Source organism: Serratia sp. CY56464, from assembly GCF_052168435.1.
Classification (GTDB): Bacteria; Pseudomonadota; Gammaproteobacteria; order Enterobacterales; family Enterobacteriaceae; genus Serratia; species Serratia marcescens.
On sequence record NZ_JBJNMV010000001.1, the window covers coordinates 1907331 to 2138016 of the forward strand.

General features: G+C 58.2%; 199 protein-coding genes and 1 other annotated feature (2 of these 200 only partly in view). Of the genes, 88 read left to right on the forward strand and 111 right to left on the reverse strand.

The window, feature by feature from the left end; all coding sequences use genetic code 11:
- The 5 genes in view from ssuE to ssuB are tightly spaced (at most 24 nt apart) and all read left to right on the forward strand, a layout consistent with a single transcriptional unit that may run on beyond the window.
- A protein-coding gene (gene ssuE, locus ACJ8KE_RS09360; protein WP_016928300.1) for an NADPH-dependent FMN reductase crosses the window boundary here: on the forward strand, positions 1-85 show its end. Its footprint begins 494 nt before the window's first position; the window shows 85 of its 579 coding nt (coding positions 495-579); its start codon lies off the left edge, out of view; it ends in the stop codon at positions 83-85.
- 24 nt (positions 86-109) lie between these two features.
- Positions 110-1075: a sulfonate ABC transporter substrate-binding protein gene (locus ACJ8KE_RS09365; RefSeq protein WP_015377347.1), complete on the forward strand. Its 966-nt coding sequence runs from the start codon at positions 110-112 to the stop codon at positions 1073-1075.
- Positions 1076-1093: 18 nt separating this feature from the next.
- Positions 1094-2242 carry an FMNH2-dependent alkanesulfonate monooxygenase gene (gene ssuD, locus ACJ8KE_RS09370; protein WP_016928301.1) on the forward strand — a complete coding sequence of 383 codons (1149 nt, stop codon included), beginning with the start codon at positions 1094-1096 and terminating at the stop codon, positions 2240-2242.
- 11 nt (positions 2243-2253) lie between these two features.
- A complete protein-coding gene (gene ssuC / locus ACJ8KE_RS09375; protein WP_033640803.1) occupies positions 2254-3048 on the forward strand; it encodes an aliphatic sulfonate ABC transporter permease SsuC in 795 nt (264 codons plus the stop codon).
- Positions 3045-3818: an aliphatic sulfonates ABC transporter ATP-binding protein gene (gene ssuB / locus ACJ8KE_RS09380; RefSeq protein ID WP_016928303.1), complete on the forward strand. Its 774-nt coding sequence runs from the start codon at positions 3045-3047 to the stop codon at positions 3816-3818. Before ssuC ends, ssuB begins: the two co-directional genes overlap by 4 nt.
- 57 nt (positions 3819-3875) lie before the next feature.
- On the opposite strand, the gene pepN is transcribed toward ssuB, so the two are convergent.
- Positions 3876-6494, reverse strand: coding sequence for an aminopeptidase N (pepN, locus tag ACJ8KE_RS09385; protein WP_116403757.1), 2619 nt, complete (start codon positions 6492-6494; stop codon positions 3876-3878).
- A 337-nt stretch (positions 6495-6831) separates the two neighbouring features.
- Between pepN and ACJ8KE_RS09390 the strand changes: the two genes are divergently transcribed.
- The 5 genes from ACJ8KE_RS09390 (at position 6832) to ACJ8KE_RS09410 (ending at position 14473) form a co-directional block, all read left to right on the forward strand.
- Positions 6832-8532: a GGDEF domain-containing protein gene (locus tag ACJ8KE_RS09390; protein WP_033640805.1), complete on the forward strand. Its 1701-nt coding sequence runs from the start codon at positions 6832-6834 to the stop codon at positions 8530-8532.
- 255 nt (positions 8533-8787) lie between these two features.
- Positions 8788-9993, forward strand: a complete 1206-nt coding sequence (gene pncB / locus ACJ8KE_RS09395) for a nicotinate phosphoribosyltransferase (RefSeq protein ID WP_028127363.1) — start codon at positions 8788-8790, stop codon at positions 9991-9993.
- Positions 9994-10207: 214 nt separating this feature from the next.
- Complete coding sequence (gene asnS, locus ACJ8KE_RS09400; RefSeq protein WP_004928205.1) at positions 10208-11608, forward strand: asparagine--tRNA ligase; 1401 nt, start codon at positions 10208-10210, stop codon at positions 11606-11608.
- A 301-nt stretch (positions 11609-11909) separates the two neighbouring features.
- A complete protein-coding gene (ompC, locus tag ACJ8KE_RS09405; RefSeq protein ID WP_015377340.1) occupies positions 11910-13037 on the forward strand; it encodes a porin OmpC in 1128 nt (375 codons plus the stop codon).
- Between the two features lie 245 nt (positions 13038-13282).
- Positions 13283-14473 (forward strand): amino acid aminotransferase, encoded by a 1191-nt coding sequence (locus ACJ8KE_RS09410; protein WP_033640808.1) that lies wholly within the window; start codon positions 13283-13285, stop codon positions 14471-14473.
- A gap of 76 nt (positions 14474-14549) precedes the next feature.
- Here the strand turns inward: ACJ8KE_RS09410 and ACJ8KE_RS09415 are convergent, their stop codons facing one another.
- From ACJ8KE_RS09415 to cmoM, 7 genes are all read right to left on the reverse strand, one after another.
- Positions 14550-15197, reverse strand: coding sequence for an MBL fold metallo-hydrolase (locus tag ACJ8KE_RS09415; RefSeq protein ID WP_048796528.1), 648 nt, complete (start codon positions 15195-15197; stop codon positions 14550-14552).
- 64 nt (positions 15198-15261) lie between these two features.
- A complete protein-coding gene (locus ACJ8KE_RS09420) occupies positions 15262-15810 on the reverse strand; it encodes a YcbK family protein (protein ID WP_004928217.1) in 549 nt (182 codons plus the stop codon).
- Positions 15811-15990: 180 nt separating this feature from the next.
- The gene (ldtD, locus tag ACJ8KE_RS09425; RefSeq protein ID WP_028127364.1) at positions 15991-17799 is read right to left on the reverse strand and encodes a L,D-transpeptidase; all 1809 of its coding nucleotides are present in this window, start codon (positions 17797-17799) and stop codon (positions 15991-15993) included.
- A gap of 221 nt (positions 17800-18020) precedes the next feature.
- Positions 18021-22469 carry a chromosome partition protein MukB gene (gene mukB, locus ACJ8KE_RS09430; RefSeq protein ID WP_016928310.1) on the reverse strand — a complete coding sequence of 1483 codons (4449 nt, stop codon included), beginning with the start codon at positions 22467-22469 and terminating at the stop codon, positions 18021-18023.
- Positions 22466-23194 carry a chromosome partition protein MukE gene (gene mukE / locus ACJ8KE_RS09435; protein WP_442517224.1) on the reverse strand — a complete coding sequence of 243 codons (729 nt, stop codon included), beginning with the start codon at positions 23192-23194 and terminating at the stop codon, positions 22466-22468. The genes mukB and mukE overlap by 4 nt, the downstream gene beginning before the upstream one ends.
- Positions 23175-24497, reverse strand: a complete 1323-nt coding sequence (gene mukF / locus ACJ8KE_RS09440) for a chromosome partition protein MukF (RefSeq protein ID WP_004928228.1) — start codon at positions 24495-24497, stop codon at positions 23175-23177. Before mukF ends, mukE begins: the two co-directional genes overlap by 20 nt.
- The gene (gene cmoM, locus ACJ8KE_RS09445; RefSeq protein ID WP_016928312.1) at positions 24494-25279 is read right to left on the reverse strand and encodes a tRNA uridine 5-oxyacetic acid(34) methyltransferase CmoM; all 786 of its coding nucleotides are present in this window, start codon (positions 25277-25279) and stop codon (positions 24494-24496) included. The genes mukF and cmoM overlap by 4 nt, the downstream gene beginning before the upstream one ends.
- A 152-nt stretch (positions 25280-25431) precedes the next feature.
- Between cmoM and elyC the strand changes: the two genes are divergently transcribed.
- Positions 25432-26205: an envelope biogenesis factor ElyC gene (elyC, locus tag ACJ8KE_RS09450; RefSeq protein ID WP_015377333.1), complete on the forward strand. Its 774-nt coding sequence runs from the start codon at positions 25432-25434 to the stop codon at positions 26203-26205.
- Positions 26206-26212: 7 nt separating this feature from the next.
- Here the strand turns inward: elyC and ACJ8KE_RS09455 are convergent, their stop codons facing one another.
- The 6 genes from ACJ8KE_RS09455 to cspE form a co-directional block, all read right to left on the reverse strand.
- Positions 26213-27109 carry a YcbJ family phosphotransferase gene (locus ACJ8KE_RS09455; RefSeq protein WP_049300509.1) on the reverse strand — a complete coding sequence of 299 codons (897 nt, stop codon included), beginning with the start codon at positions 27107-27109 and terminating at the stop codon, positions 26213-26215.
- Between the two features lie 150 nt (positions 27110-27259).
- Positions 27260-28009, reverse strand: coding sequence for a 3-deoxy-manno-octulosonate cytidylyltransferase (gene kdsB / locus ACJ8KE_RS09460; RefSeq protein ID WP_004928235.1), 750 nt, complete (start codon positions 28007-28009; stop codon positions 27260-27262).
- Positions 28006-28188 carry a Trm112 family protein gene (locus tag ACJ8KE_RS09465; protein WP_004928237.1) on the reverse strand — a complete coding sequence of 61 codons (183 nt, stop codon included), beginning with the start codon at positions 28186-28188 and terminating at the stop codon, positions 28006-28008. Before ACJ8KE_RS09465 ends, kdsB begins: the two co-directional genes overlap by 4 nt.
- Positions 28189-28486: 298 nt before the next feature.
- Positions 28487-29713, reverse strand: coding sequence for a winged helix-turn-helix domain-containing protein (locus tag ACJ8KE_RS09470; protein WP_049300510.1), 1227 nt, complete (start codon positions 29711-29713; stop codon positions 28487-28489).
- 113 nt (positions 29714-29826) lie between these two features.
- Positions 29827-30048, reverse strand: a complete 222-nt coding sequence (locus ACJ8KE_RS09475; RefSeq protein ID WP_004928241.1) for a cold-shock protein — start codon at positions 30046-30048, stop codon at positions 29827-29829.
- A gap of 223 nt (positions 30049-30271) precedes the next feature.
- Positions 30272-30481 (reverse strand): transcription antiterminator/RNA stability regulator CspE, encoded by a 210-nt coding sequence (cspE, locus tag ACJ8KE_RS09480; protein ID WP_004928244.1) that lies wholly within the window; start codon positions 30479-30481, stop codon positions 30272-30274.
- 525 nt (positions 30482-31006) lie between these two features.
- Between cspE and hglS the strand changes: the two genes are divergently transcribed.
- Complete coding sequence (gene hglS, locus ACJ8KE_RS09485; RefSeq protein ID WP_116403753.1) at positions 31007-32413, forward strand: 2-oxoadipate dioxygenase/decarboxylase HglS; 1407 nt, start codon at positions 31007-31009, stop codon at positions 32411-32413.
- A gap of 2 nt (positions 32414-32415) precedes the next feature.
- On the opposite strand, the gene lpxK is transcribed toward hglS, so the two are convergent.
- The 9 genes from lpxK to ansB form a co-directional block, all read right to left on the reverse strand.
- A complete protein-coding gene (gene lpxK, locus ACJ8KE_RS09490; protein WP_306376707.1) occupies positions 32416-33396 on the reverse strand; it encodes a tetraacyldisaccharide 4'-kinase in 981 nt (326 codons plus the stop codon).
- The gene (msbA, locus tag ACJ8KE_RS09495; protein ID WP_079449440.1) at positions 33396-35144 is read right to left on the reverse strand and encodes a lipid A ABC transporter ATP-binding protein/permease MsbA; all 1749 of its coding nucleotides are present in this window, start codon (positions 35142-35144) and stop codon (positions 33396-33398) included. Before msbA ends, lpxK begins: the two co-directional genes overlap by 1 nt.
- A 35-nt stretch (positions 35145-35179) precedes the next feature.
- A complete protein-coding gene (locus ACJ8KE_RS09500; RefSeq protein ID WP_306377019.1) occupies positions 35180-37450 on the reverse strand; it encodes a ComEC family protein in 2271 nt (756 codons plus the stop codon).
- 276 nt (positions 37451-37726) lie between these two features.
- The gene (gene ihfB / locus ACJ8KE_RS09505) at positions 37727-38011 is read right to left on the reverse strand and encodes an integration host factor subunit beta (protein WP_004928264.1); all 285 of its coding nucleotides are present in this window, start codon (positions 38009-38011) and stop codon (positions 37727-37729) included.
- 62 nt (positions 38012-38073) lie between these two features.
- Positions 38074-39747: a 30S ribosomal protein S1 gene (rpsA, locus tag ACJ8KE_RS09510; protein WP_004928267.1), complete on the reverse strand. Its 1674-nt coding sequence runs from the start codon at positions 39745-39747 to the stop codon at positions 38074-38076.
- Between the two features lie 184 nt (positions 39748-39931).
- Positions 39932-40621, reverse strand: coding sequence for a (d)CMP kinase (cmk, locus tag ACJ8KE_RS09515; RefSeq protein ID WP_028127992.1), 690 nt, complete (start codon positions 40619-40621; stop codon positions 39932-39934).
- 262 nt (positions 40622-40883) lie between these two features.
- The gene (gene aroA, locus ACJ8KE_RS09520; RefSeq protein ID WP_016928320.1) at positions 40884-42170 is read right to left on the reverse strand and encodes a 3-phosphoshikimate 1-carboxyvinyltransferase; all 1287 of its coding nucleotides are present in this window, start codon (positions 42168-42170) and stop codon (positions 40884-40886) included.
- Between the two features lie 113 nt (positions 42171-42283).
- On the reverse strand, positions 42284-43369 hold the full coding sequence (gene serC / locus ACJ8KE_RS09525; protein WP_028127991.1) for a 3-phosphoserine/phosphohydroxythreonine transaminase: 1086 nt from the start codon (positions 43367-43369) through the stop codon (positions 42284-42286).
- A 302-nt stretch (positions 43370-43671) separates the two neighbouring features.
- Positions 43672-44718, reverse strand: coding sequence for an L-asparaginase 2 (gene ansB / locus ACJ8KE_RS09530; RefSeq protein ID WP_016928322.1), 1047 nt, complete (start codon positions 44716-44718; stop codon positions 43672-43674).
- Positions 44719-44866: 148 nt separating this feature from the next.
- Here ansB and ycaO point away from each other — a divergent pair, with 148 nt between their 5' ends.
- From ycaO to pflA, 4 genes are all read left to right on the forward strand, one after another.
- Positions 44867-46630, forward strand: a complete 1764-nt coding sequence (gene ycaO / locus ACJ8KE_RS09535) for a 30S ribosomal protein S12 methylthiotransferase accessory factor YcaO (RefSeq protein ID WP_033640817.1) — start codon at positions 44867-44869, stop codon at positions 46628-46630.
- Between the two features lie 461 nt (positions 46631-47091).
- Positions 47092-47952 carry a formate transporter FocA gene (gene focA, locus ACJ8KE_RS09540; protein ID WP_442517225.1) on the forward strand — a complete coding sequence of 287 codons (861 nt, stop codon included), beginning with the start codon at positions 47092-47094 and terminating at the stop codon, positions 47950-47952.
- A gap of 54 nt (positions 47953-48006) precedes the next feature.
- The gene (gene pflB / locus ACJ8KE_RS09545) at positions 48007-50289 is read left to right on the forward strand and encodes a formate C-acetyltransferase (protein ID WP_016928324.1); all 2283 of its coding nucleotides are present in this window, start codon (positions 48007-48009) and stop codon (positions 50287-50289) included.
- A gap of 281 nt (positions 50290-50570) precedes the next feature.
- A complete protein-coding gene (gene pflA / locus ACJ8KE_RS09550; RefSeq protein ID WP_016928325.1) occupies positions 50571-51311 on the forward strand; it encodes a pyruvate formate lyase 1-activating protein in 741 nt (246 codons plus the stop codon).
- 48 nt (positions 51312-51359) lie between these two features.
- Here the strand turns inward: pflA and ACJ8KE_RS09555 are convergent, their stop codons facing one another.
- The gene (locus tag ACJ8KE_RS09555) at positions 51360-52511 is read right to left on the reverse strand and encodes an MFS transporter (protein ID WP_028127990.1); all 1152 of its coding nucleotides are present in this window, start codon (positions 52509-52511) and stop codon (positions 51360-51362) included.
- A gap of 163 nt (positions 52512-52674) precedes the next feature.
- Between ACJ8KE_RS09555 and ACJ8KE_RS09560 the strand changes: the two genes are divergently transcribed.
- Positions 52675-53040 carry a DUF1801 domain-containing protein gene (locus ACJ8KE_RS09560; protein ID WP_016928327.1) on the forward strand — a complete coding sequence of 122 codons (366 nt, stop codon included), beginning with the start codon at positions 52675-52677 and terminating at the stop codon, positions 53038-53040.
- A gap of 53 nt (positions 53041-53093) precedes the next feature.
- Here the strand turns inward: ACJ8KE_RS09560 and serS are convergent, their stop codons facing one another.
- The 5 genes from serS to lrp all read right to left on the reverse strand — a co-directional run bounded on the left by serS (position 53094) and on the right by lrp (position 61027).
- Positions 53094-54386 (reverse strand): serine--tRNA ligase, encoded by a 1293-nt coding sequence (gene serS / locus ACJ8KE_RS09565; RefSeq protein WP_016928328.1) that lies wholly within the window; start codon positions 54384-54386, stop codon positions 53094-53096.
- A 109-nt stretch (positions 54387-54495) separates the two neighbouring features.
- Positions 54496-55782 carry a replication-associated recombination protein A gene (locus ACJ8KE_RS09570; RefSeq protein WP_048796507.1) on the reverse strand — a complete coding sequence of 429 codons (1287 nt, stop codon included), beginning with the start codon at positions 55780-55782 and terminating at the stop codon, positions 54496-54498.
- 67 nt (positions 55783-55849) lie between these two features.
- Positions 55850-56461 carry an outer membrane lipoprotein chaperone LolA gene (gene lolA / locus ACJ8KE_RS09575; protein ID WP_015377319.1) on the reverse strand — a complete coding sequence of 204 codons (612 nt, stop codon included), beginning with the start codon at positions 56459-56461 and terminating at the stop codon, positions 55850-55852.
- A gap of 198 nt (positions 56462-56659) precedes the next feature.
- Positions 56660-60412 (reverse strand): DNA translocase FtsK 4TM domain-containing protein, encoded by a 3753-nt coding sequence (locus tag ACJ8KE_RS09580; RefSeq protein WP_442517226.1) that lies wholly within the window; start codon positions 60410-60412, stop codon positions 56660-56662.
- Positions 60413-60532: 120 nt separating this feature from the next.
- Positions 60533-61027 carry a leucine-responsive transcriptional regulator Lrp gene (lrp, locus tag ACJ8KE_RS09585; RefSeq protein WP_004928318.1) on the reverse strand — a complete coding sequence of 165 codons (495 nt, stop codon included), beginning with the start codon at positions 61025-61027 and terminating at the stop codon, positions 60533-60535.
- Between the two features lie 654 nt (positions 61028-61681).
- Here lrp and trxB point away from each other — a divergent pair.
- From trxB to infA, 5 genes are all read left to right on the forward strand, one after another.
- Positions 61682-62653 carry a thioredoxin-disulfide reductase gene (gene trxB / locus ACJ8KE_RS09590; RefSeq protein ID WP_016928331.1) on the forward strand — a complete coding sequence of 324 codons (972 nt, stop codon included), beginning with the start codon at positions 61682-61684 and terminating at the stop codon, positions 62651-62653.
- Positions 62654-62891: 238 nt separating this feature from the next.
- A complete protein-coding gene (gene cydD / locus ACJ8KE_RS09595) occupies positions 62892-64658 on the forward strand; it encodes a heme ABC transporter permease/ATP-binding protein CydD (RefSeq protein ID WP_116403748.1) in 1767 nt (588 codons plus the stop codon).
- A 2-nt stretch (positions 64659-64660) separates the two neighbouring features.
- A complete protein-coding gene (cydC, locus tag ACJ8KE_RS09600) occupies positions 64661-66400 on the forward strand; it encodes a heme ABC transporter ATP-binding protein/permease CydC (RefSeq protein ID WP_274985314.1) in 1740 nt (579 codons plus the stop codon).
- 29 nt (positions 66401-66429) lie between these two features.
- Positions 66430-67155, forward strand: coding sequence for a leucyl/phenylalanyl-tRNA--protein transferase (gene aat / locus ACJ8KE_RS09605; protein ID WP_079449447.1), 726 nt, complete (start codon positions 66430-66432; stop codon positions 67153-67155).
- Between the two features lie 105 nt (positions 67156-67260).
- Positions 67261-67479, forward strand: coding sequence for a translation initiation factor IF-1 (gene infA / locus ACJ8KE_RS09610; protein ID WP_002211347.1), 219 nt, complete (start codon positions 67261-67263; stop codon positions 67477-67479).
- A 205-nt stretch (positions 67480-67684) separates the two neighbouring features.
- Here the strand turns inward: infA and clpA are convergent, their stop codons facing one another.
- Positions 67685-69964 (reverse strand): ATP-dependent Clp protease ATP-binding subunit ClpA, encoded by a 2280-nt coding sequence (gene clpA / locus ACJ8KE_RS09615; protein ID WP_004928343.1) that lies wholly within the window; start codon positions 69962-69964, stop codon positions 67685-67687.
- Between the two features lie 27 nt (positions 69965-69991).
- Positions 69992-70312 (reverse strand): ATP-dependent Clp protease adapter ClpS, encoded by a 321-nt coding sequence (gene clpS / locus ACJ8KE_RS09620; RefSeq protein WP_004928347.1) that lies wholly within the window; start codon positions 70310-70312, stop codon positions 69992-69994.
- A 355-nt stretch (positions 70313-70667) separates the two neighbouring features.
- On the opposite strand from clpS, the gene cspD reads away from it, so the two are divergent.
- Positions 70668-70889: a cold shock-like protein CspD gene (cspD, locus tag ACJ8KE_RS09625; RefSeq protein ID WP_004928349.1), complete on the forward strand. Its 222-nt coding sequence runs from the start codon at positions 70668-70670 to the stop codon at positions 70887-70889.
- A gap of 87 nt (positions 70890-70976) precedes the next feature.
- On the opposite strand, the gene macB is transcribed toward cspD, so the two are convergent.
- Positions 70977-72923: a macrolide ABC transporter ATP-binding protein/permease MacB gene (macB, locus tag ACJ8KE_RS09630; RefSeq protein WP_284065188.1), complete on the reverse strand. Its 1947-nt coding sequence runs from the start codon at positions 72921-72923 to the stop codon at positions 70977-70979.
- On the reverse strand, positions 72923-74038 hold the full coding sequence (gene macA, locus ACJ8KE_RS09635) for a macrolide transporter subunit MacA (protein ID WP_028127988.1): 1116 nt from the start codon (positions 74036-74038) through the stop codon (positions 72923-72925). Before macA ends, macB begins: the two co-directional genes overlap by 1 nt.
- Before the next feature lie 194 nt (positions 74039-74232).
- Here macA and ACJ8KE_RS09640 point away from each other — a divergent pair, with 194 nt between their 5' ends.
- The gene (locus ACJ8KE_RS09640; protein ID WP_016928337.1) at positions 74233-75186 is read left to right on the forward strand and encodes a VirK/YbjX family protein; all 954 of its coding nucleotides are present in this window, start codon (positions 74233-74235) and stop codon (positions 75184-75186) included.
- Between the two features lie 14 nt (positions 75187-75200).
- Here the strand turns inward: ACJ8KE_RS09640 and ACJ8KE_RS09645 are convergent, their stop codons facing one another.
- On the reverse strand, positions 75201-76859 hold the full coding sequence (locus tag ACJ8KE_RS09645; RefSeq protein WP_016928338.1) for an ATP-dependent endonuclease: 1659 nt from the start codon (positions 76857-76859) through the stop codon (positions 75201-75203).
- 187 nt (positions 76860-77046) lie between these two features.
- Between ACJ8KE_RS09645 and ACJ8KE_RS09650 the strand changes: the two genes are divergently transcribed.
- From ACJ8KE_RS09650 to ltaE, 5 genes are all read left to right on the forward strand, one after another.
- A complete protein-coding gene (locus tag ACJ8KE_RS09650; protein WP_004928363.1) occupies positions 77047-77943 on the forward strand; it encodes a lysine exporter LysO family protein in 897 nt (298 codons plus the stop codon).
- Positions 77944-78122: 179 nt separating this feature from the next.
- Positions 78123-79772 carry a hydroxylamine reductase gene (gene hcp / locus ACJ8KE_RS09655; RefSeq protein WP_016928340.1) on the forward strand — a complete coding sequence of 550 codons (1650 nt, stop codon included), beginning with the start codon at positions 78123-78125 and terminating at the stop codon, positions 79770-79772.
- 56 nt (positions 79773-79828) lie between these two features.
- Complete coding sequence (gene hcr / locus ACJ8KE_RS09660) at positions 79829-80830, forward strand: NADH oxidoreductase (RefSeq protein WP_305179035.1); 1002 nt, start codon at positions 79829-79831, stop codon at positions 80828-80830.
- 201 nt (positions 80831-81031) lie between these two features.
- Positions 81032-82753, forward strand: a complete 1722-nt coding sequence (gene poxB, locus ACJ8KE_RS09665; protein WP_016928342.1) for a ubiquinone-dependent pyruvate dehydrogenase — start codon at positions 81032-81034, stop codon at positions 82751-82753.
- 75 nt (positions 82754-82828) lie between these two features.
- Positions 82829-83845: a low-specificity L-threonine aldolase gene (gene ltaE / locus ACJ8KE_RS09670; protein ID WP_016928343.1), complete on the forward strand. Its 1017-nt coding sequence runs from the start codon at positions 82829-82831 to the stop codon at positions 83843-83845.
- A gap of 29 nt (positions 83846-83874) precedes the next feature.
- Here the strand turns inward: ltaE and ACJ8KE_RS09675 are convergent, their stop codons facing one another.
- Positions 83875-84570, reverse strand: coding sequence for an N-acetylmannosamine-6-phosphate 2-epimerase (locus ACJ8KE_RS09675; RefSeq protein ID WP_116403741.1), 696 nt, complete (start codon positions 84568-84570; stop codon positions 83875-83877).
- The gene (locus ACJ8KE_RS09680) at positions 84567-86123 is read right to left on the reverse strand and encodes a PTS transporter subunit EIIC (RefSeq protein ID WP_306376705.1); all 1557 of its coding nucleotides are present in this window, start codon (positions 86121-86123) and stop codon (positions 84567-84569) included. The genes ACJ8KE_RS09675 and ACJ8KE_RS09680 overlap by 4 nt, the downstream gene beginning before the upstream one ends.
- 167 nt (positions 86124-86290) lie before the next feature.
- Here ACJ8KE_RS09680 and ACJ8KE_RS09685 point away from each other — a divergent pair, with 167 nt between their 5' ends.
- Complete coding sequence (locus ACJ8KE_RS09685) at positions 86291-87118, forward strand: MurR/RpiR family transcriptional regulator (RefSeq protein ID WP_028127982.1); 828 nt, start codon at positions 86291-86293, stop codon at positions 87116-87118.
- Here ACJ8KE_RS09685 and ACJ8KE_RS09690 read toward each other — a convergent pair whose 3' ends face one another.
- Positions 87119-87466: a DUF1294 domain-containing protein gene (locus ACJ8KE_RS09690; RefSeq protein ID WP_028127981.1), complete on the reverse strand. Its 348-nt coding sequence runs from the start codon at positions 87464-87466 to the stop codon at positions 87119-87121. It lies immediately after the preceding gene.
- Positions 87467-87616: 150 nt separating this feature from the next.
- Here ACJ8KE_RS09690 and ACJ8KE_RS09695 point away from each other — a divergent pair, with 150 nt between their 5' ends.
- Complete coding sequence (locus ACJ8KE_RS09695) at positions 87617-89056, forward strand: DUF2867 domain-containing protein (RefSeq protein WP_079449452.1); 1440 nt, start codon at positions 87617-87619, stop codon at positions 89054-89056.
- 158 nt (positions 89057-89214) lie between these two features.
- The gene (locus ACJ8KE_RS09700; RefSeq protein WP_004928393.1) at positions 89215-90225 is read left to right on the forward strand and encodes an NAD-dependent epimerase/dehydratase family protein; all 1011 of its coding nucleotides are present in this window, start codon (positions 89215-89217) and stop codon (positions 90223-90225) included.
- On the opposite strand, the gene ACJ8KE_RS09705 is transcribed toward ACJ8KE_RS09700, so the two are convergent.
- Positions 90226-91062, reverse strand: a complete 837-nt coding sequence (locus ACJ8KE_RS09705; RefSeq protein ID WP_097102445.1) for an N-acetylmuramoyl-L-alanine amidase — start codon at positions 91060-91062, stop codon at positions 90226-90228.
- A gap of 187 nt (positions 91063-91249) precedes the next feature.
- Here ACJ8KE_RS09705 and ACJ8KE_RS09710 point away from each other — a divergent pair, with 187 nt between their 5' ends.
- Complete coding sequence (locus ACJ8KE_RS09710; protein WP_097102447.1) at positions 91250-92731, forward strand: DUF3300 domain-containing protein; 1482 nt, start codon at positions 91250-91252, stop codon at positions 92729-92731.
- A 49-nt stretch (positions 92732-92780) separates the two neighbouring features.
- On the opposite strand, the gene ACJ8KE_RS09715 is transcribed toward ACJ8KE_RS09710, so the two are convergent.
- Complete coding sequence (locus ACJ8KE_RS09715) at positions 92781-93104, reverse strand: heavy metal-binding domain-containing protein (RefSeq protein WP_004928400.1); 324 nt, start codon at positions 93102-93104, stop codon at positions 92781-92783.
- 159 nt (positions 93105-93263) lie between these two features.
- Between ACJ8KE_RS09715 and ACJ8KE_RS09720 the strand changes: the two genes are divergently transcribed.
- The 8 genes from ACJ8KE_RS09720 (at position 93264) to ACJ8KE_RS09755 (ending at position 98517) form a co-directional block, all read left to right on the forward strand.
- Positions 93264-93806: a lipoprotein gene (locus ACJ8KE_RS09720; RefSeq protein ID WP_097102449.1), complete on the forward strand. Its 543-nt coding sequence runs from the start codon at positions 93264-93266 to the stop codon at positions 93804-93806.
- A 263-nt stretch (positions 93807-94069) separates the two neighbouring features.
- Positions 94070-94798, forward strand: coding sequence for an arginine ABC transporter ATP-binding protein ArtP (gene artP, locus ACJ8KE_RS09725; protein WP_016928352.1), 729 nt, complete (start codon positions 94070-94072; stop codon positions 94796-94798).
- Between the two features lie 32 nt (positions 94799-94830).
- A complete protein-coding gene (artJ, locus tag ACJ8KE_RS09730; protein WP_004928409.1) occupies positions 94831-95562 on the forward strand; it encodes an arginine ABC transporter substrate-binding protein in 732 nt (243 codons plus the stop codon).
- Between the two features lie 9 nt (positions 95563-95571).
- A complete protein-coding gene (artQ, locus tag ACJ8KE_RS09735) occupies positions 95572-96288 on the forward strand; it encodes an arginine ABC transporter permease ArtQ (protein WP_028127976.1) in 717 nt (238 codons plus the stop codon).
- Positions 96288-96956, forward strand: coding sequence for an arginine ABC transporter permease ArtM (gene artM, locus ACJ8KE_RS09740; RefSeq protein ID WP_033637817.1), 669 nt, complete (start codon positions 96288-96290; stop codon positions 96954-96956). Before artQ ends, artM begins: the two co-directional genes overlap by 1 nt.
- A 199-nt stretch (positions 96957-97155) precedes the next feature.
- The gene (artJ, locus tag ACJ8KE_RS09745) at positions 97156-97890 is read left to right on the forward strand and encodes an arginine ABC transporter substrate-binding protein (protein ID WP_016928355.1); all 735 of its coding nucleotides are present in this window, start codon (positions 97156-97158) and stop codon (positions 97888-97890) included.
- Between the two features lie 101 nt (positions 97891-97991).
- Positions 97992-98243 carry a type II toxin-antitoxin system Phd/YefM family antitoxin gene (locus tag ACJ8KE_RS09750; protein ID WP_016928356.1) on the forward strand — a complete coding sequence of 84 codons (252 nt, stop codon included), beginning with the start codon at positions 97992-97994 and terminating at the stop codon, positions 98241-98243.
- Positions 98233-98517: a type II toxin-antitoxin system RelE family toxin gene (locus ACJ8KE_RS09755; RefSeq protein ID WP_016928357.1), complete on the forward strand. Its 285-nt coding sequence runs from the start codon at positions 98233-98235 to the stop codon at positions 98515-98517. Before ACJ8KE_RS09750 ends, ACJ8KE_RS09755 begins: the two co-directional genes overlap by 11 nt.
- Here the strand turns inward: ACJ8KE_RS09755 and rlmC are convergent.
- The 9 genes from rlmC to ACJ8KE_RS09800 all read right to left on the reverse strand — a co-directional run bounded on the left by rlmC (position 98514) and on the right by ACJ8KE_RS09800 (position 106781).
- Positions 98514-99641, reverse strand: a complete 1128-nt coding sequence (rlmC, locus tag ACJ8KE_RS09760; protein WP_028127975.1) for a 23S rRNA (uracil(747)-C(5))-methyltransferase RlmC — start codon at positions 99639-99641, stop codon at positions 98514-98516. The two genes, ACJ8KE_RS09755 and rlmC, sit on opposite strands and share 4 nt — an antisense overlap.
- Positions 99642-99710: 69 nt before the next feature.
- A complete protein-coding gene (locus ACJ8KE_RS09765) occupies positions 99711-100190 on the reverse strand; it encodes a YbjO family protein (RefSeq protein ID WP_028127974.1) in 480 nt (159 codons plus the stop codon).
- Between the two features lie 104 nt (positions 100191-100294).
- The gene (potI, locus tag ACJ8KE_RS09770; protein ID WP_016928360.1) at positions 100295-101140 is read right to left on the reverse strand and encodes a putrescine ABC transporter permease PotI; all 846 of its coding nucleotides are present in this window, start codon (positions 101138-101140) and stop codon (positions 100295-100297) included.
- Positions 101137-102099, reverse strand: coding sequence for a putrescine ABC transporter permease PotH (potH, locus tag ACJ8KE_RS09775; RefSeq protein ID WP_442517227.1), 963 nt, complete (start codon positions 102097-102099; stop codon positions 101137-101139). Before potH ends, potI begins: the two co-directional genes overlap by 4 nt.
- 24 nt (positions 102100-102123) lie before the next feature.
- Positions 102124-103257, reverse strand: coding sequence for a putrescine ABC transporter ATP-binding subunit PotG (gene potG / locus ACJ8KE_RS09780; protein WP_240293975.1), 1134 nt, complete (start codon positions 103255-103257; stop codon positions 102124-102126).
- A 122-nt stretch (positions 103258-103379) separates the two neighbouring features.
- Positions 103380-104489 carry a spermidine/putrescine ABC transporter substrate-binding protein PotF gene (gene potF, locus ACJ8KE_RS09785; protein WP_015377292.1) on the reverse strand — a complete coding sequence of 370 codons (1110 nt, stop codon included), beginning with the start codon at positions 104487-104489 and terminating at the stop codon, positions 103380-103382.
- Positions 104490-104893: 404 nt separating this feature from the next.
- A complete protein-coding gene (locus tag ACJ8KE_RS09790) occupies positions 104894-105373 on the reverse strand; it encodes a YbjN domain-containing protein (RefSeq protein ID WP_004938666.1) in 480 nt (159 codons plus the stop codon).
- 136 nt (positions 105374-105509) lie between these two features.
- The gene (gene rimK / locus ACJ8KE_RS09795) at positions 105510-106412 is read right to left on the reverse strand and encodes a 30S ribosomal protein S6--L-glutamate ligase (protein ID WP_016928363.1); all 903 of its coding nucleotides are present in this window, start codon (positions 106410-106412) and stop codon (positions 105510-105512) included.
- Between the two features lie 54 nt (positions 106413-106466).
- Entirely contained in the window at positions 106467-106781 is a 315-nt protein-coding gene (locus ACJ8KE_RS09800; protein WP_016928364.1) for a YbjC family protein, read from the reverse strand.
- 230 nt (positions 106782-107011) lie between these two features.
- Between ACJ8KE_RS09800 and ACJ8KE_RS09805 the strand changes: the two genes are divergently transcribed.
- Positions 107012-107275, forward strand: coding sequence for a GrxA family glutaredoxin (locus ACJ8KE_RS09805; RefSeq protein WP_004938676.1), 264 nt, complete (start codon positions 107012-107014; stop codon positions 107273-107275).
- A gap of 39 nt (positions 107276-107314) precedes the next feature.
- Here the strand turns inward: ACJ8KE_RS09805 and ACJ8KE_RS09810 are convergent, their stop codons facing one another.
- On the reverse strand, positions 107315-107704 hold the full coding sequence (locus ACJ8KE_RS09810) for an inner membrane protein YbjM (protein WP_004938679.1): 390 nt from the start codon (positions 107702-107704) through the stop codon (positions 107315-107317).
- A 294-nt stretch (positions 107705-107998) separates the two neighbouring features.
- Here ACJ8KE_RS09810 and ACJ8KE_RS09815 point away from each other — a divergent pair, with 294 nt between their 5' ends.
- Positions 107999-109687 (forward strand): aspartate:alanine antiporter, encoded by a 1689-nt coding sequence (locus tag ACJ8KE_RS09815; protein WP_004938680.1) that lies wholly within the window; start codon positions 107999-108001, stop codon positions 109685-109687.
- 477 nt (positions 109688-110164) lie between these two features.
- Here ACJ8KE_RS09815 and ACJ8KE_RS09820 read toward each other — a convergent pair whose 3' ends face one another.
- The 3 genes from ACJ8KE_RS09820 to eco all read right to left on the reverse strand — a co-directional run bounded on the left by ACJ8KE_RS09820 (position 110165) and on the right by eco (position 113308).
- Positions 110165-110908 (reverse strand): ankyrin repeat domain-containing protein, encoded by a 744-nt coding sequence (locus tag ACJ8KE_RS09820; RefSeq protein ID WP_097102455.1) that lies wholly within the window; start codon positions 110906-110908, stop codon positions 110165-110167.
- Positions 110905-112380: a phospholipase gene (locus tag ACJ8KE_RS09825; protein WP_442517228.1), complete on the reverse strand. Its 1476-nt coding sequence runs from the start codon at positions 112378-112380 to the stop codon at positions 110905-110907. The genes ACJ8KE_RS09820 and ACJ8KE_RS09825 overlap by 4 nt, the downstream gene beginning before the upstream one ends.
- A gap of 415 nt (positions 112381-112795) precedes the next feature.
- Entirely contained in the window at positions 112796-113308 is a 513-nt protein-coding gene (eco, locus tag ACJ8KE_RS09830) for a serine protease inhibitor ecotin (RefSeq protein ID WP_048796780.1), read from the reverse strand.
- A 292-nt stretch (positions 113309-113600) separates the two neighbouring features.
- On the opposite strand from eco, the gene ACJ8KE_RS09835 reads away from it, so the two are divergent.
- Both ACJ8KE_RS09835 and ybjG read left to right on the forward strand, forming a co-directional pair.
- Complete coding sequence (locus ACJ8KE_RS09835) at positions 113601-114335, forward strand: phosphatase PAP2 family protein (RefSeq protein WP_033634209.1); 735 nt, start codon at positions 113601-113603, stop codon at positions 114333-114335.
- A gap of 5 nt (positions 114336-114340) precedes the next feature.
- Positions 114341-114946 carry an undecaprenyl-diphosphate phosphatase gene (ybjG, locus tag ACJ8KE_RS09840; RefSeq protein WP_028127970.1) on the forward strand — a complete coding sequence of 202 codons (606 nt, stop codon included), beginning with the start codon at positions 114341-114343 and terminating at the stop codon, positions 114944-114946.
- A gap of 36 nt (positions 114947-114982) precedes the next feature.
- Here ybjG and ACJ8KE_RS09845 read toward each other — a convergent pair whose 3' ends face one another.
- Positions 114983-115816, reverse strand: coding sequence for a hypothetical protein (locus ACJ8KE_RS09845; RefSeq protein ID WP_239441740.1), 834 nt, complete (start codon positions 115814-115816; stop codon positions 114983-114985).
- A gap of 219 nt (positions 115817-116035) precedes the next feature.
- On the opposite strand from ACJ8KE_RS09845, the gene deoC reads away from it, so the two are divergent.
- From deoC to ACJ8KE_RS09865, 4 genes are all read left to right on the forward strand, one after another.
- Positions 116036-116716, forward strand: coding sequence for a deoxyribose-phosphate aldolase (gene deoC, locus ACJ8KE_RS09850; RefSeq protein WP_016928371.1), 681 nt, complete (start codon positions 116036-116038; stop codon positions 116714-116716).
- 151 nt (positions 116717-116867) lie between these two features.
- On the forward strand, positions 116868-117632 hold the full coding sequence (gene deoR, locus ACJ8KE_RS09855) for a DNA-binding transcriptional repressor DeoR (RefSeq protein WP_016928372.1): 765 nt from the start codon (positions 116868-116870) through the stop codon (positions 117630-117632).
- 979 nt (positions 117633-118611) lie between these two features.
- Entirely contained in the window at positions 118612-119910 is a 1299-nt protein-coding gene (locus ACJ8KE_RS09860; RefSeq protein WP_004938697.1) for an HAAAP family serine/threonine permease, read from the forward strand.
- A gap of 93 nt (positions 119911-120003) precedes the next feature.
- Positions 120004-121371, forward strand: a complete 1368-nt coding sequence (locus ACJ8KE_RS09865; RefSeq protein ID WP_016928374.1) for an L-serine ammonia-lyase — start codon at positions 120004-120006, stop codon at positions 121369-121371.
- Between the two features lie 17 nt (positions 121372-121388).
- Here ACJ8KE_RS09865 and ACJ8KE_RS09870 read toward each other — a convergent pair whose 3' ends face one another.
- The 9 genes from ACJ8KE_RS09870 to ACJ8KE_RS09910 all read right to left on the reverse strand — a co-directional run bounded on the left by ACJ8KE_RS09870 (position 121389) and on the right by ACJ8KE_RS09910 (position 129797).
- Entirely contained in the window at positions 121389-122090 is a 702-nt protein-coding gene (locus ACJ8KE_RS09870; RefSeq protein WP_102025902.1) for a helix-turn-helix domain-containing protein, read from the reverse strand.
- Positions 122087-123475, reverse strand: coding sequence for an FKBP-type peptidyl-prolyl cis-trans isomerase N-terminal domain-containing protein (locus tag ACJ8KE_RS09875; RefSeq protein WP_079451002.1), 1389 nt, complete (start codon positions 123473-123475; stop codon positions 122087-122089). The genes ACJ8KE_RS09870 and ACJ8KE_RS09875 overlap by 4 nt, the downstream gene beginning before the upstream one ends.
- Positions 123472-123894, reverse strand: a complete 423-nt coding sequence (locus ACJ8KE_RS09880) for a hypothetical protein (RefSeq protein WP_016928377.1) — start codon at positions 123892-123894, stop codon at positions 123472-123474. The genes ACJ8KE_RS09875 and ACJ8KE_RS09880 overlap by 4 nt, the downstream gene beginning before the upstream one ends.
- Positions 123895-123918: 24 nt before the next feature.
- The gene (locus tag ACJ8KE_RS09885; protein ID WP_110146833.1) at positions 123919-124473 is read right to left on the reverse strand and encodes a fimbrial protein; all 555 of its coding nucleotides are present in this window, start codon (positions 124471-124473) and stop codon (positions 123919-123921) included.
- A 50-nt stretch (positions 124474-124523) separates the two neighbouring features.
- A complete protein-coding gene (locus ACJ8KE_RS09890) occupies positions 124524-125162 on the reverse strand; it encodes a fimbrial protein (RefSeq protein ID WP_033640839.1) in 639 nt (212 codons plus the stop codon).
- Positions 125163-125233: 71 nt separating this feature from the next.
- On the reverse strand, positions 125234-125998 hold the full coding sequence (locus ACJ8KE_RS09895) for a fimbria/pilus periplasmic chaperone (protein WP_016928380.1): 765 nt from the start codon (positions 125996-125998) through the stop codon (positions 125234-125236).
- A gap of 81 nt (positions 125999-126079) precedes the next feature.
- Positions 126080-128614, reverse strand: a complete 2535-nt coding sequence (locus tag ACJ8KE_RS09900) for an outer membrane usher protein (protein ID WP_075205891.1) — start codon at positions 128612-128614, stop codon at positions 126080-126082.
- Positions 128615-128660: 46 nt separating this feature from the next.
- Positions 128661-129197 carry a fimbrial protein gene (locus ACJ8KE_RS09905; RefSeq protein ID WP_016928382.1) on the reverse strand — a complete coding sequence of 179 codons (537 nt, stop codon included), beginning with the start codon at positions 129195-129197 and terminating at the stop codon, positions 128661-128663.
- A gap of 78 nt (positions 129198-129275) precedes the next feature.
- Positions 129276-129797, reverse strand: coding sequence for a fimbrial protein (locus tag ACJ8KE_RS09910; protein ID WP_004938731.1), 522 nt, complete (start codon positions 129795-129797; stop codon positions 129276-129278).
- A gap of 664 nt (positions 129798-130461) precedes the next feature.
- On the opposite strand from ACJ8KE_RS09910, the gene ACJ8KE_RS09915 reads away from it, so the two are divergent.
- The 3 genes from ACJ8KE_RS09915 (at position 130462) to ACJ8KE_RS09925 (ending at position 132352) form a co-directional block, all read left to right on the forward strand.
- On the forward strand, positions 130462-130791 hold the full coding sequence (locus ACJ8KE_RS09915; protein ID WP_016928383.1) for a hypothetical protein: 330 nt from the start codon (positions 130462-130464) through the stop codon (positions 130789-130791).
- Between the two features lie 78 nt (positions 130792-130869).
- A complete protein-coding gene (locus tag ACJ8KE_RS09920) occupies positions 130870-131841 on the forward strand; it encodes a fimbrial protein (RefSeq protein ID WP_306376701.1) in 972 nt (323 codons plus the stop codon).
- A gap of 19 nt (positions 131842-131860) precedes the next feature.
- A complete protein-coding gene (locus tag ACJ8KE_RS09925) occupies positions 131861-132352 on the forward strand; it encodes a fimbrial protein (RefSeq protein WP_228009660.1) in 492 nt (163 codons plus the stop codon).
- A gap of 94 nt (positions 132353-132446) precedes the next feature.
- On the opposite strand, the gene ACJ8KE_RS09930 is transcribed toward ACJ8KE_RS09925, so the two are convergent.
- Complete coding sequence (locus tag ACJ8KE_RS09930; RefSeq protein WP_015377270.1) at positions 132447-133652, reverse strand: serine hydrolase; 1206 nt, start codon at positions 133650-133652, stop codon at positions 132447-132449.
- A 467-nt stretch (positions 133653-134119) separates the two neighbouring features.
- On the opposite strand from ACJ8KE_RS09930, the gene ACJ8KE_RS09935 reads away from it, so the two are divergent.
- Both ACJ8KE_RS09935 and ACJ8KE_RS09940 read left to right on the forward strand, forming a co-directional pair.
- Positions 134120-135487, forward strand: coding sequence for a pyridoxal-phosphate dependent enzyme (locus ACJ8KE_RS09935; RefSeq protein WP_033640842.1), 1368 nt, complete (start codon positions 134120-134122; stop codon positions 135485-135487).
- A 12-nt stretch (positions 135488-135499) separates the two neighbouring features.
- A complete protein-coding gene (locus tag ACJ8KE_RS09940) occupies positions 135500-136645 on the forward strand; it encodes a trans-sulfuration enzyme family protein (protein WP_079450998.1) in 1146 nt (381 codons plus the stop codon).
- Positions 136646-136704: 59 nt separating this feature from the next.
- On the opposite strand, the gene ACJ8KE_RS09945 is transcribed toward ACJ8KE_RS09940, so the two are convergent.
- Positions 136705-137727: an isopenicillin N synthase family dioxygenase gene (locus tag ACJ8KE_RS09945; RefSeq protein WP_274985468.1), complete on the reverse strand. Its 1023-nt coding sequence runs from the start codon at positions 137725-137727 to the stop codon at positions 136705-136707.
- The gene (locus ACJ8KE_RS09950; protein ID WP_102025903.1) at positions 137672-137908 is read right to left on the reverse strand and encodes a hypothetical protein; all 237 of its coding nucleotides are present in this window, start codon (positions 137906-137908) and stop codon (positions 137672-137674) included. Before ACJ8KE_RS09950 ends, ACJ8KE_RS09945 begins: the two co-directional genes overlap by 56 nt.
- Positions 137909-138015: 107 nt before the next feature.
- Between ACJ8KE_RS09950 and ACJ8KE_RS09955 the strand changes: the two genes are divergently transcribed.
- Together ACJ8KE_RS09955 and ACJ8KE_RS09960 are read left to right on the forward strand one after the other, a co-directional pair.
- Entirely contained in the window at positions 138016-138672 is a 657-nt protein-coding gene (locus tag ACJ8KE_RS09955) for an HAD family hydrolase (RefSeq protein WP_016928389.1), read from the forward strand.
- 89 nt (positions 138673-138761) lie between these two features.
- Positions 138762-139382 (forward strand): glutathione S-transferase family protein, encoded by a 621-nt coding sequence (locus ACJ8KE_RS09960; protein WP_016928390.1) that lies wholly within the window; start codon positions 138762-138764, stop codon positions 139380-139382.
- A 13-nt stretch (positions 139383-139395) separates the two neighbouring features.
- Here ACJ8KE_RS09960 and ACJ8KE_RS09965 read toward each other — a convergent pair whose 3' ends face one another.
- On the reverse strand, positions 139396-140496 hold the full coding sequence (locus ACJ8KE_RS09965; protein WP_305179052.1) for a PQQ-dependent sugar dehydrogenase: 1101 nt from the start codon (positions 140494-140496) through the stop codon (positions 139396-139398).
- Between the two features lie 131 nt (positions 140497-140627).
- Between ACJ8KE_RS09965 and ACJ8KE_RS09970 the strand changes: the two genes are divergently transcribed.
- Together ACJ8KE_RS09970 and ACJ8KE_RS09975 are read left to right on the forward strand one after the other, a co-directional pair.
- Positions 140628-141047, forward strand: coding sequence for a GNAT family N-acetyltransferase (locus ACJ8KE_RS09970; RefSeq protein WP_016928392.1), 420 nt, complete (start codon positions 140628-140630; stop codon positions 141045-141047).
- A gap of 11 nt (positions 141048-141058) precedes the next feature.
- Positions 141059-142042, forward strand: coding sequence for a magnesium and cobalt transport protein CorA (locus tag ACJ8KE_RS09975; protein WP_015377262.1), 984 nt, complete (start codon positions 141059-141061; stop codon positions 142040-142042).
- Positions 142043-142116: 74 nt separating this feature from the next.
- Here ACJ8KE_RS09975 and ACJ8KE_RS09980 read toward each other — a convergent pair whose 3' ends face one another.
- The 4 genes from ACJ8KE_RS09980 to speB all read right to left on the reverse strand — a co-directional run bounded on the left by ACJ8KE_RS09980 (position 142117) and on the right by speB (position 146765).
- On the reverse strand, positions 142117-142929 hold the full coding sequence (locus ACJ8KE_RS09980) for a nitrilase-related carbon-nitrogen hydrolase (RefSeq protein WP_016928394.1): 813 nt from the start codon (positions 142927-142929) through the stop codon (positions 142117-142119).
- Positions 142926-144353: a purine-cytosine permease family protein gene (locus ACJ8KE_RS09985; protein ID WP_116403723.1), complete on the reverse strand. Its 1428-nt coding sequence runs from the start codon at positions 144351-144353 to the stop codon at positions 142926-142928. Before ACJ8KE_RS09985 ends, ACJ8KE_RS09980 begins: the two co-directional genes overlap by 4 nt.
- A gap of 16 nt (positions 144354-144369) precedes the next feature.
- Positions 144370-145755 (reverse strand): sodium:solute symporter, encoded by a 1386-nt coding sequence (locus ACJ8KE_RS09990; RefSeq protein WP_049299808.1) that lies wholly within the window; start codon positions 145753-145755, stop codon positions 144370-144372.
- A gap of 77 nt (positions 145756-145832) precedes the next feature.
- On the reverse strand, positions 145833-146765 hold the full coding sequence (gene speB / locus ACJ8KE_RS09995; protein WP_197754643.1) for an agmatinase: 933 nt from the start codon (positions 146763-146765) through the stop codon (positions 145833-145835).
- Between the two features lie 249 nt (positions 146766-147014).
- Between speB and ACJ8KE_RS10000 the strand changes: the two genes are divergently transcribed.
- A complete protein-coding gene (locus ACJ8KE_RS10000) occupies positions 147015-147920 on the forward strand; it encodes a LysR family transcriptional regulator (RefSeq protein ID WP_016928398.1) in 906 nt (301 codons plus the stop codon).
- Here ACJ8KE_RS10000 and ACJ8KE_RS10005 read toward each other — a convergent pair.
- The gene (locus tag ACJ8KE_RS10005; RefSeq protein WP_028127964.1) at positions 147911-149101 is read right to left on the reverse strand and encodes an MFS transporter; all 1191 of its coding nucleotides are present in this window, start codon (positions 149099-149101) and stop codon (positions 147911-147913) included. The two genes, ACJ8KE_RS10000 and ACJ8KE_RS10005, sit on opposite strands and share 10 nt — an antisense overlap.
- Before the next feature lie 137 nt (positions 149102-149238).
- Between ACJ8KE_RS10005 and ACJ8KE_RS10010 the strand changes: the two genes are divergently transcribed.
- Positions 149239-150123: a LysR family transcriptional regulator gene (locus ACJ8KE_RS10010; protein WP_016928400.1), complete on the forward strand. Its 885-nt coding sequence runs from the start codon at positions 149239-149241 to the stop codon at positions 150121-150123.
- A 15-nt stretch (positions 150124-150138) separates the two neighbouring features.
- Here ACJ8KE_RS10010 and ACJ8KE_RS10015 read toward each other — a convergent pair whose 3' ends face one another.
- The gene (locus tag ACJ8KE_RS10015; RefSeq protein WP_016928401.1) at positions 150139-150963 is read right to left on the reverse strand and encodes an SDR family oxidoreductase; all 825 of its coding nucleotides are present in this window, start codon (positions 150961-150963) and stop codon (positions 150139-150141) included.
- 229 nt (positions 150964-151192) lie between these two features.
- Between ACJ8KE_RS10015 and hisL the strand changes: the two genes are divergently transcribed.
- The 9 genes from hisL to hisIE all read left to right on the forward strand — a co-directional run bounded on the left by hisL (position 151193) and on the right by hisIE (position 158479).
- Positions 151193-151240 (forward strand): his operon leader peptide, encoded by a 48-nt coding sequence (gene hisL / locus ACJ8KE_RS10020; protein ID WP_100396937.1) that lies wholly within the window; start codon positions 151193-151195, stop codon positions 151238-151240.
- Positions 151216-151342, forward strand: a sequence feature (His leader region). (Overlaps the previous gene by 25 nt.)
- A 71-nt stretch (positions 151343-151413) precedes the next feature.
- Positions 151414-152313, forward strand: coding sequence for an ATP phosphoribosyltransferase (gene hisG, locus ACJ8KE_RS10025; protein WP_004938793.1), 900 nt, complete (start codon positions 151414-151416; stop codon positions 152311-152313).
- 4 nt (positions 152314-152317) lie between these two features.
- Positions 152318-153625, forward strand: a complete 1308-nt coding sequence (hisD, locus tag ACJ8KE_RS10030; RefSeq protein ID WP_033640853.1) for a histidinol dehydrogenase — start codon at positions 152318-152320, stop codon at positions 153623-153625.
- Positions 153622-154710 (forward strand): histidinol-phosphate transaminase, encoded by a 1089-nt coding sequence (hisC, locus tag ACJ8KE_RS10035; protein WP_033640854.1) that lies wholly within the window; start codon positions 153622-153624, stop codon positions 154708-154710. Before hisD ends, hisC begins: the two co-directional genes overlap by 4 nt.
- Positions 154707-155774: a bifunctional histidinol-phosphatase/imidazoleglycerol-phosphate dehydratase HisB gene (gene hisB, locus ACJ8KE_RS10040; RefSeq protein WP_016928404.1), complete on the forward strand. Its 1068-nt coding sequence runs from the start codon at positions 154707-154709 to the stop codon at positions 155772-155774. Before hisC ends, hisB begins: the two co-directional genes overlap by 4 nt.
- Positions 155774-156364 (forward strand): imidazole glycerol phosphate synthase subunit HisH, encoded by a 591-nt coding sequence (gene hisH, locus ACJ8KE_RS10045; RefSeq protein ID WP_004938803.1) that lies wholly within the window; start codon positions 155774-155776, stop codon positions 156362-156364. Before hisB ends, hisH begins: the two co-directional genes overlap by 1 nt.
- Positions 156365-156369: 5 nt before the next feature.
- Positions 156370-157107, forward strand: coding sequence for a 1-(5-phosphoribosyl)-5-[(5-phosphoribosylamino)methylideneamino]imidazole-4-carboxamide isomerase (gene hisA, locus ACJ8KE_RS10050; RefSeq protein ID WP_016928405.1), 738 nt, complete (start codon positions 156370-156372; stop codon positions 157105-157107).
- Positions 157089-157865 (forward strand): imidazole glycerol phosphate synthase subunit HisF, encoded by a 777-nt coding sequence (gene hisF, locus ACJ8KE_RS10055; protein ID WP_016928406.1) that lies wholly within the window; start codon positions 157089-157091, stop codon positions 157863-157865. The genes hisA and hisF overlap by 19 nt, the downstream gene beginning before the upstream one ends.
- Positions 157859-158479: a bifunctional phosphoribosyl-AMP cyclohydrolase/phosphoribosyl-ATP diphosphatase HisIE gene (gene hisIE, locus ACJ8KE_RS10060; RefSeq protein WP_049299812.1), complete on the forward strand. Its 621-nt coding sequence runs from the start codon at positions 157859-157861 to the stop codon at positions 158477-158479. Before hisF ends, hisIE begins: the two co-directional genes overlap by 7 nt.
- 74 nt (positions 158480-158553) lie before the next feature.
- Here hisIE and gndA read toward each other — a convergent pair whose 3' ends face one another.
- Positions 158554-159960 (reverse strand): NADP-dependent phosphogluconate dehydrogenase, encoded by a 1407-nt coding sequence (gndA, locus tag ACJ8KE_RS10065; protein ID WP_004938815.1) that lies wholly within the window; start codon positions 159958-159960, stop codon positions 158554-158556.
- A 266-nt stretch (positions 159961-160226) separates the two neighbouring features.
- On the opposite strand from gndA, the gene ACJ8KE_RS10070 reads away from it, so the two are divergent.
- The 5 genes from ACJ8KE_RS10070 to ACJ8KE_RS10090 are packed head-to-tail and all read left to right on the forward strand — an operon-like array spanning position 160227 to position 166005.
- Positions 160227-161543, forward strand: a complete 1317-nt coding sequence (locus tag ACJ8KE_RS10070) for a hypothetical protein (RefSeq protein ID WP_232036918.1) — start codon at positions 160227-160229, stop codon at positions 161541-161543.
- Positions 161524-162795: an oligosaccharide flippase family protein gene (locus tag ACJ8KE_RS10075; RefSeq protein ID WP_016928410.1), complete on the forward strand. Its 1272-nt coding sequence runs from the start codon at positions 161524-161526 to the stop codon at positions 162793-162795. The genes ACJ8KE_RS10070 and ACJ8KE_RS10075 overlap by 20 nt, the downstream gene beginning before the upstream one ends.
- 50 nt (positions 162796-162845) lie before the next feature.
- Entirely contained in the window at positions 162846-163739 is an 894-nt protein-coding gene (locus tag ACJ8KE_RS10080; RefSeq protein WP_161801398.1) for a glycosyltransferase family 2 protein, read from the forward strand.
- A 7-nt stretch (positions 163740-163746) separates the two neighbouring features.
- Positions 163747-164835 carry a glycosyltransferase gene (locus ACJ8KE_RS10085; protein WP_016928412.1) on the forward strand — a complete coding sequence of 363 codons (1089 nt, stop codon included), beginning with the start codon at positions 163747-163749 and terminating at the stop codon, positions 164833-164835.
- Positions 164836-164865: 30 nt separating this feature from the next.
- Positions 164866-166005, forward strand: coding sequence for a glycosyltransferase family 4 protein (locus ACJ8KE_RS10090; RefSeq protein ID WP_028127962.1), 1140 nt, complete (start codon positions 164866-164868; stop codon positions 166003-166005).
- A gap of 60 nt (positions 166006-166065) precedes the next feature.
- Here ACJ8KE_RS10090 and galE read toward each other — a convergent pair whose 3' ends face one another.
- The 4 genes from galE to ACJ8KE_RS10110 all read right to left on the reverse strand — a co-directional run bounded on the left by galE (position 166066) and on the right by ACJ8KE_RS10110 (position 172075).
- Positions 166066-167082, reverse strand: a complete 1017-nt coding sequence (galE, locus tag ACJ8KE_RS10095; protein ID WP_049299815.1) for a UDP-glucose 4-epimerase GalE — start codon at positions 167080-167082, stop codon at positions 166066-166068.
- Between the two features lie 457 nt (positions 167083-167539).
- The gene (locus ACJ8KE_RS10100; protein WP_016928415.1) at positions 167540-168916 is read right to left on the reverse strand and encodes a TolC family outer membrane protein; all 1377 of its coding nucleotides are present in this window, start codon (positions 168914-168916) and stop codon (positions 167540-167542) included.
- A gap of 2 nt (positions 168917-168918) precedes the next feature.
- Complete coding sequence (locus tag ACJ8KE_RS10105; RefSeq protein ID WP_016928416.1) at positions 168919-170250, reverse strand: HlyD family type I secretion periplasmic adaptor subunit; 1332 nt, start codon at positions 170248-170250, stop codon at positions 168919-168921.
- Positions 170251-170302: 52 nt separating this feature from the next.
- Positions 170303-172075: a type I secretion system permease/ATPase gene (locus ACJ8KE_RS10110; protein WP_028127960.1), complete on the reverse strand. Its 1773-nt coding sequence runs from the start codon at positions 172073-172075 to the stop codon at positions 170303-170305.
- A 641-nt stretch (positions 172076-172716) separates the two neighbouring features.
- On the opposite strand from ACJ8KE_RS10110, the gene ACJ8KE_RS10115 reads away from it, so the two are divergent.
- Entirely contained in the window at positions 172717-175707 is a 2991-nt protein-coding gene (locus ACJ8KE_RS10115; RefSeq protein ID WP_079450991.1) for a beta strand repeat-containing protein, read from the forward strand.
- Between the two features lie 219 nt (positions 175708-175926).
- Here the strand turns inward: ACJ8KE_RS10115 and ACJ8KE_RS10120 are convergent, their stop codons facing one another.
- The 18 genes from ACJ8KE_RS10120 to galU (ACJ8KE_RS10205) form a co-directional block, all read right to left on the reverse strand.
- Positions 175927-177252, reverse strand: coding sequence for a cellulase family glycosylhydrolase (locus ACJ8KE_RS10120; RefSeq protein WP_442517229.1), 1326 nt, complete (start codon positions 177250-177252; stop codon positions 175927-175929).
- A 92-nt stretch (positions 177253-177344) separates the two neighbouring features.
- Complete coding sequence (wcaJ, locus tag ACJ8KE_RS10125) at positions 177345-178739, reverse strand: undecaprenyl-phosphate glucose phosphotransferase (protein WP_115436702.1); 1395 nt, start codon at positions 178737-178739, stop codon at positions 177345-177347.
- A gap of 128 nt (positions 178740-178867) precedes the next feature.
- On the reverse strand, positions 178868-180241 hold the full coding sequence (gene cpsG / locus ACJ8KE_RS10130; protein WP_028127956.1) for a phosphomannomutase CpsG: 1374 nt from the start codon (positions 180239-180241) through the stop codon (positions 178868-178870).
- Between the two features lie 63 nt (positions 180242-180304).
- Positions 180305-181720, reverse strand: coding sequence for a mannose-1-phosphate guanylyltransferase/mannose-6-phosphate isomerase (locus tag ACJ8KE_RS10135; RefSeq protein WP_028127955.1), 1416 nt, complete (start codon positions 181718-181720; stop codon positions 180305-180307).
- Between the two features lie 70 nt (positions 181721-181790).
- Positions 181791-182855, reverse strand: a complete 1065-nt coding sequence (locus ACJ8KE_RS10140) for a glycosyltransferase family 4 protein (RefSeq protein WP_049299818.1) — start codon at positions 182853-182855, stop codon at positions 181791-181793.
- Positions 182855-183913 carry a glycosyltransferase family 4 protein gene (locus tag ACJ8KE_RS10145; RefSeq protein ID WP_261105435.1) on the reverse strand — a complete coding sequence of 353 codons (1059 nt, stop codon included), beginning with the start codon at positions 183911-183913 and terminating at the stop codon, positions 182855-182857. Before ACJ8KE_RS10145 ends, ACJ8KE_RS10140 begins: the two co-directional genes overlap by 1 nt.
- Before the next feature lie 31 nt (positions 183914-183944).
- Positions 183945-185279 (reverse strand): O-antigen ligase family protein, encoded by a 1335-nt coding sequence (locus ACJ8KE_RS10150; RefSeq protein WP_016928424.1) that lies wholly within the window; start codon positions 185277-185279, stop codon positions 183945-183947.
- Positions 185279-186418: a glycosyltransferase family 4 protein gene (locus ACJ8KE_RS10155; protein ID WP_049299856.1), complete on the reverse strand. Its 1140-nt coding sequence runs from the start codon at positions 186416-186418 to the stop codon at positions 185279-185281. The genes ACJ8KE_RS10150 and ACJ8KE_RS10155 overlap by 1 nt, the downstream gene beginning before the upstream one ends.
- A gap of 28 nt (positions 186419-186446) precedes the next feature.
- Entirely contained in the window at positions 186447-187463 is a 1017-nt protein-coding gene (locus ACJ8KE_RS10160) for a hypothetical protein (protein WP_306376698.1), read from the reverse strand.
- A 47-nt stretch (positions 187464-187510) separates the two neighbouring features.
- Positions 187511-188017 (reverse strand): acyltransferase, encoded by a 507-nt coding sequence (locus ACJ8KE_RS10165; protein ID WP_071525944.1) that lies wholly within the window; start codon positions 188015-188017, stop codon positions 187511-187513.
- Entirely contained in the window at positions 188011-189252 is a 1242-nt protein-coding gene (locus tag ACJ8KE_RS10170) for an oligosaccharide flippase family protein (protein WP_016928429.1), read from the reverse strand. The genes ACJ8KE_RS10165 and ACJ8KE_RS10170 overlap by 7 nt, the downstream gene beginning before the upstream one ends.
- Positions 189253-191493, reverse strand: coding sequence for an N-acetylneuraminate synthase family protein (locus ACJ8KE_RS10175; protein ID WP_016928430.1), 2241 nt, complete (start codon positions 191491-191493; stop codon positions 189253-189255).
- 3 nt (positions 191494-191496) lie between these two features.
- Positions 191497-192186 (reverse strand): acylneuraminate cytidylyltransferase family protein, encoded by a 690-nt coding sequence (locus tag ACJ8KE_RS10180; protein WP_016928431.1) that lies wholly within the window; start codon positions 192184-192186, stop codon positions 191497-191499.
- Positions 192187-192273: 87 nt separating this feature from the next.
- Positions 192274-194421: a tyrosine-protein kinase Wzc gene (wzc, locus tag ACJ8KE_RS10185; RefSeq protein ID WP_028127952.1), complete on the reverse strand. Its 2148-nt coding sequence runs from the start codon at positions 194419-194421 to the stop codon at positions 192274-192276.
- A 12-nt stretch (positions 194422-194433) separates the two neighbouring features.
- Positions 194434-194868: an arsenate reductase/protein-tyrosine-phosphatase family protein gene (locus ACJ8KE_RS10190; RefSeq protein ID WP_016928433.1), complete on the reverse strand. Its 435-nt coding sequence runs from the start codon at positions 194866-194868 to the stop codon at positions 194434-194436.
- 14 nt (positions 194869-194882) lie between these two features.
- On the reverse strand, positions 194883-196019 hold the full coding sequence (locus tag ACJ8KE_RS10195) for a polysaccharide export protein (RefSeq protein ID WP_089184393.1): 1137 nt from the start codon (positions 196017-196019) through the stop codon (positions 194883-194885).
- Between the two features lie 448 nt (positions 196020-196467).
- Positions 196468-197361 carry a UTP--glucose-1-phosphate uridylyltransferase GalU gene (gene galU / locus ACJ8KE_RS10200; RefSeq protein ID WP_016928435.1) on the reverse strand — a complete coding sequence of 298 codons (894 nt, stop codon included), beginning with the start codon at positions 197359-197361 and terminating at the stop codon, positions 196468-196470.
- A gap of 53 nt (positions 197362-197414) precedes the next feature.
- Positions 197415-198311 carry a UTP--glucose-1-phosphate uridylyltransferase GalU gene (gene galU / locus ACJ8KE_RS10205; RefSeq protein ID WP_028127951.1) on the reverse strand — a complete coding sequence of 299 codons (897 nt, stop codon included), beginning with the start codon at positions 198309-198311 and terminating at the stop codon, positions 197415-197417.
- Positions 198312-198922: 611 nt separating this feature from the next.
- Between galU (ACJ8KE_RS10205) and ACJ8KE_RS10210 the strand changes: the two genes are divergently transcribed.
- A complete protein-coding gene (locus tag ACJ8KE_RS10210; RefSeq protein ID WP_016928437.1) occupies positions 198923-200506 on the forward strand; it encodes a TerC family protein in 1584 nt (527 codons plus the stop codon).
- A gap of 31 nt (positions 200507-200537) precedes the next feature.
- Here ACJ8KE_RS10210 and dcuC read toward each other — a convergent pair whose 3' ends face one another.
- The 4 genes from dcuC to udk all read right to left on the reverse strand — a co-directional run bounded on the left by dcuC (position 200538) and on the right by udk (position 205291).
- Entirely contained in the window at positions 200538-201890 is a 1353-nt protein-coding gene (dcuC, locus tag ACJ8KE_RS10215; RefSeq protein WP_015377222.1) for an anaerobic C4-dicarboxylate transporter DcuC, read from the reverse strand.
- A 175-nt stretch (positions 201891-202065) separates the two neighbouring features.
- Positions 202066-203898 (reverse strand): outer membrane assembly protein AsmA, encoded by a 1833-nt coding sequence (gene asmA, locus ACJ8KE_RS10220; protein WP_028127950.1) that lies wholly within the window; start codon positions 203896-203898, stop codon positions 202066-202068.
- A gap of 44 nt (positions 203899-203942) precedes the next feature.
- On the reverse strand, positions 203943-204524 hold the full coding sequence (dcd, locus tag ACJ8KE_RS10225; RefSeq protein WP_004938917.1) for a dCTP deaminase: 582 nt from the start codon (positions 204522-204524) through the stop codon (positions 203943-203945).
- A gap of 125 nt (positions 204525-204649) precedes the next feature.
- Complete coding sequence (gene udk / locus ACJ8KE_RS10230) at positions 204650-205291, reverse strand: uridine kinase (protein WP_004938922.1); 642 nt, start codon at positions 205289-205291, stop codon at positions 204650-204652.
- A gap of 228 nt (positions 205292-205519) precedes the next feature.
- Here udk and ACJ8KE_RS10235 point away from each other — a divergent pair, with 228 nt between their 5' ends.
- A complete protein-coding gene (locus tag ACJ8KE_RS10235; protein ID WP_016928440.1) occupies positions 205520-206149 on the forward strand; it encodes a phosphatase PAP2 family protein in 630 nt (209 codons plus the stop codon).
- 44 nt (positions 206150-206193) lie between these two features.
- Here ACJ8KE_RS10235 and apbC read toward each other — a convergent pair whose 3' ends face one another.
- Entirely contained in the window at positions 206194-207306 is a 1113-nt protein-coding gene (gene apbC, locus ACJ8KE_RS10240; protein WP_016928441.1) for an iron-sulfur cluster carrier protein ApbC, read from the reverse strand.
- A gap of 159 nt (positions 207307-207465) precedes the next feature.
- Between apbC and metG the strand changes: the two genes are divergently transcribed.
- The 8 genes from metG (at position 207466) to sanA (ending at position 217219) form a co-directional block, all read left to right on the forward strand.
- Positions 207466-209493 carry a methionine--tRNA ligase gene (gene metG, locus ACJ8KE_RS10245; RefSeq protein ID WP_028127949.1) on the forward strand — a complete coding sequence of 676 codons (2028 nt, stop codon included), beginning with the start codon at positions 207466-207468 and terminating at the stop codon, positions 209491-209493.
- Between the two features lie 223 nt (positions 209494-209716).
- The gene (locus tag ACJ8KE_RS10250) at positions 209717-210784 is read left to right on the forward strand and encodes a sugar ABC transporter substrate-binding protein (protein WP_016928443.1); all 1068 of its coding nucleotides are present in this window, start codon (positions 209717-209719) and stop codon (positions 210782-210784) included.
- 131 nt (positions 210785-210915) lie between these two features.
- Complete coding sequence (locus ACJ8KE_RS10255) at positions 210916-212127, forward strand: MFS transporter (protein ID WP_016928444.1); 1212 nt, start codon at positions 210916-210918, stop codon at positions 212125-212127.
- A gap of 138 nt (positions 212128-212265) precedes the next feature.
- Positions 212266-212673, forward strand: a complete 408-nt coding sequence (locus ACJ8KE_RS10260; RefSeq protein ID WP_049299822.1) for a CidA/LrgA family protein — start codon at positions 212266-212268, stop codon at positions 212671-212673.
- On the forward strand, positions 212670-213365 hold the full coding sequence (locus tag ACJ8KE_RS10265) for a CidB/LrgB family autolysis modulator (RefSeq protein WP_016928446.1): 696 nt from the start codon (positions 212670-212672) through the stop codon (positions 213363-213365). Before ACJ8KE_RS10260 ends, ACJ8KE_RS10265 begins: the two co-directional genes overlap by 4 nt.
- Positions 213366-213502: 137 nt before the next feature.
- Positions 213503-214387 carry a cytidine deaminase gene (cdd, locus tag ACJ8KE_RS10270; protein WP_016928447.1) on the forward strand — a complete coding sequence of 295 codons (885 nt, stop codon included), beginning with the start codon at positions 213503-213505 and terminating at the stop codon, positions 214385-214387.
- 221 nt (positions 214388-214608) lie between these two features.
- Positions 214609-216306: an NAD-dependent malic enzyme gene (locus tag ACJ8KE_RS10275; RefSeq protein ID WP_004938945.1), complete on the forward strand. Its 1698-nt coding sequence runs from the start codon at positions 214609-214611 to the stop codon at positions 216304-216306.
- A 169-nt stretch (positions 216307-216475) separates the two neighbouring features.
- Positions 216476-217219 (forward strand): outer membrane permeability protein SanA, encoded by a 744-nt coding sequence (sanA, locus tag ACJ8KE_RS10280; protein ID WP_016928448.1) that lies wholly within the window; start codon positions 216476-216478, stop codon positions 217217-217219.
- Positions 217220-217345: 126 nt separating this feature from the next.
- Here the strand turns inward: sanA and ACJ8KE_RS10285 are convergent, their stop codons facing one another.
- The 8 genes from ACJ8KE_RS10285 to ACJ8KE_RS10320 all read right to left on the reverse strand — a co-directional run bounded on the left by ACJ8KE_RS10285 (position 217346) and on the right by ACJ8KE_RS10320 (position 226341).
- Positions 217346-217738 (reverse strand): tautomerase family protein, encoded by a 393-nt coding sequence (locus ACJ8KE_RS10285; RefSeq protein ID WP_079450986.1) that lies wholly within the window; start codon positions 217736-217738, stop codon positions 217346-217348.
- A 231-nt stretch (positions 217739-217969) separates the two neighbouring features.
- Entirely contained in the window at positions 217970-218980 is a 1011-nt protein-coding gene (gene mglC, locus ACJ8KE_RS10290; RefSeq protein WP_004938953.1) for a galactose/methyl galactoside ABC transporter permease MglC, read from the reverse strand.
- Positions 218981-218991: 11 nt separating this feature from the next.
- Complete coding sequence (gene mglA / locus ACJ8KE_RS10295; RefSeq protein WP_004938959.1) at positions 218992-220500, reverse strand: galactose/methyl galactoside ABC transporter ATP-binding protein MglA; 1509 nt, start codon at positions 220498-220500, stop codon at positions 218992-218994.
- 99 nt (positions 220501-220599) lie between these two features.
- Positions 220600-221592 carry a galactose/glucose ABC transporter substrate-binding protein MglB gene (gene mglB, locus ACJ8KE_RS10300; protein ID WP_004938962.1) on the reverse strand — a complete coding sequence of 331 codons (993 nt, stop codon included), beginning with the start codon at positions 221590-221592 and terminating at the stop codon, positions 220600-220602.
- Positions 221593-221856: 264 nt separating this feature from the next.
- Positions 221857-222894, reverse strand: coding sequence for an HTH-type transcriptional regulator GalS (gene galS / locus ACJ8KE_RS10305; protein ID WP_016928450.1), 1038 nt, complete (start codon positions 222892-222894; stop codon positions 221857-221859).
- Between the two features lie 127 nt (positions 222895-223021).
- Complete coding sequence (gene yeiB / locus ACJ8KE_RS10310) at positions 223022-224194, reverse strand: DUF418 domain-containing protein YeiB (protein WP_016928451.1); 1173 nt, start codon at positions 224192-224194, stop codon at positions 223022-223024.
- A 79-nt stretch (positions 224195-224273) separates the two neighbouring features.
- On the reverse strand, positions 224274-224939 hold the full coding sequence (gene folE / locus ACJ8KE_RS10315; protein WP_004938969.1) for a GTP cyclohydrolase I FolE: 666 nt from the start codon (positions 224937-224939) through the stop codon (positions 224274-224276).
- Between the two features lie 244 nt (positions 224940-225183).
- Positions 225184-226341, reverse strand: coding sequence for a YbfB/YjiJ family MFS transporter (locus tag ACJ8KE_RS10320; protein ID WP_079450985.1), 1158 nt, complete (start codon positions 226339-226341; stop codon positions 225184-225186).
- Between the two features lie 105 nt (positions 226342-226446).
- Here ACJ8KE_RS10320 and ptrR point away from each other — a divergent pair, with 105 nt between their 5' ends.
- Genes ptrR through fghA form a run of 3 tightly spaced genes read left to right on the forward strand, consistent with a single transcriptional unit; the run spans position 226447 to position 229379 of the window.
- Complete coding sequence (gene ptrR / locus ACJ8KE_RS10325; RefSeq protein WP_016928453.1) at positions 226447-227367, forward strand: putrescine utilization regulator PtrR; 921 nt, start codon at positions 226447-226449, stop codon at positions 227365-227367.
- A 30-nt stretch (positions 227368-227397) separates the two neighbouring features.
- On the forward strand, positions 227398-228522 hold the full coding sequence (locus ACJ8KE_RS10330; protein ID WP_016928454.1) for an S-(hydroxymethyl)glutathione dehydrogenase/class III alcohol dehydrogenase: 1125 nt from the start codon (positions 227398-227400) through the stop codon (positions 228520-228522).
- 14 nt (positions 228523-228536) lie between these two features.
- Complete coding sequence (gene fghA, locus ACJ8KE_RS10335; RefSeq protein ID WP_079450984.1) at positions 228537-229379, forward strand: S-formylglutathione hydrolase; 843 nt, start codon at positions 228537-228539, stop codon at positions 229377-229379.
- A gap of 35 nt (positions 229380-229414) precedes the next feature.
- Here fghA and ACJ8KE_RS10340 read toward each other — a convergent pair whose 3' ends face one another.
- From ACJ8KE_RS10340 to gsiD, 3 genes are all read right to left on the reverse strand, one after another.
- Positions 229415-229717: a CcdB family protein gene (locus tag ACJ8KE_RS10340; RefSeq protein WP_028127948.1), complete on the reverse strand. Its 303-nt coding sequence runs from the start codon at positions 229715-229717 to the stop codon at positions 229415-229417.
- Between the two features lie 9 nt (positions 229718-229726).
- Entirely contained in the window at positions 229727-229969 is a 243-nt protein-coding gene (locus ACJ8KE_RS10345) for a type II toxin-antitoxin system CcdA family antitoxin (protein WP_079449478.1), read from the reverse strand.
- An 81-nt stretch (positions 229970-230050) separates the two neighbouring features.
- Positions 230051-230686 carry the 3' portion of a glutathione ABC transporter permease GsiD gene (gsiD, locus tag ACJ8KE_RS10350; protein ID WP_016928457.1) on the reverse strand. It continues 273 nt past the right edge of the window, so the window shows 636 of its 909 coding nt (coding positions 274-909); its start codon lies off the right edge, out of view; its stop codon occupies positions 230051-230053.

Genomic DNA, 230686 nt, shown 5'->3' on the forward strand with positions numbered 1-230686 from the left:
GGCCAGTTTCTATCTGGCGCTTGGCCGCCGCAAACCGCCTGCGCTGCGCGTCGCCTCGCCACTGGCGGCGCGTCAAACCGCCTGAAACGCCTGGAAAAGGAGAGCCTGAATGAAACAACGCATCGCTTTGCGGCGTTGGCTGAGCGCCGCCGCCTTCACCGGCCTGCTGTCGCTGGTTTGGGCCAACGCCGCCGTCGCTCAGGATCCGGCGCAATTCCGCATCGGCTACCAAAAAGGATCGGTCAGTCTGGTGCTGGCGAAGAGCCACCGGCTGCTGGAGGAGCGTTTCCCCGCCACCCGCATCAGTTGGATCGAGTTTCCCGCCGGCCCGCAGATGCTGGAGGCCTTGAACGTCGGCAGCATCGATCTGGGCAGCACCGGCGATATTCCGCCGATCTTCGCGCAGGCCGCCGGGGCGGATCTGCTGTATGTCGGCGTTGAGCCGCCCAAACCGAAGGCGGAAGTGATCCTGGTGCCGGAAAACAGCCCGATCAAAACCGTCGCCGATCTGAAAGGCCATAAGGTCGCGTTCCAGAAAGGATCCAGCTCACATAACCTGCTGCTGCGATCGCTGCAAAAAGCCGGACTGAAATTTACGGATATCCAGCCCGCCTATTTAACGCCCGCCGATGCGCGCGCTGCATTCCAGCAGGGCAACGTCGATGCCTGGGCGATCTGGGATCCTTATTATTCCGCCGCGCTGCTGCAGGGCGGCGTGCGGGTGCTTGGCGACGGCACCGATCTGAATCAGACCGGTTCCTTCTATCTGGCGGCGCGCCCCTATGTCGAAGCCAACGGTGCCTTTATCAGCCAGGTCTTGACGGTGCTGACCCAGGCCGATGCGCTCACCCGCAGCGACCGGGCGCAAAGCGTGACCCTGCTGGCCAACGCCATGGGGCTGCCGGAACCGGTGATCGCCAGCTATCTGGATCACCGCCCTCCGACCGCCATCACACCGCTCGATGCGCATACGATCGCCGCGCAGCAGCAAACCGCCGACCTGTTTTACGCCAACCGGTTGGTGCCGGTGAAGGTCGACATCTCGCAACGCATCTGGCGCCCAAGCGCGCAATAAATACAGGGAACATTGACGATGAGCCTGAACGTTTTCTGGTTTTTACCCACCCATGGCGACGGCCACTATCTTGGCAGCGCGCAGGGCGCTCGCAGCGTCGATCACGGTTACTTGCAGCAGATCGCCCAGGCGGCGGATCGGCTGGGATTCGGCGGTGTGCTGATCCCCACCGGTCGCTCTTGCGAAGACTCCTGGCTGGTGGCCGCCTCGCTGATCCCGGTCACCCAGCGGCTGAAATTTTTGGTCGCGTTGCGGCCGGGTATCATCTCCCCTACGCTGGCGGCACGTCAGGCGGCGACGCTGGATCGCCTGTCCAACGGGCGCGCGCTGTTCAATCTGGTCACCGGCGGCGATCCGGAAGAGCTGGCGGCGGAGGGGTTACATCTCAGTCATGAAGAGCGTTACGAGGCCTCGACCGAGTTCACTCATATCTGGCGCCGGGTGCTGGAAGGGGAAACCGTCGATTTCCACGGCAAGCATATTCAGGTGAAAGGTGCCAAGCTGCTGTTCCCGCCGGTGCAGCAGCCGCGCCCGCCGCTCTATTTCGGCGGATCCTCCGCCGCCGCACAGGATCTGGCCGCCGAACAGGTAGAAATGTACCTCACCTGGGGAGAGCCGCCGGCGCAGGTCAAAGAGAAGATCGAGGAAGTACGCGCCAAAGCGGCGGCGAAGGGCCGACAGGTGCGTTTCGGCATCCGCCTGCACGTCATCGTGCGGGAAACCACCGAAGAGGCCTGGCGCGCCGCCGATCGGCTGATCGCGCACCTCGATGAGGAAACCATCGCCAACGCGCAGCAGGCCTTTGCGCGCTTCGACTCCGTCGGCCAACGGCGCATGGCGGCGCTGCACGGCGGCAAAAAGGATAACCTGGAGATCAGCCCGAACCTGTGGGCCGGCATCGGCCTGGTGCGCGGCGGCGCCGGCACCGCGCTGGTGGGCGATGGCCCGACGGTCGCGGCGCGCATGCAGGAATATGCCGATCTGGGCATCGACACCTTTATTCTCTCCGGCTATCCGCATCTGGAAGAGGCCTACCGCGTCGGCGAACTGCTGTTCCCGCACCTCGATCTGGCGCAGGAGGAAACGCCCGCTCGCCTTCAACCGGTGCGCCCGCAGGGCGAAGTGGTGGCCAACATCTATGTTCCGCAAAAAGTATCGCAGAGCTGAGGAGCGCCCCGATGGCAAATAACGTACAACGCATCCTGTATCGGCTGGCTCCCTGGGCGCTGCCGTTGGCGCTGGTGATCATCTGGCAGATCGCCGTCGAAACCGGCTGGCTGTCCAACCGCATTTTGCCGGCGCCGAGTGCGGTGCTGGCCGCCTTCTGGCGCCTGAGCCAAAGCGGCGAACTGTGGCAGCACCTGAGCATCAGCAGCCAGCGCGCGTTGATCGGCTTTGGCATCGGCGGCAGCATCGGACTGATACTCGGCTTTATTACCGGGCTGTCACGCTGGGGTGAACGCCTGCTGGACAGCTCGGTGCAAATGATCCGCAACGTGCCTCATCTGGCGCTGATCCCGTTGGTGATCCTGTGGTTCGGCATCGATGAATCCGCCAAGATCTTTCTGGTGGCGCTCGGTACGCTGTTCCCGATTTATCTCAACACCTATCACGGCATCAAAAACATCGATCGCGGCCTGTTGGAGATGGCCCGCAGCTACGGCCTGAGCGGTTTCCGCCTGTTTACACAGGTGGTGCTGCCGGGCGCGCTGCCGTCGATTATGGTCGGCGTGCGTTTCGCTCTCGGCTTCATGTGGCTGACGCTGATCGTCGCCGAAACCATCTCGGCCAATTCGGGCATCGGCTACCTGGCGATGAACGCGCGTGAATTTCTGCAAACCGACGTGGTGGTGGTGGCGATCGTGCTGTACGCCCTGCTCGGCAAGCTGGCGGACGTGGGCGCGCAGCTGTTGGAGCGCGTCTGGTTGCGCTGGCATCCGGCCTATCAACTGAAACAGGGAGAAGCGCTATGACCCTTCCCGCTCGCCTTGCGCAAGGCACGCCGGTGACGCTGGAGTCCATCGGCAAACGTTACGGCAACCGCACGGTGCTGGACAATATTCAGCTGCGCATTTCCGCCGGGCAGTTCGTGGCGGTGGTCGGCCGCAGCGGCTGCGGCAAGAGCACCCTGCTGCGCCTGTTGGCCGGCCTGGAACAGGCCAGCAGCGGCGCGCTGCTCAGTGGCAACGCGCCGCTTGCCGCCGCTAAAGAGGATACCCGGTTGATGTTTCAGGATGCGCGCCTGTTGCCGTGGAAAACGGTGATCGACAACGTAGGTCTGGGGCTGCGCGGCCAGTGGCGCGACGCGGCGCTGCAGGCGCTGGACGCGGTCGGTTTGGCGGATCGCGCCCACGATTGGCCGGCGGCGCTGTCCGGTGGACAAAAACAGCGGGTCGCCCTGGCGCGCGCGCTGATCCACCGCCCCCGCCTGCTGCTGCTGGACGAACCGCTCGGAGCGCTGGATGCCCTGACGCGCATCGAGATGCAAGGGCTGATAGAAACGCTGTGGCAACAACACGGTTTTACCGTACTGCTGGTCACACATGACGTCAGCGAAGCCATCGCGCTGGCGGATCGGGTGATCCTGATCGAAGAGGGGCATATCGGGCTGGATCTGGCCATCGATCTGCCGCGGCCGCGCCGCAAAGGCTCGGCCAGGCTGGCGGAACTGGAGGCCGAAGTGCTGGAACGGGTGTTATCGCCGCCGGCCGCAGCGGACAGTACCCGCCGGGCGGTGAACTGAACGGATAAAAAAAGGGACGGCGCAGGCCGTCCCCCTTATCTATTCAGCGCGAAAAGATCAGGCGTCGAGCGCCTTGCTGATCTTCTCGTATAGATCGCCGGACAGGTTTTCCAACCCTTTCAGCTGTTCCAACGCCTTGCGCATCAGCGCCTGACGGCCCGCGTCGTAACGCTTCAGGCGAATCAGCGGTTCAATCAGGCGCGCGGCGATCTGCGGGTTGCGCTGGTTGAGATCGCTGAGGATCTCCGCCAGGAACTGATAGCCGCTGCCGTCCGCGGCATGGAACGCCGCCGGGTTGCCGGAAGCGAAGCCGCCGATCAGCGAACGGGTGCGGTTCGGGTTGCTCAGGCTGAACGAACGGTGATGCAACAGTGCGCGCACCTTGCTCAACACATCTGCCGCCGGGCTACTGCCCTGCAGCACGAACCACTTGTCCATCACCAGGCCATCCTGATACCAGCGCTCGTCGAACGCCGCCAGCAGCGCATCGCGGCACGGCAGTTGGGCCGCGACCGCAGCAGACAGCGCCGCCAGCGAGTCGGTCATGTTGTCCGCCTGGCGATACTGTTCGCTCACCAGTTGGTCCGCCAGCGCCACATCTTCGCCGAACGCCAGATAGCCCAGGCACACATTACGCAAGGCGCGCTTGGCGATCTCGGCATGCTCCACGCGGTAGCCGTCGGTCTTGTTGGCGTGATACACCGCCAGCCACTCATCGGCCAACTCCCGCGCCAGACAGCGTACGATCGCTTCGTGCACCGCGGCGATCGCTTCCGGATCGATAGTGGCGAACAGCTCGGCGATTTCGTTCTCCGACGGCAGCGTCAGGATCTGCGCCGCCAGCGCCGGATCCAGTTTTTCGTCCAGCAGCACCGCGCGGAACGCATCGGCCACGTGCAGCGGCAGCGACAGCGGCTGCTTCTGCTGGTGCCGCGCCACGTTCAGCTTGATATAGGTCGCCAGCAGGCTCTGTGCCGCATCCCAACGCGCAAATTCATTGCGTGCGTGCTGCATCAAGAAGGTCAGTTGCTGATCGCTGTACGGATAGTCCAGCTTCACCGGCGCGGAGAATTCGCGCAGCAGCGACGGCACCGGCTTGTGCGCCACGCCGTCGAACACGAAAGTTTGCTCCGCTTCGGTGACGTTCAGCACGTTGTTGACCGGCAGGCCGCCTTTTTGCAATGGAATGACATTGCCTTCGCTGTCGTACAGTTCGATATCCAGCGGAATATGCAGCGGCAACTTCTCCGGCTGATCGGCGGTCGGCGCGGTCTTCTGGCTGACATGCAGGCGATACTGTTGGGTTTCCGCGTCGTACTCGTCGCGCACCGTCAACAGCGGCGTGCCGGACTGGCTATACCAACGGCGGAAGCGCGACAGATCGACGTTAGACGCATCCTCCATCGCCTGAACGAAATCGTCGCAGGTAGCGGCGCTGCCGTCGTGGCGTTCGAAATAGAGCTGCATCCCTTTCTGGAAGTTCTCCTCCCCCAACAGGGTATGCATCATGCGGATCACCTCGGAACCCTTTTCATACACCGTAAGGGTGTAGAAGTTGTTCATCTCGATGACTTTGTCCGGGCGGATGGCGTGCGCCATCGGGCTGGCGTCTTCGGCAAATTGCGCGCCGCGCATCACGCGCACATTGTCGATGCGGTTGACTGAACGCGATCCCAGATCGGAACTGAATTCCTGATCGCGGAACACCGTCAGCCCCTCTTTCAGACTGAGCTGGAACCAGTCACGGCAGGTCACGCGGTTACCGGTCCAGTTGTGGAAGTATTCGTGGCCGATCACCGCTTCGATGTTCAGGTAATCCTTGTCGGTAGCGGTTTCCGCCTTCGCCAGCACATATTTGGAGTTAAAGATATTTAACCCTTTGTTCTCCATCGCGCCCATATTGAAGAAATCGACCGCCACAATCATATAAATGTCGAGATCGTATTCCAGGCCGAAGCGGGTCTCGTCCCACTTCATCGAGTTCTTCAGCGAAGTCATCGCCCAGTCGGCGCGATCCAGGTTGCCGCGATCGACGAACAGCTCCAGTGCGACCTTACGGCCGGAACGGGTAGTGAAGCTGTCGCGCAGCACGTCGAAGTCCCCCGCCACCAGCGCGAACAGGTAGCAAGGTTTCGGGAACGGATCCTGCCATTGCACCCAGTGGCGACCATCGGCCAATTCGCCCTGACCGATGCGATTGCCGTTCGACAGCAGGAACGGATAGCGCGTCTTGTCGGCCACGATGCGGGTGGTAAAGCGCGCCAGCACGTCCGGGCGATCCTGGTAATAGGTAATGTGGTGGAAGCCTTCGGCTTCGCATTGCGTGCACAGCGCATCGCCGGACAGGTACAGCCCTTCCAGCGCGGTGTTCTTCGCCGGGTGAATATCGTTGACAATGGTAAGAGTGAATTGTGCCGGCAACTCTTCGATGATCAGCTGGTTATCCTGCTGACGGTAGGCGCTCCACGGTTGGCCGTCCACCTGAATGCTCACCAGCGTCAAATCTTCGCCATCCAGCACCAGCGGTGCACCGGCCGCCCCCTGACGTTTGATTTTACTGACGGCGGTCACGCGCGTGGTTTCCGCATCCAAACTGAAGTCCAAATCGATATCGGTCGTGGTGTAATCGGGCGCGCGATAATCGTGGCGGTATTTTGCCTGTGGCTGTTGTGTCATAAAAACCCTTAAACGTCTCAGTGAGTTATAGGTGCCAGGCTGCGCTTCTCCTTCGTACCGCAGCCGGTATGTTCCCCTGCGGCGCGCGGTGAGCCTGAATTGTGAATAAACTGTATCACAGCTGACCGAAAAGCCCAGAGCCGCAGGGCGACCAAGAGAGAGAAATCAGAGGCAAATCATAAATCGGCCGGCAGGCGGCAGTGCGGGTGACCAATGGCTAAATAAAAATCAGCATTTAATGCTAAAAAGCCGCCATCGCGGCGCGCCGGCATAGTTGAGGCGACACAGGCGGCATGGTGGTATAATTGCGGCATCAGGCTCAGGGATGACTCGCACTATGAAAATTAAATACGCAATCTATTTTTTTACCCTGTGCCTGATGACTTCCTTCTCTCTGTTCATCGTCGATGAGCTGCTCGAAGCCCATACCGACTACCGCGACAACCAGCTGAACCTGTACAAAATCGATCGCGCCAAAGAAATTTCCGAAGCCTTTCAGGCTGCGCTGCTGGCTCATCGCCTCAAACGATTGAGCCTGATCGATCCGCAAATCACCCGTGCGCAATGTTTAGCCGCCGATCGGGTGGCACGCGAGAGAATCACCCGGATCCGCGAACATCTGGACGATGAGGTCGCCAGACAGCTCGGGGTTCGGCAAAAAATCGCCGCGCTGTCGATGATCGCGTTGATGGAGCAGCTGCTGGATAATGACAACCTGCAGCTTTCGCAGGTCAATAACACCAACGCCAATCTGTTCAACATCAACAGCGCCTATTACATCTCGCAAACCAGCAAGAGTTATTACCGTTACACCTACGATACCCGGATGGTGGATACCGACTCCTTTATGTTTCTCGAGGCCATCCGTCTCAATAACCGGTTAAATATGTCATTGACGGAATTGAGCGATCAGATTATCGACGTCAACGTCAGCCAGCTCGTTCGCAAAGACGCCTATCTGAAGTCCATTCAGCTTACCGGCGTGCTGAACGCGCTGAGCACCCGATTGATCTTCATGAAGATCAACTACGACGATGGACAAATCACCAACATCGTCAATGCGTTGCTCGCCCAGGTGTCCGCTGAGCGCCTCCAGCAGATTACCAATGGGCTGTATACCGCTATCGATACCCATAAGCCCTACCCCACAGCGCTTATTTCTCGCTATGTCGACGATGTGAGCGGGCTTTCGCAGGCGCTGTATCAACGCAGTTTCGAATTGGAAACCCTCGCCTCGCGCCACAAGATTTACGACAGCCAGACGACCATTTACGGCATGATCGCACTCGCCGGCCTGGTGGTTTTGCTGTTCATTTTGCCGGCGTTGGTGTTCTGCACCAGCATCAACCGCTGGTTGACCAAGACCCACAACAATATCGTGCGGCTGTCGCGCGGTGAGATGAATATCGATCGCAACGATGCCTTCTACAGCCAGGAATTGATCGCCATCAGCGACGCCATTCAGCAGCTCAGGCAATACCAGCTGGACAAGGTCTCGCTGGAGAGCGAGAAACAACTGCTGATTAAAGAGCTCGAGGCCTCTTCCTTCCTCGATCCGCTCACCAATATCTACAACCGCCGTAAATTCTTCCTTGAATGTCAACTGCTGGGCAACGCCAGCTACCCGCAGGCCTTTTGCCTGATCGACATCGACAATTTCAAACAACTCAACGACAGCTACGGCCACGACGTGGGTGACCGGGCGCTGGTGGCATTCGGCCACTTGCTGCAACGCGCGTTCCGCGCCAGCGACATCTTCTGCCGCTATGGCGGCGAAGAGTTCGCGGTGCTGCTGGGCAACTGTTCGTTGGACAACGCGCGGGACATCATGGAGCAATTGCGCGCACGTACTCATCGCCTGACGCTAAATCTGGCCGACGGACGGCAAGTGCGCTTCACCACCAGCTGCGGCATCGCGCCGGTCAGCGCGTTCGCCGCGCTGCAGGCGGCGATCAAACAGGCGGACGAAGCGCTCTATTTTTGCAAAAAGAACGGCAAGGATCGGGTCAGCGTGCATACCCAGGCCGGCTTTATCTGATTCGTTGTTTAAAATAATTAACATTATAATTTTTATGACTAATTAGGCTAAGTCATTCACCTTACAGGCATATCTGGCTTTTTTTCCTCCCCGCCGCTATCCGGCTGCCATAAAGGCACGTTTAATCCTCGACCCGCTTCGGTGATTTATGGTGTGATGCAGCTTCAATAACAGGATAATCCGGGTATACTCCACCCCCACTTTTATGATTATCCGGATTTGGACACGCGCCTGACGAGGATGCTGTAACGCGCTATGACTCAATACGCTTCCCCGATTTTGACATCACTGCTTGATACCGATGCTTATAAGCTTCATATGCAGCAAGCAGTGTTCCATCGCTATCCCGCGATCAGCGTGGCGGCGGAATTCCGCTGCCGCGGCGACGAACTGCTGGGCGAATATGCCGACGAGATCCGCGCGCAGGTGGCGCTGATGAGCCGGCTGGCGCTAACCGACGCCGAATTCGCTTATCTTTCGGGCCTGCCCTTCTTCCGTCAAGATTACCTGAACTGGCTGCGCACGTTCCGCTACGATCCGCAGCAGGTCACCATCGACAACCGCGACGGCAAGCTGCACATCCGCATCGCCGGCCCCTGGCGTGAAGTGATCATGTGGGAAGTGCCGTTGCTGGCGGTGATCAGCGAAGTGGTGCACCGCCGGCGCTCGCCGCTGGCGACGCCGGAACAGGCGGTGGCGCATCTGCAAACCAAGCTGGCGCAGTTCAAGACGTTGGCGGGCGATCTGGATCTTTCACGCTTCAAGTTGATGGACTTCGGCACCCGCCGCCGTTTCTCTCAGGGCGTGCAACAGGCCATCGTCAGCACATTGCAGGCCGAATTCCCGTACCTGTCGGGCACCAGCAATTACGATCTGGCGCACCAGCTGGGTCTGGCGCCGGTCGGCACGCAGGCGCATGAGTGGTTCCAGGCGCATCAGCAGATAAGCCCGGTGCTGGCCAACAGCCAGCGCGCCGCATTGCAGGCCTGGCTGGATGAATATCCGGACCAGCTTGGCATAGCGCTCACCGACTGCATCACCATGGATGCCTTCCTGCGCGACTTCGGCCCGCAGTTCGCCGAGCGTTATCAGGGGCTTCGCCACGATTCGGGCGATCCCGTCGAGTGGGGTGAAAAGGCCATTGCCCACTATCAGAAACTGGGCATCGACCCACTGAGCAAAACGCTGGTGTTCTCGGACAACCTGGATCTGGAAAAAGCGCTGGCGCTCTATCGCCATTTCTACCAGCGCATTAATCTCGGCTTCGGCATCGGCACGCGTCTGACCTGCGATATTCCCGGCGTTAAGCCGTTAAATATCGTGATCAAGCTGGTCGAGTGCAAAGGCAAGCCGGTGGCCAAGCTCTCCGACAGCCCCGGCAAGACCATCTGCCAGGACCAGGCGTTCGTCAGGGCTCTGCGCAAGGCCTTCGATCTACCGCTGGTGAAGAAAGCCAGCTGAGCCTTCTTTATATAAAGAGAGAAAGCCGGCCCGGTTCTCGCGCCGGCTTTTTGTTTTTATCCCGAACGCCCTCTTTTCAGTCAGCCGCGATAAATGTTGCGCCAATCCGATGATTTCTGCTTGTGCTCTGCACCGCGGCAAGTAACATAGCCATTACCCCCATATTCTTGGGTTGTAAGCTATTTCTAAACCAAATTATTAAAGAGAGAAATCTATGAGCGTAGTGCCTGTAGTCGACGTACTGCAAGGTCGTGCTGCGGTTGACAGTGAAGTCACCGTACGCGGCTGGGTACGTACCCGGAGAGATTCAAAAGCTGGTATCTCCTTCCTGGCCGTCTATGACGGTTCCTGCTTTGATCCGTTACAGGCCGTCGTTAATAATTCTCTGCCGAATTATCAAGATGAAGTGCTGCACCTGACCACCGGCTGTTCGGTCGAAGTTACCGGCAAGGTCGTTGCTTCACCGGGCGAAGGCCAGAGCTTCGAGCTGCAGGCCACCGCGATCAAAGTGGTCGGCTGGGTCGACGATCCGGACACTTACCCGATGGCGGCCAAACGTCACAGCATCGAATACCTGCGCGAAGTGGCCCACCTGCGCCCGCGCACCAACCTGATCGGCGCCGTGGCGCGCGTGCGTCATACGCTGGCGCAGGCGATCCACCGCTTCTTCCATGAAAATGGCTATTTCTGGGTGTCCACCCCGCTGATCACCGCCTCCGACACCGAAGGCGCCGGCGAGATGTTCCGCGTGTCCACGCTGGACCTGGAAAACCTGCCGCGCACCGACAAGGGCGCCGTCGACTTCAGCGAAGACTTCTTCGGTAAGGAAGCCTTCCTTACCGTTTCCGGCCAGCTGAACGGCGAAACCTACGCCTGCGCGCTGTCGAAGGTTTACACCTTCGGCCCAACCTTCCGCGCCGAAAACTCCAACACCAGCCGCCACCTGGCGGAATTCTGGATGATCGAGCCGGAAGTGGCCTTCGCGACGCTGGACGATGTCGCTGGCCTGGCCGAAAGCATGCTGAAGTATGTGTTCCAGGCGGTGCTGGATGAACGTGCAGACGATCTGAAATTCTTCGCCGAGCGCGTGGATAAAGACGCTATCGCGCGTCTGGAGCGCTTCGTCTCTTCCGATTTCGCCCAGGTAGACTACACCGACGCCATTGAGATCCTGCTGGCCTCGGGCCAAACCTTCGAAAACCCGGTCTCCTGGGGTATCGATCTCTCTTCCGAACATGAGCGTTATCTGGCGGAGAAACACTTCCAGGCGCCGGTGGTGGTGAAAAACTACCCGAAAGACATCAAGGCGTTCTACATGCGCATGAACGAAGACGGCAAAACCGTCGCGGCCATGGACGTGCTGGCGCCGGGCATCGGTGAAATCATCGGTGGTTCTCAGCGTGAAGAACGCCTCGACGTGCTCGATCAGCGTCTGGAAGAGATGGGCCTGAATAAGGAAGACTACTGGTGGTATCGCGATCTGCGTCGTTACGGCACCGTGCCGCATTCCGGTTTCGGCCTGGGCTTTGAACGTTTAATCGCCTATGTCACCGGCGTGCAAAACGTGCGCGATGTGATCCCGTTCCCACGCACACCACGTAACGCAAGCTTCTAATTCATACGATCACACGTTTTTTAAACGATTTCGTTACAAAACAAAGGCCAGCCTCGCTGGCCTTTCGCATTTTTTAATATTGACGCACGTCACAAAGTTCCCGAAAAATTACATTTAGTTACACATACTTTCCTTTTGCAACCTCATTGCGACATTGGTATCATTTTCGTCCTAGATTAACCCGCCTGTGAATGGAACACTGCGTTCAGACACAGGACGACACCAATCTATCTACAATAGTTCCCAAGGAATTATTGGCGGCAGTGGCAAAGGTGTCCGAATAACACCAATGAGGGTAATAATGATGAAGCGCAACATTCTTGCAGTGGTTATCCCGGCTCTGTTGGCTGCTGGTGCAGCAAACGCAGCTGAAATCTACAACAAAGACGGCAACAAGCTGGATCTGTACGGCAAAGTTGACGGTCTGCACTACTTCTCCGACGACAAAGGTAATGACGGCGATCAGACCTATGTTCGTTTCGGCTTCAAAGGTGAAACTCAGATTACTGACCAACTGACCGGTTACGGCCAGTGGGAATACAACGTCCAGGCTAACCACTCCGAATCTCAGGGCACCGAAGGCACCAAAACCCGTCTGGGCTTCGCGGGTCTGAAATTCGCTGACTACGGCTCCTTCGACTACGGCCGTAACTACGGCGTACTGTACGACGTGGAAGGCTGGACCGATATGCTGCCAGAGTTCGGTGGCGATACTTACACCTACACCGACAACTTCATGACCGGCCGTACCAACGGCGTTGCGACCTATCGTAACAACAACTTCTTCGGTCTGGTTGACGGTCTGAACTTCGCCGTTCAGTACCAGGGCAAAAACCAGAACGACGGCCGTAACGTCAAGAAACAAAACGGCGACGGCTGGGGCATCTCCTCTACTTATGACATCGGCGAAGGCGTAAGCTTCGGCGCTGCATACGCGTCTTCTAACCGTACCGACGACCAGAAACTGCGTTCCAACGAGCGTGGCGACAAGGCTGACGCATGGACCGTAGGTGCGAAATACGACGCCAACAACGTTTACCTGGCGGCGATGTACGCAGAAACCCGTAACATGACCCCGTTCGGCGGCGGTAACTTCGGTGCAGGCTGTGCAGCTACCGATGACAAGTGCGGCGGCTTCGCGAGCAAAACTCAGAACTTCGAAGTGACTGCTCAGTACCAGTTCGACTTCGGTCTGCGTCCAGAAGTATCTTACCTGCAATCTAAAGGTAAAAACCTGAACGTTCCTGGCGTGGGTTCTGACCAGGATCTGGTTAAATATGTTTCTGTTGGTACCACTTACTACTTCAACAAGAACATGTCCACCTACGTTGATTACAAAATCAACCTGCTGGATGACAACGAGTTCACCAAAGCAACCGGCACCGCTACCGACGATATCGTAGCTGTTGGTCTGGTATACCAGTTCTAAGTTGTCTCGCTTAACGGCGGTTCACCGTCGGCTAAGTTAAAAAAACAGGGCTTCGGCCCTGTTTTTATTTGTGTCTTCCGGTAACGTTTTATCCTGCAGATTTCCCCTTCCCCCTCATTTTTTCTGTCGAATCCTTCCCGTTCACAAGATCGCGGTGTTTTTATCGCAAACGGTTGGCAAAGCCGATAACTGGCGCTACCCTGATGCTTCTGTCTGCTTAACTCCGAGATTTGGAAGCACCTGACATGTTTGAAAAAATCACCGCCGCACCCGCCGACCCGATCCTGGGCCTGACCGACATTTTCCGCGCCGACGCCCGCCCGAATAAAATCAATTTAGGCATTGGCGTTTATAAAGACGAAACCGGCAAAACCCCGGTGCTGACCAGCGTAAAAAAAGCTGAACAGTATCTGCTGGAAAACGAGACCACCAAAAACTATCTCGGCATTGAAGGCATCCCGGCGTTTGCCAGCTGCACGCAAGAGCTGCTGTTCGGTAAAGAGAGCCCGATCGTCACCAATCGTCGCGCGCGCACCGCGCAGACGCCAGGCGGCACCGGCGGCCTGCGCGTGGCGGCAGACTTTATCGCCAACCAGACCAGCGCCAAGCGCATCTGGATCAGCAACCCAAGCTGGCCGAACCACAAGAACGTCTTTAGCGCCGTTGGCCTGGAAGTGCTGGAGTACGCCTACTACGACGCTGCCAACCACGCGCTGGATTTTGACGGCCTGCTGAACAGCCTGAAACAGGCTCAGGCCGGGGATGTCGTGTTGTTCCACGGCTGCTGCCATAACCCGACCGGTATCGATCCAACGGCGGAACAGTGGGCACAACTGGCTGAGCTTTCCGTCGCCAATGGCTGGCTGCCGCTGTTCGACTTCGCCTACCAGGGCTTCGCCAACGGTCTGGAAGAGGATGCGCAGGGTCTGCGTATTTTCGCCGCCAAACATCAAGAGCTGATCGTCGCCAGCTCCTACTCGAAAAACTTCGGCCTGTACAATGAGCGCGTCGGCGCTTGCACCATTGTAGCTGCCGATGCCGAAACCGCCGATCGCGCCTTCAGCCAAGTGAAGGCGGCCATTCGCGCCAACTACTCCAACCCGCCGTCACACGGCGCGGCCGTTGTCGCCACCATTCTGGGCAACGACGCCCTGCGCGCGATGTGGGAGCAGGAGCTGACCGACATGCGCCAGCGCATTCACCGCATGCGTCAGCTGTTCGTGAACACCCTGCAGGAGAAAGGCGCACAACAGGACTTCAGCTTCATCATCCAGCAGAACGGCATGTTCTCATTCAGCGGCCTGACCAAAGAACAGGTGCTGCGTCTGCGTGAAGAGTTCGGCGTATACGCCGTGAACTCGGGCCGGGTGAACGTGGCCGGCATGACCCCGGACAACATGGCGCCGCTGTGTGAAGCCATCGTCGCCGTGCTCTAAAAGCATCGACGCAGGTCATAAATCATAAAAAAGGGCGCTCTATGCGCCCTTGATTATTTCGGCCGGGAAATAATCGTTACCACACCGCCGGCTCTTCGCGCAGGAACGGGTTGGTCTGGCGCTCGTGGCCAAAGGTCGACATCGGGCCGTGGCCGGGAATAAAGCGCATATCGTCGCCCAATGGCAGCAGCTTGGTGCGAATAGAGGCGATCAACGCCTGATGATCACCGCGCGGGAAGTCGCTGCGCCCCACGCCGCCGTTAAACAGCACGTCGCCGACCAGCGCCAAACGCGCCTGCTCATTGATAAAGACAATGTGGCCTGGTGTGTGCCCGGGGCAGTGCAGCACCTTGAGCGTCATTTCGCCCACCTGCATCTCATCGCCTTCCGACAGCCAACGAGTCGGGGTCAGCGGCGCACACTCCTCCAGCCCGAACATCCGGCTCTGCGCCGGCAAACCATCCAGCCAAAAAGCGTCCTCTTTATCCGGGCCGTAAATCGGCACCTGATAATGGTCCGCCAGCTCCGCCGCCGCGCCGACGTGATCCAAATGGCCGTGCGTCAGCAAAATCTGCGTGATTGTCACACCCTGCTTCGCCACTTCCGCTTTGATTTTTTCCGCTTCGCCGCCGGGATCAACCAACGCCGCCTGCTGCGTGTTTTCACACCAGATCAGGCTGCAGTTCTGGCTAAAGGCGGTAACGGGAATAAGATGGTATTTCATAAGGCTCCAACGACAATAACGCCGCCTCTGCAAGGAGCAGCGTTATTCACTGAGGGCACCGCGATTACCAGCTCCGAACCGGGCCGGTATCGATGTGCACGAAGTTGCTACGTGGGTAATATCCTACACCACCGGCGCGCATTTTTAACGCCGCTTTACGGATATTACTCAATTGGATACCTTCAATGTGGAAATCCATCGCCTGGCCCTTGGTATGGTAGCTGTGCTTGGCCACGCCGCGGCTGTGTGCGCGCAATTCGTTGTTGGTATCTACGGAGCGGTAACCGGAGATCAGCTGCACCGGCTTGCTGGTGCCCAGCAGCCCCTGCAGGCGATAGAGGTGATCAAACAAGCTGGGATCGATCGATTTAACCTTGTTGGCGCGATAATCGCGGAACAGATGATTTAGCCGAACCAACTCTTCTTTATTGTAGCCTTTGCCGTCAAAGAACTCGGCTTTAATAGATTCACCGGTATTCAGGTTATTCAGCACTAAAATACGCGGTCGAGCGGTGGAAAGACTGGCAAATGCCTGCCCTGGAAGCAGCGCTATGCCCATAGCGGCGCCACCTAGCGCCAGCCATTTACGGCGATGATGATCAATTTTGTCCATGACTCTGTTAAACCCGGCAAGAATGTCAAAATAAATGCACAAAGCAGCGCACTGTCCGAACCATAACCGCCTGCGTATGCTGAGTCAACCCGCGATACGCCTAGGTTTACAGGCCCCCGCCTACGAGGGCCTGCGGTATAGCCAAACATTCTGACCGTTATTTATTTATAATTACTGCATTTACTGCATTAATTTTTTGGCCTGAGCCAAAATTTGTGCACCCGATCTCACCGTATTATCATAATTGTAAATATCTGTACGGAATTGCGGTTGGCCATCATCCGAAACCCAGGCGGTCAGATAATACAGTTTTACGGGAATACGCTGGCGAATATTCACATAAGTGGTATTGCCTTCTTTCAGCGTGGAGGAAACGCGGCTATTGTTCCAGCCGGCATCCTGCAGCAGCATATTCGCCAAATCGGAAGCCTTGTTCACCCGCACGCAGCCGGAGCTGAGCGCGCGGATGTCTTTCTGGAACAGGCTGTGGTTCGGGGTATCGTGCAGGTAAATGGCATCCGAGCTCGGCATATTGAACTTGAAACGCCCCAGCGAGTTGGTGGCGCCCGGCGCCTGGCGCACGCGATACGGGAAGTTGCGCGCAGAAACCATGCTCCAGTCGATCATCGCCGGGTTGATCACTTCCGCATCGTTGCTCCAGCCTGACAGCACGGTATAGCCGTGTTTCTGGAAATAGTTACCGTCGCGCATCGCCTTCGGCACGATATCCTCACGCACCAGCGTGGTCGGCACGTTCCAAGGCGGGTTGACCACCACGTTATTCAATGCGCTGCTCATCAACGGCGTCTTGCGGCTTGGCCGCCCGACGATAACGCGGGAGGACAACACTTCGTTGCCGTTCTGATAGTAGGTCAGCGAGTAGTTGGGAATGTTCACCATAATGCCGGTGCCGACATGCCCCGGCAAGATGCGCAAGCGCTGGATATTCAGCGCCAACAGCGCGGCGCGGGTTTTCGGTGACACGTTGAGCCACTCGCGGGTGCGCACGCCGATCACGCCGTCCGCCGTCAACCCCTGCCATTTCTGGAAACGCTTGACGCCCTCCACCAGCTCGTTGGTATAGAGGTTGTCGCTCACCACGCTGCCGATCTGCGGCGGCGTCTGTTCCGCGGTCAACTCCGTCACCGGCGCCGCCGATGGGCTGACCGTCACACGGCTTTTCTCTTCGTCTACCGTCAGCCCGCCGTCGTCGGGTTCATTGCTCTTCGCCGAAACCACCGCCGGTTCCGGCTCCGCTTCCGGCGCCGAGGCGGCCAGCATGCCGGTGCGCGTCAGGATCTCACGCAGCGCCGGGATATCGTTGCTCATTTGGCCAGGGCGCAGGCTCGGGCCACTGCCCACCTGCGGCCAGGGGCGGTTGTCCGCCAGCATGTCACGCAGCGCCTGATGCATCTTGGCATATTGCGGATGCTGCGGCGCGAGCGAATTTACGTAGCTCAGGGTTCGCGCCTGGCGCACCGCCAGCTGCCATTGATTGATCACCGCCGTGGGCGGCAAACCAAGCTTGTAGGGAATATTGCTGTACAGCCAGTTGTTGCCGTTGGCGCCGATGGCGGATACAAACTGCAAATAACCCAGCATCGCATCGGACAGCACCGCATCGCGGCCCGCTTCACTGAGCGCCGGATCGGTCAACATCTTCACCCACTGGGTGAACTGCGGCTGCACGCCGGACATCGCCAGTTCGGCCAGCTGCTGTTGAAACTGCTGAACGGCCTCGCGATCCTGCCACATCGGCTGCATATGATTCGCCGCATACAGCGGCGCCAGCGTGGAAAGGTAGTGCAGATCCATACCGCGCGGCAACGCGGCCAGCAGTTCAGAACGACTCTGCGCAACGGACATGCCTGCTGTTGCCACCGGTAACGCCGTTACGGTGGCCAAGGCGGAAAACGACGACACAAGACTACAGGCGATAGCGCCACTCAGCGCCAAACGTCGTAGAGAGTTTCCCTTTTTAAGCAACATCCCTTGCCCCCTGTATGCTCACAAAAAAAAACGTCAAAAATTGCATATAGTTTCAGTATACAAACAGAAAGGCCGTTTCGCCCTACGGGCGTCGAATAACTGTTTATCTGATTAAACTAACCGCTTTTCAACGGATAAAAAAGCAGGACTATCATCCACGCGCACAAAAAAATAGCCACCCTGCGGCGGCTATTTTCGGATTTTTAGGGCGTTTTTCTGCGTTATGGCGTTTCAACCGGCGCAGTGCCCAGCGCCGGCGGCTCGCCGGCGAAACCGCGCAGCCCCACCACGTGCACATGCTCGTGGTTCTGGAACACCTTACGCACCAGTTTATAGGTGGTGCCCTTCTCCGGACTGATGTTTTCCGGCGCCGCGATGATCAGCTGCATCTCCAGACGATCGCACAGTTCGAACAGCGTGGCGATCGACTTGGCATCCAGACGCGCCGCTTCATCGAGGAACAGCAGGCGACACGGCGAGATATCTTTACCGCGCAGGCGGCGGGATTCTTCTTCCCAGCTCTGCACCACCATCACCAGGATTGACATCCCGGTACCGATGGCTTCACCGGTAGACAACGCGCCGCTTTCCGCACGCAGCCAGCCGTCGGAACCACGGTACACCTCAACTTCCATTTCCAGGTAGTTGCGGTAGTCCAGCAACTCCTCGCCGATGGTCTGCGGCGTGCGCTGCCCCATGTCGATCTGCGGATTCAGGCGCTGATACAGCTTGGCCAGCGCTTCGGAGAAGGTCAGGCGGTTGCTGTTGAACAGATCCTGATGCTGTTCCTGCTGCTCGGAGAGCACATCCAGCAGAGTGGCATGCGCTTCGCGCACATTGACGTTCAGACGGACGCTCTTCACCTGGCCGAAGGCAACGGCCTGCAGCCCCTGGTTCAGCATGCGAATGCGGTTCTGTTCGCGCTGAATGGTTTTGCGAATGATGTTAGCCACGCTTTTCGAACTGATCGCCAGCTTCTGCTCGCGCGCTGTCAGCTCTTCGGTCAGACGGCCCAGCTCGATTTCCATCTGCTCGATGGCCTCGACCGGATCGTCGGTGCGGATGATGTCCTGACGGATACGCTCGCGCAGGTGTTGGTACACCGCGATATAGAACTGAATCTTACGCTCCGGCCGCTTCGGATCTTCCGACAGGCGCAGCACGTCGCGCAGGTGTTCGTTATCCGCCACCGCCAGACGCAGCGCGCCGAGCGCCTTATCCGACATCGAGCGCAGCTCGTCGCCATCCATATACGCCAGCTCGCGGCGGTGCAGGCGGCGTTCCACGCCGTTGTCTTTCACCAGGCGCATCACCGCGCACCACCCCGCCTTGGCGGTCACCACCTGCTCGCGCAGCTGATGATAGTCGCGTTCCAGCTTCCGCAGTTTCTTCTGCAGGCCGTCCATTTCGGCTTCGCAGAAGGTCAGCTGTTTCTCCAACTGATTGCGGCGAGCGCGGTTGTTGCTCAACGCCGCATGCAGCTCGTCGCGACGCGCGCGCGCGCGCGCTTCAGCGTTGGCGTCGGCCTGCACGCCGATATCCACCAGCTCCTGGCTCAGCTCTTTCAGCATGTCGCGCTTGGCGTCATACGAGCTTTTCAGCGAGGCCAGCACCTGGCTGTATTGGGTGAACTGGGTTTGATACTGACGCAGCTGCTCACGGGCGCGGGCGCGTTCGGCTTCCGCCTGCTCCAGACGCTGACGCAGCTTGTCGTTGAGATCGTTGTTGGCATTCTGCATGCCGGCGGAGTCGGTATAGCTGAAGTGCGCGCGACGCTGCACCACTTCTGTCAACGCGAACGCCTGCTGTTTAGCCTGACGCTGCACGCTTTGCGCCTGCGCATAGTCCTGCTGCAGCTGTTCATGCTGCTGCGGATCGCTCTGCAGCACTGACAGCAGCGGCTCCAGTTTGGTCAGTGACACCCCGTGCTGTTGAATGTGGCGCGCGGCGTCCTGCGCTTCTTCCAGCTCTTCGCGGATCTCGTCGACGCGATCCTGCAGCGTTTCATCGTTCAGCAACGACACCAGCGGCATCAGGCGGTTGAGCGCGGAAATGCCCTCTTTGGCCTGGTCGTACTGCTGACGCTGCTGCTGATTCTGCGCTTCGTGATTGTTCAGCGCACGCTCGATCTCGCCACGACGGGCGTTCAGACCGCGGATCTCCGCTTCCGGATCGGCGTCGAACGCCACCGCCAGATGGGTGCCGATAAAGCGGCTGAAAGCCTGGTGCGAGCGCTGAGTTTTCTGCACGTCGAACGACAGCGTGGCGTAACGCTCCGCCAGCGTTTCACGCTCGGCATGCAGCACCTCCAGCCGGTTTTCGCGCGCCGCACGGCCGAACAACGGCACTTCCGGGTAGCGGGAATAACGCCACTGGCGATCGGCGATCTTCACCACCACCGCTTTGTCCTGTTCTTCGACGGCAAATACGCTGTCATCGAACGACTGCGGATCCCCTTCGATCAGGTAAAGATCTTCCGGGCAATCTTCCAGTCCTTCCAGCATCTCGCGCACCAGCGACAGATCCGGCACCACGATGGCGTGGCGCGAAGGGCCATACAGCGCCGAGAAGTAAGGTGCGTCATCAATAGTGACGTCATCGTAAATTTCCGACAGCAGCACGCCGCCGAAACGTTCGGCCAAGGTGACCAGGCGTTGATCTTCCGCGCCGCCCGGCTGGCTGAGGCGCTCGATCTGCGCTTCCACTTCGCGCTTGCGGGCCGCCACTTCGTCGCGCTCGACGGTAGTTTCACGCTCGCGCTCCAGCAGTTGCTGCATGTATTCGGTCACCTGCTGGCTGTTTTCCAGCGGCTCCCCGCTCTGATCGCTGAGCTGGCTCAGGGCATCCTGCGCCGCCAGCCACACTGGGGCGCGCGCCGTCAGCTCACGGATGCGCTGCTGGATCTGTTCCAGCTCCTGGCGCATCTCCATGCGGCGTTCGCCGGCTTCGCTGACGTTCTGCGACAGCGCTTCCAGGCGCTCTTCCAGCTCCTGCTGCAGCATGTCGAGATCGTCCGGCTGGTACTCTTGGCCATGGCGTTTGCAAAACTCTTGCAGCAGGCGCTCGGCGTCCTGCTGCGAGCGCAAGCGCTGCTCCAGTTCGCTCAGGCGCAGGCGCAGCGGCTGAACGCGCTCGGCTAAGTGCTGCTGCGAAGGCCAGTCGCGCAGCAATTCGCGCGCGCACTGCCAGGCTTCGCTGCGGCTGACCTGACCGGCGATTTTACCCACCAGCTGATAGGCCTGTTCGAACTGGCCGTGCGCGGCGTCGGCCACGCTCAGCTTCTGTTCCAGCATCAGCAGCGCTTCGGTCGCCTCCTGCTCGCGGGCCTGGAAGGTATCCAACCACTGTTCGGCATTATCGGCAGTCAGGTCCGGCAGTTGGCACAGCGCGCGCGCGCGCTCCAGTGCCTGCAGCGCCTGCTGGTACTGAATGGCGCGGGTCTGCTGCACATCGAGCGCCTGCTGGTAGTCGGCCAACTGGCTCTTCAGCTCATCCACTTCCAGCTCGGCCGCTTCGGCGCGCGCTTCGTTTTCGGCCTGTTGCTCGCTCGCCTCGGCTACCACTTCGTTCTGCTCTTCCAGACGGTAGGTCAGCTCTTCCAGATCGGCTTCATAGCGTTCGATCTTCTCCTGCTGACGCATGGCCGTCTGCACCAGATTCAAGTGGTCGCTGGCGGCCTGGTAATCGGTTTCCAGATCGGATTCAGCGCCGCTCTGTTCGCTCAGCTCGCGCGCCATTTCCACATGGCGATACTGTTCGGCGGCCAGCTGCTTGCGGCTGCCCAACAGATCGCTGCGCAGCGCCAGCGCGCCGTCCAGATGGATTCGGCGTTCGTTGGCATGACGCATATAGTCCGCCGCCACATAGGAGGTGGCCTCGGAGATCAGATGCTTGAACAGGTCGCGATCCGACTGGGTGACGCGGATCGCTTCCAGCGTCATGCGGTTTTCGCGCAGCGCCGCTTCCATGTCCTGGAACGCCTTGCGCACGCCGCTATTTTCCGGCAGCAGGTAATCGCGCAGCGAGCGGGTGATGGCGCTGGAAATACCGCCGTACAGCGACGCCTCAATCAGACGGTAGAACTTGCTGCGATCGGCGGACGAACGCAGGCGTTTCGGGATCACGCCCAGATCGAACATCAGCGAGTGGTAATCGGTGATGGAGTTGAACTGCTTGAACTGCACGCCCTCCATCTCTTCCACGCGCTCTTTCAACTCTTGCAGCGACAGCACGCGCGCCTGGCGCTCACCCACGGTCTGGGTCAGCAATTCAGTCGGCTGTACCGCGGTCGGCAACCCCTGAATGGTGAACGGTTTGATATCGACCTTGCGATCGCGCCCCGCCACCTGCTGCAGACGCACGCCAACCACCACGCGCTGGTGGCGTGAGTTGACGACGTCAAGGGTGGAGTAACACACGCCGGCGCGCAGCTTGCCGTGCAGGCCTTTGTCGCGTGAGCCGCTGGTGGCGCCCGCTTCGGTGGTGTTACGGAAGTGCAGCAGCGTCAGGTCGGGGATCAGTGCGGTGACGAAGGCCGCCATGGTGGTGGATTTCCCCGCCCCGTTACCGCCGGACAGCGTGGTCACCAGCTCATCCAGATCAAAGGTGCGGGCGAAGAAGCCGTTCCAGTTAACCAGCGTCAACGAGCGAAATTTACCGCGTTCAATCATTCCTGTTCATCCTCTGCACCGTCAGGAGCGTTATCAACCTGCTGATCCTCAGCGTCATTCTCATCGTTCAGCGACAGGCTGGTTTCAACCGGCATCGCCTCGCCGTCGCGAATCATGCGCAGTTGCGCTTCACGCGGATCGTCGCCGCTGCGCACGTCGGCGCCGAAGCGGAACACCGCCTCGGTAATGCGGAACTTGCTGCTGTCATTGCCCATGAAATAGACCATGCCGAGGCGGCGCAGGCGGTTCAGGGAAGTGCGCACCTTTTCGTGCAGCTTCTGCCGATCGAGATCCGAACCGGTGGAGCGCTGGTTGACGAACTTCAGCAGCTTGTTCTCATCGGCCAGGCCCAGCAGCTCGTCGTACAGCTCCTGATGACTGAAAATGCCTTCGTGCGCCAGGCGCTCGGGGCTGAGATACAGGTAGCACAAGATCTTACCCACCATCATATCCAGCTCGGACAGCACCGAACGCGGGATCAGCGTGGTGGAGCGCGGGCGCAAATAGAAGAAGCCTTCCGGCGCCCGAATCAGCTCGACGCTGTAACGGTTGTAAAATTCTTCCAGCTCATCCTGGAAATCCATTAAAAAGGCGTGGTTGTCCAGCTCATCGATACCGATGTGACGACCCGCGCGCAGTTGGCTGTCCAACGCCGGAAACAGCGAGTTGGACAGCGCCTTGGCCAGCTTGACTGGCATTACTTGTTCAATATTTGTCGATGACATGGGCCTGGACCTTGGCTCCGTAATCATTGATTGCCTGCCATTCCGCCGGCAACCCTGAGAAATCTGCTTCAGCCACACCGAGGCGAACAGCCTGGTCGACCACTAAACGTGCCACGTCGAAATGACGCGCACGCGGATATTGCGCCAGGTAATCGCGCATCACCGCCGCAAGGTTGAGCGGCATCTGCTGTTCCTGGTACACCTTCAGCGCCTCTTCGATCATCGCCGCCAGCTGTTCGCGAATCTCGCTGAACTCTTCGAATTCCAGATCCGGCGGCAGTTCCCCGGTCACTTCCTCGCTGCGCAGCGCCAGTTCTTCGTCGCGCATGTCCAGCAGACGATCGGCATTGGCATGGGTCAGCGCCCACGGGTGGTCGAAATAGGTTTGCACCGACTGACGCAGGCGCTGGGCGAACACGCGGTTTTTGTCCATATCGATAGCGGTACGGATAAATTTATGCACGTGGCGATCGTAGCCGATCCACAGGTCGATCGCCTGCTGGCCCCAGCTGATGATGCGATCCAGCTTGCTTTGCAGATCGAACACCAGCTTGTCGACGAAACCCAGCTCCACGTTGCCGAGGGTTGCGTCCTGGATGCGCAGCAGGTTGGCCTGCAGCTTATCGCCCGCCGCATCCAGCGTATCCTGCAGCTCGCGCAGGGTACCCGAGGTTTCCGACAACAGCATCTCGCAGCTGGAGATCGCCGCCCGCCAATCCTTGCTCAGCAGCGCCGCGATGTCGTTCTTCACGCTCTGCTGCTGCTCATCCATCACGCGTTGGGTCATGTCGATGCTGTCGAAGATTTCCGCCACCGAATATTTCAACGGCGCGAACACGTTGCGGTGCCAATGGAAATCGTCGCCGCCCTCGTCGGCGGCATCGGCGGCGCGTTTGAGTTCCTGCGCCACGATCGACAGCTGCATCGACAAACGCAGCGTGGAGAATTCGCGTTGGCGAATATAGTAATCGGTAATGCCGATACCCAGCGGCGTCAGGCGGTAAATCGCGTTGCCGTCCGCCAGCTCGCTGGTAAAACGGTTCAACAGGCGCTGGCGCACCATGTCGTTAATCGCATTGTTGGCGCGCATCGCCACCGTTTCATGCGTCTGTTCAAAACCCTTGCTGACATGGCGAAATGCATCAACCAGCTCACCTTCGCTCATCTCGCCATCCAGTCGTTCGCCGTTCAGGGTGGCGATGGCGAGCAGAAATGCGAGACGCTCCGTAGGGAGCGAAATAGAGAAATCATTTTTCCGTGCCCAGGCGACCAGTTCGGGTACTGTCTGGGAAAATTCACTCATAGTTCGTCCTTCAGGTTTGGTTTATGCGCCATGACGTGAATATAGCGCCCCAAACTCACGTACGGCTCCTGCCGGCAATAGTGCTGTTCAAGCGCCAGTAACTCTTCAAATTTTTGTGTTTGCAGCTGTCTGCTCTGCAGATAGTCGTGGAACACCCGCACGCCGGTTTTGCCGCCGATGCGCATGCCCAGCAGTTCCAACCAACCGTAGACCAATAGCGGATCGTGCGGATATTGCGGCGACAGCGAACGCTTGCGGCGCCGTCTGACCTCGGGATCCACCAGTTGGAAATTACCCAACACCACGTTGCGCATCAAGAGGCCGTTGGCGTTGAAGAACATCAGCGACAGCGCGCCGCCCGGCGTCAGGCAGTCATACAACGCCTGCAGCGCCGCTTCGGGCTCGGCGATCCATTCAAGCACTGCATGAAACAATATCAGATCAACCGGCTGTTCCAAATGTTGAGCGATATCCTGCGCAGAACTTTGTACGAATTGCATGTTCTGGCTCACACCTTTCTGCTCCGCCAGCTGCGCGGCGCGCTGGATCATCTCACCAGAAAGATCGCACAACAACACCTGATGTCCTAATTCTGCCAGTTGGCAGGCCATATGGCCTTCACCGCCCCCGGCGTCGAGAATGCGCAGCGGCCGCTGCGGCAACTGCGCCAGCAGCCCGGTCAGATCCTGCCAAACCACCGCCTGGCGGATTTTTCCTTTCGTGGTGCCGTAAATATTACGCGCAAATTTTTCAGCAATATCGTCAAAATTACGATCCTGCATGGACAACGGCTCCGCTGATCTCAGTCTTGTCGGCGGCAAAGCGCACGCCCATTCAAACCTGCTATTTTGGCACAGACTGGCTTAGAATGTATCTTCTTGCGGCCTGTTTATACCTGGATGCCGATTTTTCACCCAAAAGGATCTGATTTTCGATGCTGTTCAACCTGAAAAAGTTCTTTGGCGCCCTGCTGATGCCACTGCCGCTGTTGATGCTGCTGATGGGGCTGGCGCTGCTGCTGCTGTGGTTCACCCGCTGGCAAAAAAGCGGTAAGACGATTTTCACGCTGAGCTGGCTGTTTTTACTGCTTTTCAGCCTGCAACCGGTGGCCGACCGGCTGCTGCGGCCGATCGAAGCCGAATACCAGACTTATCGCGGTAACGATCCGGTCAGCTACATCGTCGTGTTGGGCGGGGGCTATACCTACAATCCCGATTGGGCGCCCAGTTCAAACCTGCTCGGCAACAGTCTGCCGCGCGTCACGGAAGGCGTGCGGCTCTACCTTGCACATCCCGGCGCCAGGATGGTGTTCACCGGCGCGTCCGCCGGCCCCATGCAAAGCAACGCCGCCACTGCGGCGCTGGTGGCCGAAAGCCTGGGCGTGCCGCGCAGTGATATGGTGATCTTGGGGGAACCGCGCGATACCGAGCAAGAGGCCGCTCAGGTCGCCAAGTTGGTCGGCGAGCAACCGTTCATTCTGGTGACCTCCGCCAACCATCTGCCGCGCGCCATGCGTTTCTTCAAGGCTAAGGGGCTGCACCCGATCCCGGCGCCGGCCAATCAGTTGGCTATCGACTCGCCGCTGAATATCTGGGATCGCGCCACACCGTCGTCAATGTTCCTCGGCCATACCGAGCGCGCCTGGTATGAAACGCTGGGTAGCCTGTGGCAATGGCTGAAGGGCGCAGATAGCGCCGGCGCAGAGTAAAGCCCGTTCAACCGGCCAGCCAGGGCAGCAGCTGTTGCGACGCATAGTCGAACGGCCGCCGCTCCAGCTTGCCGGTATGGATCAAACGCCCTACCGCTTCCCATACCGCATATAGCCAGCGCCGCGCCAGGAAAGCGTCGGCGACCGGCGCCCGCTGCAGATAGTTGAACAACAGCTGGCTGGGCATGCCCGCCTCGCAGAGGCGGAAAAGATCGTATTCGCGCGGCGCCCACAGCACTACGCCGGGGTTGAGCATCGCCAGCAGTTGATCGGTTTTGGGATCTTTCAGCATGCTGCGCAGCGATAAGTTACCGTGCACCAGAACACAGGGATCATCGAAGCCGACGAAGAAATGGGTCAGCGTTTCACGCGTGCGGTACAGCAAACGTCGATCCGCCATGGTCAACTGCGGGGTGGTGAGATTGACCACCGTCGCCCACAACACTTCGACCCGCTGTTGATACCAGCAAAACCAGTCATTCTCCTGCGTGCTGTCAACGCTGCCGACGCTGCCGTGGCTGTCGATGCGGTGCCAGGCCAATATCCCGTCAACGATCTGCTCCATCAGCATATTCCAGCGATCCGGCGAGCGCGTCGGCGCCTCAGCCGACACGCCGCGCAGGCGCTCGATCAGCAGGATTTCCGTATACGGCGCCTGGTGGGTGCACACCACGCCATACACCGTAGGCAGGCGAATATCCCCGTCGCGCGCCAGCATCGACAGCTTGTACGCCTCCTGCTGGGCGATGCCCCGACAGATAAAGCTTTTCGCCATCAACGGGATCGCGTTGCCCTGCCGATCGTACAGTGAATACATATGCGCATAAGGCTGTTCGCTCACCCGCTCCAGCCGGCTGATGGACTCACCCAGCACAATGCTCAGTTCGGCGCGTAACTGCTCCATAAGGCATTCACCTCAGGCTAATTAGGGGGGATACGTAACATCATCAAACGGCGAGCGGAAAAATTCTTCAACGCAGATCAACAAAACGGGGATCAATAATGGGGGTGTTGCATCGTCGGCGCGTTGCGCGGCGCGCCGACGAAATCAGGCTCAAGGTTGAATGCTGTCGCGCACGCGCTGGAGGTCTTCCGGCGTATCGACCCCCACGCTCGGGATCGCTTTCGCGACCGCCACGTGGATCTTTTCACCGTACCACAGCACGCGCAGCTGTTCCAACAGCTCGATCTGCTCCAGCTGGCTCGGCGCCCAGCTGACGTAGCGGCGCACGAAGCCCGCGCGGTACGCGTAGATGCCGATATGACGCAGCAGGCTGTCGCCGATGCTCTCTTTCGACGCGGCGAAACGCTCGCGATCCCACGGAATCGTGGCGCGTGAGAAATAGAGCGCGTAGCCCTGCGCGTCCATCACAACCTTCACCGCGTTGGGGTTGAAAGCCTCTTCGGCGCTCTCGATCGGCACCGCCAGCGTCGCCATGCCGGCCTGGCTGCCCGCCAGGTTCTCCGCCACCTGCCGCACGATCACCGGTGGGATCAGCGGTTCGTCGCCCTGCACGTTAACGATGATCTGATCGTCGGCAAAGCCGTAGTGCGCGATCACTTCCGCCAGACGCTCGGTGCCGGAATGGTGATCCGGGCTGGTCATGCACACTTCGCCGCCGGCGGCTTCCACCGCTTTGGCGACTTCAGGATGATCGGTCGCCACGATGACGCGGCTGGCGCCGGACTCACGGGCACGCTCCATCACGTGTACCACCATCGGCTTGCCGTGAATATCGGCCAGCGGTTTGCCCGGCAAACGGGTTGAGGCGTAGCGGGCGGGAATAATAGCGATAAAACTCATGCGTGCTTCTCATCCAGCGACAGCGCACGCGCTTCATTTTCCAACAGTACCGGAATGCCGTCACGCAGCGGGTAAGCCAACCCGTCCGCTTTGCACACCAGCTCCTGGTTTTCTTTATTGAAATAGAGTTTGCCGTTGCATACCGGGCAGGCAACGATTTCGAGTAAACGGTGGTCCATGCATCCTCCGCTAGGGGATAGGTCATCTGGGAAAGGCAGTGAGGATAGCATAATGCCCGGCCTCAGGTTAATCATCGGCAGCGCCAACCCGCCGATATTTCCTCACTGCGTCAGCGTGACAGCTTGAACTGCGGCGCATCCCGGCGTAGAATTTTGTGATGAAAATCACAAAAGAAAGCAGTGATACATGATCAAACGTCTGCATAAAATCATCGCTCTGTTCGCTAACTTCAGCCACTGAGCCCCTTTGTAACGAGCGACGCTTCACTTCGTTTTACCCCACCGACGGCGTCGCTCGTTATCCCACTTCCCAGCCGGCACCCCATTCAGCGGCTAACGCGGCCGGAATGTCGCCCAGCGCGACGCGTTGCGCACCGTGCCATTTGGCCGTGCGCGCGATGGCCTGCCGGATATCCTGCGTTCGCTGTTTGCCGAAGCGCACCTGCGGCTCCGCATGGAAACTGATGATCTCGAAGATGCCCTGGCGACGGTGCGCCTTGGCGTCAATCCGCCCCACCAGCTCGCCCCGATGCAGCACCGGCAACGTGAAGTAACCGTAGCGGCGTTTTTCTTTCGGCGTGTAACACTCCAGCCGATAGTCAAAGTTGAACAGTTCGAGCGCCCGGCGGCGATCCCACACCACCGGATCAAAAGGCGACAGCAGGCTGGTGACCGTCGATTTCAATTTGCCCTGCTCCGCCAGCGGCAGCAGTTCCGCCAGTGATTCATGCACATAGAACTGCCCTTCCAGCCCCTCTACCTGCACCGGCGAAATTTCCCCCTGCGCCTGCAGCTCTGCCAGCAAGGCTTTTGGCGCCACGCGTTTCAGCCGATAATAATCCGCCAACCATTCGGCGCGAAAAATGCCCAGATAGCGGCAGGTGCGATGCAGCATCTGCCGGCGCGCCCGCTCCGCAGGCAGCGCATGACGCGCATCGTCCCAGGCCGGCAGCAGCCTTTCGGTCAGATCGTAAACCCGGTGGAAGTTGCGACGCTCGGCCACCATCAGCTTGCCGGCGGTAAACAGGATCTCCAGGTGCCGTTTCTCCGGTTTCCAGTCCCACCACCCGCTGTTGCCTTTCTTCTCGGCGCTGAAATCGGCGGAACGCACCGGCCCCTGTTGTTCGATGTGCCGCAGCAGGTTGTCCATCGCGGCCTGGTGCTGCTGCACCCAGTCGGCCGAGTATTTCCAGCCCATATCATGCGGCGCCAGCATGCGGTGGCGCAGCAGACCAAAATCTTCGATCGGCAGGAAACAGGCCTCGTGCGCCCAATACTCGAACAGCTTGCGGCCGGCGAGCGCCTGCTCAAGCCACTCCGGCTGATAGGTTCCCAAACGGCTGAACAGCACCAGATACGGGCTGCGAGCGACGACGCTAATGGTATCGATTTGTAACAGCCCCATGCGCTGGATCGCGCTCACGACGTCATCGGGCCGAGCCTGGCGTTTAAGCGGAGAAAGCAGCCCCTGGGCGGCAAGGTGCAACGCGCGAGCGGCGGTAAGGGAAATGGTCGGGGTGGTCATCCTGATATCCGTGGCGAGTAGGCAATGGCCTGATAATAGTGGATATCGCGGGATTTATCTTCGCCAGTGCTTGCGGGTGGCGACACCGGCACTGGCGAGGAAGGAGGATGCGATCAGAACGCGATAACGTCTGCCGCGGACAGCCCATGCGAGCTGCGATAGATCGAGAACTCAACGTTCTGACCTTCGTTCAACGACTTATTTTTGGTGTTGGCGATAGCGTTGCGGTTGACATAGATTTCGTCGCTGCCATCTACCGGTGAAATAAAACCATAGCCTTCGGCCTGATTAAACCATTTCACACGACCCATTTTTAACACAGTATTTTTAAACATAACTTATATCCTTTTACTTGAGCATCCTTGACAACGTCATTTTTTATATTGTCTGGACGCTACCAGCCCATCCTAAAGTTTTTCGTAACAAACCTCTCGTGAGCAAAAAAATAAAAAACCCGCACTAAGGCGGGCTTGTTGAACTTAATATCTTCCGCATGACTCAGCGCTGAAGCGTCACCATGGTTGTATTAAGATCTCTTTATACGCGTTCCCTGTCTTCTTACAGAGCAACTACGTTGGCGGCAGCCGGCCCGCGCGGGCTGTCCTGGATGGTGTACTCGACACGCTGGCCTTCAGCCAGGGTCTTGAAACCGTCGGTCATGATTGCGGAGAAGTGTACAAATACATCTTTGCCGCCGTCGTGCTGCTCAATGAAACCAAAACCTTTGCTTTCGTTGAACCACTTAACTTGACCAGTCTTCTTAGACATTACTTTTACCTTTAAATATATTTACAAAACCTGCCATAAGAGGCAATTGCGGCCATTTCAGAAACATTACTTATGGGAGGTACTTAGAAGGTTCGTCTTTGAAGCGGAATCGGATGATAACGTTTTTGGAGGAACTGCTTAACTCTAAACTCGAACATAAATAGGTCTGGATTACAGGCCGACTTGCATTTACTCATAAAAATGGTGAATGCACAAGAGGTTTATTGCAATAAATTCATCATTACGCCGAATTTATTTTTATCCCCCTGAATATACATGACTTAATTTAACGCTCGCCGCGGCCGATCCACCGCGTTCCTCTCCTCACCGGAGCATCATTTGCCCGTCTGAGCGCTGCAAATGAGAGCTAACGCATAAAACTCTAATATGCTTGACGCTGCTATAACAAATCCCAAATCAGATGGCTAAACTTGAGGGGAAAACAAGGCAGACGGCTTTTTCGCCAGCACTTTTGCCGCTAAAAACACGATTTTTCAGATTATGCTGAATCAAGGAGCTATGCGCATGACCGCCCAGCAGTTCGTTTCACCTAATGAAATCCGCGCCAGATTCTCTCACGCGATGTCGGACATGTATCAAAAAGAGGTACCGCTGTACGGCGATCTGCTGGAGCTGGTGGCGGAAACCAACCGACAGGTTCTGCGCGAAGATGCCGCACTGGCTCATCAACTGCAAATCACCGGCGAGATCGAACGCCTGGCCATGGAGCGCCACGGCGCGATCCGGGTCGGTACGGCGGACGAACTGGCCACCCTGCGCCGCCTGTTCCGGGTGATGGGCATGGCGCCGGTCGGTTACTATGATCTATCGGTGGCGGGCGTTCCGGTGCACTCCACCGCTTTTCGCGCCATACACGAAGACGCGCTGCAGATCAGTCCTTTCCGCGTGTTCACCTCCCTGCTGCGCCTGGAACTGATAGAAGATCCCGCGCTGCGTGCGCTGGCCGAGCGCTTGCTGGCGCGCCGCCGTATCTTTACCGATCGCGCGCTGGAGCTGATCGCGCTGCAGGAAGCGCATGGCGGGCTGAATGAAGTGCAGGCGCAAGAATTTGTCGAACAAGCGCTGGAAACCTTCCGCTGGCACAACCAGGCGACGGTCAGCGCCGAAGAATACCAGCAGCTGCACGATCAGCATCGCCTGATCGCCGACGTGGTGGCGTTTAAAGGGCCGCATATCAACCACCTGACACCACGCACGCTGGATATCGATCGCGTTCAGCAAGCGATGCCCGGCCGCGGTATTACGCCCAAAGCGGTCATCGAGGGCCCGCCGCGCCGCCGCCGCGCGATCCTGCTCCGCCAAACCAGCTTCAAAGCGCTGGAAGAAAGCGTCGATTTCGTTGAGCACGACGGGCACGCCGTCGCCGGTCACCATACCGCGCGCTTCGGCGAGATCGAACAACGCGGCGTGGCGCTAACGCCTAAAGGACGCGAACTTTACGACCGTTTGCTGCAGGCGACCAACGATGCGTTGCAGGCGCCACCGAGCGAGAAGAATGCCGAGCTCTACTATCAACTGCTGGAGGAAAACTTCCGGGCGTTTCCGGATGATTACGCCACGCTGCGTGAGCAACAGCTGGCCTGGTTCCGCTATTTCCCGACCGAATGCGGCCTGGCGGCCAAAGAGTCGCTGGATAAGCACAGCACCCTGGAACAACTGATCGAGAAAGAACACGTTCGCTTCCAGCCTCTGGTGTATGAAGATTTTCTGCCGGTCAGCGCGGCGGGGATTTTCCAGTCAAACCTGGGCGACAGCCGCCACGCGCAGTACAACGCCGCTTCCAGCCGGGCAGCGTTTGAACAAGCGTTGGGCAGTGAGGTGATCGACGAGCTGGCGCTGTATCAGCAAACCCAGCAGCGTTCGCTGGAAGCCTGCGCGCAAGCCTTGGGACTTGCCACGCTGGCATCCTGAGATTACTTAGTCAGCAGAGATTCGATATCCTGCAGCAATTGCTCAGCCTGAGCGGAAGGTAGCACCGCATCAACCGGCAAATACCACCAATTAGGCTGGGCAAAGGCGCGACACTTCACCGCGTCCTTCTCCGTCATCAACAGCGTTTGATCGGCTGCAACCAGCGCCGCCAGCTGTTCCTGCTGATATTCCTGATGATCGGCAAACGCCACTTCCTGTACGACTTCGACGTTCAACTTTTCCAATGTCGCGAAGAAACGCGGCGGATGGCCGATGCCGGCCATCGCCACCACGCGCGGCAGCTCAGCCGCCGGGCGACGTTCACCGCTCAGCAGGTTCACCGCATCACGCGCCTGCAGGCGCATGGCAATTTCCCCGGTCTGCGCCACGCCGCCATTGGCGACGCACGCATCGACGCTGCCAAGCCGCGCGGCACGCTCGCGCATCGGCCCGGCTGGCAACCACCAGCCGTTGCCGAAACGACGCACGCCATCGATGACCACCAGCTCGAAGTCACGCTGTAAAGCGTAGTGCTGCAAACCGTCGTCGGTGATGATCACATCCAGCGGCTGTTGTTGCAGCAGGGCCTGCACCGCCTCGGCTCGCTTGGGCGCGATCGCCACAGGCGCACCGGTACGTTGATAAATCAGCACCGGCTCATCGCCCGCCTCACGGGTCGATGTATTCTGACCGAGCACCAGCGGATAAACCGCCGACTTGCCGCCGTAGCCGCGTGACACCACGCCAACGCGATAGCCCCGCTGTTGCAGGTGTTCCACCAGCCAAATCACCATCGGCGTTTTGCCGTTGCCGCCGGCGGTGAGGTTACCCACCACCACTACCGGCACCGGCGAACGCCAACTTTTACGCAGGCCGCAGCGGTAACTGAGACGGATCAGCCAACTGAACAAACCATAGAGCCACGAGAGCGGCAATAGCGCCAGATAAAGCAACGAACCGCCGGACCAGATACGCTCAATCATTATTGACCAAACTGCATGCGGTGCAGCTGCGCATAGGCGCCATGCCGCTCAAGCAACTCGGCGTGTTCACCGCGTTCGACGATGCGGCCGTCCTCCACCACCAGGATCTCGTCCGCCTTCTCAATGGTCGACAGACGGTGCGCGATCACCAGCGAAGTGCGGTCTTTCTGCAGCTCGTCCAGCGCGGCCTGAATGGCACGCTCGGACTCGGTATCCAGCGCAGACGTCGCCTCATCCAGGATCAGGATCGGGCAATCGCGCAGCAAAGCACGCGCGATGGCAATGCGCTGGCGCTGGCCGCCGGACAGCATCACGCCATTTTCACCGATCACCGTATCCAGGCCGTTTTCCATCTTGTTAATGAAGTCCATCGCGTACGCCATTTCCGCCGCTTTCTCAATCTGCTCGCGGCTGTATTCGCTCTCGCGCGCATAGGCGATGTTGTTGGCGATAGTGTCGTTGAACAGGTGCACGTTTTGCGAGACCAAGGCCACCTGATTGCGCAGCGAGGCCAGGGTATATTCACGCAGATCGTGACCATCCATCAGGATTTCACCTTCCTGAATATCGTAGAAGCGCGTCAACAGGTTGGCGATGGTGGATTTACCCGAACCGGAACGGCCCACCAGCGCGACGGTCTTGCCTTCAGCGATTTTCAGGTTGATATCACGCAGCGCCGGCGTGTCTTTGGCCGGGTAGTAGAAGGTGACGTTACGGAATTCGATGTCGCCTTTCGCACGCTTCACTTCGCGGGTGCCGGTGTCTTTTTCCTGTTCCATATCCAAAATGGAGAACAGCGTCTGACAGGCCGCCATCCCTCGCTGGAACTGGGCATTGACGTTGGTCAGCGACTTCAGCGGACGCATCAGCGCGATCATCGACGAGAACACCACGGTAATGGTACCGGCGGTCAGGGTTTCCATCACGCTTGGGAAGCTGGCGGCAAACAGCACGAACGCCAGGGCCAGCGAAGCAATCAGTTGAATGATCGGATCGGAAATGGAAGACGCGGAAACCAGTTTCATGCCCTGTTGGCGCATGCGGTTGCTCACCGAGTTAAAACGCTCGGTTTCTACCTGCTGGCCACCGAAAATCAGCACTTCTTTATGGCCTTTCAGCATCTGTTCGGCACTGGTGGTCACCTGCCCCATGGTGTTCTGCATGTTCTTGCTGATGTTGCGGAAACGCTTGGACACCAGGCGAATGGCGATGGAGACGATCGGTGCCAGCACGATCAGGATCACCGACAGCTGCCAGCTGTAGTAGAACATCATGATGAACAGGCCAATGATCGAGGCTCCTTCACGCACCACGGTCACCAGCGCGCTGGAAGAGGAGGAAGCCACCTGCTCGGAATCATAGGTAATGCGCGACAGTAAAGTCCCGGTGGACTGCTGATCGAAGAAGGCCACCGGCATTCTCATCATGTGGCCAAACAGGCGGCGGCGCATTTGCATCACCACCATGCCGGAAACCCAGGAAATGCAGTAGCTTGAAACAAAGCTGGTCACGCCGCGCATCAGCATCAGCGCAATCACCGCCAGCGGCATCCACACCAGCACGCTGCTGTCGGTTTTTCCAAACCCATCGTCCAATAACGGTTTAAGCAGAGACAGCATCAGCGTGTCCCCCGCTGCGTTCATAATCAACGCAATGGCGGCCACAATCAGCCCGGTCTTAAAAGGAGTGATCATCGGCCAGAGTCGACGGAACGTCTGCCAGGTCGAGAGATCTTTATCATTCATCATGCAAATACCAGCATCGGAAGAAATAGCGGCCTATTTTACTCATTATCACCCTCTACGCCAAACCGCTGATGGTACCAACGGGGCATTAATTGTTCGCGAAAGCCTTTAATTTGCCAATCGTTGTCGAAAAAAAGTACCGATAACTGACCGGAGCGCGTCGTATCGCGCCATTGAATGTCATTTGCCCGGTATCTGGCGACCACTTTCCGCGCCGGCAATCGCCATTTGTTGTAACGCGATGCGGACGCCAGCGCCGCTTCGGGATTGACCGCGCGCAGAAACGGCGGCATAGAAGACGTCTTGCTGCCGTGATGCCCCACCTGCAACACCGTGGCAGCCAAACGATCGCGCCGCAACCGTAACAGCTGCTCCTCCGCCTTCTTTTCCGCATCACCGGTGAGCAGCAAACTGTATTGCCCATCGTCGATGCGGATCACGCAGGAGTCGTCATTGACCGGCCTTTTGCGCGTTTTCGGTGGCCACAGCACCTCGAATTGCAGCGATTGCCAGCGCCAACGCTCACCGGCGACGCAGGGCAAGTGTCCTTCCCCGCGTATCGGGCTGCGCACCGTCGCCTGAGGAAATGCCCGCCGCATCACCGGCAGCCCGCCGATATGATCGAGGTGAATATGGCTGATAATGATCTGCTCCAGTTCAATATTCCGCCAGTTCAGCATCGGTAAGATATGCCGTTCGGCGGCGCTGCCGCCCGGCCAACGATCGCCGGTATCGTACAGTATTCCCTTGCCGTTTCGCTCAATGACCACCGCCAAGCCGTGCCCGACATCGAGCATATCGATTCGCCAGCGGTATCCCGGCTCTTTTTCCCTCCACAGCACACAGCATATCGCTATCGTCGCCAGCCCCGGTGCATAACGCCGCCACCAATGAAAGCGCCAACAGACGACGATGAGCCACCCCGCCGCGCTGGCCAGCAGCGAGGCAGCCCCCAGATCCACCCAACCGCGTTGCAGGTAATGCAGCGGCACAAACACCCAGTGCAGCGTTACGTCCGCCAGCCACCATAGCCCGTAGCTTAACGAGGGAAAGAAGCCAAATATCACCGCCAGCAAAATCAGCGGCACCGTCACCAATGAGACGATGGGCACCGCCCAAAGATTGGCGGGTAGCGAGGTCAGCGTCAGGCCCAGAAACAGCGCGGCCTGCATCGGCACCAGCAACAACGTCATGCCCAGCTGAATATGCAGCCAGCGCACCGGTGCCCAATACCAGGCCGACCGGAATCGCTCACCGAGCGGCGCCCATTCAAACCAAAAAATCAAACACCCCACCGCCAGCACCGACAGCCAGAAACTGTCTGACAAAACCGCCAACGGATCGCACAGCAAAATCAGCCCGATACACCACAACCACACTTGCCAGGAAGAACAATGAACGCCGCGCAAGCGCAGCAGCATCCACAGCGTCATCGCCAACGCAGTACGCACCGCCGGCGGCTGGGCGCCCACCAACCAAACATAGATCAGCGTCGCCACCCAGCCTGCGACCAATGGAAAGCGATAGCCAATCAAATGGGCGGGCAGAAAAAACTGCAGCGCGCGCAACGCGGCCCAGAACAAAATGGCGACCATCGCCACATGCAACCCTGAGATGGCCATCAGGTGAGCGATGCCGGTCTTCAGCATCAGCGTGCGCAAAGCCTGCTCCAGCGCGGTTCGTTCCCCAAACGCCAGCGCCAGCAATACCGCCTTGTAACGCAATTCACCGATGTTGGTTTCCACATGGCTGATGATGCGCTGGCGCAGCCCGCAATCGCCATCCAGCAAACGAGCCTGCCTGACCCGCCCCGTCAACGGCTGACGCTGGGCGATCGCCCAACGTTGGCTGTCAAATCCGCCTTGATTGAGCTTGCCATGTACCGGCCGCAGGCGCAGTTTCAATTGCCAACGCTGCCCGGCGCATAGCCGCTGCTGTTCGGGAGCCCACGTCGTGGTAAACGCCAGCGCAGGCGCCAACCAATGACCGTCGACCCGCTCGATGCGCATCAGCGTCTGTTTACTGGCGGCGGGCTCCAACGCGACGCTGCTCACCTGCACCACCGCCGTCACGTCCGGCATGCGAGTTAAGCGATCCATTTGCCCGATCAGGCTGCCGGCGTTGAAAACCGCCCATATGAATCCCAATCCCAGGCAGGCCAAATAGCGGCAGAATGGCCTGCGCGTGCGCAGCAGTAAACAGACCACAAGCACGAGCGGCCATAGCTGCCATTGCTCAGGCAACTGCGGTAAAACCAACAGCGGCAAGATGCCGCAGATAACGGCGAATATCGCCAGATCCAGCGAAATTTTGATCGCTCTTCTCCCATCGGCTCCGCCATGAGCAAAAGCGCATCACGGCAAGCAAGCAGGATCATTCAGGCGACATGTCACCGCCAGCGGGCTTTAACGAAGATGCGGTGAACATGGCAGGATAAGAGAGATCTATGCAGGAGCCACATCGTAAATGCGGCGTAGTACGCAACTCGCGAGCATATTGCGGAGAATTGCAGGCGAAAAAAAACGGCGCCTTACAGGCACCGTTTTATATTCTTTTCAAGCAACAACGCTATGATCAGTCAGCGACTAGCCATAGATATTGGCGCGGTCACGCAACTCTTTGCCTGGTTTGAAGTGAGGAACGTATTTGCCGTCCAGCTCTACTTTGTCACCGGTTTTCGGGTTGCGGCCTACACGCGGGGCACGGTAGTGAAGAGAAAAACTGCCGAATCCGCGGATCTCAATGCGTTCGCCCTCGGCCAGCGTTGCGGCCATGTGCTCAAGCATCTCTTTCACTGCATCCTCAACGGCCTTCGCCGGAATATGAGATTGCTGGCCAGCAAGTCTTTCAATAAGTTCAGACTTGGTCATAGTACCTCCAAGCTTTGCAGCTAAACTACCGTATCGGGGCGGTCAGCGACCGCCCCCCGTCATTACTCGCCTTTAGCCGCTTTGAAAGCTTCAGCCATTGCGTTAGAGAAGTTGCCTTCTTCCTGTTTGTTGTTAACAGTTGCGATGGCGTCTTTCTCGTCAGCTTCGTCCTTAGCACGTACGGACAGGCTTACAACGCGGTTCTTACGGTCAACGCCGGTGAATTTAGCTTCAACTTCGTCACCTACGTTCAGAACCAGAGTTGCATCTTCAATGCGGTCGCGAGAGGCTTCAGATGCACGCAGGTAACCTTCTACGCCGCCTGCCAATTCAACTGTAGCACCTTTGGCGTCAACTGCAGTGACTTTACCAGTAACAATAGCACCTTTCTTGTTCATAGACAGGTAGTTATTGAACGGGTCTTCAGCCAGTTGCTTCACGCCCAGGGAGATACGCTCGCGCTCTGCGTCAACTTGCAGAACAACCGCAGCGATTTCGTCGCCTTTCTTGTATTCACGTACTGCTTCTTCGCCTGCAACGTTCCAGGAGATGTCAGACAGGTGAACCAGGCCGTCGATGCCGCCGTCCAGGCCGATGAAGATACCGAAGTCAGTGATAGACTTGATTTTACCTTCAACGCGGTCGCCCTTGTTGTGGGTTTCTGCGAACTGCTGCCATGGGTTGGATTTGCACTGCTTCAGGCCCAGGGAGATACGACGACGTTCTTCATCGATGTCCAGAACCATCACTTCCACTACGTCGCCCACGTTAACAACTTTGGACGGATGGATGTTTTTGTTGGTCCAATCCATTTCAGAAACGTGTACCAGACCTTCAACGCCTTCTTCGATTTCTACGAAGCAGCCGTAATCAGTCAGGTTGGTTACACGGCCAGTCAGCTTGGTGCCTTCTGGGTAACGTTTCGCGATAGCAACCCATGGATCTTCGCCCAGCTGTTTCAGGCCCAGGGATACACGAGTACGCTCGCGGTCGAACTTCAGCACTTTAACAGTGATTTCATCGCCAACGTTGACGATTTCGCTTGGGTGCTTAACGCGTTTCCAAGCCATGTCAGTGATGTGCAGCAGGCCGTCTACGCCGCCCAGATCAACGAATGCACCGTAGTCAGTGAGGTTCTTAACGATACCTTTAACTTCCATGCCTTCCTGCAGGTTTTCCAGCAGTTGATCGCGCTCAGCGCTGTTCTCGGATTCGATAACCGCACGGCGAGAAACGACAACGTTGTTGCGCTTCTGATCCAGCTTGATGACTTTGAACTCAAGCTCTTTGCCTTCCAGGTGCAGAGTGTCACGTACCGGACGCACGTCAACCAGGGAACCTGGCAGGAACGCGCGGATGCCGTTCAGCTCGACGGTGAAGCCACCCTTCACTTTGCCGTTGATAACACCGGTTACAGTCTCAGCTTCTTCGTAGGCTTTTTCCAGCGTGATCCAAGCTTCGTGACGCTTAGCTTTTTCACGGGACAGCAGGGTTTCACCGAAGCCGTCTTCAACAGCATCCAGAGCAACGTCAACTTCGTCACCAACCTGGATTTCCAGCTCGCCCTGGGCGTTTTTGAATTGCTCAGCCGGGATGGCAGACTCAGATTTCAGACCGGCGTCAACCAGTACGATATCTTTGTCGATAGCAACAACGACGCCACGAACGATGGAACCCGGGCGGGTTTCGATTTCTTTTAAGGATTCTTCAAAGAGTTGAGCGAAAGATTCAGTCATGTTGTTAATCTTCAGGGTTCTTTAGTTTAACGTCCATTTAGCGTCCCGCCGAATGGGGTTGTTTCACATACCCCGCCATTGGCTCCATGCCGACAGGGTTTAAGGTTACAGGGGTAAAATTTTACCCGATATATTGCGATACCGCTATGACAAATATGACAAAAAGCCAATAGCGCCGCCGCGCTTATTGCTGCGGCAACGCCAACACTTTCTGTGCATACGTCAACGCCTGCTGGATCACTTCCTCTATCGACATGCTGGTAGAATCCAGTACGAGGGCGTCAGAAGCGGGCACCAGAGGCGCGATAGGCCGATTACGGTCACGGTCGTCCCGTTCCTTTATCTCGGCTAAAAGACGTTCAAAGTTAACATTAAAGCCCTTCTCCTGCAACTGCAGCATGCGGCGGTGCGCGCGCTCCTCCGAGCTGGCGTCGAGGAAAATCTTGACCGGCGCGTCCGGGAACACCACCGTGCCCATGTCGCGGCCATCGGCAATCAGGCCGGGCGCCTCGCGAAACGCGCGCTGGCGGCGCAGCAACGCCTCGCGCACGCGCGGAAACGCCGCCGCTTGCGACGCGGTGTTGCCGACGGTTTCGGTGCGGATCTCATTGCTGACGTCCTCACCCTCCAAAATCACCTGCAGCTTGCCGTCCTGGGCAACGAAGCGAACATCGAGATGTGCGGCCAGCGGAACCAGCGCTTCCTCAGAAGTGATATCCACCTGATGATGCAACGCCGCCAGCGCCAGCACGCGGTAGATCGCGCCAGAATCCAGCAAACGCCAACCAAGGGACTCGGCCAACGCTTTACACAGCGTGCCTTTGCCTGCGCCACTTGGTCCATCAACGGTTATCACCGGGGCTGTAGCCGTCATTTCTCTCTCCTTCAGGTAGAAAACCTCACAGAGACACGGCGCGCTTCGACTCGAAGCCCGTGCGCTCTGCCACCTGCCCAATCAGGGGCAAATACGGTGGCGTATTATACGCTGCCCTACGGCAATCTGTTACCCTGGAACTGTCCGGTTGTTGAAAATAAGCGCACAACCGCGAAAAAGTATAGAAGAAACGCCGGTCGCCGAAGGTTAAAAACTATAAAGGCCCACAAAGGGGCCTTAAAAGAAACGATTTGACGGGTTACTACGCCGGCTGGCTGATGCGCGCCAACTGCTCGAAATAATCCGGGAAGGTTTTCGCGGTGCATTTCGGATCGAGAATGGTGACCGGGGTATCCGACAGCGCCACCAGCGAGAAGCACATCGCCATGCGGTGATCGTTGTAGGTACCGATCTCGGCGAACTGCAGTTTGGCCGGCGGCACGACGTGAATGTAGTCTTCGCCTTCGTCCACTTCCGCCCCCACTTTACGCAACTCGGTGGCCATCGCCGCCAGACGGTCGGTCTCCTTCACCCGCCAGTTGTAGATATTGCGGATGGTGGTCGGCCCCTCGGCGAACAACGCCGCGGTGGCGATGGTCATCGCCGCGTCCGGAATGTGGTTCATGTCCATGTCGATGCCGCGCAGTTCACCGCGGCTGCACTCGATGAAATCGTCGCCCCAGGTGATGCGCGCGCCCATTTTCTCCAGCACGTCGGCGAACTTGGTGTCGCCCTGCACGCTTTTGCGGCCGATGCCGGTCACGCGCACGGTGCCGCCCTTGATCGCCGCCGCCGCCAGGAAGTAAGAGGCGGAAGAAGCGTCGCCCTCAACCAGGTAGTCGCCCGGCGCGATATACGTCTGGCGCCCCTGGATATGGAATACCCGGTAGTTGTCGTGGCTCACCGATACGCCGAAGGTGCGCATCAGATGCAGCGTGATGTCGATGTAGGGCTTGGAAACCAGCTCGCCCTTGATGTGGATCTGCGTATCCTGCGGCGCCAGGGGCGCGGTCATCAGCAACGCGGTCAGGAACTGGCTGGAGACGCTGCCGTCAACGGTGACGTCGCCGCCCTGGAAACCGCCGCGCAGGCGAATCGGCGGGTAATCGGTCTGCTCGAGGTAATCAATCTGCGCCCCGCCCTGGCGCAACGCGTCCACCAGATGGCCGATCGGGCGTTCTTTCATGCGGGGTTCCCCGGTCAGCACCACATCACCTTCACCAAGGCACAGCGCCGCCGCCAGTGGGCGCATCGCGGTGCCGGCATTGCCAAGGAACAGTTCCAGCGGTTGGTTGGCCACCAACGGCCCGGCCACGCCGGTCACTTCACACACGGTGCGGTCGGCGGAAAGCCGGTAGTTCACGCCCAACGCCTGCAGCGCATTCAGCATATGACGCACATCGTCGCTGTCCAGCAGGTTGGTCAGCCGGGTCGTTCCCTCCGCCAGCGCCGCCAGCAGCAGAGCGCGGTTAGAAACGCTCTTCGAGCCGGGTAAGTTGACGGTGCCATTGACCAGGGCGACCGGTTGTAACGTCAGGGAATCCACCATGTGAACAAAACTCTCCAATTCTGATAAACGAAACGGCTCCGGAATAATGCCGGAGCCGCTTTAATGCAAAAGGACAACAGCCTGAGCAGCCCGCGCCTGGCGGGCTGACGGAATCAACCGTGACGACGTTCGAAGTCGGTCATGAAGTCGGTCAGCGCCTGCACGCCGGCCAGCGGCATGGCATTGTAAATAGAAGCACGCATGCCGCCAACTACCCGGTGGCCTTTCAGCGCCTGCAGGCCGATGGCCTCGGCTTCGCTGAGGAATACCTTGTCCAGCGCCGCATCGGCCAGCTGGAACGGCACGTTCATCCAGGAACGGTTGGCGATCGCCACCTGGCTGCGGTAGAAGTCGGATTTATCGATGGTCGCGTACAGCAGCTCGGCCTTGGCCTGATTGCGTTTTTGCATCTCCACCAGGCCGCCCTGCTCTTTCAGCCATTTGAACACCAGCCCGGACAAGTACCAGGCGAAGGTTGGCGGGGTGTTGAACATCGAGTCGTTCTCGGCCAGCACGGTGTAATCGAGGATAGACGGCACTTCTTTGCGCGCCTTGCCCAGCAGATCGTCGCGCACTATCACCAGCGTCAGGCCGGCCGGGCCGATATTTTTCTGCGCGCCGGCGTAAATCACGCCGAAGCGGCTGACGTCGAGCGGGCGGGACAGAATGGTCGAGGAGTAATCGCCGATCACCACTTTGTCGCCGAAGTCCGGCGTTTCATCGATGGCCACGCCGTCGATGGTTTCATTCGGGCAATAATGCACGTAAGCAGCGTCGTTGCTCAGCTGCCACTCTTTCATCGGCTTGATGCCGCTCAGGCCATCGATGCGGGTTTTCACGTCGATGACGTTCGGGGTGCAATACTTTTCCGCTTCCTTGATGGCGCTGTGCGCCCAATAACCACCGTCGATATAGTCGGCGGTGGCCTTGTCGCCCAGCAGGTTCAGCGGCAGCGCGGCGAATTGTGCGCGGGCGCCGCCGTGGCAAAACAGCACTTTATAGTTGGAGGGGACTTTCAGCAGATCGCGCAGATCCTGTTCCGCCTGCTCGGCAACGGCGATGAATTCTTTGCTGCGGTGACTGATCTCCATCACTGACGTGCCCAGGCCGTGCCAATTGCACAGTTCCTGTTCCGCACGACGCAACACTTCCACCGGCAGCATCGCCGGGCCAGAGCTAAAATTATAAACCTGAGTCATTTCCCCTCACCACATTCACTGTTCGCCGCAGAAAAGCGACCTGTCGAAAAGATGCCCGAAGCTAACGCTCGCGTTAACCAACCCATCGGTTTTATCACTCACGCCCCATGGCTGCAACGCTTATTCGCCCGTCGGCGGCAAACGGTCGCGCCGGGTGATGACAGGCTCTGCGGCCGTCGCGATTGTTTGGACGATAAAACCCTGCGACATGGGGAAATTCAGCGGGTTAACGCGGTGTTTTATGCTGTATTCAGCCGAGATGGCTGCGGGAGCCCGGACGGCCCCCGCAGGAGAGAAAACGATCAGTACTGATTGAACATCTGCTGGATCTGCTTCGCGTCTTTGGTTTGCGTCAGCGCCAACTGCAGCAGAATGCGCGCTTTTTGCGGATTCAGCGTGCCGGCGGCCACGAAGCCGTATTTGGCGTCGTCCACTTCCGCATCCTCGGTGGTCGCGCCGGTCGGCACGCGCGAAGAACGCACCACCGCCACGCCGTTGTGCGCCGCCGTCGCCAAGGTGTCAAACACGGTTTTATACAGGTTACCGTTGCCGACCCCGGCGCTGACGATGCCCTGATATCCTTCGGCGATCAGCGCCTTGGCCGGCGCATCGGAGGCGTTGGCGTAGTTGTAGACGATGCCGACCTTCGGCAGCTCGTTCAGCTTGCTGACGTCGAACGGCGTCTCCCGGGTATGCTTGCGCTGCGGCGAACGCTGGTAATCGATCTTGCCGTTGTGGATGTACCCCAGCGGGCCGAAGTTCGGCGACTGGAAGGTCTGCACGGCGGTGGTATTGGTCTTGGTGACGTCGCGCGCGTCCAGCACGGTGTCGTTCATCGCCACCAGCACCCCGCGGTTGGCCGATTGCGGATCCGCCGCCGTCACCACCGCGTTATATAGGTTGAACGGGCCGTCGGCGCTCATCGCCGTCGCCGGCCGCATCGCCCCGACCAGCACCACCGGCTTGTCGCACTTCACCGTCAGATCGAGGAAATAGGCCGTCTCTTCCAGCGTATCGGTACCGTGGGTGATGACGAAGCCGTCGGTTTTGCCGCAGTCGGCGTCAATTTTCTTCGCCAGCGTCAGCCAGACCTGATCGTTCATGTCCTGCGAGCCGATGTTCACCACCTGCTCCCCCCGCACGTTGGCGATGTTTTTCAGCGCCGGCACCGCATCGACCAGCGCCTCGACGCCCAGCTTGCCCGCGGTATAGTTGGATTTCGTCGCCGAATCGCCGCCGCCGGCGATGGTGCCGCCGGTCGCCAGCAGGGTGATGTTGGGCAGCGCCAGCGCCGAAGCGCTGACGCCGGTCAACAAGAGGGTTAACACGCTGAGTTTCACTGATTTCATTAGATTTCTCCGTGACAGATAACTCGCTGAATTATGGCCTTTATCCTTAAAAAAACTGTGACTTTGCCACCGCTTTAGGAATACGTGGAGCTCCAGCGTAAAACCCCGTATCATTGCGCGTTTTTAGTACGCGCAAAAAGTGAAGACAATGACGCAAACTTTTATCCCCGGTAAAGACGCCGCCCTGGAAGACTCCATCGCCCGTTTCCAGCAGAAACTGAGCGACCTCGGTTTCAACATCGAAGAAGCCTCCTGGCTGAACCCGGTGCCGCACGTGTGGTCGGTGCACATTCGCGATCGCGATTGCCCGCTGTGCTTCACCAACGGCAAAGGCGCCAGCAAAAAAGCCGCGCTGGCCTCCGCGCTGGGTGAATATTTCGAGCGCCTGTCCACCAACTACTTCTTTGCCGATTTCTATCTGGGCCGGCAGATCGCCGAAGGCGACTTCGTGCACTACCCGAATGAGAAATGGTTCCCGATCCCTGAAGACGACGCGCTGCCGGCCGGCATCCTCGACGAACGCCTGCACGCCTTCTACGATCCGCAGCAAGAGCTGAGCGCCAGCGATCTGGTCGATCTGCAATCCGGCAACGCCGATCGCGGCGTGTGCGCGCTGCCGTTTACCCGTCAGTCCGACCAGCAAACCGTGTACATCCCGATGAATATCATCGGCAACCTGTATGTTTCCAACGGTATGTCCGCCGGCAACACCGCCAACGAAGCGCGCGTGCAGGGTCTGTCGGAAGTGTTCGAGCGTTATGTGAAAAACCGCATCATCGCCGAATCCATCAGCCTGCCGGCGATCCCGGACGAAGTGCTGAACCGCTACCCGGGCGTGGTGGAAGCCATCGCCAAGTTGGAAGAGGAAGGTTTCCCGATCCTCTCCTATGACGCCTCGCTGGGCGGCAACTACCCGGTGATCTGCGTGGTGCTGTTCAACCCGACCAACGGCACCTGCTTCGCTTCATTCGGCGCGCATCCGGACTTCGGCGTGGCGCTGGAGCGCACGGTAACCGAACTGCTGCAGGGCCGCAGCCTGAAAGATCTCGACGTGTTCACCGCGCCGACCTTCGATGACGAAGAAGTGGCGGAACACACCAACCTGGAAACGCACTTCATCGACTCCAGCGGCCTGATCTCCTGGGATCTGTTCAAACAGGATGCCGATTACCCGTTCGTTGACTGGAACTTCAGCGGCAGCACGCAGGAAGAGTTCGCCACCCTGATGAGCATCTTCGACAAGGAAGACGCGGAAGTGTACATCGCCGACTACGAGCACCTGGGCGTCTACGCTTGCCGCATCATCGTGCCGGGCATGTCCGATATCTACCCGGCGGAAGACCTGCTGCTGGCCAACAACAGCATGGGCGCGCACCTGCGCGATACGCTGCTGGCGCTGCCGGGCAGCGAGTGGGAGCCGGAAGAATACCTGGCGCTGATCGAGCAACTGGACGACGAAGGGCTGGACGATTTCACCCGCGTACGCGAACTGCTGGGCATTGCCAGCGGCAAAGACAACGCCTGGCATACCCTGCGCGTGGGCGAGCTGAAGTCGATGCTGGCGCTGGCGGGCGGCGATCTGGATCAGGCGCTGATCTGGACCGAATGGACGCAGGACTTCAACGCCTCGGTACTGAGCCCGGCGCGCAGCAACTACTACCGCTGCCTGCAAACGCTGCTGCTGCTGGCGCAGGAGCCTGAACGCGAAGCGGCGCAATACTATACCGCGTTCGTGAAAATGTACGGCCAGGAAGCGGTCGACGCCGCCTCCGCCGCCATCAGCGGTGAAGAGCGCTTCAACGGGCTGTTCGCCGTCGATGCCGATCTGAAGGCGCTGCCGGCGCATCAGGCGCTGCTGGCGGCTTACGAGAAGCTGCAGGCGGCCAAACGCCGCCACTGGGCCAAGGCCTAAGCATCATCAGGGGGTGCCACCACTTTGGGAGTACCCCTGTTGCCAAACGCCGCACTCCGTTGCGGCGTTTTCATTTTTGCGGTTTATTTCAACGCATTCGGTTTTATTTTTTTGCCAGGAAATAGGCGGTTAAACGGCCATAAAAATAAATAAACCGTCAATTGTTGCCGGACGGTGAAATAATAATTAACCGATAATTAAACTTTCAGCGCCGCGCGGCGACAAAACGCCTAAAAATTTAACTTTACTCTATGCCGACCATTCGGTTGATTCAAAAAAATTTGCAAACATTAAAAAAATGTTTTTCATTAAAAATCAATAAATTAAACATAAAAACCACACAAAAAACACGTCATTTCGCCGCTCTACTTCCCCGCCTTATGATCCAAATCAAATTTTCCCCTATACTGCTTTGCTAGTATCTCATTGCGTTGTTTTAACCCTTAAGAGCGAGAGTTAGTTTGAAAACTGACAGCCCCTTCGATCTGATTTTACCTGCAGCAACGGCGAAAATCGCTGAAGATGCCGGCGTGTATAAAGCCACCAAACATCCGCTGAAAACGTTTTATTTGGCGATCACCGCCGGTGTCTTCATTTCCATCGCCTTCGTCTTCTACATCACGGCGACCACCGGCACCGCCGGCGTACCTTTCGGGCTGGCGAAACTGGTCGGCGGCATCTGCTTCTCTCTCGGGTTAATGCTGGTGGTGGTGTCGGGCGCCGACCTGTTCACTTCTACCGTACTTATCGTCATCGCCAAGGCCAGCGGCCGCATCAGCTGGGGCCAGCTGGGCGCCAACTGGCTGAACGTTTATCTCGGCAACCTGGTCGGCGCGCTGTTCCTCGTGGCGCTGATCTGGTTCTCCGGCGAGTATATGGTCGCCAACGGCCAGTGGGGCCTGAATGTCCTGCAAACCGCAGACCATAAGCTGCATCACACCTTCATCGAAGCCGTCTGCCTCGGCATTCTGGCTAACCTGATGGTCTGCCTGGCGGTCTGGATGAGCTACTCCGGCCGCACCCTGACCGACAAGATGCTCGCCATGGTGCTGCCGGTCGGGATGTTTGTCGCCAGCGGCTTCGAACACAGCATCGCCAACATGTTTATGATCCCTATGGGCATCGTGGTCAAACACTTCGCCACGCCGGAGTTCTGGCAAGCCGTAGGGGCGGTACCTGAGCAATTCGCTCATCTGACAGTAAGCAACTTCATCATCGACAACCTGATTCCGGTCACCCTCGGTAACATCATCGGCGGCGGTCTGCTGGTTGGGTTGACTTACTGGGTAATTTATCTGCGCGGGGGCCGCGAGCAGCACTAAGCTGTGAGTTACCGCGTGCAGAGTTAGAAATCCACAATCAAAGGTAGGTGTACAATGACCGAACTTAACGAGAAATTAGCCAACGCTTGGGAAGGTTTCAGCAAGGGTGACTGGCAGAATGAAGTCAACGTTCGTGACTTCATCCAGAAAAACTACACGCCTTATGAAGGTGACGAATCCTTCCTGGCTGGCGCAACTCAAGCCACCACCACCTTGTGGGACAAGGTTATGGAAGGGATCAAACTGGAAAACCGCACTCATGCGCCGGTTGATTTCGACACCAACGTTGCTTCAACCATCATTTCTCACGACGCGGGTTACATCGCCAAAGAGCTGGAAACCATCGTGGGTCTGCAGACCGACGCCCCTCTGAAACGCGCGCTGATCCCGTTCGGCGGCATCAAAATGGTCGAAGGTTCGTGCAAAGTGTACGGCCGCGAGCTGGATCCGCAGCTGAAAAAAGTGTTCACCGAATACCGTAAAACCCACAACCAGGGCGTATTCGACGTTTACACCAAAGACATCCTGAACTGCCGTAAATCCGGCGTGCTGACCGGTCTGCCAGACGCCTACGGCCGCGGCCGCATCATCGGCGACTACCGCCGCGTGGCGCTGTACGGCATCGACTTCCTGATGGCCGACAAACTGAACCAGTTCAAATCGCTGCAGGAAAAACTGGAAAACGGCGAAGACCTGGAAATGACCATCCAGCTGCGCGAAGAGATCGCTGAACAGCACCGCGCTCTGGCTCAGATCAAAGAGATGGCCGCCAAATACGGCTACGACATCTCCGGCCCGGCCACCAGCGCGCAAGAAGCAGTGCAGTGGACCTACTTCGGCTACCTGGCCGCGGTGAAATCCCAGAACGGCGCCGCCATGTCCTTCGGCCGCGTGTCCACCTTCCTCGACGTGTTCATCGAACGCGACATCAAGGCGGGCAAACTGACCGAAGAACAAGCGCAGGAACTGATCGACCACCTGGTGATGAAACTGCGTATGGTGCGCTTCCTGCGTACCCCTGAGTACGATGAGCTGTTCTCCGGCGACCCAATCTGGGCGACTGAGTCCCTGGCCGGTATGGGCGTCGACGGCCGTACCCTGGTCACCAAAAACAGCTTCCGCTTCCTGAACACCCTGTACACCATGGGGCCGTCTCCGGAGCCGAACATGACCATCCTGTGGTCTGAAAAGCTGCCGCTGAACTTCAAGAAATTCGCGGCGAAAGTGTCCATCGACACCTCTTCCGTTCAGTACGAAAACGACGACCTGATGCGCCCTGACTTCAACAACGATGACTATGCCATCGCTTGCTGCGTCAGCCCGATGATCGTCGGCAAACAAATGCAGTTCTTCGGCGCCCGCGCCAACCTGGCGAAAACCATGCTGTACGCCATCAACGGCGGCGTTGACGAAAAACTGAAAATGCAGGTCGGCCCGAAAGAAGCGCCGATGATGGACGAAGTGCTGGACTATGACAAAGTCATGGCGCGCATGGATCACTTTATGGATTGGCTGGCCAAGCAGTACGTGACCGCGCTGAACATCATTCACTACATGCACGACAAGTACAGCTACGAAGCTGCGCTGATGGCGCTGCATGACCGTGACGTTTATCGCACCATGGCTTGCGGCATCGCCGGTCTGTCCGTTGCGGCCGACTCCCTGTCCGCCATCAAGTACGCGAAAGTCACCACCATTCGCGACGAAGACGGCCTGGCTATCGACTTCAAAGTGGAAGGCGAGTATCCGCAGTTCGGTAACAACGACGCCCGCGTCGATGACATCGCCTGCGACCTGGTGGAACGTTTCATGAAGAAAATTCAGAAACTGCGCACCTACCGCAACGCGGTACCGACTCAGTCCGTACTGACCATCACCTCCAACGTGGTGTACGGCAAGAAAACCGGTAACACCCCGGATGGCCGCCGCGCTGGCGCACCGTTCGGCCCAGGTGCCAACCCGATGCACGGCCGTGACCAGAAAGGCGCAGTAGCCTCCCTGACCTCGGTAGCCAAACTGCCGTTTGCCTACGCGAAAGACGGTATCTCCTACACCTTCTCCATCGTGCCTAACGCGCTGGGTAAAGACGACGACGTGCGTAAAGCCAACCTGGCAGGCCTGATGGATGGTTACTTCCACCATGAAGCCTCCATCGAAGGCGGTCAGCACCTGAACGTCAACGTGATGAACCGCGAAATGCTGCTGGACGCGATGGAAAACCCTGAGAAGTACCCTCAGCTGACCATCCGCGTCTCCGGTTACGCCGTGCGCTTCAACTCGCTGACTAAAGAGCAACAGCAGGACGTCATTACTCGTACCTTCACTCAAACGATGTAATGCGCCAACCGGGCGGGAAACCGCCCGGTGCCAACGTCGGGGCCGGTTCTGCCGGCCCTTTTCTCCCACCGCTCTCCCCTGACTCTGTACGAGTCTGTTTTGCCGGACATCTATACTGGATGGATAACCGGCAAAACAGTTATCCGGCAACTGACCGGCCGACAGGCATCATTACCCCCGGTGGCGGACTCACCCCGCCACTGCATCGCAGATACCTGGCCGGCGGCCACGCGCCTATTTTTAGACTGCGTTTGACAGTCAATATTGGAGAAAAACCCGCAATGTCAGTAACTGGTCGCATCCACTCCTTCGAATCCTGCGGCACCGTCGATGGGCCCGGGATCCGCTTTATCGTCTTCTTCCAGGGCTGCCTGATGCGCTGCCTCTATTGCCATAACCGCGACACTTGGGACACCCACGGCGGCAAAGAAGTGACCGTCGAAGAGCTGATGAAAGACGCGGTGGCCTACCGCCACTTCATGAATGCCTCCGGCGGCGGCGTGACCGCGTCCGGTGGCGAGGCGATCCTGCAGGCTGAATTCGTGCGCGACTGGTTCCGCGCCTGCCACGCCGAAGGCATCAATACCTGCCTGGACACCAATGGCTTCGTGCGCCGCTACGATCCGGTGATCGACGAGTTGCTGGACACCACCGATCTGGTCATGCTGGATCTGAAACAGATGAACGACGATATCCACCAGAATCTGGTCGGCGTCTCCAACCACCGCACGTTGGAATTCGCCCGCTACCTGGCGAAACGCAATCAGCGCACCTGGATCCGTTACGTAGTGGTGCCGGGCTGGTCAGACGACGATAAATCGGCGCACCTGCTGGGCGAGTTCACCAAAGACATGACCAACATCGAGAAAATCGAGCTGCTGCCTTACCACGAGCTGGGCAAGCACAAATGGATAGCGATGGGGGAAGAGTACAAACTGGACGGTGTGCACCCGCCGAAGGCCGAGACCATGGATCGCGTCAAAGGCATCCTGGAAAGCTACGGCCACAAAGTGATTTACTGATTGGCGCACGCCAAAAGAAAAACCGGCTCATGGCCGGTTTTTTTATGCTCAGGCGGCGGCGAACGGCGTGTGGTGGCGATCCGGCTTCTGCTTTTTCAGCAGCATCAGCAGGTAAACCAGCGCCACGGCGGCGATCATCACGAACAGCACGCGATCGGAGTAGTTTTGCATCAGCAGCGCCGTCATCGATGGGCCCAGCAGGCTGCCGATGGTGTAACTCATCAGCAGCGCCTGGTTCATCGCCACCAGTTCATGCGGCATTGCCTTCTCGCAGGCCCAGGACATCGCCACCGGGTAAAGGGTAAAGCCGGCGCAGCCGAGGATGAACAGCGAAGGCGCCATGGCGTAGTTGCCGAGCATCGCCACGCTGGCGAGGATCACCACGAACACCTGAATGCGCAGCACCAGCAGGCGCCCGTAACGATCGGCCAGGCGCCCGACCGGCCATTGCCCGACGATGCCGGAGCTGACCAGCAGCGCCATCCAGTAACCGACGTTGGCGTCACTCATGCCCTGATGGGAGAGATACAGCGGCATCAAGCCATACAGCGAACCGAGCACGATGCCGGAGATGATGCAGCCGTTGATGCCGAGGCGCGCGCTGCGGCGTCTCAACATTGTCCATACCGCCGCCTGCTGCGGCTCGTCTTCATGGCGGTTGACCCGCGCGAACAGCATTGGCAACATCGCGCTGATCACAATGGCGGTCACCCACGGCACCACGTGCAGCAATTCGGTCGAGGTCATGCTCAACAGCAATTGGCCGGTCACCGTACCGAGGTAATAGACAATCATATAGGCCGCCAGCAGCTGGCCACGGTTGCTCAGGTTACCGCTGCGCAACAGCGCGCTCTCCACGATCACCCAGATCCAGGCGCAACCGACGCCGGCGAAGAAGCGCCAGCCCAGCCAGCTCCAGAAATCGATCGACAGCACCATGCCGGCGGTCGCCGCGGCGAACACCAGACAAGAAAGATGATAGCTGCGGGTAAAGCCGACGCGCTGGATCAGTCTGCCCGCCACCAACGTGCCCAAGAGGTTACCGCTGAAATAAGAGGAGCTGACCATTCCCACCTGCCAGGTTGACAGCTGGGCATGGGTTAACCAAAGCGGCACTAACGTATTTAAAACGGCAATGGATACCGTGAGCAGCAAAAGACCGCAGAGCAATAGGAGCACTGGGCGGGAGTATGCGGACATAGTGAAATTGTGACCGAACGCGCAATGAGAGTGCGCGCATCATGCCACTGGCGATAAAAAAGTCAATCGCCTCTTATCATTCCACCGCACGATTTGTTTCCGGCTAATCGGCTGGAAAAGCGCTATGCTCAGCGCAGAGCGAATTTAACGATGGAGAAGCAAGATGAGTCACGCAAATGATGCTGCGGTAGAGACCCTGCTGGCGGACATCGGCAGCACGCACGATGAGCTGCTGGCCATTGTGCAGCAGGTACGTCGGATCGCCGCGACAAGCGGCAGTGGCGTCACCGAATCGGTCAAATACGGCGGCATCATGTTCTCGCATACTCAATTTTTCTGCGGCGTTTTCGCCTATCGCCACCACGTCACGGTGGAGTTCGGTCACGGCTACCGGCTGGTAGACAGCCATCATCAGCTCGAAGGCAACGGCCAATATCGGCGGCACATCAAGCTCCACTCGCCCGCCGAGGTGAAAAGCAAGCATCTGGCGGACTACATTAAACAGGCCTACGCGCTGGCGACAGACTGAATTCTCGACATAAAAAAAGCGCCCGCAGGCGCTTTTTTCTCGTAGCTTGCCGTTTAGCCGATGTATTCCAGGCCGCCCATATAAGGACGCAGCACTTCAGGCACCTGAATGCGACCGTCGGCCTGCTGGTAGTTTTCCAGCACCGCCACCAGCGTACGGCCAACCGCCAGGCCGGAGCCGTTCAGCGTGTGAACCAGACGCGGCTTCTTGTCGGCCTTGCTGCGGCAACGCGCCTGCATGCGACGCGCCTGGAAGTCCCACATGTTGGAGCAGGAGGAGATCTCGCGGTAGGTGTTCTGCGCCGGCAGCCACACTTCCAGATCGTAGGTCTTGCAGGCGCCGAAGCCCATGTCGCCGGTGCACAGCAGCACCTTGCGGTAAGGCAGGTTCAGCAGCTGCAGCACTTTTTCCGCATGGCCGGTCAGCTCTTCCAGGGCATCCATCGAATCTTCCGGACGGACGATCTGCACCATCTCGACCTTGTCGAACTGGTGCATGCGGATCAAACCGCGGGTATCGCGACCGTAAGAACCGGCTTCCGCACGGAAGCATGGCGTGTGCGCGGTCATCTTCAGCGGCAGAGTTTCCTCTTCCACGATCTCGTCGCGCACCAGGTTGGTCAGCGGCACTTCCGCCGTTGGGATCAGCGCGTAGTTGCTGCTGTCGGCTTCTTCTTCCAGCGGGCGGGTATGGAACAGATCTTCGCCGAACTTCGGCAGTTGGCCGGTGCCATACAGCGTGGCGTGGTTGACCAGATAAGGTACGTAGGCCTCCAGGTAGCCGTGCTGCTCGGTGTGCAGATCCAGCATGAACTGGGACAGCGCGCGGTGCATGCGGGCGATTTGCCCTTTCATGACCACGAAACGCGAACCGGTCAGCTTAACCGCGGCGGCAAAATCCAGCCCGCCGGCCATTTCGCCCAGATCGACGTGATCGCGCACCGCGAAGTCGTACTGGCGCGGTTCGCCCCAGCGGGTGACTTCCAGGTTTTCGCTGTCGTCTTTACCATCCGGCACCGCGTCGTCCGGCAGGTTAGGCAGCGTCAGAGCGTAATCGCGGATCTCGCTTTGCAGCGCATCCAGCGCCGCCTTGGCGGCATCCAGCTTGTCACCCAGCTCGTTCACTTCGCGACGCAGCGGCTCGATGTCTTCCCCACGCGCTTTGGCCGCGCCGATGGATTTCGATCGGGAGTTGCGTTCCGCTTGCAGCGTTTCAGTTTCTACCTGCAGAACTTTGCGGCGTTCTTCCTGCGAACGCAGCAGATCCAGATCGAGTTTAAAGCCTCGGCGAGCCAGTTTGACGGCGACTGCGTCTAGCTCATTACGCAGCAGATTGGGATCGAGCATGCTAATCCTGTGCTTGTTGTTATTGAAAGAAGTGTTGTTGTTCTATGCGGCTGATTTATAGCCGCATAAAAGAAGAGTGATACCCGCTAACCTTACCGCAACGGCCACGCTAGCGGTAGCGTTTTGTCGGGCTATTTTGATCCTGCTCAGCCAGCCATGCCAACTTTTCGCCGATTTTCCCTTCCAGCCCGCGCGAGGTCGGTTGGTAGTAGCGCGTATGGGCCATTTCGGGCGGGAAATAGTTCTCGCCGGCGGCGTAGGCGTTGGGTTCGTCGTGGGCGTAACGGTATTCCGCCCCCAGCCCCATCTCCTTCATCAGCTTGGTCGGCGCGTTGCGCAGGTGCTCCGGCACGTCATAATCGGCCTGCTCTTTGGCATCGCGCATGGCGGCCTTGAACGCGGTGTAAACCGCATTGCTTTTCGGCGCGCAGGCCAGGTAAACAATCGCCTGCGCGATGGCGCGTTCGCCCTCGGCCGGCCCCACGCGGGTGAAGCAATCCCAGGCGGCGATCGCCACCTGCATGCCGCGCGGATCGGCGTTGCCCACGTCTTCAGAGGCAATCGCCAACAGACGGCGCGCCACATAGAGCGGATCGCCGCCGGCGGTAATGATGCGCGCATACCAGTACAGCGCGGCGTCCGGCGCCGAACCGCGCACTGATTTATGCAGCGCGGAAATCAGGTCGTAATAACGGTCGCCCTTGTTGTCGAAGCGCGCGCTGCGCTCGCCCGACACCTCTTTCAGCAACTCCGGCGTCAGCACCCGCACGCCTTTGGCATCGATCTCCGCCATGTCCGCCATCATTTCCAGGCTGTTCAGCGCCCGGCGCGCATCGCCGCCCACCAACTCCGACAGCAGGCGGCGCGTTTCCGCGGGCAGCTCGACGTTCTGATTGCCAAAGCCGCGCGCCTTGTCGCTCATCGCCTGATCCAGCACCTGGCCGATATCTTCGGCGGTCAGCGCCTTCAGCAGGTAAACGCGGGCGCGGGACAACAGCGCCGAGTTCAGTTCGAACGACGGGTTTTCGGTGGTGGCGCCGATAAAGGTGATGGTGCCGTCTTCGATATGCGGCAGGAAAGCGTCCTGCTGGCTTTTGTTAAAGCGGTGCACTTCATCGACAAACAGGATGGTGCGGCGGCCGGCGTCGCGGTTTTGCCGCGCCCGCTCAATCGCCTCGCGGATCTCCTTGATGCCGGAGGTCACGGCAGAGATCCGTTCGACATCCGCCTGGCCATAACGGCCGATCAGCTCTGCCAACGTCGTCTTCCCGGTGCCCGGCGGCCCCCATAAAATCATCGAGTGCAGTTGCCCGGCCTCAATGGCGCGCGGCAGCGGCTTGCCGGCGGCCAGCAGGTGTTGCTGGCCGATATACTGCGCCAGCGTGGTCGGCCGCATGCGCGCGGCCAACGGCTGGAACTCGTTCTGGGAAAAATCGAGCGACAGATTATTACTCACTTGCACCTCACTGGCGCTGGTCGTCCAGCGTCACCCCCTTCGGCGGGGTAAATTTGAATTTGGCCGGATCGGCGGCGACGTTCTGCTGGCTTTTCAGCGTATAAGCACTACGCTGGCCATCCTGCTCCACCGCGGCGAAGCTGCGGATGGTGCCGCTGTTGGTCACGCTGATGGCGAATTGCTTCAGGTTGCCGCTGGCGGATTTCGGCGTTAATTCAAAATCATCGCCCTTTTGCTTCACGTTGTACTGTTTCCAGTCGCTGGCATTATTGCGGGTAATCAGCATAAACGGCGTATTGCCGGTGGCGTTCTTCAACCAGGTCGCCGTCACCTGCTCGACGAACGGGTTGTAAAACCACAGGGTTTGACCATCGGAGACCAGCACGCTCTCATCGGGTGACGTCATGTGCCAGTTGAACAGGTTCGGCCGCTTCACCCACAGCTCGCCTTCACCCTGTTGCACCGCGGCGCCTTCGGCGCTGGTCACGGTTTGCGAGAAGCTGGCGTGGAAACTGTTCACCTTCGCCAGGCGACTTTGCAGATCCTGTGCGGCGTCGGCCAGCACGGAGGTAGAAGCGAATCCCGAAAGCAGACAGCAGGCAACTAACAGTTTTTTCATTATTCCAGATACCTTATGAAATGCGTTAACCGCAGGGCGACGCCGTGCGGGTCAATCAACCCTTTACTCCCGTTACTTTACCTGAAGCCGGCGATCGGCCGGTAGGCCAATGTTCCGAGAAGAAACGGGTTTACGCTTCTTTGCACAAGGGCCGCTTAAGCGGCCCTTTCTTATTAAATTGCAATGGCTAAGCGACCATCAATCGTGCCGCGGCGGCGCCAGCACCTCGCGGTTGCCGTTATGCCCCTGCTCGCTGACGATGCCCTGCGCCTCCATCTGTTCGATGATGCGCGCCGCGCGGTTATAGCCGATGCGGAACTGGCGCTGTACGCCGGAGATGGAGGCGCGGCGTTTATCCACCACGAAATCCACCGCCTGGTCAAACAACGGATCCAGCTCTTCGTCGCCGTCCATCCCGCCACCGGCACCGCCCTCGCCGTCTTCGCCGCCGCTGAGAATGCCCTCTTTATATTGGGGCCGCTCGCGCGCTTTCCAATCCTTGACCACCGCGTGCACTTCCTGATCGCGCACGAATGCGCCATGCACGCGCACCGGGATCGAGGAGTTCGGCGCCAGATAGAGCATGTCACCCATACCCAGCAAGGACTCGGCGCCCCCCTGATCGAGGATGGTGCGGGAGTCGATCTTGCTCGACACGGTAAAGGCGATGCGCGTCGGAATGTTGGCCTTGATCAGGCCGGTGATCACATCCACCGACGGACGCTGGGTCGCCAGCACCAGATGGATGCCCGCCGCACGCGCTTTCTGCGCCAGGCGAGCGATCAGCTCTTCGACCTTCTTGCCGACCGTCATGATCAGATCGGCGAATTCGTCGACCATCACCACGATGTACGGCTCTTTCTCCAACACCGGCGGCGTGATGTCCATGCTGTCGGTCGGCTTCCAGAATGGATCCGGGATCGGACGCCCCATCGCTTCGGCCTGATCGACGCGCTCGTTGTAGCCGGCCAGGTTACGCACGCCCAGGGCAGACATCAGCTTGTAGCGGCGTTCCATTTCACCCACGCACCAGCGCAGCGCGTTGGCGGCGTCTTTCATGTCGGTGACCACGTCGGTCAACAGGTGTGGAATGCCTTCGTAAACCGACAGTTCCAGCATTTTCGGGTCGATCATGATAAAGCGCACTTCTTTCGGCGTGGCCTTATACAAGATGCTCAGGATCATGGCGTTGACCCCGACCGACTTACCGGAACCGGTGGTACCGGCGACCAGCAAGTGCGGCATTTTGCCCAGATCGGCCACGACCGGTTCGCCGGAGATGTCTTTACCCAATACGATGGACAGCGGCGACGGATTGTCACGGAAAGCAGGGCAATCCAGCACTTCACGCAGATACACCGTTTGCCGTTTGGCGTTCGGCAGCTCCAGACCGACATAAGGCTTGCCGGGGATCACTTCCACCACGCGCACCGCCGAAGTCGACAGCGAGCGCGCCAGATCGCGCGACAGGTTGGAAATGCGCGCCGCTTTAACGCCCGGCGCCAGATCCAGCTCGAAGCGGGTGATGACCGGCCCCGGCAGGATGTCCACCACGTCGGCTTTCACGCGGTAATCGGCCAGGCTGGCCTCCACCAAGCGCGCCTTCTGTTCCAGCGCGAAGGAATCGACCGGCTCCACCTCTTTCGGCGCCTCGGTCAACAGATCCAGCGTCGGCAGCGGCGTGGTCGGCTTCTGCAGCGGCTGATCGTTGCGCATCAGGAACGGGTGAATCAGACTGTCCATCGCAGGATGTTGCTCTGCCTGAGCTTGCTGAGGCTGCTGCTGCGCCGGTTGCTGTGGCTGCTGATATTGCTGCTGCGACGGCTGTTGATACTGCTGTTGCTGCGGCTGCTGATATTGCTGCTGCGACGGCTGTTGATACTGCTGTTGCTGCGGCTGCTGATATTGCTGCTGCGACGGCTGTTGATGCTGCTGTTGCTGCGGCTGCTGGTATTGTTGAGGCTGCGGGTGCGATTGCTGAGGTTGGGCAGCCGGCGCCGCCGGCTCAAACTGACCGAACGGCACATCGTCCTCTTGCTCGCTTTGCTGTTCAATGCGCTCTTCAAGCTGCGGGGACAGCGTGAACATCGGCTCGCTCGGGCCATCGTCCATCAGATCCGCCATCGGCGAGAAGCTGAAAGCATTGCGGGTATCGATCGGGCTGGCGGCCGGCGCCTGCGGAGCAGATGCTTGCTGGCCGTAGCGCGCCTGCTGCTGCTCGGCAAACGCCTGGCGCAGCGCGGCCTCTTGCTGCGCCTCTTCGTCGTCCTGTTGATAGCCTTCGCCGTAGCGTTGGTGCTGCTGCTCGGCAAACGCCTTGCTCAGCTCGGCTTCCTGCAATGCGCTCTCGTCATCTTGTTGCTCAGGCGCGTAGCTTTCGCCATAGCGCTGGCTTTGCTGCTCGGCAAACGCCTGACGCAGCGCGGCTTCCTGTAGCGCCTCTTCGTCCTGCGGGTTCACCGCCGCCGGCTGCTGAGGCTCCGCCTCTGTCTGGCGCTGTTCCTGTTCGGCCGCACGCTGTGAAGGCAGCTTGATGCCGTAGGAAGCCAGTTCGCGACGGGTCGGGATGCGCACCGGGTTCGGCCGCGGCAGCTCAGGGCCGATGCCCTGCTTAACCTGCGGATTGCCGTCACTGGTCGCCGTGAAGGCCGGCATAAAGGTCGCAGCTGCAACGCCCGCAGCAGCAGCGGCTGCCGCCGTATCCGGCTGCGGTTTGGCGCCGGTGGCGCTGAAACCGCTCGAACTGCCGATGTCGACGCTGTCACGCTGTGCGGCGGTAAAATCAAAGGGAGAACGCGCCGGCGGCTGCGGCGCGACCGGCTCTTGCCAGTTGCCAAGGCGCGGCTCATCGTCATCCTGATAAGGATCGACAGGACGCGTCGCCTTAGGCGCAGGCGTTTCTTCCGGGATCTCGAAGGAATACAGCGGCGGCGTAGCGTCTTGCGCCGGGGCGCTCACCGGGTGCTGATTGACCGAGGCCGGCGCGGCCGGCGCCACCGTTACCGACGGCGCCTGAGCGGCGATCGGCGCAGCAACGGGCTCGTGGATCTCTGCCTTCACCGCCGGTGCAGGCGAAGCCGCCGGCGCGATGGGTGCGGCTTCTGCTTCAAGCTCGTCATCGTCGGCGCGCAGGCCGCTGAGCAACGGATCGGCGGCGTCTTCTGCCGCCGCTTTGGCGCTTTCGGTGACCGAAGGCGCGGAGAACAGCACGTCGTCATCGGCGGCCGCGGCTCCGGCGGCGGTCGCGGCAACCGCTGCGGCGGCGCCCTTCCCTGCCTGCTCAGGCTCGTCGTCAACGTAACGCTCGTCATCCTCAAAATAGCGCTCTTCGCGACGTGAGCGATTGGTCATCACCGTCGCGACGCCCAGCACCGCCCCGCCGATCTTCTCGGCGATCACCAGCCAGGACCAGCCGGTAAACAGCGTCAACCCCGCCGCCCATACGCACAGCAGCGCCAGCGTAGCGCCGATGCCGTTGAACCACGGCAACATGGCGTTGCTCAGCAGGCTGCCGATCACGCCGCCGGAAGCGAAGTAATAGAGATCGTCGACGTTCAGCGCCGCCAGCCCGCAGGAGGTGAGCACTAACGCCAGGGTGCCGATCAGGCGCAGGGAAAGCGCGAAATAGTCGATGTAGTCTCTGTTGCTGCGTTGGCGATAAGCCGCCCAGCACAAGACCAGCATGATCGGCGGTATCGCGTAGGCGAGCACCCCGAAGGTGAAGAACAGCGTATCGGCCAACCAGGCCCCGACACCGCCGCCCAGATTGTGAATCGGCTCATGCCACGCGGTCTGCGACCAGCTTGGGTCAGACGGGTTGAAACTGACCAACGCAGCCATGAGGTAAATGGCAAAAATCGCTACCACGATAAGCACAGCTTCCAGCAAACGCCGGCCACTGCTGAGTCTTTTCAGGGTAACTTCTTTATCTTCTGTATATTCCTGGCTCAAGAAAGGCTCTCCAGGTTCCTGTTAGCTGACATAGCAACAGCGCCGAGAAACTGCCCCGGCGCCGAAACTGTATGAATAAACAGGAGTGTAACCAATTTAATCAGGTTTTGCACCTGCACCTTACCGTGTTTTGATAACCAGACGGTTACTCTGTTTCACTTCTTCCATCACTACGTAGGTACGGGTGTCGTTAACCCCCGGCAAACGCAGCAAGGTTTCGCCCAGCAATTTGCGGTAAGCCGACATGTCCGGTACGCGGGTTTTCAACAGGTAGTCGAAATCGCCGGAAACCAGATGACACTCCTGAATCTCTTCAAGCTTCTGCACTGCCGAGTTGAATTGCTCAAACACATCCGGCGCGCCGCGGTTCAGCGTGATCTCCACGAAAACCAGCAGGGACGCATCCAGATAATGCGGGTTAAGCAATGCGGTATAGCCATGAATGAAACCCTGGCGCTCAAGACGGCGCACGCGTTCCAAACATGGTGTCGGGGATAACCCCACGCGCTTCGAAAGCTCGACGTTCGAAATACGCCCATCCTTCTGCAGCTCATTCAGGATGTTGCGGTCGATACGGTCAAGATCTTTACCCGGGCGTTTCTTGTTGTCTGCCATTATTATTGTCTCTCTTATTTTCTTCCGTGCACTTGCCACACCCTAGCCAACGTCAATGTGTAAGGGTTCGTTCCAAGCGAAGACCCGATGCCTGTCATATGCTTCTTCACTACCATCATTCCACGCCGCGCAGCCTGTCTGTCCAACCCCGCGCGACGCAGGTAACGACGTTTAGGTCGAGAAAAAATCAGCAAACGCTTGCGCGCTCTGCTCCGCCCACCCATCGCGCATTGCCGCCTCGCGGCGCAAATACGTACGATTTGCTGGTGTTACGGGGATAATTTCTTCTTCCTATGATGTTTTCGCAAATGCGCAGCGGATTGTCAAAGTAAAAGAAGCAAAATCAGAACAACGTACCGTCACGAAAAGTCTGCATCCCATTTTTGGTTATGAATCGCTGGCAGATAAACCCCGGCGGGGAGCGGCTGAAGTCGCAGAATGCGCCGTTTTTGCGCGGTTGGCGATTCGGCGGCCGAATGCGGCTTTGATAAGGTAAATTTCTGCGTTCGGCGTACGATTTGCCGACAGCGGGTGCATTAATAGGCGACAACTATCATACAAATCGTTAACAACGTCGCCCGGCGCTTTTTTTACTGCGCCATTTTCCCTACAATCGGCTTCATTGTCCGCCATTGTGGAATAAAGAGGTTATTCATGGGCACGGCTAAACATAGCAAATTACTGATTCTGGGCTCCGGCCCGGCCGGTTACACCGCCGCCGTCTACGCGGCGCGCGCCAACCTGAATCCGGTGCTGATCACCGGTCTGGAGCAAGGCGGCCAGCTGACCACCACCACCGAAGTGGAAAACTGGCCGGGCGACGCCGACGGCCTGACCGGTCCGGCGCTGATGGAGCGCATGCGCGAGCACGCGGAGAAGTTCCAAACTGAAATCGTCTTCGATCATATCAACAGCGTCGATCTGCAGCAGCGTCCGTTCCGCCTGTTCGGCGACAGCGGCGAATACAGCTGCGACGCGCTGATCATCGCGACCGGCGCCTCCGCCCGCTACCTTGGCCTGCCTTCCGAAGACGCCTTCAAGGGCAAAGGCGTTTCCGCCTGCGCGACCTGCGACGGTTTCTTCTACCGCAACCAGAAAGTCGCGGTGGTCGGCGGCGGCAACACCGCCGTTGAAGAAGCGCTGTACCTGTCCAACATCGCCGCCGAGGTTCACCTGATCCACCGTCGCGACAGCTTCCGCTCAGAGAAGATACTGATCGACCGGCTGATGGAAAAAGTGAAAAGCGGCAACATCGTGTTGCACACCGACCATACGCTGGACGAAGTGCTGGGCGATGAAATGGGCGTGACCGGCGTGCGCATCCGCAGCACCAAAGCGGAAAACGAAACACGTGAACTGGAACTGGCCGGCGTGTTCATCGCTATCGGCCACAGCCCGAACACCGGCATCTTCGGCGGCCAGCTGGAGCTGGAAAACGGCTACATCAAGGTACAGTCCGGCATTCACGGCAATGCGACCCAGACCACTATCCCCGGCGTCTTCGCCGCAGGCGACGTGATGGATCACGTCTACCGCCAGGCGATCACTTCCGCCGGCACCGGCTGTATGGCGGCGCTGGACGCAGAACGTTACCTGGACGGCATCGCCGGCGCAGAAGTCTGCTAAGACGTTTTCATCATCGGCAAAAAGCGGCTCTCGAGCCGCTTTTTTTGTTTCCCCCCTCCGCCCCCCTTCTCGCGTCTGTTATAGCCACATTTGGCCGCTTTATTATTTTCAGTCTGCCGGGTGACGAGGTAACATGGGACCTCGCTTGTTTGTCGCCGATTGCGCCAAACACTATTATTTAACAGTACGTTAACCCAGCCCGTAACAAACGGGCGCCGGCGACGCAGACGCATATCTGATGAAAAAAACCAGACAGCAACAGTTAACCCGTTGGCTTAAAACCCAGAGTTCGTTGGCGCAGCGTTGGCTGCGCCTTTCCATGCTGTTGGGGCTGTTCAGCGGCCTGCTGATCGTGGCGCAGGCGTGGCTGCTGGCCAGCCTGCTGCACGCCCTGATCATCGAACATACCCCACGCGAGCAGCTGCTCCCTTCGTTTATCTGGCTGGCCGCCGCGTTCGCATTGCGGGCGCTGTTGAGCTGGCTGCGGGAGCGGGTCGGTTTCCTGTGTGGCCAGGTGATCCGTCAGCGCATGCGCCAGCAGGTGCTGGATAAGCTGCAGCAGCTCGGCCCGGCCTGGATCCAGGGCAAACCGGCGGGCAGTTGGGCCAGCATCATCGTCGAGCAGATCGAGGATATGCAGGACTATTACTCGCGCTATCTGCCGCAGATGTATCTGGCGGTCTTCATCCCGCTGCTGATCCTGATCGCCGTCTTCCCGATCAATTGGGCCGCCGGTTTGATTCTGTTGGCGACCGCGCCGCTGATCCCGCTGTTCATGGCACTGGTCGGTATGGGGGCCGCCGACGCCAACCGCCGCAACTTCGTGGCGCTGGCGCGATTGAGCGGCAACTTCCTCGACCGCCTGCGCGGCCTGGACACCCTGCGGCTGTTCGACCGCGCGCAGGCCGAAACCGCGCAGATCGCCAAATCCTCCGAAGACTTCCGCAGCCGCACCATGGAAGTGCTGCGCATGGCCTTCCTCTCTTCCGGCGTGCTGGAATTCTTCGCTTCGATTTCCATCGCCGTGGTGGCGGTGTACTTTGGCTTTTCTTACCTCGGCGAACTCAATTTCGGCAGCTACGGCCTCGGCGTAACGCTGTTTTCCGGTTTTCTGGTGCTGATTCTGGCGCCGGAGTTTTTCCAACCGCTGCGCGATCTCGGCACCTTCTACCATGCCAAAGCGCAGGCGGTCGGCGCGGCGGAAGCGCTGGAAACCTTCCTCAGCGCCGAAGGCGAGCAGATGGGCAACGGCACGCGGCAGCTGCCCGCCGATCAACCGCTGACGCTGCAGGCGAACGAATTGGAAATTCTGTCGCCGAACGGCGTGTTGCTGGCCGGGCCGCTGAGTTTCACCCTGCAACCGCAGCAGCGCGTGGCGCTGGTCGGGCTGAGCGGCGCCGGCAAAAGTTCGCTGCTCAATCTGCTGCTCGGCTTCCTGCCCTACCGTGGATCGTTGACCGTCAACGGCATCGAACTGCGTGACCTGTCCGCAGAGAACTGGAGGCAGCAGCTGAGCTGGGTCGGGCAAAACCCGCACCTGCCGGCGCAAACCTTGCGCGCCAATATCCTGCTGGGCTGCCCGCAGGCCGATGAAACGCAGCTGCAGCAGGCGGTGGAACACGCCTACGTCAGCGAGCTGTTGCCGTATCTGCCGCAGGGGCTCGACACCGAAGTGGGCGATAACGCCGCCCGCCTGTCGGTCGGCCAGGCGCAGCGCGTGGCGGTCGCCCGGGCGCTGATCGGCCCGCGCCGCTTGCTGCTGCTCGATGAACCGGCCGCCAGCCTCGATGCCCATAGCGAACAACGGGTGATGCAGGCGTTGAATGCCGCTTCGCATCAACAAACCACCCTGCTGGTGACGCATCAGCTGGAAGATACCGAAGACTACGATCAGATTTGGGTGATGGATAACGGGCGCATCGTGCAACAGGGCGATTACGCCACCCTCAGCGCCCAGCCGGGCCTGTTCGCCACTCTGATCGCCCACCGCCGCGGGGAGCTTTAATCATGCGCGTGTTGCTGCCGTTTTTGGCGTTGTATCGCCGCCATAGCCTGCTGATTAGCCTGGGCATCCTTTTGGCGATCGTCACTCTGCTGGCCAGCATCGGCCTGCTGGCGCTCTCCGGCTGGTTCCTGGCCGCCTCTTCGCTGGCCGGATTGGCGGGTCTGCTGACCTTCAACTACATGCTGCCCGCCGCCGGCGTGCGCGGCGCGGCGATCTTCCGCACCGCCGGGCGCTACGCCGAGCGCGTGGTCAGCCACGACGCCACCTTCCGCGTGCTGTCGCACCTGCGGGTGTTCACCTTCAGCAAGATCCTGCCGCTGACGCCGGGCGGCATCGCCCGTTTCCGCCAGGCCGACCTGCTCAACCGCCTGGTGGCGGACGTGGACACGCTGGATCATCTTTATCTGCGGGTGATCTCGCCGCTGATCAGCGCGGCGGTGGTGATCCTGGTCGTCACCTACGGCCTGAGCTGGCTGGATCCTGCGCTCGCCCTGACGCTGGGCGGCATTCTGTTGCTGCTGTTGCTGCTGGTGCCGCCGGTGTTCTATCGCGCCGGCAAACCGATCGGCGGGCAACTCACCGCCCTGCGCGGCCAATACCGCACCGACCTGACCGCCTGGCTGCAGGGGCAGGCGGAGCTGGTGGTGTTCGGCGCCGTCAACGACTTCCGCCAGACGCTGAATGCCACCGAACAGCGGTGGCAACGCCGCCAGTGGCAGCAAGCCTCGCTGAGCGGCAAGGCGCAGGCGCTGATGATCCTCGCCAGCGGGCTGACGGTGACGCTGCTGCTGTGGCTGACCGCCGCCGGCATCGGCGGCGATACCCAACCCGGCGCGCTGATCGCGCTGTTTGTCTTCGCCGCGCTGGCGTCGTTCGAAGCGCTGATGCCGGTGGCCGGCGCCTTCCAGCACCTCGGCCAGGTGATCGCCTCCGCCACGCGGGTCAAACAGATCATCGATCGCCAGCCGGAAGTCACCTTCCCCGCCGCCGGTCCGGCCGCCGCCGACCGGGCTCAGCTTAGCCTGCGGCAGCTGAGTTTCACCTACCCCGATCAGCCGCAGCCGGTGCTGCGCGACGTCACGCTCGAAGTCGCGGCCGGCGAACACATCGCCTTGCTCGGCCGCACCGGCTGCGGCAAGTCCACCCTGCTGCAGCTGCTGACCCGCGCCTGGCGCACCGACGGCGGAAAAATTCTGCTCAACGGCGAACCGCTGGAAGATTATGATGAAACCACCCTGCGTCGAATGACCACGGTCGTCAGCCAGCGAGTGCATATCTTCAGCGATACGCTGCGGGAAAACCTGCGGCTGGCCGCACCGGATGCCGACGACGCTCATTTGAGTGACGTCCTGCAGCAGGTGGGGCTCGGCAAATTGCTGGCCGGCGACGGCGGGCTGAACGCCTGGCTCGGCGAAGGCGGCCGGCAGCTGTCCGGCGGCGAACAGCGCCGTCTGGGCATCGCCCGCGCGCTGCTGCATCCGGCCCCGCTGCTGCTGCTTGACGAACCGACCGAAGGGCTGGACGCCGAAACCGAACAGCAGATCCTGGCGCTGCTGCGCCGGCATTGTCAGGGCAAGACGCTGATTCTGGTGACGCACCGCCTGTACGGCCTGGAGCATCTCGATCGCATTTGCGTAATGGATGACGGCCAAATTGTCGAACAGGGCAATCACGCGGCCCTGATGCGCCAGCAGGGCCGCTATGCCCGCTTTCGCAACCGTATCAGCAACCTGGCGCCGTAATCGGCCCGTAGAGGACGCAGAAACCCTGTATGCGCATCGTTAAGCTTTCCCCCCAGTCGCTGGCGTTTCCCTCGCCTGAGGGCGCCCTGCGCGATCCCAACGGCCTGCTGGCGATCGGCGGCGACCTGACGGCGCCGCGGCTGCTGGCAGCCTACGAGCGCGGCATCTTCCCCTGGTACTCGCCGGGGGAAGCGATTCTGTGGTGGTCACCCGATCCGCGTGCGGTGCTGTTCCCGGCCGAGTTTCATCTCAACCGCAGCCTGAAACGCTTTCTTCGCCACGATCCGTTTCGCATCACGCTTAATCACGACTTCGCCGCGGTGATCGCCGCCTGCGCCCACCGGCCGAATGAAGGCACCTGGATCGGCCCGGAGGTGCAGCGCGCCTATCAGCATCTGCATCGCCTCGGCTACGCGCACTCTGTGGAGGTATGGCAGGATGATCAATTGGTTGGCGGCATGTACGGCGTAGCGCAGGGCGCGTTGTTCTGCGGCGAATCGATGTTCAGCCGCGTCACCAACGCCTCAAAATGCGCATTGATGGCCTTTTGCCGCCATTTTGCCGCTTATGGCGGGGAATTGATTGACTGCCAGGTGCTGAACGCTCACACTGCCCGCCTTGGCGCGCGTGAAATTCCGCGCCGTCAATTCTTGCAGCAGCTCAGCACCCTTCAACGGCGGCCTTTGGCACCGGCGTGCTGGGCGTCGCAAGTCATATCCCCACAGCCGGTTGAACCGCCCTCCCCAGCAAACTAATTGGTGGAAACGGTGCAATGTTCACCGACACATCTTTACATAATGGGGGTTTTTCGGCATTATCTTGCCGGTTAAAAACTAAGGTAGTTAGACCTAGAGGATTCGATGGCCAAAGAAGACAATATTGAAATGCAGGGCACCGTTCTTGATACGCTGCCGAACACCATGTTCCGCGTTGAATTGGAAAACGGGCACGTGGTAACCGCACACATCTCCGGTAAAATGCGTAAAAACTATATCCGCATCCTGACGGGCGACAAAGTCACTGTTGAGCTGACCCCGTACGACCTGAGCAAAGGCCGCATTGTCTTCCGTAGCCGTTAATCGGCTCACCGCGCGCCACACGCTGGCGGCATCGAGGATGTAATCCCTCGGGAGCCCTTTCCGTTTACCCCCGCAGCGACGTTACACAACGGGTTGCAGGTGCGCAGGTAAACTGAGAGGGCTCACTCGTTTCTGTTGTACGGTGAATCTCACCCATAAAAAAAGCGATGCCGAAGCATCGCTTTTTCTTTGCCTGAAGGCGGCCTTAGTGCACCGCGCCCTCGTCCGCTTTGCGCTTGGCGGCGCTGAGGAAGTGGTAGGTCAGCTGTTTCTTGTCCTTGTCCAGCTCGACCTTCACGGAACCGCCGTCCACCAGCGAACCGAACAGCAACTCGTTGGCCAACGGTTTCTTCAGGTTTTCCTGCATGACGCGCGCCATCGGACGAGCGCCCATCGCACGGTCGTAGCCCTTCACCGATAGCCAGTCGCGCGCTTCGTCGCTCACTTCCAGCGAGACGCCCTTCGCATCCAGCTGCGCCTGCAGTTCGACGATAAACTTGTCGACCACCTGCTGGATCACCTCGGTAGACAGATGGTTGAACCAGATGATGTTGTCCAGACGGTTGCGGAATTCCGGCGTAAACACCTTCTTGATCTCTTCCATCGCGTCGGTGCTGTTGTCCTGCTGCACCAGACCAATCGACTTGCGTTCGGTTTCCCGCACCCCGGCGTTGGTGGTCATCACCAGGATCACATTGCGGAAGTCCGCCTTGCGGCCGTTGTTGTCGGTCAGCGTACCGTTATCCATCACCTGCAACAGCAGGTTGAACACGTCCGGGTGCGCCTTCTCGATCTCATCGAGCAGCACCACCGCATGCGGATGCTTGATCACCGCATCGGTCAGCAGCCCGCCCTGATCGTAACCGACGTAGCCCGGAGGCGCGCCGATCAGGCGGCTGACGGTATGCCGCTCCATGTACTCGGACATGTCGAAACGCAGCAGCTCGATATCCATCGCCTTGGCCAACTGAACGGTGACCTCGGTTTTCCCGACCCCGGTCGGCCCGGCGAACAGGAAGGAACCGACCGGCTTGCGCTCGTGGCCCAGACCGGCGCGGCTCATCTTGATCGCTTCGGTCAGCGCTTCGATCGCCTGATCCTGGCCGAATACCAGCATCTTCAAGCGATCGCCCAGGTTTCTCAGCACGTCGCGATCGCTGGCCGACACGGTTTTCTCTGGAATGCGCGCGATACGCGCCACCACGGATTCGATATCGGCCACGTTAACGGTTTTCTTGCGCTTGCTGGCCGGCATCAACCGGCTGCGGGCGCCCGCCTCGTCAATCACGTCGATCGCCTTGTCCGGCAGATGGCGATCGTTAATGTATTTCACCGACAGCTCCACCGCGGCGCGGATCGCCTTGGCGGTATAACGCACGTCGTGGTGCGCTTCATACTTGGCCTTCAGGCCGTTGATGATCTGAACGGTCTCTTCCGCCGTCGGTTCGGTGATATCGATCTTCTGGAAGCGGCGCGCCAAAGCGCGATCCTTTTCGAAGATGTTGCTGAACTCCTGGTAGGTGGTCGAGCCGATCACCCGGATCTTGCCGCTCGACAGCAGCGGTTTGATCAGATTGGCGGCATCCACTTGCCCACCGGAAGCCGCACCGGCGCCGATGATGGTATGAATTTCATCGATGAACAGGATGCTGTTCTGATCCTGCTCCAGCTGCTTGAGCAGCGCCTTGAAGCGTTTCTCGAAGTCGCCGCGGTATTTGGTGCCGGCCAGCAGTGAACCGATATCCAGCGAATACAGCGTGCAGTCCGCCATCACTTCCGGCACGTCGCCCTGCACGATACGCCAGGCCAGACCTTCGGCGATGGCGGTCTTGCCCACGCCGGATTCGCCGACCAGCAACGGGTTGTTTTTACGACGGCGGCACAGCACCTGAATCGCGCGCTCCAGCTCACGATCGCGGCCGATCAGCGGATCGATGCCGCCCACACGGGCCAACTGATTGAGGTTGGTGGTGAAGTTTTCCATACGGTCTTCCCCTCCGGACTGCTCTTCGTTCACCGGGTTTTCCGCATTCGGCGCTTGGCCCGGCTCGTCTTTACGCGTGCCATGTGAAATGAAGTTCACCACGTCGAGACGGCTGACGTCGTGCTTGCGCAGCAGATAAGCCGCCTGCGACTCCTGCTCGCTGAAGATGGCCACCAACACGTTGGCGCCGGACACTTCGCTGCGGCCGGAAGATTGCACATGGAAGACCGCGCGCTGCAACACGCGCTGGAAGCTGAGCGTCGGCTGAGTGTCGCGCTCCTCTTCGCCGGCGGGCAGCGTCGGTGTGGTTTGTTCGATGAAGGCTTCCAGCTCCTGGCGCAACGCGGCCAGATCCACCGTACATGCCTCGAGCGCTTCTCGCGCGGCAGGGTTGCTCAGCAACGCCAGCAACAGGTGCTCCACGGTCATAAACTCGTGTCTGTGCTCACGCGCCCTGGCGAAAGCCATGTTGAGACTGAGTTCCAGTTCTTGATTGAGCATAAGCACCTCCCCAATAGATTGCCTTATTCAGGCTTTTTCCAGCGTACAAAGCAACGGATGCTCGTTCTCCCTTGCGTACCGGTTCACATGGACGACTTTGGTTTCCGCCACCTCGGCGGTAAAAACACCACAGATCGCCTTGCCTTGATAGTGGACCGTGAGCATCAGTTGCGTTGCGCGTTCAATATCATAAGAAAAGAACTTTTGCAGAACGTCAATCACAAATTCCATCGGTGTGTAATCGTCGTTGTTAAGTATAACTTTATACATAGACGGCGGTTTTACCGCATCGATTTGTTTTTCTTCGGCCAAGTGTTCAAAGTTTAGCCAGTCGTTGTTATTGCCCATCGCTGCTCATCTTCTCTGCTCTGCCCTCTGATATGGGGGCAGGTTTCGGTTATTCAAAGTGGGGATAGTTACTATTTTATCATCTTCGGCATCGTCCCGCCGCACTGTAACGTGCGCAAAAAAACGGGCCAATTGTGACTGAATCGTGGCAATAGCGTTACCTGCTTCAAACTTTGGTGAACTGCTCCCCGCCGACAAAAGCCGATCCCTTGACGCCCCGATCATTTGCTCTAGAGTGTAAATTCGTGGCTGGTGGTCTTTTAACCACCCCTTGTCCACCCTGCTACCCGCCCACGGCGGGTGCGAATTCAGTTATTCATCTCACTTAAAATAGCGTTGCGAGGGATGTAAAAGCATGGAGACGGGTACTGTTAAATGGTTTAACAACGCCAAAGGCTTTGGCTTCATCTGCCCAGCCGGCGGCGGCGAAGATATTTTCGCGCATTATTCCACCATCAAGATGGATGGTTACAGAACGTTGAAGGCGGGCCAGCAGGTCAGCTTCGACGTGCATCAAGGGCCGAAAGGGAACCATGCCAGTCTTATTGTGCCGGTGGAAAGCGAGGCGCTGTCCTGAACGCTTCCGGCAGCGTCGCGCTGCCTTGCCCCTGACTGCGATAAAAATGCCAGCCGCCGTGTGACTGGCATTTTTTATGCCCTTTACTTACTCGCGCGCCAGCGCATCGATCGGATTCAGCCGCGCGGCATTGCGCGCCGGCAGATAGCCGAACACCACGCCGATGCCGGTAGAACAGAGAAACGCGCTCAGCAACGCCGCCGGCGGGAAACTGATCTGCCAACCCGGCAACACCAACTGCACCGCCAGGCCGATGGCGAACGACAGCGTAATCCCCAGCGCGCCCCCAACCAGGCAGACCAATACCGCCTCGATCAGGAACTGCTGCAACACGTCGCCGGAACGCGCGCCCACCGCCATGCGGATGCCGATCTCGCGCGTGCGCTCGGTTACCGACACCAGCATGATGTTCATCACGCCGATGCCGCCGACCACCAGTGAGATCACCGCCACCAGCGTCAGGAACAGCTGCAGCGTGCGGGTGGTTTTCTCCGCGGTTTGCACCAGGCTGTCCATGTTATAGGTGAAGAAATCCTTTTTACCGTGGCGCAGCGTCAACAGGCGCGACAGCTGTTGTTCCGCTTCCTTGCTGTCGTAACCGTCACGGATACGCACGGTGATCGAGTCGAAATAGCTGTTGCCCATCAGCCGGTTGGCCATGGTGCTGTACGGCACCCACACGTTCAGCGTCTTGCTGCTGCCGAACATCGACTGCTTCTCCTTGGCCACGCCGACCACCGTCGCCGGCATGTTGCCCACCAGGATAACTTCCCCCACCACGTTCTTCTGATGCGGGAACAGCCGCCGTTGGGTATTGGCGTCGATCACCACCGTTTGCGCCTGCGACTGCACCTGCATCGGATCGATGCCGACGCCCTGGGTAAAGCTCATGCCGTACACGCGGAAGAACTGCTCGCTGACGCCGTTGACGTTGGCCGCCGCATCGACGTTGCCCAAGCGCAGCCGCATGCTGCTGCTGATGCTCGGCGACAGCGCGCTGATGTACGGCTGTTCGCGCAGCGCGTCGAGATCGCCGTATTTCAACGATTGCCGATAGGTCGGATCGTCGTCGCCGAAATCCTTGCCGGGATAAATATCGACAGTATTGGTGCCGATGGATTTGATGTCCGCCAGCACCATCTGCTTGGCGGCGTCGCCGATCACCAGGATCGATACCACCGAGGCGATGCCGATAATGATGCCGAGCATGGTCAGCGCGGTGCGCATCTTGTTGGCCGCCATCGCGCGCCAGGCCATGAGCAGCGCCTCGCGGAAACGGCCGCCCATCTGCCGCCAGGAAGGCGCCGTTGCGGCCAGCGCCAGCGGATTGGCCTGCACACTCTCCGGCGGCGCCGGGCGCGAGTCGGCGATGATCTCGCCGTCGCGGATCTCGATGATTCGCTCCGCCTGGCGCGCCACCGCCGGATCGTGAGTCACCAGGATCACCGTGTGCCCTTGGGCGCACAGCTGTTTGAGGATCGCCATCACCTCTTCGCCGGAGTGGCTGTCCAGCGCGCCGGTCGGCTCATCCGCTAGGATCACCTGCCCGCCGTTCATCAACGCGCGGGCGATACTGACGCGCTGCTGCTGGCCGCCGGAAAGCTGGCTCGGCCGATAGTTGACGCGCTCCCCCAGCCCCAACCGCCGCAACAGCGCCTCCGCCCGTTCGCGCCGCGCCGCTTTGCCCAGCCCGGCGTACACCGCCGGCACCTCGACGTTGTGCGCCGCGCTCAGGTGCGGCAGCAGATGGTAGCGTTGAAAGATAAAGCCGAAATGCTCGCGCCGCAGCTGCGCCAGCGCATCGTCGCTCAGCGTCGCCACATCTTGCCCGGCCACCCGATACACGCCGGCGCTCGGCTTGTCCAGACAGCCGAGAATGTTCATCAGCGTCGATTTGCCGGAGCCGGAAGCCCCCATGATCGCCACCATTTCACCGGCGTCGATGCTCAGACTGATCCCCTTCAGCACCTCGACCGTCTGCTCGCCGGAACGGTAGCTGCGGCGAATGCCGCTCAGCTGCAACAGCGCCGCCATCAGCCGGCCTCCACGCCGCCGCGGCTGACGATCACCTCATCGCCCGCCTCAAGCCCGCGGAGGATCTGCACGTCGATATTGTTGCGCAGGCCGATGGCCACCTCGCGCTTCTCTTCCTTGCCCTGTTTCAACACCGAGACGTGGTAGCGATTGTCGGCGATCTGATCGCCCAGCGCCGCCAGCGGGATCACCAGCGCCTGCTGGACGCCGGCCAGCTGAATATGCACCTGCGCCGTCATTTGCAAGCGCAGCAGCCTTTCCGGGTTGGGCACTTCGAAACGCGCATAATAGAAGATGGCGTTGTTGACCTTTTCCGGCGTCGGCTGAATGTCTTTCAGCACGCCGTCGAAGCGCCGGGTCGGATCGCCCAGCACCGTGAACCAGGCCTTCTGACCTGGCTTGAGGTTAATGACGTCGGCCTCCGACACCTGCGCCTTCACCAGCATGGTGCCGAGATCCGCCAGCGTCAGAATGTTCGGCGCCTGCTGCGCCGCGATCACCGTCTGGCCCTGCAGCGTTGTGATCTGCACCACGTCGCCATCCATCGGCGCTTCGATGCGGGTGTAGGCCAGGTTGATCTTGGCGGTGTCCAGGCTGGCCTGATTCCGCGCGATCTGCGCATTGATGGTGCCCACCTGCGCCTTCTTCACCGCCAACTGCGTCGCCGCCTGATCCAGATCCTGACGCGACACCGCCTGCAGCCTGGCCAGCGCCTGGTTGCGCTGCAGCGTGACCGCCGCCAGTTGCTGTTCGGCCTGCGCCTGCAGCAGTTGCGCATGCAGTTCGCGCAGCGTCGCCTCGCCTTCGCGAATGCTGTTCTGCGCCTGTTGCGGATCGATAACCCCCAGCAACTGGCCTTTTTTCACCTTGTCGCCGATCTCGACATACAGTTTTTCCAACTGCCCGCTGACCTGCGCGCCGACGTCAACCTTGCGCACCGCGTCCAGCTGGCCGGTCGCCAACACGTTCTGCTGCAGATCGCGTTTTGTGACCTTCACCGTTTTGAAATCGGTCGGCGCCGGATGGCGGAAGTGCCAAACGGCCGCCGCGGCAATCGCCGCAATCACCGCCAGAACGAGTATCCAGCGGCGTTTATGTCCTTTAAACCCTGTCAAAATGGACCTGCCTGTGCTTGTGAATATCAACCGCCCATTGCGGCGGCGGAGCTAAATTAGCATGCAACGTAGGGAATAACTAAACCTTAGCTCAACACAATGTGGAGACACGCCTGGTTACAGTTCAGCATTGAACTCCCGTTTAGTGAAACCTTGATGAAATAACGCCATTCAACACAGCCAAGGATTTCATCATGTCACAGCTCAGCTACCCACTCGCCTCCGCCCGGCCGCTTAACGGCTGGCAACTGATGACGGCGCTGATCAATGGCGAAAAGGCACCGAGCAACGCCTGGAAAAAAACCTCGTTTCGCCTGAAGTTTCTCGGCCGTTCGCTGCTCAACTGGCGCACCACCAGCGGCCTGCTCAGCACCCTGGCCAGCAACCCGCTGCGGGAGGAGATCCTGAGCGCGCAGCCGAACCTGCCGTGCAAGCTGCATCGCCCCTACCTGGCGGCCAACATGAGCAAGATCGAATGCCTGTTCGCCCTGCGCGATCATTACGATCTCATCGTGCAGCGCATGCCGCTGAAGATGCGTCTCGGCCACCTCGGCCCACAGCCTTTCGTGCTGGCCCGCGCGATGGGCAAAAACGAAGCGCCGATCGCGCTGGAACTGGCGGCGATCGACAAACTGAATAAGGAAGGGGAAGCCACGCTGCTGCTGCGCAACGCCAACGGCGTGATGCTGGCGGAAATCACCTTTGCGCTGATGCATTATCAGCAGCAGCCGACGCTGTTCATCGGCGGCCTGCAGGGCGCGAACCATGAGGTGCCGCACGCCGAGATCCAGCACACCACCAAGGAGTGTCACGGTCTGTTCCCTAAACGGCTGGTGCTGGAAGGCATTTGCACGCTGGCGCGGCATCTCGGCATCCGCCAGATCGTAGCCGTCGGCAATGCCACCCATATCTATCAAAACTGGCGTTACCAGAGTAAGAAGAAGGGCCAACTGCACGCCGATTACGATCAGTTCTGGCTGTCGATGGGCGCCAAACCGCTCGACAGCGGCTATTTCCTGCTGCCCGAGCGCATCGCCCGCAAACCTATCGAAGAGATTGCCAGCAAGAAGCGCGCCGAGTATCGCCGTCGCTATCAGCTGCTGGACGCGCTGGAACAGGAATTGGCGGCGCATTTCTGCGCCCGATGACGCCCGGCGGGCTGTCAGTCCGCCCGGCCGCGCGCCAGCCAGATTACCCGTGAGAACATTTTCTTCAGCAGCGGCGGCACCGAGTCCGTGCCCCATTCGCCGGCCTGCATCGCGACCTCAATCGCCAGATCCGGTTTCGACGAATGGTGAACCGCTTTCAGGATCACCTTGCGCACCGGCATCTGCGCGTTGAGCGGCACCGACGCCATTCGGTGATAAACCGGGCCGAACCCTTCGCGGAACATGAAGTGCTCCATGTCCGGCGCCGGCAGCGCGGTCAGCCGATCGCGTTCGTTGTCTTCATGATTGTCCAGCAGGCTGCGCACGGTATTGGCGTACTTTTTGCCTGCCTCGTCGCCGTCCACCAGCGCATGCCACTCGATGCCCATGCGGCGGGCGAAGCGCAGCAGCGGCTTCAGGCCGCACTGGGCGAATTCGATGACCCTCACCCCTTCCGCCTCGAAATGATAGCCGCACTGGCGCGCCAGCTCGTTCAGCAGCCACACTTCGGTCTCGCCTTCCACCAGCAGCCAGCAGCGGGCGAACAGTGACGACGGCCGGTTGAAACGGATGTGAAACGCGATGCGCCGCCCGTCTTCGGCGCTCAGCCCGCGCGGCCCGAGACGGTAGGTCGCAACCCGCCCCGACTCGCGCACTAGCCGGCAGACGTGCTCCACCGGCACCAGCGACACCAGTTCGCTGGAGTTGGTGGTGGTGATGCGCTGCAGCGGCAGCTGATTGAGCAGCCCCCAGGCCACCGACAGCATGATCGGGTGCAGGCGAGTTTCCGGGTCCTCCACCAGCAACAGCGGCCGGGCATGGGGATCCAGCTTGACGTCGCCCTTGGCCTGCAGCAGGGTGGAAAACATCCCCAGCAGGATCAGGCGCATGCTGCGGCTGTTCGGCTCGGCCACCATGCGGTTGATGCCGTCCAGCGCGCGCCAGGCGTCCTGCTCCGGTTCACCGCCGCGGCGGCGCGGCCGCGTCACCTGCGAACTCTGCTCGGCGAAATAGTGCTCCAGCAGCTGCTGCATCGCCGCCAGCCCCTGGCGCAGCTCACCGTTGGTCAGCTTCTGCGGATTGCGCACCAGCTCGCGCGTCAGCTGATCCAACTGCTGCGCCAGCGCCTGGGTATCGGGTTTGCGTTCATCGCCGAGGCTGCTGGGGCGCAGACGACGAATAAAGCGCGCGTCGCGCAGGCGCAATACCGGATGGATCCGGATAATGGCGTGGGCCAGTTGTTCGATATGGTGCAGTTGAAAGGCGTTGCCGTCGGCGTCGAGAAAACCGCGCCAGGTGCACACCGTGCCGTCATCGGCCAGCTCGCCCTCGCAGCGGTAATGAATGCGGCTCAGGCCATCTTCGCCCTTGACCCACAGCGGCGTCAGGTGGCGATAGCGCGGCAGGTGCGCATGGCCGATGTCTTTTTCGCAGAAGGTGAACACCACCTGCAGGTGGCGCTCTTTGGCTGACTCTTCACCGGGGGGGAAATGGAAATCGTGCGCCTCAAACCGATACAGCTTCTGCTCCGGCGCCAGCAGCAGCGTCAGCGCATCCAGCAGGCTGGATTTACCCCAGGCGTTTTCGCCGAGCAACAGCGTGTTGTCGTCCAGCATCAGCGACAGCCGATTAATGCCGCGAAAACCTACAATTTCGATACGCTCCAAGAACATCCGCCGCCTCCCGTGCGCGCCGTCGCCTCTTCAATGAGGCGACCTTCACAGAGCATGGTCAAAAAACCCCTTGCAGGTCAAGCGGCCAGCGTCAAATCTGCCGCTTTACTCCGGCCGGGCTTTTGGTTAGCGTGTGCTCCTCGCCGCCGTTCGGCGCGCCTCAAAACTCAAGGACACAAGCTGCACCATGTACTCAGGACTGTTGATTATTCTGTTACCGCTGATTGTCGGTTACCTCATTCCCTTACGCCATCGCCCGCTGCTGGTGCTGATCAACCGGCTGCTCAGCTGGATGGTGTACGTGATCCTGTTTTTCATGGGCATCAGCCTGGCGTTTATGGAAGATCTCAGCAGCAACCTGGTGCTGATCTTCCAGTACAGCGCGGTGTTCTTCTTCTGCATTCTCTGCGCCAATCTGCTGTTGCTGGCGCTGCTGGAGCGGCGCATGCCGTGGCGCAGCAGCCATAAACAGGAAAAGCTGCCTTCGCGCGTGCACATGGCGCTGGAGTCGCTCAAGCTGTGCGGCGTGGTGCTCGGCGGCTTCCTGCTCGGCCTGACGCAGTGGCAATGGCTGCAGTTCGCCCATAAAGGCAGCGAATATGCGCTGATCTTCCTGCTGTTGCTGGTCGGCATTCAACTGCGCAACAGCGGCATGACGCTGCGCCAGATCGTGCTCAACCGCCGCGGCACGCTGGTGGCGTTGGTGGTGACCGTCGCGTCGCTGGCCGGCGGCGCGCTGGCGGCGCAGCTGCTGGGGTTGCCGGTCAAGGCCGGGCTGGCGATGGCCTCCGGCTTCGGCTGGTACTCGCTGTCCGGCATTCTGATCACCGACGCCTATGGCCCGGTGATGGGCAGCGCCGCGTTCTTCAACGATCTGGCGCGCGAGCTGGTGGCGATCATGCTGATCCCGACGTTGGTGCGCCGCAGCCGCTCCACCGCCCTCGGCCTGTGCGGCGCCACCTCGATGGACTTCACCTTGCCGGTGTTGCAGCGCAGCGGCGGACTGGACATGGTGCCCCCCGCCATCGTCCACGGCTTCCTGCTGAGCCTGCTGGCGCCGGTGCTGATCGCCCTGTTCTCCTGATCCTTTCCCCTGGGGGCCGCCCGGCCCCCAAAGCGTAATAATTCCCATCCGCACGGCAAAATTGCGCTAAATCAAACTTGCCCGCAGTAGTCGCACAAAAGCCTTTTGCAACCCCGATCGCCGATCTATGCTTTTAAACAAGCATTACAAATGCAACTTTAAAATAAAAGGAAGCGACTATGTTCTGTGTGCAATGTGAACAAACCATCCGTACCCCGGCAGGCAACGGCTGCGCGTATGCTCAAGGCATGTGCGGCAAAACGGCGGAAACCTCCGACCTGCAGGATCTGCTGGTGGCGGCGCTGCAGGGCCTCTCCGCCTGGGCGTTGCAGGCGCGTTCGCTGGGCATCGTCGACCACGAGATCGACAGCTTCGCCCCGCGCGCCTTCTTCTCCACCCTGACCAACGTCAACTTCGATTCCCAGCGCATCATCGGCTACGCGCGGGAAACTCTGCTGCTGCGCGACTCGCTGGCCGCCCGTTGCCGGTTGCTGGATGCCGGCGTGCGCGTCGATCACCCGATGGCGGCGCTGCAGTTGGCCGGCGACGATATGCCTGCGCTGCTGCAACAGGCGGCGCAGTTTGCCCTCGACAGCGACAAGGCCGAGGTCGGCGACGATGTACACGGTTTGCGCCTGCTGTGCCTGTATGGCCTGAAAGGCGCGGCGGCCTATATGGAACACGCGCACGTGCTCGGCCAGTTCGACGAGCAACTCTATGCCGACTACCACGCCTTTATGGCCTGGCTCGGCACCCGGCCGCGCGACGTCGACACCCTGCTGAACAACGCCATGGGCATCGGCAAGATGAACTTCAACGTGATGGCGATCCTCGATCGCGGTGAAACCCAGGCCTACGGCGATCCGCAGCCCAGCGCGGTCAACGTGCGCCCGGTGGCCGGGAAAGCCATCCTGATCTCCGGGCACGATCTGAAAGATCTGCGCATGCTGCTCGAGCAAACCGAAGGACAAAACGTCAACGTCTACACCCACGGTGAAATGCTGCCGGCGCACGGCTATCCGGAACTGAAAAAATTCAAGCATCTGGTGGGCAACTACGGCAGCGGCTGGCAGAACCAGCAGACGGAATTCGCCAAATTCCCCGGCCCGATCGTGATGACCTCCAACTGCATCATCGATCCTAACGTCGGCAACTACGGCGATCGCATCTGGACCCGCAGCATCGTCGGCTGGCCGGGTGTCAATCATCTGGAAGGCGACGACTTCGGCGCCGTGATCCGCCAGGCCCAGGGCATGAACGGTTTCCCTTATACCGAGATCGAGCACCTGATCACCGTCGGCTTCGGCCGCCAGACGCTGCTGAACGCCGCCGATACGGTGATCGATCTGGTGTCGCAGAAAAAACTGCGCCACGTCTTCCTGGTCGGCGGCTGCGACGGCAGCCGCGACGAGCGCAGCTACTTCACCGACTTCGCCCGCAGCGTGCCGCAAGACTGCCTGATCATGACGCTGGCCTGCGGCAAGTACCGTTTCAACAAGCTGGACTTCGGCACGCTGGAGGGGTTGCCGCGCCTGCTGGACGTCGGCCAGTGCAACGACGCCTACTCCGCCATCATGCTGGCGGTCAAGCTGGCGGACACGCTCGGCTGCAGCGTCAACGAGCTGCCGCTGAGTCTGGTGCTGTCGTGGTTTGAACAGAAGGCGATCGTCATTCTGCTGACGCTGCTGTCGCTGGGGGTGAAAAACATCGTCACCGGCCCGACCGCGCCGGGCTTCCTGACCGACAATCTGATGGCGATCCTCAACGAGAAATTCGGCCTGCGTCCGATCACCACCGTCGAGCAGGATATCGCAGCGCTGCTCGCCTGATGCCGTTACGTTATGGGGCCGCCTGCGCCGGCCCCTGTGTTTTTTGAGGTGCCCCGATGACTCAACCCACTCCGCTTTGCCCGAACCGCATGCAGGTGCATTCCATCCAGCGTGAAACCGCCGACGTCTGGACGCTGAACCTGATCTGCGACGTTTTCTATCCTTACCAGGCCGGCCAGTTCGCGCTGGTCAGCATCCGCAACAGCAAGGAGACGCTGCGCGCCTATACGCTCTCCTCCTCGCCCGGCCAGAGCCGCTTTCTCAGCATCAGCGTGCGCTGCCTGCCGGACGGCGTCGGATCGCGCTGGCTGACGCAAGAGGTCAAGCCCGGCAACACGCTGTGGCTGTCCGACGCGCAGGGCGAATTCAGCTGCGAGCGCCACCCGGCCGATCGTTATCTGATGCTGGCCGCCGGCTGCGGCGTGACGCCGATCGTCTCGATGTGCCGCTGGCTGACCGCCAACCGCCCGGCCTGCGATATCGCCGCGATCGTTAACGTGCGCACCCCCGCCGACACGATTTTCGCCGCTCAATGGCGCGCGCTGTGCGCCGCCCATCCGCAGCTGCGCCTGACGCTGATGGCCGAGCAGGATCTGCAACCCGGCTACCTCAGCGGCCGCATCAATGAGCAGACGCTGCGACAGGCGGCGCCGGATATCGCCGAACGCACGGTGATGACCTGCGGCCCCGCGCCCTACATGGATCAGGTGGAGCTGCTTTGCCGCCGGCTCGGCGTGCCGGCCGAGCGTTTCCATAAAGAGCTGTTCCACACGCCGACGGCGCAGGCCGACGCCACCGAAGGGCTGACGCTGCGCGCCGCCCGCCCGCTGCGCGAATTCCGCGTGCCGGTCGGCAGCACGCTGCTGGCGGCGATGGAGGCCCATGCCCTGCCGGTCAACGCCGCCTGCCGCGCCGGGGTGTGCGGCTCGTGCAAAACCCGCATCCTCGAGGGCGACTACACCACCACCAGCACCATGACGCTGAGCGCGGAAGAAATCGCGCAGGGCTACGTGCTGGCCTGCAGTTGCCGGCTGCAGGGCGACGTCACATTGGCGTGATCCCCTATAGCCCCATCGCCGCGATGGGGCATTTATCGGCAAGCTCCCCGCGGCCGGCCCGGTTACACTTTTCCCCGTCCTACGCTCTTTACCCTTCCTGACCGCATCTCGTCCACCGCCGGTAAGCTATGCTTGCAGTTGTTCTGCTGCCACTCACCGGATCGAGTACACATCGTTTTTCAAACCTTGTTTGGGGGAACCATGAAGCAAACCGTAGCCACACTGATCGCCAAAACGCTGGATCAAGCCGGCGTAAAACGCATTTGGGGCGTGACCGGCGATTCGCTCAACGGCCTGAGCGACAGCCTGCACCGCATGGGCACCATCGAATGGCTGGGCACCCGCCATGAAGAGGTGGCCGCCTTCGCCGCCGGCGCCGAAGCCCAGCTTACCGGCCAGTTGGCGGTGTGCGCCGGTTCCTGCGGCCCCGGCAACCTGCACCTGATCAACGGCCTGTTCGACTGCCACCGCAACCATGTGCCGGTGCTGGCGATCGCCGCGCATATCCCTTCCAGCGAAATCGGCAGCGGCTATTTCCAGGAAACCCATCCGCAGGAGCTGTTCCGCGAATGCAGCCACTATTGCGAACTGGTTTCCAACCCGGAACAGCTGCCGCGCGTGCTGGAGATCGCCATGCGCAAGGCGATCCTCAATCGCGGCGTCTCGGTGGTGGTCTTGCCGGGCGACGTGGCGCTGCGCATGGCGCCGGAAGACGCGACCCTGACCTGGCATACCCCGGCGCTGCCGCTGGTGCAGCCGCCGATGAGCGAGCTGAACAAGCTGGCGGAAACGCTGAACAAGGCGAAGAACATCACCCTGATGTGCGGCAGCGGCTGCGCCGGCGCGCACGATGAAGTGGTCAAGCTGGCCGAGTTGCTGCAGGCGCCGGTGGTGCACGCGCTGCGCGGTAAAGAGCATATCGAATGGGACAACCCCTACAGCGTCGGCATGACCGGGCTGATCGGTTTCTCTTCCGGCTACCACGCGATGATGAACGCCGACACGCTGGTGCTGCTCGGCACCCAGTTCCCCTATCGCGCGTTCTACCCCACCAACGCCAACATCATTCAGATCGACATCAACCCCGGCAGCATCGGCGCGCACTGCCCGGTCAATATGGCGCTGGTGGGCGATATCCACACCACCCTCACCGCCCTGCTGCCGCAGCTGGAACCGAAGCGCGACCGGGCGTTCCTCGACAAGGCGCTGGAGCATTACCGCAACGCGCGCAAGGATCTCGACGGGCTGGCGACCGCTAACGACGACCAGCCGATCCACCCGCAATATCTGGCGCAGCAGCTCAGCCACTATGCCAGCGACGACGCCATCTTCACCTGCGACGTCGGCACGCCGACGGTGTGGGCCGCCCGCTACGTGAAAATGAACGGCAAGCGCCGCCTGCTCGGTTCGTTCAACCACGGTTCGATGGCCAACGCCATGCCGCAGGCGATCGGCGCTCAGGCCACCGCGCCGGATAAACAGGTGATCGCCATGTGCGGCGACGGTGGCTTCACCATGCTGATGGGGGATTTCCTGTCGCTGGCGCAGCTCAAATTGCCGGTGAAAATCGTGGTGTTCAACAACAGCGTGCTGGGATTCGTGGCGATGGAGATGAAGGCCGGCGGCTACCTGACCGACGGCACCGATCTGCATAATCCGGACTTCGCGGCGATCGCCAACGCCGCCGGCATCAAGGGCATCCGCGTGGAAAAAGCCTCCGATCTGGACGGCGCGCTGCAGGAGATGTTGGCGCACCCCGGCCCGGCGCTGCTGGATGTGGTCACCGCCAAGCAAGAGCTGGCGATGCCGCCGCAGATCAAGTTCGAACAGGCGAAAGGCTTCAGCCTGTACATGCTGCGCGCCATCATCAACGGCCGCGGCGACGAAGTGGTCGAACTGGCGAAAACCAACTGGCTGCGCTAAGCAAGCTGCCCCGGTGAAATAAAGGGTATATGATGCCATGTACCCTTTTCCTCTCCCTTATATTCCAGGAACCCTATGCTTATCGATCTACGCAGCGACACCGTTACCCGCCCCAGCGCCGCCATGCGCCAGGCGATGGCTCAGGCAGAGGTCGGCGACGACGTCTACGGCGATGACCCGACGGTCAACGCGCTGGAGGCCGAGGCGGTGCGCCTGTCAGGCAAAGAAGCGGCATTGTTTCTGCCCAGCGGCACCCAGGCCAACCTGGTGGCGCTGCTGAGCCACTGCCAGCGCGGCGATGAATACCTGGTCGGCCAGCAGGCGCACAACTACAAATACGAAGCCGGCGGCGCAGCGGTGCTGGGCAGCATTCAGCCGCAGCCGATCGAGGCCGACGCCGACGGTACGCTGCCGCTGGACAAGCTCGCCGCCGCCATCAAACCCGACGATATCCACTTCGCCCGCACCCGGCTGCTGAGCCTGGAAAACACCATCAGCGGCCGAGTCCTGCCGCAGGCCTACCTGCAGCAGGCGTGGCAGTTTACCCGCGAGCGGCAGCTGGCGCTGCATATCGACGGCGCGCGCATCTTCAACGCCGCCGTGGCGCTGAACCTGCCGCTGAAAGAGATCGTGCAATACTGCGACACCTTCACCATTTGCCTGTCGAAAGGGTTGGGCGCGCCGGTCGGATCGCTGCTGTGCGGCAGCGAGGCCTTCATTCAGCGCGCGCTGCGCTGGCGCAAGATGACCGGCGGCGGGCTGCGTCAGGCCGGCATCCTGGCGGCGGCCGGCCTCTACGCGCTGGAGCATAACGTTGCGCGGCTGCGCGAAGACCATGACAACGCGGTCTGGCTGGAGCAACAGCTGCGGCAGATCGGCGTGGAGATCGCCGCTCCCGGCGCGCAGACCAACGTGCTGTACCTGCGCCAACCGCCGGCGCTGGCGGCCAAATTCGGTCCGTGGATGCGCGAACGCGGCGTGCTGATCAGCAGTGGCCCGCTGACGCGCATTCTGACCCACCTCGACGTCAGCCGTCAGGATCTGCAGCGGGTGGTCGAACTGTGGCGGGAGTTTCTTCAGCAGCACGCCTGATTTCCCCTCCCGGTGCGCCGGGAAGTCTCTTATCGCCCGCCGATGGCGTCGACAAAGCGGCGGGTGATCTGTTGCGGGCGGGTAATGGCGCCCCCTACCACCACCGCATGCGCCCCCAGCGACAGACAGCGCGCGGCCATCGCCGGCGTTTCGACATTGCCTTCAGCGATGACCGGCACCGATACCGCCGCCAGTACCGCACGCAGAAAGCCGAAATCGTTATCCGCCAGTCGGGCGCCCCGGCTTTCAGCGGTATAGCCGTACAGCGTGGTGCCCACACAGTCGAAGCCCAGCCTGGCGGCCTCTTGCGCCTCCTCCAGGGTGGCGATGTCCGCCATCAGCAACAGCCGGGGATACCTGGCGCGGATCGCGGCGACCAACGCGGCCAGCTGCAACTCCCCCGGCCGCGGGTGGCCGGTGGCGTCCAGCGCGATCATCTGCGGCGCCGCCGCCATCAACGCATCGATTTCGCGCAGGGTCGGCGTGATATACACGTCGCTGCCCGCATAATCGCGCTTTATGATGCCGATGACCGGCAGCGCCACCGTGCGCATGATAGCTTTAACGTCTTCGACGCCGTTGGCGCGGATCGCCGCCGCGCCGCCTTGCTCGGCCGCCAGCGCCATGCGCGACATGATAAAATCGCTGTGCAGCGGCTCGTCGTCCAGCGCCTGGCAAGACACCACCAGGCGCCCCTCAATCTGCTGTAAAATGGAAAGCGTCATAAATCCAACAACTCCTCGACTTCGTTTCTAATGATGGTGACGTGCGGACCGTAGATCACCTGAACACCGTTGCCGCGAACGATAACCGCCCGTGCGCCGCTGGCTTTCAGCCCGCTTTCGTCCAGCAGCCGGCTCTGTTTCACCGTCACGCGCAATCGCGTGGCGCAACAATCCAGTTCGACGATATTCTCTTTGCCGCCCAGCGCTGCCAGCACCTGTTGCGAGCGTTCGGTGCCCGTCATCACCGCTTCCGGCGCAGCTTCCGCCTCGCGCCCCGGCGTTTTAAAGTTGAAGCGCAGGATCAGGAAACGGAACGTGAAGTAGTACAGGAAGAACCAAGGCACACCGACTAGCGGGACGTATATCCAGTGGGTTTTCGCTTCGCCCTGCAGCACGCCGAACAGCATGAAATCGATAAAGCCGCCGGAGAACGTCTGGCCGATGGTGATATGCAGGATGTGAGCGAGCATGAACGCCAGGCCGTCGAACAGCGCGTGCACCACGTACAGCGCCGGTGCGACAAACAGGAACGAGAATTCGATAGGTTCGGTGATGCCGGTCAGAAACGAAGTCAGCGCAGCCGACAGCAACAGTCCGCCGACGCGTTTGCGGTTCTCGGGACGCGCACTCTGGTACATCGCCAGGCAGGCACCGACCAGGCCGAACATCATGGTGATAAAACGGCCGGACATGAAACGCGCCGTGCCAATGTAGAACTGCTGTGTATTCGGGTCGGCCAACTGGGCGAAAAAAATGCGCTGTGTGCCTTCCACCAGCTGTCCGTTGATCACTTCGCTGCCGCCAAGCGCGGTGGTCCAAAACGGTAGATAGAAGATGTGATGCAGGCCGAACGGCCCGAGCATGCGCAATACGAAGCCGTAGATAAAGGTACCGAGATAGCCGCTGGCGTCTACCAGCCCGCCCATGCCGAAGATCAACTGTTGGAAATGCGGCCACACCACCGTCATCAGGGCACCGACCGCCATCGCCGCCAGTGAGCTGACGATCGGCACAAAGCGCGAGCCGCCAAAAAAACCCAGGAACGGTGGCAGCGCTATCTTGTTATAGCGGCCGTGCAGATACCAGGTCACCAAACCGATGACCACCCCGCCGAACACCCCAGTCTCCAGCGTCTGGATCCCGAGAATCGTTCCCTGCCCCACCGCGCCCGCGTTCTGCGTGGCCAGCGTGCCGTTGATTTTCAACAGCGCATTGATGGTGGCGTTCATTACCAGATAGGCGATCAGCGAGGCCAGCCCCGCCGTGCCCTTGTCGCTTTTGGCCAGCCCCACCGCCACACCGACCGCGAACAAGACCGCCAGGTTGGCGAACACAATAGCACCGGCACTGGCCATCACGGTAAATATGCTTTGCAACCAGCCGACATCGAGGAAGGGATACGCCTCGACGGTATTGGGATTGGATAGCGCACCGCCGATCCCCAACAGCAGACCAGCCGCCGGCAGCACGGCGATCGGCAGCATGAACGACTTGCCGAACAGCTGGGCTTTTTCGAACCAGCCGCCGGAGCGCGGCAATTCTGGTGTTGACATAAATTTTCCCCCGACATCACTTTTATGATGAAAATTTTTACCACAAAATAATATTTTTAATGAAAAATTTATTCATAACGATGATCGGCTTCACAATCCGTCGATTTCACTGGCGAGCCGCGGCGTCTTTCCGCCACAATAGAAACGGGAATACTCAGAAAGGTAACGTGATGAATACAGGCAACTTGTTATTGCGGCTGCGGCAGGATTTGGCAGGGTACAGCCCCACGCTGCAAAAGCTCGGCAACTATCTTCTTGCGGAGCCCTCCCGCGCCGTTTACCTGACCATCACCGAACTGGCGCGTGAAAGCGCCACCAGCGAAGCCAGCGTCACGCGGCTGTGCCGCCATCTCGGCTGCAAAGGCTATACCGAATTTAAAATGGCGCTGGCCCTCAGCTTGCAACAAAGCCAGCCGGAAGCGGCGACGCGCCAAAGCGCGGCGGAAAATTTGGTGGAAGAGAGCGTACAGGCGCTGCGGGATACCGGCGCGCTGTTGGATCCGCAGGCGCTGCAACAGGCGGCGGACAGCTTGCAACGTTGCGCTTCGGTGCAGATTTACGGCGTCGCCGCCAGCGCCATCATCGGCGACTTCCTGCACTACAAGCTGTTGCGCCTCGGCAAACCGGCGCAGCTGTTCAGCGACATGCACCGGGCGGCGATGAATGCAGCCTCGCTGAGTGAGCGGGATCTGCTGATCGTCATCTCCAGCTCCGGCTCAACCAAGGACGTGCTGCATGCGGTGACGTTGGCCAAAGGGCGCGGCGCACGCGTGATCGCCGTCAGCAATACCCAACGCAGCCCGCTGGCCAAGATGGCGGATACGCTGCTGGTGGCGGCCAAACCGGAAGGGCCGCTGACCGCTGGCGCCCTGCCGGCCAAGGTCGGCGCCATGCTGCTGGTGGAGTTGATGATCGCCGAACTGACTCAGCGCGATCCCGCCTACGCTCAGGCGATGCAGACCACCGCCAGCGCGACTCTGCCGCTGCTGCTGTAATCAGAAGATCCAGCGGCCGTAAACCCAATACCACAGCCCCAGCACCGCCGCCAGATTGAGCGCCACGCTGAGGATGAACCAGGTTTTAAACGGCTGTTTCTGGGTTTTGTGGCGAAACAGCTGCTGCGCCAGCAGCGCGCCCAACCACCCGCCCAGCGCGCCGAACAGCAACAGCGTCGCCTCCGGCACTCGTCGCCATCCCTTGCGCGCCGCCAGCTTATCGCCGCCGTAGATCAGAAACGTCAGCAGGTTCGCCAGCAGCAACCCCATCCACACCGGATGCGGCGAGAAAAAACTGGCGATCAGCGCCAGGCCCAGCAGGGCGTAACAAATCACATTGAGCTTCATGGCATTCGGTTTTTCGTGCGATAAGGGGCGCGTAGTGTGAACCTGCGCCGCGGCGGATGCAACCGGCTTATACCCATACAAAATGTGCATTTAAACCCTGAATTTGGCATCCTGTCGTTCTGCGATTCTTTCACCGCACAAGGCGGCCCGATGACACCCCAACGCGTACTGGTTCTTGGAGCCAGCGGCTATATAGGCCAGAACCTGATCCCGCACCTGATCGAACAGGGGCACCAGATTACCGCCGCCGCGCGGCGCATCGAGTGGCTGCAGGCGCAGAACTGGCCGCAGGTCAACTGCCTGTATGTCGATCTGCACCGCCCGGACACCCTGAGCGCGGCGCTGTGGGAGATAGATACGCTGTACTATCTGGTGCACGCGATGGGCGACGGCGACGACTTTATTGAGAAGGAGCGCCAGGCGGCGGAAAATCTGCGCGACGCGCTGCGCAATGCCGGCGTCAAGCAGGTGATCTTTCTCGGCGCGCTGCAGCCGAACGACGACAGTTCGCCGCACCTGGAGGCCCGCCGCCTGACCGGCGAGATCTTGCGCCAGAGCGGCGTGCCGGTGACCGAGCTGCGCGCCGGCATCATCGTCGGCCCTGGCTCGGCGGCGTTCGAAGTGATGCGCGACATGGTCTATAACCTGCCGGTGCTGACGCCGCCGCGCTGGGTGCGCTCGAAGTCGTCGCCGGTGGCGCTGGAGAACCTGCTGGTTTACCTGGCCGATCTGCTGGCGCACCCGGCGGAGGAACACCGCATCTTCGACGTCGCCGGGCCGGAATACCTCAGCTATCAGGACATGTTCCAACGCTTTATCGCCATCAGCGGCAAACGGCGCTGGCTGATCCCGATCCCCTTGCCGACGCGGCTGATTTCGGTGTGGTTCATCAGCCTGATCACCTCAGTGCCAACGCCGATCGCGCGCGCGCTGATCCAGGGGCTGAAGCACGATCTGCCCGCCGACGGCCGGCCGCTGCAAGCCTTGATCCCGCAGCGTCTGCACACTTTTGATCAGGCGGTCACCGCCACGCTGCAGCGCGAACTGGAGGTGGTCGATTCCGCCGACTGGGGCTACGATCCGGCGGCGCGGGCCCGCTGGCGCCCCGGCTACGGCTACTACCCGAAACAGGCCGGTTGCGCGCTGAATACCGCCGCCAGCAGCCAGGCGCTGTGGCAAACGGTGCAGCAACTGGGAGGTGAAGAAGGCTATTTCTACGCCAATATCCTGTGGCGGATCCGCGCCCGCATGGACGACATGATCGGCAACGGCGTGGTCTATGGCCGCCCGGCGCGCGCGACCCTGGCGCTGGGTGACGAAATCGACGGCTGGAAAGTCATCACGCTGAAACCGCTGCGGCAACTGGCGCTGCTGTTCGGCATGAAGGCGCCAGGGCTGGGGCGATTGAGCTTCACCATTACCGATCGCGGCGATCGCCGCACGCTGGACGTGCGCGCTTGGTGGCATCCGGCCGGCTTCAGCGGGCTGCTGTATTGGTTCGCCATGATGCCCGCGCATCTGTTCATTTTCCGCGGCATGGCGAAGCGCATCGCCGAGCTTGCCGAGAACCTGGACCGCCAACAGCGCTGAACGCCGTTCATTTGTCGATCAACCGCACAGTTTGCCGCTGTGCTTCGGGGCTTTCCGATTGCATAGCGCACGAAATCACGGAAGAATGGCATCTTATTTGCTGGGAGCGCCGCAAGCGCCCGCCGGTATTCCGATTTTGGGTGAGAATAGAGTCCGTTATGAAGGTATTGGTCACCGGTGCCACCAGTGGGTTAGGCCGTAACGCCGTTGAATATCTGCGCCGTCAGGGCATCAAAGTGCGCGCCACCGGCCGCAACCAGGCGATGGGCGGCCTGCTGGAAAAAATGGGCGCGGAGTTCATTCATGCCGATCTCACCAACCTGATCTCTTCGCAGGCCAAGGCGATGCTGGCGGACGTCGACGTGCTGTGGCACTGTTCCAGCTTTACCTCGCCCTGGGGCACCGAAGAAGCCTTCGAACTGGCCAACGTCCGCGCCACCCGCCGCCTCGGCGAATGGGCGGCGGCCTATGGCGTGGCGCAGTTCATTCACATCTCTTCCCCGGCGATCTATTTCGATTACCACCATCACCGCAACGTAACCGAAGACTTCCGCCCGCAGCGCTACGCCAATGAGTTCGCGCGCAGCAAGGCCGCCGGCGAGCAGGTGATCCAGCAGTTGGCGCTGTCCAATCCGCAGACCCATTTCACCATTCTGCGCCCGCAGGGATTGTTCGGGCCGCACGACAAGGTGATGCTGCCGCGGCTGCTGCAAATGATCAAACGCTACGGCAACCTGCTGCTGCCGCGCGGCGGCGCGGCGATGGTGGACATGACTTACCTGGAGAACGCGGTGCACGCCATGTGGCTGGCGACGCTAAAAGAAGACACGCCGTCCGGCCGCGCCTACAACATCACCAACCAGCAGCCGCGTCCGCTTCGCACCGTGGTGCAGCAGCTGATCGACGATTTGGGCATGAAGTGTCGCATCCGCTCCGTCCCCTACCCGATGCTCGACATGATGGCGCGCGGCATGGAGCGCCTGGGCAGCAAAAGCGAAAAGGAGCCGGTGTTGACCCACTACGGCGTCGCCAAACTCAACTTCGACCTCACGCTCGATACCACTCGCGCGCAGCAAGAGCTGGGCTATCAGCCGATCGTCTCGCTGGAAGAAGGCATCGCGCGCACCGCCCGCTGGCTGAAAGATCACGGCAAACTGCACGGCCTGTAATCAACGCCACGCGCCGTACTTCACCAGCAGCGCATCGATAATCGCCTCACTCTCTGCATCCGGCTCACCGCGCACATCGTCGGGCCGGAAATGCATCTGAAACGCCGCCAGCACATTGCGCTGCTGCCGCGCATCCCATGACGCATCAACCGCGTAGCCGTAACGCGCCAGCTTATCGAGCAGCGGCATCATCGGCACCGGCGCATGGCGATCGCGCCCCGCCAGCAAACGCTGCACGTCTCGTTCGTCCGGCCAGGCGCCGATGCCGGCCTGCGCCAGCTGCCGCCAGGGGAACAGCGGGCCGGGATCCTGTTTGCGCTGCGGCGCGATGTCGCTGTGCCCCACCACGTCCTGCGGCTGGATGCCATAGCGTTGGATGATGTCACGGCTCAGCGGGATCAGCACGGCGATCTGCTCCGCCGTATAAGGCTGCCAATGGGTGAACAGCATGCTGCGGGTGAACCCCTTGTTGACGATTTCGATGCCGATCGAGGTGTCGTTGAGGTTGCTGCGGCCGCGCCAGGCGCTGGCGCCGGCATGCCAGGCGCGCATCGCTTCCGGCACCAGCCGGTACACCGTCGGTTTGCCGTGTTCGCGCTGCGGATGCGCCGGCAACAGGTAGTGCGCGCTGACGTGTTCATCGGTCAGCGTTTTCAGCGATGAATGGAAGTCTTCCGCCGTATAGTGCATCACCAAAAAGCGAATGCGCCGATCGGCGCCCTGCGCCTGGTGCAGCGTCTCGAGCTGGTAAGCGCCGCGATCGACGAGCGTGTCCTGTTGCGGATTTTGGCACCCCGCCAACAGCGCGGCGGCGATGATCCCTGGCCAAATTTTCACTTATCCTCCTGATTGGCGTCCGTGAGAGATGTAACGCGACGCGATTGACCTGTATCCAATCATCACGTTCGTCGAGAAATAATGACAGACAACGCCGATGTGCAAGCGAGTGTTGCTCCCGGCTGGCGGCCTTTCCCGCCCATGATAGTCTCAAAGTATCATCTGCGCTGAAAGAGCGGAGTCGAACATGTTCACGCCACGCTATCTGTCCTGGTTGCTCTGTGCCGCCATGCTGCCGCTCAGCGGCTGCGATCGGCAAAAAGTCGCCGATGCGATGGGCGGGAGCGCGCCGCCCTCGGCTGCATCCGCCGCCAATGTGAGCGCGCCGGCCTATACGCCGCTGACCGCCGACCAGCTGTACCAGTTGGTCAGCCCGGTGGCGCTGTTCCCCGACAAGCTGCTGGCGCAGGTGTTGGCCGGCGCGGGTTATCCTGACCAAATCAGCGCCGCGGATGCCTGGCTGGCGCAAAACCGCGGGTTGCAACCGGCGGCGCTCAGCTCAGCGGCCGACGCTCAGCCTTGGGATCCCAGCGTGCGCGGCCTGGTGCAATTCCCTGACGTGCTCGATCAAATGGCGAAAAACATCCCCTGGACCACCGCCCTGGGCAGCGCCTACCTGAACGATCCCACCGACGTGATGAACGCCATTCAGGTGATGCGTCAACGGGCGGCCAGCCAAGGCACGCTGAAAAACACCCCGCAGCAGCGCATCGTCGTGGCCCCCACCACCCGTTACGTTGAGCAGCAGCCCTATCGCCAGCGCGTGGTGGCGGCGCCGGGCGAAACCATCGTCATCGAACCCAGCCAGCCGGATACGGTTTACGTCCCGCATTACGATCCCTGGGTGGCCTACGGCACGCCGATCCCAGCTTATCCGAGCTATCGGTATCAACCTTCGGGCTACAGCGGCGGCGACATGTTGGCGGCCGGCGTGATCAGCTTCGGTGTCGGCATTGCGGTCGCCTCATTGTTCAATCAGCACAACAGCGGCTGGCACAGCTGGGATATGCGCTGGGACGATCGACGCCAACCGGTGGTCTACCGCGATGCGCCCTACGTATCGCATTCCACCACCGTGGTGAATCGCGTCACCAACATCAACCAATATAACAACGTGAACAATGTGAATCGCAGCATCCATACAGTGAATAACTACAACAATACGACCGCCGCACCGACGCCGTATTTCAACCCGCCGACGCCTAACGCGCAGCCGCGTGTCGCGCCTGCGGCCCATGCGCCGATGACCCTGCCGACCTTTGCGCACACCCAGCCGGTAGCGGCCGCGCCGCACGTGCAACAGTCGGCCAACGCGCCCCATGTGCAACAACCGAGGAGCATGCCGACGTTCACGCATACCGCGCCGGCGGCGCCCCACGCGCAGGAGCCGATGGCCGTGCATGCTGCGCCGGTGCATCCATCCGCCGTGCACCCCCAGGTTCAGATAGTGCCGCACGTCGTTCAGCCCGGGGCGCGCGAACCGGCCGCAACGCTGCATCCGGCGTTAGTGCGCCCGGCACCGGTGCCGCAAGCGCGCATCATGCCGCATCCTGCCCCGGCGCCGCAGATCCACCAGCCGTCCGTTCAGCCAATGCCGCATCGCCAAGCGCCGGCGCCGGTGAAACCGCAGGAACACCGCCCGATCGCCGAGCAGCACAAGGTGGGATGAACCTACAGGATGTCGCCCCGGCGAAACGGCCGGGGCGCGGAGAATGGCGTTAGCGGCTGACTTTCACCGCGGTGCCGCTGACGGTCACCATCAGCATGCTGCCGTCTTTGCCAACGGTTTCATAATCGATATCAATGCCGACCACCGCGTTGGCGCCCAGCTCTTTCGCCTGATCTTCCAATTCTTCGAACGCGATCAAGCGCGCCTTGCGCAGCTCTTTCTCATAAGCGCCCGAGCGGCCGCCGACGATATCGCGCACGCCGGCGAAGAAATCACGAAAAATGTTGGCGCCGAGGATCGCTTCGCCGGTGACGACGCCGCAGTATTCGGTGATGGTGAACCCTTCCAGGGTCGGGGTAGTTGAAAGCTGCATCAGAATTCCTTGTTTGATTAATTCAACGTATCTATGACCAGAAGATTGGCGTTATGTTCGCTTAATCAATGGCACGCAGTACGAATGCAAGGCAAAAAAACGCATTTATACTGTAAGCTATCGGTCTTCATGGTAGAGACTTTCACATAAGGTAATAAGATGAAAACAAAAACGATTGCGGCTGTTTTACCCTTAGCGCTGTTGCTGAGTGCCTGTACCACGGTGGAACCGGCATACAAGGATATCGGCACCCGCAGCGGCAGCTGTGTGGAAGGCGGCCCGGATACGGTCGCGCAAAAGTTCTATGACCTGCGCATCCAGCAGGGCGCCGGCCTGCCGGACAGCAACCGCCTGGCGCAGCTGCAGCCCTATCTGAGCAAAGTACTGTATCAGGATCTGGTCAGCGCCGCTCAAAACCCGGGCAAGCATCAGATAACCGGCGATCTGTTCTCCGGCAATGCGCAAGGGCCAAGCAACGCCTCCGTCGCCAGCGCCTCGACCATTCCTAACACCGATGCGAAGAACATCCCGCTGCGCGTTGATCTGAGCTACCAGAAAGACGCCAACAGCACCGTGAACTGGCAAGACGAAGTGCTGATGGTGCGCGAAGGCACCTGCTGGGTGGTTGATGATATTCGCTACCTGAATGTTCCAGCGCACGCCACCAACGGCAGCGTGCGCCAGGTGCTGGAAAACCAGTAACCCGCCTTCCCCGGCCGACGCGGGCTTGCCGCGTCGGTCATCCCCGCCGCCCGCTAGTTGCTCAAATTTCGTCCAATAGAAAAAATTTCGCTACCGATATCACAGCCTGCGCCACAAATCCCCTCCCTCGGCTTGAGTCGCGGTATCTTGTGCTAATCTTTTACTGTCCCGCCGCACACTCATAAATTTTAACGCACAAAGATTGCATAAGTATTCTGCGGAAGTTAACATTTGCGGCATCAATGTCTATTCAATTCTGGCGCATGAGTATTCAACTTAACGGTATCAATTGCTATTACGGCGCTCACCAGGCGCTGTTTGACATCACGCTGGATTGTCCAGCCGGGGAAACCCTGGTGCTGCTTGGCCCAAGCGGCGCCGGGAAAAGCTCATTGCTGCGGGTGCTGAACCTGCTGGAAATGCCGCGTTCGGGCCAACTGCAGATCGCCGGCAACCAATTCGACTTCAAACAGGCGCCGGGCGAGAAAGCCATTCGCGAACTGCGTCAAAACGTCGGCATGGTCTTCCAGCAATACAACCTGTGGCCTCACCTCACCGTGGTTCAGAACCTCATCGAGGCGCCTTGCCGCGTGCTGGGTCTGACCAAGGCTCAGGCGATGGAGCGCGCCGACAAGCTGCTCAAGCGTCTGCGCCTGACCGACTTCGCCGATCGCTTCCCGCTGCACCTTTCCGGCGGCCAGCAGCAGCGCGTGGCGATCGCCCGCGCCCTGATGATGGAACCCCAGGTGCTGCTGTTCGATGAACCGACCGCGGCGCTGGATCCGGAAATCACCGCTCAGATCGTCAGCATCATTCGCGAACTGGCCGGCACCGGCATCACGCAGGTGATCGTCACCCACGAAGTGGAAGTGGCGCGCAAGACCGCCAGCCGCGTGGTGTACATGGAAAACGGCCACGTGGTGGAGCAAGGCGACAGCAGCCACTTTGCGCAGCCACGGACCACCGAGTTTGCCAACTACTTATCACACTAACAATTAACTTGCTGTAATTTGGGGATTTTGCGATGAAAAAACTAATAATCGCCGCCGTTCTGGCCGGCATCAGCGTTTCCGCCTCCGCAGCCGAAACCATCCGTTTCGCTACCGAAGCCTCCTATCCTCCATTTGAATTTATTGACGCCGGCAACAAAATTCAGGGTTTTGATGTCGATCTGGCCAACGCGCTGTGCAAAGAGATGCAGGCCGAGTGCACCTTCACCAACCAGGCGTTCGACAGCCTGATCCCGAGCCTGAAGTTCAAGCGTTTCGATGCGGTGATGGCCGGCATGGACATTACGCCGGAGCGTGAGAAGCAGGTGCTGTTCACCAAGCCTTACTACGATAACTCGGCGCTGTTCATCGCGCAGAAAGGAAAAATCGCCGACGTGGCGGCGCTGAAAGGCAAGAAAGTGGGCGTGCAAAACGGCACCACCCACCAAAAATACCTGACCGACAAGCACCCGGAAATCACCACCGTGCCTTACGACAGCTACCAGAACGCCATTTTGGATCTGAAGAACGGCCGCGTTGATGCGGTGTTCGGCGATACCGCGGTGGTCAACGAGTGGCTGAAGCAGAATGACGCGCTGGCGGCAGTGGGCGCCAAAGTGACCGACAAAGACTACTTCGGCACCGGCCTCGGCATCGCGGTGCGCCAGAAGAATACCGATCTGCAGGGCAAGTTCAACGCCGCTCTGGACAAGATCAAGCAGGATGGGACCTATGAAACCATCTACAAAAAATGGTTCCAGCAGTAATACGCCCAAATGAATGAATTACAACCTTTAGCAAGCGCCGCCGGCATGACCGTCGGCCTTGCCGTTTGCGCCCTGATCCTCGGGCTGATTCTGGCGATGCTGTTCGCCGTATGGGAATCGTCCCGCTGGAAAGCGGTCAGCTGGCTCGGCACCGCTTGGGTGACCGTGTTGCGCGGCCTGCCGGAAATCCTGGTGGTGCTGTTTATCTATTTCGGCTCGTCGCAGCTGCTGCTGATGCTCTCCGACGGCTTTACCCTCAACCTCGGTCTGTTCCAGCTGCCGATTCAGCTGGCGATCGACAATTTCGAAGTCAGCCCGTTCCTGTGCGGGGTGATCGCCCTGGCCTTGCTCTATTCCGCCTACGCCTCGCAGACGCTGCGCGGCGCGCTCAAAGCGGTGCCGCAGGGGCAGTGGGAATCCGGTCAAGCGCTTGGACTGAGTAAGGCGGCGATCTTCTTTCGCCTGATCATGCCGCAGATGTGGCGCCACGCCCTGCCCGGCCTCGGCAATCAGTGGCTGGTGTTGTTGAAAGACACCGCGCTGGTGTCGCTGATCAGCGTGAACGATCTGATGTTGCAAACCAAGAGCATCGCCACCCGCACCCAGGAGCCTTTTACCTGGTATGTGATCGCGGCGGCCATCTACCTGCTGGTGACGCTGTTCAGCCAATACGTCATCAAACGCATTGAGCTGCGCGCCACGCGCTTTGAGCGGGGGCCGGTCTGATGATTGAGTATTTGCCGGAAATCCTCAAAGGGCTGCATACCAGCCTGACGCTGACCGTCGCCGCGCTGATCGTCGCGCTGGTGCTGTCGCTGCTGCTGACGGTGATCCTGACGCTGAAAACGCCAATCCTGACGCCGCTGGTCAAGATCTACGTGACGCTGTTCACCGGCACGCCGCTGCTGGTGCAGATCTTCCTGATCTACTACGGCCCCGGTCAGTTTCCGGCGATCCGCGACTATCCGTGGCTGTGGAACCTGCTGTCGCAGCCCTGGCTGTGCGCGATGATAGCGCTGGCGCTGAACAGCGCGGCCTACACCACGCAGCTGTTCTACGGCGCGGTGCGCGCCATTCCCGCCGGGCAATGGCAGTCGTGCGAAGCGCTGGGTATGTCGCGCCGGCAGACGCTGCGCATCCTGCTGCCGTTCGCCTTCAAACGCGCGCTGTCGTCTTATTCCAACGAAGTGGTGCTGGTGTTCAAAAGCACCTCGCTGGCCTATACCATCACGCTGATGGAAGTGATGGGCTACAGCCAGCTGATGTATGGCCGCACCTACGACGTGATGGTGTTCGGCGCCGCCGGCCTGGTGTACCTGTGCGTCAATGGCCTGCTGACGCTGCTGATGCGACTGGTGGAGCGCCGCGCGCTGGCGTTTGAGCGCCGCAACTGAGGCCGCTGCCCCCATGAGCCCCGCCATTGTGCGGGGCTTTTTTTACCCCTCAAAGCAATACTTAATCATTTATATTGCATTTTAATTCACTCAGTGGCAGGGTTAACAACAGGCATTCGCACAAAAACCTCTGGCGATTACCAGTAAAAACAAACGATAGCGAATAATCACTTTCAGGATCCAGACAGGAGCTCTACGCATGAAAAAACTGCTGCTTGCCGCGACGATGTTGGCCGGGATGACCTTTAACGCCGCCGCGGCCGAGACTATCCGCTTCGCCGCCTCCGCCACCTACCCGCCGTTCGAATCGCTCGACGCCAACAACCAGATCGTCGGTTTCGATATCGATCTGGCCAACGCGCTGTGCAAGCAAATGCAGGCGCAGTGCACCTTCACCAACCAGGCGTTCGACAGCCTGATCGCCGCGCTGAAATTCAAAAAATACGATGCGGTGATTTCCGGGATGGATATCACGCCGGAGCGCAGCAAACAGGTCGCCTTCACCCAACCTTACTACGCCAACTCGGCAATCGTGATCGCGCAAAAAGGCAAGTTCAGCTCGCTGGCGGATCTGAAAGGCAAAAAGCTCGGCATGGAAAACGGCACCACCCACCAGAAATACATGCAGGACAAGCACCCGGAGATTAACACCGTTTCTTACGACAGCTACCAGAACGCCATTCTGGAGCTGAAAAACGGCCGTATCGACGGCGTGTTCGGCGACACCGCCGTGGTGAACGAGTGGCTGAAAACCAACCCGCAGCTGGCGCCGGTCGGCGAGCACATCACCGATGCGCAATACTTCGGCACCGGTCTCGGCATCGCGGTGCGCCCGGATAACCAGGCGCTGCTGGCCAAGCTGAACGCCGCGCTGGACGCCATCAAGGCCGACGGCACCTACAAAGCCATCAACGACAAGTGGTTCCCGCAGTAAGTCCGCATGTGGAGTCGCCCTCCTTCGGCGGCTCCATCGGATTGCTACCGCATCCGGTTAGTGCTAAATTTGATACTGAATTTAGCACCAAGGATAACATCATGACGGTTCAACCCATTCTCGCCGACTCCGCAGTTAGCATCAGCGATTTTAAAAAATCGCCCAACGCCGCCCTTAAAGAGGCACAAGGGCAACCGGTCGCCGTCCTGACCAACGGTAAGATTTCGGGATATTACGTCTCTCCGGAAACCTGGGAGGCGATCGCGGAGTACCTGGAAGATCTCGAACTCGCTGAAATCGTTCGTTCACGGATGAACGGCAAACGCATTAAGGTCAATTTGGATGACTTATAAGCTTGAATTCGAAGAACACGCACTGAAGGAATTTAAAAAACTGTCCCCGGCGATCCGGGAACAGTTCAAAAAAAAGCTGGCATCCGTGTTGGTTAATCCCCACGTCCCCGCCAACAAACTCGCCGGTTTGCCTGATTGCTACAAAATCAAACTCAGAGCCTCAGGCTTTCGTTTGGTGTATCGCATCATGGAGACGGAGATCGTGGTTCTGGTCCTTTCTGTGGGCAAACGCGAACGTTCAGCGGCTTACACGGCTGCCAAAAAGCGCCTTTAATGCCGCACCAACAGCGTCAACACTTCGTAGTGCGCGGTATGCGGGAACATGTCGAACAGCTGCACCCGTTCGATGCGGTATCCCGGCAACATCTCGATATCTTTCGCCATGCTCTCGGCGTTGCAGCTGGAATACAGAATGTAATCCGGCGCCATCCGGCTCAAATAATCGCACAGCGCCTGGCCGATGCCGCGCCGCGGCGGATTGACCAGCACCAGCTGCGGCACCTGGCCTTCGGCGGTGGCGAAGCGGGTGGAGTCGAGCGCCTGAAAATCGACCTGCAACAATCCTAACCGCTGCGCCGACTGGCGCGCGCAGGCGATCGCTTCCGCGCTGATTTCGATGCCGGTCAACCGCGTTTGCGGCTGCGCGCAGTGCAGGCCGAAACCGCCGACGCCGCAGAACAGATCCCACATGCTGTCGATACCCAGCGCGCGCACCCAGTCGCGGGCGGTGGCATACAGTTCGGCGGCCACCTGCGGGTTGGTCTGGAAGAAGCTTTGCGGGCGGATGAACAGCGGCACCTGATTGAACTGTTCCTCCAGCGCCTGCTGTTCGGTCAGCGCGATCTCGCGCTCCCCTTCCATGATCGCCATATGCACCGGCTGGATATTGGCGGAGATCACCTTGAGCTGCGGCAGCTGCTGCTGCAGCCACGGCAGCGCGGCGCGCAGCTGCGCCAGCTTGGTTTCCGAGCGCAGCACGAAGCGCAGCATCACGCCGCCGTCGAGCGTGCTTTCGGTCAACAGCAGGTATTTCAGCTCGCCGCGTTTGCGCGCCACGTTATACGGCGTCAGGCCGGCGCGGGCGATGAAGCTTTTCAGCACCGCAAACATCGGCGCAAAGCCGGCGGGATACAGCGGGCAATCGCTCAGGTCGACCGGCGTGCCGTCGCGGTGCAGCATGCCGAGCAGCGGGCGCTCCACGCTGCCGCTGACCACCATCTTGGCTTTATTGCGAAATGCGCTCAGTTCCCCCGCCGCCGGCTGCAGCCACTGCGCGACGTCGCGCCCGGCCAACAGCGAGTGCAGGTGATGCTGTTTGTCGGCCAGTTGCTGCGGATAGGGCTTTTCCAGCCACTGACAGGAACGGCAGGTGCCCGCCGTATACAAAGCGCAATGCATGAAGATTACCGTGAAGTTCAGGATGACGAATTAAGGGCGCAGAGTTTACCACTCCGCGCGCCTAAAATCTCACTTGCGCGCGGTGAAGAAGCGGCGGCTGGCGGCAGGAACGAACAGCAACGCCAGGATCACCGCGTCGGGGATCTTTTGCAGGATCAGAACGTGCAGGATTTGGCCGCTGGTTTCCCCCTCCACGGTGAACACCTCGGGGAAGACGCTGCCGATGGTGGCCAACAGCAGGTAAAGCACCACGATGCACTGGCAGGCCACATAGCCCCAGCGCCCCCAATTGCGGCCGCGCATCACCGCAAAGCCGCAGCTGATTTGCAGGCACAGCAGCATCAGGCCAGCCAGAAAGATAAAGGTGGAATCCCACGCCTGCGCGCTGGTGTTGACGAATTCCTGCGCGCCGTCGACGCCCAGCTCGCCCAGCAGCAGCACCACGCTGATACACTTGATCGCCACCATGGCGGTGCCCGCCACCATCACCGGCACCGGCGCATCCGAAGTCGATCCCATTCCCTGCCCGCTTTTCAGCATGTCTGACATATCCGTGTTCCGCTACGACGCGCCACCTATACAGGTGGCGCATGTAAAGTCAGGTAGTTAGTTGCAATACTTATTGATTGCAAAAATAGCAGGTTTGTTACGATTCAGCTACGGGCCGCCCGCTGCAATTCACGCGATCGTTGTTTTTCCGAGCGCGCCATAAACCACCAGGCGATCAGGCCGAGGATGCCTACCACCAGCAGGATCAGACTGGCCAGCGCATTGATTTCCGGATTCACCCCCATGCGCACGCTGGAGAACACCAGCATCGGCAACGTGGTGGCGCCCGGGCCGGAGACGAAACTGGCGATCACCAGATCGTCCAGCGACAGGGTAAACGCCAGCATCCAGCCGGAGATCAGCGCTGGCGCAATCATCGGCAAGGTGATGACGAAGAACACCTTCAGCGGCGGCGCCCCCAGATCCATTGCCGCCTCTTCAATCGAGCGATCCACCTCGCGCAGACGCGAGCTGATGACCACCGCCACATAAGCGGTACAGAAGGTGACATGCGCCAGCCAGATGGTAAACATGCCGCGCTCTGACGGCCAGCCGAAGGCATGCCCCATCGCCACGAACAGCAGCAGCAGCGACAGGCCGGTGATCACGTCCGGCATCACCAGCGGCGCGGTCAGCATAAACGCGAAGCCGGTCGAACCGCGAAAGCGGCCGAATCGCACCATCACCACGGCGGCGATGGCCCCCAGTACCACCGCGGCGGTGGCGGAGGCGGCAGCGATGGTCAGGCTGAGCCCCACCGCGCTGATCATCGCCGAATCGTGGAACAATTCGGTATACCAGCGCGTGGACCAGCCGGCCCACACCGTCACCAGCTTGGAGCTGTTGAAGGAGTAGATCACCAGCATCAGCATCGGCGCATACAGGAAGGTAAAACCGATCGTCAGGATGGCGATGCGCCACGGTGAACGCACTACCGGCAAGTTGTTCATTCCTGCCCCCCTATTTCCTTGTTCTGGTGTTTGTGGAACCACAAAATTGGCACGATCAGCAACAGCAGCATGATGGTGGCGACCGCCGAGGCCACCGGCCAGTCGCGGTTATTGAAGAACTCCTGCCACAGCACGCGGCCGATCATGATGCTGTCCGGCCCACCGAGCAGTTCCGGGATCACGAACTCCCCCACCGCCGGAATGAATACCAGCATCGAACCGGCGATGATGCCGCCCCGCGTCAGCGGCACGATCACGCTGAAGAAGGTTTTCAGCGGCCGCACCCCCAGATCCAGCGACGCCTCCACCAGCGAGTAATCCAGCCGGATCAGCGCCGTGTAAATCGGCAGCACCATAAACGGCAGATAGGAATAAACGATGCCGATATACACCGCCAGGTTGGTGTGCAGGATCACCAGCGGTTGGTCGATCACCCCTAGCCACATCAGAAAGTTATTCAGCGTGCCGTTGTTTTTCAGGATCCCCATCCAGGCGTAAACGCGGATCAGGAACGAAGTCCAGGAAGGCAGGATCACCAGCAACAGCAGAATGTTGCGGGTCGACGCCTTGCTGTGCGCCACCGCCCAGGCCAGCGGATAGCCGATGATCAGGCAGCACAGCGTCGAGACCGCCGCCACGCGCAGCGACTGCAGGTAGGCATCGATATACAACGGATCGTCGGTCAGCTGCAGATAGTTGGCGAAGTTGAGCGCAATGTTCAGCTTACCGTCCACCCAGCTCATCAGCTCGGTGTAAGGCGGCACCGCCAACGCCAGCTCCGCTAGGCTGATCTTGAACACGATCAGGAACGGCAGCATAAACAGCAGCGTCAGCCATAAATACGGCAATGCGATTACCAGCTTGCGGCCGTGAGCCATAAGCAGGCGATGGAACAAGGCCTTGAGGGTGGCCGGCGTTTTGGCCGGCGGTTCCGGCGTGCGTTCAGAAAGCAGGGACATACGGGTTACTCCTCACCAGCTCCACTACACCGTCAACACGACACAGCTGTCGGTTTCCCAACATAGACGCACTTCATCGCCCCAGGTGGGCATCCCCTTGCGGAAACGATGGCCGTTTTGCAGCTGGGCGCTGATGACCTGCCCGCTGTGCAGCTTCACGTGGTAGATGGACAGATCGCCCAGATAGGAAATGTGCGCCACTTCCCCCACCGCGAAGTTGCAGCCGTCTTCCGGCACTTGTTCGCACAGCAGGATCTTTTCCGGCCGCAGCGCGACCTGGATCGGCACGCCGTCCACCACCGAGGCGTCCGGATCCACCTTGATCGCATGGCGCAGCCCCGGGCTTTGCAGGATCAGCGCATCGTCGTGGCGCTCTTGCAGCACGCAGTCGAAGACGTTGACCGAACCGATAAATTCGGCGCTGAAGCGGCTATTCGGATGCTCGTAGATCTCTTCCGGCTCGCCGATCTGCACGAACTTGCCGCGGTTCATGATGGCGATGCGCCCCGCCATGGTCATCGCCTCCTCCTGATCGTGCGTCACCATCACGCAGGTCACGCCGACGCGCTCGAGAATGTCGGTCACTTCCAGCTGCATGCGATCGCGCAGCTTCTTGTCCAGCGCGCCCATCGGTTCATCCAGCAGCAACAGCTTCGGCCGCTTGGCCAGGCTGCGCGCCAGCGCCACCCGCTGCCGCTGGCCGCCGGAAAGCTGGTGCGGTTTGCGTTTGGCGAACTCCTGCATGTGCACCAGCGCCAGCATTTCCGCCACCCGTTCGGCGATCTCCGCCCGCGGCATTTTGTCCTGCTTCAGGCCGAACGCGATGTTTTGCTCCACGGTCATGTGCGGGAACAGCGCGTACGACTGAAACATCATGTTGATCGGCCGCTGGTACGGCGGCACATGCGACATATCCTGCCCGTCGAGCACGATCTGCCCTTCCGTCGGCTGTTCAAAGCCGGCCAGCATGCGCAGCAAGGTGGACTTGCCGCAGCCGGACGGGCCAAGCAGCGCAAAGATCTCGCCCTTGTAGATGGTGAGGCTGACGTCTTCGACCGCATTCTGCCCGTCGAAGGTTTTGGTGAGGTTACGGATTTCCAGCAGAGGGGTGAAGACCTTCTGCGACTTGGCTTGAGGACGAGGGATGGCGTCGTTCAATCGGGGTGCTCTCCGGCGTAAAGCGGCACAAAACCACGGCGAGCGCCGTGGCCCAAAACGGCAATGCAGGCGGGGAGCGCCCGCCTGCCGGTTTACCGACGATGGGGGTATCCCCCCCATCATCACTTCCCGCTTTTAACTTTAGTCCATGCGCGGGTAATGACACGGTCCAGCTTCGGCGACTGCACGTTGAGCGTGAACAGCTTGGCGCGCAGATCGGCCGGCGGATAGACGTTCGGGTTCTCGCGCACTTCGGCGTTCACCAGCGGCGTGGAATCTTTCACCGCATTGGCGTAATAGACATAGTTGCTGATGCCCGCCATCACGTCAGGTTTCATCAGGAAGTTCAGGAACTGGTACGCGGCGTCTTTGTTCTTGGCGTCCGCCGGCATGGCGAACATGTCAAAGTAGGTCAGCGCCCCCTCTTTCGGGATCGCGTAGGCCACGTTCACGCCGTTCTTCGCCTCTTTGGCGCGGTTGGCCGCCTGCATCACGTCGCCGGACCAGCCGATCGCCACGCAGATATCACCGTTAGCCAGATCGTTGATGTACTGAGAAGAGTGGAAGTAACGAATGTTCGGCCGCAGTTTCAGCAGCAGATCGTTGGCCGCGCCGGTGTAGTCCGCCGCATTGGTGCTGTTGGGATCCTTGCCCAGGTAGTGCAGCACGGTGGCGTAAACCTCGCTCGGCGCATCGAGGAAGGAGACGCCGCAGCTTTTCAGCTTCTCGAGGTTTTCCGGCTTGAGGATCAGATCCCAACTGTCGACAGGCGCGTCTTTGCCCAATGCCGCCTTCACCTTGTCGACGTTATAGCCGATGCCGGTGGTCACCATCAGGTATGGGATGCCGTATTTGTTGTCTTTGTCATTGTGTGCAACCAGCTTCAGCATCTCGGGATCGAGATTCTTGTAGTTGGGCATTTTGCTCTTGTCGAGCGGTTCGAAGATGCCGGCCTGAGACTGGCGCTCGAGGAAGTTGGATGAAGGAACCACCAGATCATAACCGGTGCTGCCCGCCATCAGTTTGCCTTCCAACACTTCGTTGGAGTCAAAGACGTCGTACACCACTTTGATGCCGGTTTCTTTCTGGAAATTAGCCAAAGTGTCCGGCGCGATATAATCGGACCAGTTATACACGTGCAGCGTTTTCTCTTCGGCTGACGCATTGACGGACGCGGCCATCAACAGGCCGGCAACCACACCCGATAACCACTTTTTACGTTGGGTGACCATCCGTAACTTCCTCCAAAACAGGGTGAATCATAGAATTGAACTTGTATCTGCAGCGATACAAAACCTTTCCTGATTGAGCGCAATCGTTGCAACCGCGAACTGAATGGCTATGCATATGATTGCATGCGCCTTTTTCACTGCCCTGCTCGCGTGGTCACAAGGGGAATCGCAAGCCCTTTGCAGAATCAGCAGCATAGCCGCTGCCATCGCAACCCGCCAGCCCCCAGGGTAAAAAACGCCTTTTATCGATTTTTTATGCAGTTTTCTCTATGTGATACGCCATTAACGGCGCAAAAGGCGAGAAAGATCGGGCGGCAAAGGCCAAAGTGCAGAATATTTTATTGCGGAGAGACGTCACGGCAGCATGCCGCCGGAGCGACGGCATGCTTAAGGTATGGCGAGGATCAGTGCAGCATCGGTTGACGCACGGCGCCAGCGGGGATCTCTTCTTCGTCACCCATAAACAGCAGATCGTTCGCCCGCGCCTCAAGGATCACCATCGAGACCTGCTCTTCGCCCTGCTGCATGAAGTGGGTGAACTGCTCGTAGGTGATGCCGACCGCCACGCTCAGCGACTGGCAGACAATCAGCTTCGGCAGGTTGTCGTCCTGAATATCGACAAACGCCTTGATGGTCAGCGAGCTGGCGTTGATCTGGCTCAGGTCCGCCACCAGCGGGATCAGCGCGGTCGGCTTCACTTCGGCCAGCGCGGAGAACAGAATGACGTTGTCCACCAGATCTATCTTGGCGTCGAACACGCCGTCGAAGTTCTGCATGTGCGGCAGGTGCAGCGCCTGGCAGGAATCGCACTCAAAGAAAGAAATGCCCGACTGATCCAGCCAGCGCCGCAACAGCGCCAAATCGGGGACAATGAGTGAATCCATAATAACCAGCCTCACAATATTCAATACGCGAAAAGGCGCATAGCTTACGGAATATTCACCCGATACGCCACGATCAATGCGGCTTAATTCACTAATTCAGATATTGCACGGCGGGAAATGCGCTCCGCCCACCCCGTTAACCGCCGGACTTCAGGCGGAAGCCCGGCCGGCCGCGCTGCTCAATGTATTCGATCATCATGCCGGCGATGTCCAGCCCGGTGGTGGTTTCCACCCCTTCCAGCCCCGGCGACGCGTTGACCTCCATCACCAGCGGGCCGCGTTCGGCGCGCAGGATATCCACCCCGGCGACGTCCAGCCCCAGCGTGCTCGCCGCTTTCACCGCGATCGCCCGCTCCCTGGCTGTGATGGTCACCTTGCGGGCGGTGCCGCCGCGGTGCAGGTTGGAGCGAAACTCGCCGGGCTTGGCCTGCCGTTCGATAGCGGCCACCACCCGGCCGCCCACCACCAGGCAGCGCACGTCGCGCCCCTGCGCCTCGCGCACGTACTCCTGCACCAGGATGTGGGCATTCAGGCCGCGAAAGGCGTCAATCACGCTTTCCGCCGCCTGGCGGGTTTCCGCCAGCACCACGCCGATACCCTGCGTGCCTTCCACCAGCTTGACCACCAGCGGCGCGCCGCCGACCAGCTCGATCAAATCGCCAGTGTCGTCCGGCGAATGGGCGAAACCGGTGATCGGCAGATCGATGCCCTGCCGGGCCAGCAGTTGCAGCGAACGCAGCTTGTCGCGGGCGCGGGTAATGGCCACGGATTCGTTTAGCGGGTAGCTGCCGAGCAGCTCGAACTGGCGTAGCACCGCCGTGCCGTAAAAGGTGATGGCGGAGCCGATGCGCGGGATCACCGCATCGTAACGTTCCAACTGACGGCCGCGATAATGAATGGTCGGCGCCGCCGGATTGATGTTCATATAGCAGGAGAGCGGATCGATGATATCGATGCTGTGCCCGCGATCTTCCGCCGCTTCACGCAGCCGCTTACATGAATAGAGCGATCCGTCGCGAGAAAGAATGGCAATTTTCACTCGTCACCCCAAAAGCCAACGCCTGCCCGGCAGGCGGGTTAGCGGCCGCGGCGCTCAGGCGCGCGGATCGCGATCCTGATTATCTTTCGATGCGTCTGCATCTTGCGGTTTGCGGCGATCGTTTTCCGGCGGCAACCCGCCGCGCATCAGCGGCCCGAAGCCCTGCACCACGCGCCATACCAGAAACGCCGCCGCCGGCACCATCAGCGCCACGCCGAGGAAAATCATGCCGACCGCCGCCTGCTGCGACGCCAGCCAACCCGGCAGTTGCAGGTGGCCGTGAATGCTGAGGTAGGCCAGCACCAGCATCACGATGCCCACCCCTTCCAACACCAGCACCGGGCGCGGTAAGTCACCGAATGAACGCATATTTTTCCTCTCCAGAAGGTCTGCCCCCAGTGTAGTGAATTCCCGTCGACGGCGACAGCCCCGGCTGACTAATTGGTTACATGAATCAGATTAACAGGTAATTCCTGCTTTTTTTTCACCGCCTCAACGGGCATAGTAGGCGCCATCTGACGCAGGTAATGACTTTTTCGGTGACGGGATGTCGTTGCAATCGCGAATAATTTATCGAAAATCCAATTAAGGAGCGTTGCATGTTTGCAGTAATCTTCGGGCGTCCTGGCTGTCCTTATTGTGTCCGCGCTAAAGAACTGGCGGAAAAACTGACTGAAGAACGCGACGATTTCAACTTCCGTTACGTTGACATCCACGCGGAAGGCATCACCAAGGCCGATCTGGAAAAAACCGTCGGTAAACCGGTTGAAACCGTGCCGCAGATCTTCCTGGACGAGAAGCACATCGGCGGTTGCACCGATTTCGAAGCTTACGCTAAAGAACACCTGAACCTGTTCCAGTAAGTTTTTGAACGACAAAAAAGGCGCTTAACGCGCCTTTTTTTATTGCCGCTGCCGCCGATGCAGCTGCTGCAGCGTGTGCAACAGACCGAGGGCGAACAGCATCAGCATCGCGCCGAACACGCACCAAAACACCGCGCTGGTGGCGTAAGCCAATTCCTGCCAAAACGAATAGGACGGCGTCAGCCAGAAGTGGCGGATCAGCAGGCACAGCGGCAATGCATACAGCGCCCCCAGCAACGGACACAGCAGCCGCTTGCGGCTCGACAAATAGCTGGCGATTGCGCCGGGGATCACAAACAGCAGCAGGCCGGTTTCACCGTGGTGCTCATGATCCGTGCTGCCGAACAGGCCGGTTTGCTGGCCGAGAAACACCAGGCTGAACAACAGAAAACAGCTGAGAATGCCCAGCCAATATCGATAACTCGTCATGCGAATTCTCCCCCGCCCAATTACCGCATCAATAGAAATCGGCCCGGTCACCCGTGCGGTGACGCTGAACCGAATTTTTTCCTTGGTCAAAAGAGAGTTAAATGCGCCCGGCGGCGCAGGAAATCAGCTTTCTGTGCTGGCTGTCATCGGTCATAGCGTCTAGAATGAACGCCGCCGAACGATGGTTCGCTTCGCTTTCTGCTGGTGGTGATTTATGACGTCGTTTTAAGGCTGAATTTATCTCTTATAGTTATCTATATCAAGCACTTACTGGTAAACAATAAGTTATCCTCCGTGAACATAAACGTCGCTAGTTTGTTAAACGGTAACTACATTCTGTTACTGTTCGTGGTACTCGCGCTGGGGCTGTGCCTCGGTAAACTCCGTCTGGGCTCCGTCCAACTCGGTAATTCCATTGGCGTTTTAGTGGTTTCCCTGTTGCTCGGCCAGCAACACTTCGCCATTAACACCGAGGCGCTGAATCTCGGCTTCATGCTGTTTATTTTCTGCGTCGGGGTGGAAGCCGGGCCTAACTTTTTCTCGATTTTCTTCCGCGACGGCAAGAATTACCTGATGCTGGCGCTGGTGATGGTCGGTTCGGCAATGGTGATCGCCATCGGCCTCGGCAAGCTATTCCACTGGGACATCGGCCTGACCGCCGGCATGCTGGCCGGCTCGATGACCTCGACGCCGGTGCTGGTGGGCGCCGGCGATACGCTGCGCAACACCATCGTCAACGGGCCGGCGCTGCTGGCGGCGCAGGATCATCTGAGCCTCGGCTACGCCCTCACCTACCTGATCGGCTTGGTCAGCCTGATTTTCGGCGCGCGCTACCTGCCGAAGCTGCAGCACCAGGATCTGTCCACCTCAGCCCAGCAGATCGCCCGCGAACGCGGCCTGGACACCGACAGCCAGCGCAAGGTCTACCTGCCGGTGATCCGCGCCTATCGCGTCGGCCCCGAGCTGGTGGCCTGGGCCGACGGCAAGAACCTGCGCGAACTGGGCATCTACCGCCAGACCGGCTGCTACATTGAACGCATCCGCCGCAACGGCATTCTGGCCAACCCGGACGGTGACGCGGTGCTGCAGGTGGGCGACGAGATCTCGCTGGTCGGTTATCCGGACGCCCACGCGCGGCTGGATCCGAGCTTCCGCAACGGTAAGGAAGTGTTCGACCGCGATCTGCTCGACATGCGCATCGTGACCGAAGAGATCGTGGTGAAGAACAGCAACGCGGTGAACAAACGCCTGAGCCAGCTGAAGCTGACCGACCACGGTTGCTTCCTCAACCGCGTGATCCGCAGCCAGATCGAAATGCCAATCGACGACAGCATCGTGCTCAACAAGGGCGACGTGCTGCAGGTGAGCGGCGACGCGCGCCGGGTGAAAAGCGTGGCGGAGAAGATTGGCTTTATCTCGATCCACAGCCAGGTGACCGATCTGCTGGCGTTCTGCGCCTTCTTCATCATCGGCCTGCTGATCGGCCAGATCACCATTCAGTTCAGCAACTTCTCGTTCGGCATCGGCAACGCCGCCGGCCTGTTGATGTCCGGCATCATGCTCGGCTTCCTGCGCGCCAACCACCCGACCTTCGGTTATATTCCGCAGGGCGCGCTGAACATGGTGAAAGAATTCGGCCTGATGGTGTTTATGGCGGGCGTGGGCCTGAGCGCCGGCGCCGGCATCGGCCACAGCCTGGGCGCGGTCGGCGGCCAGATGCTGATTGCCGGGCTTATCGTCAGCCTGGTGCCGGTGATTATCTGCTTCCTGTTCGGCGCCTACGTGCTGCGCATGAACCGCGCCCTGCTGTTCGGCGCCATCATGGGCGCCCGCACCTGCGCGCCGGCGATGGAGATCATCAGCGACACCGCGCGCAGCAACATCCCGGCGCTGGGCTATGCCGGCACCTACGCCATCGCTAACGTGCTGTTAACGCTGGCGGGTTCTCTCATCGTGGTGCTATGGCCGGGCATACTCGGCTGATCGATTAGCGGGAGAGATGGATCGGCGATAAAAATATTTTGATTTTTTTGTCGCCGGCCAGAACTTTCGTTGGGGGCCACAGTCTGAATTAGTGCCACTGCTTTTCTTTGATGTCCCCATTTTGTGGAGCCCGATAATCCCGCCTTTTAGGTTCAAGATTATCGGGTTTTTTGTTGCCTGAAGCAGCCCGCAACACCCGCTGTCGCGGCCTCGTCGTCAGGCATAAAGCATCCTATCTCTGAGCGTCGCTTACGCCAGCATCCCTATCAATGTGCAGGTTTCAACATAGAAACGCTACTTGTGGATTCGCCGCTTTTCAAAGAGATGGCGTCACAAACGGGACTTAACAACAGCACTCTCGTCGCCGTCGGCTGGGTGCTCTTTGGTGGCTCATTCCTTCATCTTCCTGTATATCATAACGTCATGTTACCGCACTGGAAGAAGACCAGCATTGTCCCCCATGATAGTCGAGACTATCTAATTCACCTGTTTTATTTTTTCTTTAATTTTAATTAGCTTTTTTATATACGCATTGCTCTTATCCCCTTGAGCTATTTCCGCAGAAATCAGCGAGAGGAAGCTGTCATTAAAATCATCTTTGGCTAATGGGTTAGCCCCATGAGCCAAAAGAACCTCAATGTGTTCTGGGCAACTGTTATACAGCGCATTAATTAATGGCGTTCTGTTCATAGCCCCTTTGATATTAACATCAACTTTATAGTCAATAAGTACCTTCAATGTCTCGGTATTCTTCGCTTCAAAACTTTCAAATATAATAGGTTGATTATGAACCTTATCCCTAGCATTTGGAGAGAGTCCGCCCTCTAACATAGCCTGTATCCAGATGCCTTTATCCGCTTTCATAACAAATTCAGCGGGACTACCCGGCGTGTTAGGTTGAGGCTGTAAAGGGTCTGCACCGGCTTTTACCAAGTCAGTGATAATTTTCAGCCTTTCAGGTGTGGTTTTATCATAGATGGCATTGTTTATTGCCCAGAACAATAAGGTCATTTTTTCCTTAGCTGGACGATTTAAGATCTCTTTGTTTACTGATGACAACAGTTTATCCAACTGCGATCTATCACCATCATAAATGGCTTTGGCAATGTCCAATTGCTGACCGTCAAAATAATCCTGTGGTTGTAAATCCATACCTTGTTTGCACCCCTGCATGATGAGCATAGACACTAGCATCGTGATAATGAGTATGATTTTTTTCATATTCGTCCCTTGATTGTGGCAATGTCATCGTCTTTTTCATTTTCAATGCATTGTATCGCCTGGTCTATACCGTGCTTATCCAGTAGTGAACCTGTTCCACCGAGAAGCGTGTGCTTTACTCCCACGGCGTCAGGCGCCAACATGGACAGCCGCTCTTTCGCCATCACCGCCGGGGGATAAAATTTAAGGTCTTTGGCATCCTCCCACAAATCAACCTCCTGCAGCTTGGTCAACAGCTCCCCTTTTACGCGATATGCCTGAATATTATCGGCTCTGCCTATTATCGAGCCACTGTATTTTTCGACGGTTCCCGCGTTCAGGCCTGCTGCATTAAACGTCCAAGCCGGTTTGCCACTGGCCATGGAGGCCGCAGATGCCATGCCCCCACCCAGCGAATGGCCAGATATCCCAACATCGCCTTTAATTGCTTTACCGATATTAACCGCTCTTTTGTAGTATTCAGAATTAAGCCCTATTCCCTGAGCACCATTATTTGTCCAATCGCTCAGGTTTTTAATCCCTGACAAATCGCCGTTCAATAACGCTTTCTGAGCAGCCTTGCTTATTCCCTCCGGGAACTCGGGCGCACGCGATCCGCGGAACACCACCGTCGGACTCATCGCTTTACCAAAGACACTCTCGTCTGGCTGATAAACTCGGGCTAAAAAATCAGGATTCATTGGTTTGTCATAAAGCATTTTACTATCCAGACCAAGCCTATTTAAAGCTCGCTCGTCATTACTGATATCTTTCCAGCCCTCTGGTACTTCAGGTAGTTCGCCAAGTGAATCGGTGGTCTTGTAAACATTCTCAGCCAACTTCGCCTTTTCGACCGCGACGTTGTTCTCCGCCAGGCGCTGTGCCGCCATGCGCGCATCTGGGTAAATGCTGCGGTTGCCTCGCCCTATCAGGTACTGGCGTTCTTGCCAGCGTTCTGCCTTGGTCAGTGGACGGATGGCCTGCACCGTGGCGGCAACGGTTGCCACTGCGGTCGCGATGGCTTGTTGCAGAGGGGGATTCCGGGTCGTATTCTGCCTCGCCGGCAGCACCGTCGGTTTTGCCCGGTGGCCATAGCGGCTGACCATTTCTTCATAGCGGGCGATCACGCGCCCGGTAGGATAAAAGGCGGGAAGAGAGCTGCCTGGGTAGCGCTGTAATCGGCCTTCCGCGTCGATGTAAAAGGCATATTTCGTCGGCGTCCAGGTGCCCATTCCCTGTTCAATCGCCAGCAAGCCGCCCCGGTTGATCTCATCGAGTACGCTGCGCTTCATAGCCACGTCCTCACGATAACCGGTGACGCCAATCCCGGATTGAGTATTGCGGGTGATCGGATACCGGCTGCTTATCGATATGCCGGCTGCGCCGCCGAACAAATAATGCCGTTCCAGCTCATGCCGCGCTGCTGTCGGGTTGAGTATCCTGGAAAAGCTTTCCGGCGCCGTGTGTTCAGAGGAGAAATGAATCAGTTTCATACGGTGCCTGCCCACTCGCAGGGTTCCGTGGTCGGCACAGGCGCACCATCATCAAGCAACTCGCCAGGTGTGCGGCTGTTACGGGGCTCGTCGAGCGTTAGCGAACGATAACGCATTGGATATCCTTATCTTCTGTGTCATTCCATTAATAGGGCATGCGCAAAATTATCACACTTCAGTAAAGATTTCTTTGCTCTATTTCTATGCGCACGCATCCTCTTCCATCCATGCAGCTGCGTGCTTCCTGTGCACTTGTGAAGAGGTATTGACTTGCGTATTTCGTTGCCATGTCGCGCCTAAAAGCCACGTCCGAAAGCAATCAGTCGAGTGTCAAAGATGCGGGAATGATAAGGAGACAGGAAGGAGAAAGGCTCCGCCAACCGGGAATGGCCAGCGGAGCGGCGTCAGGCGGCGGTTATTTCTGCTCAGCCTGGCTTACGGTATCTTCGGCTTTCCAGATGCGGTATTTCACTTCCGCGTCTTTCGGCGCATACACTACGATCGGCAGGCGGCTGTTGTAACGCTGCATCGCGGCGTCGCCCAGGTTGGCGGCGATGAATTGCTTGGTCTTGGTGTTGTCCGGGCAGGCCATCATGGTCGAGGCCGGTTCAGACAGCTTCTCCAGCACCAGGTAGTCGTAACCCCAGCCGGACAGGGTTTTGGTCTCCAGCGTGCCGCCGATCATATGGCGGTTGCAGTCCACTTCCAGCGTCTTGCCGATCAGCAGCTCTACCTTGTAGTTCTCTTCGTGTTCTTGCTTCGGCAGGTAGATCACCTGGCGATTCATGCCCTTCTCGGCTTTCGGGTAAGGCGCGACTTTTTCCAGCGGCTGTTTGCTCATGTCTGCGTCATCGCCAGAGGTCGCCGCCATAGCGCCGGCGGAAACGGCCATCAGCAGGCCGGAAAATACAACGGATGCCTTGTTCATGTTTTATCCCTACACTTTTTGTCAAATAATCCGCTTATAAACTAATACACTACCGCCACGCTCGCCACAAGTTTAATCTTCTTTACAATAGGAGATAAATAGTGACAATCGCCTTATACCACCCATTAACCGGAGCAATACCCCAAAAAACCGCCGGTTAATACGAGAAAAACACGCGCTGACCGGCGCCCAAGCGGGTGCATCAGATAGGGTTCTCTTGCCGCAGGACTAAGGTTTTCTTAAGACAGAATTATTACAGTGGCGCTATTCAATCCTGTCACCGAGCCTGCGCGTGAATCCAGAATCGTCATTAAATCAATCCTCAACGGCACAGCAAATTAAGACAACCGCCCTTTACTCCCTGCCGACATCCTTTTACCGTTGGCAAGTTTTTGGCCTGCTGATCAGCGGTTTGGTATTCCTGTGGCTCTCCCGCAACGAACAGCTGGACTGGGCGATCAGCAATTATTGGTACGATGCCGCCAGCGGGCATTTCCCGTGGCAAAACAATTATTGGCTGGATCTGATCAATCACCGTCTGTTGAAGCAGATAGTGATCGTGGGAGCGGTGCTCACGCTGTTTTGGGGCATCTATCGCCGCAGCGCGCGCCTGATTGTCAGCATGCTGCTTCTCGGCATCGGCCCGCTGGTGGTGGGCATTCTCAAGGCCACCAGCGCGCACTCCTGTCCGTGGGATCTGATCGAGTACGGCGGCAAGGCGATGTCCTTCCCTTTATTCGGCGCGGTACCGGCGCTGCCGGGCCCCGGTCGCTGTTTCCCCGGCGGGCACGCCTCGAGCGGTTTCGCGGTCATGGCGTTGTTTTTCCTGTTTTATCCGCAACGCCCGCGCCTGGCCTGGTGCTGCTGGTGTGGCGGCATTGCGCTCGGCATGTTGATGGGCTTTGGTCAGATCATGCGCGGCGCACATTTTCTTACCCATAACCTGTGGGCGGGTTGGTGGGTTTGGTTAAGCCAGTTGGCTATTTATTGGATGATTAGCGGCTATTGGCGCCGCAAGATGAGGTAACGGTTATGGAGCAGTTAAACCATGTTCTTTTCGCCTGGATCAATGCGACCCCGGCATCTCCCGAATGGATGATCGATTTCGCCACCTTTTTGGCGCGCGATCTTATCATTATCGTGCCGCTGCTGATCGTCGGCCTGTGGCTGTGGGGGCCGCGAAGCCAGCTGGTTTCACAGCGCGAAGTGGTGGCGAAAACCACGATCGCGCTGCTGTTCGCCATGCTTGCCGCCTCCGCTATCGGCGCGCTGCTGCCGCATGAGCGTCCGTTCGTCGCCGGCGTGGGTTATACCTTCCTGGCGCACGCGCCGGACAGCTCGTTCCCCAGCGATCACGGCACCGCCATCTTTACCTTTGCACTGGCGTTCCTGTTCTGGCACCGGGTCTGGTCCGGCGCGCTGCTGATGATTGTCGCCGTCGGCATCGCCTGGTCACGCGTTTACCTCGGCGTGCACTGGCCGCTGGATATGGTCGGCGGTTTCCTGCTCGGCCTGGTCGGCTGCCTGTTCGCTCAGCTGGTATGGAATCTGTTCGGTGATGTCCTCGCCGACAAGCTGTCGCGTCTGTATCGCTTCCTGTTTGCCTTCGCCATTCGCCGCGGCTGGGTGAAAGAATAACCGCATAACATGACAGGGGCGTTACCGCCCCTGCTTTCACACCACGCCGGTGGTCACGCAAAACGCCCGCGTTTTTCCCGCTCCCAGCATCACCCCCTCACCCTCTGGCGCATTCGGGCGGCAGTTTGCCGGCTGGATAAAAGCAAGCAGCCGCCTGTGGCCCTGGACAGCGATGCGCCGCAGGCCATAGTTGAATTGCCCGGTGGCAAAACGCGTCACATAGCGCCGGCCTTGCGGCGCCAGCATAAAGAACTCGGCCTGATCCACGTAGCGCGTCAGATCGTCGGAGCACAGCAGTTCCTGCCCGATCGTATCCCCTAACAAAGCCGGCGTCGGCAGGTTCTGGCGGAATACCGCGTCGGGAATGCAATCATAGTTGAGGCGGCAAACATAGCGCAGCGGCTGCGGCCGCTCGCCCAGGTTGGTAATCTTCATCTCTATGGCGAACTGCGCGCTCTGGGCCGCCAGACGCAGCGCCGGGCCGACGCGCCAACGCTCGCCCAACCGCTCGCCTTCACCGTGCAACGTCAGCTCATCGCCCGCCAGCTGCAGCCACACGCGTTGCATCTGGATCGGCGCGCCGTCGTGACCCGGCCAGGCGGGACAGAACGCGGCGTCGTCAGCACGCTTTCTTCCGGCGCCCCGCGCGCTGCGGCGGCCCGATTTCAGCGAATGACCGTCAAACTCAGCGTCCCAGATCGCGAGGCCCTGATACGGTAAAACCCTCAGCGCGCCACGGCAATTCGCCAGCGTCAGCATCAGCCCGCGTTCTGCGCAGCGATGCGCGCTCACCGCGAAATCCGCGTTGCGGAACAGTTCCTGCCGATGCGTCCCGAAAGCTTCAGGAGCCAGATCGATGTTGATCTCCATCTTTTTTCCCCTCGACGTTTCGCCCGTGCAGGCCGCGAGCAGCCACTGAAAATGTTATTAAAATAACAAATAATCCTCCCCTAAGTTATACAGATAACAGTGAAGTAACTATGATCTCGTCGACATTTTTCAAATCCCGCTAGGTTTATCGATGTTGAAATGTTATTATTTTCACATTACCTATCCATGCTATTTTCTCAACTTCACTAAGGAACCGCGATGACCACCGAAAGCATCGATTACGCCAGCTATGTTGACCACACCCTGCTGGCCATGGACGCCACCGAAATGCAGATCGCCAAACTGTGCGAAGAAGCGCAGCAGCACAACTTCTATGCGGTATGTGTCAACTCCGGCTATGTGCCGCTGGCGGCCCAGCTGCTGCAGGAAAGCACCGTGAAAGTCTGCTCGGTGATCGGTTTCCCGCTGGGCGCCGGCCTGACCGTCGCCAAAGCCTTTGAAGCCAAAGCGGCGATCGCCGCCGGCGCGCAAGAGATCGACATGGTGATCAACGTCGGCTGGTTGAAAAGCGGCCTGCTGGACGAAGTGAAAGCCGACATCGCCGCCGTGCGCGAGGTTTGCGCGGCGATCCCGTTGAAGGTAATATTGGAAACCTGCCTGCTCAGCGATGCGCAGATCGTCCAGGTTTGTGAAATGTGTCGCGAACTCGATGTCGCCTTCGTGAAAACCTCCACCGGCTTCAGCACCGGCGGCGCTCGGGAAGAGCACGTCAAACTGATGCGCGAGACCGTGGGCAGCGAAATGGGCGTGAAAGCTTCCGGCGCCGTGCGCGATCGCGCCACCGCCGAGAAGATGATTAAAGCCGGCGCCACGCGTATCGGCACCAGCTCCGGCGTCGCCATCGTCTCCGGTGCCCAGCCGGCGGCGGGCAGTTACTGATCGTCGGCTTGCCCTGACGGGCATGGCCATACACTCCGATGCGGGACAATACGGGCGGTTGATGCGGCCCGATATTGCCCCGCATCGTTGTGTTTAGCGTCGGAAATGCCGGCTCGCCTTTTATCTCTATTACCTGTGGGAAGACGGATCTATGGAAACGCGGCGCGAAGAACGTATCAACCGGTTAGTTCAGGCGTTAAAACGCGCTGACAAGATCCACCTGAAAGAAGCCGCCGCGCTGCTGGGGGTCTCGGAGATGACCATTCGCCGCGATCTGAGCGCCGAACCGGCGGCCGTGGTGTTGCTCGGCGGCTACGTGGTGACCGATCCGCGCAGCAACGGCGTGACCAACTACTTCGTTTCCGATCAAAAAGCCAAACAGGTCACGGAGAAACGGCGCATCGGACTGCTGGCAGCGCCGCTGATCAATGAAAACGACACGGTGTTTTTTGACTGCGGCACCACCACCCCGGCGATCATCGACGCCATCGCCGACGAGCTGGCTTTCACCGCCGTGTGTCATTCGCTGAACACCTTCCTGGCGCTGCAGGACAAACCGAACTGCAAGGTGGTTCTGTGCGGCGGCGAGTTCAAGCCGAACAACTACATCTTTTCCAGCGTCGGCGGCCGCAACGAGCTCGATCACATCTGCCCGAACATCGCCTTTATCTCCGCCGCCGGCCTCAGCCTGCAGCACGGCGCCACCTGCTTCAACTTCGACGAGCTGGAGATGAAGCATCGCGCCATGGCGATGGCGCAGCAAAAGATCCTGGTGGCAGACCACAGCAAGTTCGGCAAAACCAAGCCGGCCTGCATCGGCCCGCTGACGCAGTTCGATCGGGTGATCACCGATCGCCAGCCGGGCGCCGACTTCCTGGCGTTCTTCAACGACAACGCCATCGCTATCCGCTATTAATCCGCCTTCAGCGCCGTCATAACCGACGGCGCACCGCGTCGATATCCCTCTTTCCCCGCCGAAAAATGAACAAATAATGCGCAATCAATTCACGTTTTTCGCTTATCCGCACGCAACATCAGGTTAATAAAATGCAACAGCTCACCCGAGTGATTATTTTTTCGCAGGCTAAACACGCGGTCGGCTGGGTGAATTAACGGCTATTTATGGCTTTTATATGATAAATCGTGCCAAAGGCCAGGAAGTTTAAATAAACGGCGGTTTACGCGATTGCAGCAAATCTCACCAATACCTGTTAGGTATCTGTTATTTATATGATGAATGGTTACGCATTTTTATCCGCTAACCACGTAAGTAATTTCCCTTCGTTACTAGCGGTGAATTTTAAATAAAAATGATTAAAAACAAAAACATGAATTCAATTTACCTTAAAAACACAATGTGATCCACATCACTAAAACTGCTTAATCCGGGTTTTTAGCTAGATCCAAAACCACGCATAAAATATATTGCTCGGCTTGCTGCTGAGCACAGCGCTTTATCCGGCTAATTATTGTACAAGCCACATAATCGCAGAAATTTTTATGAGAGCGTTCTCAGCACAAAATCTTACACAAATGTGCAACAAATGCGCGAAAAATCGATGAAAAAGCAGATAACTGCACATATTACGCATTTGAGAGCAGGATCACGGTTGTTTCTACTGTAAATCGTTATCTTGCCGCCAACAAAAATCGACAGGCAATGACCTGTCGGCAGCGGTAACGACTTTTATCACCCGTGAAGGTGAAAAGTCTTTAGTGAATTACCCGGCGCTGTGCCTTGGTAATGAACGCAATAAACAACCAGGGGGACGCCAAAACATCCCCGCAAGCAACACCTGATTCTTACCGCAAGCGTTGCCTGAATAGGACGTTTGACGGTTTAACCTTAAGTTTTGCCTTTTAATTTTAAATTCGTGTTCACTTCGGAGATATTTATGGACACTACACAGACCGGCACAATTGCCTCTGCGGCCTCGGGCTCCAGCAGTACCTGGCGTAAAACGGATACCATGTGGATGTTGGGCCTGTACGGCACCGCCATCGGCGCAGGCGTCCTGTTCTTGCCCATCAACGCCGGCATCGGCGGTTTGATTCCTCTGATCATCATGGCCATCATCGCTTTCCCGATGACCTTCTTTGCCCACCGCGGCCTGTGCCGTTTCGTTCTGTCCGGCAAAAATCCCGGTGAAGACATCACCGCCGTGGTGGAAGAGCACTTCGGCATCACCGCCGGCAAACTGATCACTCTGCTGTACTTCTTCGCCATCTACCCGATTCTGTTGGTTTACAGCGTGGCGATCACCAACACCGTCGACAGCTTCATTACCCACCAGTTGGGCATGACGTCGCCGCCGCGCGCCATCCTGTCGCTGATCCTGATCGTCGGCCTGATGACCATCGTGCGCTTCGGTGAGCAGGCCATCGTGAAAACCATGAGCATCCTGGTCTTCCCGTTCGTGGCGGTGCTGATGCTGCTGGCGGTATACCTGATCCCTAACTGGACCGGCGCCATCTTCGAAAACGTGTCGCTGTCCGGCAGCGGTACCGGCATGGGTCACGGCCTGATCATGACCCTGTGGCTGGCAATCCCGGTGATGGTGTTCTCCTTCAACCACTCGCCGATCATCTCCGCCTTCGCCGTCGCCAAACGCGAAGAGTACGGCGCGGACGCCGAGAAGAAATGCTCCCGCATTCTGGCTTATGCACACATCATGATGGTGCTGACAGTGATGTTCTTCGTGTTCAGCTGCGTGCTGAGCCTGACGCCGGAAAACCTGGCGGAAGCCAAGGCGCAGAACATCTCGATTCTGTCTTACCTGGCCAACCACTTTAACAACCCGATGATCGAGTACATCGCGCCGGTTATCGCCTTCGTCGCCATCACCAAATCGTTCCTGGGCCACTACCTGGGCGCCCGTGAAGGCTTCAACGGCCTGGTTGCCAAGTCGATGAAGAGCCGCGGCAAAACCGTCAGCACCGCCAAGCTGAACCGCATGACCGCTATCTTCATGCTGGTGACCACCTGGATCGTCGCCACCCTGAACCCGAGCATCCTGGGCATGATCGAAACCCTGGGTGGCCCAATCATCGCCATGCTGCTGTTCCTGATGCCGATGTACGCCATCCGTAAAGTGCCTGCCATGCGCAAGTACAGCGGCCACATCAGCAACGTATTTGTGGTTGTGATGGGTCTGATCGCCATCTCTGCTATCGTGTTCAGCCTGCTCGGCTAATCACGTCCGGCCGGCGCCGCTGCGCGCCGGCCCTCCCGCACTGCCCCCATTTCCCGTATTCACCGCCTGAAACCTGAAGAAGGAGGCGAGACCATGGTCAGCGTTTTCGATATTTTCAAAATTGGCATTGGCCCATCCAGTTCTCACACCGTTGGTCCGATGAAAGCCGGCAAACAGTTCATTGACGATCTGATCGCCCACCAGCAGCTGCAGGACACCACCCGGGTGGTGGTCGACGTGTACGGTTCGCTGTCGTTGACCGGTAAAGGCCACCATACCGATATCGCCATCATCATGGGCCTGGCCGGCAACCTGCCGCACGACGTGGACATCGACAGCATTCCGGGCTTTATCCGCGACGTCGAACAGCGCGGTCGCCTGCCGCTGGCCAACGGCCACCACGAGGTGGATTTCCCGCAGCATGGCGGCATGAATTTCCACGGCGATAACCTGCCGCTGCACGAAAACGGCATGCGCATCCGCGCCTTCGCCGGTGAACGCTTGCTGCACAGCAAAACCTATTACTCGATCGGCGGCGGTTTCATCGTCGACGAAGAGCACTTCGGCCAGTCCGCCGAGGGCACCACGCCGGTGCCCTACCCGTTCAAATCGGCGCACGATCTGCAGCAGCATTGCAAAGAGACCGGGCTGTCGTTGTCCGGCCTGGTGATGCAGAACGAGCTGGCGCTGCGCAGCAAAGCGGATATCGACGCGCACTTCGCCGACGTCTGGCAGGTGATGAGCGCCGGTATTGAGCGCGGCATCAACACCGAAGGCCTGCTGCCCGGCCCGATGAAGGTGCCGCGCCGCGCCGCCGCGCTGCGCCGCATTCTGGTGACCGGAGACAAGAACAATATCGACCCGATGAACGTGGTCGATTGGATCAACATGTTCGCGCTGGCGGTCAACGAAGAGAACGCCGCCGGTGGCCGCGTGGTGACCGCCCCGACCAACGGCGCCTGCGGCATCATCCCTGCGGTGCTGGCCTACTACGACAAGTTCATCCGCCCGGTGAACGCCAATTCCTACACCCGCTACTTCCTGGCGTCCGGCGTGATTGGCGCGCTGTACAAGATGAACGCTTCGATCTCCGGCGCCGAAGTGGGTTGCCAGGGGGAAGTGGGCGTCGCCTGCTCGATGGCGGCGGCCGGGTTGACCGAGCTGCTGGGCGGCAGCCCGGCGCAGGTGTGCATCGCGGCGGAGATCGCCATGGAGCACCATTTGGGACTGACCTGCGATCCGCTCGCCGGCCAGGTTCAGGTGCCTTGCATCGAACGCAACGCCATTTCCGCCGTCAAGGCAGTCAATGCCGCGCGCATGGCGATGCGCCGCACCAGCGAACCGCGGGTTTGTCTGGATAAGGTCATCGAAACCATGTACGAAACCGGCAAAGACATGAACGCCAAATACCGCGAAACCTCACAGGGCGGGCTGGCGATCAAGGTCGTGGCCTGCAACTGATCGCCACGGCAAGGCACTTAAGGCGCCGGCCGGTCCGATTTGGCCGGCGCCGTCTCAATGCCGTTCCTTCCCTGCCGCAACGCCCGGCTGAATGCCGGTTCGAGCCCCATGGCGCCGGGACGGGCGCTGTGTCGCAGCCACCCATAAAGCTCGGCATTACGCCGGAATCCCATTTTGCGCATAACGCTCATCTTGTGGTTGCTGACGGTTTTCACGCTGATGTCCAGCATCCGTGCGATTTGCGTCACCCCCATCTCCCGCGTCATACAGCGCATGATCTCCTGTTCACGCAGCGTCAGGCCGCGGTGCTGGCATATGCAGTTCCTGCCACAACCCGGCCTGCCCGGCCATTTGCTGCGCCGTTCCAGCTCGGCGCTCACCTGATACAGCGCCGAGACCAACGGCGTATCGTGGTAGATAACACCGGCCTCCAGCGCGCAACGGTTCCCAACGGTGCGCTTATGCCGCCCCTCCGGCGTTCGCAACGAGAAATACAGCGTTTTGCGCCCCGCGGTCTGCGTCTCAAAGAAGTGACAAAAACAGCTTTGCACGCCGGGAGGAAAATAGCAGAACACCAGATCGGCTTCGTGAACCTGCTGCGCATCCAGTAACAGCGTGCGCTTGCCGTAAGTGCTGAAGTGCAGCGCCAGAGCCTCCTGCCAGCCGGCGCTGAAGTAACGGTTTTCATCAAATAGCGCGATTTTTATCATCGTGTTCATCCCTGCCCTCCCGCCGTTCCGGCTTCCCGTTTAACCGCCTGAGCGCCCTTTGCCGGCGCCTGACTGTTGTCGATGCGTAATTCATAAATCATGGTGGCGTTAGGTGGCACTTTCGGCGGGTAGCCGGTTTCGCCGTAGGCCAGCGCCGGCGGCACAACCATCGTCAGCGAACCGTGGTTGTGCAGATGGCTTATCGCCTCCCTGAACAGCGGCGGATACTCGGACAGCGGTTGCGACAGCACCTTGCCGCTCAGTTCCATATCCTGGATCACCGTACCGTCGGTCAACTTCTCCTTCACGACCACATCGACCACCGCCGTTGGTGCCAGCGCGCCCTCCCCGGCGTAATCCACCCGATACCAAAAGCCCATCGCCGACTGCTTTACGCCCTTTTGTTGACTGAATCGCGCCAGGTAATCTTCATCACGCCGCCGCTGTTCGTTAACGCGTTTCTCACGCGCGGCCACGGCGGCGGCATCCGCCTGCGCCGTCAGCGCATCCAGTTCATCCGGCGGCAGCCGCAAACGCCCCGAGACGCTATCGATGACGCCCGCCAACAGGCTGTCGCGGTCCACCGGTACGCCCCAGCTTTGACGCGCCGCCACTACCCCCTGAATGTCCCGCCCCAGCGCACTGCCCGCCGCATAGGACAAACGCTTGCGTTCATCCTTCAACTGCTCCGGCGTCACTTCCCATTGCAGCCGCTTATGCAGCGCCAATAGCGCTTCGCGCGTCTGCTGGGTCACTTTCTGCTCACCGGCCCGCTTCTGCTCGCTCTCTTCCAACGCGGCGCGCAGAGCGTGCAACGCCTCCTGGTGCTCGCGTTGGCGTTGTGCAAGCGTCTGTGCCGATGCCTGCGCGGCAGATTCCAGCTCGGTAACGCGCCGTTCGGCCTGCGCCGCCGCCGCTCTGCTTTTGGCGGTTTCCTGCGTCGCCTGACGCAACAGCGCCTCGGCGCGCTGCGCATCGGGCGAACCGCGCCAGGCGGCGCCCAGCCCGGCGATCCACTGCTGAAGCGTTGACGAGTCCGGCAACGTCGCGACGGATGGCGTCGCTTTCTCCGCCCGCAACGCGGCGAGTTCCTGGCGCAACATCGTCAGTTCCATTCGCTGACGCGCCAGCTGTTGATCACGCGCCAATAATTCCTGGGTCAGCGTAAAAGCTTTGGCCGATGAAGCAGGCTGGTTGGCGCCCGACGTGCGCTTTGCCGGCTCAGGCCTTTTTTGTCCCGCCCCGCGGTCGGCTGGCGCCGCTTTTTCGTTCGTCGGCACGGTGTTTTGCCGTTGATACTGCTCGGCAAACTGCAGCAGCGCCGGCACGCCGTCGTCCGCCAGCGCGACGCCGGAGAACAGCAGAGCGACGCAGCCCAGCAGGCGCAGCCTCATTTAATCTGCTCCCCGCGATCCGCCAAGCCGGTCAACACCGCCTGATTCACCCCGGCGCACAGATAGTTGACCTTGTAGCGATACAGCGCATCCACCGTCGCCTGCGTGTCGCCGTTTACCCTGGCGCGCAGGCTGGCGTACTGCGAAGCGCCGCTCATCAGGCTGTCGAAGGCCTGCTTATAGCGCTGATACTGTTTCTCGTCGATCGCGCGCAATGCCCCCAGTTGCTGCTGGCACTGCTGCAGTTGCTCGGCCTCACGCTGCTTGCGCAAAGCCTCTTCTGACGGAGGTTGCACAACCTGATTTTTAGTGTTCACGGCGGGCTTGCCCGACTTTTGGCTTTGGCAAGCGGCGGCGCTCAACGCCAACAGGCACAGCAGCCCCATGCGCAGGGCGTGATTGACGTGCTTTCTCATCATTGCGTTTCTTGTCCTTGTAGACGCTTATTCGTATTCCAACGTAAAAGTGGCCACCGCGCTGAAGGTGCCGCGGCCGATGGACTTCGTCTGGATAGCCTCCGGCTCCCCTTGCACATAGGCCTGCAGCGTAAGCGTGGTGTTGCCGGCATTCAGGCGGAATTTATCGCTGGCGCGATTGAGCGGCAGCGCCTTGCCGCTGCTGTCCTCCAGCCCGATGCCGATCCCCGACGCCAGGCTGCCGGCATCCAACGCCAACAGGCCGGGCAGTTTGGCGTTCTCGGTGCCGGTAAACGTGATAGCCACCGTATTGCCCAGGCTGAGATCGCACTCGGTCAGGTGCAACGCGAAGGTTTGGCTGTGGGAGCGGGTGTTCAGATACAGGTATTTGTCGACGATGGTGCCGAAATCCAGCGGAATGTCCTCATCCCCTGGCTGAATGACGCACGGCTCGGCCACCAGCGCGCCGTGAAAGCGCATGTTTTCCGCCGCAGTCGCCGACTGCGCCATTATGCCGGCCGCCATGACCATGCCAGCCCCCAACAGCGCGCTCCGGCGCCGGTTCGTCTCTGTCGCGCGCATGACGCCACTCCCTTTGGTTGCGCTTGCGCCGACCGGGCGCAAGCGGCGTATTAGTCGTAGTAAAGCCGGAAATCGATCGCCGCACGGTAAGCGCCGGCGCTCAGCGTCGCCGGGGTGCGCACCGGCGTCACCGTGTACATCAGGGTGTTTTGTCCCGGCGTCAGCAATACCGGTTTGTTACGCGCGCCGAGGCGCACAGGCAGGCCGGTGGCATCTGCCAACTGCAACCCCAATCCGGTAACGCCGGCGACCCTGACCAACCCCGGCGCGTCGTCATCCGTCGGCGCGGCAAACGCCACGGACACCGCAGGCTGGCTGCCGCTCCAGGCCAGCACTCCGGTCCAGGCGTCGCGGTTGCTCGCCGGCGCCCGCAGACAGTCTTTCAGCGTCAGCTCGAACGCCACCGGCGTGCCGCGATCGCCCGGGCGCTGGAAGTGCGCCGTTCCCGTCTCACCCAACCACACTTCCTGACGAGCGGTGGTCATTTCCAGGCTGCAGGCGCTTTCCGTCAACGCGCCGTAGACGTGGAGCGTGCCGTTCGCGCCCTCCACGTCCCAATTGTCTACCGCGCGGGCCGGCGGCATCAGCATCAGCATCGCGCCCGCCGTCAGCGGCACCATCAGCGCGGCCAATACCGTCAGGCCGATAGTGCGTCGCTGATGGCGCTCATAGGCCTTTCCCAACAGCATGGGGATCTTTCGTTGCATGATTCGTTCACTCCGCTGTGTTCACTCTGTCTTTCTTGCCTGCGCGCGGCTCGTCATTTGGCGGCCGGCACGGCCTGGCAGGCATTGCCGGCGCAGCGGAAGTTCAACTGCGGCCGCCCGCCGTAATCGTTGATGTACGCCAGCGACGGCGCGTTGCCGAGGCTCGCGGCGGAGACGTTCAGCGGGGCATTGGCCTTCGGCGCCACCATCAACGGTTCAAAGCCCGCCGCCCCTTTCCCGCCCTTGCCGGCGCTCGCCTCAACGATCGTCACGTAATACGGGGTCGGGTTGTTCACCACGTACGTGTCACCCTGCCGGGTCAGGGTCAGCTGCTCCTGCCACGGCGCCGCGTTCTTCTTCGGGGCGAGCGCCGCCGGGCGATAAAACATTTTGATGCGCGTCTGCAACGCTATCTGCAGCGTATTCGGCTTGTTGCTGCGCGGCGGGATTTCACGCAGGTTGAAGTAATACAGCGTCTCCCTGTCCTGCGGCAGCTGACGCGCGGCCGGCAGCGACTGGATCTTCACCTGGCTCGGTTTGCCCGGCTCCACCCGCTGCACCGGCGGCAACACGGTGAAAGGGCTTTGGATTTTGTTGCCGCGATCGTCTTCGATCCACCCCTGCGCCAGATACGGCAACTGTTTGTTCTGGTTACTGATGTTGAGACTGACCGTTTTCAGGTCGCCGTCGAAAATCACGCGCGTGCGATCCAGCGCGATAGCCGCATGAGCGGGCAGGCCGACCGCGCCGAGCGTCAATGCGGCGGCGAGCGGGCCCACAAGGGAAACGGTCTTTCTGGTCATAGTCAGATTCATCATGTCTTCACGGTTCCAGTCGGCCGAAGGCGGGCAATCCCGCCCCGGCGGTTTAGCGGCGGAGCGCACTCCGCCGGGTGTAAGTCAGTTGGCGTCAGCCGCCGGCTTGTTGCCGGCAAGAGGACGGCAAGGCAGCAGCAGCGTGTTCATCAGCATTTCGGCCGGCAACGGCGCCGGCAGCTGGATTTCACACTGCGCCGCGCCGTTCCAATGCACGCTCATGCGCTCGCCGGGGTTGAGGCCGGACAGGTAAACGCTGCCGCCGTCATTGATGATGCCGGTCTCCTGTTTACGGGCATTCAACACCGTGGCGCCGAATGGAGGCTCGCTGCCGTCCGCCAGTTTGACGATCGCCATCGCCTTCTCGCCGGCAATCACCTCAAACTTGCGGTAGCCGATGGCTCCCTCGGTCAACGTGGCCTGCACCACGGAACGCGTCGCCTCGACGTTGTCGCTCAGGCTGTTGAGATCAATGCTGGCCTTATTGCGGTAGTAGCTGTTTACATCCGCCACCACCGCTTTGCCGTAACGGTTGGTCAGCACCGTACTGCCGTAGCCGCGTACCGGCACGCCGGCGACGCCTTCGGTATCGAGCAGCAAGCGTGTGCCGCCCGGCGTATTGACACGGTGCAGCACCGCCCCTTCCGCCGCCATCGTCAGGCCGCCCTGCGCGCCGATGCCGACGGCGCTATAGCGGCCGGCCTGGTAGCTCGCGTTGGCGTTGATCTGCGCCATATCGCCCTGATGGCTGTAATAGCCGCTGGCCGTCGCCCCGCTGCGTGCGGCGCCGGCGCTGATCTGATAGTTGTTGTGTTCATCGACCCGGTTGTAGTAACCGACCCGGTGGGCGTTCTCTTCGCGATCGAGCGTCATGTTGTAACTGAGCGTGCCCGCGCTGCCCCAGGGCAGCGACAGCGACAGATACATCCCGTCGTCATTGCGTTCGTTATAGCGGTTGCGGTAGGCCGACAGCGACACGCTGACGCTCTTGAAATCGCCGATATCGAAGTAGCGCGATACCATCAGGTTGTAACGATCGTTCGGCGCCCGATCCCAGTAGGTTTGGTGGCTGTAGTTGAGATAGGTGCTCAACCCCAGATCGCGGAACTGTTTGTTGAAGGTGATGGTGTACATTTCCTTGCTCTTGCCGCTGCGTCCTCCTTCGTAACGCGCATCGAGGTAGTCCCCCATGCTCATGAAGTCCTCCTGGGAGAAGCGGTAGCCGGCGAAGGTGATCTGGCTGTCGTACTGGTCGAAGTTCTTCGAATAGCTCAACCGGTACGAACCGCCGGTCAGAGCGCCCTCCTGCGGCAAGCGCGCACGCGACTGCGTGGCATCGAACGACAACGCCCCCAGCGCCATCAGATCGCGCCCGATCCCCAGCGACAGCGCGTTGTAATCGCCGCCGGCGATGCCCCCGCCGTACAGCGACCAGCCGTTGCTGATGCCCCAGGAGAACTCACCGGTGCCGAACATCGGCCCGCGCAGGTGATGCCCCCATTCCGACGGCTTGCCCGTCGCCAGCTTGTAACGCACCGTACCCGGTCGCGTCAGATAAGGGATGTTGGCGGTGTTCATCTTGAACTCCTGCACGCTGCCGTCTTGCTCTTCGACGCGTACGTCCAGCTCGCCGGAAACCGCGTCGTTGATGTCCTGAATGCGGAATGGCCCCGCCGCCACCTGCGTCTCATACAGCACGCGCCCCTGTTGGCTGACCACCACCTTGGCGTTGGTTTTCGCCACGCCCGTCACTTCCGGCGCATAGCCGCGCAGGTTGGGCGGCAACATGCTGTCGTCGGATCGCAGACTGACGCCGGTAAAACGCAGGCTGTCGAAAATGTCGGAGTTCAGATAATCCTCCCCCATCGTCAGCCGCGAGCGCAGCGCCGGAATAGCCCGATAGGCGTAATAGCGGCTCCAGTCGAACTGTTTGTCGGTCGACTGAGAAGAACCGGTCTGATGGTTGAGATTAGCCTGCCAATCGGCGCGTAGACGCCAGGCGCCCAGATTGGCGCCGCCGGTGCCGTTGCCGCTCAGGCTATAACTGCTGCCGCCTTTCTGATGTTTTTGCGTTTGAGCATTGACGTTATAGTCAAACAGCAGCCCGGGAATACCGTCATCCCAGCGCGAAGGCGGGTCCCAGTTTTCCGAGCTGTATTCCAGATAGGCCTGAGGAATATTGAGGTACAGCGAGGAGCTGGCAAGATCGCCGCGGGCTTCCATCCCAGCCAGGCTGGAGGCGTTAAGGCAACGGCCGCCGTGCGTCCAGTTCAACGTGCTCAACAGTTTTTCTTTCAGCCCCAGTTGGTTGACCAACTCCGGCGAAAGACAGGCTTCGCTGCCTTTAGGATCGTTCTCGGGCGCCATAAACGTCACCGGCTGTTCCGGCAGGTCGTTCTTATTGACGTGCACCACCATGGTATAAACGCCCGGCATGATGTAGCCGCTGCGCGTAAACTGGCTCAGATCGATATTTTTACGATCGTTGATGTCCAAGACGTCAGTATTGAATTGAATAACGTCGGCGGCATAAACCAACGCGATCGGATTTCCCAGAGAAAGGGCGACACAGAGCCCCAAGGCCTGAAGACGAAATAACTTCCCTGCCGGTGAAAGCATAATAAAGTCCTTTCAATAACGAATTAACCGTCAGTACGAGAAAAAATCAAAAATAATCCAGCTTAAAACGCACTGTGGAAAAATACGCTCCCACCTTCAACGGCTGGTGATTCGGCATTAACGTCATGGAATAATTCAGCACTCGGCTCCCCGGTATTATTCCCTCCATCGGCAATGGCTCCCCTGGAATAACCGGCCTGCCGCGGCTGTCTTTTATCTTCAATGCGATGCCGCGCGCATCGCCCTGTACGCCAAACAAAACGCCTTCCGCCAAACCGTCAAACGTGACCTGAAAGAATTTCCAATCAGGCTTGTTTTCCGGACGTTCCAAAATGCAATTAACCAATTCAATACTGAAAGGTTTAGTCATCCCCTGGCCGTCACGAATGATCTGTCCGATAGGAAGAGTGTCCATATCGATAGTCTGATCGCGGCTGCCGGCGGCAATGGCGCAGGCAGTGTCGATAATGGCGCCGTGCATACTGACTTTGCCCCACCCCTGTGCGGCGGAAATTGCACTGCCGGGCGCAAACGCCAACGACGCCAAAAGAACGGCACCCGCTCGATTCCTTGAAAAAAACATCGCGACATTCCTTTGACACAGAGAGTCACCAGGCATGCGGCGTACCCCATGCCTGGTTGATTAAGCCTGCTGTCTCACTTACTGATAAGCCAGAGTGAAGTCGGCTACGGCGGTGAAATCGCCCGGAACGATGGCTGCGGAAGCGCCTTCACCCTGCAGGTAAGCGGCGAAGTTCAGGCTGTTGTTGCCAGTATTCAGCGTCTGTGCCGCAGTCGCCTGACCCAGTTTGATCGGCTGGCCGCCATAAGTGATTGCTACGCCGGCGCCGCTGGCGGTCCCCGCGATACCCAACAGATCCTTGTTGGTTGACGATGCAATGCCGCTGAAGGTGGTTTTAACGGTTTTCAGCGTAGTGGTATCACACTGCTCCAGCTTGATTTCAAACGGACGCGGGTTGGATTTGCCGCCGTTTTTCAACGCCACGTTAGAAACCTGGCCCAGATCTACGGTCTGATCGATAGACTCGGGTGCAATAGAGCATGGCGCATCAATAATAGAACCCGTGAAGGTCACTTTACCGTGTCCCTGATCGGCTGCCTGTGCAAAAGAACTTGCGCCAAATGCAATCACTGCAGCCATCATGATTTTGTTAAGTTTCATAGAACCTATATTCCTTATAAGAAAAAATGCATATTCCAATCAAGAAAAAGAGCAACAGGAAATCTGCTCGCGCTTATATATGCGCAGCCCTGATTCTTTAGCATCTTGCTGGTTGGTTAACTGCCAAAACCCAAAAATACCGACAATAAACACGTCGATAACGGCAAGTCTGCAGCGGCCTACCCATTAATGAACTCGTCATATAAAAATAAACGAAATCACAACAAGCAGAGACCAATACTTTCTAACCCGCCCTTCTTGTCTGGCGATGAATATTCTGGCAAATGCCCACCAGCAAAAAAAGTCTTTTTTTGATCAAGACGAACATTCGCAATTTATTTCCTAATTAAAGTTAATTTAGTGTTATTTTTAGGCTCATAGATCGTAAAAAATACTTTTATAGTGCAATATCCTGTTTTTCTCTGTTTCACAATTAATCAGATCGCAAAGCGGCTCTTTGTGAATATAATAAACCAAAACTTTAGGTTTCTGCGTGACACTCCCCCAGCCTGCAAACAGGTAAGAACGGAGTGGGAAACCCCTTTTTTTCAATCCTGATAAATAGATAGGATTTTTCTTGATTCGCGATTTACCTCGTTATTGGTAGGCAGTGAAACTTTGTTTTTTCTTAGGAATACAGCAATCGAAATACAGAGGAAGTGCTATGGAAGCGTTATCTCCAAAACAAAAGGAAATACGGCAATTGCAGCACGATCTGCTGCAAACATTATTCGCGCAGTCGCCCCGTCAATGTCCCGACACCGGACTGCCACCTCAGCATCTGTGGTTGTCTACCCGGCAACTGGCCAACGCCGTCAACGTCGGTGTTTACCGCGCCCGGCTACTGCTGTTGGAGCTCGTCGCCAAACAAGAAGTGCTCGTAACGGACGGCTCCATCAACAACTCGTTGAGGTGGTACCCCACTGCCCTACTGCCAGCTGGAAACAAGGAAATACCAGGAATAGATGCGCCTTATTCTCGTTTAACGGAATAACGCCGGCACAGTCAGCCTAATTAGCCCTATTTCATGGCGGCACCTAACCAAATGACACTATATAATCGGGATATTATTGTGAGAAAAACAACCATCCTATTTTTACAACACTGCCTGGCATTATCTTTCTTCGTACTCATTGGTAACGCCAATGCATTTACCTGTAAAACCTCCGACGGCGGGAGCATTGGTCAGGGTGGTTCAATGACGCCGGTCGACGTCAGGGTAAAGATAGGCCCTGAATTGTCCATCGGGAAAAATGAAATCGTCAACGTCAGTCAGGTGACCTGTAAAAACGACGTCGCCAGCTGGAAAGATATTTTACTCACCGGCAGCCCGGCGTTGTCGATGAACACCGCCATTTTCGGTACGCTTGCCAACGGCATGACAATCAACGGCACCGACTACTTATCCCCGATCCAATCGGGTATCCAGGTGATGACGATTACCGGCCTAAACAGTGCCAGCATTTCCATCAGGGTTTACATCGTGCTCAACCGTTCGCCGACGCAGGATATCAAGGTGAACAAGGGCGACGTCATCGGCCAAATCAACTTTGAACAAAAAAATGACCAGTCAGGTTGCCCAAAGTGTGGGCCTTACCGGTGGCGCCTGATCGCCGACAACGACGCCTACTTCGTCACCACCAGTTGCACTATCAACAACGGCCAGCAGATTAACGTCGACTTTGGGCAGATCCGCCAGGACTTCCTCACGCAGAGCGCCAGCAACGCCCAACTCAAACAGGACAAGGCGCTCAGCTACCGCTGTGACGATCAGAGCGCGACACAAGACATTTTGGTTCGCATGGTCAGCGATGCCAGCGGCTTCTCCAGCGATTTCATCAAGACCTCCAATCCTAATGTCGGCGTAGCCATGGTGCACAATGGCGCGGTGGTGAAACCCAACAATACGTTCAGAACGCGCATCGTCAACGGGCTGGGCAACGACACCGTCACCTTTGTGCCAGTGAAGAACAATGTGCCTTACACCAGTATTGCCACCGGTCCGATGTCAGGCTCGGCCACGCTGATCTTCAGCGCACCTTGAGACGGGAACCCGAATGAACATGATGAGGAAAACGCGCTGCGCTCTGCTGTTTACGCTGGGTGTGATCAGCGCCGCCCCCCAGGCCGCCGACCAGGGCACCAAGGTCAGTATCACCGCCACCGTGGTGGCGCCTCCGCCTTGCGTGATCAACGACGGGCGCACCATCGATATCGACTTCGGCAAGGTCGGCATCAAACGTATCGACGGTAATCGCTATATGCAACGCATCGATTACAGCATCAAGTGTGAGTTTCTGGATAACAGCCGCCAGTTGAAAATGAAGATCATGGGCAGCGCGGCGGCCTTTGACAGCAGCGTGTTGAACAGCAGCGTCAATGGGCTGGGCATCAAACTGCTGGCCAACGGCAAGGCTTTCGCCATCAATACGCCGCTGAACATCGACTACGCCAATCCGCCGACGCTTGATGCGGTGCCGGTGAAAAACAGCGCCGTCACCCTGGCGGAAGGTGACTTTTCCAGCGGAGCTACCATGCTGGTGGACTATTTCTGAAACGCCATGGATACTGAAAATAAAAAAAGCCGCAACGTCTCCGTTGCGGCTTGGTCGAGGATGGTGCGCCCGGGGCGCTCCCACATCAGGCTATTCAGCCGAAGATCCCGCCGAACCACTGGCTCAGCTTCATCATCACCATATCCCAGATGCGGCTGAAGAAGTTGCCCTCTTTCACCTCTTGCATCGCCACCAGCGGGTGCTGCTCGATGGTCTTGCCGTCCAGCTGGAAATCGATGGTGCCGACCACCTGGTTTTTCGCCAGCGGTGCCTCCAGCGTCGGTTGGGTCAGCTTGTAGCTGGCCTTCAGGTTTTTCATCTGCCCTTTCGGAATGGTGACCGAAGCGTCTTTCGCCACGCCGAGCGGCACTTCGCTGACGTCGCCGAACCACACTTTCTGGGTGACGAACGGCTTATCGGCCTTGATCGGCGTCGCGGTTTCATAGAAGCGGAAGCCCCAGGTCAGCAGCTTTTCGCTCTCGCTAAAGCGCACGCGATCGCTCGGCGCGCCTAAAACTACCGAGATCAGACGCATCGGGCCGTCGGTGGCGGACGCCACCAGGTTGTGGCCGGCGCCGCTGGTGTAACCGGTCTTGATGCCGTCGACGTTCAGGTTGCTGCTCCACAGCAGACGGTTGCGGTTAATCTGGCGGATCTTGTTAAAGGTGAACTCTTTCTCTTTATGCAGCGCGTATTCGTCCGGCACGTCGCGGATCAGCGCCTGACTCAACAGCGCCATGTCGCGCGCGGTGCTGTACTGCCCTTCCGCATCCAGACCATGCACCGTCAGGAAGTGGGTATTCTGCAGCCCCAGAGATTTGGCGTAGTTGTTCATCAGGCCGACGAACGAATCCTGGCTGCCCGCCACGTAGTCCGCCAGCGCGATGCTGGCGTCGTTGCCAGACTGGATCACGATGCCTTTATTCAGTTCCAGCACCGGCACCTGATCGCCGGGCTTGATAAACATCAGCGAAGAACCGCGCAGCGCCGGGTTACCCGGCGCCCAGGCATCTTTGCCGACGGTGACCATGTCTTCCGGCTTGATCTTGCCGGCCTTGATCGCCTGGCCGATCACGTAGCTGGACATGATCTTGGTCAGGCTGGCGGGATCGAGACGGGTGTCGGCATTGCCTTCGGTCAGCACCTTGCCGCTGTTGTAGTCCATCAGAATGAAGGCCTTGGCGTCTACCTGCGGCGGCGCCGGCGGCTCAGCCGCGTGCACGGCCGGGGCGGCCAGCAACAGGATGCCTACGCTGAAGGTCAGTTTTTTCAGGGAAGTGGATAAGTTTTTTTTCATCATGACGTCGCCAGAGTGTCCATTCAAAACCATTGAAATAGCGTTAACTTTCAAACATGTTCACGTTTTAAGCCAACCAGCGAGAGTGGCCCGGTGCGCGCGTGCCGGCCGCAACCCCTTGCGGCGCCCGTAGCGGGTAACACAACGCACCGAAAATGCCCTTGCTGTGAGTTTATGTGATTTATCTTATTTTTGCAGGGTTTAGCGTGAATTTTCAGCATTTTTACATAACTGTACGCAGCCCCCCGCTTATCGTTCAAAAAAGCATCGCGACGCGCATTTTTGCATCCACCCACGGCTACACGGCCAAGCATCTGCACCGCTAAACATCTGCGCATCCATACGTCTAAAAAAGATTAATATATTCCATAATGGCATATAGAACCGTTATTTGTTCTTTTTAAAGCGCTTATCCTCAGCGCTATCATCCGCACAAAGACTTTTATACCGAATAATCCTGGAGATGAGTCATGGCAATCCCCCATTCCGTCATCGAGATGATTGGCAATACCCCGATGCTGGAACTGACCCAGTTCGATACCGGCCCATGCCGGCTGTTCGTCAAGCTGGAGAACCAGAATCCCGGCGGTTCGATCAAAGACCGCGTGGCGCTGTCGATGATCGAACAGGCCGAGCGCGACGGCAAACTGCAGCCGGGCGGCACCATCATCGAAGCCACCGCCGGCAATACCGGCCTGGGGTTGGCGCTGGTGGCGGCGCTGAAAGGCTATAAGCTGCTGCTGGTGGTGCCAGACAAGATGAGCCGCGAGAAGATCTTCCACCTGCGCGCGCTGGGCGTGGAAGTGCTGCTGACCCGCTCGGACGTCGGCAAAGGGCATCCGGCTTACTATCAGGATTACGCCAAACGTCTGGCCGGGGAGATCCCCGGCGCCTTTTATATCGATCAGTTCAACAACCCGGCCAATCCGGCGGCCCATACCACCACCACCGCGCCCGAACTGTGGCGGCAAATGGAGCATGACGTGGACGCCATCGTGGTCGGCGTCGGCTCCGGCGGCACGCTGGGCGGGCTGAGCCACTATTTCGCCGAGGTTTCGCCGCAGACGGAATTCGTGCTGGCCGACCCTGCGGGTTCAATACTGGCGGACTATCTCGACAACGGCCACATCGGCGAAGCGGGCAGCTGGCTGGTGGAAGGCATCGGCGAAGACTTCGTCCCGCCGCTCAGCGACTTTGACCAGGTCCGCAATGCTTACCGCATCGGCGACGCCGAAGCCTTCACCACCGCGCGCGAGCTGCTGCGTAAGGAAGGCGTGCTAGCGGGCTCCTCCACCGGCACCCTGCTGGCCGCCGCCCTGCGTTATTGCCGCGCGCAAACCGAACCCAAGCGGGTGGTGACCTTCGTCTGCGACAGCGGCAACAAATACCTGTCTAAAATGTATAACGACCACTGGATGCTGGAACAGGGTCTGCTGAGCAAACCGCAGCACGGCGATCTGCGCGATCTGATCGCCTACCGCCACGACGAAGGCGCCGCCGTTTCCGCCGCGCCGGACGATACGTTGGCGATCGTGCACGCCCGCATGCGGCTGTACGACATCTCTCAGCTGCCGGTGCTGGAAGGCGATCGGGTGGTCGGTCTGATCGATGAGTGGGATCTGCTGAACGCCGTCCAGGCCGACGCCACCCACTTCAGCCTGACGGCCGGCAGCGCGATGACCAAACAGGTCCATACGCTGCAAAAGGAAGCCGGCTACGAGGAATTACAGGCCACCTTCAACCATGGCCACGTCGCGGTGGTGCTCGACGGCGAGCGCTTCCTCGGCCTGATTACCCGCACAGACGTGCTTAACGCCTGGCGCCAAAAATTACGTTAATAAGGACCCATTATGGCCAAGTTTGATACGTTGACCGTTCACGCCGGTTACACCCCGGACGCGACCGGCGCAGTGATGCCGGCGATTTACGCCACCTCCACCTACGCCCAACCGGCGCCGGGCGAACATACCGGCTATGAATATTCCCGCAGCGCCAACCCGACGCGCACCGCGCTGGAAAGCGCCATCGCCGAACTGGAAGGCGGCAGCCGCGGTTACGCCTTCGCCTCCGGCCTGGCGGCCTGCTCCACGGTGCTGGAGCTGCTCGATAAAGACAGCCACCTGATCGCGGTGGACGACCTGTACGGCGGCACCTATCGCCTGCTGGAAAAAGTGCGCAGCCGCACCGCCGGCCTGCGCGTGACTTACGTGGCGCCGGCGGATCTCGCCGGGCTGGAACAGGCGATCGAGCCGGATACCAAAATGATCTGGGTGGAAACCCCGACCAACCCCTTGCTGAAACTGGCGGATCTGAGCGCCATCGCCGCGATCGCTAAAAAGCATCAGCTTATCAGCGTGGCGGACAATACCTTCGCCTCGCCGTATCTGCAGCGTCCGCTGGATCTGGGCTTTGACGTGGTGGTGCACTCCGCCACCAAATACCTCAACGGCCACTCCGACGTGGTGGCCGGCGTCGCGGCGGTGGGGGATAACCCGGCGCTGGCGGAACAGCTCGGTTTCCTGCAAAACGCCGTCGGCGGCATTCTCGATCCGTTCAGCAGCTTCCTGACGCTGCGCGGCATTCGCACTCTGGCCCTGCGCATGCAGCGCCACAGCGACAGCGCGCTGCGCATCGCCCAGTGGCTGGAGAGCCAGCCGCAGGTGGAAAACGTCTACTACCCCGGCCTGCCGAGCCATCCGCAGCATGCGCTGGCGGCACGCCAGATGACGCGCTTCGGCGGCATGATCTCGGTACGGTTGAAAGGCGACGACGCCTATGCGCGCCGGGTCATCCAGCGTTCGCGCCTGTTCACCCTGGCGGAAAGCCTGGGCGGCGTAGAAAGCCTGATCAGCCAGCCGTTCAGCATGACGCACGCCTCCATTCCGCTGGAACAGCGCCTGGCAACCGGCATCACGCCGCAGCTGGTGCGCCTGTCGGTGGGGATAGAGGATGTGGAAGATCTGATCGCCGATCTGCAGCAGGCGCTGGCGGAATAATCGCCGCATCAGCGCACGATCAGCCCGGCCGGCGCGCCGGGCTTTTTTACGCCCGTCGTTCAGACGCCGATGACGTCCTGATAAAAACGGTGCGCCACATCGGGATGGGAGCGGATGCGGCCTTTCAGGTAGTTATACCCCACGTCGCGCAGCAACGGGTTGAGCGGATCGCTGGCCGGGCCGCGCGCCTGCGCCGCCAACTGCGGCGGCAATTGATACAGCGGCACCACCGCATCCAGCCGTGCGCCGAGGAAGAACGCGATCGACAGCCTGTCGCACCCCGCCGGCGGCGTTTCCACCCGGTGCACCGTGGCGCGCAGATAGCCGTTGGTCGCCAGTTCCAGCAGCTCGCCGATGTTCACCACGAAAGTGTCTTCACGCGGTTGGGCGTCGATCCACCGCCCTTCACTCACCTCCACCTGCAGCCCTTTTTGCGCGTCCTGCAGCAGGAAGCTGAGAAACCCGGAGTCCTTGTGCGCGCCGACACCCTGTGCGCTGCCGGTGGCGTCCCGCCCCGGATAGCGGATCAGTTTGATGTGCTCGTTGGGTTTCTCGCCGTACAAGCGATCGAACGCCTGCTCCGGCAGCGACAGCGCCAAAGCGAAAGCGCGCAGCAGCCGCAGCGACATGGCGGTCATCGCCTGTTGCCACTCCAGCAGCAGCGGTTTCAGCGCCGGCAGCGCCGCCGGCCACTGATTTGGCCCCTGCAGACGCGCCCAGCGCGGCGTGTCATCAGCCAGCGTCAGCGCCGGGCGTTCGGCGCCGATATCGAACTGTTCGCGCCAGTCAGGCTGCCCGCGCGTGAGCTCCGCCGCCGCCCGGTTGTAACCGCGAAAGTGCGGCGAATGCACCATCTGCACCGCCAGCTTGTCGGCTTCCGGCAGGGCGAAAAATTGCCGCGCGGCGTGCTGCAGTCGCGCATTCAACGCGCCGTCCACGCCGTGCCCGCGCAGAAAGAAAAAACCGACGTCGCGGGCCGCCACGCGCAAATCGTCGAGAAAGGCGCGCCGCTGGCGCGCATCGCCGTCAAGCTGCGAAAGATCCAGCAGCGGCAACGTCTTCAACGTCGTCAGGTGCGTCATCATGCGGTTCCTCTTCTTCCCCGATCACGATCGGGCTGCCGTACAGGCGAATAATCAACATTGTCACTCCCTGGCGGGTAGCTGCATTTGCCCCATAGTTACCATCGCGCTCGCCGGGACGGCCAATATTGTTGCGTTCTAAGTTATGCAAACGTTCAACAAACTGTCGCAAAACCGTCATCAATGTTTCTTATGCTCTGCGCAATTTCGCCGACGCCGCTGGCTGGCGACGTGCGCTATCCGCTATCCTGTAAACGACCTCATACCCTGCCTGCCGGAGAAATACTGATGGATTTAGCCTTATTCGACCTGGATGAAACCCTGATTGACGATGACAGCGCCAGCCTGTGGATCCGCTGGCTGGTCGGCCAGGGCTTCGCGCCGGCGGAGCTGGAACTGCAGGAGCAGCAGCTGATGCAGCTCTATTATCAGGGCAAGCTGTCGATGGAGGACTACATGCAGGCCACGCTGGCGCCGCTGACCGGCCTGAGCGTGCAAACCGTGGCCGGCTGGGTGCAACGCTACATCCGGCGCGACATCCTGCCGCGCGTCTATCCCGCCGCCCGTGAACGCCTGCAGTGGCACCGCGAACGCGGCGACTGCATCCTGGTGATCTCCGCCACCGGCGAACACCTGGTGGCGCCGATCGCCGAACAGCTCGGCGCCGACGATGCGCTGGCGATCGGCGTGGAAATCAGCGACGGCCGCTTCACCGGCCACACCTACGGCACCATGACCTACCAACAGGGCAAGGTGATCCGCCTGCAACACTGGCTGGCGCAGCATCCGCACCTGAAGTTCGAGCACAGCCACGGCTACAGCGACTCCCTCAACGACAAGGCGATGCTGCAATTCGTCGACAGCGCCACGGTGATCAACCCCGACAGCGAGTTGAGCGCGCTGGCGGCGGAGCGCGGCTGGGAAGTGTGCCGCTGGGAGCGTTGATCGGCAGACAAAAAATGCCCTGCGGTGTGACAAAAAGCGCATTGTGGCGTAGGTATTAAGGGTCTTTAATCCGCTAACGGAGTTATCCCATGCTGACCATTTGGGGTCGTGAGAATTCGAACAACGTCAGGAAGGTGCTGTGGTGCGCCGCCGAACTGGGGCTGAGCTATACCCACATCAACGCCGGCGGCGCGTTCGGCAAGGTCAACGAAGAGAGTTACCGCGCGTTGAACCCGAACGGCCTGGTGCCGCTGCTGCAGGACGATGACTTCGTGCTGTGGGAGTCCAACACCATCGTGCGCTACCTGGCGGCGAAATTCGGCGATGCGGCGTTCTATCCGCAAGATCTGCAGGTGCGCGCCGCCGCCGAGAAATGGATGGACTGGACCACCTCGACCATCGTTCCGGCCTTCACCATCGTCTTTTGGGGCCTGATCCGCACCGCGCCGGAGCAACGCGACATGGCGAAAATCGAAGCGGCGATCGCCACGCTGGAAAAGCACTTCGACGTCATTGAACAGACGCTGGCGCACCAGCCTTACCTCTCCGGCGACGCATTCGGCTTCGGCGATATCCCGCTCGGCAGCTTCGCCTACGGCTGGTTCGAGATGCCGATCGCCCGCCGCCCGCGGCCGAACATGGAGCGCTGGTATCAGCAGCTGCGCGCTCGCCCGGCCTATCAGCGCGGCGTGATGAGCGAGCTCACCTGACGCGTTCGGGGCGTTACGACGCCCCGACCTTCAGCAGCTTGCCGTCCCGTTCGTCCGTCAGCAGATACAAATAGCCATCCGGCCCGCTGCGCACCTCGCGGATGCGTTCGCCGCGATCGCCCAGCAGCCGTTCTTCCGCCACCACTTTGTCACCCTCCAGCGTCAGGCGAATCAGTGCCTTTTGCGCCAGCGCGCCGATGAACAGCGAGTGACGCCAGGCGGGGAAACGCTGCCCGTCATAGAACGCCATGCCGCTGAGGCCGGGCGAAACCCGCCAATAGTGCAGCGGTTGTTCGGTGCCGGGCACCCGCTCCCCTTTGGCCTCCGGGATCGGCTGGCCGGAATAGTTGATGCCGTAGGTGGCCAGCGGCCAGCCGTAGTTTTTACCCGGCAGCGGGATATTGAGCTCATCGCCGCCGCGCGGGCCGTGCTCGTGTTCCCAGATCGCGCCGCTCCACGGGTTCAACGCCAGCCCTTGCGGATTGCGGTGGCCATAAGACCAGACCTCCGGGCGTTTACCTGCCTGGCTGACCCAGGGATTATCCGGTGGTATCGCGCCCTCGGCGGTCAGCCGCACCAGCTTGCCCTGCAGCTTGTCGGTCTCCTGCGCCGTCGGCCGCTGGTTGTTTTCGCCCAGCGCGATAAACAGGTAGCCCTGCCGATCGAACGCCAGCTTGCCGCCAAAGTGATTGCCGACCGACAGCTTGGGCTGCTGACGGAAGATCACCTTAAAGTTTTCCAGCCGCGCGCCGTCGTCACTCAGGCGGCCATAGCCGACCGCCGTGCCGGCTTTGCCGCCCTCGCCCGATTCGGCGAAGCTCAGGTACACCCGGCGGCTGGCGGCGAAGTCGGGCGCCGGCAACACCTCCAGCAGGCCGCCCTGTCCTTCGGCGTAGACCTGCGGCACGCCGGCGATCGGCGGCGACAGGCCTTTGCCTTGCTGCCACAGCCGCAGCCGGCCGGGCCGTTCGGTGATAAGCAGGCCTTGTTCCGCCGGCAAGAAGGCCAGCGACCACGGGTGTTCCAGGCCGTCCTGCAATTGGCTGACCGTCGGCGCGGCGTGCAGCAGGCCGCTGCACAGCAGCAAACCGGCCAGCAGAGTCAATCGGGGCATGGCGTCCTCCTGAAGATGAAATGACCCGTTTAGTGTAGCCCAGCCCATCGGAATGGGTGTTTACATTACATTTCAACGGGTTGCCTTTTAGCCGCAGTGTGCTTAAGTTAATCCATAACCCAGGAGGAAAAATGGACATTACCGTTACCGACGCGATTGACGAACATACCCTCGATGCGATCAGGCAAGGCCTGCGCGCTTACAACCTGCCGCATATCGACGCCAGCCACCGCAAGCCGCTCAGCGTCTATGCGCGCGACGAAGCCGGCACGGTGATCGGCGGCCTGACCGCCGAAACCTGGGGCAACTGGCTGAGCGTCGAGTGGCTGTGGGTGGCGGATACCCAGCGCGGCAGCGGCCTCGGCGGCCGGCTGATGCGCGCCGCCGAGCACGAGGCGCAGGCGCGCGGCTGCCGCTACGCCCGTCTCGACACCTTCAGCTTCCAGGCGCGGCCGTTCTACGAAAAGCTCGGCTATCAGTTGCAAATGACGCTGAAAGAGTATCCGGTGGAACACGAGTGCTATTTTCTTACCAAAACCCTGACTGATTGATGGATGGACAGATGGACAGCAAAAGCATGGTGGTGAACTGTGTGGCGTACAAAGCCGGCCAACGGCTGGGCGAAGTGACCATCGACGATATCAGCGAGGTGGTCAAACAGCCGGACACCTTCGTCTGGCTGGGGTTGCGACAGCCGGAGCCGGCGTTTATGCGCAAGGTGCAGGAGGAGTTCGGCCTGCACGATTTGGCGATCGAAGACGCGCTGTGCGCGCACCAGCGGCCGAAGCTGGAGACCTACGGCGACTCGCTGTTCATCGTGGTGAAAACCGCGCAGTGGGGCGAGCACGACGAAATCGAATACGGCGAAACCCACTTCTTCGTCGGCAAAAACTTTCTGGTGACGGTGCGCCACGGCGCCTCGCCCAGTTACGCGCCGATCCGCGCCAAAGCGGAAGAGAACCACAAGCAGATGTGCCGCGGGCCGGGCTTCGCCCTCTATTCGGTGTTGGACTTCGTGGTGGATAACTACCGCAGCGTGGTGACGCGCTTCGAGAGCACCATCGAGAACATCGAAGCCAACATGTTCCAGTCGGAGTTCGATCAGGCGGCGATCGAGAACGTCTATACCCTGCGCCGCCACCTGCTGGCGCTGCGCAACGCCGCGCTGCCGATGGATGAAATCTGCAACCAGCTGATTCGCCTGCACGAAGAGGTGATCCCGAAAGAGCTGCGCGCCTACGTGCGCGACGTGCAGGATCACGCGCATCAGGTGGTCAGCAACATCGACGACATGCGCGAAATGCTGACCAACGCCATGCACGTCAACCTGGCGCTGGTGACGGTCAAACAAAACGAAGTGGTGAAACGGCTGGCGGGTTGGGGGGCGATTTTGGCTATCCCGACGGTGATCTTCAGCCTGTACGGCATGAACTTCGCCGACATGCCGGAGTTGAAATTCCCGTGGGCCTATCACGCCACGCTGGGGGCGACCGCCGTCGGCTGTATTTTCCTGTATCAGAAGTTGAAGAAGTCAGGCTGGCTGTAAGCGCCAAAACGGCGGATTTTCCCGCCGGAGAAACGATCGGCGGGGCAGCCGGATCCGCCGACCGCCCCGCCGCTTCAATACAGCATCGGCCGCCGATCGCGATGCACGTGATTGTGGCGGCCGATGTGTTTGTCATCGGCCGCGCCGATATCCATCGATGCCAGCACCATGCCTTCGCCTGTCAGGCTCTGCGTCAACGGATAGCCATCGGCGTCGACGATCACCGATCCGCCGATCCACGCAACGCCGCGTTCCGTTTCGCAACGATCGCACACCGCGATGAACAGCCGATTGACGGCGGCGTTGGCCTGCGCCTTCACCATCTCCGCCGGCCGTTCGCCCTGCGGGCGCGGCGCCAGCGGCCAGTTGACCGGTGCGCACAGCAGCTGAGCGCCGGCCAGCGCCGGCAGCCGCACCCATTCGGGGAATTCAAGATCGTAGCAGATCATCACCGCCAACCGACCAAAGCGCGTCTCGACGACCGGCGGCGGCCGATCGCCGGGGGTAAAGATCGTGCTCTCCTCATGCCACAGGTGGGCCTTGCGGTAAATCGCCCTCACGCCCTGCGCATCGATCAACGCCGCGCTGTTGGCCACCCCGCCATCGGGCAGCCGCTCGCAGAAACCGGCGACGATCGCCACATCCAACTCGCGCGCCAGGGTCCCCCACAGGCTGAGGCTAGGCCCGTCCTCGGCTTCGGCCAACGCCAGCGCCTCCGCCTTATCGCGCAGCACGTAGCCGCTGTTCACCAACTCCGGCAACACGATGACGTTGGCGCCGCGCTGCGCCGCCCGGCGGATAGCCTGGGCGGACAGCGCCCGATTGTGATCCGCTTCCCCTACCCGCAACGCTAACTGGCAGCATGCGACGCTGATTTTTTCCTTCACTCCTGTTCTCCTTCCAATAACCCCTCGCAGCGCAACACCACCCGCCGTTCGGCTTCGAGATCGAGCTTCCGGCACATTACGACATAAACGCTCCCGGCCACCAGCAGGCCGATCAGAAAAGCGATATCCGCGCCGCCCAGTAAAACAGCAAAGGGGCCAGTGTAAAAGCCCAACGTCATGAACGGCACCATCGCCAGCAGGCCGATCGCGTAGGCCGTCAGACCGGAGCCGCCCCATCGGCCGTAGATCCCCGCCGGGTTGAAGATTTCACCAATCGCGTAATGCCCGCCGCGCACCACGTAAAAGTCCATCAGGTTCACCGCCGTCCAGGGCACCAGGAAATACAGCATCAGCAGCACGAAGGTATTGAAGCTGGCGAGATAGCTCGCCGGGATGGCCAACGCCACCGCAAACACCGTCAGAGCGACGACGCCAATGCCGGTCATGCGTAATTTCAACGTCGGCGTCACTTTACGGAACGCGTCAATCGCGCTGAGGCTGGTCAGCATCGCGCCATAACAGTTGACCGCCATGATACCGACCAGCGAGGGCACGGCGATCAGCACGGCCAACGTGCCAAACCCAGGATAGACGGCATTCCCCACCGCCTGTACGCTGCCGATCGCATCGGGGGCCGGTAAGGCTGAGGCCAGAAACGCCCCCAGCGACATCAGCCAAAGCGCCGATCCGGCCGCCCCCAGATAAGTCCAAAAGATCACGTTGGCAGACGGCGTTTCATGCGGCAAATAGCGCGAATAGTCGGAGACGTACACCGCGTAGCTGATTTGATAGCCGGCGGCGGCCGACAGCTGAATCAAAAAGGCCGCCCACGAGAAATTCCCGGCGCCGACAACGGCGTCCATCCGCAGCGACAACACGGCGCCGACCGTCAGCACACCGAACACCGCCATCATCACATAGGTCAGCCAGCGCTGCACCGCATGCAGCATATCGTGGCCGACGATCGCCAACAGCACGGCCACCGCGATCAGCAACGCATACCAAGGCAGACGGTGCCCCGGCAACACCGTGTTGATCGCATCGGTCGCGAGAATAACGTTGAACACGTTGAAACCGATGTAAACAAACACCACGGCGGCAAAGGGAACGATGGCGCCACGCAGGCCGAATTGGGCCCGCGACTGGATCATCTGTGGCAGCCCCATGCGCGGCCCCTGATTGGCATGACACGCCATGAAGAACGTGCCGAACCCCACGCCGACGGCAAGGGCCAGCATCGAATAAAGCGCGCCCAACCCCAACGCCGGGCCGGTGAAACCGACCACCATCGTCGTCAAAACGAAATTACCGGTGAACCAAAACGGCGCCTGATGCCAAACCTTGCCATGCCGCTCGTGACGGGGCACATAGTCTATCGAGCGCACTTCAATTTTTGGGCGTGGCGCCACATTGCGATTGTTCATGTCCCACCTCGTCTTTTCAACGCTCGGTTTGCGGCTGCAGCTGCGCTGCCGGGCGGCTCAGCAGGCTGCCCAGCACGAAGGCGACGCCGCCGCCCAGCAGACCGCCGTAGATCGGGCTGTTGGCGTCGATGCCGTGCCAGATCATCAGCCCCACCACGCACAGGCTGCCGGTCAGCATGCTGGCGATGGCGCCGGCGCTGGTGGCGCGCGGCCAGAAGATAGCCCCCACCAACGGGATCAGCATGCCGCCCACCAACAGGTTGTAAGCCAGCGTTAGCGCCGCCAACACGTCGCGCACCACAAACGCCAGCCCCAGCATGACCGCGCCCATGAAAAGCGTGGTGAAGCGCCCGGCGGCCAGCCCGCCGGAAGGTTTACGGCGGATGGCCGGCAACACGTCCTCCAGCGCGATGGTGGAAGACGCCAGCAGGCAGGCGCTGGCGGTGGACATCAGCGCCGCCAGGGCCGCGGCGGCCACCAGCCCGCTGACGCCGACCGGCAACACCGCCTGCGCGATGGCTGCGAAGGCGCCGTCGGTGTTGCTGAGCGACGGCAGCACGATCTTGCCGGCCATGCCGATCAGCGCGCCCGTCACGCCGTACAGCACGCAATAGACGCCCGCCCCCAGCCCGGCGAAGCGCGCCACATTGGCGCTACGGGCGGTGAACACCCGCTGCCAGATGTCCTGACCGATCAAAATGCCGAAGAAGTAAATCAGGAAGAACACCAGAATGGTATCCAGCCCGATCGACGACAGTTGGTAGTAACCGGCGGGCAGCAGGCTGGTGAACGCCTCCCAGCCGCCGGCCTTGACGATGCTCATCGGCATCAGCACCAGCATCATGCCGACGGTCATGATGATGAACTGAATGATGTCGGTCAGCGTCAGCGACCACATGCCCCCCAGCGTCGAATACAGCACCACCAGCCCGCCGCCGAGCAGGATAGACGCGCTGAACGACAGGCCGAACATCACCTGCATCACGCTGCCGATGGCGATGATCGAGGTCACCGCCACCATCAGGTCATACGCCAGCATGATCGCGCCGCTGGTGACCCGCGCCGCCGGGTGATAGCGCCGCGACAGCACCTGGCTGACGGTATACAGCTTCAGTTTGAGCAGCGGTTTGGCCAGCACCAGACTCAGCACCACAATGCCCAGCCCGAGCGCGCCGCACAGCCAGACGCCGGAGATGCCGTAGGTGTAGCCGAGCTTGACACTGCCGATGGTCGACGCGCCGCCGAGCACCACCGCCGACAGCGTGCCCAGATACAGCCCCGGCCCCAGGTTGCGCCCGGCCACCAGATACGCCTCTTTGGAGTTGGCGCGGCGAATGCCCATCCACCCCACCGCGCCTATCACCAGAAAGTAAAACACCACGACCAGCAGATCGAGATTCATGGGTACCTCCACTCCGTAGTTATTGTTATCAGGGGCCCCGACGCAACCGCTCCGCCGGTAGAGTCAGTGCGCCGGCCTCAACGGGCCGGCAGCACGCACAACATTTCAAACAACAGGTTGGCGGCCAGCAGCGCGGTGTTGCCGGAGCGATCGTAAGGTGGCGACACTTCCACCACGTCGCCGCCGACCAGGTTCAACCCACGGCAGCCGCGCACGATCTCCAGACCTTGCCAAACCGACAGCCCGCCGACCTCCGGCGTGCCGGTGCCCGGCGCGAAGGCCGGATCCAGCCCGTCGATATCGAAACTGAGATAAACCGGCGCTTCGCCCATCTGCTCGCGGATCTCCGCCATCAGCGGCGTCAGCGACCGGTGCCAGCAGGCCTCGGCCGGCACCACACGAAAGCCCTGGCGGCGTGACCAGTCGAAGTCGTCCGCCGCATAGCCACTGCCGCGCAGGCCAATCTGCACCACCTTTTCCGGCGCCAGCAGCCCCTCCTCAAACGCGCGGCGGAAAGTGGTGCCGTGCGCCAGTTGTTCGCCGAACATCTCCTCGTTGGTATCGGAATGCGCATCGACGTGGATCAGCCCGACCGGACCATGACGACGGGCAATGGCGCGCAGCACCGGCAGCGTCAGGGTGTGATCGCCGCCGAGCGTCAACGGCGTGCAACCGTGCGCCAGGATCTCGTGGTAAGCCGCCTCGATGCGCCGTACGCTGTCCGCCAGGCTGTAGGGGTTGATGGCGACATCCCCCAGATCGGCCACCTGCAGCCGTTCGAACGGCGCAGAGCCGGTGCCCATGTTGTAGGGGCGGATCATCACCGATTCCTGGCGGATCTGGCGCGGGCCATAGCGAGTGCCGCTGCGGTTGGAGGTGCCGATATCGAGTGGAACGCCGACGAAGGCGGCGTCCAGACCGCGCGCCTGTTCGGCCGCGGGCAGGCGCATCATGGTGGGGAGGCCGGCAAAGCGCGGCATATCGTTACCGCTTTGGGGTTGGTTCAGCATGGCGTTTCCTTGTCTTTATCTGCGATGGATTGAAACATTTGAGCAACATTCGCAGGCTACCCCGTTGGCCACCTCGGCTACCATTCCCGCTTTTGCATGTAAACATCGAAAAACGCGATGCAACTAACTTATTGAAGTATTGATTTTTATTTAAAATTCATGCCATAAGGAAGGCCATATCTTCAGCGCCGCACCTATTTCTTCGATGTTAAAAATGGGTTAACCGGCCGACGTTCTGCGGAGGGGGCGATGCTCACCAACCTAAGCGATATCGATCTGAAACTGCTGCGGGTGTTCGTCGCAGTGGCGGAAGCCCAGGGCGTCAGCGCCGCGCAGGAAGCGCTGCTGATGAACCAATCCACCATCAGCACCCATCTGGCCTCGTTGGAAACCCGGCTGGGTTTTCGCCTGTGTCAGCGCGGGCGCTCCGGCTTCCGGCTGACGCCCAAGGGCGAACGCATGCTGATCGCCTGCCGCTCGCTGTTCAACGCCGCCCGCGACTTCACCCGGGTCAGCCAGTCGCTGAACGGCCTGCTGACCGGCGATCTGCAAATCGGTCTGGTGGATAACCTGGTTTCGCTGCCGGGCAATCCGTTCAGCCAGGCCATCAAACACTTCCAGCGCCGACATCAGGACGTGCAATTGCAGTGCCGCATCTGTTCGCCGAACGAGATTGAGCAAGGGCTGCTGCACCGGCAGCTCGATCTGGGCATCGGCTACTTCGGCCAACAGCTGGAAGCGTTGCGTTATCAGCCGTGGCTGGAGGAGACGCAGGCGATCTATTGCAGTGAGGATCACCCGCTGTTCGCGGTGGAAGAACCGGAGCGCGAGCAGATTGAAAACGCGCGCTGGGTCAAGCGCGGCTACCTGCTGGCGCAGCAGCTGTGCCCGATCGCGCCGCCTCACTTGGCGGCGGTGGCTCACCATATGGAAAGCGTCGCCCATCTGGTGCTGAGCGGCACCTGTCTTGGCTATCTGCCCACCCACTACGCGGCGCGCTGGGTGGAACAGGGGCTGCTGCGGCAGTTGGGCGGCGCAGCGCTCTCTTACCGCGCCACGCTCAGCCTGGTCAGCCGCCCCGTCCAGCCCGACGAGGCGTTGAACGCGCTGCTGGAGGATTTGGCGCGCGCCGCACGCCCATCACCTCATCGCTGAGAGGCCAGCGCCCGATTCATGGCAAACAGCGTGCCGGTTAAAGACAGGACGAGGAACCCGATGATGGCCCAGGCGAAAGAGGCCGTCCCGCCCCTGTCGAGCACCATGCCGCCGACCGCGCCACCGGCGGCCACGGCGGTATTCCAGCCCGTCGTATACATGGACTGCGCCACGTCGGCCGCGCGGCCGGAAAGCCGTGACAATGCCGTCTGCGTGAGGGTGGCGAAACCGCCGAAAGCCACGCCCCACAATGCGACGGAGAGATAGACAATCGGGGCCGCCCGTCCCCCACTCCCCAGCAGCACGGCGGCGAAGGAAAAGATAACGATACTCGTCACCGTAAGAGATTGGACTCGCCGATCGACCAGCATCCCGGCAATGCCTAATCCGGCAATCGCGCCCAGCCCGAAGATAAACAGAACGATATCGACCCGCTCGGATAACCCCGACGGCTTGAGGAAAGGCTCCAGGTAGATATACAGAATGTTGTGGGCAACGATGAAGGTGAACACCACGAACAGCACGGCGCGGATCCCGCACTGCAAGAAGACGCCGCTCAGAGACGGGCGATGCGCCTTAGCCTGGCCGGGGAAATCCGGCACAATGGCGATGATCCACGCCACGAGCGCGAGCGCCATCAACGTCATCAGGCCAAAGGCGCCCTGCCAACCGATGGCTCGACCAAGCAACGTGCCAAGCGGTACGCCGAGCACCAACGCCAGGGTGGCGCCGGCGCCGGAGATCGCAATAGCGCGGCCGCCAAGATGAGCCGGTGACATGCGCACGGCGTAACCGGCCAGCAAAGACCAAACGATGCCGCCGAAAACGCCGGCGAAGAAACGCGTCGCCAATGAGACATGGTAATCATGCGACAGCGCCGTGACGAGGTTGACGATGGCAAAACCGCAGATCGCGCTCAACAGCAAGGGGCGGCGCCGCATGCCTTGCGTTAATGCGGTCAGCGGAATGGCGGCGACCAACGCGCCCACCGCATAGGCGGTGATGAATTGCCCCGCCAGGCTTTCAGACACGTTCAAATCGCCCGCGATCGAAGAAAGCACACCCGCCGGCATGATCTCGGTCAGCAGCGTGATGAAAGCGGCCATCGCCAATGCCAGTAAGCCCCCCAGCGGCAACCGCTCGATGCTCCCGGCAGGCGCAGATATCGTCGTTTGATTCATCAATCACTCCCCATTCAAAGATGTTTCCGCCCATCGCGGATGACGGTTGCATCATGCTGCCCACTCGCCGATAAAAGAAAAATAGGCTAAAGTGAACAACACTCATGACTCATAAGTCATCAATAGAATGGAAGCCTATGGAAAGCTTGGGTTCTCTCGACGTTTTCGTCCGGGTCAGTGAAAGCCGCAGTTTCACGGCGGCCGGGCAACAGTTGGGGATCTCCGCCTCGGCGGTCAGCAAAACCATCGCCCGGCTGGAGGAACGGCTCAGCGTGCGCCTGTTTCACCGTTCCACCCGCACGGTCAACCTGACGCCGGAAGGGGCCTTGTTCCTAGAAAGGTGTCGGCGCATTTTGAGTGAGGTGAAAGAGGCGGAAGCCGAGCTGTTGCAAACGCGGGGAACGCCTCAGGGCAAGCTGCGCATCAGCCTCCCGTCGCTGGGCACGCTCTTCATGCCAAAATTGGGAGACTTCAAGCGCCGCTATCCTGAGATCGAGCTGGATATTGATTATTCGGATCGGCTGGTTGACGTGATTGAGGAAGGTTTCGATGCCGTTATCCGCAGCGGAACCCCGAGTGACTCACGGCTGGTTGCCCGCCGGCTGGGTACCTGCCGCAAGGTTTTCGTTGGCGCGCCGGGTTATTTCAGCAAAGCGGGTATGCCGCGCAAGCCAGAGGATCTGACAAGCCATGCCCGTTTGCATTATCGCTTTCCCAGCACCGGCAAACTGGATATCTGGCCGCTGGGGGACAAGACGGAGATGCTCCCCGAACGGCCAGCCAGCATGGTGACAAATACCCTCGATCCGCAGGTGTGCTTCGCGGAACAAGGGCTGGGCATTGCTTATTTGCCGGAGATCGCCGTGCGCAGACAGCTGGAACAGGGCAGCCTGGTGACGGTTTTGGATGAATACCACCGCGAGAACATGGTCTTTCATGTCCTCTGGCCGTCGGGCCGCCACCTGTCAGTCAAAATCAGGCTGTTCGTCGACTTTGTGACGAGCCATCTGTTCCCGCTTTAAACGACATATACCGTCTTAACTGACCGGCATGCGCGCCGGATCGGGATGCTGGTACTCGAAACCCAGCTCGTTGCAGATGCGGTTGCCGTCCACCAGTCGCTCATCCTGCTCCGCCTCGTCGGCGAACTGCGGAGGCTCCAGGTGCAATTGCTCGGCCAGCGCCGGATAAAATTCGCGTTTGGCCGGATGACGCGGCGCGCACAGGTTGTACACGTGGCCCCCCTTCGGCAGCTTCAGCAACAGTTGGATGGCGGCGATGACGTCGTCCTGGTGCACCAGATTTACCCCCTGCGAACCGCCCTTCACGTCGAGTTTTCCCGCCAGGAAGCGGCCGGGGTGACGATCGGCGCCCACCAGCCCCGCCAGGCGCAGAATGTCCACCGAGGTATTCGGCAATTCATGCAGCCAACGTTCGAGCTCGGCCAACACCCGGCCCGACGGCGAGACCGGCCGCAGCGGCGACTCTTCGCGCAGCGTGCCGGCGGTTTCGCCGTACACCGAGGTGGAACTGGTGAAGATCACCCGCGGCACGCCAAAGGCCATCGCGCTGTCCACCAGCATGCGCACCGCATTGAAATAGTTTTCGCTGCCTTCGACGGTGCGGCGAGCGGGCAGTGTCACCACCAGCGCATCCACGCGCAGCAGCGATTCCAGATCGTCCGGATCGCACACCAGCTCCGGCGTCAGCTCCAGTTGGTAACATTCGATGCCGCTCATGCGCGCGGCCTCGACGCCGTCCGGCGTGGTTTTGCTGCCGACCACGTCATACCCGCGCCCCATCAGCGACAGCGCCAACGGCATGCCCAGCCAACCCAAACCAATAATGGCTACCTTTTTCATCCTCTTCCTCTCCTGAAGATCGCAGCGCCCTACCCCTAAGGCTACGCCACTGCGCACGGCGATACAATCTGCCCGGCTTAAGGTCAGGTAAAGCCGTCTGTGGCTAATAACCTAACCTGTTTCAATAAATTAAATTTATGAAGTTAAAAAAGGGTTGCGCGGTGGACAGCGGATAGTTTAGCTTAATTGGCATACGGTTTTTACCGGCTTTTGATTAGAGAAAAACACCATGACACGCGTTCAGTTCAACCACCATCATCACCATCACCCTGACTAGTCTTTCAGGCGATGAGTGCTGGAAGACGGTTTGTTAATCTTCCAGTGGCGCGCAGAACGCAAGAGAGAGCCCTCGGAAGATTTCTTCCGAGGGTTTTTTTTTGGCTCCGGACAGACAGAAAAGAATAGTTTTTACAATAAATTCATAAAATTACAGATTAAACAGAGGTTACCATGCTGGACAAGACACGTTTACGGATCGCAATGCAGAAGTCGGGCCGCCTGAGCGATGAATCCCAGGAACTGCTGGCGCGCTGCGGCATCAAGATCAACCTGCAGCAACAGCGTCTGATCGCCTTCGCGGAAAACATGCCGATCGATATCCTGCGCGTGCGCGACGACGATATTCCGGGCCTGGTGATGGACGGCGTGGTCGATCTCGGCATCATCGGCGAAAACGTGCTGGAAGAAGAGCTGCTCAGCCGCCGCGCCCAGGGCGAAGACCCGCGTTACTTCACCCTGCGCCGCCTCGATTTCGGCGGCTGCCGCCTGTCGCTGGCCACCCCGCTCGACGCCGAATACACCGGCCCGCAAAGCCTGCAGGACGCCCGCATCGCCACCTCTTACCCGCACCTGCTGAAGCAATACCTCGACAAGCAGGGCGTGCGCTTCAAATCTTGCCTGCTGAACGGCTCGGTGGAAGTGGCGCCGCGCGCCGGCCTGGCCGACGCCATCTGCGATCTGGTCTCTACCGGCGCCACGCTGGAGGCCAACGGCCTGCGCGAAGTGGAGGTGATCTACCGCTCCAAGGCCTGCCTGATCCAGCGCGACGGCGAAATGCCGGAAGCCAAACAGCAGCTGATCGATCGCCTGATGACCCGCATTCAGGGCGTGATCCAGGCGCGTGAATCCAAATACATCATGCTGCACGCGCCGAGCGAGAAACTGGACGAGATCGTCGCGCTGCTGCCGGGCGCCGAGCGCCCGACCATTCTGCCGCTGGCCGGCGCGCAGAACCGTGTGGCGATGCACATGGTGAGCAGCGAAACCCTGTTCTGGGAAACCATGGAAAAACTGAAAGCGCTCGGCGCCAGCTCGATTCTGGTGCTGCCGATTGAAAAGATGATGGAGTAACGCCATGTCGACCTTCAACACGCCGATCGATTGGGCGACCAGTAGCGCCGAACGCCAGACCGAGCTGCTGATGCGCCCGGCAATCGCCGCCTCCGACAGCATCACCCGCACGGTGAGCGAAATCCTCGACAACGTGAAGGCCAACGGCGATCGGGCGCTGCGCGACTACAGCGCCCGTTTCGACAAGGCGGAAGTCTCGGCGCTGCGCGTCAGCGCCGAGCAGATCGCCGCCGCCGCCGCGCGGTTGGGCGACGACATCAAACAGGCGATGGCGGTTGCCGTCGCCAACGTGGAAACCTTCCACAACGCGCAGCGACTGCCGCCGGTGGACGTCGAAACGCAACCGGGCGTGCGCTGCCAACAGGTGACCCGCCCTATCGACTCGGTGGGTCTGTATATTCCCGGCGGATCGGCGCCGCTGTTCTCCACCGTGCTGATGCTGGCGACGCCGGCGCGCATCGCCGGCTGCCGCCGGGTGGTGCTGTGCTCGCCGCCGCCGATCGCCGATGAGATTCTGTATGCGGCGCAGCTGTGCGGCGTGCAGGAAGTGTTTCAGGTCGGGGGCGCGCAGGCGATCGCCGCCCTGGCGTTCGGCACCGAGAGCGTGCCGCGCGTGGCGAAGATCTTCGGGCCGGGCAACGCCTTCGTGACCGAAGCCAAGCGGCAGGTCAGCCAGCGCCTCGACGGCGCGGCCATCGACATGCCTGCCGGCCCTTCGGAGGTGCTGGTGATCGCCGACGCCGGCGCCACCCCGGCATTCGTCGCTTCCGATCTGCTGTCGCAGGCCGAACACGGCCCGGATTCGCAGGTGATCCTGCTGACGCCGGACGCGGCGATGGCGCAGGCGGTGGCCGACGCGGTGGAAAGCCAGCTGGCCGAGCTGCCGCGTGCCGAGACCGCCCGTCAGGCGCTGGCGAGCAGCCGCCTGATCGTAGCGCGCGATCTGTCCGAGTGCGTGGCGATCAGCAACCGCTACGGCCCGGAGCACCTGATCATTCAGACCCGCAATGCGCGTGAACTGGTGGACGGCATCACCAGCGCCGGTTCGGTGTTCCTCGGCGACTGGTCGCCGGAGTCCGCCGGCGATTACGCCTCCGGCACCAACCACGTGCTGCCGACCTACGGCTACACCGCCACCTGCTCCAGCCTGGGGCTGGCCGATTTTCAAAAACGCATGACGGTGCAGGAACTGACGCCGCAGGGCTTCAGCAACCTGGCCGCCACCATCGAGACGCTGGCTGCCGCCGAGCAGTTGATCGCCCACAAGAATGCCGTGACCCTGCGCGTCGCCGCCCTGAAGGAGCAAGCATGAGCATCGAAAAACTGGCGCGCGCCAACGTTCGCGAGCTGACCCCTTATCAATCGGCGCGCCGCCTCGGTGGCAAGGGCGACGTGTGGTTGAACGCCAACGAATACCCGATCGCGCCCGAGTTCCAGCTGACCGCGCAAACCTTCAACCGCTATCCGGAATGCCAGCCGGCGCAGGTGATCGAACGCTACGCCGCCTACGCCGGGGTGAAGAAAGAGCAGGTGCTGGTCAGCCGCGGCGCCGATGAAGGCATCGAGCTGCTGATCCGCGCCTTCTGCGAGCCGGGCAAAGACGCCATTCTGTTCTGCCCGCCGACCTACGGCATGTACGCCGTCAGCGCCGAAACCTTCGGCGTGGAGCGCCGCACCGTGGCCGCCAAAGAAGACTGGCAGCTGGATCTGCCGGCCATCGCGGACAGCCTGGACAACGTAAAGCTGATCTACGTCTGCAGCCCGAACAACCCAACCGGCAACCTGATCGATCCGGACGATCTACGCAGCCTGCTGGAGCTGGCCAAAGGCAAGGCGATCGTCGCGGTGGACGAAGCCTATATCGAGTTTTGCCCGCAGGCTTCGGTGGCCGGCTGGCTGAGTGACTATCCGCACCTGGCTATTCTGCGCACGCTGTCGAAGGCCTTTGCGCTGGCCGGCCTGCGCTGCGGCTTTACGCTCGCCAATGAAGATCTGATTGCCCTGCTGCTGAAGGTGATCGCGCCTTACCCGCTCTCGACGCCGGTGGCGGATATCGCCGCGCAGGCGCTGAGCGAGGAAGGTATCCGCACCATGCGCCAGCGCGTCACCGACATCGCAGCCACCCGCAGCTGGCTGCAGCAACAGCTGGAGAAATGCGCCTGCGTCGAGCAGGTTTTCGCCAGCGACAGCAATTACCTGCTGGCCCGCTTCACCGCCTCAAGTAATGTGTTTAAAAGCTTGTGGGATCAGGGCATTATCTTACGAGACCAAAACAAACAGCCCGGGTTGTCCGGCTGCCTGCGCATCACCATAGGCACCCGCGACGAATGTCAACGCGTGGTGGACGCCTTGTCCGCCCTGCCCGGCGCCAACCAGACTCGCCAGGAGCCAATGTGAGCCAAAAAATCCTCTTTATCGATCGTGACGGCACGCTGATCGCCGAGCCACCGGAAGATTTCCAGGTTGACCGCCTGGACAAGCTGGCGCTCGAGCCAGACGTGATCCCTTCCCTACTGGCGCTGCAACAGGCGGGGTATCAGCTGGTGATGATCACCAATCAGGATGGGCTCGGCACCGCCAGTTTCCCGCAGGAAACCTTCGATCCGCCGCACAACCTGATGATGCAGATCCTCAGTTCCCAGGGCATTCAGTTCACCGATGTGCTGATCTGCCCGCACCTGCCGGCGGACAACTGCGACTGCCGCAAGCCGAAAACCGCGCTGGTGAAGGGCTACCTGGAACCCGGCGTGCTCGATACCGCACACAGCTACGTGATCGGCGATCGGCCGACCGATGTGCAGCTGGCGGAAAATATGGGCATCCAGGGGCTGCGTTACCAGCGCGGCGTGCTGGGCTGGAAAGAGATCGTGCGCCAGCTGACCCTGCGTGACCGTCACGCGCGGGTTAACCGCGTGACCAAAGAGACGCAGATCGACGTCAACGTGTGGCTGGATCGCGAAGGCGGCAGCAAGATCAAAACCGGCGTCGGCTTCTTCGACCACATGCTGGATCAGATCGCCACCCACGGCGGCTTCCGCATGGAGATCGACGTCAAAGGCGACCTGTATATCGACGATCACCACACGGTGGAAGACACCGGCCTGGCGCTGGGTGAAGCGCTGAACAAGGCATTGGGCGACAAGCGCGGCATCGCCCGCTTCGGCTTCGTGTTACCGATGGACGAATGCCTGGCGCGCTGCGCGCTGGATATCTCCGGCCGCCCGCACCTGGAGTACAAAGCCGAATTCAACTATCAGCGCGTCGGCGATCTCAGCACCGAAATGGTCGAGCACTTCTTCCGTTCGCTGTCTTACACCATGGGCTGCACGCTGCACCTGAAGACCAAGGGCAAAAACGACCACCACCGGGTCGAGAGCCTGTTCAAAGTGTTTGGCCGCACGCTGCGCCAGGCGATCCGCGTCGAGGGCAATACCCTGCCGAGTTCGAAAGGAGTGCTGTGATGAACGTGGTGATTTTGGATACCGGCTGCGCCAACCTGGCCTCCGTCACCTACGCGGTGCGGCGCCTGGGTTATCAGCCGGAGGTGAGCCGCGATCCGGAGATCGTGCTGCGCGCCGACAAGCTGTTCCTGCCAGGCGTCGGCACCGCGCAGGCGGCGATGGATCAGCTGCGCGAGCGCGATTTGATCGAACTGATCAGGGCCTGCACGCAGCCGGTGCTGGGCATTTGCCTCGGCATGCAGCTGCTGGCGGCCAGCAGCGAAGAGAACGGCGGTGTGACCACGCTCGGCCTCATCGATACGCCGGTGAAGCAGATGACCGACTTCGGCCTGCCGCTGCCGCACATGGGCTGGAACCAGGTGTCCGCGCAGGCGGGCCACCATCTGTTCCGCGGCATCGATGACGGCGCCTACTTCTATTTCGTACACAGCTATGCGATGCCGATATGCCCCAGCACCATCGCCCAGGCGAACTACGGCGAGCCCTTCACCGCCGCCGTGCAAAAAGACAATTTCTTCGGCGTGCAGTTTCATCCAGAACGATCTGGAGCGGCCGGCGCGCAACTGTTGAAAAACTTTCTGGAGATGTAGGCAGCATGATTATTCCGGCTTTGGATTTGATCGACGGCAACGTGGTGCGTTTGCATCAGGGCGATTACGGCCAGCAGCGCGACTACGGCAACGATCCGCTGCTGCGTCTGCAGGACTATCAACAACAGGGCGCGCAGGTGCTGCATCTGGTCGATCTGACCGGCGCCAAGGATCCGGCGGCGCGCCAGATCCCGCTGCTGCGCAAGCTGCTGGCGGGGGTTGACGTGCCGGTGCAGGTCGGCGGCGGCATCCGCAACGAGCAAGACGTCAGCGCCCTGCTGGAGGCCGGTGCCACGCGCGTGGTGATCGGCTCCACCGCGGTGAAACAGCCGCAGTTGGTGCAGAGCTGGTTCGAGCGCTACGGCGCCGACGCGCTGGTGCTGGCGCTGGACGTGCGCATCGACGCACAGGGCGTAAAACGCGTGGCCATCAGCGGCTGGCAGGAAGATTCCGACGCCACGCTGGAACAGGTGGTGGAGCAGTTCCTGCCCTACGGGCTCAAGCACGTGCTGTGCACCGATATTTCGCGCGACGGCACGCTGGCCGGTTCCAACGTGGCGCTGTATCAGGCGATCAGCCGCCGTTATCCGCAGGTGGCCTTCCAGGCCTCGGGCGGCATCGGCAATCTGGACGACATCGCCCAGCTGCGCGGCAGCGGCGTTGCCGGCGTGATCGTGGGGCGCGCCCTGCTGGAAGGTAAATTTAGCGTTGAGGAGGCGATCGCATGCTGGCAAAACGGATAATCCCGTGCCTGGATGTTAAAGACGGGCAAGTGGTGAAAGGCGTGCAGTTCCGCAACCACGAAATCATCGGCGACATCGTGCCGCTGGCGCAGCGCTATGCGCAAGAAGGCGCGGACGAGCTGGTGTTTTACGATATCACCGCCTCGAGCGATGGCCGGGTGGTGGACAAAAGCTGGGTGTCGCGCGTGGCGGAGGTGATTGATATTCCGTTCTGCGTCGCCGGCGGCATTAAAAGCGCCGAGGACGCCAGCCAGATCCTGTCTTTCGGCGCCGACAAGATTTCGATCAACTCGCCGGCGCTGGCCGATCCTGAGCTGATTAGCCGCCTGGCTGAACGCTTTGGCGTGCAGTGCATCGTGGTGGGCATCGACACCTGGTTCGACAGTGAAACCGGCAAGTATCATGTCAACCAATATACCGGCGACGAGAGCCGCACCCGAATCACCCAGTGGGAAACCCTCGACTGGGTACAGGAAGTGCAGCGCCGCGGCGCCGGTGAGATCGTGCTGAACATGATGAACCAGGACGGCGTGCGCAACGGTTACGATCTGCAGCAGCTGCGCCGGGTGCGCGAGGCCTGCAAGGTGCCGCTGATCGCCTCCGGCGGCGCGGGCACCATGGCGCACTTCCTGGAAGCGTTCCGCGATGCGGACGTCGACGGTGCGCTGGCGGCATCGGTGTTCCACAAACAAATCATCAATATCGGCGAACTGAAAAGGTTCCTGGTCGAACAAGGCGTGGAGATTCGCGTGTGCTGACAGAACAACAGAGAAACCAGCTGGACTGGGAAAAAACCGACGGCCTGATGCCGGCCATCGTGCAGCACGCCGTTTCCGGCGAAGTGCTGATGCTGGGTTACATGACGCCGGAAGCGCTGGCGACCACCGAGCAAAGCGGCAACGTCACCTTCTTCTCGCGCACCAAGCAGCGCCTGTGGACCAAGGGTGAAAGCTCCGGCCACTTCCTCAAGGTGGTCAGCATCACGCCGGACTGCGATAACGACACGCTGCTGATATTGGCCACCCCGATCGGCCCGACCTGCCACCTCGGCAACAGCAGCTGCTTCCACCCGGCCGCCAGCGACTGGACGTTCCTCTATCAGTTGGAACAGCTGTTGGCGGAGCGCAAGCACGCCAGCCCGGACAGCTCGTACACCGCCAGCCTGTACGCCAGCGGCACCAAGCGCATCGCGCAGAAGGTCGGGGAGGAAGGCGTGGAAACCGCGCTGGCCGCCACGGTCAACGATCGCGAAGAGCTGACCAACGAAGCTTCGGACCTGATCTATCACCTGCTGGTGCTGCTGCAGGACCAGGATTTGGATATGAGCGCGGTGATCGGCCGGCTGCGCGAAAGGCATCAGAAAAAAGCGTGACGTTAAATCACGCGCAATAAAAAAGCCGCCGGGCGTTAACCTCGGCGGCTTTTTTTATCGCTCAACGGGCGGGATTATTCCATCCATTCGGTATGGAACACGCCTTCCTTGTCGATACGTTTATAGGTGTGCGCACCGAAGTAGTCGCGCTGCGCCTGGATCAGGTTCGCCGGCAGCACCGCAGAACGGTAGCTGTCGTAGTAGGCGATCGCGGCGGAGAAGGTTGGCGTAGGAATGCCGTTCTGCACGGCGTAAGCCACCACGTCACGCAGCGCCTGCTGGTACTCGTCGGCGATTTGCTTGAAGTATGGCGCCAGCAGCAGGTTGGCGATATCGGCGTCCGCCGCGTAAGCGTCGGTGATCTTCTGCAGGAACTGGGCGCGGATGATGCAGCCGGCGCGGAAGATCTTGGCGATTTCGCCGTAGTGCAGATCCCAGTTGTTTTCTTTAGACGCGGCTTTCAGCTGAGAGAAGCCCTGCGCGTAGGACACGATCTTGCCCAGATACAGCGCGCGACGCACTTTCTCGATGAATTCAGCTTTGTCGCCGGTGAACGGCGCCACTTTCGGGCCGGTCAGCACTTTAGACGCGGCAACGCGCTGATCTTTCAGCGAGGACAGGTAGCGCGCGAACACCGATTCGGTGATCAGCGACAGCGGTTCGCCCAGATCCAGCGAGCTCTGGCTGGTCCACTTGCCGGTGCCTTTGTTGGCAGCTTCGTCCAGGATCACATCGACCAGGTATTTACCCTCTTCGTCTTTCTTGGTGAAGATGTCTTTGGTGATGTCGATCAGGTAGCTGTTCAGTTCGCCCTTGTTCCACTCGGCGAAGGTTTCGGCCAGCTGCTCGTTGCTCAGATTCAGCGCCTGTTTCAGCAGAGAATAGGCTTCGGCAATCAGCTGCATGTCGCCGTATTCGATGCCGTTGTGCACCATCTTCACATAGTGGCCGGCACCGTCTGCGCCAATGTAGGTCACGCAAGGCTCGCCTTCCGCAACCGCAGCGATTTTCTCCAGGATCGGCGCCACCAGCTCGTAAGCTTCTTTCTGGCCGCCAGGCATGATGGAAGGCCCTTTCAGCGCGCCCTCTTCACCGCCGGAAACGCCGGTACCGATGAAATTGAAGCCCTGGTCGGACAGTTCGCGGTTACGGCGGATGGTGTCCTGATAGTAGGTGTTGCCGCCGTCGATCAAGATATCGCCCTTGTCCAGGTGCGGAGTCAGCGAGGCAATGGTTTTATCCGTTGCTTCGCCCGCTTTCACCATCAGCAGGATGCGGCGCGGTTTTTCCAGCGATTCGACAAACTCTTCAACGGTGTAATACGGCGCCAGGTTTTTGCCCGGGTTCTCAGCGATCACTTCGTCAGTTTTGTCGCCAGAACGGTTGAAAATGGAAACGGTGTAACCACGGCTCTCGATGTTCAGCGCGAGGTTGCGGCCCATTACCGCCATGCCGACAACGCCGATTTGTTGCTTGGACATTTAGGAACTCCTGTCTGAGGATGACCCTGCAGGCAACGTCGGCCAGCAGGTTTTGTGATGTGGCACACATGTTAACTCAGGATTGCCTCGTGTGGGTAGTGATTGGTGCGATAGACGGTTGACAAAGAATGCTGCTAAAACAGTCAAGCACAGCGACTGAAGTCACTAAAAAAATGCAGGAAGATTGCGTGTTAAAGGTGAAGGTTTATTGATGACGAGCACGGATCCTGTACAATCTCGCAGTTAAATCACAGTTGGGGTCAAAAGTGCGCGTACTTTCCTGCATTTTCTCTATTATTTTCATCGTGTTCTCAATGTTGGGAACGATTAAGATTTATATTGGCGGCAATTTTAATTGGCTCATCCAGTTGATGTTGCTGTCCGCTGCGGCTGCCACCTCATTGATGGCCTCACCTCTTTCGCCGGCGCAAACGGTTCGCGCACGACTGCGCAACCTGCGCAACTACAAGCCCATGATGATAGGCTGGCTGCTGTTTATGGCAGGCATAGCTATAGCGGCGGTGATGAATCACGGCACAGGGCTGTATACGTTGGCGAAATACGTCGCTTTCATGTTTGCACTTCTCTGCCTGTTGCTAATTTCCCCGCTCTCATCCGCTTTGCTTGAAAAAGCGCTTAGCATCACACTCGTCATTTCATTGGTGCCGCTGATACTTTTGGCGCTCTTCCGCCAACTTGACGCGATGGTGATTTTAGGCGATGGACGCATGGGGTGGCTCGCCAGTTGGCCCGGTGTCATTTGGAAAATCGGCGCCTTTGTATGGCCTTTTGCTGTTTGGCGCTGCTTAAAAAAAACCAATTTTATCAATGTGCTGTTAGCATTCGGCGCAGTGCTGGTCATGGCGCTTGACGGTAGCCGTACCTCTATGCTGTGGCTGGCGTTAGTATGGGGAGCCTTGGCAATCATTGCCTTCTTTGCTCGCGTGCAAACCCAGCCTGTGCGCGGTCATTTTAGCCTGATAGTCGTGACCTTGCTGTCGTTCTCACTTATTCAGCCCGTACTCCTGGGCTGGGTTTCAGGAGATTATGACAAACTGCTTGTTCAATTGATGGAGAAGCGCACGAGCAATCATGCCGATACGGCCAACCTCAGTATTAGTCATACTCTCGAAGAAACTTTGGCCGCGCCAAAAGAAACGACGGCAGACCGTTTGGTCAAAGGCGACAACAGTATACGTTTGCAAATGCTGCACACCGGGTGGCAGCAAACCGTAGATAAATTCCCTTGGGGAGGCGGTTTTGGCAGCACTCGGGTCGATGATTTTGGCGCCGACAGCGTGATTCACATGACCTATCTTCAGTTATTGGCTGATGAGGGCGTTTTATCGTTCATCGGCTACCTGCTGTTTATTTTGACTCCTCTCTATTACGGTCTGAAATTCGTCTTCGAAAAGCGGGAGCTTTTTGTCGAACGCTTCGAGTCTATGTTGAGTCCCTTATCGGTGCTAGCTCTGTTCTTGTTCATGGGATGTTTCCACCCCCTCAGCAATGAGTTAACCGAATGGGCCATCGTTTTAACCGCAATTTCTATTGTGATATGCCATGTCCCGCGTCGCGACTAATACCTTTTGGTTAATGCTGGCACAAATAGGCGGGTTGTTCATTCCGCTTATCGAATTGCCCGTACTGGCTCGCGCTCTAGGCCAACAAAACTACGGGCAAGTGCTTTATGCGCTAGGCATCGCTCTGACAGCCTCGGTATTTGTTGAATTCGGCTTCAATTTCAGCGCCGCGCGTGCCGTTGTCAAGATCAGAGAAAACAAGCAACAGCTGGCTCAGTTGGTAAGCAATGTGTTGTTTGCCAAACTGCTGCTCAGTATGGCCGTTGGTGTCGCCGTAGCCGTCCTGATCCTGACAGGCTCCGGTGCCACGACGATCCCTCATCATTGGTTCGTGTGGATATCGCTATTCATTCTGGCGTTCGGTTTTACACCGCTATGGTACTACGTCGGGATCGAAAAACTGGTTTTGCCGGCATTGCTGGATTTAGGCTTACGCAGCACGGGGCTTTTATTTACCATTTTGCTGGTGTCCTCACCACAACACGCTCAACGTGTACTCATGATTCAAGCCACTGTGGGCATCATTAACACCCTACTTCCAACCTTGCTGATGATGCGCTCCACTGGTTTAGGTCGCATCAGCTTTCGCGGTGCCGTTACCGTTCTGCGTGAAAGCTGGGAACTCTTTTTATACAAAGGGGCTCAAAGCATCATGGGGTCGATCGCGTCTACACTACTGGGATTATTGGGCGGAGCTCGTACGGTTGGCGCCTTTGTGCCCGCCGAAAAACTGGTTCGAGCTGCGAGCGGTTTAGCAGCCCCCGTTCTGAATGCTGCGTTTCCCCATCTGGTCAGACTGCAATCCGACTCGACGCATACCGCAAAACGGGTTGTTACCCTCGCGCTGGGAGCGTTGTTCACCGTAACGATCGCCTTCGCTCTGCTGACCGTTTGGCTAGCCGGTTGGCTGGTGAATACCATCTTCGGCCCCGGCTATCAGGATGCCATTGAGCTATTAAGCATTTTGGTATGGGTTGTCCCTTTACGCATTTGCAGCATGGCGTTGGCCATATTGTGGTTTATTCCTGGCGGTAAAGAGCAAGTTGCCAGCCGGGTCATGATGATCAATATAGCGATAATCTGCCTGCTTGCCTTCCTCCTGGTTCCCACATTAGGCGGATTAGGCATGACTATCGCCTTCTTGGTTGCAGAGATAACCATGTTTTCCTTATTGCTTTTTTTATTCTGTCGAAAGCCGTCAGGTGTCGCGCCACAAACACCTACACTTGCCCGATTGCGGCACCGACAGTAACAGGATAGTCATGAGTCATTGCTTTATTCTCGATTGTGAAGGAAGCCAGTTTGAGTAACTTTGCCCTAAGCGTGGTTATAACTACCTATAACCGCCCAGATCTGCTCGCGCGCGCAGTGGATTCCGTTGTGACCGAAAGGAGTAGGCACAACAAGATACAAATCATAGTGGTTGACGACGCGTCCACGACAGCGCAGCCGGAACTTGCTATAGACGACCTGATCTTTCATCGCATGCCCGTCAACGGCGGCCCTGGTCCCGCTCGCATGCAAGGCTTAGCGTTGGCTAGCTCCCCCTGGGTCTTGATGCTTGACGATGACGATACGCTCGAACCCGGTACGGCTGAGTATTTGGCCGCACGTCTACCCGAACCTGAAACGTCGATGTATCCGGTGTATCAATTTGCCGTCAGCAAGAAAAATCAGAAAGAAGAATTTCGTCTGATCACTTTCGATGACTACGTGAACAAAACCATTACCGGCGATTTCACGCCCGTTTTTGATCGTGAACAATTTTTAGGCACCGGCTTACGCTATCCTGAAAATCGCGCCGGTGGCGAACACCTGCTGTGGTGGAAAGTTGCGGAGAAATTCGGTATTCCTTCGTATGATCGGCCGTTGGTGCGGGTTTCCAACGATGCCACAGTGCGCTTGACGCATTTTTCATCGCAAATCAGCAAGGCCGCCTACCACCAGCAACTGGCTGAAATGGCGCTGGCCGATTTCGGCGAGCGGCTGCAGCGCGATCATCCCGAGGAGTTTCGCCGGATACGTTTGGCGCATATTACCTATAGCTTGCTTAACCGACAGTGTGCGACGGCACGCCAATCGTTAAAAAATGCTCCGCTCGGCGACAAGTTAAAAATGGCTTTATGGACGATCAGTTGGTTACCGCATTCTCTGATCAAGAAGTTATTCATTTCTTATCGTCAGCGCCAAGGGTAAAACAGCGATGCGTATAGACTACGTGATCACCGGTCTTGAGATCGGCGGCGCCGAATATCAAGTTGTCACGCTGCTCGAGAAATTGGCCGAGCGCGGCCATCAAGTGCGCCTGATCTCATTGATACCACCGACATCTGCAGTATTTGTCGATCGATTGGCCACCGCCGGCGTCCCACTCCACGATCTGGGCATGCGTTCAGGTAAAGACTTGCCGCTCGCACTGCTCCGCTTGCGCAAGGAACTGTTGCGCAATCGGCCGGATGTCGTACACAGCCATATGGTGCACGCGAACCTGTTGGCTCGCCTGGTGCGGTTGTTCACGCCTTCTTTGAAATTAGTTTGCACGGCGCACAACACTCATGAAGGCGGAAAAATTCGCGATTGGGCATATCGCCTGACCAACCCGCTCAGCCAGTTGAACACAACGATCAGCGAAGCGGCCACACGCCGGTTTATTGGCGAACGCGTTTTCAAGGCACGCAATACTCGTACCATTCCCAATGGAATTGATACTGCCAAGTTCAGCCCAGGGAAAGAACACAGCGCCTCTTTAGAGCGCCCTTTCCGCTGGTTGGCCGTCGGGCGTCTGGTCGAACAGAAAGATTACCCGACGCTGATTGCGGCCTTTGGCAAACTCTCAGACAGCCAACTACTGATCGCCGGCCAAGGCCCATTGTTTGAAGCTTTACAACGACAGGTTGAGCAGGCTGGATTGGAAAAACGCATTGAATTTCTTGGCGTTCGTAATGATATTGAGCAACTGTATCGCCAGGTCGATGGTTTTGTCTTGTCATCGGAATGGGAAGGATATGGCTTGGTCGTCGCTGAAGCGATGGCTTCTGAACTTCCTGTCGTCGTCACCAATAGCGGCGGCCCCGGAGAAATCATCGGCAATACGGGCGAGAATGGTTTGCTGGTTCCGATCAAAGACCCTGAAGCGCTCGCCAATGCCATGGCTTCGATAGAAAGGATGTCCTTGCAAGATAGGCGACATTTAGGTCAGCATGCTCGACGTCGTGTCAAAGAAAAATACGCTTTAGATGAAATAGTTACACAGTGGGAATGTATTTATACAGAGCTAAAAAACAATAATTAATGGCTTTGGCGGTATATTGATAAGGTTTTTATGAAAATAGCACTAATAGGTACAGCAGCAAATTGTGTGGTTGGCTTTAGAGCCGATCTGATAAAGTCATTGCACCAGCAGGGGCATACGGTTTACGCCCTGGCTCTGGATTATGATGACAACACACGCATGCAGGTTACAAATCTGGGAGCGATACCGGTTGACTATAAATTCAGCCGGACAGGCCTCAATCCGCTAAAAGATTTCCTGGATACCTATGCGCTTAGCAAACAGTTAAAGCGTTTAGCTCCCGACCTGGTTTTTTCCTATTTTTCTAAACCCAGCATCTTTGGCACTTTGGCGGCAGTCATGGCGGGCGTTAAAAAACGTTACGCGATGCTGGAAGGCTTGGGCTACCTATTTACTGAACAGCCGCAAGGTGTGAGCAGGAAAGTAAGGCTTTTAAAAAAGATTCAGGTCATGCTCTACCGTTGTATCTTCCCAAGCCTTGATGCGCTCATTCTTCTGAATCCTGACGATCGTCATGATCTGCTGGTTAACTGCAAAATCAACGTCAAGCAGGCACATGTCTTAGGCGGTATCGGTTTGAATCTGGCTGACTATCCTTTCACGCCCCCTCCGACGTCCCCCGTTTCCTTCATCTTTATCGCCCGTTTGTTGGCCGAAAAAGGGGTTCACGAATACGTCGCCGCCGCAAAAATAGTTAAAGCTAAATACCCAGAAACTCGCTTCTATATGTTAGGCGCGATAGATACGCAAAACCCAGGTAGCTTAACAGTAAAATGCCTGAATAATTTAATTGAAGACGATATCATCATCGCCCCAGGCCATGTTTCAAACGTGGCGGAATGGATTGCGAAGTCCAGCGTTTTCGTTTTACCTTCCTACTATCGCGAAGGGATCCCGCGTAGTACTCAGGAAGCAATGGCCATGGGACGTGCCGTTTTAAGCACGGATGTGCCGGGTTGTCGGGAAACAGTAGTTCAAGGCGTTAACGGTTATTTAGTCAAACGCTGGTCACATGCTGAGCTAGCGGAAAAGATGTGCGAATTGATCGAAAACCCACAAAAGATAACGGATATGGGACTTGCCAGTTATCAATTGGCCCAAGAAAGATTTGACGCAGACAAAGTCAATAATCGCCTATTGGAATTGCTGGAGATTCCTCAAACTCGGTGATGTCAAGCCAAACCTGAATGATGCCGGTCGGCATCATTCAGGTCGTGATACCGAAGACAATCAGTCACGGTACCCTTTAGGGTTTTTCTTCTGCCAGTTCCAGGTATCGCGCATCATGTCATCGATACCCCGACTCACTTTCCACCCCAGCTCCTGATAAGCCAGATCGGCGTTCGCCCAGAAGGCAGGCAGATCGCCTTCGCGACGCGGTAATATTTGGTAAGGGATCGTGACCCCCGACGCTTTTTCGAATGCCTGCACCATCGCCAGTACCGAGTGCCCTACACCAGCCCCAAGGTTATAGGCCTTAAATCCGCGGAGCTTCGGCAGATGATCCATCGCTTTCAGGTGGCCTTCGGCCAGATCCATGACATGGATGTAGTCGCGCTCTCCCGTCCCATCGGTCGTCGGATAATCCCCGCCGAAAATACCCAGCTTTTCCAGTTTGCCGATGGCCACCTGCGAGATGTAGGGCAACAGGTTATTGGGAATACCGTTAGGATCCTCACCGATCAACCCCGACTCATGGGCGCCTACCGGATTAAAGTAGCGCAAGGCAATAATCGAAAATTGCGGCTCAGCCTTGGCGACATCTTGCAGGATCTGCTCCACCATCAGCTTCGACGTGCCATAAGGGCTTGTCGTGCCGCCGATCGGTGTCGTCTCGACATAAGGCACCGGTGAATGGGCACCATAAACGGTAGCGGACGAACTAAAGATAAACGCATACACGCCGGCGCGGCGCATAGCGTCCAGTAACACCAACGTTCCGGTGACATTATTCTGGTAGTATTCCAGCGGCTTACGCGTAGATTCCCCTACTGCCTTAAGACCGGCGAAGTGGATCACGCCGGTAATCGAGTGCGCTTCAAAGATGCGATGCAAGCATTCCGCATCCTGAACATCACCTTGGTAAAACACGGCGGCTTTTCCCGTCAGTTTCTCTACGCGGTGTAAAGACTCCGCTGACGAGTTCGACAGATTATCCAATACCACCACCTCTTCACCGCGCTCCAACAGCATCAAAACTGTATGTGAACCGATGTAGCCGGCTCCGCCAGTAACTAAAACCGCCATACAAACCCCTCACTCGCGCCCAACGCGCTCAAGAAAAACAGCCGTCTAAAGCCATAGGCTTATTTTAAATAAAACGTAGAATCACGCATCCTTTTCGATCATCAAAGGTTTACGGCTCATCGACCGTAAAGCACCATAAACGGCAACGGTCGCTCTCTCTCGTCGCGTCATGACTCTGGCACCTGGGAGCCGTTCAGGCCGAACTCAGCCATCACTGCGTGCTGAAAAACACGGATTAAAACCGCTAGCACGCCGCGCTCTCTGCGTTATCACACAGCTTAACTGCGCCGGAGGCAGCGATTGAATACAACCGGTTGATACAGTGCCATCGCCCCTCTGGCAAACGAACGAAAATCAGGCCTGCGGCCACCGACCGATAACATAACGCAACAAAACAAAAAGAGCAGCTTAACGCTGCTCCCTTTCAGATAAATACTCGCCTCATCGCAAAACCGGACTAGCGACTGCGGGCAAAATACTGCGCGACCCGCATAACATCTTTTTCATCCAACGTACCGGAATCGCTCAGCAAGGTGATCCATGATTTGATGTAGGCGTACTTGGCGGAAGCCAGATCGCGCTGGGCGCTATAGAGCTGCTGTTCGGCGTTGAGCACATCGACGTTGACGCGTTGCCCGGCCAGTACGCTCTGCCGAGTCGCCGTCACCTGTGTCGTAGCCGATTGTACCGCCAACTCATAGGCCGCCACCTTGGCGCGGCTGCTGATGCACAAATTGTATTGCTTGCGCAGATCGTTGAGCGTGGTGCCCGTCTGTGCATCCATTTCATACATCGCCTGGCCATAGCGCGCCGCCGCCTGCCGGGTCGACGCCGAAACGCCGCCGCCGGAATAAATAGGCATGCTGACCTGCACGCCGATGCTGTCGGTACGGTATTTCTGGTTAACCGTATTATCGCTGCTGGAGTCGTTTTCCGAATGCGAAGCATACAGCTGAACCTGAGGCATAAAGCCCGCACGATTCCTTTCGACATCATACTTGGCGGCGTCCACGCCATGACGCGACGCGGCCAACACCGGGTTGTTCTCCAGCGCGATCTTTTGCCACTCTTCGAACTTGGACGGGATCAGCGGCGCCACCTTAAACTTGCCCGGACGCAAAACCTGCAATTCATCCAGTTGGTTCAGCGGCATGCCGATAATCACTTCCAATTCGCGCTGGGCGGCGTCCAGCGCATCGCGCGCTTCGATTACCTGCGCTTCGGCCAGGCTGTAGCGCGCCTGGGTTTCCGATACGTCGGTAATGGTGCCTTCACCGGCGCTCATCAGGCGATCGTTCAAGGTCAACTGTTCCTTGTAAGCCGCCTTTTGCGCTTCGGCCAACGCGATTTGATCCTTGGAATAGGCCACTTCGACATAGGCGTTAATCACCCTAACCGCAAGATCCAGCAATTTGCCGCGATAGCGCTCGTCCGACATCATCGTCTGCGCCACGCCGGCTTTGTAGCGCGCGTACGCTTCATAGTCGAACAGCGGCTGCGTCAGCGTGATCGAACTGGAATAACTGCGATATTGCTGCCGCCGGGTGACCTCCGAAACATTGCCGAAAAAGTCGCTCTGCGGATATTTTTGCGTCTGCCAATTGCGCGGTGAATTCTGATAGTTCAACGACACCTTCGGCAGCAGCCCCGCCCTACCGATGTTTTCGTTCTCATCTCCCGCTTCTTTCTCTTTTATAGCCGCCCGGAAGGTCGGGTCCTTTTCTAATGCCAGCGAATATGCGTCTAAAATCCCTATCGAATAAACCGGCGCAGATATCGCAAACAAAAGGGTGCCGATAACCAGACCGGCAGCCTGTCGTTTTGATTGAATCAAAATTATTCCTCGGTTAATGAAGTATGAGCGCGATCCAAAATAGGTTTAAACAGATAGCTCAGCAGCGAGCGCGAGCCCGTTTTCACGAACACCTCGACCGGCATCCCCGGCTTGATGTCCTCGCCACTGAGCATCTTCATGCCCTCCGGCGAGACCGTGACCTGCATCTGGTAGTAAGGTTCTCCATTGGATTTGTCGACCAGGCGGTCGGCGGAAACCAACGTGACCGTCCCCGGAATTTTCGGGGTTTTGTTTTGGTTGAAGGCGGTAAACATCAGATCCACCGGCAACCCGTTGTACACCTTGTCGATCAAATCGACTTTCAGGCGAGAATCCACCACCAGCGTCGCCTGGCTGGGCACAACGTCCATCAGGTGGTCACCCGCTCCCACGACGCCCCCCTGAGTGAAAATATTCAATCCGACCACGGTGCCATCCACCGGTGAGATGATGGCGGTGTTGCCCAGATCGAAGTCGGCCATTTGCAGCTTGTTGCGGAACTCGCTGGCGTCCATTTGGGTTTGCGCCAGTTGCGTCCTGACTTCGCGCTGATAGTCGGCGAAGCGTTGATCGATGCGCTGCTGAGATTCCTGCAGCTGCTTTTGCAATTGACCAATCCGCCCGATGGTTTCATCGATGCTGCTGTTCACCTCAGCGAACTGGCGCTGGACTTCCAGATAACGATTGCGCGGCAAATAACCGTCCGCCGCCAGTTGCTTCATGCTGTTCATCTGCTCACGCAGGCTGGAAAGTTGGATCTGCTTGTTGGCGCGCGAATCCTGCAGGCCTTTCAACTGGAAGCGGATCCCATCCATCGACTGCTTATAACCGTCAATTTCACTTTGCAGCCCCTGGCGGCGAGAGGCGAACAGCTGCGTTTGCAACGCGATGATTTCGGCCACGCGCGGCTGATCCTTCACCTGGGTGAAAACAGGGGAAAAAGTGACCTTGCTCAGACCATCGCGTTCAGCCAGTAAACGCCCTTCGGTGGCCAGCGTGGTGTAGTACTGATCGCGCAGCGAATCAACCTGAGCCTGCGCCTGCACCTGGCTCAATTGCACCAGAACCTCACCGGCTTTCACCTTGTCGCCGTCTTTCACCGCGATATTCTTGATGATGCCGCTGGCCGGGGCCTGCACCGTTTTGCGGTTGCCGGAAACGGTTACCGATCCCGGTGATGCCACCCCTTTATCCAGAGGCGCGAACGCTGCCCAAGCCAAAAATCCGAACAGACCAATTCCCACTACCAGCCAGCCCATCCGGGTAAACCGCCGTTCATCCTGCGGGATCTCTTCAATATACGAGTCTTGCGGCTCGCCAATATGCGTCGACATACCAACTCCTTTACACTGCGGACGGCAATGAAGCCATCAGGCAATTCACGGCTTAATTAATTTGCGTTTTTGGGATGTTGCCTTCATCCGGCTCAGAATTTACCGCCCTCACCGCTTGCTGAGGCTGTTGCGTCTGCGCTTTTTGCGCATTGGCCAACGCCTGAAGCACTTGTTGAGTCGGGCCGAACGCGTTGACGTTGCCATTCACCAACAGCAACAACTTGCTGGTCATCGACAGCAAATTGGTGCGATGGGTAATCAGAACCACCGTTTTATTACGTTGCTTGAGGAACATAATGGCCTGGTTCAACGCTTTCTCGCCCGCATCATCCAGATTGGAGTTAGGCTCATCCAATACCACCAGCGAAGGGTCGCCGTACAATGCGCGCGCCAGGCCGATACGCTGTTTCTGTCCACCGGACAACCCAGCGCCACCGTTGCCGAGCACCGAATCGTAGCCGTTAGGGAAACGCAGGATCAGTTCGTGCACACCGGCCAGCTTAGCGGCTTCAATGACTTTCTCTGAATCGATATCGTTAAAGCGAGCGATATTCTCGGCGATAGTCCCGGCAAACAGCTCAATGTCCTGCGGCAGATAGCCGATATACGGCCCCAATTCATCCTTGTTCCACTGATAGATGTCGGCATTATCCAACCGAACAATCCCTTCACTGACCGGCCAAATGCCGACCAGCAAACGCGCCAGCGTCGATTTCCCCGACGCGCTCGGGCCAATGATCCCCAGCACGTCACCGGGCTGGATGGCAAAAGTCACGTTATGCAATACCGCATCGCCTTTGGAGCCCGGCGGCGTGGCGGTGACGCCTTCTACTGCGAGTACCCCTTCCGGACGCGGCAAGGACATACCGGTGCCACGTTGCGGGTGCGTTTCCAGCAGCTTGACCAACCGGCCATAAGAAAGCTTTGCCGCGCTGTAGCTCTTCCAGACGTTAATAACCTGCTCAATCGGCGCCAGCGTTCGCCCCATCAGAATGGAGCCGGCGATCATCATACCGGGCGTGATGTGCCCATCGATCGCCAGCCAGCCCCCCAGCCCCAGCACCAGCGATTGCAGCGACATGCGCACAAACTTGGTGATCGATGTGACCCGCGATGCGCGTTCGCTGGCGATGCGCTGACTGTTCAAAAACCGCTGGTGCAGACCGAACCACCGGCGTTTCAGGTTAGGCAACATCCCCAAAGCCTCGATCACTTCGGCATTTCGCAGATTGGTGCTGGCCAGCGTACCGGACATAATCGACAGCTTGCTGGCCTCCGCCAGCGGCTTTTTCGACACCATTTCGTTGATCACCGCCAATGCGATCAGCAACAGCGCACCGACCAGGGCGAAAAGCCCCAACCAAGGATTAAACAGGAATATCACCAACAGATAGATCGGAAACCACGGCGCATCAAAGAAGGCGAATAGCGCGCTGCCGGTGAGGAATTGGCGCAGATTGGTCAAGTCGCTCAGCATCTGGCCGGCGTCGGAAGAACCGTTTTTCAGATTCGCCTCGTAGGCCGCAGTGTAGACTCGCGTGTTGAGACGCATATCCAGCTGACTGCCGATACGGATCACCACCATGCTGCGCACGTATTCCAACAGCGACATCATGCCGAACATGCCCAACATGATCAGCGTCAGCATCAACAGCGTGATTTCATTACGCGAAGGAAGCACCCGGTCGTAAACCTGGAGCATATAGATAGAAGGAACTAGCATTAATAAATTAATAAATGCGGTAAATATGCCAACGGTCCAAAAAACCTTACTGCGAGTCCGTATAACATCCGCAATTTCATTGCGCGGTATAAATTGATTCACTTTCTGCCCTTACATCATGTGCACTGTCAGTCCAATCCGCATTGATATTTATGAGATTAACCTCACAAAAAAAGCCCCAAACATGCTCAAGACTGCAGATGCTTTTTCATTAACTATAGATACATATATGGAATTCCAGCAAGGCTGGCAGATGAAAAAAACATGTGCCAAAAAGAACAAAAAAAAACAATACAAAGCAAAAAGTTAGCAAAGGCTAAACGAATATGGCATCACATCGCATCCGCCGTGCATCAACGAGGCCATTCCCGATGCCACGCCAGTTAAATCATTAGAAATCTAATAATCCCCAATGTTAAAAAGCCAAAGGTGATTATCTTAGACATAAAAACATTAATTTTACACAGCAAACCCACAGGATTAATTGAGATCACAATTGGTTATAGAAAAGCAAAAATCAAAAAAATAAAAAAAATCCTATAACCTTGACAAAAATCTCATCAGCTCCTTTGATTAAATCGTGAAAGCAACAATTGGCATTAGTGTGTCATTTTTATATGCCGTTGTTTTTACAAGATTTAATACTAAAAAATCTGACCAAACCTCTTCCTGGCACGGCTATGGGGGGCCGGTCACATCTTTCTTATGTCCGTAGAAAATGGGTACATCCAAAGGGGTAACGTATGGCCACATTAGTAGCACAGCAAAAAGCGGCTGCTTTTTTCCTTGCAATCTCTGGAAAGAATATTGACACCGCGGCGTTAGATTACTACTCGCAGAAAATTGAAACTTCTGCACTTTCTCTGGAACAAGTTGCGCAAAAATTCATTGCAGGCACCGCAAGCCTGAACGGTCTGACGGCTTCTCAGATCGTAACCAAAATATACACCGCAGTGAACGGCAGCGCCCCTAGCAGCAGCGTGCTCGCCGATCTTTTAGCGGGCAACCCCACCACGGCGTCCGTCGTCGCCAAGGTGATTAACGACGTACTCAGCTACAGCGGTTTTGATTCAACGCTGCTGACAGCACAGAGCAATTTCGAAGCCCAAGTCGAAAAAACCCTGTTCCCAGTCGCAACCGCCGCATCGTCGGCCGGCGCAGCTGACGTCCAGGGTGTTTTCCATGTCGTGGGCTTAACGCAAACTCAGGACGGCATTACCTACTGGGGAACCGTATTGGCGCAGGGCGGCAAAACGCTGGCGGCAGTCGCACAAACCTTCGTGAACAACAGCCCGCTGAAAACGTTAAGCGATAGCGATTTCATCAATGCCATCTTCCAAAATAGCTATGAACGCGCACCGACCTCGGCCGAAAGCAGCAGCTATCTTGCCTTGCTGAGTGGCGGTTCGACTCGCGGCGATGTCGTCGCTCAAGTGATCGCAGCACTGAAAGGCACCGTTGCCGCCGGCGATACCACGGCCCAACAACACTTCCAGGCGGCGACGCACGTGTGGCAACCGGGTGAACTGCCGGCCCTGAACTATCAAGAACAAGTCGCAGCCGCCTTCCTGGCAATACCGGGCCGTGGCGTCGATGCCAGCGGGCTGGACACCTGGAGCAAAGAACTGTTTGCCGGTAAGACTTATGCACAAGTCATCACTACCCTGATCAATTCCGCAGAGTCGCAAAAGAAAGGCGCTCAATTGACTGGCGATGATTTTGTTCAGCATATCTTTACCCTGGTGCATGGCACCGCCGCCACCGCTGCGCAATTAGCCAGCTATGGTGCGCTGGGGAGCAAAACGACCATCACGCAGGCCATTATCAACGACCTGCGCAACTCCATCGCCACTGACAGTGCCACCGTCACTCAGCAGCATGGCTTCGAATACGATATCGGTACCAGCCTGCTGTACAAAACCGCTGCGTCTCTGACGGCAACGGCCGCCGGCGGCAACGCGACGGGCACCGTCAACACCGGCGCATCTCACCAAATTAGCAATGCCGAAACGGCAGTGTTGACGGATGTGCAACTGAACGCCAATGCCGCCAGCATCGTGAACCTGAAGTTCGCCGACCATCTGGCGAATCTGACCATTAACGGCACCAGCGCAGCAACGGTCAACCTGTCTGACAACGGCGTTAATCCAGGCGTAGATATCACCGTCAATAACGGCAACGTCATCCTGAATGCCAGTTCGGGTGCGGATGACGTAGTCGTCACATCGGCGGCAAACATTGCGGCCGGCACGGCGCAGTTTAACCTTGGCGCCGGCAACGACAGCCTGCACTGGGCTGGGAACGGGGTTTCGGGCGGTGCGAACAGCGTGGCCAACACGGTTAAGGCTGACGGCGGCGCGGGTACGGACTCCATCTCCGCCAACTTCATTACCAAAACCGTGGTGACCAACCAGAACGCCCTGGGCGTTCGCACCAGCACAGTGACCAGCAACGCCAATAACTTCTCGAATTTCGAGAAGATCGACCTGACCGGCTACATCGGCAAGTCCGTTGGTACGCTGATTACGACACCGCTGATTGGTTCACCGACCACCACCAGCGTGACTACGCCAACCAACACCTTTGACTTTGGGCTGACCAACGGTACATCTACGGTTGAAGGCACTACCGGCGGCACGATTACGCAGAACGCGGCGACCACTAATCTGGGCACGCAAGGATTTGTGATCTCCGGTCTGGCTAACGTCAACGTCATCAACGCCGCCGGCGGCAACGCCGCGCAGCTGGAAGTGAAAGGGGACGCGACCTCCGCCAGTACGCTGAATTTCACCTTCGTGCAGAACGCCACCGATCACTTCAACATCAACTTCGATGCTGTGAGCTCTGCCAACGTGAATGCCGGCGCCATCACCCTCAACAGCAGCAGCAGCGCCCTGTTGGGTACCGCGCTGAGCACGGTGAACGTGGCCTCAGGTGGTACCGGCAACTTCGATAACATTCTGTCCTTGGCCGGCACCAATGCGCAGGTTCAGACCATCAACGTGACCGGTGACCACGCGCTGGATCTGACGCTGGGCAGCGGTTTCAGCAACGTGCGTGATATCAATGCGTCCACCAACACCGCGGGTCTGAATCTCGACTCCAGCCATGGCGGTACCGGTGACGGTATCATCATTCAGTTGCTGAACATTCTGCCGCTGAGCGTCATTACCACCAACCTGTTGGCGCCGGTGTTGACGGCGTTGGGCCTGAACGGTTACCAAATGACCGTAGAAGGTTCCAGTGCTGCCGATACCCTGGGCGTGATTGGCAACACCACGCTGACCGGTGGCGCAGGTGCCAACACCTATGACATCAAGGCGAGTAACACCCAGGCGGGTGTGACCATCAAGGACTTTAGCAGCCTCAAAGACAAGATTGTCGATGTTAACCATGGCGGCCTGACTATCTCCAATGACGCCACCGGCACGGCGGTCGCGGACTACGGCACCCGTTCCGCAGACACACTGGATGCGCTGTTGGGGACTCTGGTGGGCGGTTTGACCAACGGCGTTATCGGCCTGCTGGGCGGCATTCTCGGTCTGGACAGCAGCAACTCGCTGACGTCGAAAGTGGGTGTGGCATCCGTAGTATTCAGCGGTGGCGGTAATACTGCCAGCTCTTATGTGATTATCGACAACAACGATAACCATACGCTGGATCTCAACGATACCGTGGTATACCTGACCGGGCAGAACCACCAGCAATTGGTGGATACGCTGCACTACGCGTAAGCGTAGCGCCATCACCGAGCGAGCTGATTTTTATTCAGCGCCGCGAGGGGAAATGCAATACGTGTACTGATGCCAGCCGGCTATGCCGGCTGGCTTTTTATTGGCGTCAATGTCGGCGAGTGATGAAGAAGCGCGTCGCTTAATCCTGGATAAAAAAAAACCGCAAGCTTATTAAGCTTGCGGTTTTTTATTCACGGCGCGTACGGCGCTCTCGATAGCCTACCAAGGCGATGCTATAGGGGCACTGGAGCGCATCATTACCGGTACATCACCATCGGGTGCGGCCGTATTCCCCTGAACCTCTTTGAGCGGTGTGGCACTTTGGTTTTGCGGAGCTTCAGCAGACATAAAACTGCGCAGGCTTGAAGAAATGCCGCTTGCAGGTTGGCTCACCGGTTTTTCCTGCCAGAAAAGCATCGCATGCTGATTATTGCCTTTCAGGGCTATGGAGATTTTCCCGCCCGGCAGCACTTGATATTTTTCGACGGAATAGGATCGCGCAACATCTGCCACCTGACTTAAAGCCAGCATCGACGGCTTCGGTTGGCCGTTCCGCGTCAGCAGCCCAAATCGATGTTCGTTGATTTTCGGGTTGTCGCCATCATCGAGCAAATCGTACCACCATACCCCCTTAATAAAGGGACGCGATTTGGCCAGGAAGGTATATTTCACCACATATTGCGCGGCCACATCTTTTGATAACCCGCCTTTACCGTCATAGGTTGGCACGCCAATTTCCGTGATATAAATCGGCACCGTCTTACCTGCTGCCTTTGCAAGCCGGGCCTCAAATTTATCCACGACGCCGAGGTTCCCCTCAGGGGCCCGTATAGCGTAATTATCGTTGCCATACGAGTAAGGGTGGATAGAGAAGCCATCAACGTAATTCAACACGCCGAGTTTAACGATGTTATCAACCCAGGAAGGATCGCGAGTGCCTGTTGGGTTAGCCGTTCCCGTAATGACAATTGCGTTGGGATCGGCTTTTCTCACCGCAGCCGCCGTTGCTTTCACCAGCGCGACGAAAACTTCCGGCGGCGGAGACGTCCGCGGCTTTGGCTTAATTGCAGTGGCATTCGTCCATTCGTTCCAGATCTCGTAATACTTGATCTTGCCCTTGTATTTAGACGCTGTCCAATACGCATAATTGGCGAATGCCTGAATGGCCTCAGGGGTGGTTGGATAACCCGATGGATCGTAAAGCTTGTTACCGTACGCCAATACTAATAACCCATTCAGACCGAATTTCGCCTGAGCATCGTTAAACGCTTGGTCAGCCTTTTGCATATTGCCGGTTATGACATACTGCCCTTTTTGCTGTTCCAACCCGCTCCAGGGAAAATCCGCACGATACGACGTGAAACCGTATCGCTTGATCAGCTCCAAATATTTATCCGGATCGTTGGGATACCAGCGAAAATGCGCATGCACCCCGACTTCGAAAGCCAACGCATTCGCACTGATGAACATCAGCGGCAATGCGAGAGCCAGCGATGCGGCGGGTCCCTGGCGACGCATCCGTTTACGGCTTGATTTAGTCAACATCTGACCTCCAGTTTTAAAAGAAAAATGAATCGTCTCAATACCCCAGAGATCAGGAAATCCGCATTTCCCGGGCGCGACGCTCGGAGAAAACCTCAGTACGCCGCTTTATTAATGAATCCTTTGAAAATGGTCAGGAAGACGATTTTAATGTCCAACCAAACGCTCCAGTTACGGATATAGTCCAAATCGAACTCAACGCGCTTTTGCATTTTTTCCAACGTATCCGTCTCGCCACGCCAACCATTGATTTGGGCCCATCCCGTAATGCCTGGCTTCATTTTATGGCGCAGCATATAGCCGTTGATCAACTTTCTATACTGCTCATTATGTGCCACGGCATGCGGCCTTGGACCTACGATCGACATGTCGCCTTTCAATACATTGACAAACTGCGGCAGTTCATCCAGCGAGGTGCGTCGCAAGAAGGCGCCGACCGGTGTTAAACGCGAGTCCCCTTTTTTCGCTTGAACGACTTTATCGCCATCTTCCATCACGGTCATCGAACGGAACTTCCATACCTCGATAGCCTTACCATCCATGCCATAACGCCTTTGTTTGAAGATGATCGGGCCGGTAGAGGTAAACTTAACCATACCGGCGATCAGCAACAGAACCGGAGATATGAACAGCAGAATAAATATTGACAGAATGATGTCTTCAATACGCTTAATCACCTGATTAATCCCGCTCATCGGGGTATCAAACAATGAAACGACAGGGACGCCATTAATTTCTTCAGAACGCGACTGTAATATATTGAACGTAAAGATATCAGGAATCAGCATCACTGAGCAGGTCGTATCAGAAAGATCCGCAATCGTATCTTTGATCAATTTTTCCTGCTCCATCGACATTGCGATATATACCCGATCAATACGCCCACATTTTGCATCGCTGACGAGTTGAGACAAGTCGCCACAGCGCTCAATCTTGCTGTTCAATGGAGAATTATCATTGTCGTAAATGCCCAACACTTTAAATCCCATCCAGTGAGCATCATGCAAAGACTCTGCCAGGCGAATGCCGACGGGCATCGCCCCCATGATGGCCACATTACGGGTATTGAAACCAATATTGCGCATGTATCCCAAGAGCAGCCGGATCACGCTGCGCGTAATGATCAAACCGCAGCACACCAACAGATACCATTGGATATAAATGGAATATTCGTTGTTGAACACATTTATCAACGCCACCGTACCCGACGTCAACAGCAGGCTCAACGACCAGTTTTGCAAAATGAGCTGGATTTCCAGACCCGCACGCACACCACGCCATGATCGATAAAAATCAGTAATACCACCAATCATTTGGAAGATGACGATCGAAATTAATACCATAATCCAGTGCTGCATGCTGAATGCGGCACCGGAGATTAAGCAGGATAAGTACAATCCGCTAAAGATAACGAAAATATCAGAGAAGCGCTGAAGCATTGAAGTAAGAGACGCATTAGTATGCAACACACCCCGACGGAAACCGTTCATAGATAACTGCCTATTAACTATCATAGTATAGATGCCTTTTGTTAGTTTTCTCTGGTACCTATATCACTTCGCAATGCTGGGCCGTATACCGCCCGCCCAGCATTAGAATATAGCTTTAAAACCAGAGATCAGCTTCGAAGCAAGGCCAGTATTTCCTCTGTTTTCTTCTGCATCAGTGCAGGATTGGCTCGCGACTCGACGTTCAAACGCACCACCGGCTCAGTATTCGAGCTGCGTAAATTAAATCGCCAATCTGCAAATTCCAGACTAATGCCATCGGTCGTGTCAAATTCCAGCGCCGTAGGCCGATAGCGATTTAATACTCTTTCGATCGCGGCTTTTGGATTTTGCAGTTTGCTATTAATTTCACCCGATGCTGGATACGCGATCATACGATCCCCGACCAACTCCCCGAGCGTCTTGTTTTTAATGCACAGCAACTCCGCAACCAACAGCCATGGGATCATGCCGCTATCGCAATATGAAAAGTCGCGGAAGTAATGGTGGGCACTCATCTCGCCGCCGTATACGGCGTCTTCCAGGCGCATACGTTCTTTAATGAATGCATGGCCAGTTTTCGACATCACCGGCACTCCGCCCGCCTGCTTGACCACATCAATGGTGTTCCAGCTCAAGCGTGGGTCATGGATGATTTTCGCCCCGCCGTCTTTCTCCAGAAACGCCTCGGCCAGCAGGCCAACGATATAGTAACCTTCAATGAATCCACCGTTCTCATCGAACAAGAAGCAGCGATCGAAATCACCGTCAAACGCGATCCCCATATCCGCCTTATACTGGCGCACGGCTTGCGCCGTATCTTCCCGACATTCCGGCAGCAACGGGTTAGGGATCCCGTTGGGGAAATTGCCGTCAGGCTGGTGATGAACCTTGATAAACTCAACCGGCACCTGAAGCTGCTTGAAACGCGATTCGATAGCATCGATGACGTGACCGGCCGCGCCGTTACCGGAGTTGACCACCAGCTTCAACGGTTTGAAGTTAGCCGTATTCACATAGCCCAGCAGATGATCCACATACTCTTTTTCAATCGATATTTTTTCGTAGCTACCGCGCTTGGCCGGATCAACCGCAGCGAAGCTGTTATTTTCCGCCAGGCGCTGAATATCGCGCAAACCGGTATCACCGCTGATCGGCTTGGCTTGGCTGCGCACCAGCTTCATTCCATTGTAATTCATAGGATTATGGCTGGCCGTCACTTCGATGCCACCATCGAGACCTAAGTGGAAAGTGGCAAAATAGATTTCTTCAGTCCCACTGACGCCAATATCCAGAACATTAACCCCAGCATCGCGTAGCCCCTCAGCCAACGCGAGTTTTAGTTCCTCGCTGGTCAAACGAATGTCTCCCCCGACGACAACGCTTTGAGGTTGCAAAAACTCTCCATAGGCACGGCCGACACGATAGGCGATATCGCTGTTCAGTTCTTCACCTAGTTGCCCGCGAATGTCGTATGCTTTGAAACAAGTCAATGATTGAGACATATTGAGATCCTTACCAAATGTAAATACAGCGATGCGGCTCAAATATCCGCCGCACCAAAATTCTTAATTATGCTGAGCGGAATCGCCGATTCGCACGATATCGTCCTCGCCCAAATAGGCACCCGATTGAATCTCAATCAAATCCAACGGGATTTTTCCCGGGTTTTCGAGAGAATGTTCAACCCCAAGAGGGATATAAATGGATTCGTTTTCACTGATGAGTTGCATTTTTCCATTGGTATGCACTTTGGCGGTGCCTGACACCACTACCCAGTGTTCCGAGCGATGATGATGCATCTGCAAGGACAATTTCTCACCAGGCTTCACGGTAATGCGGCGAACCTGGAAGCGATCGCCTTGCGCAATCGCATCATGTTTGCCCCATGGACGATAAACCTCACGGTGCTGTTTGCTTTCGGAGCGCTTTTGCCGTTTCAGCTGATTGACGATTTCCTTCACGTCTTGCACTTTATCTTTATCGGCAATCAACACGGCGTCTTTGGTTTCAACCACAACCAGATTGTTCACCCCAACAGCGGCCACCAATTTATGCTCCGCGCGAATGTAGTTATTTGAACAGTTATGCTCAAGAACATCACCGAAAGTAGAGTTCCCTTTTGTGTCTTTTTCGCTGATTTCCCACAACGCAGACCATGATCCGACGTCATTCCACCCCGCGTCCAGAGGCACGACGACAGCATCTGCAGTCTGTTCCATCACGGCATAATCGACAGACTCATCCGGGCAGGCGATGAAAGCGTTTCGATCAACGCGGATAAAGTCCATATCAGGGGTCAGATGCGCGAGCGACAGCTTACACGCGTCCAAAATATCTGGGCGGAAGCGCCCCAATTCTTCCAGGTAACGGCTGGCTTTGAACAAGAACATACCGCTATTCCAGAGATATTCACCGCTGGTCAGATACTGCTGCGCAGTATCAAGATCAGGTTTTTCAACGAACCGCGAAACGCCGCAAATACTGGAACCGTCGATGCTGGTACCTTTTTGAATATACCCATAGCCCGTTTCCGGGCCCGTCGGTACTATGCCGAAAGTAGCCAGTTTACCCGCTTCAGCATAAGGAATAGCCTGATTCACCGCGTCGCGGAAAATCTCTTCGTCCTGAATGACGTGATCCGCGGCCAATACCAACATCAGCGGATCGTCACCGCTGGAAACGGCCTGCAAAGCGGCGAGCGCAATTGCCGGCGCGGTATTACGCCCTACCGGCTCCAGAATAATATTATGTGACAAACGCGTTATTTGTCGTAGCTGTTCAGCCACGATAAAACGATGCTCTTCGTTACATATAACAAGAGGATCAATAATGTCTAACCCTTTAAGCCGCATGACCGTTGTTTGCAACATGGAAAACTCGTTGCACAGTGCTAAAAACTGTTTGGGAAATAATTCACGAGAAAGCGGCCACAGGCGACTTCCTGTTCCCCCAGCCATAATAACAGGATAAAGGTTACTCATTTTTACTCTCACCGATTAAATATAATAGGAAAAAAATTTATTTTCATTCCAAAAAACGTGGATGTATCGATTATCTGTAAAGACGGTAGGTATTGGATACCATTTTTTCTGAAGTGAAATTAGCATTGTAGAAATCGACACAGTCTGCTTTCATTGCACCCCAATCGCGCTTGTCGCGAGTACTCAGTATTTCAGCGGCCTCATCAGCTGCATTGGTCGTAAACAGATAGCCCGTAACACCTTCATTCACCACCTCCGGCAATGAACTGCAGCGGCTGGCGACCACAGGCAATCCATAGCTCTCTGCCTCAACGGCGACAAGGCCGAACGATTCCCAGCGGCTTGGCATCAACAACACATCCGCATAAGTGAAATAAGGAGCCATCGCTGAAGGCGTCAACCAGCCTTTAAAGTCCATTCGGACATGAGGCGCGGGTTGTTCTTTCGCATGCACATTGCCGCCGACGATCGTGATTAAAAATCTGTCATCCAGTTTATCGGCAATCTGCTGAACCAAATCAAATCCTTTTTGGTAATCAAAGCGGCCAACAAACAATATATTGATTTTATCTTGATGATAAGGGTTAGTCTCATCGGACAACGCGACAGGAGGCTCTACGCCGTTATAAACCACGGTCAAATTACCCGGATCCATTCCGGCCATCAGTGCCGTTCTTTTCTCATATTCGCTGGTACAGATGATCACATCGGTATTCTTTTGCAGTACTTTCTCTATCTTGGCATAGACCTTTTTTTTCTTTTCTGATGTGTCCATCAGGAAAGAAAAAGCATGTGGGCAATAAATAATTTTGGGTTTGCACGTCATTCTTACCAATGGCGTTAACAACCGGCAAACAACCCCTGCAAAAGTACTGTGGACGTGAATGACATCCGGTTTTTCTTTACGCACTAACTGGATATAGTTAATAGCCAAAGAGATAAATGAAGGGATATTTCTCCCGGTGCGCGAAAATACCTTCATTTTTTCATCAGGGAAAGCCCCGATCTCGCGGTATTGGCTATCGGGCAACACACAGTAAAAATCAAATTCATCATTTTGCTGTACAAGTTGTCTAATTACCGTAGCGACGCCACCTTTCACTGTTTCGGCAACATGCAGCACTTTTTTTTTCATTACATAGCTCTCGTCATTATCTCGCTCAACGCTGCAGCCGAACGCATCCAATCGAAACGTTTGACATTCTCAAAACCCTCAGCGATTAAAGTTTGGCGCAACGCTTCATCCTGTATAATCCGCTCCAGTGCCTGTTGCATTTCCGGGATATTCTCTGGCTCAAAGTACAATGCACTCTGCAACAACACCTCGGGCAAAGAAGCGCGATTGGACGATACTACCGCGCAGCCACAGGCCTGTGCTTCTAACGGAGGAATGCCAAACCCTTCATATAAAGAAGGAAACACAAAGGCACGAGCATGAGAATAGAGTTCGACAAGCTGTTGATCGCTCACCCGCCCCAAAAACTGTATGTTATCGTTCGCCGCACCTTCTTTTGTCGAAAACCCCACATCCGCGAAGTTCTTATTGGCGGCTCCAATGATTTTCAGTGTTACATCCTGGCTGCTTGCCATTTTAGAGAAAGCGGCAATCAGACCATGAAAGTTTTTGTGATAATTTGGAGACGAAACAGCCAATAAATAGGGGCGCTCTGTATCGGATACTGGCGCAGCAGGTTTAAACTGCTCAGAGACCGCATTATAGATTACGTAAATATTGTTTAATGGGTAGTCAAACGCCTGGCTAATTTCTTTTTTAGAAAACTCACTAACCGTGATCAACGCCTTACTGTGACGTAGCATCAGAGGGACTAGATTATTATAAACAAAACGAAATTTTGCAGAGTAACTTTGCGGATAGCGTTTATATATAATGTCGTGATGAGTAACAATTTTATTACGATAAAAGATCGGTGCCGTATTACAAAGGTTAATGAGAAGCGGACTTTTCTTTTTCCTTAAAAAAGCAGGAAGCTCCAACTGCTCCCAAAAGTGGCCACTTTTCTTACCCACTACCTGAACATTCAATTGCGACGCGATATCGTGATGAATAATATTAGGTGGCGATACAAAAATGACATCATGCCTAATTTTACTCAGCGCAAGACATATTTCTTGAGCAAACCGCTGAACACCTGTCAAATCCTGCGTTAAAAATCGCGCATTGACATAGATCATTAATTACCTCGTAACTTTAAATAATATCGCGTCAATGTAGCGATTGAATATAGCCTACATTCTTCTTTGACCGACTCACGGCCCCCGTCTCGGGCGTTCTAATCGACAATAACAAGATTGAGATAATAATTGGGAATATGTAGCCTGGATAGTTTGTCAACGGGTTATTATAAACAAAGTTCATCGATAGCGAGATCATCCAGTATAGGTAAATACTGGGGTTAAGGCCAAGACGAGTACGTTGATAAAGAATGCCAAGAATAACCGACGCAACGATAACAAGAATAATGATGCCGACATTCCCGTAATTCGACAACATGTAGATATACATACTGTCAAGCGGGATTGAGTTCGTATTGTCATCACCAATCACTGCGTTGCCATTCACAGCATACCCAGCACCGATAAATGGCGAATATTCACTGTCAGCTCGCACGGCCTCTATATTGACTGTACGAAGTAAAATGCTGTTCTCCGCGTAAGCATTCTCCTTCGGAAATATCATCTCATAAATACTGTAATTGGTTGTCGTAATATAAAAGAACAGTGACAAGACCATCGTTACCATGGTAACTGAGTTCAGGCTAAAACGTTGAGAGAAAAAGCGTCTCAACATCAGGAACATGATATAAAGCAGCGCCATAATGATCGCCGTTTTCGATGTTGAAAATGCGATCCCTACCATAGTGAGAAGAATATACTTTTTGCGATGTTTTACGCTTACATAAGGCGATAACACCAGTGCAAAGAACAGATATTCACTGAGGCTGAATGGCCCGGTGAGCAAACCAAAAGCACGTAATTGACCTTGGATAGTGCGCAGCAGAAGACCATATTCTTTACCAAACTGTGTCAACTGCGGGCCTGGGTCAAAACCGATTAGCGCATAAAGCAGGCCTGCCAAGCTGGATTCGGCGACTGCAAAAAGCGCATTCAATACGGCAAAGAAAATATAGTACTTGATGATTTTATTAACAATTTCGACACGTTCATTATATTCGAAAAGAAGTAAAACAGCCGCGAAGAAAAAAGAACCGAATGTAAGCAACTCTAAGCGAAACTGAACTATAGAACGGAAGAAATCAAATCTTCCGGCAATCATACTAAAAAGAATATAAACTAACGAGAAGACTACCATTGACAAGAAAAAGACCAATACGCTTCTACACTGTTTTGACACGGTAGGATTACGCGCAAAAAGTAGTATTAGTACGAAAACTGGAACTGCCATGGCAAAAAAGTCTTTATATAACAAAAGTGCCCTGGTCGACATATACGCAGCGACGGTCACGACGCCGTTCAATGAGAGCAATGCCATGTACGTCAGCAAAAGAAAAACAACCAGCGACTTTGTCGATACTCTCATTATGACCCTCTATACACACTCTCATAGGCATCGGTTATTTTTTCCAGTTCAAAAAACGAACGACGCGATTTATTGTTATTTTCTCTAACGACGCTTACCACACTAGCGACAGAAAAATCTTTTAGCTCGAAAATGTTGTCGTAAAAAGCGGCGATTTCAGCCACTCCACCATTGAAAGACGTATACACAACCTTACCAGAGATGGCTGATTCCGCAACTGTCCGCCCAAAGGGTTCATTCCACCGCGTCGGTAGAACAACGGCGTCAATCTGCGCCATAAACTCTTCAATCTTGATAAAGCCAAGCAAATGAATGCCTGCTTCCAACGCCAACCCCTTCAACTTCTCGCCAGAAGCGTCACCGTTGAATCTGCCGGCGGCGTAGAATGCAACCTGGGGATCGCCGCTGGCCTGTTTTGCCAGAGCACAAAACTCATCAAACCCTTTGTCTTCGGTGAGACGACCGACAAAACCGATCCTGACCTTTTCGCTGACGGTCGGTACGTAGTCTATCGCCGCGACAGGGTTGTAGATATGCGTATGCACCGCGTTGCGAGCAAATCCATTTCCCTGATGCAAGGCGGAAATATATTTACTTATACCAACAAAAGCATCCACGCGCTGACTGGCTTTTTTCTTTAGATAAGAGGTGATGCGCACTGCAGGCGACTGTACATCCATATTTTGGCCATGTTTAAACAACGTGCCATTGGGGTGGAATAGATAATAATCGCGAGTCGTATGCACCACGCGCGCCCCCAACTTCTTGGCCACTCGCCACGCAGCAACGGAAAACCCGCTGAGGTTGTTGGTATGCACCACATCCGGAGAAAACTTGCGTAGCTCGTTGCGCATGGCTCGAGCCATAAATGGATTATAAGAATCGAGTAGGTGCCACACCGCTTTTTTTAATTTGCTTGCAGCTGATGCCTTGAACGGCCAGTACACATTCTTGAGAGGTAAATAGGCAATATGCACGCCATTAAGAGTGTCATACTTTACCTCATCAAGTTCATGAAGACAAAATACACCAACCTCATGCCCGGCCCGTTGCAAACTTTCAGCCAATAGTTGGACTGATACCTCAGCACCACCTATTTTATAAGGAGCATAAAGCGTGTTAATTAAAGCAATCTTCATTCCCATCACCAAAATATAATTTATAAGATTAAAGTTTGTTTTTAATCAGCGTAATGTCCGCGTTTTCATAACTCTCATAGTTTTTATAAATTGCGCCGACGAATCCGACCCACTCTGGCGACAAAACTTTCTCATCGAGAACATAAGCGGTTATTTTTATTTTTTCATCGTATATCTTTACAAGATTATCATACAATGATGAATAAAAACCGGCTATAGACCTGACGTTCTCCCCAGCCACAATCGGATAAACCTCAAAGGGAAAGTCCAAGCGACGAACCTCTACATGCTTTCTGATTTCCTCTATTTTCTCTTCACGTTCGCGGCGATGAGGAATATAAACCAGTTCGGCATCAGTCTGGTTTGACTTTAAATCGCTTATCATTTTAAGCGTCAAATCAATATCATCAACAGACGTTACCCCCGCCTCAAAAAGCGGCGTGCCTATAATGAAGACTCTGTTCTTGCCATCAGGAAGGCTGGCCAGTTTAGCCTTAAAGTTTTGGTAACTGTGTTTAATGACCACATCGCGTTTTGAAACATTGCCTTCAATGTCATACACAGAGAAAAAGGTTATTTTTTCGCGCTCATTATTGATCATGCCAAGTGACTTAAGGAAAACCGACTTTACGATGCTCCGAGTAGTGACATTATTGTAACGTTTAATTCTGAGCGTTGCCGTACCGTCATCCAGTAGAACTACATCCCTTTTTGGGTACTTATGCGCCAAAATCCAAAAAACTCTGGCGCGGTACTCACCGGCGATCAAAGTGACAGTTTCCTTCGCACTCACTACTGAAGTCGCGCTCTTCAATTGCCGCTTAATGTCAAAAGCATTGCCCAAATTCCCCTCAGCATCAATGGTTTTCAAGGAGCGATGCTTAATCATCTTCAGCAGATACACGATCTGCCCATGATTCAACGCGGAATTGGCCGAGCGCTTATTGACAATCAGCAGATCGAGCATGATGTCATTCGCATCAAGATATTCAATGAGATTAAAAGCCTGAAGCGGTGACTCGATATACGCAATGTACTTACTCATATTTCTAATATCCGATTAAGCTACGGGCATGAATGTTTAGTTGCCGTTCAATGGAATTTGCCTTCAGCTTTAAGCTGCAGATAATGAGCAACATCACGTTGCGAAAAGGGTTTGGCAGGATGGCCACCGGCTATAGCGTAAGGCTCTATATTTTTAACCACCACGCTGCCGGCTTGGATAATCGCCCCCTCACCAATGCTGACGCCAGGAAGAACAATGACATTGATTCCTAACCACACATTATCTCCTATGTGCGTGTCCTTCAGCACATAAGTATTATCGTAGGGAATAGCGTTTCCATGATGATTATGATTTTCTGTAATTAGCACGCAGCCAAAACCACAATGGAAATTATCACCAATAACAACCCTGCCCTTGCCGACCACCGTCAAGCCATTAGAGTTGAAGTTGTTGCCAAGCCGGGTTTTGTTATTAACCACAGTTAAAAAATTGACTTTCGGATCGCGGCCGCAGCTTTCAGCCACTCTGATAACTTTTGAGCGATAACGCTGCTTACGTAAGTTTCGCAACCATCGTTTAAGACTTGCTAGCATCTTTTCCTCTCAATGCCGATCTGTCGCTTGCCACAATAAAAAGTCACTGCACATGCATAAAAACTGGAAATTGCATAAACCAGGCAGAAATACTCAACTTTTATTTCCGTCATGGTGATGACAAAGATACCAATCAAATGCGTAATCATCGAGCCCATAGTAATAATCGATATTAATTTATTTTTACGATAGTAAAACAGTGAGTGCGTAAAAATATAATAAATCGATAAAAATGCAGTTCCAGGCAAAAGTATGTTGAAGTAATAAATTGCGCTATTGAATTCAGCATTAAATAAATATGGAAAAGCAAACGGCAGAATAAAGAAATAAATAACACATGAGACAATAACCAGAGCCGTGTATCCATATTGAATAAGCTCCACGCCTCGAAAATCGTTCGCTTTAAGTTTGCGGTAAATAAATGGCTGGAACGCCTGATTGATTACACCAAAAAAAAGCATAACGATGGAGGTTAGCTGGAATGCCAAGCCATAAACCCCCACAACAGCAGTGCTCATGTAATGAGCGATAAAGAAACGATCTACCGATGACTTAATCCAATAACTACCGTGATGCGGTAATAAGGATACTCCATAGCTAATGATTTCCTTATAACGTTTACGCGACGGCTCGAGCTCGCTGCGTTTAACCGCTCTCTTCCGGTAGACAAAGAACTCATAGGCTAACTGAATGCTGAAAAATGATGCCGCGATCGCTATCAAACGTTGTCCTGGCGTCGCCGCTATCATTTCAAAAAGGGCGATCGTGAACAAAACATTGAATGCGGAAAGCAAAAATTGACCGATAGCCGCAACTTTATAGGTCTGACTAATGCGCAAATGCGATAAATTGATAAAGTTCAGCGCTTGTGCCAGAGACGCTAAAACAACCAGAAAACCATCACTGAAAGAAACTGAGATCTTGGTGACCAGTGTGACTATGTAGAATATAGCCACCAATAGCACGCTCGACGCGACAGCCAAGGTGATGTTATCTCTGCGGAACACCAGGGAGCTCCCTTCCCCCTCCTGCATATATTTGACCGGCAACAGACCTTGACCACTGAACGAAATGAAAATGATCAAGATCTGAATAACGGACAAATACAGAGTCAGCGCGCCGTACCCCGACGCGCCAAGGTGTGCTGTCAAATAAGGCAATATGATGAAGCCGATGACTTTGCCGAGAATATCCCCTATCGACAAAGCCGCAGCCCCCATAATGGCTTTACTCATTTACAGATACTTTTCCAGGAAGTTAAGCGCATGCCAGAACCCTTCCCCTTGGTTTTTGTGCCCCTGCCACACTTCCGGAATAAATTGCGCGCCCGGCGCATAGCGGCGCAGATCATCCGCCAGCTCGTCAAAGTTCACATCACCTTTACCGATCTGAACCCCTTCACCATCCACACCCAGTGCATCAACAATATGCATGTGCGCGGTATAAGGGCCGACTTTCTGGGTGAAGTCATGAAGATCCCATTGGTAATAATTGCAAGCCATCATGGAGTGCGACGTATCATAGCAAATACGATAGCCGTATTTTTCACAGAACGCTTTAATCTCGTCCGGATCGACAAAGAGGTTGTGGTAGCTCTGGCCACCAAAGTGCCATGGGAATGGAGGCATCGTTTGGATGATAATTTCAACGCCTTCTTGATTGATCTCCCCCAAAGCGGCACCAATACGTTCGTACATCGCCTGACGCGACTCTTTCGGCAAGAAACCGGTGGTATTGAAACCACCCGCATTCACCACGATGACCGGACGCTCAGTTTTCGGGAAATACTGCTTTAATGCGCGAGTCACATCACAGACACGCTGCAACTGTTTGATCGAATGGGCAAGATAAGCAGGATCATCCGTTGCCAAGTCCAAAATATGATCGTTGGCGAACAACTCTGGGCTATGTACCGCAAAACCGATATCTTCAGCGCCGGAGAAGAATTCGGTCAAATCCAGCTCCATGTCCTGATAGCTCAGGTGGAATTCGACGAAATCCAGGTTGGATTTATTCTTCAGCTTGCCGTAATCGTGATAGCGCACAGGAATGCCGAACGGACGATTGAAGTCATAGTCCTTAGCCTCTATCGCTACATCATTCAGATCTGACTCGTAGAAGTAACCGCCTTTTTCGTGGTCACGATTGGCTTTCTTGCCGACCAATTGCTCCAGATACAGAGGCTGCAGCCCCTGGCCCGGGCTCTTCACCTCTACCATCTCGCGGGTAATGATTTCGCCTTTTTTCAGATCGCGATTGATAATCAAACTCTTCGCCAGAGTCTCGCGATTGATCATTTCCCCTTGGGTGATAGTACGCTCGCCGGCATTGCCCATGGACTCTTCAACTTCGCGGATGCGCACAACCATCTCTTTGAACTCAGGTGGTAAAAGAGACACTTTATGGTCATTGCCTTCCATAGATTTGTCGATGGTGAAGTGTTTCTCGATCACGCGTGCGCCCAAGGCAGTAACGGCGATCGGCACGGAAATACCGCGCTCATGGCCGGAATAGCCCACCAGGCAACCCGTTACCTGCTGCAGACGCTTGATATAGGCCAGGTTGACGTCTTTAAACGGCGTCGGATACGTTGAGTTGCAATGCAGAATCACAAACTCGGCGCCTTTGGATTTCAAAAAATCAACCGAGCTTTTGATTTCCGCTTCGCTGCACATGCCGGTAGAACAAATCAGCGGTTTGCCTGTAGCAGCCAGCGCGGCCAACATTTCGTGGTTGGTGAAGTCGGCGGAAGCGACCTTATAACCTTCCATACCGTAGTTTTCCAGTATTTCAAGGCTCTTCAGATCCCAAGGGGTACAGAGCGGGGTCAACCCCTTCTCCTTGCAGTAATCGAACACTTCGATCAGTTCTTCATTGCTCAACTGGAATTTTCTTAGCAAATCCAGCGTGTACTGCGCGCCAAGATCGGCTGATTTGTCTTTATCGTTGCCGCCCTTATATAGCGAGCTCAGGTCACGCATTTGGAATTTAACGCAATCGGCCCCCGCGTCAACCGCCAGGTCAACCAGATGCTTAGCCAACTTGATGTCGCCATTATGGTTGTTGCCAATTTCAGCAATAATGTAAGTCGGCGAAGTTTCAGTGATGGTGTGCTTGCCGATCGTCAGGCCTTTTTCGCTTTGCAGCGCCACAGCGACCAGACGCCGATAGTCATCAACCAGCGGCAATACGTCAACGCCATTCGTAAACAGTGAGTCAATCTCGTTACGTGGCGCGTCCACTTTTTTATAGCGAACGTTCTGGTTCATCACTTCTGACATTTCGCGACTCAGATCGAAATCACCATTAGTGATCCAGCGGCGGAAATCACCGTCAGAAAAAGAGCCGCACAGCTTGCCGTCTTCAGTGACAACAAAAATGATTCGCTTTTTGTTCGAGTTGATTTTTTCTAATGCTTTAATGATTGATTCTGTTTCAAACACTAAAAAATCAGATATCTTTTTCTGGATTAACATGAATTATCTCCCACTCCAATTTTTCAAAATTACTTCAACAACCGCCCAATCCAGCAGGGTGTCAATTTCAAAGCTTTCCTCTTCAGACATCTTATGCGCAATGACTTTACCGCCAAGACGATTACCGGTGCTGAGGAGAATGTCACTTCTCGTAACGTAAATAGAACCGTTTTCTTTGAGTTTGATATTTTCAGGCTTAATATCTTGCCGACGCGGACGGTTTAAATAATCGTAATAAGCTTTCGGATTGTCTTCGTTTTCCCACAGGAAATGCCAAAACTCACATACACTCAGTAATGAATCGGCTTTTTTTTCGATAATCTTTTTGATTGCAGAATCAATCGCATCATCTTTACGTACAGGAGAGGTTGCCTGCAGCAAGACGGTATAGTCTGGATGGTAATTCTCATGTTCAGCCAACCATTCCAGGGTATGCAAAAGTGCAGGTTCCGTCGCGGCGGTATCGTTCGCGAGATGAGCTGGGCGCATGAACGGCACTTCTGCGCCATATTCCCTGGCTACAGCAGCAATATCCTCACAATCTGTTGAAACAATAACGCGCTCAATACTCGAAGAATTTAGTGCCTGCTCTATGCTCCAGGCAATTAATGGTTTACCTGCAATTTCTTTAATATTTTTCTTGGGAATACCCTTAGACCCACCCCTTGCCGGAATAATTGCAAGATTACTCATTTATTCTCTCCGAAATTGGATTTTACTAATTACTTTGAATGAATCAGAAAGCTCCTCATTACGAGGAGCTTTTTCTTAGAAGGGGATTTATTTATACTCGTAAGCGTAGTAGCCGTAGGCGCTACCCGATTTATTTTCTACGGCGTTAAGGATAATACCTTTAATTTCCATGCCGTTTTGCTCGAAGCGACGAATACTCACTTCGATCTCTTTCAGCGAGTTCACGCCATAACGCGCGACCAACAAGGTAGTGCCTACATTGCGTGCGACAATCGCGGCATCCGTCACCGCCAGGATCGGCGGGGTATCGACCAGAACGATGTCATACTCTTTGCCCGCCCATTCCAGGAATTCCGTCAGGCGGTTGTGCATCAACAGCTCTGACGGGTTCGGTGGGATCTTGCCACGCGAGATAAAGCTAAGATTCTCAATCGAGGTCTTTTTGACCGCTTGCTGCGCTGTCGCTTGTCCTGACAATACATCAGACAGCCCTACGCCCAATTCACAGTTTAACAGTGAGTGGGCGTAGCCTTTACGCATATCGGCGTCCACGACCAGAATACGTTGCCCCGCCTGAGCGATAACGGCTGCCAAGTTGATACTGACAAACGTTTTACCGATGCTTGGGCTGGCGCCCGAAATCATTAGAACGTTATTTTTGGCCTCCAAGGAGGCAAAATGCAGGCTGGTACGCAGGCTTCTAACGGCTTCGATCGCCAGATCGGCCGGATTGCCCACGGCAAGCAGGGTGTAACTCCTGTTGCTATTGCGCTTGCCGGACAGCATGGTTTCGCGGTCGCTTTTTTGCTGCCATTCAGAAAGCGGAATACTGGCGTAAACGTTGATCCCTTGCTGTTCCAGCTGTTCCGGGCTTTCGATGCCGCGATGCAGCATGGTTTTAAGCAATACAAAACCCGTCGAGAACAAGCCACCAAGCAACGTGACTATCAGTACGATAATGGTTTTTTGCGGTTTAACCGGACGAGGCTGCGTAACGGCAGGATCCACGATTCGCACGTTACCAACCGTGCTCGCTTTAGTAATCCCCAGCTCTTGCTGTTTATTCAGCAACTGCATGTAAATCTCTTGCCCGGCCTGCACATCACGGGTCAAGCGCAAAATTTCCTGCTGGGTTTTCGGCATGACGCTGACACGCTTGTTCAGCTTGTCTTTTTCTTGCTGCAGCGTAGCGCGTTTTTCCATCAGTGCACGATAAGCAGGGTGTTCTTTGGTATAAAGTTTGGAGATTTCCGCTTCTTTAAACGTTAGCTCATTCAGTTGAGCCTCAACCCCCACGATCGTATCAAGAACAGACTTCGCTTCAAGTGACAGATCGACAGAATCATTCGCCTGACGGAAACGGTTGAGCTTATCTTCGGCGCTATCCAGCGAGCTGCGAACTTCCGGCAGTTGTTCTTTCAAGAAATCCAGGCTTTTAGCGGCCTCTTCCGATTTACGCTCGACGTTCTGCAACAGATAATTTTTGCTGATGCTGTCAAGAATGTTTCGCACTAATATCGGATCGTCACCGGTCAAGCTCAACGCCAAAACGCCGGTATCTTTGCCTTTGTCTTCAACGGTCAATGCATCCAACAGATTATTGGTCGCAACCAGTCGCGCCAACTTGGCGACTTCAAATACGGTGCCGGGCTCCGCTGAAATATCGCTTACCAGCAAGGAAACCCCATGGCCGCTTTCCAGCGCACCGACTTTCCCTTTGATAATCTCGGTGCCGTTATTGCTCAACACATAGTTCTTTGCGTCGATCACCGTCAATTCCAGCTCAAGATCGTCTGAGTTGGCTGGCACATTGAGGCGGGACAACGCAATTTTGGCAGGTTCGGTTCCCGTCAAGCGGGCCCAGCCGCGACCAAATACCGGGAAGTATTTTTGCTGCACCACCGTTTCAAGGTTCAGATCATCGACAGTCTTGCCCGTCACCATGCGTGACTTTATCAGCTCGATCTCCGTGGAAGAGCCCGGTTGACTGTTCGGCAGCATTTGGGATAGGTCGTTGACCAACGAGTTACCGACGTTTTGTTCAACCTGAACCATCGCGTCAGCTTGATATATCGGAGTCGCGAACAGTGAATAAATGATCCCGGCAACAGAGAATAACGCAGTAATCCCGATGATGAGCCAGCGGTGATCAATTAAAGTTCCCAACAAGCGACTTAGATCAATCTCATCATGATTATTGGCTGTTGATAAGCCTGGTTTCGTATTATCAGTCATTGTAATCTCTGGTTAACGATTTAATGCCTGGGCCCATTTTTGGGCTGCATCATCAAGAAGGCGGTAAACAAACTCAAACGCTTCAGCGCTCTTTCTGTAGGGATCGGGAATTTCTTTCTGTCCCAACCAATGGGCGAAAAGCATGGTTTTGCCTCTGACCTCCGGAGCCAAACGGCAAACGGCATCGATATGCCCTTTCTCCATAACCAGAATCAATGAATATTCCCGGCACATTTCTTTCGTCAACTGTCTGGCTTCATGGCCCTCTAACGACAGCTGATGTTTTTCCGCAATGGAAATAGCGCTCTTGTCCGCAGTTTTGCCAACCAAGGCGCCGATGCCTGCGGAAGCGATCTCTTTTTCCGGCAGATGCCGCTTCAAGAGACGCTCCCCCGTGGGGGAGCGGCAAATATTACCTACGCAGACAACCAAGATAGAATCAAACATGGCTAACCCCCCTACTACGGCCAGTTGCGGATACGCAGTGAGCCTTCCGTGAGATTGTTGAAGCTATCGATGGTTGGTGCCAACTGAACGATCAGACGGTTCCAACGCGCGATTGGCGCTGCCGTCACGTAAACAATGTCATACGGTTGCAGATGGAATTCAGCCCCCATCACCAATGCTGTCGCATCGGACATATTGAGCTGATAAATATTAGCCAGCTTGTTGCCCTGCGTTCCGTGCAATGGCCGGATAACGAACACGCCGGTCGCATCGGCCGCAGCTTGGCTTATCCCTTGAGAATTCCCCAACGCTTCCGTCAACGTCATGCCGCTGCGATCCATTTTAAGCGTCGCAGGGGTCTTAACTTCACCCATAACAAACACTTTAAGATCGTCGTTGCGCGGAATATACAGAATATCCCCAGGATAAAGCAGGCGGTTTTGGGTCAGATCGCCATTCTGCATCAGCTTTTGCAGCGACAGACTCTGCTCTTTTCCATTGTGCGTGAGAACGATGTTGCGCCAGTCGGCATTTTCAGTCAGACCGCCTGCAGCGTTAATCGCATCCATCACAGTTAAAGGTACGTTGGTGATCGGCTGCTGTCCGGATTTGGTAACTTCGCCCGTCACGTAAGCTTTTTGCGAGCGGAAAGCGGCAATATTGACGTCAACCTGCGGGCTTTCGATGTACTGAGCCAAACGGGAGGCGATTTGATCGCGGATTTGGGTAACGGTTTTACCCACCACGTTTACCTTACCGATATAAGGATAGAAGATCGTGCCGTCGGAGTGTACCCAGTTGCCTGTGTCGCTGGCGCTGCGGTATTGCCCCGCAGGCGTGGTCAGCTCAGGGTGATCCCAGACGGTAACGTTAAGGACGTCGCCGATCCCGATCCGGTACTCATACGTACGCAACGATGCATCCAGCTGCGCATTCGACTGAGCAACCACCTGTGTCGGACGCATTGAGTCCAACAGCTTCGGTGTCATAGGGTAAATGTTGACCAGTTTATCGATATCGAAGTCAGCATCTTCTTGTTTTACGACGTCTTTTCCGCTGGTCGATAAATGGGTTCCAGGAAAAACAGTGCATCCACTGATTACGCTAATCGATATCAATAGTGATATCGCTTTCAATTGTCGTTTTGCCATCAAATTATCATCACTTTCAAGTAAATGTATCTGCAAAGCTACTATGCGCGCCAACCGTGGCAGCGTCTCTGTAACCTTATCAAACTGTCTGTCGCTTGCTGCGCCGTCTCAAAACATGGGCTCTGTTTGCAATTATCGAGAACGTTTATCTGCCGTTGATAAGAGCAAAGCTATTATGAGCAGGATAAATAAACTGTGATGCCCAGCACCGGTAAAAATCAGTGCGGAGGCGAGTTTAAACTTTAATTTTTTATTAATAACAGCGACTTGTCATAAGCACATGGCCATACCGCATAAAACTCTCTCGCCATAGCAACTCGGATAATCGCAGTAAAATGTATACTAATATAAAAAATGGGACAGTGAAATTCCCCAAAATTCAACAACTATTCTAGCTTCTCCCGCCATGATGGCAACGGCCCTCATCGAGAGAAGCGAGAAGTTTTACTCAAAGCGACAGCTGTTCAGCCCATTCACGGAAAGCTTTGCCTTGGGTTGGGTGACGCAACCCATAAGTGACAAAAGCGCGAAGGTAACCCAGTTTTTCACCGCAGTTGAACGATTCCCCCACCAGCTCCGTCGCCTCTACCGGTTTGTGTTTCAACAATTCTGCAATCGCATCGGTCAGTTGAATACGCCCCCAGGCTCCCGGTTCCGTGGTCTCCAGCAGCGGCCAAATATCGGCGGACAAGACATAGCGCCCTACCGCAGAGTAGTTGGATTCCAACTTGGTTTCCGGCGCCGGTTTTTCAATAATCGATGTGATACGAGCACTTTCACCCGGTTTCAGGTTGCTGGCCTCACACTCAACCACGGAATAATCATGCAGTACGTGTTCGTCTGCCTTTTGCACCAAAACCTGGCTCAGGCCGCTCTGCTCAAAGCGCGCAATCATGTGTGACAGGTTGTCTTTCTTCAAATCGGCTTTTGCGTCATCCAGCAAGATGTCCGGCAACAGAACGACAAATGGAGAATCACCGACCAACGGTTTAGCGCAGAGAACGGCATGTCCCAGTCCTTTTGGCTGCCCCTGGCGAATGTGCATCAGCGTCACGCCTTTTGGCGTTATCGACTGCACCTCATCCAGCAGTTGCCGTTTCACGCGTGCCTCCAGCATCGCCTCCAGCTCGAATGAGGTATCGAAATGGTTTTCAATGGCGTTCTTGGAAGAATGCGTCACCAGGATGATCTCTTTAATCCCCGCCGCGACGCATTCGTTGACAATGTATTGAATCAACGGTTTATCAACGATTGGCAACATCTCTTTCGGAATCGCTTTGGTCGCCGGCAGCATACGCATGCCCAATCCGGCAACGGGAATAACCGCTTTCAACTTCGTCATGGTAGACCTCATTCAATCTCGTGATCGCTTTCAGCCGCAGTGGCGACAGCCTGTTACTTTCCCAACGTCTGCTTCAACCAGCGGCTGAAATTTTCACCTTCCGAACCGTGACGCAGACCGTACTGCACAAACGCCTTCATATAGCCAAACTTGTCGCCACAATCATGGGACTTACCGCTCATATGGAATGCTTCAACCGTTTGTTCATCCATCAGCATCGCAATCGCATCGGTCAGTTGAATCTCATCACCCGCGCCGGGAGGGGTTTTCTCAAGTAGCGGCCAAATATCGGCGGCAAGCACATACCGGCCGACGACGGCCAGATTGGAAGGGGCATCCTCGCGGGCCGGCTTCTCAACCACCGCCGTCATCGGTGCGCTTTCTCCCGCGGCGATCGTCGCGCCTGCGCAATCTACCACACCGTATTTGGACACATCTTGTTCCGGCACAGGTTCAACCATGATTTGGCTGTAACCCGTATCACCAAAACGTTGGATCATTTTAGCCAGATTTTCTTTGCGCAAATCCGCCGTAGAATCATCCAATAAAACATCAGGCAACAGCACAACGAAAGGAGCATCACCTACCATTGGTTTGGCGCACAGCACCGCATGCCCCAACCCTTTCGCCTGTCCTTGACGCACCTGCATCACGGTCACATCCGGGGGACAAATGCTTTGCACTTCACTCAGGAGTTGGCGCTTCACGCGCGCTTCGAGCATGGCCTCCAGCTCAAACGAAGTGTCAAAATGGTTTTCAATCGCGTTTTTCGATGAATGCGTGACCAATACGATATCTTTAATCCCCGCCGCCACGCATTCAGCAACAATGTACTGAATTAAGGGCTTATCGACCACGGGCAACATTTCTTTAGGGATAGCCTTGGTCGCCGGCAACATACGGGTTCCCAAGCCCGCAACGGGGATCACTGCCTTAAGTCTTGTTTGCATTTTCATTCCAATTCATCGTAGCGCTGCATTCATCTGTGCAGCGTGAACAAGGGGATCCAATCGGGCACGCTACCGCCCTTGGCTTGCAGCTACCAAAGTACTGTTAATGACGCATCCCCCCACGTCATTGCATGAGCCAGGCAATTTTTATGCAAAGCGGCACTCATTCTTCGTTTGAACTGTCATGCTGTTCACAAAAAAATAAAAAAACCGGTGCCTTTATAACCAAACAATGTTAGTTACTGCCGTTATATGACTAAGATTCTTATACTAATGTCTAAGTGATACAAGCCTTAGATCCCCCCAGTCAGCCGTTTTCAGAATAAGACTACTCGTACCGCATACCGATAAGAATCATAGCCAAAGAAAATTGTTTTAATGTTTTGATTTAAATAAATTTAATAAGGCGTTTCTTTTCTGAGCGCATGGCATCCCGGTAGATATTTGCTCCCCAGGCCCTTGATTCCTTTGGCCGCTCGGCGCCGATCGATGTTTACGGCAATCCTCCTGTTCTGAACCACATCCTCCCGATTAAAGTTGAATTTTGCCGCCTCAACGCCCATCATTCCCGTGCGGCATAAGCCGTAGAACTTACAGGTGAAATTGGGCGTATGGAATGGATCGCTGATCCAACAATTTGGGCCGGCCTGGCCACTTTGGTCGTGCTGGAAATCGTGCTGGGTATAGACAACCTTGTCTTCATCGCCATTCTGGCGGACAAATTACCAAAACAACAAAGAGATAAGGCCCGTGTCGTCGGTTTGTTGCTGGCGCTGGTCATGCGTCTGGCGCTGCTCGCCTCCATCTCGTGGCTGGCGACGCTGACCAAACCGATGTTCATCGTCGCGGAGCACCCCTTCAGCGGCCGCGATCTGATCATGCTGGTCGGCGGGATATTCCTGCTGTTCAAAGCCACCATGGAGCTCAATGAGCGGCTGGAAGGCAAGGACGAAGAGCAGCACGGCGCGCGCAAAGGCGCACGTTTCTGGCCGGTAGTGGCGCAGATCGTGGTGCTGGACGCCGTTTTCTCGCTCGACTCGGTGATCACCGCGGTGGGGATGGTCGATCACCTGGCGGTGATGATGATCGCGGTCTGTATCGCCATCGGCCTGATGCTGCTGGCCAGCAAACCGCTGACGCGCTTCGTCAACGCTCACCCGACTATCGTCATTCTGTGCCTGAGCTTCCTGCTGATGATCGGTTTCAGTCTGGTGGCGGAGGGCTTTGGCTATCACATTCCTAAAGGCTACCTCTACGCGGCGATCGGCTTCTCGGTCATGATCGAGGCGCTGAACCAGCTGGCGCAGTTCAACCGCCGTCGCTTCCTGTCGAAGGTGCGGCCGCTGCGTGAACGCACCGCCGAAGCGGTGCTGCGCATGCTGAGCGGCAAACATGAAGAAGCGGAAGTCGACAGCCATTCCGCCAACCTGCTGGCGGACAGCGACAGCGAAAACGGCGAGATCTTCAATCAGCAAGAGCGGCGCATGATCGAACGCGTACTCGGCATGGCGCAGCGCACGGTCAGTAGCATCATGACCTCGCGTCACGACGTCGAATACCTTGAGCTGAACGATCCGCAGGAAAAGCTGACGCAGTTGCTGGAACGTAATCAGCACACGCGCATCGTGGTGGTGGAAAGCAGCGCCAGCGACGAACCGCTGGGCGTGATCCACACCATCGACGTCCTCAAACAGCAACTGGCGCAGGCGCCGCTGGATCTGCGAGCGCTGATACGCCAACCGTTGATCTTCCCGGAGCAGCTCACGCTGTTAAGCGCCCTGGAGCAATTCCGCCAGGCGCAGACGCATTTTGCCTTTGTGGTCGATGAGTTCGGCTCCGTCGAAGGCGTCGTCACCCTGACGGACGTGATGGAAACCATCGCCGGCAACCTGCCGGAGGCCGGCGAAGAGGTGGACGCACGCCACGACATTCAGCAAAACGAGGACGGCAGCTGGACCGCCAACGGCTATATGCCGCTGGAAGATCTGGTGTTGTATCTGCCGATGCCGCTGGAAGAAAAGCGCGAATACCACACGCTGGCGGGGCTGTTGATGGAACACAGCCAGCGCGTGCCGCAAGAAGGAGAACAAATCAAGATCGGTGACTACCTGTTCGAACCATTGGAGGTCAACAGCCACCGCATCCTGAAAGTGAAGATCACCCCGCCGCCTCCACCGGAGGAGTACGAGGTTTAACATCGAGGCCGGGCATCGCCCGGCCTTCCTTTTACTGGGGAACCAGCAGCTCCGTCGCCACGATCACCACCACCAACCCGACAATTACCGGCACTGAAGTACGCTTCACCACATCAAACGGCGAGATTTTCGCCATGCCGGAGACCGCCACCACCACGCCGGAAACCGGCGACAGCGTACGGCCGAGATTAGAGGCCTGCAGCATCGGGATCACCAGATAGGCAGGATTCACGCCCATCTGTGCCGCCAGTTTCGGGATCAGTTCGACAAACGCATAGAACGGCGCATTGCCGGAGCCGGTGGTCATGGCCGCCAGCATGGTGATCACCACCAACACCAGCATCATGATCAAACCGCCGGTACCGAACGACTGCGCCAACCCGATCAACCCGCTGATAAAACCGACGGTGCTCAACCCTTGCGCGAAGACACCCGCGGCCACCAACAGCATCACCACGCTGGCGAATGCATCCGCCATACCGCGATACGCCACTTCCAGGCCGCTGAATACCTGTTTGGCGCTGAAGCTGCGCACGAACTCGATCGCAGCCGCCAACAGTATGCACCCTACCAACACGGTAATAATGTGCAGCTCCGGTCCCCATTTGCCGTCGAAGATCAGCACGCCGAGGATCGGCGTAAACGGCAATATCGCGTAGAACCCCGGCGCATGCGTTTTTATTTCACTGACGTCCATGATGTGGTGCTGTTCATCACTCTTCTTATCGAGATAACGCTGCCAGAAAAAGTGCGCCACGGCCATGCAGACGATGGCCGCAATCGAGATAGGCAGCGTGGTTTTGAACGCGAAGTCCACCAGCGGCATTTCCGCCGCCTTGGCTGCCAGCACCACGTCGCCGGAAGTCGGCGCTAGGATAATCGCCGCCGGCGAAGCGCAAATGGCCGCCGCGGCGCCGCGGCTAATGCCAACGTTCACCATCAATGGAAACAGCGTCGCCATCAGCAATACGCCGAGTCCAGTCGCGGAAGAAACCGCCAATGACATCAGGCAAGCGACAAAATAGGCCGCCACCATCAGCAGATAAGGCGAATTGATCATCTGCAATGGACGCGAGGCCAGCTTGACGACCACGTCGTTGGCGCCGATATGCGTCATATAGGCGGCGAAACCGCACAGCATCATGATCATCATGCCCAGATCGCCGCCGCGGCTCATCAGCAAGATCTTGACGTACTCGATCATATCGGTCGCGCGCCAGCCGGTAGATGCGGCGCCGGACGGCAACAGCGTTTTCCCCATCAGGGCGCTGATGCCAAGCAGCAGCAGCCCTCCCACCATCAAGACGCCCGTGGCGGAATACCCTTTGATGATATAACGGCCCACGCCCGCCGCCACCGCCGCGCCAATAAGAAGCTCTATCATGTTTCCTCAACTCGTCATTTTTTCGCGCTCAGGCGCATAGTCATAGCAGAATGCGCCCTTACTCTGCACAAATTGATCGCGGGTCTTCATGACCTTCATCAAGGTAACGGAGGGAAATTATCGCGGGAAACGTCGATACTGACGCGGGCCACAAAACGGCCCGCGTCAGGAGGGATTACAGCTTGTCGAGCAGCTTTTTCAAATCCTGACCCTCGCGCGAACCCTTGTTCTTTTCAGCCCACTTGTTCAGCGCATCCTTGGCCCGATCCTGCAGCGTTTTACGCAGCACCTGATCGACCTGCAGTTGATAATTCAGCTGTTGCCACGGCCCGTAGACCCGCAGCGGGATCGGCGTTTTTTGCAGCTGTTCGATCAGCTCGCCGCGCCCTTGCCAACCGCCGGTGACGCGCACGTTAAGCGCCATATCACACTGTTTGCCCGGCATATCGATGCTGCCGGCGCCGGTCAGCGCCAGCAAAGGCGAATCCGCCGTCAGGCCGCTGAGTTTGACCGTGCCCTGGTTCAGGGTAGCTTGCGCCGAAACATTTTTGACTTCGGTATAGCGCTGATAGCTGTCTTGACCGCGCACGCTGTTGTCATTGCGCGCCACGGCCTGTTGGATCAGTTGCTGGATGTTCAAACCGTGCAGTTGCGCATCCTGCATCGCCAGCTGCGCCGTACCGCGCCAGCGGTGCTCAAATGACTGTGAAGAGAGGCGATCGCCGGTCAGATCCCCTTTCATGCTGAACTTGCCGGTCAGCATCTGCGGCATGTCGAAAGCTTTGAGCACCGTGCCCAGCTCAATTTGGTTCAGCGTCGGTTGCACGCTGATGACCGGTTTATTGCCGCGTGCGTCGAGCGATCCCGGCAAGGAGAAATCGCCGCCGGCCAAGTGCCCGGCAAGCTTATGCAGCGTCAGCAGGCCGCGTTGATTGTCCGCGGCAACGGCCAATTGGGTGACGTTCATACCGCGATAGGTCAACTGCGCCGCTTGCAGGCTCAACTGCGCATTGAAATCGCGCAGCGCTTCCAGGTTCTGCTGCCGATCGTCGACCTGGCTGGCGATCACCGGCGCGGCGGTCACGGCGGGCTGTTCGGCGGTATTGGTGCTGGATTGCCAGCCGGAAAGCGCGTCGAGATCGAGGTTAGCCGAATTGAGATTCACCACATAGCCCGGCACCGCCCCCAACGTGGCGCTGATATCGCCGGCCAACTGGCTGTTGTTGGCGCTGACGTTCAGTTGGCTGACGGCAATCTGCGCCGGCGTCTGTTGATAGACTACCTGGGCATTGCCCTCGCCCTGAATGCCGCCGTTAAGAATGTCCGCCCCGGCCAGTTGATAATTGAACTGGGTCACTTTGGCGCCGATCTGGTGCGGGAACTGCTGCAAATCGATATCGGCCGTCATGCTGAAGGCCAGGTCGCGCTGATCGCGGTTGACCCGGCTGGACAGTTCAAGCTGCGCCTGCCGTTTCTCCGTTTGCTGCAGGGTAAGATTGATGTCCCGAACATTGATTTGCGCGTTGTCGGCACGCTGCCAAATCAGCAGGCTGTCCACGACGCGCAAGTTATCGATGTCGAACTTCCAGGCCGTGTCTGCCGCATCAGCGCCGCTGCCGGCCGGCGCAATCGGGGCGTCCACTTGTGAGTGCTCTTCACTGTCGGGCGTGAGACGAATGACGGCATTTTTCAACATCACCTGTTTCACAAACAGCTGATGTGACAGCAGCGGCAACAGTTTGACGTCAAGGCGCATGTTTTCCGCGCTCACCACCGGCGCCTTGGCGCCCGGCGCGGTCAGCGTCATGCGCCCGGCCAAAATACTGAGCTGCGGCCAGATATGCCAACGCAGGTCGCCTTCAAGCGTTAGCTGGTAGCCGCTCTTCTGCTCGACCTTTTTGACCATGTAACCGCGAAAATCATTCGGATTGACCAGCAGTACCAGCGCGGACATTCCCGCCACCACGACCACCAGTAAAATCGCCAATGTCGTCAGTAATCTTCTCATGCCACCCTCTTGTCAGCGCCACACCGACGGTGCATCCCGCGCCGTTAGTCCTTGTCGATTCGACTGGCTACTGCGCCCTGCTGATCGCGATATTTTGCGTCCTGCCGGCTGTTATATGGCCGGGCCGCCGGGCCGGACAACGGCTCAAAGCTCAAGGCGCCAATCAGCATCCCCGGCCGCAGCGCCAGCGGCAGCTTGCCGGAGTTGTAAAACTCCAGCACGATGCGCCCGTGCCAGCCCGGATCGATACGGTGCGCGGTCACGTGCACCATCAGCCCCAGACGCGCCAGAGAAGAACGGCCGTCGAGCCAACCCACGAGATCGTTCGGCAGCGTCACGGATTCGAACGTCACCGCCAGAGCCAGTTCGCCGGGATGAAGGAAGAACGCCTCGCCTTCCGGCAGGACAATCTCGTCGCTCATCACGCGATCCAGCGCGGCGCTGACTTCATCTTTCGGCCCGCTGAGATCGATAAACGGCGCGGTATGGCCGCGGAACACGCGGAACTGATTGCCCAAACGGACATCTACTGTGGCCCCGTTGATGCGTTCGAGCGGCGGGCGCGGCGAAATCACCAGTTTCTCGCTATCCAGCCAGGCTTCTATATCGCGGTCGCACAGTCTCATGTCTTTCTTCTCCATCAAAACGCGTAACTAAACAAAAATTGCCACACAACGGGCGAAAGGTCTACGCCGGGGTGCAAATAGTTGGCCGTCGGCCGGAAATGCGCATTTCCGGCCATTAAGCGGCATTATTCAAAGAATTGGCTGATTTTGGCTTTCAGAATATCGATCGCGATGCGGTTTTTGCCGCCGCGCGGAACGATGATATCGGCGTATTGTTTGGAAGGTTCGATAAACTGCAGGAACATCGGGCGCACGGTCTTCTGGTATTGCGCCATCACCGAATCCATCGAGCGACCGCGCTCGTTGACGTCGCGCTTCATACGGCGCATCAGGCAGATATCCAGCGGCGTGTCGACGAAGATCGAGAAGTTCATCTCCTGGCGCAAACGGATATCCGTCAGCAGCAAGATCCCTTCCAGAATGATCACTTTTTTAGGTTCCAGGTGGACGGTTTCTTTCTTGCGCGTGTGTTCGGTGTAGCTATACAGCGGCAGCTCGATCGCCTTACCGGCCTTCAACATCTGCAGATGCTGGAACAGCAGGTTATGATCCATGGCGCTCGGGTGGTCATAGTTGGTTTTGACCCGTTCTTCCATGGTCAGGTGAGTCTGGTCTTTATAGTAACTGTCTTCTGGAATAACGCCGATGTGCTCATCACCGACTTGCTCGCGGAGTTCGCGGTACAACGTGCTGGCGATAAGGCTTTTTCCGGAGGCAGATGCGCCAGCTATACCAATAATGACGCACTGATGCGGATTGTCAGTCATAAAATTAAAGACCTGATTTCATAGTGTGAAGGGGGGAACTAAAACGCGACAATTATAGGGAGTCGCCGGGGATTGCGCCACTGTATATTGCGCGGCGGCGGGTGAATTCGGGCTGCCACGCCACGGGCACGCGGCATTTTAAGAATCTCACGGCTAGGGCAATGCCCCGCAACAGGTTACACTCCTGCGCTGACTTAGGGACCCCGTAGTCTTTCATCGGAGAATGATGTGCTGGATTGGTATTTTTTGACTTTTTTCGGCGACAGCATGCTGCTGCTGCCCTGCGCGCTGATTCTGTTTTTATTGCTGCTCGCATCGCCCGCCACCCGCGTTGCAGGTTGGCAATGGGCGCTGATTTTCGGTTTCACCGGCGGACTGGTCTGCCTGTCCAAGTTGGCCTTTATGGGCTGGGGCATTGGTAGCGCAAGTTATGATTTCACCGGATTCAGCGGCCATTCGGCCCTCGCGGCCAGCATCTGGCCGCCGCTGCTTTGGGCTTTAACCGGTCGATTTTCCCACCCGGTGCGCAGCATCGCGCTGGTGACCGGATGGATATTGCCTTTCACCATCGGCGTGTCGCGCCTGGAAATCCGCGTGCATTCGGTATCCGAGGTCATCAGCGGGCTAATGTTAGGCTACCTGGCCAGCGCGCTGTTTCTATGGCTGCAGCGAGGGAAAGCGCGACCACAGCTTGCCTGGTCGCATTTGGCCATCGCGCTGGCCTTGCCGTTGGCGCTGATGGGACAGCGGCAGCCGGCCCCCACCCAGGGATTGCTGGAACATATCGCCAAAACGCTGGCGCAGATCGAACGCCCTTATACCCGGGCAGATTTGCACAACCCTACCCGCATCCCATAAAAAAACCCGGCGCTTAAGCCGGGTTTTTCATCGCCATAGGCAGATTACAGCGCGCGGAAGGCAATCTCCGTCGGGATCGCTTCACCCTGCCAATACATCTGCGCGGCCACGCGGCCGGCCAGTTGACGATACATGTCGGCGAATTCGCTCTCCGGGCGGCTGATCACCGTCGGCGTACCGCGATCCAGATCTTCGCGCAGCGAGATGTGCAGCGGCATCTGCCCCAGCAGACGGCTGTTATATTTCTGCACCAGCTTCTCGGCGCCGCCGGTACCAAAGATCGGCTCATGGTGGCCGCAGTGGCTGCAAATGTGCACGCTCATGTTTTCGACGATGCCCAGCACCGGCACATGCACTTTCTCGAACATCACGATGCCCTTGGCGGCATCCAGCAGGGCGATATCCTGCGGCGTGGTGACCACCAGCGCGCCGGTCACCGGAATGTTCTGCGACAGCGTCAGCTGAATGTCGCCGGTGCCCGGCGGCATGTCCAGCACCAGATAATCCAGATCCGGCCATAGCGTATCCTGCAGCAGCTGCATCAGCGCCTTGCTGGCCATCGGGCCGCGCCACACCATGGCGTTGTCGTCGGTCACCAGATAACCGATGGAGTTGGTCGCCAGGCCGTGCGCCATGATCGGCGCCATGTGCTGCCCGTCCGGCGAAGTCGGCCGCTCATGTTCGGTGCCCAGCATATTGGGGATCGACGGGCCGTAAATGTCGGCGTCCAGAATGCCGACCTTGGCGCCTTCGGCGGCCAGCGCCAGCGCCAGGTTGACGGCGGTGCTGGATTTCCCCACCCCGCCTTTGCCAGAGCTGACGGCGATGATGTTGCGCACGCCTTTGATCCCGGCTTGGCCGTTGGCGCGTTTCAGCGTCGTGATATCGTGTTTCAGCTTCCAGTCGATGGCGGCGGCGCCGGTCACGCGCAACAGCTCAGGGCCGACGCTCGCCTGCAGCGCTTCAAAACCGCTCTGCCAGGCAAACGGCATCGTCAGTTCGATATGCAGTACGTCGTCCAATAATGCGCAGTGATGAATAGCCTTCAGCGCGGTCAGGTTGTTTTTCAACGTCGGGTGTTCAAAGGCGGCCAGTACACCGGTCACCAGGGCGCGCAGAACTTCGGGGTTGGTCTGCTCAGGGGATTTTGCGTTCATCCCGGCTCCTTGATTTTGAATGAGTCGCTTCCGGCTAAGCATATCAGAACTGCCCGGTAGCTGGCGCGTATAACCTGTAAGAAACCGCCCTAGCAGCGAAGGGCGCGATCGGTTAACATCGAAGGCCCTTTTATTCATTACAGAAAGCAAGTTCTCACTATGGCTCAAGTCGCGAAAAAATTATTGGTGACGTGCGCGCTACCGTACGCAAATGGTTCCATCCATCTCGGCCACATGCTCGAGCACATCCAGGCGGATATCTGGGTGCGTTACCAACGAATGCGCGGCCACGAAGTGCATTTCATCTGCGCGGACGACGCGCACGGCACGCCGATCATGCTGAAAGCGCAGCAACTGGGTGTGAAACCGGAAGAAATGATCGCGGAGATGAGCCAGGAGCACCAACAGGATTTCGCCGGCTTTGGCATCAGCTATGACAACTACCATTCGACCCATAGCGATGAAAACCGTGAGCTGTCCACCCTGATTTACAGCCGCCTGAAAGAAAACGGTTTTATCAAGAACCGCACCATTTCTCAGCTGTACGATCCGGAGAAAGGCATGTTCCTGCCGGACCGTTTCGTGAAGGGCACCTGCCCTAAATGCAAATCGCCGGATCAGTACGGCGACAACTGCGAAGTGTGCGGCGCCACCTACAGCCCGACGGAACTGATCGATCCGAAGTCCGTAGTTTCCGGCGCGACGCCGGTGATGCGCGACTCGGAGCACTTCTTCTTCGATCTGCCGGCCTTCAGCGAAATGCTGCAGGCGTGGACGCGCTCCGGCGCGCTGCAAGAGCAGGTGGCGAACAAGATGCAGGAGTGGTTCGAATCCGGTCTGCAGCAGTGGGACATCTCCCGCGATGCGCCTTACTTCGGCTTCGAAATCCCGGATGCGCCGGGCAAATACTTCTACGTCTGGCTGGACGCGCCGATCGGCTACATGGGTTCCTTCAAGAACCTGTGCGACAAGCGCGGCGATCTGGACTTCGACGAGTTCTGGCGCAAAGACTCCACCACCGAGCTGTATCACTTTATCGGCAAGGACATCGTCTACTTCCACAGCCTGTTCTGGCCGGCGATGCTGGAAGGCAGCAATTTCCGCAAACCGACCAACCTGTTCGTGCACGGCTACGTGACGGTGAACGGCGCCAAGATGTCCAAATCGCGCGGCACCTTCATCAAGGCCGGCACCTACCTGCAGCATCTGGACGCCGACTGCCTGCGTTATTACTACGCCGCCAAGCTCTCTTCACGCATTGATGACATCGATCTCAATCTGGAAGACTTCGTGCAGCGCGTGAACGCCGACATCGTCAACAAGGTGGTGAACCTGGCGTCACGCAACGCCGGCTTTATCAACAAGCGCTTCGGCGGCAAGCTGGCCGACAGCCTGGCCGATCCGGCGCTGTACCAGACCTTCGTCGACGCGGCGCAGAGCATCGCCGAAGCCTACGCCGGCCGCGAGTTCAACCGCGCGATCCGCGAAATCATGGCGCTGGCCGATCTGGCCAACCGTTACGTGGATGAGCAGGCGCCGTGGGTGGTGGCGAAGGAAGAAGGCCGCGATGCCGATCTGCAGGCCATCTGCTCGATGGGCATTAACCTGTTCCGCGTGCTGATGACTTACCTGAAGCCGGTGCTGCCTTCGCTGACCGAACGCGCCGAAGCGTTCCTCAACGCCGAGCTCAGCTGGGACGCGATCCCGCAACCGCTGCTGGGCCATCAGGTGAACGCGTTCAAAGCGCTGTTCAACCGCATCGATCTGGACAAGGTCAGCGAAATGGTCAACGCCTCGAAGGAAGACATGGCCGCCGCCAAACCGGTGACCGGTCCATTGGCCGATGATCCCATTCAGGAAACCATCACCTTCGACGACTTCGCCAAGGTGGACATGCGCATCGCCCTGATCAAGAGCGCCGACTTTGTCGAAGGCTCCGACAAACTGCTGAAACTGCAGTTGGACCTGGGCGGTGAATCGCGCCAGATCTTCTCCGGCATCCGCTCCGCTTACCCGGATCCGAAAGCGCTGGAAGGCCGCCTGACCATCATGGTCGCCAACCTGGCACCGCGCAAAATGCGCTTCGGCATTTCAGAAGGCATGGTGATGGCGGCAGGCCCCGGTGGGAAAGAGATCTTCCTGCTGAGCCCGGACAGCGGCGCGCAGCCTGGCATGCAGGTCAAGTAACCGCGCCAGCGCGTAACATCGAGGGTCGAGCTTGCTCGGCCCTTTTTTATTGATCCGTCGCCAACGTTATAAACAGTAAGAAAAAGTCATAACCGCCCTGATTCCCTCGCACGCCGCATCCGGCTATGATGCTCCCACACAACGAATAGACGTCCAGACAGAAAGATTGCTATAACCACTCTTCACCGGGGTCGTTTCCCCTGCTTTTTTGGAGCCTATAATAATGAAAAACCTCACGACTTCGCTGCTCGCCCTCAGCCTGCTGGCCGCCCTGCCGCTGCAGGCGGCGGAAAACGCCGCCGTGCCGGCCGCCATCGCTCAACATCAGGGGCCGGTGCGCATCGCGGTGATCCGCAACCTCGGATCCGACGACAACACCACGCAATTTTTGGCGGGCGCCATTCAGGAAGGGCGCAAGCTGGGCTTCAAGGTGGACACCTTCCTCAGCAACGGCGACGATGCGCGCTTCCAGGACTTCGTCAACCAGGCTATCAGCCAGAAATATGACGGTATTATTCTCTCGCAGGGGCGAGCCCCCTATTCCACCGACCTGGTTAAACGCATCGCGGCGGCCGGCATCGCCGTCGCGGCGTTCGATACCGACGTCGGCGGCCACGTTCCCGGCGTCACCGTCTCGCAGCAGGACGACGCTTCGCTGGCTAACGCCTCGTTCGGCCAGTTGGTGAAGGATTTCAACGGCCAGGCCAACATCATCAAACTCTGGGTAGCAGGCTTCCCGCCGATGGAGCGCCGCCAGGCCGCCTATCAGCAGTTGCTGAAACAGCATCCGGGCATTCACGAGCTGGAATCGATTGGCGCGGTTTCATCCGACGTGCAGGGCGATACCGCCAATAAAGTGGGTGCGGTGCTGGCGAAATACCCGAAAGGCAAGATTGACGCCATCTGGGGCACCTGGGACGCTTTCACCCAGGGTGCTTACAAGGCGCTGAAAGAGAACGGCCGCACCGAAATCAAACTGTACAGCATCGATATCTCCAACCAGGACTTGCAGCTGATGCGCGAAGCCGGCAGCCCATGGCAGGTCAGCGTGGCGGTGGATCCGAAGCTGATCGGCGCGGTCAACCTGCGCCTGGTGGCTAACAAGATTGCCGGGGAAAGCACGCCGGACAGCTATCAATTCAAAGCGGCGGTCATTCCGCAGGCGTTGCTGCTGGCGCAGCCGGGGCCGGTCAACGTCGCCGGGCTGGCGAAGATCATCCCCGGCTGGGGCACCAGCAGCGATTTCGTTCAGCCGTGGTTCGCCACGCTGCAGGCCGAACACGGTAAATAATGCTGTTTTTGACGAGGCTGCCGACGCAGCCTCTGTTTTTAAACTAATTATCGGCTTTCCCCTTCCGTCCTCGCCAAAATACGCTATGTTATCTGCATCGCCCAATAACTGTATGCATAAACAGGCCTCGAATGAAGGGATTCCCCTCGCTGATCAACGTACTGCTGGCCAGTTCGCTGGTGTTGACCATCGGCCGCGGCGTTACGCTGCCGTTCATCACCATCTACCTCACCGAACATTTCCATCTGCTGCCGAAGAGCGTGGGCGTGATTCTGGGCGTCAGCCTCACCCTCGGCATCCTTGCCAGCCTGTACGGCGGCTATCTGGTGGACAAATTCAGCAAAAACCGCCTGATCCTGCTGTCGATTGTATTGTTTGCGCTGAGCTTTTTCGCCATTCCCTGGATCCCGCGCCCCGGCGGCGTGATCGTGGTGCTGGCCATCTTGCATACCTGTTATTCGGTGCTAAGCATCACCATTAAGGCCTGTTTCGCCGACGGGTTGCCGGTCGAGCAGCGCATCAAGGCTTTTTCCATCAACTACACGCTGGTCAACGTCGGCTGGGCGATCGGCTCTGCGCTCGGCGTCCTGGTGGCCGGGCTTAGCCCGTTGCTGCCGTTTTATCTGTCGGGCGGATTGGCGCTGGCGACGGTGGCGGCACTGAGCCTGCGCTTGCGCGGCCGGGAACAGCGCGCAACGCCTGCCGCCGCTGTACCGGCCGCGCTCCCCAACTTCCGTCAGACGCTGACCATCTTGCGAAGCGATCGGCGGCTTATCTACTTCACCCTCGGCAGCACCCTGGGCGCCGTGGTGTTCGGTCAGTTCACCGGCTATCTGTCGCAGTACCTGATCACCGTCTCCAGCGCCGAGTTCGCCTACAAAATCATTGGGTTGGTGATGATCGTCAACGCCAGCATCGTCATCGCCCTGCAATACCTGCTCAGCCGCGGCATGCGCCAGGAAAACATGCTGCGCTGGCTGGTGCTGGGCACGCTGTTTTTCATCGTCGGGCTGCTCGGTTTCATGGCGGCCGGCCAGGCGGTCTGGCTATGGCTGGCGGCGATGGCGGTGTTTACCCTCGGCGAAATCATCGTTATCCCGGTGGAATACATGTTTATCGACTTTATCGCGCCGCCGCACCTGAAAGGCAGCTACTATGGGGTACAAAACCTCAGCGCGCTGGGCGGCGCCATCAACCCGGTGCTGTGCGGGGTGCTGCTCAGCTATGCCGCGCCGCCGTTGATGTTCGTGATGCTGATCGTCGCCGCCCTGCTCAGCCTGCTGTTTTTCTTCCTCGGCCACCGGCTGGCAGAACACACGGCGGCGGCCGAAGACGTACGCTGATCCCGCAGGCAGCGGCCAATACGGGCTGTCAACCCGCCGCTCGGGCATAGCACCCATAGCGAGAATTCATGGTGCGATCTGTGGCATGGCTCACAGTTTAATTGTATGATGAATACATCAGTTAAACGGGAAAAGACAATGGCCAACGTGCTCACACTGTGCTGGAAATACCTGAGGGCTCTGCTCCTCATCTACCTGTGTCTGTTCGTCGGCAACGCGGTGGCGGCGCTGCTGCCGTTCGCCATTCCCGGCAGCATCATCGGCATGCTGCTGCTGTTCGCCCTGCTCTCAACCCAGATTATGCCAGCCAAATGGGTTAAACCCGGCTGCCATTTGCTGATCCGCTATATGGTGCTGCTGTTCGTGCCGATCGGCGTCGGGGTGATGAAATATTACGACCAGATCGTCGCGCATCTGGGCCCGCTGGTTATCTCTTGCCTCATCAGCACGCTGATGGTGCTGGTGGTAGTCGGCTATACCTCACACTATTTTCATCGCGAGCGCCGCATCGCCGGCAAGCCCGACGACCCGGAGGACAATCCATGATCCATGAAATCTGGTGGTCGTTGCCGCTGACGCTGGCGGTCTATTTTGGCGCGCGCTGGCTGGCGCGCAAGCTGAATATGCCGCTGCTCAACCCGCTGCTGGTGTCCATGGCGGTGATCATCCCGCTGCTGCTGCTCACCGGCATTCCCTATGAGCGCTACTTTCAGGGCAGCAAAATCCTCAACGATCTGCTGCAGCCGGCGGTCGTCGCGCTGGCCTTCCCGCTCTATGAGCAGCTGCACCAAATCCGCGCACGCTGGAAGTCGATTATCACGGTGTGCTTCATCGGCAGCCTGACCGCCATGATCAGCGGCGGCGCCATCGCCCTGTGGTTGGGCGCCACGCCGGAAATCGCCGCCTCTATCTTGCCGAAATCGGTCACTACGCCGATCGCGATGGCCGTCGCGGACTCGCTCGGCGGCATTCCGGCGATCAGCGCGGTTTGCGTCATTTTCGTCGGCATCCTCGGCGCCGTGTTCGGCCACACGCTGTTCAACCTGTTGAAAATCACCACCCCCTCGGCGCGTGGCCTGGCGATGGGCACGGCTTCCCACGCACTGGGCACCGCGCGCTGCGCGGAGATGGACTATCAGGAGGGCGCCTTCGGCTCGCTGGCGTTGGTCATCTGCGGCATCATCACCTCGCTGCTGGCGCCGTTTGTGTTTCCGGTGCTGCTGCATCTGTTCGGTTGATCAGGGTGAAACTTGCGATACATCTCGCATTTATGTATTCCATTGCATTAATTTCATTAATTAAGAGACATTAATCACACTTTAATGTCTCTGGCCTGCCTAGAATGTTATCCCGTTAACCCGTAGAGAGACTTTCTATGCATCCGCGTTTTCACACCGCTTTCAGCGCACTGCCCGCGACACTGCAATCCGCCCTGCAGCCCTATCTGGACGCGTCCGACTTTCCGGCGATGTTCACGGCCGAGCAAGCGGCGGCGATCCGCTCAGGCTGCGGGTTGGACGATGACGCGCTGGCATTCGCGCTGCTGCCGCTGGCGGCGGCCTGCTCGTTAACCCCGATATCGCATTTCCACGTCGGCGCCATCGCGCGCGGGCAAAGCGGCAACCTCTATTTCGGCGCCAATATGGAATTCAGCGGCGCCCCGCTGCAGCAAACCGTGCATGCGGAACAGTGCGCGGTTACCCATGCCTGGTTGCGCGGTGAGCCCGCGCTGGCCTCGATCACCGTCAACTACACGCCGTGCGGCCATTGCCGCCAGTTTATGAATGAACTGAACAGCGGCGGCGAACTGCAGATCCGTCTGCCGGGCCGCGCACCGGCCACGCTGGCGGACTATCTGCCGGACGCCTTCGGCCCGAAAGATCTGGATATCGCTTCGCTGCTGATGGACAAGGTCGATCACGGCCACCGACTGGCGCTGGACGATGCGCTGACGCAGGCGGCGCTGGCGGCAGCCAATCAGAGCCATGCTCCGTACAGCAACGCCCACAGCGGCGTAGCGCTGGAAACGGAGGACGGCAGCCTCTACGCCGGCCGCTATGCGGAAAACGCCGCTTTTAACCCGAGCCTGCCGCCGCTGCAGGCCGCGCTGATCCTGCTGAACCTCTCCGGCGGCGACTGCCTGAACATCCGCCGCGCCGTACTGGTCGAGCCGCAGGAGGCGATCCTCAGCCAATGGGACGCCACCCGCGCCACCCTGGCGGCGCTGGGTTGCCAAAACGTCAGCCGCGCCGCCTTCTAAGCGCACAACGGCGGGGCCATCCGGTTCCGCCGCTAACAGCCCCGCCCGCCAAATACAATGCCCCGACGCCGCCAGAGAGACTTTCTTTAGTTAAAAAATCATTTGATTGTCGATAATTACGCCAACCTGGTTCATCATCGGGCAACAAATGCTGTACATCTTCTCTTTATCTTTTAGGATCGTCGGCAATACAGTTATCTGATACGTGAAGAGTAAAACTGATGGAACTAGAATACGAAAGCAAACGCCCGCTCTACATCCCTTACGCCGGCCCGATTCTGCTGGAATTTCCGCTGCTGAACAAAGGCAGCGCTTTCACCGAGGAAGAACGTAGCCACTTCAACCTGCACGGCCTGCTGCCGGAAGCGGTGGAGACCATCGAAGAACAGGTGGAACGCGCCTACCGTCAGTATCAGGATTTCAAGAACGATAACGATAAGCACATCTACCTGCGCAACATCCAGGACACCAACGAAACCCTGTTCTACCGTCTGCTGGACTCGCACCTGAGTGAGATGATGCCGATCATCTACACCCCGACCGTCGGCGAGGCCTGCGAACACTTCTCCGATATCTATCGCCGTGCGCGCGGGTTGTTCATCTCCTACCCGAACCGCGATCGCATCGATGACATGCTGCAAAACGCCACCAAGCAGAACGTTAAGGTGATCGTGGTCACCGACGGCGAGCGTATTCTAGGCCTGGGCGATCAGGGCATCGGCGGCATGGGCATCCCAATCGGCAAGCTGTCGCTTTACACCGCCTGCGGCGGCATCAGCCCGGCCTACACGCTGCCGGTGGTGCTGGACGTCGGCACCAACAACCCGCAGCGCCTCAACGATCCACTGTACATGGGCTGGCGCCATCCTCGCATCTCCGGCGAGGAGTACCACGCCTTCGTCGAAGAGTTTATTCAGGCGGTCAAACGCCGCTGGCCGAACGTCCTGCTGCAGTTCGAAGACTTCGCGCAGAACAACGCCACCCCGTTGTTGAACCGCTACCGCGACGAGATTTGCTGCTTCAACGACGACATTCAGGGCACCGCCGCGGTCACCCTCGGCAGCCTGATCGCCGCCAGCCGCGCCGCCGGCAGCCAGCTGCGCGATCAGACCGTCACCTTCCTCGGCGCCGGTTCCGCCGGCTGCGGCATCGCCGAGCAGATCATCGCGCAGATGAAGTCCGAAGGGTTGAGCGAAGACGAAGCGCGCGCCCGCGTGTTCATGGTTGACCGTTTCGGCCTGCTGACCGACAAACTGCCGAACCTGCTCGACTTCCAGAGCAAGCTGGTGCAGAAGAGCGACAATCTGGCCGGTTGGGAAACCGCCAGCGACGCCATCTCGCTGCTGGACGTGGTGCGCAACGCCAAGCCGACCATCCTGATCGGCGTGTCCGGCCAGCCGGGGCTGTTTACCGAAGAGCTGATCCGCGAGATGCACAAGCACTGCGAACGCCCTATCGTGATGCCGCTGTCCAACCCGACCTCGCGCGTGGAAGCCCGTCCGGAAGACATCATCAACTGGACCGACGGCGCCGCCCTGGTGGCGACCGGCAGCCCGTTCGCGCCGGTAAGCTATAAAGAGCAGCTGTACCCGATCGCCCAGTGCAATAACTCCTACATCTTCCCGGGAATTGGTCTGGGCGTGCTGGCCTCCGGCGCCACTCGCGTCACCGACGCCATGCTGATGGCCGCCAGCCGCGCGCTGGCGGACTGTTCGCCGCTGGCCACCGACGGCCACGGCGCGCTGCTGCCGAATATCGACGATATTCAGGGCGTGTCGAAGTGCATCGCCATGGAAGTGGGTAAAGCCGCCCAGCTGCAGGGCGTGGCGATCGTCACCTCCGAAGATGCGCTGTCGAAAGCCATCGAGCACAACTTCTGGCGGCCGCAGTACCGCAGCTACAAGCGCACCTCGTTCTGAATGGTGAGCTGAAATGACCCAGCCCGGCTCCGCCGGGCTTTTTTGTGCGGCAAAACCGCCGAAAAATGCGGCGGCGCGCGTGCTTCAGGCGGTTCGCGTCTTGCGTCGGTCGGTCAGGTAAAGTAGCCTTGATCCATCTTTTTCAGCCCGGCGCGCGTAAGGCAACAACATGTGGAAACGCCTGATCATCAGCCTGTTCATCATCATTGCGGTGTTGATGGGTTCGGCTATTGCGCTCGATCGCTGGATCAGTTGGAAAACCGCGCCTTACGTCTACGACGAACTGCAGGAATTGCCGCACCGCCAGGTCGGCGTGGTGCTCGGCACCGCCAAGTATTACCGCACCGGCGTGATCAACCAGTACTACCGTTACCGCATTCAGGGGGCGATCAACGCCTATAACAGCGGCAAGGTGAAATACCTGCTGCTGAGCGGCGACAACGCCCAGCAAAGCTATAACGAACCGATGACCATGCGGCGCGATCTGATCGCCGCCGGCGTAGCGCCGAGCGATATCGTGCTGGACTACGCCGGTTTCCGCACCCTGGACTCCATCGTGCGCACCCGCAAGGTGTTCGACACCAACGATTTCATCATCATCACCCAGCGCTTCCACTGCGAGCGCGCGCTATTCATCGCCCTGCACATGGGCATTCAGGCGCAGTGTTACGCGGTGCCGTCGCCGAAAGACATGATGACGGTGCGCGCCCGCGAGATCTTCGCTCGCCTGGGCGCGCTGACCGATCTGTACATCCTCAAGCGCGAACCGCGCTTCCTCGGCCCGCTGATCCCAATCTCCGCCATGCACACCGTGCCGGAAGACGCCCAGGGCTATCCCGCCGTGTCACCGGAACAGTTGGTTGAGCTGGAGCACAAGCTGAAAGAAGAGAAGCAGAGAGCCAAACAGCCTTAATCATCCGGCAGAGGGTTTGACACGCGCCTCGGCAATACGCTAAAAGGGCGTATTATCCAAGAGAAAACAAAGTGTTAACGAATACCGGATGATTTGCGTAAAGCGCTCTCTACGTACGCTGACAGCTTATTGCGGCATTGAAAGCGGGGATGCCCTTCTGCCACCGCCGAATGAACTATTCAAACGGTCCAATTCAATGAAGAGGACCATCAGATCATTGCTGTCCAGTCCAATCAGGGTGAGTTCCTGTACCAGTGATTGCAAGAGCAATTGTTTGCGGGCGTCAGGGGAACCAGAGGAAAGCATGGCTTCAATCAACACGAAGTTGGCGCTGCGGGGGGAATCCAGGTCAGGATAAGTGGGATCCACATATAAATCGTCTTCCTCAAGACGGATAAAGCGCTGGAATTGATCGTTCGCAGGATAGCCGGTTTTTACTACCGCCGCGTGAATAGCTGATGAAATTCTTTTCTTATCAAGCGTATTACGACTTTTCAGCGTAATGGTAAATACAGGCATAGTTTGCTCCCCGAAAACGGTAGGTGAAACAAGTTTACTGACTTCATACCGCGTTGGTAGCCCGAAAACTGTGTCACGCTGTAACCAATCCAGCCTAAGATCAGGCGATATCCCGAGATACCTCGCCAGCCATTGCCAAATAATGCCTTATTATTTTGCCTGGCACCGTACAGCGCCCCAACGTAACAAGGCCGGCAATAGGCCGGCCTTGTTGTCTGTACTGCGGTAAACCTACTTCTTCTTGGCGTATTTCAACGAGTCCAGCGCCACGGCGAAGATGATGATGCTGCCCTTGATGATGTACTGCCAGTACGGGTTGATGCCGATATAGGTCAGGCCGTAGTTGATGACGGTAAAGATGATCACCCCGGTCACCACGCCCCACACCGTACCCACCCCGCCGGCGAAGGAGACGCCCCCCACCACGCAGGCGGCGATGGCGTCCAGCTCATACATAAAGCCGAGGTTATTGGTGGCGCTGCCGATGCGTCCCGCTTCCAGCAAGCCGCCGAAGGCGTAGAACACGCCGGACAGCGCATAGATCATGATCAGGTTCAACGGCACGTTGACCCCGGACACCTTGGCCGCTTCCGGGTTGCCGCCGATGGCGAAGATGTTCTTGCCGAAGCGGGTCTTGGTCCACAGGATCCAGACGAATATGATGGCGATCAGCGCGTAAAAGGTGATGTAGGACAGCTTAAAGTCGCCGAAGCGCAAGAAGCCCTGGGCAAAGGTGGAAAACTTCGGATCAAAGCCCGCGACCGGCGACGCGCCGACCGAATCGTAATACAGCGAGTTGATGCCGTAGACGATGATCATGGTGCCCAAGGTGGTGATGAACGGCGTCACGTTGAGATAGGCGATAATCAGGCCGTTAACCAGGCCGATCACCGCACCGACCGCGCACACCAGCAGGATGACCAGGGGAATCGACCAGGTTTCCATGTGCGGGAACACCTTGTTGACGTTATCCATCGATTGCAGCAGCGTGGCCGCCACCACCGCCGCCAACCCCACCTGCCGCCCGGCGGACAGGTCGGTGCCCTGAGTCACGATCAGCCCCGCCACGCCCAGCGCGATGATGATGCGCACCGAAGACTGCGTCAGGATGTTGCTCAGGTTCATCAGGCTGAGGAAGGTAGGATCCTGAATGATGATGATGGCCAACAGCACCAGCAACACCACGTAAATGCCGCCTTCCTTGAAATAGGTAAATAAGGTTTTTTTATTTAGCGCGTTCATAATTCCGATCCTTAAAGGTGCAGGGAGGCGAGACGTAAGATTTCATTTTGCGAGGTCTGTTTGGTGTTAACGATGCCCGCAACCTGACCATTGCTCATCACCAAAATACGGTCGGTGATCCCCAAAAGCTCCGGCATTTCGGACGAGACGATAATGATCCCCTTGCCCTTCTTCGCCAGTTCGGTCATCAGCTGATAAATCTCGAACTTGGCGCCCACGTCGATGCCGCGCGTCGGTTCATCCAGCATCAGGATCTCCGGCTGCGTCAGCAGCCAGCGGCCGATGATCACCTTCTGCTGGTTGCCGCCGGACAGCGAGCCGATATGGGTGTGATGCCCCGGCGTTTTCACCCGCATGGCGTCGATCACCCACTGGGTGTCGCTCTTCATCCGCGCGTTATCCAGCAGGCCGAGCTTGTTTTTATAATTGCGAATGTTGGAGATCAGCGAGTTGAAGCCCACATCGAGGTAAGCGTAAATCCCGGTGGATCGGCGCTCTTCGGTCACCAGCGCAAAACCGTGGTTAATCGCTTCGTTGGCGCTGTGGTTGTCGATCGCCTTGCCGTGCAGCTTGATGGTGCCCGCCACCTTTTCGCGAATGCCGAACAGGGTCTCGACGATATCGGTGCGTTTGGCGCCCACCAGCCCGGCGATGCCGAGGATCTCCCCTTGATGCAGATCGAAGGACACATCGCGGATCGAAGGCTGGCGCAGCGACGTCAGGTTTTTCACCTCGAGGATCACCTCACCCGGCGTGTTTTGCCTGTCGGGGAAGCGCTGGCTCAGCGAGCGGCCGACCATCATGGCGATGATCTTGTCCATATCCAGCCCTTCCAGCGGCTGGGTGGCGATCCACTGGCCGTCGCGCAGCACCGTTATCTCGTCGCACAGCTGGAAGATCTCCTCCATCTTGTGCGAGATATAGACGATGCCGCAGCCGCGTTCTTTCAGCTTGCGGATGATGGTGAACAGGTGATTGACCTCTTTCTCCGTCAGCGAAGAGGTCGGTTCATCCATGATGACGATCTTGGCGTCGTAGGAAAACGCCTTGGCAATCTCGATCATCTGCATCTGCGACACCGACAGGTTGCCCACCTTTTCGCGCGGGTTGATGTCGATATCCAGCTCGTCGAAGATCGCCTGGGTGTCTTTGAACATCTTGTCCTGATCGACGAACAGGCCTTTGGTCGGGTAGCGTCCCAACCACATGTTGTCCATCACGGTGCGTTGCAGCACCAGGTTCAGCTCCTGATGCACCATCGAAACGCCGTGTTCCAGCGCTTCCTTCGAGCTCTTGAAATCGATTTCCCGGCCCTGAAATACAATGCTGCCGCTGTCTTTTTTGTAAATGCCGAACAGGCATTTCAACAACGTCGATTTCCCCGCGCCGTTCTCCCCCATCAGGGCGTGAATCGAGTGCGGACGGACGCGTAAATTGACATTGTCCAAGGCTTTGACGCCGGGAAATGACTTACAGATATCCGTCATTTCCAGCAAAAATTCGCGTGAGCTATCGGCCATAAATACACCTGGCTTAACGATCTTGCAGTCGTAAACATCCCCGCCGGCGGTATCCCTGGTGTTGGCGCCGCAGGCGGGGTCTTAGCGGGATCTCAATTCTTATTTAACAAACTGAGACAGGTTGTCTTTATCTACGCCGACGTAAGGAATACGCACGACTTTATTTTCGATTTTATATTGGGTGCCTTCGGTGGCCGGCTTGCCCGCCGCCAGGTTTTTCGCCAGCTCGAAGGTGGCCTTCGCCTGGTTGTCGGCGTCGTTCAGCACCGTGCCCGCCATCGCGCCGGATTTCACCAGCGCCAGCGCTTCAGGCAGCGCATCGACGCCGAACACCGGAATACTGGTCTTGTTGTGCGCTTTCAGCGCTTCCACCGCGCCCATCGCCATGGCGTCGTTGTTGGCGATCACCACTTCGATCTTGTTGGCGTTAGGGCCGGAGAGCCAGGCATCCATCTTGTCTTTCGCCTGCGCGGTATCCCACATCGCGGTATCCATCTGCAGCTGCTGGGTCTTGATGCCTTTTTCGTTCAGCGTTTTCACCACGTAGGTGGTGCGCGCTTCGGCATCCGGGTGGCCCGGCTCGCCTTTCAGCAACACGAACTGGATCTGGCCGTCTTTGTTCAGATCCCAGGCCGGGTTGGCTTGCCAGTGTTTGGCGATCAGTTCGCCCTGGATCACGCCGGACTCTTTGGAGTCGGTGCCGACGTAATATGCCTTGTCATAGCTGTCCAACGCCTTGCGGGAAGGTTCTTTGTTGTAGAACACCACCGGGATATCGTTTGCGCGCGCCTTATCGATAACCACCGGCGCCGCGGCCGGGTCGACCAGGTTGATCGCCAGCGCTTTCACGCCTTTGGCCAGCAGCACATCGATCTGATCGTTCTGCTTGGACTGATCGTTCTGCGAGTCATTCATCAACAGGGTAACGTCCGGTGAAGCCTTGGCGTCTTTCTCGATCGCCTTGCGCACCACCGACATGAAGTTGTCGTCGTATTTGTAAATCGTGACGCCAATACGGGTGTCAGCATGGGCTGCGGCGCCAAACATCATGGCTGCGGCCATGGCGGCCAGGGTGAAAACCTTCTTATTCATTGTCAGTCTCCGGTTCTGTGTAGGGTATTACTCGTCTTTGAGCCAATGGTCACCGGCAGTGCGCACACCCCAGGCCTGGCGATTTCCACTCAACACCTGTCGTCCGTGGATCTTGTTATTTCCGAGAAATGCTGTGTCAGCGCGAGATAAAGGTTGCAGCGGCAAGGGTCTTTGCGCCGGAAAACGCCTAGAGCATAGACGGCGCGATGTTAATATTCTGTGAATTTTCTCACAGATTGAAAACGGTTACACAAGATTAAATCGTCAGAGAGTGACCGTCGCCTCACTTTGCCAGGGGGCGACAGAATGGCGCCGCACCAGCGTCGGCATGAACAGATGACCGGCCTGCGGCTCCGCCAGGCCTGCTGCGCCCTGCAATGCCAGCTCGGTGGCCAGCGTGGCCATCGAGACGATCGGGTAGCGCACCGTGGTGAGTTTGGGGCTGGTGTAACGCGCGATGGGGATGTCGTCGAAGCCGATCAGCGAGAAATGCTGCGGCACCGTGATACCGTTTTCTTTCAACACCGCCATAGCGCCGGCGGCCATGGCGTCGTTGTAGGCGAACACTGCGCTCAGCTGTAAGTTGCGCCCCAGCAGCTCCACCATCGCCGCCTCGCCGCCTTGCAGATCCGGCGAACCATAGGCACGCCAGTTGTCGGGCGTGGCCAGCCCGGCGGCGGCCATCGCCTGCGCATAGCCCTGCTGGCGCAGCGGCCCGTCTTCGATCGGGTGATTGGAGCCCAGATAGCCGATGCGCCGATGGCCCTGCGACAGCAAAAGACGCATCGCCATTTCTGCGCCGCAGACGTTATCCAGCCCGACGCAGCGCGGCTCATAGCCGGGGATAATCCGGTTGATCAGCACCATGCCCGGCACCTGCTCCAGAAAACCGATCAGCTCGGCGTCGCTCAGGGCTTTGGCGTGAACAATCAGGGCGTTACAGCGTTGGCGGATCAGCACTTCGATCGCGTGGCGCTCTTTGTCCGCCTGATGATAGCTGTTGCCGATCAGCAGATACTTGTGGTGTTTCTGCGCCACCGTGTCTACCGCTTTCACCAGCGCGCCGAAGAACGGATCGGAGACGTCCATCACCACCACGCCCAGGGTATCGCTGCTTTGGGTCGCTAACGCCTGCGCGTTGGCGTTGGGGCGATAGCCCAGATCCGCCACCGCCTGCAGCACCTGCTCGCGCGTCTCTTTGCTGGTCAGCGCGCTGTGGTTCAGCACGCGGGAGACGGTCGCCACGGAGACCCCGGCGCGTTTCGCCACGTCGCGAATGGTGATCGGATGAACTGGAGGCATGCGGGATCCTGAAATCGGGGTTGTGGCCGGTGGCGCTATCCTACCCCGATTGGCCCGCTGCTCTGCGTGAATTACGTCACAGGAAAGAAAACGTTTACATACATTTTTTTAACCTGCCGACGGGCGCTCACTTCAGCGTCCTGGGTTCCGCTGCGCCGGCGGCCAGCTGAGTCAGCTTGCGCCACAGCCATTCCATCGGCCCCTGCTCGAAGTAACGCAGCCACAGTGCGGAAAACGCCAGGTTGGTCAGCCAGACCAGCGGCACGAACGCCAACAGCTGCAGCCGGTCAAACTGCTCATAGAGGCCGAAACGATAAAATAGCGTGGTGCAGATCAGCGTTTGCAGCAGGTAGTTGCTCAACGCCATACGCCCCACCAGGGTCAGCCAGCGGGCGATGCGCAGGCGCGACAGTGCGGGCCAAAAACCGTAACACAGCGCCAGATAGCCCATCGCCTGCAGCGGTGCGCCCAGCTCACGCGGGACCTGCAGCAGGAAACCGCTCCAGCGATAGTCCCACTGCACCTGCCATTGCAGCGCCACCGCCGGCAGCTGGATCAGCACCGAAAGCGGCAGCAGCCACGCCGCCTGCCGCAGGTAATAGCCGGATGAGTAGCTGCCGCGCAGCCAGCCGCTGCGCATCAGCCCGGCGCCGAACAGCATCAGCCCCGCCAGCTCCCAGCCATACTGCGCGCCGATGGCCAGCAGGCTGGAGGAGAGCAAATCGGCGCGGCTGCGCCAGGCTTCGAAACCGCCCTGCAGCTTCCAGAACTTCTCGTACTGCAACTCCGCCACGCCCGGCTGCCAGAAGCTGCCCGGCTCACCGTGCGAGACGAAGCCGAGCAGCAGCAGCACCGCCACGCCAATCAAGTACAGCACCACGCCGGTTTTCAGCAGTTGGACGGTTTCTTTGGCTTCGCGGATCATGCGCCAGCACACCAGGCCGATCAGCCCGTAGGCCAGCAGAATGTCGCCGTCCCACAGGAAGATCGCGTGTGCGAGGCCGAACAGCACCAGCCACGACAAGCGCGCGCGGATCCAGCTTTTGCCGCGCCGCAGCAGCATTTGCAGCCCGGCGCCGAACAGCAGCGCGAACATCGCCAGGAACTTGGCCTGGGCGAAGAGATCGAGCAGCGCCCAGGTCCAGGCGTCGCGCGATGACGGCATCCCCAAATAGGCCGGGTTGAGGTAGGCGGCCTTCGGCAAGCCGAAAGCGCTGATGTTCAGCAATAAAATGCCGAGGATGGCGATGCCGCGCACGCAGTCCAGCGTGGCGATGCGCGGCAGAGGATGACTGTTCATTTTTTATCGCTGTCTTCCGCTCATGAAAAAGGCGCCCGCAGGCGCCTGTTGTCGTCTTGCGGGTCGCCCCGCAACGCCATCACCCCTGGTGATGACGCACCGCACGCAGGAACTCCTGGCGGGTATTCTGGCTGGACTTGAACAGCCCCCCCAGCGAGGTGGTGGTGGTGGCGCTGGTCGCGTCACGAATGCCGCGCGCCTTGACACAATAATGGACCGCATCGATCGATACCGCCACGTTATTGGTGCCGAGCAGAGTCTGCAGCGCGACCAGGATCTGCTGGGTCAGGCGCTCTTGCACCTGCGGACGCTGGGAGAAGAACTGCACGATGCGGTTGATCTTCGACAGGCCGATCACCGAGTCTTTCGGGATATAGGCCACGGTAGCCTTGCCGTCGATGGTCACGAAGTGGTGTTCACAGGTGCTGGTCAGCGTGATATCACGCACCGTCACCATCTCATCCACCTTCATCTTGTTCTCGATGACGGTGATTTTCGGGAAGTTGGCGTAGTCCAGCCCGGAGAAGATCTCGTCGACATACATTTTGGCGATGCGATGCGGCGTTTCCGCCAGGCTGTCATCGGACAGATCGAGATTCAGCAGCTGCATGATTTCGGTCATGTGCTCTTTGATGCGACGCTTGCGCGTTTCGCGATCCAGCACTTCCCCGCGCAGCGGCGTCTCCAGACCACGCTCTTCCAGTGCCGCATGCACCAGCGCGGCTTCTTTACTTAATGATGTCATGTATTTGTTCTCCTGCGGACGGAACCCGCCGGCGGCCTGGTAGGGCGTGCGGCCGGCGAATTGCTTGCTCTCGTGACGGCAGAGTTTTCGTGGTGGATAACGTGAACCCGGTCAAGATTTTGCCCCCACTGTAGATGAGAGCGCGGCGATTATCCAGCGATAGTGCTTCATCCGCAGGTGAAATATTCGCATTTAGCACAATCGGGCCGGCTGCGGGTTTCCATGTTTTTTGTATGGATTTTAATCACCGAGTCACCGTTTTTTGCGCCAACCGCCGCGCCGGGGTATTCACCACCAGCCCCCCGGCCGCCAACAGCGCCGCCACTGCCACATACAGCGCCGGCTCCAGTCGATGGGTCATGGCGGTCGACAGCGCCGACAACATCGGCCCGACCAGTTGGCCGATCGCATAACCGGTGGTCAACAGTCCGGCCATGTAACGCGCATGACGCGGCGCCAGCTCACGCCCGTGCTGAAGAGCAAGTTGCACCACGCAGAGGAAACCGCCGCCGGTCAGCAGCGCCCCGAGCGCCAGGCCGGCCACGCCCGGCACCACTTCGGCGCTCAGCACGCCCACCGCCTGTATCCACAGCGTGATCGCCAACCGGGTCTGGGTGGTCAGCCGATGGCGGGTCAGAATGCCGATGACAATCCCCAGCACCGCCGCACCGCCGAACACCGGCCAGACGAACTGCGCGAACAGGCTGGCGGGAAAGCGCGCCGCCGCCATCTGCGACAAAAAGGTCGCCGGCAGGATGTAGCCGAAGCCGGCCAGACTGTAGCTCCACACCAGGCGTTTGAGCGCCGGCGTCAGCAGCAGCGGCTCCGGGGCCACGTCCGGGCGATGCAGCTCGCCGCTGCGCGGCAGAAAGGCGCTAATCCCCCCGACCAGCACCAGCGCCAGCCCGCCATACACCAGCCAGGCCTGCGCCGCCGTCAGCCCCAGCGCGTTGATGCCCACCGCCAGCATGCCGCTGAGGAAGATGCCGGCACCCGGCCCGGCGAATACCGCCGCGCTCAGCGCCGGCCGGCCGTAGTGCGCCAACCGCTCGTTGGTCCAGGCCGCCACCAGCACCATCGCCCAGCCGCTGGCCCAGCCGATGACGAAGCGCAGCGCGCCGTGCGTCCATTCATCCTGCGCCAGCGCCGACAGCAGCGTCAGCGCCATCGCGCCCCATACGCCCAGCCACAGGCGCCGCTCGACGTGGCGCGTGGCGCGCATCGCGTCGTAGGCGCCGCACAAGTAGCCCAAATAGTTGATCGCCGCCACCAGCCCGGCGCCGGTCAGGCTGAACTGATGTTCCGCGATCATCAGCGGCACCTGCGGGGTGAAAGCGAAGCGGCCAATGCCCATCGCAACGATCAGCGCGGCAAACCCGCTCAAGGCAATACGTAAAGCCATATCGGCATCCAAAAGGTTAAAAGAAAGTTGCCAGTATCATGCCGCAGTATTAAACTCACAAAAACTGAATAATACTAATCAAGTTCATCACGAAACGAGAATATTATGGATCTGACCCAGCTTCGCATGTTCTGCTGCGTAGCGGAAACCGGCTCGGTCGCCCGCGCCGCCGAGCAGCTGCACCGCGTGCCGTCGAATCTGACCACCCGGCTGCGCCAGCTCGAGCAGGAGCTGGGCGCCGATCTGTTTATCCGCGAAAAACAGCGCCTGCGCCTGTCGCCGATGGGCCATAACTTTCTGTGCTACGCCAATCGCATCCTGGCGCTGAGCGACGAGGCGATGAGCATCACCCATGCCGGCGAACCGGCGGGCAACTTCGCCCTCGGTTCGATGGAAAGCACCGCCGCCACCCGCCTGCCCTCGCTGTTGGCGGCTTACCACCAGCGCTTCTCGCAGGTTTCACTGTCGCTGACCACCGGCACCTCCGGCGAAATCGCCGATCGGGTGCGCGCCGGTACGTTGGCGGCCGCCCTGGTCGACGGGCCGGTGCCTTATGACGAGTTGAACGGCTGTATCGCCTATCCTGAACATATGGTGGTGATCTCCTGTCTCGATCACGCGCCGATCCACAGCGCCAAAGACGCCAACGGCGAAACGCTGTTCGCCTTTCGCGCCAGCTGCTCCTACCGCCTGCGGCTGGAAGCCTGGTTCAAGCGCGAAGGCGCGCGGCCGGGGCAGATTATGGAGATCCAGTCCTATCACGCCATGCTGGCCTGCGTCGCCAGCGGCGCCGGGCTGGCGATGATCCCGCATTCGGTGCTCAGCCTGCTGCCGGGCCATGAGCGGGTTCGGGTTCACACCCTGCCGCCGGACGTGGCCGACACCGCCACCTGGCTGCTGTGGCGCCGCGACGCGTTCGGGCCGAACGTGCGCGCGCTGAAAGAATTGATTATTGAACAGACGGAAACCGCCGCTGTTGATGAAAGCACCCCCAACGATTTATCAGACGTTGTCGATATCGCCTGATTTAAAAAGAAAACCACTGAGGAGACTATGATGGAGATGATCAAAACCCGCGCCGCCGTTGCCTGGGGCCCGAACCAGCCGCTGAAGATCGAAGAAGTCGAGCTGATGCCACCGCAAAAAGGCGAAGTGCTGGTGCGGATCGTCGCCACCGGCGTTTGTCACACCGACGCCTACACCCTGTCCGGCAAAGATCCGGAAGGCGTGTTCCCGGCGATCCTCGGCCACGAGGGCGGCGGCGTGGTGGAAGCGGTCGGTGAAGGCGTCACCAGCGTGGCGGTCGGCGATCACGTGATCCCGCTCTACACCCCGGAGTGCGGCGAGTGCAAATTCTGTAAATCCGGCAAGACCAACCTGTGCCAGGCGATCCGCGCCACTCAGGGCAAAGGCCTGATGCCGGACGGCACCACCCGCTTCTTCAAGGACGGCAAGCCGATCTTCCACTACATGGGCACCTCCACCTTCTCCGAATACACCGTGGTGCCGGAGATTTCACTGGCGAAAATCAACAAGGAAGCGCCGCTGGAAGAAGTGTGCCTGCTGGGCTGTGGCGTCACCACCGGCATGGGTGCGGTGATGAACACCGCCAAAGTGCAGCCGGGCGACACCGTGGCGATCTTCGGTCTGGGTGGCATCGGCCTGTCGGCGATCATCGGCGCGCAGATGGCCGGCGCGGGCCGCATCATCGGCATCGACATCAACACCAGCAAGTTCGATCTGGCGCGCAAGCTTGGCGCTACCGATCTGATCAACCCGAAAGACTATGACAAACCGATTCAGGAAGTGATCGTCGAGCTGACCGACGGCGGCGTCGACTTCTCCTTCGAGTGCATCGGCAACGTCAACGTGATGCGTTCCGCGCTGGAGTGCTGCCACAAGGGCTGGGGTGAATCGGTGATCATCGGCGTCGCGGGCGCCGGCGAAGAGATCTCGACCCGGCCGTTCCAGCTGGTCACCGGCCGCGTCTGGCGCGGTTCGGCATTCGGCGGCGTCAAGGGCCGTTCGCAGCTGCCGGGCATCGTCGAGCGCTATCTGGACGGCGAATTCGCGCTGAACGACTTTATCACCCACACCATGGGGCTGGAGCAGATCAACGAAGCGTTCGATTTGATGCACGAAGGCAAATCGATCCGTTCCGTCATCCACTTCGACAAATAAGCCAGGAGGCAGAGATGACGTTGTCATTGGAACTTCTCGAAGAGCACCGCATGTTCGGCGGCTGGCAACAGCGTTATCGCCACGCGGCGCAGAGCCTGAATTGCAACATGACATTCAGCATCTACCTGCCGCCGCCGCGCGATGACAACCCGCCGCCGGTGTTGTACTGGCTGTCGGGGCTGACCTGCAACGACGAGAACTTCACGTTGAAAGCCGGCGCGCAGCGCATCGCCGCCGAGCTGGGCCTGGTGCTGGTGATGCCGGACACCAGCCCGCGCGGCGACGAGGTGCCGAACGACGAAGGCTACGATCTGGGCCAGGGCGCCGGGTTCTACCTGAACGCCACCCAGGCACCGTGGGATCGTCACTTCCGCATGTACGACTACATCAGCGCCGAACTGCCGGCGCTGATCGAACAGCACTTCAGCGTCAGCGATCGTCAGTCGATCTTCGGCCACTCGATGGGCGGCCACGGCGCGCTGATGATGGCGTTTCGCAATCCGCAGCGCTTCCGCTCGGTATCGGCCTTCGCGCCGATCGTCAACCCGTGCCAGGTGCCGTGGGGCCGCAAGGCGTTCACCGCCTATCTGGGCAGCGACGAGAGCCAGTGGCTGCAGTACGACAGCTGCCATCTGCTGGCCAGCGGCGCGGAAAAAATGCCGGTCCTTATCGATCAGGGCGATGACGACCAGTTCCTGGCCGATCAGCTGCAGCCGGCGCGGCTGGCCGAACTGGCGCGCCAGCGCGACTGGTCGCTGACGCTGCGCATTCAGCCGGGGTACGATCACAGCTACTTCACCATCGCCACCTTCGTGGAAGATCACCTGCGCTTCCACGCCGAGCACCTGTTCCGCTGATAAAAAATCCGGGCGGTTTAACCGCCCGGATTTCTTCAAAAGCCATCAATCAGAAAATCGATAGCGGCTTTAATTTGATTCCTGTGCTCATTGACATTACCAACGGCCTTCCCAATCTGCGAAATACGTACGGCAGCCATCTCATGCGTCATAACAAGAAACTTTTCGCCGTTGACCTCAATCTCCGGGCATAAACGTGCAGAAATTTTAACCCTGACGTTATCCAAAGCATAAAGAGGGATCATTAACCGGGTCGAGAGGACATCAATAAGATCGCTTTGAACGTCCAGTAAGTAGGGATAGGCTGATGCCGGATACGTATTGTCATATACGGTAATATTGCATGTTCAAAATGTCCGATATTCATCAGACAACAAACCATTTTCTTCAGTGATACGATTAAGTTCTTCTAACGCCGCGCGATTTTGCTCGCGCCACTGTTGAATCTCAATATCCCTGACGCGGACGCTCAATGCGTCTGTCAATACGGATGACACATTGACGCCCAGGGATTTTGCGCGCTGGAAAAGATCGCGATCGATGGTTACGTTGACTGTCTTTTTCGTCACATTGCTATTTGCCATATCCATACCTCATCCCTGTAATATACACGGGTCAAATTTTCATCAGTTATACTCGTAAAACAGGGGTATGCCAATTCAGCGATGCCCTCACCCCTTCAATTTCGGATCGAGCGCGTCGCGCAATCCGTCGCCCAACAGGTTGAACGCCAGCACGGTGATGAATATCGCCAGGCTGGGGAAGATCGCCACGTGCGGCGCGATCACCATATCGGCGCGCGCTTCATTGAGCATCGCCCCCCACTCCGGCGTCGGCGGCTGGGCGCCCAGGCCCAAAAACGACAGGCTGGCGGCGGTGATGATCGAGGTGCCGATGCGCAGGGTGAAATAGACCACGATCGAAGACAGGGTGCCCGGCAGGATGTGCCGCAGGATGATGGTCCCGTCCGAGGCGCCGATGCTGCGCGCCGACTCGATATAGGTCAGGTGCTTCAGCACCAGCGTATTGCCACGCACCAGGCGGGCGAAGGCCGGAATGCTGAAGATCGCCACCGCGACGATCACGTTGGCCATGCCGCTGCCCATGATCGCCACCACGCCAATCGCCAGCAAAATGCCGGGAAACGCGAACAGCACGTCGCAGACGCGCATGGTGAGGCGATCCCACCAGCCCTCATAGTAGCCGGCCAGCAGCCCCAGCAGGGTGCCGATCGCCCCGCCCGCCAACACCGAGAACACCCCGGCCGCCAGCGAAATGCGCGTGCCCATCAGGATGCGGCTGAAGAT

Coding starts and splice junctions, on each gene's coding strand:
- deoR (WP_016928372.1), top strand. CDS start 116,868: ATGGAAACGCGGCGCGAAGAACGTATCAACCGGTTAGTTCAGGCGTTA.
- deoC (WP_016928371.1), top strand. CDS start 116,036: ATGACCACCGAAAGCATCGATTACGCCAGCTATGTTGACCACACCCTG.
- kdsB (WP_004928235.1), bottom strand. CDS start 28,009: ATGAGTTTTATCGCTATTATTCCCGCCCGCTACGCCTCAACCCGTTTG.
- apbC (WP_016928441.1), bottom strand. CDS start 207,306: ATGAACGCAAAATCCCCTGAGCAGACCAACCCCGAAGTTCTGCGCGCC.
- ACJ8KE_RS10140 (WP_049299818.1), bottom strand. CDS start 182,855: ATGAAAAAAAAAGTGCTGCATGTTGCCGAAACAGTGAAAGGTGGCGTC.
- ACJ8KE_RS10075 (WP_016928410.1), top strand. CDS start 161,524: ATGTCCCGCGTCGCGACTAATACCTTTTGGTTAATGCTGGCACAAATA.
- aat (WP_079449447.1), top strand. CDS start 66,430: ATGCGCATCGTTAAGCTTTCCCCCCAGTCGCTGGCGTTTCCCTCGCCT.
- ptrR (WP_016928453.1), top strand. CDS start 226,447: ATGGATCTGACCCAGCTTCGCATGTTCTGCTGCGTAGCGGAAACCGGC.
- pflB (WP_016928324.1), top strand. CDS start 48,007: ATGACCGAACTTAACGAGAAATTAGCCAACGCTTGGGAAGGTTTCAGC.
- ACJ8KE_RS09895 (WP_016928380.1), bottom strand. CDS start 125,998: ATGATGAATCTGACTATGACCAGAAAGACCGTTTCCCTTGTGGGCCCG.
- ACJ8KE_RS09880 (WP_016928377.1), bottom strand. CDS start 123,894: ATGATGAGAAAGCACGTCAATCACGCCCTGCGCATGGGGCTGCTGTGC.
- ACJ8KE_RS09680 (WP_306376705.1), bottom strand. CDS start 86,123: ATGTCAACACCAGAATTGCCGCGCTCCGGCGGCTGGTTCGAAAAAGCC.
- ACJ8KE_RS09710 (WP_097102447.1), top strand. CDS start 91,250: ATGTTCACGCCACGCTATCTGTCCTGGTTGCTCTGTGCCGCCATGCTG.
- potF (WP_015377292.1), bottom strand. CDS start 104,489: ATGGTCACCCAACGTAAAAAGTGGTTATCGGGTGTGGTTGCCGGCCTG.
- ACJ8KE_RS10260 (WP_049299822.1), top strand. CDS start 212,266: ATGGCCAACGTGCTCACACTGTGCTGGAAATACCTGAGGGCTCTGCTC.
- ACJ8KE_RS09885 (WP_110146833.1), bottom strand. CDS start 124,473: ATGCGCGCGACAGAGACGAACCGGCGCCGGAGCGCGCTGTTGGGGGCT.
- mglB (WP_004938962.1), bottom strand. CDS start 221,592: ATGAATAAGAAGGTTTTCACCCTGGCCGCCATGGCCGCAGCCATGATG.
- dcd (WP_004938917.1), bottom strand. CDS start 204,524: ATGAGACTGTGCGACCGCGATATAGAAGCCTGGCTGGATAGCGAGAAA.
- hisH (WP_004938803.1), top strand. CDS start 155,774: ATGAACGTGGTGATTTTGGATACCGGCTGCGCCAACCTGGCCTCCGTC.
- ACJ8KE_RS09365 (WP_015377347.1), top strand. CDS start 110: ATGAAACAACGCATCGCTTTGCGGCGTTGGCTGAGCGCCGCCGCCTTC.
- pflA (WP_016928325.1), top strand. CDS start 50,571: ATGTCAGTAACTGGTCGCATCCACTCCTTCGAATCCTGCGGCACCGTC.
- ACJ8KE_RS09715 (WP_004928400.1), bottom strand. CDS start 93,104: ATGCAGCTTTCAACTACCCCGACCCTGGAAGGGTTCACCATCACCGAA.
- ACJ8KE_RS09910 (WP_004938731.1), bottom strand. CDS start 129,797: ATGAAACTTAACAAAATCATGATGGCTGCAGTGATTGCATTTGGCGCA.
- wzc (WP_028127952.1), bottom strand. CDS start 194,421: ATGACTGATAATACGAAACCAGGCTTATCAACAGCCAATAATCATGAT.
- ACJ8KE_RS09915 (WP_016928383.1), top strand. CDS start 130,462: ATGGAAGCGTTATCTCCAAAACAAAAGGAAATACGGCAATTGCAGCAC.
- ACJ8KE_RS10155 (WP_049299856.1), bottom strand. CDS start 186,418: ATGAAGATTGCTTTAATTAACACGCTTTATGCTCCTTATAAAATAGGT.
- ACJ8KE_RS10085 (WP_016928412.1), top strand. CDS start 163,747: ATGCGTATAGACTACGTGATCACCGGTCTTGAGATCGGCGGCGCCGAA.
- ACJ8KE_RS09935 (WP_033640842.1), top strand. CDS start 134,120: ATGGCAATCCCCCATTCCGTCATCGAGATGATTGGCAATACCCCGATG.
- ACJ8KE_RS09800 (WP_016928364.1), bottom strand. CDS start 106,781: ATGCGTTCATTCGGTGACTTACCGCGCCCGGTGCTGGTGTTGGAAGGG.
- ACJ8KE_RS10195 (WP_089184393.1), bottom strand. CDS start 196,019: ATGGCAAAACGACAATTGAAAGCGATATCACTATTGATATCGATTAGC.
- ansB (WP_016928322.1), bottom strand. CDS start 44,718: ATGAAATCAGTGAAACTCAGCGTGTTAACCCTCTTGTTGACCGGCGTC.
- ACJ8KE_RS10105 (WP_016928416.1), bottom strand. CDS start 170,250: ATGTCGACGCATATTGGCGAGCCGCAAGACTCGTATATTGAAGAGATC.
- gndA (WP_004938815.1), bottom strand. CDS start 159,960: ATGTCCAAGCAACAAATCGGCGTTGTCGGCATGGCGGTAATGGGCCGC.
- ACJ8KE_RS10145 (WP_261105435.1), bottom strand. CDS start 183,913: ATGATCTATGTCAATGCGCGATTTTTAACGCAGGATTTGACAGGTGTT.
- cpsG (WP_028127956.1), bottom strand. CDS start 180,241: ATGTCTCAATCATTGACTTGTTTCAAAGCATACGACATTCGCGGGCAA.
- asnS (WP_004928205.1), top strand. CDS start 10,208: ATGAGCGTAGTGCCTGTAGTCGACGTACTGCAAGGTCGTGCTGCGGTT.
- lrp (WP_004928318.1), bottom strand. CDS start 61,027: ATGGCAGACAACAAGAAACGCCCGGGTAAAGATCTTGACCGTATCGAC.
- pepN (WP_116403757.1), bottom strand. CDS start 6,494: ATGACACAACAGCCACAGGCAAAATACCGCCACGATTATCGCGCGCCC.
- ACJ8KE_RS10090 (WP_028127962.1), top strand. CDS start 164,866: ATGAAAATAGCACTAATAGGTACAGCAGCAAATTGTGTGGTTGGCTTT.
- ACJ8KE_RS09470 (WP_049300510.1), bottom strand. CDS start 29,713: ATGACCACCCCGACCATTTCCCTTACCGCCGCTCGCGCGTTGCACCTT.
- ACJ8KE_RS10150 (WP_016928424.1), bottom strand. CDS start 185,279: ATGAGAGTATCGACAAAGTCGCTGGTTGTTTTTCTTTTGCTGACGTAC.
- wcaJ (WP_115436702.1), bottom strand. CDS start 178,739: ATGAACGGTTTCCGTCGGGGTGTGTTGCATACTAATGCGTCTCTTACT.
- ACJ8KE_RS10255 (WP_016928444.1), top strand. CDS start 210,916: ATGAAGGGATTCCCCTCGCTGATCAACGTACTGCTGGCCAGTTCGCTG.
- ACJ8KE_RS09875 (WP_079451002.1), bottom strand. CDS start 123,475: ATGAGGCTGCGCCTGCTGGGCTGCGTCGCTCTGCTGTTCTCCGGCGTC.
- ACJ8KE_RS10175 (WP_016928430.1), bottom strand. CDS start 191,493: ATGTTAATCCAGAAAAAGATATCTGATTTTTTAGTGTTTGAAACAGAA.
- ACJ8KE_RS10165 (WP_071525944.1), bottom strand. CDS start 188,017: ATGCTAGCAAGTCTTAAACGATGGTTGCGAAACTTACGTAAGCAGCGT.
- hcp (WP_016928340.1), top strand. CDS start 78,123: ATGTTCTGTGTGCAATGTGAACAAACCATCCGTACCCCGGCAGGCAAC.
- ACJ8KE_RS09965 (WP_305179052.1), bottom strand. CDS start 140,496: ATGCCCCGATTGACTCTGCTGGCCGGTTTGCTGCTGTGCAGCGGCCTG.
- metG (WP_028127949.1), top strand. CDS start 207,466: ATGGCTCAAGTCGCGAAAAAATTATTGGTGACGTGCGCGCTACCGTAC.
- artQ (WP_028127976.1), top strand. CDS start 95,572: ATGAATGAATTACAACCTTTAGCAAGCGCCGCCGGCATGACCGTCGGC.
- ACJ8KE_RS09845 (WP_239441740.1), bottom strand. CDS start 115,816: ATGGAGATCAACATCGATCTGGCTCCTGAAGCTTTCGGGACGCATCGG.
- ACJ8KE_RS10120 (WP_442517229.1), bottom strand. CDS start 177,252: ATGTTGACTAAATCAAGCCGTAAACGGATGCGTCGCCAGGGACCCGCC.
- ldtD (WP_028127364.1), bottom strand. CDS start 17,799: ATGTTGCTTAAAAAGGGAAACTCTCTACGACGTTTGGCGCTGAGTGGC.
- mglA (WP_004938959.1), bottom strand. CDS start 220,500: ATGGCCGATAGCTCACGCGAATTTTTGCTGGAAATGACGGATATCTGT.
- ACJ8KE_RS09900 (WP_075205891.1), bottom strand. CDS start 128,614: ATGCTTTCACCGGCAGGGAAGTTATTTCGTCTTCAGGCCTTGGGGCTC.
- ACJ8KE_RS10135 (WP_028127955.1), bottom strand. CDS start 181,720: ATGAGTAACCTTTATCCTGTTATTATGGCTGGGGGAACAGGAAGTCGC.
- mukF (WP_004928228.1), bottom strand. CDS start 24,497: ATGAGTGAATTTTCCCAGACAGTACCCGAACTGGTCGCCTGGGCACGG.
- ACJ8KE_RS10345 (WP_079449478.1), bottom strand. CDS start 229,969: ATGGATATGGCAAATAGCAATGTGACGAAAAAGACAGTCAACGTAACC.
- ACJ8KE_RS09755 (WP_016928357.1), top strand. CDS start 98,233: ATGACTTATAAGCTTGAATTCGAAGAACACGCACTGAAGGAATTTAAA.
- ssuC (WP_033640803.1), top strand. CDS start 2,254: ATGGCAAATAACGTACAACGCATCCTGTATCGGCTGGCTCCCTGGGCG.
- artJ (WP_004928409.1), top strand. CDS start 94,831: ATGAAAAAACTAATAATCGCCGCCGTTCTGGCCGGCATCAGCGTTTCC.
- ACJ8KE_RS09930 (WP_015377270.1), bottom strand. CDS start 133,652: ATGATGAAAAAAAACTTATCCACTTCCCTGAAAAAACTGACCTTCAGC.
- ompC (WP_015377340.1), top strand. CDS start 11,910: ATGATGAAGCGCAACATTCTTGCAGTGGTTATCCCGGCTCTGTTGGCT.
- ACJ8KE_RS09985 (WP_116403723.1), bottom strand. CDS start 144,353: ATGAACAATCGCAATGTGGCGCCACGCCCAAAAATTGAAGTGCGCTCG.
- hglS (WP_116403753.1), top strand. CDS start 31,007: ATGACCGCCCAGCAGTTCGTTTCACCTAATGAAATCCGCGCCAGATTC.
- ACJ8KE_RS09690 (WP_028127981.1), bottom strand. CDS start 87,466: ATGAAGCTCAATGTGATTTGTTACGCCCTGCTGGGCCTGGCGCTGATC.
- ACJ8KE_RS10015 (WP_016928401.1), bottom strand. CDS start 150,963: ATGAAAAAGGTAGCCATTATTGGTTTGGGTTGGCTGGGCATGCCGTTG.
- ACJ8KE_RS09890 (WP_033640839.1), bottom strand. CDS start 125,162: ATGCTGTTGGGAAAGGCCTATGAGCGCCATCAGCGACGCACTATCGGC.
- ACJ8KE_RS09865 (WP_016928374.1), top strand. CDS start 120,004: ATGGTCAGCGTTTTCGATATTTTCAAAATTGGCATTGGCCCATCCAGT.
- potI (WP_016928360.1), bottom strand. CDS start 101,140: ATGAACAACTTGCCGGTAGTGCGTTCACCGTGGCGCATCGCCATCCTG.
- ACJ8KE_RS09410 (WP_033640808.1), top strand. CDS start 13,283: ATGTTTGAAAAAATCACCGCCGCACCCGCCGACCCGATCCTGGGCCTG.
- serS (WP_016928328.1), bottom strand. CDS start 54,386: ATGCTCGATCCCAATCTGCTGCGTAATGAGCTAGACGCAGTCGCCGTC.
- elyC (WP_015377333.1), top strand. CDS start 25,432: ATGCTGTTCAACCTGAAAAAGTTCTTTGGCGCCCTGCTGATGCCACTG.
- ACJ8KE_RS10115 (WP_079450991.1), top strand. CDS start 172,717: ATGGCCACATTAGTAGCACAGCAAAAAGCGGCTGCTTTTTTCCTTGCA.
- ACJ8KE_RS09765 (WP_028127974.1), bottom strand. CDS start 100,190: ATGTCAGACATGCTGAAAAGCGGGCAGGGAATGGGATCGACTTCGGAT.
- ACJ8KE_RS09970 (WP_016928392.1), top strand. CDS start 140,628: ATGGACATTACCGTTACCGACGCGATTGACGAACATACCCTCGATGCG.
- hisC (WP_033640854.1), top strand. CDS start 153,622: ATGAGCATCGAAAAACTGGCGCGCGCCAACGTTCGCGAGCTGACCCCT.
- ltaE (WP_016928343.1), top strand. CDS start 82,829: ATGCTTATCGATCTACGCAGCGACACCGTTACCCGCCCCAGCGCCGCC.
- ACJ8KE_RS10265 (WP_016928446.1), top strand. CDS start 212,670: ATGATCCATGAAATCTGGTGGTCGTTGCCGCTGACGCTGGCGGTCTAT.
- serC (WP_028127991.1), bottom strand. CDS start 43,369: ATGACTCAGGTTTATAATTTTAGCTCTGGCCCGGCGATGCTGCCGGTG.
- ACJ8KE_RS10170 (WP_016928429.1), bottom strand. CDS start 189,252: ATGAGTAAAGCCATTATGGGGGCTGCGGCTTTGTCGATAGGGGATATT.
- ACJ8KE_RS09905 (WP_016928382.1), bottom strand. CDS start 129,197: ATGTTTTTTTCAAGGAATCGAGCGGGTGCCGTTCTTTTGGCGTCGTTG.
- ACJ8KE_RS09805 (WP_004938676.1), top strand. CDS start 107,012: ATGTTTGCAGTAATCTTCGGGCGTCCTGGCTGTCCTTATTGTGTCCGC.
- mukE (WP_442517224.1), bottom strand. CDS start 23,194: ATGTCATCGACAAATATTGAACAAGTAATGCCAGTCAAGCTGGCCAAG.
- udk (WP_004938922.1), bottom strand. CDS start 205,291: ATGACTGACAATCCGCATCAGTGCGTCATTATTGGTATAGCTGGCGCA.
- speB (WP_197754643.1), bottom strand. CDS start 146,765: ATGCTGAACCAACCCCAAAGCGGTAACGATATGCCGCGCTTTGCCGGC.
- ACJ8KE_RS09700 (WP_004928393.1), top strand. CDS start 89,215: ATGAAGGTATTGGTCACCGGTGCCACCAGTGGGTTAGGCCGTAACGCC.
- ACJ8KE_RS09825 (WP_442517228.1), bottom strand. CDS start 112,380: ATGAAACTGATTCATTTCTCCTCTGAACACACGGCGCCGGAAAGCTTT.
- rlmC (WP_028127975.1), bottom strand. CDS start 99,641: ATGCATTGCGCTTTGTATACGGCGGGCACCTGCCGTTCCTGTCAGTGG.
- macB (WP_284065188.1), bottom strand. CDS start 72,923: ATGGCGGCGCTGTTGCAGCTGAGCGGCATTCGCCGCAGCTACCGTTCC.
- galU (WP_016928435.1), bottom strand. CDS start 197,361: ATGACGAAGTTGAAAGCGGTTATTCCCGTTGCCGGATTGGGCATGCGT.
- ACJ8KE_RS09810 (WP_004938679.1), bottom strand. CDS start 107,704: ATGACGAGTTATCGATATTGGCTGGGCATTCTCAGCTGTTTTCTGTTG.
- fghA (WP_079450984.1), top strand. CDS start 228,537: ATGACGTTGTCATTGGAACTTCTCGAAGAGCACCGCATGTTCGGCGGC.
- yeiB (WP_016928451.1), bottom strand. CDS start 224,194: ATGAACAGTCATCCTCTGCCGCGCATCGCCACGCTGGACTGCGTGCGC.
- ACJ8KE_RS09975 (WP_015377262.1), top strand. CDS start 141,059: ATGGACAGCAAAAGCATGGTGGTGAACTGTGTGGCGTACAAAGCCGGC.
- ACJ8KE_RS09940 (WP_079450998.1), top strand. CDS start 135,500: ATGGCCAAGTTTGATACGTTGACCGTTCACGCCGGTTACACCCCGGAC.
- dcuC (WP_015377222.1), bottom strand. CDS start 201,890: ATGATAGAGCTTCTTATTGGCGCGGCGGTGGCGGCGGGCGTGGGCCGT.
- ACJ8KE_RS09640 (WP_016928337.1), top strand. CDS start 74,233: ATGTCACAGCTCAGCTACCCACTCGCCTCCGCCCGGCCGCTTAACGGC.
- hisF (WP_016928406.1), top strand. CDS start 157,089: ATGCTGGCAAAACGGATAATCCCGTGCCTGGATGTTAAAGACGGGCAA.
- ACJ8KE_RS09720 (WP_097102449.1), top strand. CDS start 93,264: ATGAAAACAAAAACGATTGCGGCTGTTTTACCCTTAGCGCTGTTGCTG.
- hisA (WP_016928405.1), top strand. CDS start 156,370: ATGATTATTCCGGCTTTGGATTTGATCGACGGCAACGTGGTGCGTTTG.
- lolA (WP_015377319.1), bottom strand. CDS start 56,461: ATGAAAAAACTGTTAGTTGCCTGCTGTCTGCTTTCGGGATTCGCTTCT.
- ACJ8KE_RS09870 (WP_102025902.1), bottom strand. CDS start 122,090: ATGAACACGATGATAAAAATCGCGCTATTTGATGAAAACCGTTACTTC.
- ACJ8KE_RS09650 (WP_004928363.1), top strand. CDS start 77,047: ATGTACTCAGGACTGTTGATTATTCTGTTACCGCTGATTGTCGGTTAC.
- ACJ8KE_RS09945 (WP_274985468.1), bottom strand. CDS start 137,727: ATGACGCACCTGACGACGTTGAAGACGTTGCCGCTGCTGGATCTTTCG.
- ACJ8KE_RS09675 (WP_116403741.1), bottom strand. CDS start 84,570: ATGACGCTTTCCATTTTACAGCAGATTGAGGGGCGCCTGGTGGTGTCT.
- ACJ8KE_RS09390 (WP_033640805.1), top strand. CDS start 6,832: ATGAAAATTAAATACGCAATCTATTTTTTTACCCTGTGCCTGATGACT.
- trxB (WP_016928331.1), top strand. CDS start 61,682: ATGGGCACGGCTAAACATAGCAAATTACTGATTCTGGGCTCCGGCCCG.
- pncB (WP_028127363.1), top strand. CDS start 8,788: ATGACTCAATACGCTTCCCCGATTTTGACATCACTGCTTGATACCGAT.
- ACJ8KE_RS09560 (WP_016928327.1), top strand. CDS start 52,675: ATGAGTCACGCAAATGATGCTGCGGTAGAGACCCTGCTGGCGGACATC.
- clpA (WP_004928343.1), bottom strand. CDS start 69,964: ATGCTCAATCAAGAACTGGAACTCAGTCTCAACATGGCTTTCGCCAGG.
- clpS (WP_004928347.1), bottom strand. CDS start 70,312: ATGGGCAATAACAACGACTGGCTAAACTTTGAACACTTGGCCGAAGAA.
- ACJ8KE_RS09415 (WP_048796528.1), bottom strand. CDS start 15,197: ATGAAATACCATCTTATTCCCGTTACCGCCTTTAGCCAGAACTGCAGC.
- hcr (WP_305179035.1), top strand. CDS start 79,829: ATGACTCAACCCACTCCGCTTTGCCCGAACCGCATGCAGGTGCATTCC.
- ACJ8KE_RS10250 (WP_016928443.1), top strand. CDS start 209,717: ATGAAAAACCTCACGACTTCGCTGCTCGCCCTCAGCCTGCTGGCCGCC.
- mglC (WP_004938953.1), bottom strand. CDS start 218,980: ATGAACGCGCTAAATAAAAAAACCTTATTTACCTATTTCAAGGAAGGC.
- ACJ8KE_RS09860 (WP_004938697.1), top strand. CDS start 118,612: ATGGACACTACACAGACCGGCACAATTGCCTCTGCGGCCTCGGGCTCC.
- ACJ8KE_RS09960 (WP_016928390.1), top strand. CDS start 138,762: ATGCTGACCATTTGGGGTCGTGAGAATTCGAACAACGTCAGGAAGGTG.
- ACJ8KE_RS09820 (WP_097102455.1), bottom strand. CDS start 110,908: ATGAAAAAAATCATACTCATTATCACGATGCTAGTGTCTATGCTCATC.
- ACJ8KE_RS09950 (WP_102025903.1), bottom strand. CDS start 137,908: ATGACGGTTTTGCGACAGTTTGTTGAACGTTTGCATAACTTAGAACGC.
- ACJ8KE_RS09925 (WP_228009660.1), top strand. CDS start 131,861: ATGATGAGGAAAACGCGCTGCGCTCTGCTGTTTACGCTGGGTGTGATC.
- eco (WP_048796780.1), bottom strand. CDS start 113,308: ATGAACAAGGCATCCGTTGTATTTTCCGGCCTGCTGATGGCCGTTTCC.
- cydD (WP_116403748.1), top strand. CDS start 62,892: ATGAAAAAAACCAGACAGCAACAGTTAACCCGTTGGCTTAAAACCCAG.
- cydC (WP_274985314.1), top strand. CDS start 64,661: ATGCGCGTGTTGCTGCCGTTTTTGGCGTTGTATCGCCGCCATAGCCTG.
- ACJ8KE_RS10190 (WP_016928433.1), bottom strand. CDS start 194,868: ATGTTTGATTCTATCTTGGTTGTCTGCGTAGGTAATATTTGCCGCTCC.
- galE (WP_049299815.1), bottom strand. CDS start 167,082: ATGGCGGTTTTAGTTACTGGCGGAGCCGGCTACATCGGTTCACATACA.
- ACJ8KE_RS10005 (WP_028127964.1), bottom strand. CDS start 149,101: ATGAATCAAACGACGATATCTGCGCCTGCCGGGAGCATCGAGCGGTTG.
- cmk (WP_028127992.1), bottom strand. CDS start 40,621: ATGACGGCTACAGCCCCGGTGATAACCGTTGATGGACCAAGTGGCGCA.
- ACJ8KE_RS10330 (WP_016928454.1), top strand. CDS start 227,398: ATGGAGATGATCAAAACCCGCGCCGCCGTTGCCTGGGGCCCGAACCAG.
- ACJ8KE_RS10180 (WP_016928431.1), bottom strand. CDS start 192,186: ATGAGTAATCTTGCAATTATTCCGGCAAGGGGTGGGTCTAAGGGTATT.
- ACJ8KE_RS10210 (WP_016928437.1), top strand. CDS start 198,923: ATGGAATGGATCGCTGATCCAACAATTTGGGCCGGCCTGGCCACTTTG.
- mukB (WP_016928310.1), bottom strand. CDS start 22,469: ATGATTGAACGCGGTAAATTTCGCTCGTTGACGCTGGTTAACTGGAAC.
- ACJ8KE_RS10320 (WP_079450985.1), bottom strand. CDS start 226,341: ATGGCTTTACGTATTGCCTTGAGCGGGTTTGCCGCGCTGATCGTTGCG.
- hisD (WP_033640853.1), top strand. CDS start 152,318: ATGTCGACCTTCAACACGCCGATCGATTGGGCGACCAGTAGCGCCGAA.
- ACJ8KE_RS09955 (WP_016928389.1), top strand. CDS start 138,016: ATGGATTTAGCCTTATTCGACCTGGATGAAACCCTGATTGACGATGAC.
- poxB (WP_016928342.1), top strand. CDS start 81,032: ATGAAGCAAACCGTAGCCACACTGATCGCCAAAACGCTGGATCAAGCC.
- asmA (WP_028127950.1), bottom strand. CDS start 203,898: ATGAGAAGATTACTGACGACATTGGCGATTTTACTGGTGGTCGTGGTG.
- ACJ8KE_RS09555 (WP_028127990.1), bottom strand. CDS start 52,511: ATGTCCGCATACTCCCGCCCAGTGCTCCTATTGCTCTGCGGTCTTTTG.
- ACJ8KE_RS09465 (WP_004928237.1), bottom strand. CDS start 28,188: ATGGACCACCGTTTACTCGAAATCGTTGCCTGCCCGGTATGCAACGGC.
- ACJ8KE_RS10000 (WP_016928398.1), top strand. CDS start 147,015: ATGCTCACCAACCTAAGCGATATCGATCTGAAACTGCTGCGGGTGTTC.
- potH (WP_442517227.1), bottom strand. CDS start 102,099: ATGTCCCTGCTTTCTGAACGCACGCCGGAACCGCCGGCCAAAACGCCG.
- ACJ8KE_RS10010 (WP_016928400.1), top strand. CDS start 149,239: ATGGAAAGCTTGGGTTCTCTCGACGTTTTCGTCCGGGTCAGTGAAAGC.
- ACJ8KE_RS09750 (WP_016928356.1), top strand. CDS start 97,992: ATGACGGTTCAACCCATTCTCGCCGACTCCGCAGTTAGCATCAGCGAT.
- folE (WP_004938969.1), bottom strand. CDS start 224,939: ATGACATCATTAAGTAAAGAAGCCGCGCTGGTGCATGCGGCACTGGAA.
- ACJ8KE_RS09790 (WP_004938666.1), bottom strand. CDS start 105,373: ATGGATTCACTCATTGTCCCCGATTTGGCGCTGTTGCGGCGCTGGCTG.
- ACJ8KE_RS10160 (WP_306376698.1), bottom strand. CDS start 187,463: ATGAGTAAGTACATTGCGTATATCGAGTCACCGCTTCAGGCTTTTAAT.
- artP (WP_016928352.1), top strand. CDS start 94,070: ATGAGTATTCAACTTAACGGTATCAATTGCTATTACGGCGCTCACCAG.
- cdd (WP_016928447.1), top strand. CDS start 213,503: ATGCATCCGCGTTTTCACACCGCTTTCAGCGCACTGCCCGCGACACTG.
- ycaO (WP_033640817.1), top strand. CDS start 44,867: ATGACGCAAACTTTTATCCCCGGTAAAGACGCCGCCCTGGAAGACTCC.
- ACJ8KE_RS09990 (WP_049299808.1), bottom strand. CDS start 145,755: ATGAATCTCGATCTGCTGGTCGTGGTGTTTTACTTTCTGGTGATAGGC.
- hisG (WP_004938793.1), top strand. CDS start 151,414: ATGCTGGACAAGACACGTTTACGGATCGCAATGCAGAAGTCGGGCCGC.
- ssuB (WP_016928303.1), top strand. CDS start 3,045: ATGACCCTTCCCGCTCGCCTTGCGCAAGGCACGCCGGTGACGCTGGAG.
- ybjG (WP_028127970.1), top strand. CDS start 114,341: ATGGAGCAGTTAAACCATGTTCTTTTCGCCTGGATCAATGCGACCCCG.
- ACJ8KE_RS09420 (WP_004928217.1), bottom strand. CDS start 15,810: ATGGACAAAATTGATCATCATCGCCGTAAATGGCTGGCGCTAGGTGGC.
- ACJ8KE_RS10285 (WP_079450986.1), bottom strand. CDS start 217,738: ATGCCTGTATTTACCATTACGCTGAAAAGTCGTAATACGCTTGATAAG.
- cmoM (WP_016928312.1), bottom strand. CDS start 25,279: ATGCAGGATCGTAATTTTGACGATATTGCTGAAAAATTTGCGCGTAAT.
- galU (WP_028127951.1), bottom strand. CDS start 198,311: ATGCAAACAAGACTTAAGGCAGTGATCCCCGTTGCGGGCTTGGGAACC.
- artM (WP_033637817.1), top strand. CDS start 96,288: ATGATTGAGTATTTGCCGGAAATCCTCAAAGGGCTGCATACCAGCCTG.
- artJ (WP_016928355.1), top strand. CDS start 97,156: ATGAAAAAACTGCTGCTTGCCGCGACGATGTTGGCCGGGATGACCTTT.
- ACJ8KE_RS09455 (WP_049300509.1), bottom strand. CDS start 27,109: ATGGAGCAGTTACGCGCCGAACTGAGCATTGTGCTGGGTGAGTCCATC.
- cspD (WP_004928349.1), top strand. CDS start 70,668: ATGGAGACGGGTACTGTTAAATGGTTTAACAACGCCAAAGGCTTTGGC.
- ihfB (WP_004928264.1), bottom strand. CDS start 38,011: ATGACCAAGTCTGAACTTATTGAAAGACTTGCTGGCCAGCAATCTCAT.
- ssuD (WP_016928301.1), top strand. CDS start 1,094: ATGAGCCTGAACGTTTTCTGGTTTTTACCCACCCATGGCGACGGCCAC.
- rpsA (WP_004928267.1), bottom strand. CDS start 39,747: ATGACTGAATCTTTCGCTCAACTCTTTGAAGAATCCTTAAAAGAAATC.
- aroA (WP_016928320.1), bottom strand. CDS start 42,170: ATGGTGGATTCCCTGACGTTACAACCGGTCGCCCTGGTCAATGGCACC.
- ACJ8KE_RS09695 (WP_079449452.1), top strand. CDS start 87,617: ATGACACCCCAACGCGTACTGGTTCTTGGAGCCAGCGGCTATATAGGC.
- ACJ8KE_RS09645 (WP_016928338.1), bottom strand. CDS start 76,859: ATGTTCTTGGAGCGTATCGAAATTGTAGGTTTTCGCGGCATTAATCGG.
- ACJ8KE_RS09570 (WP_048796507.1), bottom strand. CDS start 55,782: ATGCGGCCGACCACGCTGGCGCAGTATATCGGCCAGCAACACCTGCTG.
- galS (WP_016928450.1), bottom strand. CDS start 222,894: ATGCCTCCAGTTCATCCGATCACCATTCGCGACGTGGCGAAACGCGCC.
- cspE (WP_004928244.1), bottom strand. CDS start 30,481: ATGTCTAAGAAGACTGGTCAAGTTAAGTGGTTCAACGAAAGCAAAGGT.
- sanA (WP_016928448.1), top strand. CDS start 216,476: ATGTGGAAACGCCTGATCATCAGCCTGTTCATCATCATTGCGGTGTTG.
- ACJ8KE_RS10275 (WP_004938945.1), top strand. CDS start 214,609: ATGGAACTAGAATACGAAAGCAAACGCCCGCTCTACATCCCTTACGCC.
- msbA (WP_079449440.1), bottom strand. CDS start 35,144: ATGATGAATGATAAAGATCTCTCGACCTGGCAGACGTTCCGTCGACTC.
- ACJ8KE_RS09475 (WP_004928241.1), bottom strand. CDS start 30,048: ATGTTTAAAAATACTGTGTTAAAAATGGGTCGTGTGAAATGGTTTAAT.
- infA (WP_002211347.1), top strand. CDS start 67,261: ATGGCCAAAGAAGACAATATTGAAATGCAGGGCACCGTTCTTGATACG.
- lpxK (WP_306376707.1), bottom strand. CDS start 33,396: ATGATTGAGCGTATCTGGTCCGGCGGTTCGTTGCTTTATCTGGCGCTA.